Annotated in this window: 217 protein-coding genes, 1 tRNA gene, 1 pseudogene and 1 riboswitch (2 of these 220 only partly in view); of the genes and pseudogenes, 68 read left to right on the forward strand and 151 right to left on the reverse strand. The window is 56.4% G+C overall.

Going from position 1 to position 230,686, the window contains the following annotated elements; genetic code table 11:
* The 3 genes in view from FB556_RS11530 to FB556_RS11540 are tightly spaced (each overlapping or abutting the next) and all read right to left on the reverse strand, a layout consistent with a single transcriptional unit that may run on beyond the window.
* Positions 1 to 186: the start of a type II secretion system F family protein gene (locus tag FB556_RS11530; protein ID WP_246057447.1), read on the reverse strand. 747 nt of this gene lie to the left of the window's left edge; the window shows 186 of its 933 coding nt (coding positions 1–186); its start codon is at positions 184 to 186; the stop codon falls past the left edge of the window.
* Positions 183 to 1,031 (reverse strand): type II secretion system F family protein, encoded by an 849-nt coding sequence (locus FB556_RS11535; protein ID WP_141867877.1) that lies wholly within the window; start codon positions 1,029 to 1,031, stop codon positions 183 to 185. Before FB556_RS11535 ends, FB556_RS11530 begins: the two co-directional genes overlap by 4 nt.
* Complete coding sequence (locus tag FB556_RS11540; RefSeq protein ID WP_141867879.1) at positions 1,028 to 2,254, reverse strand: TadA family conjugal transfer-associated ATPase; 1,227 nt, start codon at positions 2,252 to 2,254, stop codon at positions 1,028 to 1,030. Before FB556_RS11540 ends, FB556_RS11535 begins: the two co-directional genes overlap by 4 nt.
* A 468-nt stretch (positions 2,255 to 2,722) precedes the next feature.
* Here FB556_RS11540 and FB556_RS11545 point away from each other — a divergent pair, with 468 nt between their 5' ends.
* Positions 2,723 to 5,431, forward strand: coding sequence for an FtsK/SpoIIIE domain-containing protein (locus FB556_RS11545; protein WP_170200459.1), 2,709 nt, complete (start codon positions 2,723 to 2,725; stop codon positions 5,429 to 5,431).
* Here FB556_RS11545 and FB556_RS11550 read toward each other — a convergent pair.
* The 4 genes from FB556_RS11550 to infC form a co-directional block, all read right to left on the reverse strand.
* Positions 5,413 to 6,294, reverse strand: a complete 882-nt coding sequence (locus tag FB556_RS11550) for a TrmH family RNA methyltransferase (protein WP_141867883.1) — start codon at positions 6,292 to 6,294, stop codon at positions 5,413 to 5,415. The two genes, FB556_RS11545 and FB556_RS11550, sit on opposite strands and share 19 nt — an antisense overlap.
* Before the next feature lie 17 nt (positions 6,295 to 6,311).
* Positions 6,312 to 6,695 (reverse strand): 50S ribosomal protein L20, encoded by a 384-nt coding sequence (rplT, locus tag FB556_RS11555; RefSeq protein WP_141867885.1) that lies wholly within the window; start codon positions 6,693 to 6,695, stop codon positions 6,312 to 6,314.
* 72 nt (positions 6,696 to 6,767) lie between these two features.
* Positions 6,768 to 6,962: a 50S ribosomal protein L35 gene (rpmI, locus tag FB556_RS11560; protein ID WP_043058549.1), complete on the reverse strand. Its 195-nt coding sequence runs from the start codon at positions 6,960 to 6,962 to the stop codon at positions 6,768 to 6,770.
* A gap of 122 nt (positions 6,963 to 7,084) precedes the next feature.
* On the reverse strand, positions 7,085 to 7,804 hold the full coding sequence (gene infC / locus FB556_RS11565; RefSeq protein ID WP_141867887.1) for a translation initiation factor IF-3: 720 nt from the start codon (positions 7,802 to 7,804) through the stop codon (positions 7,085 to 7,087).
* Positions 7,805 to 8,151: 347 nt separating this feature from the next.
* Between infC and FB556_RS11570 the strand changes: the two genes are divergently transcribed.
* Positions 8,152 to 8,538, forward strand: a complete 387-nt coding sequence (locus FB556_RS11570) for a DUF1844 domain-containing protein (protein WP_141867889.1) — start codon at positions 8,152 to 8,154, stop codon at positions 8,536 to 8,538.
* On the opposite strand, the gene FB556_RS11575 is transcribed toward FB556_RS11570, so the two are convergent.
* Positions 8,535 to 8,942: a hypothetical protein gene (locus FB556_RS11575; RefSeq protein ID WP_141867891.1), complete on the reverse strand. Its 408-nt coding sequence runs from the start codon at positions 8,940 to 8,942 to the stop codon at positions 8,535 to 8,537. The two genes, FB556_RS11570 and FB556_RS11575, sit on opposite strands and share 4 nt — an antisense overlap.
* 340 nt (positions 8,943 to 9,282) lie before the next feature.
* On the opposite strand from FB556_RS11575, the gene FB556_RS11580 reads away from it, so the two are divergent.
* A complete protein-coding gene (locus tag FB556_RS11580) occupies positions 9,283 to 9,531 on the forward strand; it encodes a WhiB family transcriptional regulator (RefSeq protein WP_141867893.1) in 249 nt (82 codons plus the stop codon).
* A gap of 63 nt (positions 9,532 to 9,594) precedes the next feature.
* On the opposite strand, the gene FB556_RS11585 is transcribed toward FB556_RS11580, so the two are convergent.
* The 4 genes from FB556_RS11585 to FB556_RS11600 form a co-directional block, all read right to left on the reverse strand.
* Positions 9,595 to 11,073 carry a sensor histidine kinase gene (locus FB556_RS11585; protein WP_141867895.1) on the reverse strand — a complete coding sequence of 493 codons (1,479 nt, stop codon included), beginning with the start codon at positions 11,071 to 11,073 and terminating at the stop codon, positions 9,595 to 9,597.
* A 48-nt stretch (positions 11,074 to 11,121) separates the two neighbouring features.
* Complete coding sequence (locus FB556_RS11590) at positions 11,122 to 15,981, reverse strand: NAD-glutamate dehydrogenase (RefSeq protein WP_141867898.1); 4,860 nt, start codon at positions 15,979 to 15,981, stop codon at positions 11,122 to 11,124.
* A gap of 142 nt (positions 15,982 to 16,123) precedes the next feature.
* Positions 16,124 to 17,701: a CpaE/TadZ family protein gene (locus FB556_RS11595; protein WP_141867900.1), complete on the reverse strand. Its 1,578-nt coding sequence runs from the start codon at positions 17,699 to 17,701 to the stop codon at positions 16,124 to 16,126.
* Between the two features lie 6 nt (positions 17,702 to 17,707).
* Positions 17,708 to 18,346 carry a flagellar biosynthesis protein FlgA gene (locus FB556_RS11600; protein ID WP_141867902.1) on the reverse strand — a complete coding sequence of 213 codons (639 nt, stop codon included), beginning with the start codon at positions 18,344 to 18,346 and terminating at the stop codon, positions 17,708 to 17,710.
* 204 nt (positions 18,347 to 18,550) lie between these two features.
* On the opposite strand from FB556_RS11600, the gene FB556_RS11605 reads away from it, so the two are divergent.
* Positions 18,551 to 18,772 (forward strand): helix-turn-helix domain-containing protein, encoded by a 222-nt coding sequence (locus FB556_RS11605; protein ID WP_141867904.1) that lies wholly within the window; start codon positions 18,551 to 18,553, stop codon positions 18,770 to 18,772.
* Between the two features lie 9 nt (positions 18,773 to 18,781).
* On the opposite strand, the gene FB556_RS11610 is transcribed toward FB556_RS11605, so the two are convergent.
* A complete protein-coding gene (locus FB556_RS11610) occupies positions 18,782 to 19,354 on the reverse strand; it encodes a hypothetical protein (RefSeq protein WP_141867906.1) in 573 nt (190 codons plus the stop codon).
* A gap of 208 nt (positions 19,355 to 19,562) precedes the next feature.
* Between FB556_RS11610 and FB556_RS11615 the strand changes: the two genes are divergently transcribed.
* Both FB556_RS11615 and FB556_RS11620 read left to right on the forward strand, forming a co-directional pair.
* Positions 19,563 to 20,570: a hypothetical protein gene (locus FB556_RS11615; protein WP_141867908.1), complete on the forward strand. Its 1,008-nt coding sequence runs from the start codon at positions 19,563 to 19,565 to the stop codon at positions 20,568 to 20,570.
* Positions 20,571 to 20,605: 35 nt separating this feature from the next.
* Complete coding sequence (locus FB556_RS11620; RefSeq protein WP_141867910.1) at positions 20,606 to 21,253, forward strand: Rv3235 family protein; 648 nt, start codon at positions 20,606 to 20,608, stop codon at positions 21,251 to 21,253.
* On the opposite strand, the gene secA is transcribed toward FB556_RS11620, so the two are convergent.
* The 6 genes from secA to mtrA form a co-directional block, all read right to left on the reverse strand.
* On the reverse strand, positions 21,250 to 23,997 hold the full coding sequence (gene secA, locus FB556_RS11625; RefSeq protein WP_141867912.1) for a preprotein translocase subunit SecA: 2,748 nt from the start codon (positions 23,995 to 23,997) through the stop codon (positions 21,250 to 21,252). The genes FB556_RS11620 and secA overlap by 4 nt on opposite strands.
* A 157-nt stretch (positions 23,998 to 24,154) precedes the next feature.
* The gene (gene hpf / locus FB556_RS11630; RefSeq protein ID WP_141867914.1) at positions 24,155 to 24,832 is read right to left on the reverse strand and encodes a ribosome hibernation-promoting factor, HPF/YfiA family; all 678 of its coding nucleotides are present in this window, start codon (positions 24,830 to 24,832) and stop codon (positions 24,155 to 24,157) included.
* Positions 24,833 to 25,015: 183 nt separating this feature from the next.
* Positions 25,016 to 25,783: a ComF family protein gene (locus FB556_RS11635; protein WP_141867916.1), complete on the reverse strand. Its 768-nt coding sequence runs from the start codon at positions 25,781 to 25,783 to the stop codon at positions 25,016 to 25,018.
* A 60-nt stretch (positions 25,784 to 25,843) separates the two neighbouring features.
* Positions 25,844 to 27,535: an LpqB family beta-propeller domain-containing protein gene (locus FB556_RS11640; protein ID WP_141867918.1), complete on the reverse strand. Its 1,692-nt coding sequence runs from the start codon at positions 27,533 to 27,535 to the stop codon at positions 25,844 to 25,846.
* Entirely contained in the window at positions 27,532 to 29,283 is a 1,752-nt protein-coding gene (gene mtrB / locus FB556_RS11645) for an MtrAB system histidine kinase MtrB (protein WP_246057450.1), read from the reverse strand. Before mtrB ends, FB556_RS11640 begins: the two co-directional genes overlap by 4 nt.
* A gap of 3 nt (positions 29,284 to 29,286) precedes the next feature.
* Positions 29,287 to 29,958, reverse strand: coding sequence for an MtrAB system response regulator MtrA (gene mtrA, locus FB556_RS11650; RefSeq protein ID WP_141867920.1), 672 nt, complete (start codon positions 29,956 to 29,958; stop codon positions 29,287 to 29,289).
* Between the two features lie 208 nt (positions 29,959 to 30,166).
* Here mtrA and FB556_RS11655 point away from each other — a divergent pair, with 208 nt between their 5' ends.
* From FB556_RS11655 to FB556_RS11675, 5 genes are read left to right on the forward strand one after another with little or no spacing between them, the layout of a single operon-like run.
* Positions 30,167 to 31,555 (forward strand): DUF3824 domain-containing protein, encoded by a 1,389-nt coding sequence (locus FB556_RS11655; RefSeq protein ID WP_141867922.1) that lies wholly within the window; start codon positions 30,167 to 30,169, stop codon positions 31,553 to 31,555.
* On the forward strand, positions 31,552 to 32,196 hold the full coding sequence (locus tag FB556_RS11660) for a DUF4129 domain-containing protein (protein ID WP_141867924.1): 645 nt from the start codon (positions 31,552 to 31,554) through the stop codon (positions 32,194 to 32,196). Before FB556_RS11655 ends, FB556_RS11660 begins: the two co-directional genes overlap by 4 nt.
* Complete coding sequence (locus FB556_RS11665; RefSeq protein WP_141867926.1) at positions 32,193 to 33,389, forward strand: hypothetical protein; 1,197 nt, start codon at positions 32,193 to 32,195, stop codon at positions 33,387 to 33,389. Before FB556_RS11660 ends, FB556_RS11665 begins: the two co-directional genes overlap by 4 nt.
* Positions 33,386 to 34,339 (forward strand): AAA family ATPase, encoded by a 954-nt coding sequence (locus FB556_RS11670; protein WP_141867928.1) that lies wholly within the window; start codon positions 33,386 to 33,388, stop codon positions 34,337 to 34,339. The genes FB556_RS11665 and FB556_RS11670 overlap by 4 nt, the downstream gene beginning before the upstream one ends.
* The gene (locus FB556_RS11675) at positions 34,339 to 35,631 is read left to right on the forward strand and encodes a DUF58 domain-containing protein (protein WP_141867930.1); all 1,293 of its coding nucleotides are present in this window, start codon (positions 34,339 to 34,341) and stop codon (positions 35,629 to 35,631) included. Before FB556_RS11670 ends, FB556_RS11675 begins: the two co-directional genes overlap by 1 nt.
* Before the next feature lie 21 nt (positions 35,632 to 35,652).
* On the opposite strand, the gene FB556_RS11680 is transcribed toward FB556_RS11675, so the two are convergent.
* The 5 genes from FB556_RS11680 to FB556_RS11700 form a co-directional block, all read right to left on the reverse strand.
* Positions 35,653 to 37,785: an HNH endonuclease signature motif containing protein gene (locus FB556_RS11680; protein WP_141867932.1), complete on the reverse strand. Its 2,133-nt coding sequence runs from the start codon at positions 37,783 to 37,785 to the stop codon at positions 35,653 to 35,655.
* 434 nt (positions 37,786 to 38,219) lie between these two features.
* Positions 38,220 to 39,197 carry a hypothetical protein gene (locus FB556_RS11685; protein WP_141867934.1) on the reverse strand — a complete coding sequence of 326 codons (978 nt, stop codon included), beginning with the start codon at positions 39,195 to 39,197 and terminating at the stop codon, positions 38,220 to 38,222.
* On the reverse strand, positions 39,194 to 39,529 hold the full coding sequence (locus tag FB556_RS11690; RefSeq protein WP_141867936.1) for a chorismate mutase: 336 nt from the start codon (positions 39,527 to 39,529) through the stop codon (positions 39,194 to 39,196). Before FB556_RS11690 ends, FB556_RS11685 begins: the two co-directional genes overlap by 4 nt.
* 10 nt (positions 39,530 to 39,539) lie before the next feature.
* On the reverse strand, positions 39,540 to 40,688 hold the full coding sequence (mnmA, locus tag FB556_RS11695; RefSeq protein WP_246057451.1) for a tRNA 2-thiouridine(34) synthase MnmA: 1,149 nt from the start codon (positions 40,686 to 40,688) through the stop codon (positions 39,540 to 39,542).
* A 17-nt stretch (positions 40,689 to 40,705) separates the two neighbouring features.
* Complete coding sequence (locus tag FB556_RS11700; protein WP_141867938.1) at positions 40,706 to 41,917, reverse strand: cysteine desulfurase family protein; 1,212 nt, start codon at positions 41,915 to 41,917, stop codon at positions 40,706 to 40,708.
* 38 nt (positions 41,918 to 41,955) lie between these two features.
* Here FB556_RS11700 and FB556_RS11705 point away from each other — a divergent pair, with 38 nt between their 5' ends.
* The 3 genes from FB556_RS11705 to FB556_RS11715 are packed head-to-tail and all read left to right on the forward strand — an operon-like array spanning position 41,956 to position 44,772.
* The gene (locus FB556_RS11705) at positions 41,956 to 42,825 is read left to right on the forward strand and encodes a J domain-containing protein (RefSeq protein WP_170200460.1); all 870 of its coding nucleotides are present in this window, start codon (positions 41,956 to 41,958) and stop codon (positions 42,823 to 42,825) included.
* Positions 42,822 to 43,346 carry a tRNA (cytidine(34)-2'-O)-methyltransferase gene (locus FB556_RS11710; protein ID WP_141867943.1) on the forward strand — a complete coding sequence of 175 codons (525 nt, stop codon included), beginning with the start codon at positions 42,822 to 42,824 and terminating at the stop codon, positions 43,344 to 43,346. Before FB556_RS11705 ends, FB556_RS11710 begins: the two co-directional genes overlap by 4 nt.
* 49 nt (positions 43,347 to 43,395) lie before the next feature.
* Positions 43,396 to 44,772 carry an anti-sigma factor domain-containing protein gene (locus FB556_RS11715; RefSeq protein WP_246057491.1) on the forward strand — a complete coding sequence of 459 codons (1,377 nt, stop codon included), beginning with the start codon at positions 43,396 to 43,398 and terminating at the stop codon, positions 44,770 to 44,772.
* A 33-nt stretch (positions 44,773 to 44,805) separates the two neighbouring features.
* Here FB556_RS11715 and FB556_RS11720 read toward each other — a convergent pair whose 3' ends face one another.
* The 5 genes and pseudogenes from FB556_RS11720 to FB556_RS11740 all read right to left on the reverse strand — a co-directional run bounded on the left by FB556_RS11720 (position 44,806) and on the right by FB556_RS11740 (position 51,480).
* A complete protein-coding gene (locus FB556_RS11720; RefSeq protein WP_246057453.1) occupies positions 44,806 to 45,564 on the reverse strand; it encodes a PIG-L deacetylase family protein in 759 nt (252 codons plus the stop codon).
* Between the two features lie 16 nt (positions 45,565 to 45,580).
* Positions 45,581 to 46,888: a S1C family serine protease gene (locus tag FB556_RS11725; protein WP_141867947.1), complete on the reverse strand. Its 1,308-nt coding sequence runs from the start codon at positions 46,886 to 46,888 to the stop codon at positions 45,581 to 45,583.
* 233 nt (positions 46,889 to 47,121) lie between these two features.
* Positions 47,122 to 47,195: transfer RNA gene (locus FB556_RS11730), tRNA-Met, on the reverse strand.
* A gap of 74 nt (positions 47,196 to 47,269) precedes the next feature.
* Positions 47,270 to 50,124, reverse strand: a pseudogene (locus tag FB556_RS11735) (UPF0182 family membrane protein).
* A gap of 303 nt (positions 50,125 to 50,427) precedes the next feature.
* Positions 50,428 to 51,480 carry a YlbL family protein gene (locus FB556_RS11740; RefSeq protein ID WP_141867949.1) on the reverse strand — a complete coding sequence of 351 codons (1,053 nt, stop codon included), beginning with the start codon at positions 51,478 to 51,480 and terminating at the stop codon, positions 50,428 to 50,430.
* 122 nt (positions 51,481 to 51,602) lie between these two features.
* Between FB556_RS11740 and FB556_RS11745 the strand changes: the two genes are divergently transcribed.
* Entirely contained in the window at positions 51,603 to 54,695 is a 3,093-nt protein-coding gene (locus FB556_RS11745) for an efflux RND transporter permease subunit (RefSeq protein ID WP_141867951.1), read from the forward strand.
* Between the two features lie 45 nt (positions 54,696 to 54,740).
* Entirely contained in the window at positions 54,741 to 56,120 is a 1,380-nt protein-coding gene (locus FB556_RS11750; protein ID WP_141867953.1) for a zinc-dependent metalloprotease, read from the forward strand.
* Here the strand turns inward: FB556_RS11750 and FB556_RS11755 are convergent.
* The gene (locus FB556_RS11755) at positions 56,111 to 56,725 is read right to left on the reverse strand and encodes a M48 metallopeptidase family protein (protein WP_170200461.1); all 615 of its coding nucleotides are present in this window, start codon (positions 56,723 to 56,725) and stop codon (positions 56,111 to 56,113) included. The genes FB556_RS11750 and FB556_RS11755 overlap by 10 nt on opposite strands.
* 153 nt (positions 56,726 to 56,878) lie before the next feature.
* Here FB556_RS11755 and FB556_RS11760 point away from each other — a divergent pair, with 153 nt between their 5' ends.
* Positions 56,879 to 57,991 (forward strand): hypothetical protein, encoded by a 1,113-nt coding sequence (locus tag FB556_RS11760; protein ID WP_141867957.1) that lies wholly within the window; start codon positions 56,879 to 56,881, stop codon positions 57,989 to 57,991.
* Here FB556_RS11760 and FB556_RS11765 read toward each other — a convergent pair.
* Both FB556_RS11765 and nudC read right to left on the reverse strand, forming a co-directional pair.
* Positions 57,955 to 60,048 carry an ATP-dependent DNA helicase UvrD2 gene (locus tag FB556_RS11765; RefSeq protein ID WP_141867959.1) on the reverse strand — a complete coding sequence of 698 codons (2,094 nt, stop codon included), beginning with the start codon at positions 60,046 to 60,048 and terminating at the stop codon, positions 57,955 to 57,957. The genes FB556_RS11760 and FB556_RS11765 overlap by 37 nt on opposite strands.
* Position 60,049: 1 nt before the next feature.
* The gene (nudC, locus tag FB556_RS11770; RefSeq protein ID WP_141867961.1) at positions 60,050 to 61,054 is read right to left on the reverse strand and encodes an NAD(+) diphosphatase; all 1,005 of its coding nucleotides are present in this window, start codon (positions 61,052 to 61,054) and stop codon (positions 60,050 to 60,052) included.
* Positions 61,055 to 61,142: 88 nt separating this feature from the next.
* Here nudC and FB556_RS11775 point away from each other — a divergent pair, with 88 nt between their 5' ends.
* Positions 61,143 to 62,522 carry a phosphotransferase gene (locus FB556_RS11775; protein ID WP_141867963.1) on the forward strand — a complete coding sequence of 460 codons (1,380 nt, stop codon included), beginning with the start codon at positions 61,143 to 61,145 and terminating at the stop codon, positions 62,520 to 62,522.
* On the opposite strand, the gene FB556_RS11780 is transcribed toward FB556_RS11775, so the two are convergent.
* Positions 62,519 to 65,998 (reverse strand): ATP-dependent helicase, encoded by a 3,480-nt coding sequence (locus FB556_RS11780; RefSeq protein WP_141867965.1) that lies wholly within the window; start codon positions 65,996 to 65,998, stop codon positions 62,519 to 62,521. The two genes, FB556_RS11775 and FB556_RS11780, sit on opposite strands and share 4 nt — an antisense overlap.
* Entirely contained in the window at positions 65,986 to 69,306 is a 3,321-nt protein-coding gene (locus FB556_RS11785; RefSeq protein WP_170200462.1) for an ATP-dependent DNA helicase, read from the reverse strand. The genes FB556_RS11780 and FB556_RS11785 overlap by 13 nt, the downstream gene beginning before the upstream one ends.
* Positions 69,307 to 69,414: 108 nt before the next feature.
* On the opposite strand from FB556_RS11785, the gene FB556_RS11790 reads away from it, so the two are divergent.
* The 5 genes from FB556_RS11790 (at position 69,415) to FB556_RS11810 (ending at position 75,737) form a co-directional block, all read left to right on the forward strand.
* Positions 69,415 to 70,164 carry an exonuclease domain-containing protein gene (locus FB556_RS11790; RefSeq protein WP_141867970.1) on the forward strand — a complete coding sequence of 250 codons (750 nt, stop codon included), beginning with the start codon at positions 69,415 to 69,417 and terminating at the stop codon, positions 70,162 to 70,164.
* A 251-nt stretch (positions 70,165 to 70,415) separates the two neighbouring features.
* Positions 70,416 to 72,032 carry a peptide ABC transporter substrate-binding protein gene (locus FB556_RS11795; protein ID WP_141867973.1) on the forward strand — a complete coding sequence of 539 codons (1,617 nt, stop codon included), beginning with the start codon at positions 70,416 to 70,418 and terminating at the stop codon, positions 72,030 to 72,032.
* Between the two features lie 137 nt (positions 72,033 to 72,169).
* Entirely contained in the window at positions 72,170 to 73,096 is a 927-nt protein-coding gene (locus FB556_RS11800; RefSeq protein WP_141867975.1) for an ABC transporter permease, read from the forward strand.
* On the forward strand, positions 73,089 to 74,063 hold the full coding sequence (locus FB556_RS11805) for an ABC transporter permease (protein WP_141867977.1): 975 nt from the start codon (positions 73,089 to 73,091) through the stop codon (positions 74,061 to 74,063). The genes FB556_RS11800 and FB556_RS11805 overlap by 8 nt, the downstream gene beginning before the upstream one ends.
* Complete coding sequence (locus FB556_RS11810; RefSeq protein ID WP_141867979.1) at positions 74,064 to 75,737, forward strand: dipeptide ABC transporter ATP-binding protein; 1,674 nt, start codon at positions 74,064 to 74,066, stop codon at positions 75,735 to 75,737.
* A gap of 170 nt (positions 75,738 to 75,907) precedes the next feature.
* On the opposite strand, the gene FB556_RS11815 is transcribed toward FB556_RS11810, so the two are convergent.
* Positions 75,908 to 76,339 carry a DUF1622 domain-containing protein gene (locus FB556_RS11815; protein WP_141867981.1) on the reverse strand — a complete coding sequence of 144 codons (432 nt, stop codon included), beginning with the start codon at positions 76,337 to 76,339 and terminating at the stop codon, positions 75,908 to 75,910.
* A 366-nt stretch (positions 76,340 to 76,705) separates the two neighbouring features.
* Between FB556_RS11815 and FB556_RS11820 the strand changes: the two genes are divergently transcribed.
* Together FB556_RS11820 and FB556_RS11825 are read left to right on the forward strand one after the other, a co-directional pair.
* On the forward strand, positions 76,706 to 79,258 hold the full coding sequence (locus FB556_RS11820) for an ATP-dependent Clp protease ATP-binding subunit (RefSeq protein ID WP_141867983.1): 2,553 nt from the start codon (positions 76,706 to 76,708) through the stop codon (positions 79,256 to 79,258).
* A 172-nt stretch (positions 79,259 to 79,430) separates the two neighbouring features.
* The gene (locus FB556_RS11825) at positions 79,431 to 80,111 is read left to right on the forward strand and encodes an MBL fold metallo-hydrolase (protein WP_141867985.1); all 681 of its coding nucleotides are present in this window, start codon (positions 79,431 to 79,433) and stop codon (positions 80,109 to 80,111) included.
* Between the two features lie 10 nt (positions 80,112 to 80,121).
* On the opposite strand, the gene FB556_RS11830 is transcribed toward FB556_RS11825, so the two are convergent.
* From FB556_RS11830 to hemE, 17 genes are all read right to left on the reverse strand, one after another.
* A complete protein-coding gene (locus tag FB556_RS11830) occupies positions 80,122 to 80,907 on the reverse strand; it encodes a GvpL/GvpF family gas vesicle protein (protein WP_141867987.1) in 786 nt (261 codons plus the stop codon).
* Positions 80,904 to 81,233, reverse strand: coding sequence for a gas vesicle protein K (locus tag FB556_RS11835; protein WP_141867989.1), 330 nt, complete (start codon positions 81,231 to 81,233; stop codon positions 80,904 to 80,906). Before FB556_RS11835 ends, FB556_RS11830 begins: the two co-directional genes overlap by 4 nt.
* Positions 81,220 to 82,182 carry a gas vesicle protein gene (locus FB556_RS11840; RefSeq protein ID WP_211344055.1) on the reverse strand — a complete coding sequence of 321 codons (963 nt, stop codon included), beginning with the start codon at positions 82,180 to 82,182 and terminating at the stop codon, positions 81,220 to 81,222. The genes FB556_RS11835 and FB556_RS11840 overlap by 14 nt, the downstream gene beginning before the upstream one ends.
* Positions 82,179 to 82,619 carry a gas vesicle protein gene (locus FB556_RS13775; RefSeq protein WP_281280498.1) on the reverse strand — a complete coding sequence of 147 codons (441 nt, stop codon included), beginning with the start codon at positions 82,617 to 82,619 and terminating at the stop codon, positions 82,179 to 82,181. Before FB556_RS13775 ends, FB556_RS11840 begins: the two co-directional genes overlap by 4 nt.
* Positions 82,620 to 82,653: 34 nt before the next feature.
* Positions 82,654 to 83,073, reverse strand: coding sequence for a gas vesicle protein GvpO (locus FB556_RS11850; protein ID WP_141867991.1), 420 nt, complete (start codon positions 83,071 to 83,073; stop codon positions 82,654 to 82,656).
* A 42-nt stretch (positions 83,074 to 83,115) separates the two neighbouring features.
* Positions 83,116 to 83,349: a c-type cytochrome biogenesis protein CcmI gene (gene ccmI / locus FB556_RS11855; protein WP_141867993.1), complete on the reverse strand. Its 234-nt coding sequence runs from the start codon at positions 83,347 to 83,349 to the stop codon at positions 83,116 to 83,118.
* A 16-nt stretch (positions 83,350 to 83,365) separates the two neighbouring features.
* Positions 83,366 to 84,112 (reverse strand): GvpL/GvpF family gas vesicle protein, encoded by a 747-nt coding sequence (locus FB556_RS11860; protein ID WP_170200463.1) that lies wholly within the window; start codon positions 84,110 to 84,112, stop codon positions 83,366 to 83,368.
* Positions 84,113 to 84,132: 20 nt separating this feature from the next.
* Positions 84,133 to 84,546 carry a gas vesicle protein GvpJ gene (gene gvpJ / locus FB556_RS11865; protein ID WP_141867997.1) on the reverse strand — a complete coding sequence of 138 codons (414 nt, stop codon included), beginning with the start codon at positions 84,544 to 84,546 and terminating at the stop codon, positions 84,133 to 84,135.
* 45 nt (positions 84,547 to 84,591) lie between these two features.
* Entirely contained in the window at positions 84,592 to 86,337 is a 1,746-nt protein-coding gene (locus tag FB556_RS11870; protein WP_141867999.1) for an SRPBCC family protein, read from the reverse strand.
* Position 86,338: 1 nt separating this feature from the next.
* Positions 86,339 to 86,758 carry a hypothetical protein gene (locus FB556_RS11875; RefSeq protein ID WP_141868001.1) on the reverse strand — a complete coding sequence of 140 codons (420 nt, stop codon included), beginning with the start codon at positions 86,756 to 86,758 and terminating at the stop codon, positions 86,339 to 86,341.
* Positions 86,759 to 86,988: 230 nt separating this feature from the next.
* Positions 86,989 to 88,287 (reverse strand): glutamate-1-semialdehyde 2,1-aminomutase, encoded by a 1,299-nt coding sequence (gene hemL, locus FB556_RS11880; protein WP_141868002.1) that lies wholly within the window; start codon positions 88,285 to 88,287, stop codon positions 86,989 to 86,991.
* 10 nt (positions 88,288 to 88,297) lie between these two features.
* A complete protein-coding gene (gene hemB / locus FB556_RS11885) occupies positions 88,298 to 89,266 on the reverse strand; it encodes a porphobilinogen synthase (RefSeq protein WP_141868004.1) in 969 nt (322 codons plus the stop codon).
* 15 nt (positions 89,267 to 89,281) lie between these two features.
* Complete coding sequence (locus tag FB556_RS11890; protein WP_246057456.1) at positions 89,282 to 90,013, reverse strand: uroporphyrinogen-III synthase; 732 nt, start codon at positions 90,011 to 90,013, stop codon at positions 89,282 to 89,284.
* Positions 90,014 to 90,021: 8 nt separating this feature from the next.
* Positions 90,022 to 91,026: a hydroxymethylbilane synthase gene (gene hemC / locus FB556_RS11895; RefSeq protein WP_141868009.1), complete on the reverse strand. Its 1,005-nt coding sequence runs from the start codon at positions 91,024 to 91,026 to the stop codon at positions 90,022 to 90,024.
* On the reverse strand, positions 91,026 to 91,757 hold the full coding sequence (gene hemQ / locus FB556_RS11900; RefSeq protein ID WP_379985266.1) for a hydrogen peroxide-dependent heme synthase: 732 nt from the start codon (positions 91,755 to 91,757) through the stop codon (positions 91,026 to 91,028). The genes hemC and hemQ overlap by 1 nt, the downstream gene beginning before the upstream one ends.
* 30 nt (positions 91,758 to 91,787) lie before the next feature.
* Positions 91,788 to 93,212: a protoporphyrinogen/coproporphyrinogen oxidase gene (locus tag FB556_RS11905; protein WP_141868013.1), complete on the reverse strand. Its 1,425-nt coding sequence runs from the start codon at positions 93,210 to 93,212 to the stop codon at positions 91,788 to 91,790.
* Entirely contained in the window at positions 93,213 to 94,346 is a 1,134-nt protein-coding gene (gene hemE / locus FB556_RS11910) for a uroporphyrinogen decarboxylase (protein ID WP_141868015.1), read from the reverse strand.
* A gap of 131 nt (positions 94,347 to 94,477) precedes the next feature.
* On the opposite strand from hemE, the gene FB556_RS11915 reads away from it, so the two are divergent.
* The 5 genes from FB556_RS11915 to FB556_RS11935 all read left to right on the forward strand — a co-directional run bounded on the left by FB556_RS11915 (position 94,478) and on the right by FB556_RS11935 (position 99,425).
* Positions 94,478 to 95,842, forward strand: a complete 1,365-nt coding sequence (locus tag FB556_RS11915; protein ID WP_141868381.1) for a glutamyl-tRNA reductase — start codon at positions 94,478 to 94,480, stop codon at positions 95,840 to 95,842.
* Positions 95,843 to 95,891: 49 nt separating this feature from the next.
* The gene (locus FB556_RS11920) at positions 95,892 to 96,551 is read left to right on the forward strand and encodes a TetR/AcrR family transcriptional regulator (protein WP_170200464.1); all 660 of its coding nucleotides are present in this window, start codon (positions 95,892 to 95,894) and stop codon (positions 96,549 to 96,551) included.
* A 94-nt stretch (positions 96,552 to 96,645) separates the two neighbouring features.
* A complete protein-coding gene (locus FB556_RS11925; RefSeq protein WP_141868019.1) occupies positions 96,646 to 96,870 on the forward strand; it encodes a DUF3107 domain-containing protein in 225 nt (74 codons plus the stop codon).
* Positions 96,871 to 97,050: 180 nt separating this feature from the next.
* Positions 97,051 to 98,568 (forward strand): DEAD/DEAH box helicase, encoded by a 1,518-nt coding sequence (locus FB556_RS11930; RefSeq protein WP_246057458.1) that lies wholly within the window; start codon positions 97,051 to 97,053, stop codon positions 98,566 to 98,568.
* A gap of 5 nt (positions 98,569 to 98,573) precedes the next feature.
* Complete coding sequence (locus FB556_RS11935; protein ID WP_141868021.1) at positions 98,574 to 99,425, forward strand: DNA-methyltransferase; 852 nt, start codon at positions 98,574 to 98,576, stop codon at positions 99,423 to 99,425.
* Here FB556_RS11935 and FB556_RS11940 read toward each other — a convergent pair.
* A complete protein-coding gene (locus FB556_RS11940) occupies positions 99,422 to 100,279 on the reverse strand; it encodes a PHP domain-containing protein (protein ID WP_141868022.1) in 858 nt (285 codons plus the stop codon). The two genes, FB556_RS11935 and FB556_RS11940, sit on opposite strands and share 4 nt — an antisense overlap.
* A 143-nt stretch (positions 100,280 to 100,422) precedes the next feature.
* On the opposite strand from FB556_RS11940, the gene FB556_RS11945 reads away from it, so the two are divergent.
* Positions 100,423 to 101,979, forward strand: coding sequence for an aminopeptidase P family protein (locus FB556_RS11945; protein ID WP_141868025.1), 1,557 nt, complete (start codon positions 100,423 to 100,425; stop codon positions 101,977 to 101,979).
* On the opposite strand, the gene FB556_RS11950 is transcribed toward FB556_RS11945, so the two are convergent.
* Positions 101,976 to 102,638: a YflT domain-containing protein gene (locus tag FB556_RS11950; RefSeq protein WP_141868027.1), complete on the reverse strand. Its 663-nt coding sequence runs from the start codon at positions 102,636 to 102,638 to the stop codon at positions 101,976 to 101,978. The two genes, FB556_RS11945 and FB556_RS11950, sit on opposite strands and share 4 nt — an antisense overlap.
* An 81-nt stretch (positions 102,639 to 102,719) precedes the next feature.
* Here FB556_RS11950 and FB556_RS11955 point away from each other — a divergent pair, with 81 nt between their 5' ends.
* Positions 102,720 to 103,886 (forward strand): Mrp/NBP35 family ATP-binding protein, encoded by a 1,167-nt coding sequence (locus tag FB556_RS11955; RefSeq protein ID WP_141868029.1) that lies wholly within the window; start codon positions 102,720 to 102,722, stop codon positions 103,884 to 103,886.
* Here the strand turns inward: FB556_RS11955 and FB556_RS13730 are convergent.
* The gene (locus tag FB556_RS13730; RefSeq protein WP_246057460.1) at positions 103,879 to 104,481 is read right to left on the reverse strand and encodes a twin-arginine translocase TatA/TatE family subunit; all 603 of its coding nucleotides are present in this window, start codon (positions 104,479 to 104,481) and stop codon (positions 103,879 to 103,881) included. The genes FB556_RS11955 and FB556_RS13730 overlap by 8 nt on opposite strands.
* Before the next feature lie 52 nt (positions 104,482 to 104,533).
* Entirely contained in the window at positions 104,534 to 105,571 is a 1,038-nt protein-coding gene (locus FB556_RS11965; RefSeq protein WP_141868031.1) for an anti-sigma factor family protein, read from the reverse strand.
* Between the two features lie 190 nt (positions 105,572 to 105,761).
* Here FB556_RS11965 and FB556_RS11970 point away from each other — a divergent pair, with 190 nt between their 5' ends.
* Positions 105,762 to 106,418 (forward strand): O-methyltransferase, encoded by a 657-nt coding sequence (locus tag FB556_RS11970; protein ID WP_141868033.1) that lies wholly within the window; start codon positions 105,762 to 105,764, stop codon positions 106,416 to 106,418.
* Between the two features lie 13 nt (positions 106,419 to 106,431).
* On the opposite strand, the gene FB556_RS11975 is transcribed toward FB556_RS11970, so the two are convergent.
* From FB556_RS11975 to FB556_RS11985, 3 genes are all read right to left on the reverse strand, one after another.
* The gene (locus FB556_RS11975; RefSeq protein WP_141868035.1) at positions 106,432 to 106,605 is read right to left on the reverse strand and encodes a DUF3117 domain-containing protein; all 174 of its coding nucleotides are present in this window, start codon (positions 106,603 to 106,605) and stop codon (positions 106,432 to 106,434) included.
* Between the two features lie 77 nt (positions 106,606 to 106,682).
* The gene (locus tag FB556_RS11980; protein WP_141868037.1) at positions 106,683 to 106,997 is read right to left on the reverse strand and encodes a DivIVA domain-containing protein; all 315 of its coding nucleotides are present in this window, start codon (positions 106,995 to 106,997) and stop codon (positions 106,683 to 106,685) included.
* 149 nt (positions 106,998 to 107,146) lie between these two features.
* Entirely contained in the window at positions 107,147 to 108,217 is a 1,071-nt protein-coding gene (locus tag FB556_RS11985) for an IS110 family RNA-guided transposase (protein ID WP_141864909.1), read from the reverse strand.
* Between the two features lie 454 nt (positions 108,218 to 108,671).
* Here FB556_RS11985 and FB556_RS11990 point away from each other — a divergent pair, with 454 nt between their 5' ends.
* Positions 108,672 to 109,610: a type 2 periplasmic-binding domain-containing protein gene (locus tag FB556_RS11990; protein ID WP_170200466.1), complete on the forward strand. Its 939-nt coding sequence runs from the start codon at positions 108,672 to 108,674 to the stop codon at positions 109,608 to 109,610.
* Between the two features lie 55 nt (positions 109,611 to 109,665).
* Here the strand turns inward: FB556_RS11990 and FB556_RS11995 are convergent, their stop codons facing one another.
* The 5 genes from FB556_RS11995 to typA all read right to left on the reverse strand — a co-directional run bounded on the left by FB556_RS11995 (position 109,666) and on the right by typA (position 114,960).
* A complete protein-coding gene (locus FB556_RS11995) occupies positions 109,666 to 110,952 on the reverse strand; it encodes a citrate synthase (RefSeq protein WP_141868041.1) in 1,287 nt (428 codons plus the stop codon).
* Between the two features lie 132 nt (positions 110,953 to 111,084).
* Positions 111,085 to 112,218: a succinyldiaminopimelate transaminase gene (dapC, locus tag FB556_RS12000; protein ID WP_141868043.1), complete on the reverse strand. Its 1,134-nt coding sequence runs from the start codon at positions 112,216 to 112,218 to the stop codon at positions 111,085 to 111,087.
* Entirely contained in the window at positions 112,218 to 112,544 is a 327-nt protein-coding gene (gene fdxA, locus FB556_RS12005; protein WP_141868045.1) for a ferredoxin, read from the reverse strand. Before fdxA ends, dapC begins: the two co-directional genes overlap by 1 nt.
* 39 nt (positions 112,545 to 112,583) lie before the next feature.
* The gene (locus FB556_RS12010) at positions 112,584 to 113,096 is read right to left on the reverse strand and encodes a hypothetical protein (protein ID WP_141868047.1); all 513 of its coding nucleotides are present in this window, start codon (positions 113,094 to 113,096) and stop codon (positions 112,584 to 112,586) included.
* Positions 113,047 to 114,960 carry a translational GTPase TypA gene (gene typA / locus FB556_RS12015; RefSeq protein ID WP_141868049.1) on the reverse strand — a complete coding sequence of 638 codons (1,914 nt, stop codon included), beginning with the start codon at positions 114,958 to 114,960 and terminating at the stop codon, positions 113,047 to 113,049. The genes FB556_RS12010 and typA overlap by 50 nt, the downstream gene beginning before the upstream one ends.
* A 174-nt stretch (positions 114,961 to 115,134) precedes the next feature.
* Between typA and FB556_RS12020 the strand changes: the two genes are divergently transcribed.
* Positions 115,135 to 116,388 (forward strand): MFS transporter, encoded by a 1,254-nt coding sequence (locus FB556_RS12020; protein WP_141868051.1) that lies wholly within the window; start codon positions 115,135 to 115,137, stop codon positions 116,386 to 116,388.
* Here FB556_RS12020 and FB556_RS12025 read toward each other — a convergent pair.
* From FB556_RS12025 to FB556_RS12065, 9 genes are all read right to left on the reverse strand, one after another.
* Positions 116,381 to 117,934, reverse strand: coding sequence for a S1C family serine protease (locus tag FB556_RS12025; protein WP_246057462.1), 1,554 nt, complete (start codon positions 117,932 to 117,934; stop codon positions 116,381 to 116,383). The two genes, FB556_RS12020 and FB556_RS12025, sit on opposite strands and share 8 nt — an antisense overlap.
* Positions 117,935 to 117,957: 23 nt before the next feature.
* The gene (tpx, locus tag FB556_RS12030) at positions 117,958 to 118,458 is read right to left on the reverse strand and encodes a thiol peroxidase (RefSeq protein ID WP_141868053.1); all 501 of its coding nucleotides are present in this window, start codon (positions 118,456 to 118,458) and stop codon (positions 117,958 to 117,960) included.
* Positions 118,459 to 118,525: 67 nt separating this feature from the next.
* Positions 118,526 to 119,044, reverse strand: coding sequence for a PACE efflux transporter (locus FB556_RS12035; RefSeq protein ID WP_246057464.1), 519 nt, complete (start codon positions 119,042 to 119,044; stop codon positions 118,526 to 118,528).
* A 61-nt stretch (positions 119,045 to 119,105) separates the two neighbouring features.
* Positions 119,106 to 119,921 (reverse strand): alpha/beta fold hydrolase, encoded by an 816-nt coding sequence (locus tag FB556_RS12040; protein WP_141868055.1) that lies wholly within the window; start codon positions 119,919 to 119,921, stop codon positions 119,106 to 119,108.
* A gap of 95 nt (positions 119,922 to 120,016) precedes the next feature.
* Positions 120,017 to 120,664, reverse strand: a complete 648-nt coding sequence (locus tag FB556_RS12045; RefSeq protein WP_141868057.1) for a hypothetical protein — start codon at positions 120,662 to 120,664, stop codon at positions 120,017 to 120,019.
* The gene (locus FB556_RS12050; RefSeq protein ID WP_141868059.1) at positions 120,661 to 121,317 is read right to left on the reverse strand and encodes a hypothetical protein; all 657 of its coding nucleotides are present in this window, start codon (positions 121,315 to 121,317) and stop codon (positions 120,661 to 120,663) included. The genes FB556_RS12045 and FB556_RS12050 overlap by 4 nt, the downstream gene beginning before the upstream one ends.
* Positions 121,318 to 121,472: 155 nt before the next feature.
* Positions 121,473 to 123,176 (reverse strand): ABC-F family ATP-binding cassette domain-containing protein, encoded by a 1,704-nt coding sequence (locus FB556_RS12055; protein ID WP_246057466.1) that lies wholly within the window; start codon positions 123,174 to 123,176, stop codon positions 121,473 to 121,475.
* A gap of 295 nt (positions 123,177 to 123,471) precedes the next feature.
* Positions 123,472 to 125,046: an FMN-binding glutamate synthase family protein gene (locus FB556_RS12060; RefSeq protein WP_141868064.1), complete on the reverse strand. Its 1,575-nt coding sequence runs from the start codon at positions 125,044 to 125,046 to the stop codon at positions 123,472 to 123,474.
* Positions 125,047 to 125,232: 186 nt separating this feature from the next.
* Positions 125,233 to 125,964, reverse strand: coding sequence for a DUF429 domain-containing protein (locus FB556_RS12065; protein ID WP_141868066.1), 732 nt, complete (start codon positions 125,962 to 125,964; stop codon positions 125,233 to 125,235).
* 375 nt (positions 125,965 to 126,339) lie between these two features.
* Between FB556_RS12065 and betT the strand changes: the two genes are divergently transcribed.
* From betT to FB556_RS12100, 6 genes are all read left to right on the forward strand, one after another.
* Positions 126,340 to 128,595, forward strand: coding sequence for a choline BCCT transporter BetT (gene betT, locus FB556_RS12070; RefSeq protein ID WP_141868068.1), 2,256 nt, complete (start codon positions 126,340 to 126,342; stop codon positions 128,593 to 128,595).
* The gene (locus FB556_RS12075) at positions 128,585 to 130,075 is read left to right on the forward strand and encodes an aldehyde dehydrogenase family protein (RefSeq protein ID WP_141868070.1); all 1,491 of its coding nucleotides are present in this window, start codon (positions 128,585 to 128,587) and stop codon (positions 130,073 to 130,075) included. The genes betT and FB556_RS12075 overlap by 11 nt, the downstream gene beginning before the upstream one ends.
* A gap of 21 nt (positions 130,076 to 130,096) precedes the next feature.
* Positions 130,097 to 131,653: a GMC family oxidoreductase gene (locus tag FB556_RS12080; RefSeq protein WP_379984441.1), complete on the forward strand. Its 1,557-nt coding sequence runs from the start codon at positions 130,097 to 130,099 to the stop codon at positions 131,651 to 131,653.
* A 575-nt stretch (positions 131,654 to 132,228) separates the two neighbouring features.
* Positions 132,229 to 132,459: a sulfurtransferase TusA family protein gene (locus FB556_RS12090; protein ID WP_246057467.1), complete on the forward strand. Its 231-nt coding sequence runs from the start codon at positions 132,229 to 132,231 to the stop codon at positions 132,457 to 132,459.
* Between the two features lie 5 nt (positions 132,460 to 132,464).
* On the forward strand, positions 132,465 to 132,833 hold the full coding sequence (locus FB556_RS12095; protein ID WP_141868073.1) for a DsrE family protein: 369 nt from the start codon (positions 132,465 to 132,467) through the stop codon (positions 132,831 to 132,833).
* Between the two features lie 27 nt (positions 132,834 to 132,860).
* Positions 132,861 to 134,468, forward strand: a complete 1,608-nt coding sequence (locus FB556_RS12100; RefSeq protein ID WP_141868075.1) for a sulfurtransferase TusA family protein — start codon at positions 132,861 to 132,863, stop codon at positions 134,466 to 134,468.
* A 30-nt stretch (positions 134,469 to 134,498) separates the two neighbouring features.
* Here the strand turns inward: FB556_RS12100 and FB556_RS12105 are convergent, their stop codons facing one another.
* Positions 134,499 to 135,527, reverse strand: coding sequence for an Ldh family oxidoreductase (locus FB556_RS12105; RefSeq protein ID WP_141868076.1), 1,029 nt, complete (start codon positions 135,525 to 135,527; stop codon positions 134,499 to 134,501).
* A 393-nt stretch (positions 135,528 to 135,920) separates the two neighbouring features.
* On the opposite strand from FB556_RS12105, the gene FB556_RS12110 reads away from it, so the two are divergent.
* The gene (locus FB556_RS12110) at positions 135,921 to 136,955 is read left to right on the forward strand and encodes an LLM class flavin-dependent oxidoreductase (RefSeq protein WP_141868078.1); all 1,035 of its coding nucleotides are present in this window, start codon (positions 135,921 to 135,923) and stop codon (positions 136,953 to 136,955) included.
* 60 nt (positions 136,956 to 137,015) lie between these two features.
* Complete coding sequence (locus FB556_RS12115; protein ID WP_141868080.1) at positions 137,016 to 137,723, forward strand: MgtC/SapB family protein; 708 nt, start codon at positions 137,016 to 137,018, stop codon at positions 137,721 to 137,723.
* A 69-nt stretch (positions 137,724 to 137,792) separates the two neighbouring features.
* On the opposite strand, the gene FB556_RS12120 is transcribed toward FB556_RS12115, so the two are convergent.
* Positions 137,793 to 138,356, reverse strand: a complete 564-nt coding sequence (locus FB556_RS12120; protein ID WP_141868082.1) for an NADPH-dependent FMN reductase — start codon at positions 138,354 to 138,356, stop codon at positions 137,793 to 137,795.
* A gap of 202 nt (positions 138,357 to 138,558) precedes the next feature.
* Here FB556_RS12120 and FB556_RS12125 point away from each other — a divergent pair, with 202 nt between their 5' ends.
* Positions 138,559 to 139,134 carry a cysteine hydrolase family protein gene (locus FB556_RS12125; RefSeq protein ID WP_141868084.1) on the forward strand — a complete coding sequence of 192 codons (576 nt, stop codon included), beginning with the start codon at positions 138,559 to 138,561 and terminating at the stop codon, positions 139,132 to 139,134.
* A gap of 99 nt (positions 139,135 to 139,233) precedes the next feature.
* Here FB556_RS12125 and FB556_RS12130 read toward each other — a convergent pair whose 3' ends face one another.
* The 12 genes from FB556_RS12130 to FB556_RS12185 form a co-directional block, all read right to left on the reverse strand.
* A complete protein-coding gene (locus FB556_RS12130) occupies positions 139,234 to 139,596 on the reverse strand; it encodes a zinc ribbon domain-containing protein YjdM (protein ID WP_141868086.1) in 363 nt (120 codons plus the stop codon).
* An 82-nt stretch (positions 139,597 to 139,678) separates the two neighbouring features.
* Entirely contained in the window at positions 139,679 to 140,449 is a 771-nt protein-coding gene (locus FB556_RS12135) for an isocitrate lyase/PEP mutase family protein (RefSeq protein WP_141868088.1), read from the reverse strand.
* A 284-nt stretch (positions 140,450 to 140,733) separates the two neighbouring features.
* Entirely contained in the window at positions 140,734 to 141,813 is a 1,080-nt protein-coding gene (zapE, locus tag FB556_RS12140; protein ID WP_141868090.1) for a cell division protein ZapE, read from the reverse strand.
* Between the two features lie 45 nt (positions 141,814 to 141,858).
* On the reverse strand, positions 141,859 to 142,317 hold the full coding sequence (locus tag FB556_RS12145) for a hypothetical protein (protein WP_141868092.1): 459 nt from the start codon (positions 142,315 to 142,317) through the stop codon (positions 141,859 to 141,861).
* 15 nt (positions 142,318 to 142,332) lie between these two features.
* Complete coding sequence (locus tag FB556_RS12150) at positions 142,333 to 143,232, reverse strand: PPK2 family polyphosphate kinase (RefSeq protein WP_141868095.1); 900 nt, start codon at positions 143,230 to 143,232, stop codon at positions 142,333 to 142,335.
* 55 nt (positions 143,233 to 143,287) lie between these two features.
* On the reverse strand, positions 143,288 to 144,529 hold the full coding sequence (locus tag FB556_RS12155) for a DUF3137 domain-containing protein (protein ID WP_141868097.1): 1,242 nt from the start codon (positions 144,527 to 144,529) through the stop codon (positions 143,288 to 143,290).
* Complete coding sequence (locus tag FB556_RS12160; protein ID WP_141868099.1) at positions 144,526 to 145,146, reverse strand: LemA family protein; 621 nt, start codon at positions 145,144 to 145,146, stop codon at positions 144,526 to 144,528. Before FB556_RS12160 ends, FB556_RS12155 begins: the two co-directional genes overlap by 4 nt.
* A gap of 141 nt (positions 145,147 to 145,287) precedes the next feature.
* Positions 145,288 to 145,914: a dihydrofolate reductase family protein gene (locus FB556_RS12165; RefSeq protein ID WP_211344057.1), complete on the reverse strand. Its 627-nt coding sequence runs from the start codon at positions 145,912 to 145,914 to the stop codon at positions 145,288 to 145,290.
* Positions 145,915 to 145,934: 20 nt separating this feature from the next.
* A complete protein-coding gene (locus FB556_RS12170) occupies positions 145,935 to 146,600 on the reverse strand; it encodes a DUF6320 domain-containing protein (RefSeq protein ID WP_141868101.1) in 666 nt (221 codons plus the stop codon).
* Positions 146,597 to 147,946: an alcohol acetyltransferase gene (locus FB556_RS12175; protein ID WP_141868102.1), complete on the reverse strand. Its 1,350-nt coding sequence runs from the start codon at positions 147,944 to 147,946 to the stop codon at positions 146,597 to 146,599. Before FB556_RS12175 ends, FB556_RS12170 begins: the two co-directional genes overlap by 4 nt.
* Entirely contained in the window at positions 147,943 to 148,947 is a 1,005-nt protein-coding gene (locus FB556_RS12180; RefSeq protein ID WP_141868104.1) for an alpha/beta hydrolase, read from the reverse strand. Before FB556_RS12180 ends, FB556_RS12175 begins: the two co-directional genes overlap by 4 nt.
* A gap of 87 nt (positions 148,948 to 149,034) precedes the next feature.
* On the reverse strand, positions 149,035 to 149,850 hold the full coding sequence (locus tag FB556_RS12185; RefSeq protein ID WP_141868106.1) for an SDR family oxidoreductase: 816 nt from the start codon (positions 149,848 to 149,850) through the stop codon (positions 149,035 to 149,037).
* A gap of 231 nt (positions 149,851 to 150,081) precedes the next feature.
* Between FB556_RS12185 and FB556_RS12190 the strand changes: the two genes are divergently transcribed.
* Positions 150,082 to 150,999, forward strand: coding sequence for a nucleoside hydrolase (locus FB556_RS12190; RefSeq protein ID WP_141868109.1), 918 nt, complete (start codon positions 150,082 to 150,084; stop codon positions 150,997 to 150,999).
* Between the two features lie 74 nt (positions 151,000 to 151,073).
* On the opposite strand, the gene FB556_RS12195 is transcribed toward FB556_RS12190, so the two are convergent.
* A complete protein-coding gene (locus FB556_RS12195) occupies positions 151,074 to 152,102 on the reverse strand; it encodes a bile acid:sodium symporter family protein (RefSeq protein WP_141868111.1) in 1,029 nt (342 codons plus the stop codon).
* 188 nt (positions 152,103 to 152,290) lie between these two features.
* Here FB556_RS12195 and FB556_RS12200 point away from each other — a divergent pair, with 188 nt between their 5' ends.
* Positions 152,291 to 152,713, forward strand: coding sequence for a hypothetical protein (locus FB556_RS12200; protein WP_141868113.1), 423 nt, complete (start codon positions 152,291 to 152,293; stop codon positions 152,711 to 152,713).
* Here FB556_RS12200 and FB556_RS12205 read toward each other — a convergent pair.
* Both FB556_RS12205 and FB556_RS12210 read right to left on the reverse strand, forming a co-directional pair.
* Positions 152,695 to 153,531 carry an ABC transporter permease gene (locus FB556_RS12205; protein WP_141868115.1) on the reverse strand — a complete coding sequence of 279 codons (837 nt, stop codon included), beginning with the start codon at positions 153,529 to 153,531 and terminating at the stop codon, positions 152,695 to 152,697. The genes FB556_RS12200 and FB556_RS12205 overlap by 19 nt on opposite strands.
* Positions 153,521 to 154,507: an ATP-binding cassette domain-containing protein gene (locus FB556_RS12210; protein ID WP_141868117.1), complete on the reverse strand. Its 987-nt coding sequence runs from the start codon at positions 154,505 to 154,507 to the stop codon at positions 153,521 to 153,523. Before FB556_RS12210 ends, FB556_RS12205 begins: the two co-directional genes overlap by 11 nt.
* A 269-nt stretch (positions 154,508 to 154,776) precedes the next feature.
* On the opposite strand from FB556_RS12210, the gene FB556_RS12215 reads away from it, so the two are divergent.
* On the forward strand, positions 154,777 to 155,358 hold the full coding sequence (locus FB556_RS12215; protein WP_211344058.1) for a hypothetical protein: 582 nt from the start codon (positions 154,777 to 154,779) through the stop codon (positions 155,356 to 155,358).
* Positions 155,359 to 155,912: 554 nt separating this feature from the next.
* On the opposite strand, the gene FB556_RS12220 is transcribed toward FB556_RS12215, so the two are convergent.
* Positions 155,913 to 156,278 (reverse strand): DUF1801 domain-containing protein, encoded by a 366-nt coding sequence (locus FB556_RS12220; protein ID WP_211344059.1) that lies wholly within the window; start codon positions 156,276 to 156,278, stop codon positions 155,913 to 155,915.
* Between the two features lie 216 nt (positions 156,279 to 156,494).
* The gene (locus FB556_RS13900) at positions 156,495 to 156,761 is read right to left on the reverse strand and encodes a dihydrofolate reductase family protein (protein WP_379984454.1); all 267 of its coding nucleotides are present in this window, start codon (positions 156,759 to 156,761) and stop codon (positions 156,495 to 156,497) included.
* 480 nt (positions 156,762 to 157,241) lie between these two features.
* Between FB556_RS13900 and FB556_RS12230 the strand changes: the two genes are divergently transcribed.
* Positions 157,242 to 157,676 carry a VOC family protein gene (locus FB556_RS12230; RefSeq protein WP_141868121.1) on the forward strand — a complete coding sequence of 145 codons (435 nt, stop codon included), beginning with the start codon at positions 157,242 to 157,244 and terminating at the stop codon, positions 157,674 to 157,676.
* A gap of 11 nt (positions 157,677 to 157,687) precedes the next feature.
* Here FB556_RS12230 and FB556_RS12235 read toward each other — a convergent pair whose 3' ends face one another.
* A complete protein-coding gene (locus FB556_RS12235; protein ID WP_246057470.1) occupies positions 157,688 to 158,047 on the reverse strand; it encodes a flavodoxin family protein in 360 nt (119 codons plus the stop codon).
* 374 nt (positions 158,048 to 158,421) lie between these two features.
* Between FB556_RS12235 and FB556_RS12240 the strand changes: the two genes are divergently transcribed.
* Positions 158,422 to 158,913, forward strand: a complete 492-nt coding sequence (locus FB556_RS12240; RefSeq protein WP_141868123.1) for a hypothetical protein — start codon at positions 158,422 to 158,424, stop codon at positions 158,911 to 158,913.
* Positions 158,914 to 158,917: 4 nt separating this feature from the next.
* Here the strand turns inward: FB556_RS12240 and FB556_RS12245 are convergent, their stop codons facing one another.
* A complete protein-coding gene (locus tag FB556_RS12245) occupies positions 158,918 to 160,039 on the reverse strand; it encodes a fatty acid desaturase family protein (protein WP_141868125.1) in 1,122 nt (373 codons plus the stop codon).
* A gap of 92 nt (positions 160,040 to 160,131) precedes the next feature.
* The gene (locus FB556_RS12250; protein ID WP_141868127.1) at positions 160,132 to 162,045 is read right to left on the reverse strand and encodes a sensor histidine kinase; all 1,914 of its coding nucleotides are present in this window, start codon (positions 162,043 to 162,045) and stop codon (positions 160,132 to 160,134) included.
* A 104-nt stretch (positions 162,046 to 162,149) separates the two neighbouring features.
* Between FB556_RS12250 and FB556_RS12255 the strand changes: the two genes are divergently transcribed.
* On the forward strand, positions 162,150 to 162,866 hold the full coding sequence (locus tag FB556_RS12255) for a response regulator (RefSeq protein ID WP_281280501.1): 717 nt from the start codon (positions 162,150 to 162,152) through the stop codon (positions 162,864 to 162,866).
* A gap of 140 nt (positions 162,867 to 163,006) precedes the next feature.
* Here FB556_RS12255 and FB556_RS12260 read toward each other — a convergent pair whose 3' ends face one another.
* Positions 163,007 to 163,678, reverse strand: coding sequence for a TMEM175 family protein (locus FB556_RS12260; RefSeq protein ID WP_141868129.1), 672 nt, complete (start codon positions 163,676 to 163,678; stop codon positions 163,007 to 163,009).
* Between the two features lie 126 nt (positions 163,679 to 163,804).
* Between FB556_RS12260 and FB556_RS12265 the strand changes: the two genes are divergently transcribed.
* The gene (locus FB556_RS12265; protein ID WP_170200467.1) at positions 163,805 to 164,215 is read left to right on the forward strand and encodes a pyridoxamine 5'-phosphate oxidase family protein; all 411 of its coding nucleotides are present in this window, start codon (positions 163,805 to 163,807) and stop codon (positions 164,213 to 164,215) included.
* A gap of 16 nt (positions 164,216 to 164,231) precedes the next feature.
* Here the strand turns inward: FB556_RS12265 and FB556_RS13905 are convergent, their stop codons facing one another.
* Together FB556_RS13905 and FB556_RS12275 are read right to left on the reverse strand one after the other, a co-directional pair.
* Positions 164,232 to 164,747: a methyltransferase family protein gene (locus FB556_RS13905; protein WP_141868133.1), complete on the reverse strand. Its 516-nt coding sequence runs from the start codon at positions 164,745 to 164,747 to the stop codon at positions 164,232 to 164,234.
* A 44-nt stretch (positions 164,748 to 164,791) separates the two neighbouring features.
* Complete coding sequence (locus FB556_RS12275; protein WP_246057471.1) at positions 164,792 to 164,971, reverse strand: VOC family protein; 180 nt, start codon at positions 164,969 to 164,971, stop codon at positions 164,792 to 164,794.
* Between the two features lie 194 nt (positions 164,972 to 165,165).
* Here FB556_RS12275 and arfB point away from each other — a divergent pair, with 194 nt between their 5' ends.
* A complete protein-coding gene (gene arfB / locus FB556_RS12280; protein WP_141868137.1) occupies positions 165,166 to 165,606 on the forward strand; it encodes an alternative ribosome rescue aminoacyl-tRNA hydrolase ArfB in 441 nt (146 codons plus the stop codon).
* Between the two features lie 11 nt (positions 165,607 to 165,617).
* Positions 165,618 to 166,250: a M23 family metallopeptidase gene (locus FB556_RS12285; protein WP_141868139.1), complete on the forward strand. Its 633-nt coding sequence runs from the start codon at positions 165,618 to 165,620 to the stop codon at positions 166,248 to 166,250.
* A 48-nt stretch (positions 166,251 to 166,298) separates the two neighbouring features.
* Here the strand turns inward: FB556_RS12285 and FB556_RS12290 are convergent, their stop codons facing one another.
* A complete protein-coding gene (locus FB556_RS12290) occupies positions 166,299 to 166,682 on the reverse strand; it encodes a GNAT family N-acetyltransferase (RefSeq protein ID WP_141868141.1) in 384 nt (127 codons plus the stop codon).
* 43 nt (positions 166,683 to 166,725) lie between these two features.
* On the opposite strand from FB556_RS12290, the gene FB556_RS12295 reads away from it, so the two are divergent.
* Positions 166,726 to 167,196, forward strand: coding sequence for an SRPBCC family protein (locus FB556_RS12295; protein ID WP_141868143.1), 471 nt, complete (start codon positions 166,726 to 166,728; stop codon positions 167,194 to 167,196).
* A 36-nt stretch (positions 167,197 to 167,232) separates the two neighbouring features.
* Here FB556_RS12295 and FB556_RS12300 read toward each other — a convergent pair whose 3' ends face one another.
* The 13 genes from FB556_RS12300 to FB556_RS12355 form a co-directional block, all read right to left on the reverse strand.
* Entirely contained in the window at positions 167,233 to 167,643 is a 411-nt protein-coding gene (locus tag FB556_RS12300; protein ID WP_141868145.1) for a GNAT family N-acetyltransferase, read from the reverse strand.
* Between the two features lie 214 nt (positions 167,644 to 167,857).
* Positions 167,858 to 168,400 carry a 2'-5' RNA ligase family protein gene (locus tag FB556_RS12305; RefSeq protein WP_141868147.1) on the reverse strand — a complete coding sequence of 181 codons (543 nt, stop codon included), beginning with the start codon at positions 168,398 to 168,400 and terminating at the stop codon, positions 167,858 to 167,860.
* 359 nt (positions 168,401 to 168,759) lie between these two features.
* Positions 168,760 to 169,461: a DUF4386 domain-containing protein gene (locus FB556_RS12310; protein WP_141868149.1), complete on the reverse strand. Its 702-nt coding sequence runs from the start codon at positions 169,459 to 169,461 to the stop codon at positions 168,760 to 168,762.
* 290 nt (positions 169,462 to 169,751) lie between these two features.
* Positions 169,752 to 169,901, reverse strand: a complete 150-nt coding sequence (locus FB556_RS13445) for a hypothetical protein (RefSeq protein WP_170200468.1) — start codon at positions 169,899 to 169,901, stop codon at positions 169,752 to 169,754.
* A 1-nt stretch (position 169,902) separates the two neighbouring features.
* Complete coding sequence (locus FB556_RS13570; RefSeq protein WP_141868151.1) at positions 169,903 to 170,163, reverse strand: hypothetical protein; 261 nt, start codon at positions 170,161 to 170,163, stop codon at positions 169,903 to 169,905.
* Positions 170,164 to 170,245: 82 nt separating this feature from the next.
* A complete protein-coding gene (locus FB556_RS12320; protein ID WP_141868153.1) occupies positions 170,246 to 171,100 on the reverse strand; it encodes a glycerophosphodiester phosphodiesterase family protein in 855 nt (284 codons plus the stop codon).
* 57 nt (positions 171,101 to 171,157) lie between these two features.
* Positions 171,158 to 171,598, reverse strand: a complete 441-nt coding sequence (locus tag FB556_RS12325) for a YtoQ family protein (RefSeq protein WP_141868154.1) — start codon at positions 171,596 to 171,598, stop codon at positions 171,158 to 171,160.
* A 150-nt stretch (positions 171,599 to 171,748) separates the two neighbouring features.
* Positions 171,749 to 172,315 carry a type 1 glutamine amidotransferase domain-containing protein gene (locus FB556_RS12330; RefSeq protein ID WP_141868156.1) on the reverse strand — a complete coding sequence of 189 codons (567 nt, stop codon included), beginning with the start codon at positions 172,313 to 172,315 and terminating at the stop codon, positions 171,749 to 171,751.
* Positions 172,316 to 172,417: 102 nt separating this feature from the next.
* A complete protein-coding gene (locus FB556_RS12335; RefSeq protein ID WP_141868158.1) occupies positions 172,418 to 172,855 on the reverse strand; it encodes an OsmC family peroxiredoxin in 438 nt (145 codons plus the stop codon).
* A 167-nt stretch (positions 172,856 to 173,022) separates the two neighbouring features.
* Entirely contained in the window at positions 173,023 to 173,343 is a 321-nt protein-coding gene (locus tag FB556_RS12340; protein WP_141868160.1) for a HigA family addiction module antitoxin, read from the reverse strand.
* Positions 173,318 to 173,473 carry a type II toxin-antitoxin system RelE/ParE family toxin gene (locus FB556_RS12345; protein ID WP_141868397.1) on the reverse strand — a complete coding sequence of 52 codons (156 nt, stop codon included), beginning with the start codon at positions 173,471 to 173,473 and terminating at the stop codon, positions 173,318 to 173,320. Before FB556_RS12345 ends, FB556_RS12340 begins: the two co-directional genes overlap by 26 nt.
* A gap of 47 nt (positions 173,474 to 173,520) precedes the next feature.
* Positions 173,521 to 174,606, reverse strand: a complete 1,086-nt coding sequence (gene ychF, locus FB556_RS12350) for a redox-regulated ATPase YchF (RefSeq protein ID WP_141868162.1) — start codon at positions 174,604 to 174,606, stop codon at positions 173,521 to 173,523.
* A gap of 163 nt (positions 174,607 to 174,769) precedes the next feature.
* Complete coding sequence (locus tag FB556_RS12355) at positions 174,770 to 176,509, reverse strand: L-aspartate oxidase (RefSeq protein WP_141868164.1); 1,740 nt, start codon at positions 176,507 to 176,509, stop codon at positions 174,770 to 174,772.
* Positions 176,510 to 176,585: 76 nt separating this feature from the next.
* Between FB556_RS12355 and FB556_RS12360 the strand changes: the two genes are divergently transcribed.
* Complete coding sequence (locus FB556_RS12360) at positions 176,586 to 177,518, forward strand: LysR family transcriptional regulator (RefSeq protein WP_141868165.1); 933 nt, start codon at positions 176,586 to 176,588, stop codon at positions 177,516 to 177,518.
* Here the strand turns inward: FB556_RS12360 and FB556_RS12365 are convergent.
* The 4 genes from FB556_RS12365 to FB556_RS12380 all read right to left on the reverse strand — a co-directional run bounded on the left by FB556_RS12365 (position 177,504) and on the right by FB556_RS12380 (position 181,677).
* Positions 177,504 to 179,630 carry a heavy metal translocating P-type ATPase gene (locus FB556_RS12365; RefSeq protein ID WP_141868167.1) on the reverse strand — a complete coding sequence of 709 codons (2,127 nt, stop codon included), beginning with the start codon at positions 179,628 to 179,630 and terminating at the stop codon, positions 177,504 to 177,506. The two genes, FB556_RS12360 and FB556_RS12365, sit on opposite strands and share 15 nt — an antisense overlap.
* A gap of 210 nt (positions 179,631 to 179,840) precedes the next feature.
* Positions 179,841 to 180,344, reverse strand: coding sequence for a hypothetical protein (locus tag FB556_RS12370; RefSeq protein ID WP_141868169.1), 504 nt, complete (start codon positions 180,342 to 180,344; stop codon positions 179,841 to 179,843).
* Between the two features lie 112 nt (positions 180,345 to 180,456).
* Positions 180,457 to 180,783: a thioredoxin family protein gene (locus FB556_RS12375; RefSeq protein ID WP_141868171.1), complete on the reverse strand. Its 327-nt coding sequence runs from the start codon at positions 180,781 to 180,783 to the stop codon at positions 180,457 to 180,459.
* 69 nt (positions 180,784 to 180,852) lie between these two features.
* Entirely contained in the window at positions 180,853 to 181,677 is an 825-nt protein-coding gene (locus tag FB556_RS12380) for an SDR family oxidoreductase (protein ID WP_141868173.1), read from the reverse strand.
* Positions 181,678 to 181,823: 146 nt separating this feature from the next.
* Between FB556_RS12380 and FB556_RS12385 the strand changes: the two genes are divergently transcribed.
* Both FB556_RS12385 and FB556_RS12390 read left to right on the forward strand, forming a co-directional pair.
* The gene (locus tag FB556_RS12385) at positions 181,824 to 183,041 is read left to right on the forward strand and encodes a DNA recombination protein RmuC (RefSeq protein ID WP_170200469.1); all 1,218 of its coding nucleotides are present in this window, start codon (positions 181,824 to 181,826) and stop codon (positions 183,039 to 183,041) included.
* A 4-nt stretch (positions 183,042 to 183,045) separates the two neighbouring features.
* Positions 183,046 to 183,510, forward strand: a complete 465-nt coding sequence (locus FB556_RS12390) for an SgcJ/EcaC family oxidoreductase (RefSeq protein ID WP_141868177.1) — start codon at positions 183,046 to 183,048, stop codon at positions 183,508 to 183,510.
* On the opposite strand, the gene FB556_RS12395 is transcribed toward FB556_RS12390, so the two are convergent.
* Positions 183,507 to 184,439, reverse strand: coding sequence for a Link domain-containing protein (locus tag FB556_RS12395; protein ID WP_141868179.1), 933 nt, complete (start codon positions 184,437 to 184,439; stop codon positions 183,507 to 183,509). The genes FB556_RS12390 and FB556_RS12395 overlap by 4 nt on opposite strands.
* Before the next feature lie 77 nt (positions 184,440 to 184,516).
* Here FB556_RS12395 and xseA point away from each other — a divergent pair, with 77 nt between their 5' ends.
* Together xseA and FB556_RS12405 are read left to right on the forward strand one after the other, a co-directional pair.
* Positions 184,517 to 185,779, forward strand: coding sequence for an exodeoxyribonuclease VII large subunit (gene xseA / locus FB556_RS12400; RefSeq protein ID WP_141868180.1), 1,263 nt, complete (start codon positions 184,517 to 184,519; stop codon positions 185,777 to 185,779).
* Positions 185,780 to 185,790: 11 nt separating this feature from the next.
* Positions 185,791 to 186,075, forward strand: a complete 285-nt coding sequence (locus FB556_RS12405; protein WP_141868183.1) for an exodeoxyribonuclease VII small subunit — start codon at positions 185,791 to 185,793, stop codon at positions 186,073 to 186,075.
* Here the strand turns inward: FB556_RS12405 and FB556_RS12410 are convergent.
* Genes FB556_RS12410 through FB556_RS12420 form a run of 3 tightly spaced genes read right to left on the reverse strand, consistent with a single transcriptional unit; the run spans position 186,072 to position 188,764 of the window.
* Entirely contained in the window at positions 186,072 to 187,307 is a 1,236-nt protein-coding gene (locus tag FB556_RS12410) for a pyridoxal phosphate-dependent aminotransferase (RefSeq protein WP_141868185.1), read from the reverse strand. The genes FB556_RS12405 and FB556_RS12410 overlap by 4 nt on opposite strands.
* A gap of 46 nt (positions 187,308 to 187,353) precedes the next feature.
* A complete protein-coding gene (locus tag FB556_RS12415) occupies positions 187,354 to 188,295 on the reverse strand; it encodes a hypothetical protein (protein WP_141868187.1) in 942 nt (313 codons plus the stop codon).
* Positions 188,296 to 188,299: 4 nt separating this feature from the next.
* The gene (locus FB556_RS12420) at positions 188,300 to 188,764 is read right to left on the reverse strand and encodes an NUDIX hydrolase (RefSeq protein ID WP_141868189.1); all 465 of its coding nucleotides are present in this window, start codon (positions 188,762 to 188,764) and stop codon (positions 188,300 to 188,302) included.
* Positions 188,765 to 188,819: 55 nt separating this feature from the next.
* Between FB556_RS12420 and FB556_RS12425 the strand changes: the two genes are divergently transcribed.
* Positions 188,820 to 190,670, forward strand: coding sequence for a tetratricopeptide repeat protein (locus FB556_RS12425; protein WP_141868191.1), 1,851 nt, complete (start codon positions 188,820 to 188,822; stop codon positions 190,668 to 190,670).
* Here FB556_RS12425 and FB556_RS12430 read toward each other — a convergent pair.
* The 3 genes from FB556_RS12430 to FB556_RS12440 form a co-directional block, all read right to left on the reverse strand.
* Positions 190,667 to 191,860: a phosphotransferase gene (locus FB556_RS12430; protein WP_170200470.1), complete on the reverse strand. Its 1,194-nt coding sequence runs from the start codon at positions 191,858 to 191,860 to the stop codon at positions 190,667 to 190,669. The two genes, FB556_RS12425 and FB556_RS12430, sit on opposite strands and share 4 nt — an antisense overlap.
* 11 nt (positions 191,861 to 191,871) lie before the next feature.
* Positions 191,872 to 192,699, reverse strand: coding sequence for a hypothetical protein (locus FB556_RS12435; RefSeq protein ID WP_141868195.1), 828 nt, complete (start codon positions 192,697 to 192,699; stop codon positions 191,872 to 191,874).
* 79 nt (positions 192,700 to 192,778) lie between these two features.
* Positions 192,779 to 193,399: a GNAT family N-acetyltransferase gene (locus FB556_RS12440; RefSeq protein ID WP_141868197.1), complete on the reverse strand. Its 621-nt coding sequence runs from the start codon at positions 193,397 to 193,399 to the stop codon at positions 192,779 to 192,781.
* A 72-nt stretch (positions 193,400 to 193,471) separates the two neighbouring features.
* Between FB556_RS12440 and FB556_RS12445 the strand changes: the two genes are divergently transcribed.
* The gene (locus FB556_RS12445; RefSeq protein ID WP_141868200.1) at positions 193,472 to 194,089 is read left to right on the forward strand and encodes a 5-formyltetrahydrofolate cyclo-ligase; all 618 of its coding nucleotides are present in this window, start codon (positions 193,472 to 193,474) and stop codon (positions 194,087 to 194,089) included.
* Here FB556_RS12445 and FB556_RS12450 read toward each other — a convergent pair.
* From FB556_RS12450 to groES, 12 genes are all read right to left on the reverse strand, one after another.
* The gene (locus FB556_RS12450; protein WP_141868202.1) at positions 194,086 to 194,310 is read right to left on the reverse strand and encodes a hypothetical protein; all 225 of its coding nucleotides are present in this window, start codon (positions 194,308 to 194,310) and stop codon (positions 194,086 to 194,088) included. The genes FB556_RS12445 and FB556_RS12450 overlap by 4 nt on opposite strands.
* Complete coding sequence (locus tag FB556_RS12455) at positions 194,303 to 198,214, reverse strand: DUF4011 domain-containing protein (protein ID WP_170200471.1); 3,912 nt, start codon at positions 198,212 to 198,214, stop codon at positions 194,303 to 194,305. Before FB556_RS12455 ends, FB556_RS12450 begins: the two co-directional genes overlap by 8 nt.
* 151 nt (positions 198,215 to 198,365) lie before the next feature.
* Positions 198,366 to 199,958 carry a glutamine-hydrolyzing GMP synthase gene (gene guaA, locus FB556_RS12460; RefSeq protein WP_141868206.1) on the reverse strand — a complete coding sequence of 531 codons (1,593 nt, stop codon included), beginning with the start codon at positions 199,956 to 199,958 and terminating at the stop codon, positions 198,366 to 198,368.
* A gap of 51 nt (positions 199,959 to 200,009) precedes the next feature.
* A complete protein-coding gene (locus FB556_RS12465; RefSeq protein ID WP_141868208.1) occupies positions 200,010 to 200,558 on the reverse strand; it encodes a DUF3817 domain-containing protein in 549 nt (182 codons plus the stop codon).
* Between the two features lie 6 nt (positions 200,559 to 200,564).
* Entirely contained in the window at positions 200,565 to 201,500 is a 936-nt protein-coding gene (locus FB556_RS12470) for an SURF1 family protein (protein WP_170200472.1), read from the reverse strand.
* A gap of 7 nt (positions 201,501 to 201,507) precedes the next feature.
* Complete coding sequence (locus FB556_RS12475) at positions 201,508 to 202,644, reverse strand: GuaB3 family IMP dehydrogenase-related protein (RefSeq protein ID WP_141868212.1); 1,137 nt, start codon at positions 202,642 to 202,644, stop codon at positions 201,508 to 201,510.
* Between the two features lie 65 nt (positions 202,645 to 202,709).
* Positions 202,710 to 204,251: an IMP dehydrogenase gene (gene guaB, locus FB556_RS12480; RefSeq protein WP_141868214.1), complete on the reverse strand. Its 1,542-nt coding sequence runs from the start codon at positions 204,249 to 204,251 to the stop codon at positions 202,710 to 202,712.
* A 131-nt stretch (positions 204,252 to 204,382) separates the two neighbouring features.
* Positions 204,383 to 204,763: a glycine cleavage system protein GcvH gene (gene gcvH, locus FB556_RS12485; RefSeq protein ID WP_141868216.1), complete on the reverse strand. Its 381-nt coding sequence runs from the start codon at positions 204,761 to 204,763 to the stop codon at positions 204,383 to 204,385.
* Between the two features lie 21 nt (positions 204,764 to 204,784).
* Positions 204,785 to 205,885 carry a glycine cleavage system aminomethyltransferase GcvT gene (gcvT, locus tag FB556_RS12490; protein ID WP_141868218.1) on the reverse strand — a complete coding sequence of 367 codons (1,101 nt, stop codon included), beginning with the start codon at positions 205,883 to 205,885 and terminating at the stop codon, positions 204,785 to 204,787.
* A gap of 12 nt (positions 205,886 to 205,897) precedes the next feature.
* The gene (gene gcvP, locus FB556_RS12495; RefSeq protein WP_141868220.1) at positions 205,898 to 208,756 is read right to left on the reverse strand and encodes an aminomethyl-transferring glycine dehydrogenase; all 2,859 of its coding nucleotides are present in this window, start codon (positions 208,754 to 208,756) and stop codon (positions 205,898 to 205,900) included.
* A 126-nt stretch (positions 208,757 to 208,882) separates the two neighbouring features.
* Positions 208,883 to 208,973, reverse strand: a riboswitch (glycine riboswitch).
* Positions 208,974 to 209,191: 218 nt separating this feature from the next.
* Positions 209,192 to 210,784, reverse strand: a complete 1,593-nt coding sequence (gene groL, locus FB556_RS12500) for a chaperonin GroEL (RefSeq protein ID WP_141868222.1) — start codon at positions 210,782 to 210,784, stop codon at positions 209,192 to 209,194.
* Between the two features lie 50 nt (positions 210,785 to 210,834).
* Entirely contained in the window at positions 210,835 to 211,131 is a 297-nt protein-coding gene (groES, locus tag FB556_RS12505; RefSeq protein ID WP_141868224.1) for a co-chaperone GroES, read from the reverse strand.
* Between the two features lie 272 nt (positions 211,132 to 211,403).
* Between groES and FB556_RS12510 the strand changes: the two genes are divergently transcribed.
* The 4 genes from FB556_RS12510 to FB556_RS12525 all read left to right on the forward strand — a co-directional run bounded on the left by FB556_RS12510 (position 211,404) and on the right by FB556_RS12525 (position 215,407).
* The gene (locus FB556_RS12510) at positions 211,404 to 212,696 is read left to right on the forward strand and encodes a class I SAM-dependent methyltransferase (protein WP_141868226.1); all 1,293 of its coding nucleotides are present in this window, start codon (positions 211,404 to 211,406) and stop codon (positions 212,694 to 212,696) included.
* 364 nt (positions 212,697 to 213,060) lie between these two features.
* Positions 213,061 to 213,999: a universal stress protein gene (locus FB556_RS12515; protein ID WP_141868228.1), complete on the forward strand. Its 939-nt coding sequence runs from the start codon at positions 213,061 to 213,063 to the stop codon at positions 213,997 to 213,999.
* Positions 214,000 to 214,250: 251 nt separating this feature from the next.
* Positions 214,251 to 215,192, forward strand: coding sequence for an iron-containing redox enzyme family protein (locus FB556_RS12520; RefSeq protein ID WP_141868230.1), 942 nt, complete (start codon positions 214,251 to 214,253; stop codon positions 215,190 to 215,192).
* Positions 215,189 to 215,407, forward strand: coding sequence for a CDGSH iron-sulfur domain-containing protein (locus tag FB556_RS12525; RefSeq protein ID WP_141868232.1), 219 nt, complete (start codon positions 215,189 to 215,191; stop codon positions 215,405 to 215,407). Before FB556_RS12520 ends, FB556_RS12525 begins: the two co-directional genes overlap by 4 nt.
* Here FB556_RS12525 and FB556_RS12530 read toward each other — a convergent pair.
* The gene (locus FB556_RS12530) at positions 215,404 to 216,024 is read right to left on the reverse strand and encodes a methyltransferase (RefSeq protein ID WP_246057474.1); all 621 of its coding nucleotides are present in this window, start codon (positions 216,022 to 216,024) and stop codon (positions 215,404 to 215,406) included. The two genes, FB556_RS12525 and FB556_RS12530, sit on opposite strands and share 4 nt — an antisense overlap.
* Before the next feature lie 80 nt (positions 216,025 to 216,104).
* Positions 216,105 to 216,323, reverse strand: coding sequence for a hypothetical protein (locus FB556_RS12535; protein ID WP_141868236.1), 219 nt, complete (start codon positions 216,321 to 216,323; stop codon positions 216,105 to 216,107).
* A gap of 21 nt (positions 216,324 to 216,344) precedes the next feature.
* On the opposite strand from FB556_RS12535, the gene FB556_RS12540 reads away from it, so the two are divergent.
* Both FB556_RS12540 and FB556_RS12545 read left to right on the forward strand, forming a co-directional pair.
* A complete protein-coding gene (locus tag FB556_RS12540; RefSeq protein ID WP_141868238.1) occupies positions 216,345 to 216,854 on the forward strand; it encodes a DUF2975 domain-containing protein in 510 nt (169 codons plus the stop codon).
* Positions 216,854 to 217,060: a helix-turn-helix domain-containing protein gene (locus FB556_RS12545; protein ID WP_141868240.1), complete on the forward strand. Its 207-nt coding sequence runs from the start codon at positions 216,854 to 216,856 to the stop codon at positions 217,058 to 217,060. Before FB556_RS12540 ends, FB556_RS12545 begins: the two co-directional genes overlap by 1 nt.
* A 27-nt stretch (positions 217,061 to 217,087) precedes the next feature.
* On the opposite strand, the gene FB556_RS12550 is transcribed toward FB556_RS12545, so the two are convergent.
* From FB556_RS12550 to FB556_RS12570, 5 genes are all read right to left on the reverse strand, one after another.
* A complete protein-coding gene (locus FB556_RS12550; RefSeq protein ID WP_141868242.1) occupies positions 217,088 to 217,711 on the reverse strand; it encodes a DUF5701 family protein in 624 nt (207 codons plus the stop codon).
* Positions 217,712 to 217,791: 80 nt separating this feature from the next.
* Positions 217,792 to 218,547: an iron ABC transporter ATP-binding protein gene (locus FB556_RS12555; protein ID WP_141868244.1), complete on the reverse strand. Its 756-nt coding sequence runs from the start codon at positions 218,545 to 218,547 to the stop codon at positions 217,792 to 217,794.
* Entirely contained in the window at positions 218,544 to 219,569 is a 1,026-nt protein-coding gene (locus FB556_RS12560; RefSeq protein ID WP_246057476.1) for an iron chelate uptake ABC transporter family permease subunit, read from the reverse strand. Before FB556_RS12560 ends, FB556_RS12555 begins: the two co-directional genes overlap by 4 nt.
* Entirely contained in the window at positions 219,562 to 220,539 is a 978-nt protein-coding gene (locus tag FB556_RS12565; RefSeq protein ID WP_246057499.1) for an ABC transporter permease, read from the reverse strand. The genes FB556_RS12560 and FB556_RS12565 overlap by 8 nt, the downstream gene beginning before the upstream one ends.
* Positions 220,540 to 220,589: 50 nt before the next feature.
* Positions 220,590 to 221,600, reverse strand: coding sequence for a siderophore ABC transporter substrate-binding protein (locus FB556_RS12570; RefSeq protein ID WP_246057478.1), 1,011 nt, complete (start codon positions 221,598 to 221,600; stop codon positions 220,590 to 220,592).
* A 476-nt stretch (positions 221,601 to 222,076) separates the two neighbouring features.
* Here FB556_RS12570 and FB556_RS12575 point away from each other — a divergent pair, with 476 nt between their 5' ends.
* Complete coding sequence (locus FB556_RS12575; RefSeq protein WP_141868246.1) at positions 222,077 to 223,234, forward strand: glutamate--cysteine ligase; 1,158 nt, start codon at positions 222,077 to 222,079, stop codon at positions 223,232 to 223,234.
* Positions 223,235 to 223,245: 11 nt separating this feature from the next.
* Here the strand turns inward: FB556_RS12575 and FB556_RS12580 are convergent, their stop codons facing one another.
* The 9 genes from FB556_RS12580 to rarD all read right to left on the reverse strand — a co-directional run.
* Positions 223,246 to 224,670: a sodium/glutamate symporter gene (locus FB556_RS12580; RefSeq protein WP_141868248.1), complete on the reverse strand. Its 1,425-nt coding sequence runs from the start codon at positions 224,668 to 224,670 to the stop codon at positions 223,246 to 223,248.
* A 120-nt stretch (positions 224,671 to 224,790) separates the two neighbouring features.
* Entirely contained in the window at positions 224,791 to 225,864 is a 1,074-nt protein-coding gene (gene tsaD, locus FB556_RS12585) for a tRNA (adenosine(37)-N6)-threonylcarbamoyltransferase complex transferase subunit TsaD (RefSeq protein WP_141868250.1), read from the reverse strand.
* Position 225,865: 1 nt separating this feature from the next.
* The gene (locus FB556_RS12590; RefSeq protein WP_141868252.1) at positions 225,866 to 226,390 is read right to left on the reverse strand and encodes a GNAT family N-acetyltransferase; all 525 of its coding nucleotides are present in this window, start codon (positions 226,388 to 226,390) and stop codon (positions 225,866 to 225,868) included.
* Positions 226,387 to 227,061, reverse strand: coding sequence for a tRNA (adenosine(37)-N6)-threonylcarbamoyltransferase complex dimerization subunit type 1 TsaB (tsaB, locus tag FB556_RS12595; protein WP_141868254.1), 675 nt, complete (start codon positions 227,059 to 227,061; stop codon positions 226,387 to 226,389). The genes FB556_RS12590 and tsaB overlap by 4 nt, the downstream gene beginning before the upstream one ends.
* Positions 227,058 to 227,558: a tRNA (adenosine(37)-N6)-threonylcarbamoyltransferase complex ATPase subunit type 1 TsaE gene (tsaE, locus tag FB556_RS12600; RefSeq protein WP_246057480.1), complete on the reverse strand. Its 501-nt coding sequence runs from the start codon at positions 227,556 to 227,558 to the stop codon at positions 227,058 to 227,060. Before tsaE ends, tsaB begins: the two co-directional genes overlap by 4 nt.
* A gap of 2 nt (positions 227,559 to 227,560) precedes the next feature.
* Positions 227,561 to 228,712, reverse strand: a complete 1,152-nt coding sequence (gene alr / locus FB556_RS12605) for an alanine racemase (protein WP_141868259.1) — start codon at positions 228,710 to 228,712, stop codon at positions 227,561 to 227,563.
* Positions 228,713 to 228,723: 11 nt separating this feature from the next.
* A complete protein-coding gene (locus FB556_RS12610) occupies positions 228,724 to 230,220 on the reverse strand; it encodes a bifunctional ADP-dependent NAD(P)H-hydrate dehydratase/NAD(P)H-hydrate epimerase (protein ID WP_141868260.1) in 1,497 nt (498 codons plus the stop codon).
* Positions 230,220 to 230,570, reverse strand: coding sequence for a holo-ACP synthase (locus tag FB556_RS12615; protein WP_141868262.1), 351 nt, complete (start codon positions 230,568 to 230,570; stop codon positions 230,220 to 230,222). The genes FB556_RS12610 and FB556_RS12615 overlap by 1 nt, the downstream gene beginning before the upstream one ends.
* A protein-coding gene (rarD, locus tag FB556_RS12620) for an EamA family transporter RarD (protein ID WP_141868264.1) crosses the window boundary here: on the reverse strand, positions 230,567 to 230,686 show its final stretch. The gene runs 873 nt beyond the window's last position; 120 of the gene's 993 nt are visible here — the last part of the coding sequence; its start codon lies off the right edge, out of view — the gene reads right to left on this strand; it ends in the stop codon at positions 230,567 to 230,569. Before rarD ends, FB556_RS12615 begins: the two co-directional genes overlap by 4 nt.

A 230,686-nucleotide genomic window follows, 5' to 3' on the forward strand; every position in this document is an offset into this window, starting at 1 on the left:
CAGCGTACCGAACATTGGTAGCGTAGCCCGTTCGGTTGTTTCCGCGTTCATGTAGCCTCGCATCTGGGGTGCGACTCGTTCTGCCAAGCTTGACTTGTTGAACCGAATACCTGTCACTATCAGCATCGTCAAGCCCACAGCTCCGGCAATAGCCAAACCGATGGCCGACCACATCGCGGCATTCACAGAATTCTCCGTTCCGCTGGCAGGGATCCGATCTTCAGCATGAGTTGATAACAGATAACGGAAACACCCACGCCACCCATTAAGATGATCAGCCCGGTCACGGACTGATAGGCCACTGCTGCTTCGGGTTGCGTTACTAATAAGAGCAAAATTAGCCATGGAGCTACCACAGCGAGCCGTGCTCCGTTAACAGTCCAAGATTGCCGCGCTTCTAGTTCCGCTCTCGTCCGCGCATCATCGCGCAGGAAGTCAGACAGAGTTTCCAATAAGCGTCCGATGTCGGCGCCCCCTACCTCTCGGGTTACGTGCAGAGAGGCAATGAGACGGTCAGCTGTTGGATCCGCCAGTGAGTATTTCAGTCGCTCTAGAGCATCTGCGAACCGGGCCCCTGCGCGGTAATCAGCAGCGAATTCTTCAAACGGCACGCGGAGTTCATTGGGACCACGATCTGCTAGTTGAGTTAACGCCTCAGGCAGTGTCAATCCGGCCCGAACCGCTGAACGCAGGTTATCGATGGCATCAGGCCATATCTCTCGGAGAGCTGTTTGGCGCCGCTTGGCTTGCCACGACAATGCGGCCCACGGTGCAGCCGCTGCAAACAGCGCAAAACAGAGTGCCACGGGCATGGCACCAGTGAGAGCTGAAAGACTAATAAACACGACAGACGCCAACACCACCGAGAGCGTCACTACGCCTGAAACGCTAAGACGAGCTATGCCTGTCTGGGCAATAAGCTGCTGTGCTTTTGACGGGGGTCGATCCTTTGTTTTTTCTGAACGTGGCCAAAATGACCACCAGACGAGCAGTAACCCAGCGCCCAATACAAGACCCAGAAGGACGCTCATGCTGTCTCTCCAAGGACCGTTCGGATGTCGACTCCTGCGGCGGCAAACTTGGGATGTTCCATCAGGCCTGTTTGATTCAATGTCAGCTCACCGTCTAAGAACCGGAAGACTGGCGTCGATTCGATAATTCCTCCTTCGACACGGCTGCCAACCGCCAGAATCTCCGCCACATACCGATGCCCGTCATGATCGCGAGCGCAATGCACCACCAGGTCAAAACAACTAGCCACCGTGGGGGTCACAAAATCTCGGCTGATATTCTCCCCTGCCAGCAACGGCAGGGTACAGATCTTCGCGAGGGCGTCATGCGCTGAGTTAGCATGCACACTACACATGCCCGCTAGGCCTGCATTTAGCGCCACGAGCATGTCTAATGCCTCGGCTTCGCGTACTTCTCCGACAATAATGCGGTCAGGTCGCATCCGTAGTGCTTCTTTCACCAGTCTTCGTAGCGAAATCTCACCGACGCCCTCGAGGTTGGGTTGACGGCATTGCATATTAACGACGTCGCGTTGAGGGATCTTTAGTTCGAAAATTTCTTCTACAGTAATGACTCGCTCTCGTGGCCCAATCGAGGCTGAAAGGCAATTGAGCATGGTCGTCTTACCTGCCTGGGTGGCTCCCGAAACTAGGATATTTAGGCCTGCACTGACTGCTTTATCAAGGTAGGCGGCGGCCTGCGTGGTCAGGCTCCCCTTTTGCACGAGATCGGATAGCCGATGCGCGCGCACGACGAATTTCCGGATATTAACTGCCCAGTGTTTCGCGGTGATGTCGGGGATGACCACGTGAAGACGTGAACCATCGGGTAATGCGGCATCCACGAACGGAGTGGATAGATCGAGTCTTCTACCGCTTGTTTTAAGCATCTTTTCAACCAAGTCGGCTACTTGTTGTGACGTCAACGAAATGTTGGTCAATTCGGTGATCCCATTGCGAGCACAGAATATCTGTGTCGGCGAGTTGATCCACAGTTCCTCAACCTCGGGATCATCAAGCAGGGGCTGGAGTGGCCCGAAGCCTGCTACCGCATCAAAAATCGCTTGCCTCGTTGAATCTAAATCAGCAAGCACGGGTAGCGGAGACTGCAGGCTACGAGCGTCGTAGTCGGCGGCCGCTGATGCAACGAGAGCTCGGACTTCTTCGGGTTGTCCACTGGGATCAATGCCGCGAGTTCGAATCATCTCGCGGACTTCCAGTTCTAGCAACTGCCTGGCTTCCATGTATCTCCATACTCAACCAAAGTGTCTGCGACCTTGTGACACGATTCACTTTCTCCAAGTTACCTTGAAGTTTCAAGCCTTGATTGACGCCCTGTGGATAACAGCCATGACTTCCACTCTTTTCCACACTGTGTTCCCAGTGGGTTTCGCCATATACCGCAATGAGCGACCATAAGTGAATGGAACAGCGAAAGGGAAGGAATGTTACTGCAAATCTTTGGGTCTACGCGTCGTCCTACCTGGTGGCATTTAAACCGTATCCCGCTTGAAGGGGGTCAGGAATTGGCGATGCAACTACAGGTTGTGATTCCTGGTGCCAGCAAGTTGAAGTTTTTTGTACAGGGAGTACCTCTGGAGGAAATACCTGCGACGGATCTGTTAGATCTGTGGTCGCACGGAGTTGGGCGTCTGGTAGCGAAGCCGATAAATGCAGCTTCGCCATATAAGCCAGAGTCGAGATTACTGCTAGTGACCGCTGAAGGACCCGATTCGGGGCGAATGTTTCCCCTGACTCGGGTCAACCTCACAGTCGGAAGAAGTAGCGCACAAGCACAGATTCGAGATCCCTGGCTCTCTGCTCATGACTTCGATATTCGTTTATCCTCCAATGGCCCGATTATCACACCAGCACAGGGAAAACCCATTTACTGGAAAGCCGGTGAGACGTTCGTTGCTGGTACTACATCTTTCAAACTCCACCGAGGAGCGGGCGAACCACTTCGAATTCCCAAGCAGCCGAAAACTTTCGAAATCTCGTGCGGCCAACCGCCCTCACCGCCCAATGTACTGCTGCAAGTCATCGGAGCTGCTGCGCCGCTGATGATCGGCATAGTCCTCATGGTCGTCACCGGGATGTGGTATTTTCTACTGTTCTCTGGCATCTCCGTGATTATTGCTGTAGTACTTATCGCTCAATACCGAAGGTCTCGGAGGCGATTCGTTGAGAAAATACGGGCAGCTATTGAGGCGGCCGTTAGTGATTTTCACGGCAGCATCTTCACCCCAGAACAGATGATGTTAGCGTTAACCGCTGATGGGCCTGATCCTCTAGCTTTGGCGGGTTCTCAACCTCAGTATCCGGTCCTACACCTCGGTACCGGTGTACGCAAGGCAGCAATGCAACAGGTTGTTGAGACCCTCCGATGGCAGCCGCACCTCAGTGCGCGAGTTGATCTCGTGGTTCAGCTTAAGCCAGGCCATCGCACCGTAGTTACTGGAGATCCTGACATACTTCACGCGCTGAAAAACTGGACCATCGTTCAGTTGCTACGGCATGTGCGTGCTACAAGAAGCGGACTTGTAATTGACGGCGTTCACGTGGGCGGTTCACCGGTCGTGGAGATATCTCAGTATCCCAAAAAACCAGACGACTCGCATGTACACCACCTGATTTTCACCAGAGATACCGAGGTGGTGATTGACAGCCTTACGACACATATAGACCTTGCAGATCGAAGAATTGAAGGACCTTGGGTTGCAAGTGATGTCGTTCCGGCTGGAATGAGCCGAGCGTCTCTCGACCTGATCACCTACGAACTCGGGCTTGATCAACCCAACGATCAGTTGAGTTCTGATTATCTAGAGGTATCGCCACAATGTATGCGCGGACAGGCGATAACTGAACTAGTGACGAGTTTAGGGACAGGTTCCCTAGGCCTTAATATTGATCTTGTTCCCGACGGTCCGCATGTGCTTATCACCGGAACCACCGGTTCAGGCAAATCCGAGCTACTACTTACCTTGCTGGCGGGCCTTATAGAACGTTATCCCCCGTGCGAGGTCAGTATGATCCTATTGGATTTTAAGGGAGGCTCATCATTCAATGTACTAGCTCCACTTCCACACACTGTAAGCGTCGAGACCAACCATGTAGCAGCGACCTCGTTCAGGTCGCTCAAGGCCATCGCTGCCGAACTTTTTCGCAGAGAAAGTCTCTTTGCAGACCATCAAGTCGCCGATTATGCCGCGTTCCGGAGTAAAGCACCCCACATTGACTTACCGCGACTGGTCGTAGCGATCGACGAGCTTAGAGTGCTCATCGAACAGAACCCTGAGGCATCAACAATTCTTGCGCATCTCGCGTCGACCGGTCGATCGCTTGGATTTCATTTAGTTATCGCTACCCAGCGAACGCAAGGCGCCGTGAGTGCAGATATTCGCGCAAACATCGGTTCGCTGATCTGCCTGAGAACTGCGACAGAACACGACTCCTGGGAGGTTCTGGGAACTGCCGAAGCGTTTTCGATTTCCCCGACCACACCGGGGCGTGCCTATCACAAAGCGGGATCGAGTACGCCGCGATTATTTCAAACCTCACGATATCTGCTAAACGACGAGCCAATAGTCCTCCAACCTTGCGAGGCTAGCAAAGAGACCACATTGCCGGTGACGACGGACTGGCCCGCACTTATTCAAAGATTCCGGCAGCAGGCCGCGTCCCTACCTGTACCAGACCCGGTGCTATTACCAGCACTACCACAACAAATAGATAAGTCATTTCTGCACCTTTTGCCAGCCAGCATGGGTGCGAGTCCTATCGGGTTAGTCGATGACCCTACGCGATCTGCGCAATACCCAGTGTACCTGGGTCATACATCTGATCCAGGTGGACACCTGGTCCTTTCGGGCTCTGTGGCCTGGATAGGGTCGGCCGGCAGCGGCATCGCAGAGACACTAGCTGTTGTGGCGGAATATGTTGCGGGATCAGATGTCGAGACGGTTTTTCTCGACGGACGTCCTGTCGTTGGGGATCCGAACAGATGGGATACGTATCTTCACTACTCTGAGGCTAATGCCGATATTCTGCAGCACTTCATGGCAGATATCAAAGCAAGACTTCGTAGCAATACCACGGTTGTCATGATCATTGCAGACTGGGGCAGCTGGGCCAATGCCCTCGTGACAGGAAGCTTTCAGGGCTTTGATGAACAGCTGATCCACCTGTTGCGCCAGTACTCCATGAGCTTGAAAATATACGTGTTTGGCGGCCGTGAACTGGCAGGCGGACGACTTCTCGGGATGATCCCCGATCGATTTTACTTACCTAAGAACTCATCAACTGAACATCAGATGATTTGGCCCAAACTCGTGGAGATACCCTCGCTGATTTCACGGGCCGTCCTAGTGACAGCAGAGAAACCTAGCGGAGGGTGGGAAGTTCAACTAGCCGATGGTTGATGACGGCGCTGTGCCATTGCAGAAGAATATAGGCAAATTGTCGCCGCAGTCGAGACATTCAGTGACTCAGCTAAACCATATAGCGGGACTGCCACCCGTTGATCTGCAAGACCAAGTTCTGCCTCGTTGAGCCCTTGACCTTCATTACCGAACAGCCACGCCGTTGGTGCGTTGAGCAGAAAGGAGTCTGTTTGATCCAAGACGAGATTGCCATAGCCATCGGCAGCCCAGGTTTGTCCCTGAAAGGATCCAACAAATGATTCAAGGTCTACCCGGGTATAAACAGGTAGGTGAAACAATGAACCAGCCGTAGACCGAACAGTTTTGGGATTATAAATATCGACTGTCCCGGGGGTTGCGAACACGTAGTCCGCACCAGACGCATCGGCGGCCCGAATGATCGTTCCGACATTCCCAGGATCTTGAATCCTTACCATCCCTGCAACCAACGCGGCCTGCTGCGGGGGCGGTGAATTACCCGGAGGGATATTAACTACGACCAAGATGTCCTGGTGTACCACAGCATCAGACATGGCTTGCAGTACTTCGTTGGAAGTTTCAGCAATAAAGACGTTGGAGGGTAGTTGATGCACCAGAGCAGAGAGTGCCGGCTGCGAGACCAATAGTTGGCGCGTGAAATAGACTTCGGCAACGGTCTCTCCGACAGGCCACATTTGGCGTGTCGAGTTAGACAGCTCAAGTAGGCCCAGGTGTACACGGATAGCTTCGGTCGCCGACTGTGGGCCTTCTGCAAGAAACTGCTGCCTACGGTTTCGAACAGCAGAACGCCCCGCCAACTGAGCGACCCGCTTCACGCGATCCGCGTGGGGGTTGTCCATCAGATTGACGGGGCGTTTTGTCATGTACTGAGTGCTAAATGTTACTTAGCGACTGGTGCGTTCACGTCTGCTGGCAGCGCTTCTTTTGCCATTTTGACTAGAGCGGAGAAGGTCTCTGCGTCAGACACAGCGATTTGGGCCAGCATGCGACGGTCCAATTCGATTTCAGCCAGTTTCAGACCTTGGATGAAGCGATTATATGTCATACCGTTAGCACGTGCGGCGGCATTGATGCGGGTAATCCACAGACGACGGAAATCGCCTTTACGTTTGCGACGGTGCTGATAGTTGTAGACAAACGAGTGCAGCAGCTGTTCATGTGCTTTACGGTACAAACGTGAGCGCTGACCGCGGTAGCCTTTAGCGCGCTGCAGTACTGTGCGACGCTTCTTTTTTGCGTTAATCGAACGTTTGACACGTGCCATGCGTTCTACTCCTTATTTATGATTTCCCAGAGTGGGAAGAAAACTGATGGTGATGATACCTATAGCAGGGTGCTAAATACCCAGCATGCGACGGATACGTGCAACGTCGGCTTTAGCCAGGGCGACGTCTGGTTTCAGACGGCGCTTGTAGCGTGAAGATTTGTGCTCCAGGTAGTGACGGCGGTTTGCACGTTCGCGCATCAGCTTTCCCGACCCAGTCACGCGGAAGCGCTTACGGGCACCGTTGTGAGTCTTCATTTTCGGCATAGTGGCCGTTCTCCTTATCGTTGTCGGCTGGCTTCCGCAAGAAACCAGTCTCAGTCTTGTAGCAAGACTTAATGTCCCGGAACCGAGATCAGCTCGGGAAATTCTTCGTTAACTCGAACTGACTATTGCATTGGTCCAGGCTTTGGACCATCGTTTACCTGGGTGGCTTGCTGTTTCAGTTCGTCTGGCATGGCATCAGCAATTGAGTTTTTGGGCTCAGCTTGCTGCGCATCTTCTTCGCGGGCTTGACGAGCGGCTGCTGCTGCTCGATCTCGTCGGGAGCCTCCACCCTGACGTGGCTTGTGGTCTCCGCCCTTGCCACGGCTGGCTTGAGCACCCTTCAAGGGACCAATAACCATGACCATGTTTCGTCCGTCTTGACGGGGCTTAGACTCAACCTCGCCGAATTCGGCCACGTCATCAGCGAAGCGTTCCAACAAGTGGACACCGAATTCAGGGCGTTGCTGTTCGCGGCCACGGAACTGGATCATCGCTTTGACTTTGTCGCCAGCTTTGAGGAATTTCTGCGCCTGCGAGACCTTAGTCTGATAGTCGTGGTCCTCAATCTTTAGGCGGAAGCGGACTTCCTTCAGCTGGGTGGTTGCCTGGTTTCGGCGGGACTGACGAGCTTTAACTGCCGCTTCGTACTTCCACTTACCGAAATCCATCAGTTTCGCAACCGGTGGCTTGGCCTTCGGGGCCACTTCCACTAGATCTAAATCAGCTTCAACGGCCAACCGCAACGCATCTTCAATGCGCACGATTCCGACCTGTTCACCCTCTGGGCCAACCAACCGGACCTCGGGCACGCGAATGCGTTCGTTTACTCTTGGCTCGCTAATGAGATGTCTCCTTGCTTAGGTGAAATGCTGGTAGTCACCACTCCCGCTGGTGTACTTCCAGGGCAAGGCATAAAAAATGCCTCCCTGTAAAGACAGTGGAGGCCAAATCGTTGCACCAATGTGCATTCGATTCATGGGGTGCAGTTCTCGCTTGCATCCGGTCTACCCGATAACAAGACCTAAATCCGTCGGCGGGTGGGAGGAAACCTCCACTTGTCATACGCCGGTTAACTCTATCATGATCGAACATGAACCTCAATTCGAGGTAAGCACGTCAACGCTCCTCTCTGCACGAAAAGTACGTCCAACAGAAATCTTCGCGTAGGAGATGTGCCAAGCTTAGACGTATGACTGAACCACATGATCACACCGGAGACGGTGTTTATGAATTCGGCCTGGATGACGTCGAGAATCAAGTTCGCGAGATTCACGAAGTACCGGCCGCGGAAGTAATCTCAACTACAGCTGTACACCTGATGACGGCGGCTGCAGTTAAGCTCGGCCTCGGCGATATGCCAAATGCCAGGGATCACATCGACCTTGACGAGGCGCGTAAACTGATCACTGCACTTGCCGGCTTGATTGTCGCAGGAGCCCCTGACATGGGTTCAGCCCATGCTGCACCACTTCGCGATGGTCTGCGAACCCTCCAACTGGCGTTCCGCGAGGAGTCCATCGTACCTGACCCGCCAGGTCAAGGGCCCGGCGAAAAATACACCGGACCCGTCAACTAGCTGTCGTGACTCCGGCGCTGAACGAGATGGTTGTTCAACGCCGGAGTAAAGAGCAAAATAAGCACGACCCCACCGGAGAAGATAAGCGCGCTCCCCAGCAAGATGTCGCCGAGCTGGAAATACGTGAACGACAAGATCACGGCCAACACTTCTGCAACGATGAGTGCACCTCGTGGCCATGCTTTGCCTTTATATACGCCAACTGCGGCAGCGATCAACCAGACCATGCCCAGCAGGTACAAGAACACTAGAAAAATTATCGCTGATACCGGCAGCTGACCTGATCCGCTCCCCACGATTGTCAAAACGGCGTTGACTAGAAGCGCGACGGCTTGACCTAAGACCACCAGAACCACGACTTTGATAAGCAAGGGTCTCTGAGTGCTCTGTGGTGTTTGTGACATGCCATAACTCCATGACTAAATATCGATTGTAAGACGAACTCATTCTCCGTCAGAGCGTATCTTGATTCACTCGCCGTTAATGTGACCGTCGCACCAACGCTATTCACATTTAGCCCCGAATGTGACTAATGCCTCCCGGTTTTGGAGAAGTTTCTCGAAAAAGCTCTTGAACCGATGAACACTCCATGGAAAGCTGGTTCATAACACACTAATGGAGATCCGTAATTAGTTTGTCCTTCTGGGACAGACTACGTGTCACTGAGACTAAAGCGTTTTAAATTACCGATCACTAGTCACTTTTATTTCACGCCTACATAGGCGTTTTTAGGGAGCGATCATAATGGATTGGCGCAGTAAAGCAGCCTGTCTTGACAAGGACCCAGAACTCTTCTTCCCAGTCGGTAATACCGGCCCTGCCTTATTGCAGATCGAAGAAGCTAAAGCAATCTGCCGTACCTGCCCAGTTCTAGAAGTATGCCTGCAATGGGCGATTGAATCCGGACAAGATTCCGGTGTGTGGGGCGGTATGAGTGAAGACGAACGTCGTGCGCTGAAACGTCGTAAGGCCCGCGCCCGCCGCGCTTCCTAATCGCAGAAACCTCACAAGGTCGGTGTTACACGCAGTGCGACACCGACCTTGTCTTCTCCAAACTTAATGATCAAGTGGGACGGATACCACCGCTCGCGTACCGGCTGCTCCGTGCTTGTCGGGCAGTTGCCGTTCCCAACTAATTGAACCGTGAAGATCAGACTCCACAAGGGTCCGAACAATCTGGGTACCCAAACCGCTACCGATAGTTGCGGTTACTTCCACCCCATCGACGATACCTTCATCAATAACTTCGAGTTTCAGATAGGGGTGCGGTTGCCCCGGAGCATGAGTTCGTTTTATGACCAACGAAACCATTCCGCCGTCCGGACCCGTGCCATGTTCAACAGCATTGGTAGCTAACTCGTTGACCACAAGCGCTAACGGAGTAGCCAAGTGCCCAGGCAGCTGTCCAAAGCTTCCTTGAATTTGAGTAGATACGGATCGTGAGCCGGCGGCTATATCAACGGCCATTGTGAATTGACGATTCAGTAAGTCATCCATGTCTACAGTTGCTTCCATGGTTTGTGACAGTGTCTCGTGGACCAAAGCAATCGCGTCTACTCTTGACATGGCTTGTAATAAGGCTTGGCGCGCGTCGTCTGATTTCATTCGACGTGACTGCATTCGTAGCAGTGAACCAACGGTTTGTAGATTGTTCTTCACCCGGTGGTGGATTTCTCGAATCGTGGCATCTTTACTGATGAGTTGTTCATCGCGACGACGGATTTCGGTGATGTCACGGAGTAACACAAGAGCAGCGAAGTGTTCTCCGTGGCTGTCCAGCAAAGGGATGGAACGTGCGGACAACACAGTGTTACGGGTTTCTATGTCGACTCGTGCTGATTGCCGTCCGAACAGAACGGCGGGCATAATCTCATCGAGTGGCATATTTGCATCAAGCTGATTTGTCACTAATCGCGATAGCTGTCTCCCATCGACTGCATCCCGGATGCCGAGTTTTCGAAATGCAGAGGTCGCGTTGGGAGATGCATACGTGATCAGTCCATGGGCGTCGATACGGACCAGCCCATCCCCGACCCGAGGGTTGCCGTGGCTCGTGGACGAAGCTTTGGAATCTTGAGCGGGCCATGTCCCGTTGCCGATCATCACGAAAAGATCGTTTGCGGACTGTCGGTAAACCTCTTCAAGCCTTGACGTGTGGCGCTGTGAGACCAAGTTTTGATGTACGGTCACCACCGCAATGGTCTGTGCCTTCCAAACCACCGGCCAGGCAGAGACTCCGGGTGGGCCAGCAATGTCGTCGTTAGTCGCTGTGACTGGTTGACCCGTAGCAAATACACGGTCCAGCACCGGACCGATACTGGCCGGTGGAACCGTCCCCGTCATGTCTTGTGGCAGCGTCGTCTGCGCCGTAACAGGTCGAGCCTGGGCTATGGCTTGATACGACTCATTACGGGGATACCACAGGACCACATCGCAAAACGAAAGATCAGCAGCAATCTGCCACTCCGCTTTAATGAGTTCCAGATGTGGGGTGTGCTGCTGGTCAACAAAAGACCCGGGAGTCGAGGTATGCATAGTTGTAGCGTAGTCTCGACTCCCGGGTTTCGCGAAGCTGGCGAGGAGTTACAGGATCAGGCTGCGTAGTCGGCGCATGACCACCGTCAACATGGCAAGGTCCGTATCTTCATTCGTGGTGGCGTAAACATCGAATTGCTCAGTCACGTGGGCTAGGAAGCTCCGAACGCGTGCCACACGTCGTAAGTGATCCGATTCCCAGTGAGCCAGCGCCTCGGACGGCGTACGTTCCTCAATGCCTTCGGTCGTGAGAACTTCACCAGTAAGTTCGGTGAGCCAGGAGTACAACTCTTCGCGCATCGAAACTCTTGATAGCGATTCCCAACGGGTTTCTCGAGACAGGCCACTGATGAGATCCAGCAGATAACTGACGTTGAACTCATCATGGAGTGCAAAGAAGATGCCGATGACACGCTTGGGATCTTCATCCAGACGAGCGGCCAAGTCCACGATATCCATCAACGAATAGGCTTCAAACATCCGTGACGTTCGAACAGCAAGCTGCGGCTCAAATCCGGCTTCAATCAAGCGATCCCGATCAGACTCAAACCGTCGCTTCGTATCGCCTACAAACGCACCATTGATTTCTGGCAGTAGTTCGGTGACGGGCTTCAAGTATGCCGAAATACGTTGCTGCATGGTGAGGTCCGCGCGCTGGTGTTGGATGATCCACCTGGTGATGCGATCGGTTAGACGCCGCAGGCGGAAACCGATTTCCCAACGAATATCGGGGTCTACGGTTTTAGGTAACGCATCGAGTTCTCCCCGGTATTCGTTCACCTCATAGATCCACTGCCCGGCTAGGAACGATTCAACGATGGTATGAGCATCGGCTCCGGTTTCTTCTTGTGCACGAAATACCGTGGTGATGCCCCCGGTGTCGATGACGTGGTTGGCGACCTTCATGGCAATAATTTCTTTAGCCAGAGGATGATTCAATACGGTTTTGCCGGCCCGTTGCTGCAGCGTCTTCGGAAAGTATGCGTATAACCAGTCGTTGAACCACTCGTCGTCGACCATCGGTGAGTTCAACAGATCGTGCATCAACTGGATCTTGGTATAGGACGCCAGGATTGCTAACTCCGGAGTGACGAACCCTTTGCCTTGTTCCATACGCTCTCGAAGTTCGTCTTCGGAAGGAATAGCCTCTTGTTCTCGGTCTAGCCCGGCGTGTTCTTCAAGCCAGGCGGTATGCCGAATCAGGGTTGGCGTCCACTCGGCGTCGAGACCTTCTTCTAGGCGCAACAAAGCATTCTGGGCCACGTTGGTTTCCAGCACGAGCTCTGCGACCTCATCGGTCATCGACAATAGCAACTCAGTGCGTTCTTCTGGGTTGAGGATTTCTTCTTCAAGCATCGTATCAATCAAGATCTTGATATTGACTTCGTGATCCGATGCATCAACGCCACCTGAGTTATCGATCGCGTCCATATTGATCAACACCCCGCTGAGGGCTGCTTCAACGCGACCAGCCTGAGTAGCGCCGAGGTTCCCGCCTTCACCAACGACTCGAGCACGCACTTCAGAGCCGTTGACGCGAATTGGATCGTTGGCACGGTCTCCGACGTCGTCGTGGGTTTCTTCCGTGGATTTGATGTAGGTCCCAATACCGCCGTTATACAGGAGGTCGACCGGCGCTTGCAGGACCGCTTTGAGCAGCTCATTTGGGGTCATTTCGGTGACCGTCGTGGGGATATCAAAGACCTTACGCATCTCATCAGTGATCTCCACGGACCGGGCGGTACGGTCAAATACGCCACCACCTGTCGATATCAGTTCCGGGTTGTAGTCACTCCACGACGAGCGCGGGAGATTGTAGAGTCGTTCGCGTTCATTGAAAGCAACTTCCGGATCAGGATTAGGGTCAATGAAGATGTGCAAGTGGTTGAATGCGGCCACAAGCTTCGTCTTGACGGACCGGCGCATCCCGTTGCCGAACACGTCCCCGGACATATCGCCGATACCGACGACGGTGAACGGTTCGGTCGCAACGTCGACGCCGAGCGTGCCGAAGTGCGATGTCACTGACTCCCAAGCCCCTCGAGCGGTGATGCCCATCCCTTTGTGGTCGTAGCCCACAGAGCCACCGGACGCGAAGGCATCCCCCAGCCAGTGGCCGTATTCGGCTGCGATTTCGTTGGCGGTGTCCGAGAATCCTGCGGTACCTTTATCGGCCGCTACGACCAGGTAGGTGTCGGTCTCGTCGTGGCGGATGATGTTCTCTCGTGTCCAGGTGACCCGTTGTCCTTCGATGGTGCGCTGGTTATCGGTGATGTCCAGCATGGCGCGCATGAAGGTTTTATACGCTTCGCGACCCGCCTCGACCCAGGCTTCGCGATCGACAGAAGGGTCGGGCAACCGGTGGGCATAGAACCCACCTTTGGCACCTTGGGGCACGATGACTGCGTTCTTGGTTTGTTGGGTCTGCACGAGCGACAAAACCTCGGTGCGGAAGTCCTCTCGCCGGTCCGACCACCGCAGCCCGCCGCGAGCAATCGCTCCGAAACGGAAATGCACACCTGATACTTGCGGTGAGTGGACCCAGATTTCGTGGAGGGGCCGCGGGTGTGGAGCGAAGGGGATACGTTGCGGTGCGATCTTGAAGCTCAACCAGTCATGGCCGGTGTAGGCATTTGTCCTATCGGTGGCCTGCATGACCGTCAAATAGTGCCGCAGTAACCGGTCGGCGTCCAGGGTGGGGATTTTCTCGAAGCGTTCCTGGAGGTTGGCCACGATCTCGTCGAGTTTATCGAGTCGCTCCTGCGATACTGCTCCATCATTTTCTTCACCCACCCCCGTAAGGTCTGGGTCAAAACGGGTTTGGAAATAGTCCACGAGCCCTGCGGTGACGCCGGGGTTTGCCAGGAGTACTTCTGCCATAAATTGCAACGAGTTGGGTAGTTGCAGTTGCCGCAAATAGTGGCCGTATGCGCGCAAGACTGCGACCATTTCGGGTGAAACGCCCTGGTGCAGCACCAGTTTGTTGAAAGCATCAGCTTCGATATGGCCGGTAATCGCCGACGCCACCGTGTCTTCAAGCAGTTGTGCAACGCTGGAAAGGTTGACGTCATCGCCCGCTAGCAATCCGACGTCGTAGAGGTAATAGTGTTCACGATTGCGCGGAGCAATGCGGAACGGATATTCATCAGTGACCTCAACACCTAATTCCCCCAAGATCGGCATCAAGGTAGTCAAGGTGATCGGCTGGGCCGAATAGATCTTCATCCGTGCACCGGTCTCGCCGGGCACCAGATAGATAGCGGGGCGATCGTCTTCAAGCGCGGTGAAACGCGATATATCTTCCATCGCATCGTCGATTTCAAAGCGCACGCGATAGTTGGGCGGGAAGGCTTCATCCCAGACTTGTGCTGCCTCGACCCCGGAGTTTTCGCCGAAGACGGCGACCGCTTGGATGTCGACGCCTTCTTTCCAGGACCGTACGGCCATCACGAGGTCTTCTTCGATCTGGTCGTGGTCCACCCGGTCGTAACCGTCCCAGTCCTTGGGCAGCTGGATGCGATAGAACAATCGGGCTAAGACGGACTCGTCCAGGTAGACATTGACGTCAAGAGATGTGGCATTGAGGTGGTCCACGAGGACCTCTTGGATACGCAACCGCACGGAGGTGTTGTAACGATCGCGAGGTAAATACACCATGGCGGTCATGAATCGGCCATAGATATCTGGTCTTAGAAACAGCCGTGTTTTCCGACGCTCCCCCAGAGACAAGATGCCAAGCATCGTGTCTAGCAGTTCCCTGGGGCTCATTTGCATCATCTCGTCCCGCGGATACCGTTCCAGCTCAAGGTTCAGCGCGGCACCTGAGTGCGACTGCGGGTCAAATCCCGCTGCAGCACGAACTTGTTCGGCCAACTCGTGGGCATAGGGCACCTGGTCGATTGGAACCGAACTCAAGGTGGGTCGCCAGAGTCCAATGAAGCGCCGCTCCCCTACCGCTTCACCATCTGCATCGTATTTTTTGGCGCCGATGTAGTCCATGTAGGCATTGCGATACACCCTGGATCGGGAGTTTGTTTTCGTGATGATCAGCGGCTGCGGTTTGTCGATCTGTTGTTGGCCGAGAGCAGTCAGTGGTTGCGCCGTTGATTCCTGGTCACGCATAATGCCCAGCCCGGTTCCCCTCTGGGCTGCTAGGTACTGTTGCCCCTGCTCATTCGTGTCAAGGTCGTATTCGCGATACCCAAGGAACACAAAGTTATCATCGCGCATCCACTCCAGTAGTCGAGCCGCTGCCTCAATATCCTGGGCCGACTCCGGGCCTTCGGTTCGCAGCGCCTCAGCTGCATGGGTCACAGCCTGTTTGAGGGCGTCGAAATCACGATTGGCAGCGCGTACGTCTGCCAGGGATGCTTCAACAGCCTCGACTAGGGCTTCGGCTTGGTCCGGTTGAAGTGGCATCCCAGTTTGAATTGATATCCAGGACTGCAGCTCCGCGTGATAGCCCTGAGGTGCCGGTGGCAGTTGTTCCAGGGGCATGACTTGGTCCCCGGAGATCCGCGGCGGGTGGGCGGGAAGTTCGAAAATATCGGTGAGACGTCCATCGTCATTGGCGTGCTGGGCAACAACAATGGGGTGCACGATCACCGAGATCGGCACGTCCATTTTATTGAGCTCGGCAGACACCGAGTCAACCAGGTACCGAATGTCTGGATGCACCACCTGAATCACGGCGTGACGCGGATAATGTCGAACAGCAATTTTCGGTTCGCCGCCAGCCTCTACGGCCAATTCGAGGTGGCCTTGCACCATCTCTGCACGACCTTGCTCACCGAGAACCCGTTCATCGTCTGGGCCGACATGCCTGAAATAGGCTTGAGCCAGTTTCTCGGTCGCTTCTACGGGACTATCAGTGGACGGCGCTGTCCACAACGGTTCATTCGCGGGCATGAATGCAACTTTCTGTTGAAATCTTCTGATGACGGCGCCATTGCCGCCACCAAACACCCTAGCTTCTGGCCAGGTGGCACAACAGGGTTGATGCACAATCTGCTTGGTGACACCAGCTCCTGAGATTGGCTGATGCTGGCGGTTACGAGTTGTTGATGAACTTCAAGAGCTTCGTCGGTGATTTCCGCTTGGCCGAGGCGGCGTTGGTCGTGTTCGCCAGGCTTGGGATACAAGCCTGCATGAGTCGTTGAATAGCTAGACGAATCTCTGCCTTCGGTGCGCTTTCCGCCAATGTTTTTCCGGCAAGCAGGGCACCAGCGGTAACCTCCGGTGCCCACCCAATGAATTGTTGCAACGGCACTTTCGGCCCAAAGCGCTCCCAAGCCCCGCGCAGTTGTCGTTTCGGGCTCAGACCTGATGTCATCGACGTGACCTTATTGACGATGGGTATGATATCGCCGTCGGTGGTTTCCATCAGATGCTCCAGGTCTTTCATGAACCTGACAAAACCAACCGGATCCCCGGTTCCCACCGCAATGATGTTCTCTGCGTTCGTGACGGCAGTGACGGTGGTGGCGTTTCGCTGAGGTGCTGGGATATCGAAGCTGAGCTCTTCGTCTTGCTCAAGTCCGAATCCACAGTCAATAATGATCACGTCCCAACCCTGACGTGCCACATCTAGAACGTGTGCCCACGCCGCCGCGCGCACCTGCGGCCAGCGCTCCGAACGGGTCAAGCCCGTGATCACCTCCACGCTGGCACCGTGAACCGTGACGCGTTGCGTAAAAGCGGCCAGACCTTCGGCATCGAGTCCTCGATGCTCAGCTGCACGGCAGGCTTGAGCAATGGCGGCGCTGTCTTCTAGTAGTCCCAGATGCACAGAGACCGCTGCTCCGTATGTATCAGCGTCGATCAATAGCGTTCGGTGCCCGGTTAGTGCTGCTTCCATTGCTAAATTTACCGCGATGGTTGTCACTCCGGGTGAGCCGATGGGACCCCACACGGCCGTGATATGGCCGCGGTTCGTGCCTTCTGCCTCGCCAGGCTGCTCAGGATCGCCCGTGCCAGGTGCAGAAGGTGCTATGACCTCTTGGTTAGGACCGGTTACGTGACCGGTCGGACGAGGCTTGTCCCCGAACGTATCGCCGGTACTGACTTCTTCCATCTCAAAAGCGTCGTGCACGGCGCTATGATCCGCGTTTACAGCAGGCTCCATCAGGCTCTGTGGGAGATCTTTGGCAGGATCATACGGCGCAGCTCGGCGGCCACGACGTCGTGTAGACGCGGTATCAGGATCAAGTTCCGCTAACACCTGAAGATCGGCTGGACTCAACGACGAGTCTGCTTGCGGCTGTGGGATTACCTCGTGAATGTGGACGGTTTGCAACCAGTCGACCAGTTCAGGCCCAGAAAGCTGCGCGGAGGCGACAGGAATACCAAGCTCGGTGAGACGCTGACGATCATCGACGACGTCGCTTATGGCCGCCAGTCTCGGGCCGCGACCGTCAGCGCCTTTAAGTTGCTGCAGGGTTTCCAAACTCACCAGGTCAAAGTCATCTGCGACCAGGACGATGTCTACAAGCCCCGAGCGGGCCACCGCCATCAATTCAGCGAAGATGTGGCACCGATGGGTAATCGTGACGTCCGAGCGTGTGGATTCGATCGGCGTGACATGATCGAAACGCGGATTGATGGTGGTCGCAACATTGAGTACTGCCATGTCCGATCAATCCCCCGAGATGGATGGCACCAGTGAAATTTTCGCGCCGTTGGCCTGAGCATCTAAGACTCCCGGCAATGCATCTTGAGAGAGCATGAGATATACGGTCGTGGTATCTGCTGCAGCAAAGGCCGAAGTGTTGTCGTCTATGCCCACGACCTCTGCGCTGGTGATGAGTTTGTGCGGTTCCTCAAATCCTCGACCGTTGCTATCGGCCAAAGCAACCCACACATCAGCCCGAGACCCGGTAGTAACGGAGGCGGGCATGTCTTCTGATACCCGAATACCAACCTGCTGCCGCCCGCCTGGATCGGCTTCGTTGACTTGTCGGTGCGCTAAAAATTCGCCCTGTAGCACTGTCGAGGCCACATAGAATTCCGCGGGGAGTTCGCGTTCGGCCGGCCAGTACATGGTCGCGGCTTCAGACATGCTGGCTTGGACGATATGAAAGTCGTCAGCTTTGACCTTCGCTCCGGGCACGATATCCACCGACGCCGCCCAATAGCCTTGCCGGGAATCCGCGGACTGCATGAGAGCAACCACACCGGCAACGGATAGAACAACAAGAATGACACCTACAATCAAGCGCGGATCGCGCCATCCAGGCGTGCGGATACGGGGAGCTTCTGCGGGTTTATCGTTCACGGGTTTTCCTCAAGGGCAGGTACAGTCATCTACTGTGACGGATTGCAAGAAGGAATAATAGGGCTGGTCGCCCAACGGAAGGTAATACTGAGAGATGCGAGTCAGGGCTAGGCTAACGCATATCGCCCCACTTGTGAACACTCGACAACTCACGTAATCTAAAATCATCAAATGACCCTAAAATGTGCGACTTTAGGAGCTGCAGTGCCTCGCTTTATGACTCTGACGGATGTTGCAGAAGAACTCCAAATCTCCACCGCAGCAGTCCGCAATATGGTCCTCAGAGGGGAACTTGAAGCTTTCCAAATCGGCGGCCGTGGTCAGTGGCGCGTTGATTCCCAAAAGTTCGAGGAGTTTATCGAACAGCTCCACGAAGAACAACGCCAGCGCGTGGCGGAAGAACAGCCCGCCGATCAACCTCAGTGACGTCTAAATTCAGGCGAGGTCATCAAGACCCATGGGCGACGCCCTCACCAGTTGGATCACGTCCGTTGGAATAATGCGACCACCCTGCAAGGCTGACGAGCGCCGAAACTCGTCGCGCGCGTGTAACGCTACATCGATATGATCCTTGCCAACGCGATCAATCGTCCCTTCTGCAAGTACCACCCCGCGTTTTGATACAACTTGTACTGGCTCACGGCGTCGCGCCAATGCTCTATATATAGCTAGCACACTTGGCCCAGCCTGTAAGGGTCGAGACGGCACCGCTGCTCGGTTCAAACCTGTCTCGACACCCACGATTGCATCTCGCAACACGATGAGCGAACCAGTCTCGTCGGTGCCACCAACCCAAGCTGGGCCAATAGCTTTCATCTTTAGAGTTTGAACCCGTCCGTCTGCCAAAGTCATGCGAACATCCTGGCCTAATGCCCCGCGGAGTCGGTCCATTAAGGTGAGCTCCGCCCAAATGCCTCGGGTCAGTTCGGCCGCATCTTGTTCAACAGCTTGCCACTGGCCAAACCGTAACTGCGCTTCGAGATCGGTGAATAAATCATTCCATCGCATGAGTTCACTCTAAAACCATATCCGCTTGAATTCACGGGTTGGTTGCGCAGCCCAGCCCTATCTGTCAGACCCTGCCGCCTGCCTGGTTCATCTAAAATAATCAAAAGATATCAAACAGCATATACTGACCTTTACTTGAATCATTGACATCTAAATGACATTTCTGACAAGCTACAGTCACCTTGATCCCATCGCTTCAGGAGACAGTATGACAATGCATATGGCACAAGAGAAGCAGCAGGCTGGCGTGGAAGATATCTTGCTTGCCATACTCGGGGTGGTTTCTGGCCCCCTTCTCTGGTGGATGGGCCAAAGCTGGAAGTCCCAACCTGCGGCCTCCTCGCTACATACCTTGGAATACTGGATCGCCCTGATATGCGGCCTCGTAGGCGCGGCCCTGGCGGCAGTCTGGTTGATTTTTCTTGTCGCTGGTATGGCCTTCGTTATCGGTGTCAAAACGCGTCGTACTGCTGTGACTTACTGGTCTGAGCTCTTCACCCCGAGGTTTCTTCGCCGCATCCTTATATCAGCATTGGGTGCTCAACTCGCATTTTCCTCCCAAGCTGTTGCGTCTCCTGAGCATGAAGAGACGTCCCGAGCAAGCCAGAGCGTGTCCAAGCCAGAAGCCTTCATGCCGTATGTAGAGGCACCAACCGAGGCACACACAGACAACCTGGAGGACGAGCTTGCGCTTGACTCACATAGCCCAGTTCCCGACGCTCTCAGCCTCTCACCAACCTCTCACGAGCTCAGCCCAAATACCGCAACGCCTACTTTGTCGCCTCAACCTCGAGCAACAAGTCACGTGGTCATCGCACCCAAAGTCACATCAACGATGAATGACTCAGCAAAACTCACTCCCATGCCGCGGCAAACATCGACCATTTCAGAGGAAGCGGAACCGCTTCGTCAAGAGACTTCAGATGCACACGCTGAAAGCCACCGATCACAGAAGTTCCTCCCCCAGCCCGTCCCTGTTTCACCGCACGTCTACTCGCCGCCAGTGAGTGATGAGACGACGCAAAATATATTTGTTGTCAAAGCTGGTGATTGTCTATGGGACATCGCTCACTACGAGTTGGGCGCCGACGCCACCCTGTTCCAAATCGACAACAGGTGGAGACAGTGGTGGGAGCACAACTACCACGTACTTGGCGATGACCCACACACCATTCAGCCGGGAAGCCTTCTCGAGATTCCTCCATTTACTGACTAACCAGCCAGCCTATTCTCACGCCCAAGGAGAAGAACATGTCCACCGCACTTCATGAATCATCACTCCCTGACGAACCAGATCGTACGGAGAAGACCAGACCGGCTCCCTCGCACCTGCATGCTCTTTCGGAACAACAACTACAAATAACACCCGTCTCAACACTACGAGCAACGAACGCTCGGCTGGTGGCTCGGTTAGATGATGTCCCCAGAGATCCGGTAGATGAATATGAGCCATCAAAATCTGCCGAACCCCGACGGCTGACGCGTGCATTTTCAGCTCGCACCACTACCTCGTCGCCCATTGCTGATCGGCGCTACCGTCAACAATTAGCATCCATAAAAAAGATGACCCAGACGATTGGGGCAGCGTTTATTGAAGCCGAACTGGGAATCCGCCCGTATATGCAGCTCAGTGCCTGGATAGAATTAGAGCTCTTTCATAAACTCCGGGCACGAGTTGAACATAGCGTCAATGAAAAGTATTTAGCAGCCCGACGCGGCGATGAAGGATCAAAAAAGGTGCCATCGATAGAAACCCTTGGTGTTCGCGCATCTCCAAAGGCCAATGGAGAATGGGAGTCATCCATGACCATTCGAGTGGGTCAACGTGCCCGAGCGATCGCGATGCGATTACAGCTGCATCGCAACCGCTGGCGAGTCATCGCTTTTGAGGTCGGTTAGGAGTCACGACGAGCCTTCTTTGCAGCTTTCCGAGCCTCGCGTTCCTCTGCTTTTCGTTCCGCACGAGACTTCTGTTCGGTCGTGACTTGTTGACCATCGGCCGCGCGCGTTTGTGTCGTGGTCGCACCCGGGGCTGCTGCAGATGGACCGGAAAATTGTAGGGGTTGCTGCTGCTTGGCACCAAAGTTTGCAATCTGAGAGAAGTCAGCAGCGACCCCTGGCATTTTCGAACCGACTTTCACTTCAGGTTTGCGAACCTTCAGGTGGAAAAGCTTGTACACGGTGTCTTCGCGAATAGCCTGCATCATGGATTGGAACATGGTGTGGCCCTCACGCTGATACTCCACGAGTGGGTCGCGTTGCGCCATGGCGCGCAAGCCCACTCCTTCGCGGAGGTAGTCCATTTCGTAGAGATGTTCTTGCCACTTTTGGCCAATAGTTTCAAGCAGCACACGACGCTCTAAATCCCGAAGGAGTTCTTCACCGAGTTCTTCTTCACGAATCCCGTAAAGGACCTGTGCATCCGAGATCAGTTCCCGTTTCAAATCAGCTGGTTTTATTGATGAGAGTGACCCTAATTCGGACTCGATGTCCTCCTGGGTCAACGACACAGGGTAGAGACCTTTGAGGTTTTGCCATAGCTGATCGCCATCCACTTCCTCATTGCTCTCTACGAGGTACGCTTCGTCAACAATGTCAGCAATGGATGCCTCGATGAACTCATAAACTCGCGACTCGAGATCTTCGCCTTCCAGAATGTGGCGTCGATCCGTGTAAATCGCCTCGCGCTGGGAATTCATAACCTGGTCGTATTTCAATAAGTCTTTGCGCTGCTGCGTGTTGCGCTCTTCCACGGTAGCCTGTGCACGCTCAATGGCTTTGGTTACCATCTTGGCTTCCAGTGGCATATCGTCAGGATAGTTACTCATACTCATCACACGCTGTGCCATGCCAGCGTTGAATAACCGCAACAGATCATCGGTCATTGACAGGTAGAATCGGGACTCACCAGGATCACCTTGACGCCCAGAGCGACCACGAAGCTGATTATCGATGCGACGTGACTCGTGACGTTCAGTCCCCAGCACATAGAGCCCACCCGCAGTTTTAACCGCTTCACGTTCTTCTTCACTATCAGCTTGAGCCTTGGCAAAGACTTCATCCCAAACTGCTTCGTATTCTTCAGGATGTTCTTCCGGATCGAGCCCACGGCGGTGCATCTCAGCGACCGCGGTGAACTCTGCGTTACCGCCCAAAATGATGTCGGTACCGCGTCCAGCCATGTTGGTCGCCACGGTAACGGCTCCCAGTCGTCCGGCCTGTGCAATAATCGCAGCTTCACGAGCATAGTTCTTAGCGTTGAGAACCTCGTGTCGAATGCCCTCTTTGGCTAGCATTTTGGAAACGTACTCGGATTTCTCTACCGAAGTCGTACCGATCAAAATGGGCTGTTTCGTCTTGTGACGTTCCACCACGTCCTTGACGACGGCTTCAAACTTGGCTTTCTCGTGTTTGAACACGAGGTCCTGCTGATCGTGACGCTGGACCTCCCGGTGGGTTGGAATTGGTACGACGCCGAGGTTATAGGTCGACATGAACTCGCCGGCTTCAGTTTCTGCGGTACCAGTCATGCCCGACAGCTTTTTGTATTTCCGGAAGTAATTCTGCAGCGTGACAGAAGCTAGGGTCTGGTTTTCGGCTTGGACTTTAACTTTTTCTTTGGCTTCAATGGCCTGGTGCAGCCCGTCGGAGAGTCGTCGACCTGGCAACATACGACCGGTATGTTCATCAACGATTCGTACTTCGCCGTCGATAATTTCGTATTCACGACCACGTAGGAAGAGCTCTTTGGCCCGAATAGCGTTGTTGAGGTGGCCGATCAGCGGCGTATTGGCAGATTCGTAAAGGTTTTCGATACCAAGCCAGTCTTCAACCTTGTCGATACCTTTTTCCAGGACCGACACGGTACGTTTCTTTTCATCGATTTCGTAATCCACGTCGCGTTTGAGACGCGGAGCGAGGGAAGCAAATTGCGAGTACCAGCCAGAAACATCGCCCTGCGCTGGACCGGAAATAATAAGTGGAGTGCGCGCCTCATCGATCAGGATCGAGTCGATCTCGTCGACGATCGCAAACCCGTGGCCACGTTGGACCATGTCGGCCATATTCATGACCATGTTGTCACGTAGGTAGTCGAAACCAAATTCGTTGTTGGTTCCATACGTGATATCGGCGTCATATTGCGCTTTACGTTCCGAAGGTGGTAGACCGGATGAGACCACGCCCGTAGACATCCCGAGGAAACGGAAGATACGTCCCATCAGTTCGGATTGGTATTCGGCCAAATAGTCGTTGACCGTCACGATATGCACAGGATCACCAGACAGTGCGTTCAGGTATGCCGGTGCCGTAGCCACTAGGGTTTTACCTTCACCGGTTTTCATCTCGGCAATCAAGCCTTCGTGCAACGCCGCACCACCCATGAGCTGGACATCGAAATGACGCAACCCAACTGTTCTGGAAGCGGCTTCACGCACAGCGGCGAACGCCTCTGGCAGCAAAGTATCTAGGCTGACGCCGTCGGCTATCTGTGCTTTGAAGGCGTCTGTTTCGGCCCGGAGTTCGGCGTCACTGAGCGATTTGAAGTCATCTTCAACAGCATTGACGGCGTCCGCATATTGCCGCAGGCGTTTAAGGACCCGTTTCTCACCGGTTCGCAGAATCCGTTCAATAAATGATGCCACGTGTCTTGTACTCCCGAAATCTTTATTCTCTCAGCGGGGCTCCCGCATACTATTGACAGTCTACGTCGCCCGGGTTTGTGGACACCAAATCCACATGCTACTGACATACATGATGCCCCACCGATTGCCGGTGGGGCATCACTTTTAGCAATCCGCTTTAGGCTTCAGCTTGGCGATAATCCCGAGTGGTTTCAGATTCTTCGTCTCCCATGGCGATGACACCGTAGGACCAACCACGACGACGGTATGCAACCGATGGCAGATCTGTTTCTTCATCGATAAACAGGTAGAAGTCGTGTCCGACTAACTCCATGTTGTCGATAGCATCGTCCAGATTCATCTTATGGGTCGGAAAGACCTTACGACGAATGGTGACCGGGATGTCACCATTTTGCTCTAGACGTTCCTGTTCGGCCTGCTCTTTTGCTTCAGCAGCTTGTTGTTCAAGGACTTCTTCGACCAACGAAACGTCCGATGGCACAGGGGCAAAGTTTTGGGTGATCTCTTGAACCGAAGGACGGCGACGGCCACCTTTGGCACGTTCGCGTAGCCGGCGCAGGCGCTCTTGCAGACGAGCAAACGCGTGGTCAAACGCGATTTGTTTATCGTTGTCGTTGGCCTCCGAACGAACCACGTTGCGAGGTGAGTGCAGGGTAAGTTCTGCAGTCACCTGCCCGGAAGCTCCGGTATGTGATTCACGAGAAACGAGTTTGACCTCCAAACGCTGTGCTTGTTCGGTCAATGACGAGATCTTGTCGAACTTCTCTTCGACGTAGGAACGGAAATCATCCGTCAGATCTGTGTCGCGGGCCAGGTAATTGATGTCAAGTGCCATCAAATCCTCCTCGTGTACTTAGAGCAATAAAGTCAGCGACGAAACAACAAATGTTCATCCACTGCTCCGCCGCCGAGGCTGGTCTCCATTATGTTACCCGTTGGGACGTTCTACGATAAGTTCTGGTTGGACAAATCCTGCTAGTTCCTTGAAATTCTGCCGTGCGCTAAGGCTCTTGGCCATTTAACCTCTGGGCATCACCGCCGAAAACACCACGGCTGCCACGACATCAAACCCCTGGGATTGGAGGGTACGAGTGCCCGCAGCCAGCGTGGCACCCGTCGTCAGCACGTCGTCGACCAAAATAACCGGTTCAGCTGGTTCTCGACGCCGCGTGGCGACGCGGAATTTTTTGCGCGACTGTTCTCGCCGAACCTGCACGCCTGTACCGTGGTGTGCTGCTCGAGTGAGCACATGCCAGCGCGTTTTCAACAACCCCGCATCTAAGTTCAGCGCGGGCGGGAGGTGACGAGGCAACATCGTCACCACCGGGTTATATCCCCGACGGCGCATACTGGCTCCCGACGCCGGAATGGGCACCAGCCGATAATACTCGTATCCCAGAGTTTCAATTGCATGCTGCAAGGTGCGGTAGACAATGGGACGTAGGACTCCGGCAACCTTGATGCGTTGATGGTCTTTGAATTTCAGCAACACCTTGGCCATCTCTGGGGTATAAAATGACGCCGCGAATACCGGTAACGGTTGCCCGGTGACCAGATCAAGAGGAAGTGCCTCGGCAAAATCCTGTGCCTGGAAAATTTGCTTCGTCTGTTCCTTCAACAATTGCGTACACGGCTCGCACAGCTGATGGGCGATAGCATCAGACCATACGCACAAAGAACACGGGTTCGGGACCAGCAGATTGAGCATTCCCCGCCAGGCCGCGTTCCACCCGTTTGCCAGTGATGACGTCGCTACCCGGTCCAGGGCATCCAAGAATCCTGCCATGATAAAAGTATGCCGCGTCGCCCGCCCCTCGGCGTCGAGCTCAGAGAAAAATGTGGAGAACTAGCTTGGATAGGACAATTGTGTGGGAGCACCAGATTGAGCTCGCCAGTTATTGCCGACCCGCAGGTACACGTTGTCTTGGGTTTCGGCATAAACATTGCCGGCACCCGTGGAAAAGTTCACCATGCCAAGCATAGGTTTGAAGTTGACCGACGGCCCGCTGAACCCGACGAGTTCAAGCTCGACACGTTCTCGTTCGGAGAGTCGTCCCGCTAAGATTTCCGCATTCGAATACCACTCCACAGCGTTTGGTGGTTCATCGGTTTGTAAGCGAAAAGCGTTGCCAAGAGCTTGTGGCTGGGAGTCGTCGTCGCGGATCACTCCGGCGACAAATAATTGGGCGGGGCCCTCGTCAACCTGCACGACGACGGCGGCGCGGGTGCCTTCCGGTGAAATGCGTAACGCCGAAATCTCAAGACCGCGGCCAGCCCACGGGTGCATGATCTCTAAGACCTGACCGGTACGGTTGGTATTGGCGGCAATAATGGTATTTTTTTCGGTCACGGTATAGACCCACCCGTGGACGTCCATTGTGGGAGCGATCAGTTCGGTACCGGTAGCGATTTCAAACGCCGCACTGGAATCATTGGCGACATACAACATGTCACGGTCGGCGTTGACAAATGCTGCGATATCGCCATCGCGGTTGATTGTCGGTTCGGTGGGCTCCAGCTCCGCAACATTGGGAAACCCGGGCAGTGCCGACATGGTATTGGCCTCATAGGTGACCAACTGGTTCGTCTCCGGGTGAATGCCAATCTGCGAGTTGCCCGTTATGACTGATGTCGCGGCAGGCACAAACCCACTGGGCGGTTCGTCGAATTCAATGCTGGCACGTTCACGGGTCATATTAACTTCGGAGACCCCGGGATAGCGTTGCAAGGTCAACTCCAGCTGCTGGAACATCCGGTAGCGGGCCAGATCTGACATGCCCCGAAACGTTTCGTCGGTGAAATCAACCTGCGCAATTGCGCTGGAGACCGGGATGGTATCACGGTAGAGCTCAGCGTTCGGTGGGAAGGCCGTCACCACAGCCCCTTCCAGATAACTGGCAGGCCCGTCGAGGAGCGCGTTGACGATCGTTGAGGTCTGGTCGACAGTATTGAGCATCCAGCGCACATCAGGGACCGCATATGCATAGGTCGGATCGTAAAAATACAGGGTTTGGGTATTGAAGAGGGCTCGGAATTGTGCGGCGTCGAGATTAATGCCGTCGGGCAGTTGATCGATACGCCACTGGCCATCAACCTGACTCAGGGTGAATTCGTGGTTTCGGGTCGCCCCCTCACCGGCAAGCTGGAGCACACCGGCGTCATCGAGCGAACCGACGGTGACCAGTTCCACGGTGTATTCATTGTCCCCGGTGGCATCGATAATCGGGCGCCCGGTGTAGATCGTGGTTTGCGCGGCCGGGTTCCAATTCTGGGCTGCAGTTTCGGTCAGGAACTCTCGGGCAGTCGAAAAGTCCCCCTGAATACCGGTAGCCGCCAGGATAAACCCGTTAATGATCGATGTTGGGGTTGCATCGTTGGCGGGGCCGGCTGGATTAAACGTGTAGGCGACGTCGTGATTCGTGTCGGCTTGTTGATCGGACTCGCCGACCTGGCTGGATTGCGGAAGGCTAGCACACCCGGCCAATATGACAGCGGTAACTATGGCTACGAGGAGCTGATATAACCTCGCAGTGCTCATGGCCGCTCTTTTCGGGGGTGATACAGATGCTGTTCAGTGATGCGGTTCAGCACTGACGAGGCATCCGGTTGGCTCTGGGAAACATCGACGTCGCGCGGCGAGATCCTCTGGGCCCGGTCATATTCAGGTGGCAAGCTCAACGGGGGTTCACCCGACACGACCGTGCCGGAAATGCGTGGCAGCGTCAAGCGGAAAGCCGAGCCCTGCTCGGGGCGTCCCCACGCATCGAGTGTGCCGTTGTGTAAGCGGGTATCTTCGACGGCGATCGCCAGACCCAGGCCGGAACCGCCGGTCGTGCGGGTGCGGGCAGGGTCAGCGCGCCAAAAGCGATCGAACACGTGGTCGAGTTGATCTTCGGTCATGCCCATGCCGTGGTCGCGTACGACGATCGACACGGATGTATCATCGCCCTGAATGATGACATCTACTGGATTGGATTCGCCGTGTTCAATCGCATTATTGACCAGATTACGCAGGATACGTTCGATGCGGCGGGAGTCGACGTCGGAGGTAAAGTTCTGTCCTTTGGCCACGATGGACAGTTGGGTGTTCGTTTTATCGGCCAGCGGTTGCGCGGTGAGGGCGACGTCAGCGGCTAAGTGAAGTAGATCGGTCTTTTCGACGGCGACCTGGGCTGCCCCGGCGTCGAAGCGCGAGATTTCTAAGAGGTCTTCAAGGAGGGCTTGGAACCGTTCGACCTGGTGGTGCATCAGCTCCGTGGAGCGTCGCAGCACGGGGTCAAGCTCGCTTCGGGATTCGTACAGGACCTCCGAGGCCATGGCCACGGTGGTCAGCGGGGTGCGTAACTCGTGGGACACATCGGAAACGAAACGCTGCTGAATTTGCGACAGGTCGGCCAGCTGGGTGATCTGGTCCTGAATGTTGTCGGCCATCTTATTGAACGATTCCGACAGGGACCCGATCTCATCGGTGCGTTGGACATCCATGCGAACCGAGAGGTCGCCAGAAGATAACCACTCAGCGGTTTGAGCGGCTTGTTGGATGGGCTTGCCCACCGAACGGGTAACCCACAGTGCGATCCCAATGTTCATAAACACTAAGACCACACCGGCAACCAACAGCACATTCATCAGGTAGTCGATCGTGGCTTGGACGTCGGCCAGGTCATAGATGAAATACAGCGCATAGTAGTTCCCCGGTGGCAGCACAACCTGGGTACCAAAAGCGAGACCGGGTTGGGTCGAACCGGCATCGGGCAGAGCGATCGACTGGTAGTAAATGCCATTGCCGGAAGCCACCTGGTCGGCCAGTTCATCGGTAATGAGCTGTTCGGTTGCTCCCCCTGAGCTCATCGAGCCGACATATAAGCTGTCGTCTTCTTCGAGTGGGACGAGCAAAAAGTCGCGGGCGAATGCCGTATCGTCTGTGGTCAGTTGGCGCAGAGTGTCAGCGACTAATGAGGTCGTGGAATCCTCATCTGCGGTTGCTGCGTTTTCAAAAACCTGGCGGGTTTGCTGCAGCGCGTGGTTAGCTTCGGCCTGCACCTGATTAAAACGAGACTGAAAGAGCCCCGAAGTAATCTGCTGGGTCAGAAAGAAGGCGAGAAAGAGCGATCCGATGATCGTGGCGGCTGCGGCAATCACCGCGGTGCGCAGCGCCATCGAGGAGTCCCATTCCCGGATGAAGCGTCGTCGAGTCCGGTCAAACATCCCGACAAACCGCTTGAACCAGCCTTGTCGGGGTTCTTCGTACAGGTCCTCGGAGGGGGCAGCGGCGTCTGTGGACATAAGCTAGCCGGCTTTGTATCCAACTCCGCGCACGGTGAGGATCACTTCGGGTTTATCGGGATCTTTTTCCACTTTGGCCCGCAACCGCTGCACATGCACGTTGACCAACCGGGCATCGCCTTGGTGGCGGTAGCCCCAGATCTCTTCGAGTAATTCTTCACGGGTCAGCACCTGGCCCGGACGACGGGCGAGTTCAACCAGGAGGTCAAATTCCAGCGGGGTGAGGTTCAGATTGACGCCGTCGCGAGTCACTTCGTGGCCGGCAACATCGATCGTGAGGTCCGCGATGTGTAAGGTTTCGGAGTCTTTTGGGTCCGTCTCACGGAGTCGCGCGCGCACACGTGCCACAAGCTCAGCAGGTTTAAATGGTTTTGGCACGTAGTCGTCGGCGCCGGCTTCTAGCCCGCGGACGACGTCGGCGGTTTCGGATTTCGCGGTCAGCATGACGACGGGGGTATCGGATTCTTTGCGTAACTCACGCAGAATTTCGATACCGTCTTTACCGGGTAGCATCAGGTCCAACAACACCAAATCGGGACGAACACTGCGATACATGTCATTGGCTTGACCGCCGTCATAACAAAAATAGGTCTCAAACCCATCGTTACTCAGCACGATGCCGATCATTTCGGCTAACGCTTCGTCGTCGTCAACCACTAGAATTTTGGTTTTCAACCCGCTTCCTTCCCGCGCTCCTGGCGTATCGATTACCCGTCTAAAGCATACCGGAGAAGATCCCAGAACCTGTTTTATATTGGGGATTCGCCCAATCGCGTCAAAAATGGGCAACGTTGTCGGTCCAGCGTGGTTAGAATCTGTTGTAGTAACCGGATGACGATTACTGTATCTGCACGCCCGGTATGTCCGACACTGCGAGGAGCCCATGTCTACTAACGGCCCAACTCATCCGCACCCCGAGGAACCGGGCTCTCACCAGCCGGGATCTTACGGCTGGAGCGCTCAGGGACGACCGCCCTACCCGGGGCCATCCCAACCGTCACCGTATCCACCAGCCGGGGGCCCATCGCCATATGCTCCGGTAGCGCAGCCCGGTACCTTACCGCTGCGACCGTTGACACTCGGGGATTATTTTTCGGGCATGTTCGCCGCGATCCGCAAATCCCCGGGACTGTTTTTTGGTGCAGCGCTCATCATCGGTGCGATCGCGGCGATTGTCGCGGCCACCGGCGAATTCTTTTTTCTGCGCGCATTTGGCACGACCATAGCGGACCCGACCGCAACGTTTGATGACATCTTTTCCCGTGGGGGCCTTGGATTCGTTGGGTCTCTCATGCTCTCGCAGTTAGTCCTAATGGTAGGCCAGACCTTTAACTGGGGCATGTACTCCATCATGATGGGGCGCGGCGCGATCAACATGAAAACCTCGCTCGGTCAAGGTTTTCGTTTGTTGCGCGGCCAGTGGGGCAAGCTCGTTGGGCTGCTGGCGTTGATGGTGGTTGCCCTCATCGTCGTCTACCTGGTGATGGCACTGCTGCTGGTGTTGGTTGCTGCCATTGCGTTTGCCGGTGGGGAACCGCAAAGCGGTGGGGCCATCGCGGCGACTATTTTCGCATTCCTGTTGGCCATGGCGATCCCGGGCGTTGTTGCCGTGTTCTTTGCCATCCGCTGGCACCTGATCATCCCGGCGATGGTCGTCGAAGACATTGGAATTTTCGCGGCACTGCGCCGCTCGTGGGGTCTCACCCGTGGTTATTTCTGGCGTACCTTGGGCATCGCGCTACTATTTGCTCTCATTCTGGGTATCGTGTCGGCCGTCATCACCGCCCCGCTAAGCTTCATCAGCCAGTTCGTGCTGATGTCGGCCGGCACCGAGGGCGAACTGCTTAGCTCGATGCTCATCATCACCCTTATCATTACCGCTGTGACCTCGCTGGTGAGTTTCATCGTGACCAACATGGGCGTACTAATCTCGATTATGTTCTACTACGACTATCGCTTCCGCAAAGAGGGTCTGGGACTGAGCTTCCAACACCTAGCCGCCCAACACGCCAGCGGTTCAGTCGCCGATCGATTCGACACCTCCGGACAGCAGGGGCCGGCCGCTCCCGACGAGACCAACGATTTGATTCCAGGACGCTTCACCCCCGCGACCGCCACCCAAACACCACAGAACAATCCATATGGTCAGCCTCCACAATTTGGTGGCGGTTATCCACCGAGTCAATATCCACCATATTCAGGTCCCGCTGGACCGACTGATCCGTCGGGGCCACCTCAAATGCCACCAACCCCACCGGGGCCGCGTGCATGACGTCCATTCCTTGGACGCCCGATGACGACGACGCCCGACGTCTACTTGATGAACGGATCGACTCCTACGACGTCGACCCCACCGGGATGAGCTGGTGGGAACGTGTGTTGCAGTGGCTCAATGATGCCTTGAAACTCAACGTCGATGTCTCCGGAACGGGCAATCTCGTCACTCTAGGTTTCCTCGTTCTCGCCGTGGTTGTCTTGGCGTTTTTGCTGTTTCGCTTTTTTCGTCCGTCGGTCTCCCCCAGCCAGGACGCCGATGAGCTGTTGGTCGACCCCAGTATTTCAGCGGCCCAGTACCTCGACCAGGCACGCCAACTCCTGGCAGCCAAGCAGCTTGACCAGGCCTATCTGCAGGCCTATCGCGCCATGGTACGCGCCGCCTCCGAACGGGAACTCACCGAGGTCACCCCGGCCACGACCGCCACCGTGTTTGGCTGGTCACTGGGCGGCGTCTTGCCTGCGTATCGCACCGCGATCCATGAGGCTTCAGAAAAATTCAATGAGATTAGCTACGGTAGCGCCCACCCATCACAACAAGCCACTGAATCCATCGTGCATCTGGCCGCCACGGTGGCCGTGGCTACACCGACCACGCCACACCCGCACCAGAACCCGGCCAGGTTGATGCCGCGATGACCCAACAACGTCGCAGAACAGGGCTCGTGCTGCTCGTCTCGCTCATCATCGCCGTCTGGTTGGCGGTCATGGTGTGGATTGCACTGCAACCGCAGCGCGCCGACGGAAGTCTCGGCATCGACGATCAAACCGACGACGGGGCAGCCGCGCTGACCAGTGTGCTTACCGATTATGGGATTGCGGTGCGGCCGGCCCAGTCGATGACGCAATTGCGTTCCGAACTCCAACGCCACCCCGACGCCACGGTGTTATTTCACGATAAATACCAGGCCATGTCCTCCGCCTCCTACGAGCGCCTCGCCGAATTAGCGCAGCTGGTGCCCGCCGAGCAACGAGTTTTTGCCGGGGTGACGGACTCGCAACAGCTCGACCTAGTCAGCGGGGTATACGAGACCCGAAACGTCGGTTTCGTAGAGCACCTCGAAGCTGGTCCCAGCTGCCAGCTTGGCGCAGCCCAAGAAGCCGACGCCATCGGCGGGTTCCGTCAAGGTGTCGTCATTGACGACGATGCCCTGGGGTGTTTCGCGGTCGTCGATGACTCAACCGGCCAGTCCGAGCCAGCCTACGCCTTTGCTGAAAGTACCGAAGGGTCGATCATTTTTGCCGACTGGCGGATGCTCTCTAATGCGGGGCTGTATGACAACGGCACCGCAACCCTTGCCCTGTGGACGCTAGGCCGGGCCGATACCGTGATTTGGTTTCAACCTGATTTCCAGTTTGACCCGGATACTGACGGCAAGCTTTCGCCGGTCCAATTGCCCGACTGGGCTCGGATGGGTATCGTCTGGGCGGTCATTGTCACCGGCATCTGGTTGTTTTATCGCGGACGACGCACCGGCCCCGTAATCGTCGAGCCCTTACCTGCCGAAGTCCCTGCGGCTGAAACCACAGTGGGCCGCGGACGGATGTATGCCAAAACTAAACAACGGCGTCACGCCCTGGGCACCATTCAACAGGCATCGCTTGCCTGCCTGGCACGATTGCTGCGCCTGGGTGTCCAGGCATCGCCCGATGCGATTCTACACGAAACCGCATCGCAGTTGGCCATGCCACGTACCGATGTGCAACGGCTTTATACCCCGCCCACCGATCAGCTGAGCACACACGAATTCGTGGCCTGGGCCAATCAGTTACAAGACCTCGAACATCAGGTGCGTGACCGTCTCAGCACGCCAACAAAGGAGTCCTCGTGAATACCACCACCCGCCCCGATCTCAACCACGTCCGAGAAGAGGTCGCCAAAGCCGTGGTCGGGCAAGACCACGCCGTCACTTCGCTGCTCATCGGATTGCTTGCCGAGGGACACGTGCTGCTAGAAGGGGTGCCCGGGGTGGCTAAAACGCTGGTAGTACGCAGCCTCTCGGAGGCCATGGACTTGCGCAACACGCGCGTGCAGTTCACCCCGGATTTGATGCCCGGTGATGTGACCGGGTCATTGATTTATGACTCCTCGACCGCTGAGTTCCGCTTCCGCGAGGGACCGGTGTTCACCAACCTCATGTTGGCCGATGAGATCAACCGAACGCCGCCGAAAACGCAGGCCGCGCTGCTCGAAGCGATGGAAGAACACCAAGTCTCAGTCGATGGCACGACCTATCCGTTACCCGAGCCGTTCATGGTGATCGCCACCCAGAACCCGATCGAATACGAGGGCACCTATCCCCTGCCTGAAGCCCAGTTGGATCGGTTTATGCTCAAGGTCAGACTCGACCTGCCCTCCCGTGAAGAAGAACTCGAGATTCTTCATCGGCACGCGACCGGCTTCCGTCCAACCGATCTGGCACAGGCCGGGCTAAAAGCGGTTGCCGATGCCGCCACGATCGAGGCTGCTCGGGCGGAGATCGCCCAGGTGAGAACTTCCACCGAGGTGTTGCGGTATATTGTCGAACTTATTCACGCGACCCGAAATTCGCCATCCTTTCAAATAGGTGTCTCCCCGCGCGGGTCCACGGCACTGATGAAAACCGCAAAGGCCTGGGCCTGGCTGGTGGGACGAGATTTCATTACTCCCGACGACGTTCAGGCCCTGTTGTTACCTTGTTTGCGCCACCGAGTATCGTTACGACCAGAAGCCGAGATGGACGGAGTGAGCATTGACCAAGTGTTGAGCGGTCTGATAGCATCCGTTCCGGTGCCGCGGTAATGTTTGTCTCGCTGCGTTTCATATGGCTGGCCGTAGCCGGGTTCATTCCCATGATCCTGTGGCCGAATTGGGGCACCGTTTTTATTCTGCTGCTGTTCTTGGGTGTACTACTTTGCCTCGACCTGTTCCTGACCCCCTCACCGCGAGCCGTTACGATCCGACGCAGTGACAATACGCCGGTGCGGTTCGATGAGTCGCTGGAAGTGTGGGTCGAAATATCAAATCGTGCAGCTCGCACAATGCGGGGACTCATTCGTGATGGTTGGCAGCCATCAGCCCGTAATACTCAGCCCGAACATCGTCTACACGTCGAGCCCGGCGGCTCTCAACGGTTCTCGTCGGTGTTGACCCCAGGCCGACGCGGAACGCTACGTACCCGAAAATTGACGGTTCGCACATACGGACCCCTGGGTCTGGGCGGTCGACAGCATACCCATCAGCATGAGGGCGAAGTAACCGTCGTTCCGCCTTTTCGTTCGCGTCGACACCTCCCGTCTCGGATTCAGCAACTGCGTGAGATTGAGGGACGTTCAGCGGTCCACAGGCCAGGAGCTGGACATGAATTTGATGCCTTGCGGGAATATGTACTGGGTGATGACGTGCGGACGATCGATTGGCGAGCGTCCGCCCGGTCGGATACCTTAATCGTACGGACCTATTGTCCCGAACGTGACCGTCGCGTTGTGGTGGTACTGGATTCCTCACGGGCTTCTGCGGTTCGAGTGGGCGACGAGACCCGATTCGATGCAGGCATTGAAGTGGCTTTATTTATTGCGGCTTTGGCCAATGCCGGTGGAGATCGGGTGGATCTGCTAACACTAGATCAAAGTATTCGCGCTCGATCCTCTTCCGAAGACAAAGGCCATCTGCTGCATCGAATGGCGACTGCCCTTTCACAAGTCTTTCCTCGACTTTTGGCCGCAGACTGGACCATTCTTCCGCCCGAAGTTTCGAAGATTACTCGCCAGAGAGCTTTAATTGTGTTGGTTACCCCATTAGACTCGGCGGCCATTGAAGAAGGTCTCATCCCGATTCTTCCGGTTCTCACTCGTCATCACGTAGTACTGATAGCCGCGGTAGCAGATCCAGAACTCGAAGACATGGTCGCCCAGCGGACAACTTCTGATGATGTGTATATCGCAGCGAGTGCTGAAGCTCAGAAGCAGCGAAATCGCAAGATGATTCAGCTGCTGAATCGCTATGGTGCAGAGGTTATTGAAGCCCTGCCGGCCGCTCTTCCCCTGGCTGTAGGAGACGCTTACCTACGACTAAAGGCTGCAGGACGCCTATAGCCTTCTATCACGGCAAGGTCGTTATATTGCCCAGTACATATTCCGTAGCAGCGGCTGGGTGGGGTCGAGCCAGGGTGCGGGTTGGAAGAAATGGGTGGCGTTGAGGGTGCGGATCGTCCATTTGCCGTTGTGCACGGCCGCATGGTGGAAGGCACACAGGCTAATCGCGTTTTCTACGTCAGTCAGCCCGCCGAGTTCCCAAGGTCGCAGGTGGTGGATCTGGCACCACGCAGCAATGATCGTGCAACCCGGGGCTTGGCACCCGCGGTCACGGGCTAAAATAGCGCGACGTTGGGCCGGAGTGAAAGTCCGATAGGTTCGCCGTTGGTTGAGCACACTGTGGTGATGATTCCAGATTTGACCGACCAGCTGGCTGTCACAGGCTAGTTTTTCGGCATCTTTGGGATGTAACGCCCCGATGTTCAGCGCCTCCGAAATATACCCGGTCCAGGGTGGTGGGCTGCTCCCAAAAACATGGTTGGGATCTCTACACAGAGCAGCAGGATTGTCGGGGTTTGGGCGTTTAAGCACCGTCGGCACCACTCCATGAGGACCGCGGGGTCTTCGGACGTCTTCAGGGATCGCGCCAATCCCCAGCGTCTGGTAGGCAGTTTCAACATCCTGGACGATCACCAGGGTTGCATCTGCGCCGTGGGATCTTTTCAGTTGTAATTCGTCCGGCGCCATACTGAAAATGGCGTGGAACACGCCCACCAGAATGGCAGTGACCAACTGCCCTGGGGTGAGTTGCTCGATAGCATCGAGGTCTTTTCGAGCTGTGGTATTGCCCTGGTCGTCTTCAGCCACAGCCGCTGCCGGATCACGATCAGTACTCAGATCGTCCAGCGTGGCCATATTCATCGGAAGGTCCGATTCGAGATCATCAAATAAGCGTTTATGGTCGTCGGTGCGCGTACTGTCGTCAACCGGTTCCCCTGGCTGCGTGGCGCTATGGGCGCTATCCTCTGACGTAAAGTTAGTGTCCTTATCCTCTGAGGTAGTCGAGTGATCACTGGTTGGCGTTTCCTGCTCGTCTTCACGATCATGAGCGGGGTTGTACAGCCATTCCGTGTAGGCCCCATCAGGTTTGAGGGGCGCTCCGTTGCGATTCAGCTGATTAACAACGAGATGCTTGTACTTGGCATAGATGTCCGGGGTGGCATGCATCCAAATTTTTCCAGATCCGTCAGCGTAGCCCTGATCGCGGAGTACATTGTCGGCTTTCTTGCGCAAAGTCTGGGCTATAGGCGGCCCATCGGCGTCGAGAGCGTGCGCAATCTTATCCGCCCAGCGACGTCGAGCAGCGTTGAATGCATCCGGGTTCGAAGCTTCAGATGCTTCCACTAGAGTTGATTCGAATTCACGCAGCACGGCGTCTTTGTCATCGTGGGACGCGGTGGTTTTGCGCACATACTGGGTTAGATCTTGATCGAGCCACACGATCCGGTCTACATTCTCGGCAGGAATGGTGCCATCTTTAAATGCTTGAGCAAGTTTCAATAACTTTGGCTGATGAACGCCCATTGTTGGGTCCTGACCGGGATTCCACGTGACATAGGGCATCCGGTCATGAATCTTCTTGGTTGTTTGTCCAGAAAAACGTAGAACTTCTTTGAAATACGCCGTACTGTCGCGGAAAGCTTGGACGCCTTCCGGGGTTCCCAGATATTCCGGCTGTTTGAAAAATACGGGTTGTAAGTGCCGAGCGAAGCCGGTGACCATCGCGTCATGAGCGTGCTGGATTCCACGCACCATCTGAGCGATAAAAGGAATAGCATCGTGTTGATTCTCTGGCGGAGCCGGCAGTGGCCGCGGCGCGATGATGGGGTTGCCGTCAACGTCTGTAGGATCATCCTCACCACTGGCTGCCTGACGTAGAGCGTCCATGGGGGCGGGACTGTCTGTGGCATCAGCATCACTATTTCCGCTGCCTGCTTGTGGCTGGTGACCAGACCAGTCCGCACCGGAGGCTCGTCGATATTGGGCAAACTCATAGGCGGTGCCGGGATCCGCCATCCGCTGTGACAATTTCTGTTGCGCCACAGCCGTGAGGTAGGTCAACTGCCCAATGCTTAGGTCGTCTAGTCCCTCGAGATTAATCTCGGCTGGCATCGGCACGGCGATTCCGAGGTCCGGAAGTGCGGTGGAAGCCATCGGCGCATCCTCTCAACGAGACATCGGAAGCAAAAAGCCTAGGAGAAAAACATCCTCGGAGATAACAAGGGAGAAATCAGAAACAGTGGTGAACGACTAGTAGCCCTATTCTACCTGTCGACCTGATGACAAGCAACGACTTATACTGCTTTGTTTAACACTTTAGGGCAGTTAAAGTCGTCTTATACATCGTTTTTTGTTATATCATTAGGCGTGTTGCTATTATTGTGGACAATTGTGTTCGACACTTCGAATCATCCACAAGTCCGAGGACACGGTTGTCAGCAAACTGCAGAGTGGCTAGCAGGGGGTCGTGTGTCACAGGTCAGCAGAGCCCTAACCTCGCGGTTCATCCTCATTATGAACATGAAAAAGCGCTGCCCCAGTGGCTTTCCGCTGTGGCAGTGCGATCGGTCCGAAAAAATGTGCCGCAGCTAGAGGCTACCCGCATATCCGGCTGCGTGATCAGCGACCGTTTGTAACGCTTCCAAACCGGATCCGACAGCGATCTCAGGTGCTGCATTGAATTTCTGCACCAACCGCACATGCTCGAGGCAGACCGGATCTAAACCCCAGTCCAAGTACTGCTGAATCAGCTCTTCGGCGTAGCGTTCTGGGTCGCTTCGACGTTGTAGCTGTAGAGCAACCGGTCGCCCGGCTCCCACCAGCGCGTCAATAAGCTCCCAAACCTGTTCTGTGCGTTGGCTGCGTCCGACTGGCCAGCTCAGCGCAATGGAACCGACCTGCGCGGCAGAACGTAGCGTCTCGAACGGTGTTTCAAGAAAAATTTCTGCATCCAGGCCTTCGGTCAGTTGCCAATACGAGCGAATCTCACTGACGTCAACGGCCCGTTCTACGTCTGCGCCTGAGACTGTACGAATCCTGCCATTGACGACGTCGTGCGCACGTTGTTCTTCGACGAATACGCTAACGCGTGCACCTAACACATCGTGGATGCGACGAATCAGATCGGCTACCCCTTCGACCCAGACAGCCGCAACATCGGCGCGAGCACCAGCATCGCGTAAGATGCGCTGACCCGATGGCAACATGGCGTCGACCAACAGAGAGACAGGGCCGAGCAAACGCACCGAGACGGCCGGGACGTCGGCGCCGGCAGCGACATCGGCCATGGCCTGGATGATGGAGTTGCGGTGCGAGATGGCGCGTAACTGATCGGCGGCGTTGATTCGACTTCCGCGTTGCAGTTGCCACCCGTAGGGGCGCAATTCGAAGGGCAGGCTCAGATTGGCAACAACTTTACCGAGCCCGCGGGCGTGTGGACCGACGTCAGGCAGTTCAGCCAGTGCTGGGATATGGGGCGCACCAAGCTCGTTGAGCTGCAGCGCGTAGACCGCATGCGGGTCGGTGCCGGAAAATGTCCCATCGACCACGCCGATGGGGTGGGTCACCGCTGCTCCTGTGAAATGGCTTTATGGTGGCGGATGACTTCTTCGATGATGAAGTTCAAGAACTTTTCGGCAAAGACGGGATCCAGTTCGGCGTCGCGGCTCAGGTCGTGCAGCCGTTTGATTTGTGCCTTTTCCCGTTCCGGGTCGGACGGTGGCAGATTGTGGCGGGCTTTGAGTTGGCCAACTTTTTGGGTGCATTTGAACCGTTCGGCCAGCAGATACACCAGGGTTGCATCAATATTGTCGATGCTGGAGCGAATGGATAACAGTTCATCCAGGATGACCGGATCGGTTTTGCCCGTCAATGACGACGCCGTGGAATCATAAATCATGGTTCTTAGTCTAGACGTGTGTCAATCGCTGGGCGTTGATTGACTTGTGGATCGTCACCTGACCGAGCACGCGAGTGGCCTGATACAGGACAGCGGTCTGACCGGGGGCAACACCCTGGATGGTCTCGTTCAGTTCGATCTGCCAGACGACGTCGGAGGCGCCGTCGACATCTGCGGTGGTCACCCGGGCACGGCCGGGTACAGGTTCGGCGTGGGCGCGGACTTGGACGCGGCAATCAAACCAGTCTCCGGTGGCTTCTTCTGCCAGTGGGCTCCCGGCCCAGGATGGGCGGATGCCGGTGATGCGATCCACGGCCAGCATGTCGCGTGAACCGACGACGACGGTGTTTTCCTTCGGCCGGATTTCCAACACGAAGCGTGGTTTACCGTCTTCGGCGGGTTTGCCAATGGCTAGGCCGCGGCGCTGTCCGATGGTGAATGCTTGGGCTCCGGGGTGGGTGCCGACCTGTTCGCCGTCGGTGTCTACGATCGCGCCTTCGGTCATGTCGATCTTTTCTTCCAACCAGCCGCGGGTGTCGCCGTCGGGGATGAAACAAATGTCGTGCGAATCGGGCTTCTGAGCAACCGAGAGGCCACGTTCTGCGGCTTCCGCGCGCACCATGTCCTTGGACGGGGTGTCGCCCAGCGGGAACATCGAGTGTTTGAGCTGTTCGGCGGTCAGCACGCCCAACACGTAGGACTGGTCTTTGGCGTCGTCGGCGGCACGGTGCAGTTCGAGTTCGCCCCGGTCGTTTTCAATCACCTTGGCATAGTGACCGGTAACAACGGCGTCGAAACCCAGCGCCAGTGCACGTTCGAGCAGGGCGGCGAATTTGATGCGTTCGTTACAGCGCATGCACGGGTTCGGGGTGCGGCCGGCGGCGTATTCGTCAATGAAGTCTTCGACGACTTCTTCCTGGAAGCGTTCCGAGAAGTCCCAGGTGTAGTACGGGATACCGAGCTTTTCGCACGCGCGCCAGGCATCCGAGGCGTCTTCGATTGTGCAGCAGCCGCGCGAACCGGTGCGCAGCGTGCCGGGCATCCGGGACAGGGCTAGGTGAACACCGACGACGTCGTGGCCGGCGTCAACGGCGCGCGCTGCAGCAACTGCCGAGTCGACACCGCCCGACATTGCGGCCAAAACCTTTAACTTTTTCATAACCATTTCACTTCCGTTTAGCGGTGGGAGTTTGCGGTGCGAATCGAGGATGTTTCAGCGGTCATCCCGGCTTTCGCGGCCGCCTGGTACACCCCAGGCAGCGTGGCAATCACCGCGTCAATATCTGCTTGCGTCGTCGTGTAGCCCAGGGAGAACCGCTGGGTGGATCGAGCTGCGGCCTCATCTTGACCGGTAGCCAGAATCACCTGTGAGGGTCGCGAGACTCCTGCGTTACAGGCCGAACCCGTCGAGGATTCGATACCCGCCATGTCTAACCCAAATAATAACGAGTCACCCTCGGCTTGAGCAAAGGAAAAATGCACGTTCGTTGGCAGCCGATAATTTCCGTCCGCCGGTCCCTGGAGTTTGGCCTGGGGAATGTGCTGTTGGATGGCCGCAATCAATTGGTCACGCAGTCCGGCTAGACGAGCGGATTCTTCGGCCAGGTTGGCGGTGGCTTCTTCAGCCGCGGCAGCAAAAGCAACGATCAATGCATCGGCTGTGGTGCCCGAGCGGATGTCGCGTTCCTGTCCGCCACCGTGGAGCACCGGGGTCGGTTTCGCGTCACGACGGACCAGCAGCGCACCAATGCCCACCGGTGCGCCAATTTTGTGACCTGAGATCGCCATCGTGGTAATCCCGGGAGCAAAGGTGATGGGCAGGGCGCCAAAGGCCTGGACGGCGTCGACGTGAAAGTCCACGTTTTCGGCTGCGCATAACTCAGCCACCTGCGCAATGGGCTGGATGGTCCCGATCTCGTTATTGGCCCACATCAAAGTGGCCACCGCGATGCGACCGCGGTGGGCTTCCAACGCAGCGCGCCAGGCTTCGAGGTCAACAAAACCTTCGGCGTCGACGTCGACAAAAACGAGCTGGGCGCCCTCGTGGGCTGCTAACCATTCCAACGAATCGGCCACAGCCGGGTGTTCGATGCCTGTGGCAAGAACGACATTTTTGGTTTCTTCGGCTGCCCGATGGGCCAGGTAGAGCCCCTTGATACCGAGGTTGTCGGCTTCGGTGCCACCCGAGGTAAAGATGATTTCACTGGGGTGCGCTCCCAGGGTGGCGGCGAGACGGTCCCGGGCATCGGCGACGTGGAGCTTGACTGAACGCCCGGCGGAGTGCAGGGCAGAAGCATTGCCGATGCGTTGGGCCTGGGTGACAAAAGTCTCCAGCGCGGCCGGGCGCACCGGGGTGGTTGCTGCGTGGTCAAGATAAATCCGGGACATGTCCTCTAGTTTAGAACAGCGCAGGTAGAATATGGCCCGTGCCAGATAATCACCGCCACCAATTCGACCCCTATGCCGTGCTAGGGGTCAGCCGTTCGGCATCCAAGCGCCAGCTTCGCCGGGCGTACTTGGCGTTGGCCAAACAACACCACCCGGATCGCGGGGGTGACGCGGCTCGCTTCGACGAAATCACGAAGGCGTGGAAACAACTTTCTGAACTTGATTCCACGCCCCGATCGACACCGAAACCCCAACCACGCACCCGCACCAAGCCGACACCTAAGTCCAGCCCCGATCCGGTGCGCTTCATTCCACCCCTGGCCGATGGACCGATCCGTACGGCCACAAAGCCGCCCGTATCGGTGGATTCGCTCTTGGCCCAACAGGTAGTCCACGGGGTGCTTCCGGGTGGTTTCTTGCATCGAAAGCAGCGAGCCCTCCACGCTGAACTCTCTGAGGTCCTGCAGTCACGGGTCTACGGGGCGCTACCCGCCGTCCGCATTTTCCACGGGGTCAAACTCTCACGCAAACTCGTCCTGAATACGGTGTTACTTGGTGGCTCCAAGGTCGCGGTCTTCGGGGTGCAACACGCCCCACCGGATGTCTACCAGTTCAATGGCACCCACCTGCTGGGTCGTAAGCGCATTGAGCTCCCGGATCTGACCGAGGCCGTGCTCGGTCTGCAGCAGTTGCTGCCAACCTTTGAGGTCGGTGGGTTCGCCGTCATCTTTTCCGCCAATCCACACGCCCCAACCATCCAGGCCCCGGATGCGCTCAATACCCTTGGGCTGACCGAGGCTCCAGCGTCCGTCATGGACGCCGTCCGCAATATCAAACTCTTTATCGGCACCGGCAATCACAATGTGGTTGATCGGACCGCCATGGGACAACTCATCGCCACACTATGACACACAATCCACACGACACGGCACCACGAGCCGCCGACCCAACTAACCCGGGCTTTCGGCTGCTCTTCCATACCCCAGAAATCCCAGGCAACACCGGTAATGCCATCCGGCTGGCCGCGATCACCGGCGCGCAATTGCACCTGGTGGAACCCCTGGGCTTTAATTTCGACGACGCCCACCTGCGGCGGGCCGGCCTGGACTACCACGACTTGGCCGTGATGACGGTGCACAAAGATCTCGCCGCTGCCTTCAAAGCGCTTGCTCCCGCGCGGGTTTTTGCCTTCACTGGCACCGGCACGGTTCGCTACGACGAAGTCTCCTATCACCCCGGCGACGTGTTGTTATTCGGACAAGAATCCACCGGTCTGCCTGATGACGTGCTCAACGACCCTGCGATCACCGAAACCGTTTATTTGCCGATGCAAACCGGTCGGCGCTCGTTGAATCTGGCAAATTCGGCATCGATTGCGCTGTATGAAGCCTGGCGGCAGTATGAATTTGCCGGCAGTTCACCACGCTAGGGCGCGCCGAGCCTGCGTGAAGACAGCGCAGTTACTAAGCTAAGTCGTGATGGAAACACATACCCCTGGCCCAGCGCACTTATTGTTCCAATCCGGAGAGAACGACACTGCCGCGTTCGCAGCGTTGTATGATCTCACCTCGCCGCAGGTCTTTGGCATGCTCACCGCACAGTTCCCTTCCGAAGACGATGCATTGCAGGCTACGACTGACGCCTACATCACGCTGTGGCGCCAGGCTCCACACTTTACATTCGATTTCAACGTTGACCACGCCGATGAACTAGCACGGGACCGCACCGTGGTCGCGTGGATCAATTCGATAGCCCAGCAAACTGGCCGCTACCACCGCCCCGACGCCACCACCATCGGCGATGTGGACCGCATGCGCGCCATCGCAGCCCGCCTAGGCGAACTCGAACCACTCACCGAGGCCCAAGCCGTCGCCCTGACCACCGTGTGGTTGGGTGGGCGCACCATCGACGAGGCCGCCGATGAACTCGACGTGGCCCTACCGACCTTGAAATCTCGCCTGCGCGATGCCGCGGTGCGCCTGACCCGCCACTACCTCACCGAGATCACCGGCAGCACGTCCGCCGAATCGGACCCGCTGCTGGCCACCCGGGTCACCGGAACCCTCTCGGCGTCGGGCGGTCAAACGGCCGCGTTTTCCGATGATATTGATGTCGATCTGCACGTGGGCCTCGGCAGCGAGCTGGCGACCCTGAATGCGCTACAGGCTCTGGATGACGACGACGCGGTAGCTGTCGAAGCCTGGATCAACCGCCAAGATCGCGACGTTGCCGCCCAACTACGGGCCCGCACCGCACTCTTCCAACGCATGCTGACCTGGGCGTTTCGTCGGGTCGCCGCCCATCCCCCGGCCCATCTGTTGGATTCGGTGCTAGAACAACTGCCCGAACAAAATGTGGGCATCGGGTTTATTGAAACCGTGGACGAGTACGAAGTCGAGGAAGACCCCGACCAGCAGCGCCGCAGTCGGGCGATGTTCATCGTCGTGGGCGCCGTATTGATTATCGCTGTGATTGTGGCCGTCATCTTTTTGAATACCGGTGACCAGCGCATCCGCAGCGCCGTCGATAATGCCCAAGACCGGACTAGTGTTTCGGCAACCATGGACGGGGCCTCGGTGACCGGCCACTTCTCCAACGACGAAGACGTCGCCTACCTGTCCTTTAGTGATGTACCTGAGCTGGCCGAAGATGAACGCTACCAGGTCTGGCTCTTTGAAGAGCCCGGTGGCTCGGTTGTTTCAGTCGGTACCTATACGGCCCAGCAGTTGGAAAACGGTGAGGTCCAGTTCCGCGGGGTGACCAATTATGAACTGTTGTGGATCACCGTCGAACCCGAAACCGGGTCTGAAACGCCATCCAGCACCGCTCTGGTCGAGATGTCGCTGCAGGACTAGCGCGTCCGGGTCAGCCGCGTACGGTTTCTCGGGCTAGAACCCGGCGAACGTGGTCTCGTCATTGACGGCAACCACGTGAAAGACTTCGGCGGCCCGCCCAGGCGTGGGATGACACTCTTGCATTGCGGTGCGCACGCGATGGTCCATGAATGCTGGATCCGGATGCTGCGAGGCATGCACGTGGAGCGCTTCGAGTTTGCGCTCGACATATTCGGTGACATCAATGGCGACGTTTGCTAATTCGCTGGGAGCGCCCATCATCCACAGCTGGCCGATGCGAAATGCCGGAAGGTGTGCCAATTGTGGGTAGGCAAATGGGTTTTCCACGGCCGGGTAGATCGCTCGCACTGTCGCTTCCCCAACCGCCAGATGGTCAGGGTGCGAGGCTTGTAAGCGTTGCCAATGGCGTTGCGGGTGCTGGGTGATGACGACGTCGGGCTGGACCTCACGCATCACCTGAACTAATTGCGCCATCAGTTCGTGAGTGGGTTCTACATAACCGTCGAGGTGTTTCAGATAGCGCACTTCCGAGACTCCGACGACGGCGGCTGCGGTGCGTTGTTCCTGCTCACGCCGGGCGATCATCGCTTCGCGCGAATGGTCCAGCTCAAATCCTCCCGCGTCGCCCGAGGTGACCAGACAATAAGTGACATCTACGCCCGCGTCGGTCAGGGCTGCGATGGTCGCGGCTGCTCCGAAGTCAATGTCATCCGGGTGCGCGGCAATGGCCAGCGCACGGGTGATGTTCGACTTTTTGACAAGGTCAGCAGCAAAGACAGGTTGGTTGAGCACGCCTTATAGTGTAGCCCTAGTTCATCGTGCCCAGCGTGACCGTTTCATGAAACTCTTCACCGTCTCGGAGCACGGTCAACTCCACTTCGGAACCCCCCGGATATTCACGCACGGTGGCCGATAGCGAGCCGGGATCGGTAACCGGTTGACCGTCGACGGCGGTAATCACGTCGTCGGACTGCAGCCGGGTGCCGGCGGCTGGACCGTCTTCAACGACCTCAACGACACGGGCCCCAGATGAGAGACTGCCTTGGCCCGTTGGCACGATGGTCACGCCGAGGACACCGTGGGAGGCTTCGCCGTTCTCAATGAGTTCTTGAGCGACGCGCTGAGCGTATTCCACGGGGATTGCAAAGCCCAGGCCAACGTTACCTTCAGTACGCGTAGCGATTGCCACATTGACGCCGATCAGCCGTCCTGCGCCGTCTACGAGAGCACCACCCGAGTTCCCGGGGTTGATTGCGGCGTCGGACTGAATGACGTTGAGATGAATCTGCCCCTGTGCTGCGGGCGGCTCGGTATTGTCGGGTAGCCGGAATTCAAAGGGGTTTTCTTCCTGCGGCGTGTCCTGTTCTTCTGGAACCGCTGACGAGGCAACCGAAATTGTGCGATCCAAATTCGAGATGATGCCCTCGGTTACGGTGCCTGATAATCCCAGCGGCGCACCGATGGCCACCGCTTGGTCGCCGACATTCATGTCCTGGGAATTACCCATCTCGATGGGCTGGAGGCCTTCTGCATCAATCTTCACCACGGCAAGGTCAGACATCGGATCAAGACCGACCACTTCGGCCTCGTACACTTCGCCATCGTGAGTCTGCACGAGCACACCGGCAGCAGCGGTTTGACCACCAAGGGTCACAACGTGCGTGTTCGTGAGGATATGGCCCTGTTCATCCAGGATCACTCCGGAACCGGAGCCCTCGGCTTGATCGCCCCCGACGGCAAGTGTTACAACCGACGGCGATGCCACTGCAGCCGCTTCGGTCGTGGGCGTGACGTTATCTGTGCGGTTGAGCTGGGGGGAATCGCGGATCTCGCTGGACGCGGCAGGTGAGCCGTCGTCGAGATAATGTGCCGTCAGTCCCCCGGCACCTCCACCGAGCACCGCGGCCAGTGCGACAGAGGTCAACAGGGCGGGCCAGCCGAAACGTTGTGGTGAGCGCTGGTGGTTAGCGGACGCTTCAGGTTCAGAGTGCGGTTGGAACGAGCGTTGAAACTGCGGTGGCGGCGGTGGAGCATCATTGCCCGACGGGACGGATGACGCGTCGCGCCGATCCGAGGGATTCGTGTGCTCAGGTTGCGGGGGCCAAGTCTCGTGCATTATCGTCCTTTCCTGTCAGGTCCATCTTGATACAGTTTTCTGGGTGTTTCCACCATGATTTCCTGACGATAGCTGAAGATTCCCTACACTCCGGAAGACGTGCGTATTGGGCCAAGATGCTCGGGATCCCCCGGTGGCGTTTCGTCAGCGGCTCAGCCGTCCGGAGCCCTGAGGAACCGGTTTTGGGAAAAGCAAAGACCCCCGAGAAATCTCGGGGGTCTTTGGCTATTCAGTTGCGGGGGCAGGATTTGAACCTGCGGCCTTCGGGTTATGAGCCCGACGAGCTACCGAACTGCTCCACCCCGCGGCGTCTTTCTCTACTGTACACACCGCGGAAATGGAATGCAAATCGGACGATCAGCTCATCGACCCCTATACCCCCTAGTCACTTGACTCTTCGGCCCCACTGTTAGCAGCGTCACCTTCAGGCTCAGCTGGGGCGTCGCCACCTTCGAGGGCCAGTGCGCGCTCTAAAGCGTCCTGGAGGTCGGCTTGGGCTTGGCCATAAGCTGCCCAGTCTCCATCAGCCATCGCGGTGTCAGAACGTTCCATTGCGTCACGAGCATCATTGAGCGCCTCGGTGAGTTGTTCCTCTGGCGAAGAGGCCATTGGCGGTTCGGCTTGACCGTCTTGTTCCGGCGCGCCTTCTGTCTGCTGCTCCTCAGGTGTTTCAGCACCGGATTCACCTTCGAAGACCTGGTCGAGAGATTCAGCCAAGGTGTCAGCAAAGCCGACCTTGTCACCGAATGCCACCAGAACCTTCCGCAGAACCGGATAGGAAGTCTCACCGGTCGAGCGAACGTAGACCGGCTGAACATAGAGGATACCGTTGGCCACCGGCAGCGTAATCATGTTGCCGTTGATCACATCGGAGGCACCCTGGCGCAACAGGTTCAGCTCACGGGACACCGTGTCATCAGAGTTGAAGTTGTTCTGCGCTTGTCCAGGACCAGGGGTCGTGGTCTGGCGCGGTAACTCCAGCATCTGCAACTGACCGTAAGTCTCGGCTTTCACGCCGTCCTCACCGGTTCCAGCGTCGCCGTTGGCTCCCAGGAAGCCGTAGAGCACGTTACGCGTTGCTGCACCCTCACGTTCCTGTGGAATATACGGGGTGGTCAGCTGAAAGGCCGGCTCTTCTTGACCTGGCATTTGCATGGTCATGTAGTACGGCGGAATCTTCACGCCTGCCTCAGAACCTGAGGTCGGATCATCAGGGATCGACCAGGCGTCGTTGGCTTCGTAGAAGTCACCTGGATCTTCCACGTGATAGGTCGCCAACTGCTCGCGCTGAACCTTGAACATATCCTGTGGGTACCGGACGTGATCCATGAGTTCAGCCGACATTTCGGAATATGGCTTGACCGTGTTGTCATAGACGTTCATCCACGCCTGCAGTAACGGGTCTTCTGGTTCCCACGCGTACAGGGTGACTTCACCGTTATAGGCATCGACGGTAGCTTTGACCGAGTTGCGAATGTAGTTGATCTGACCGGTCAAAACCAGGTTTGGATCCACGTTGAGCGCGTCGGTGGTGGCTGATTCTAATTGTGACTGGTCGGAGTATGGGAACGCATCAGAGGTTGTGTACCCATCGACGATCCATTTGACGCGGCCATCAACGATTGCCGGGTAGGTGTTGGTGTCGACCGACAGGTATGGCGCGACTTTTTCCACCCGGTCAACCGGGTCACGGTCAAACAGGATCTGCGACTGTGAGTTGACGTCTTGAGACAGGATCAGTTCAGTCGAACCGAATTTGATCGCATACGCCAGTTGGTTGAACAGGCTACCGACTGATGGGCCACCATCTTCAGAGAAGGTGTATGCGGTGTCCTGTTCGGAACCGGTTTCTTGCGGGCGGTCACGCTCGCGATCCGGTTGGCCTTCTTCTTTACCGACTACCGAGTACTCCGGTGAGCTTCGACCAAAGTAGATACGTGGTTCGTATTCTTCTTCAGAAGCCAACGAACCAGACGTTGGAATACCGGATAGCAGGAACGCTGGGCGACCCCCGCCACCGACCTCGGACGCGTCGGCTGCCACGATGCCGTACCCGTGGGTGTAAATGACGTGCTGGTTGACCCAGGAGTCATCGCCGGGTGGGTTGACTTCACGAGCGGCCAGAATCGTGTCACGGACTTCGCCGTCGATCTCATAACGGTCAACGTGCAGCGTTTCTGGGAAGGAATAGTACGGACGGAACTGCTGCAGCTGACCGAAGGTCTGGGACAGCAGGTTGGGGTCCATCAAACGGACATTGGCGGTGGTGGCAGAATCGCCACTGAGCGCTCCGCGTTCGGTTTCGGTTTCCCCGGCATACGGGGTGTATTCGACGTCGGCGACATCGTACCCTTCACGAGTGAATTTGATGTTGCGCTCGATGTATGGGGCTTCCATAGTCTGCTCGGTTGGCTCCACGCGGTATTGCTGGATCAAAAACGGGTAGATCGATCCGGCGATCAGCGCGGCCACGATGAACCCGGCCACACCGATAATTGACAACCGCCAACGGCCGTTGATCATCGTAGCGATGAACAGCCCGATGATCAGGATGGCGGCAATGGCCAGGATCGTCGACGTCGGAATGACGGCGTTGACATCCGTGTATAGCGCACCAGCCCAGTTGCCGGATTGATCATGCAGAGTTTGGTAGCGGTTGAGCCAGTAGCGACCACCCTGCAAGAGCATGTAGACCGATGCGAAGATCAAAATGTGGAAACGAGCGGCACGTTCTACGGTAATACCGGTGCCGTCTTCGATACGGATACCACCGTAGAGGTAGTGAACGATGACACCGGCAATACCGGCTACCAGCACTACTGAAGTCAAAAACGAAATGACAGTGCTCAGCAGTGGCAGGGTTGCCATATAGAAGGTCAAATCTAGGCCAAATTCTGGATCTTCCATGCCGTAAGGCACCTGGTTGAAGAACAACAGGACTTGTTCCCAACCATTCATCGCAGCAGTTCCGGCGAAGAAACCAATCAAAATTGGCGCACCGATGAAGACCAGACGGCGGATCGGCTCGAGCTGTTTTTGATACTGTTCGACGTTTTGCCGAAGCTGCCCGGCGAGGTTCCTGGGCCGGTGATTATATGCCAGGTGCAATGCCAGCCAGGTGATCACGGCCATGAGTACACCGGCGACGACAATAATATGGCCTTGGTGATGTGTTCGGTCCAGAAGACTTTCTGGTACCCCAGTTGGTTGAACCACAACACCTCGGTGTACACCATGGCGAACAACACGAACAGTACCACCAGCACACCAAGAATAATCAGGGTGAGCAGTAGTGCCCCAGGACGGCGAGAACCCGCACCCCCCGGTCGTGCCCTGTCGTCGTCTCCTGAGCCTCCGCTGCCTGACGAAAAACCAAATCCGCGGCTCGACCCGCCGGAATCGTCAGAGCCACCGGAGGGATCATCCGGGCGGCCAAATATGCCGCCGAATCCTTGTCCGAAACTCACGGTAGTTCCCTATCTGCGGGCTATGCCCGACTCGTTTGTTTACAATTAGTGAAATTCTATCGAACTGCCAGCTCACGAACAGGTGGGGTGTTCTACTTCACCTGCTGGCGCAGCCAGAATTTCAAGTGCCGTGTCCAGTGTATCGACACTGTAAACGGTCATGCCCTCTGGGACATGCGTTATTTCTGCACAGTTTCGTTCGGGTGCCAAAAAGATCGTGGCACCCGTCGAGCTCGCGGCGATCACTTTTTGTTGCACGCCACCAATTGGCCCAACGGTGCCATCCGGGTCGATCGTGCCGGTACCGGCAATGTGGCGACCATCAGTGACTGATGCTTCTGTCATCAGATCGATCAGTGCCAGCGTGAAGATCAATCCAGCCGAGGGTCCGCCCACGTCTTGTAAGTGGATCTCGACATCGATTGGGAATTCAAACTCCGAATCCAAAAACACCCCGATCTGGTAGGCCCCCTCCGCGCTTTGAGTCACCGGGATGGTGAAGGTCTGGTCTTCACCATGGCGCCGCACCCGCAGCTTGACCGGTTGTCCATTAGCTTCTTGGATCGTATTGACCAACTGCGCATGACCGGTAATCTCGGTGCCGTTGATGCTGATAATTTCGTCGTCCTGCTCTAGGAACTCTGCCGCCGGAGAATTTTCGGTGAAGTCTAAAGCGAATAAGCGTTGCTGGTAGTCCATGTCCAGATGTTCCAGGGCCGCAGCCACCGCCCAGGACTGCGAATCTGCCATCGCCTCGGCGTTCTGGGTCCGAACCTCCTCACCGGTGGTTTCAGGAGGATACAGTAATTCGGCCGGAGTAATCGCTGGATACGGCTGGGCTGCTTGGTAGAGCACGTCTACCAGCGTGGAGTTCGACGTTGGCGGACCGGAAACCGAAATCGTTGTCAGATCTAAGCGCCCCTCGGTCGGATAGGTTGGGACGCCGTCGATTTCGATCATCTCCATCGGCTTACCTTCAATATCGACCTGCTCTAGCGTGTCAAATGTTGGACCCGGTTTCTGGAGGGTGTAGGGAGTGGGGATGAATAATGCGGCCAACAGCAGAATGGCCAACACCCCTCCGACGCGTCTCGCCCGAGCCCGCAGTCTTGTTTGGACGTCCATATATCGCTTTCGTTCACAGATCGATTGAGTTTTCCTAGCCTATCTAGGGTAAGTTGAAACCAGCATTTTCTGGCATCGCGTTTCGTTAAAGGACCACAGTGGACTGGCTCGTCAAACTCAGCATGAAAAATCGTGCGTTCATCGCCCTGGTCACCATCGTCATCATGGTGCTGGGACTGATCTCTCTTAACATGCTACGGCGTGAGCTGATCCCACCGGTTGAATTACCTACGGTTGCCGTGACCGCGACGAACCCGGGAGCCTCCTCTGAACAGATGGCACAGCAGGTGGCCGAACCGATCGAACGCCAGCTGACCGCCGTCGATAATGTCACCTCGACTTCCTCAACGTCGAGCTCCAACTACTCGATGATCATGTTGGAGATGGAATACGGTTCCGATATTTTCCGTGCGGCCTCCCAAACCGACACCATTCTCAATACTCTGGAAGAACAACTGCCCGATGGCACCACGACCCGCACTTTGACCGGTGGTTCCGCCAGTATCCCTGCCATGGTCGTCAGCATGTCATCGGAGCTTTCACCCGGTGACTTGAATCAGCGTTTCGATCAATCCGCCCGTTCCGATCTGGAAAACATTTCGGGCATCGCCCAGGTTCAGTTATTCGGAGTCGAAGAAGAAATTGTTCGCATAGACCCCGACGACGATGCCCTAGCCGAACACGGCCTTGACCGCGCCGCGATCGTAGACGGCTTAGAAGACGCCGGCGTCGTCCTACCCGGTGGCAATATCACCGACGATGGTCAAACCCTGGACATATCTATTGGGCAGGCCTTTGACGACGTCGACGATCTCGCTGCGACTTTACTGGCAGTCGAAGATGACCAACCGGTCCAGCTGTCAGAAGTGGCAGACGTTGAACGTACCCAAGCCGAAGCCGAAACCGTCTCGCGGACCAACGGTAATGATTCGATCACCTTGTTGGTTCTCCCCTCACACGGCGCAAACTTCATTGAGCTTTCTGAAGCCGCCCACCGGGTTATGGACGAAGCTGCCACCCAAATGGGTTCGGGAACCGAGTTCACGGTGGTTTTCGATCAGGCCGAGTTCATCGAAGATGCCATTGCCGGTTTAGCCAATGAGGGCATGTGGGGCCTGATCTTGGCCGTACTGGTGATCTTCGTTTTCTTGCTGTCTATCCGGCCTACGATTATCACCGGTATCGCGATTCCACTGTCGGTACTGTTTGCCTTTGTGGGCATGTTAGCCACGGGTACCACTATGAATATGATGTCGCTGGCCGGACTGATGATCACCATCGGTCGTATGGTTGATGACTCGATCGTAGTCATTGAAAATATCATGCGGCACCTTCGCCAAGCACCACCGGGTGAGCCCAAGGCCAAAACGATTGCCCGCGCCACCGCTGAAGTTTCCGCCGCTGTGATCTCCTCGACCGTTGTCACGGTGATGGTCTTCGTCCCGATTCTGTTGGTCGAAGGGGTCGCCGGAGAGCTCTTTCGACCCTTCGCACTGACTGTTGTACTGGCGATGATCGGCTCAACGCTGATCGCTTTGACCATCGTCCCGGTCCTTGCTTATTGGTTCATGCGCAACCAGCGTATTCGCGGTGACGAAGCAGTCCCGATGGCTGATACCGATATTCGCGTCACCACCAACTGGTTGGCCCGCATCTACCGCCCCATCATCACCTGGACCATTAAATCTCGCACCACCCGATGGGTCACCGCCTTGGCTGCTCTCTTCGTGTTCGCGGGGTCACTTGCTCTGGTGCCTGCGTTGAAAGTCAATCTGCTGGGCGATACCGGGATGAACATGCACCAGGTGACATACACTGCTCCCCAGGGTTCTTCTCTGCAACGCACTTCAGAACTCGCCGAGGGCCTCGAAGAAGAATTGACCCAGATCGCACACGTCGAGACCGTGCAAACCGATATCGGCGGACAGGCCATGATGGGCGGAGCTGGCCCAAATCAGGCATCATTGACCGTCATCACTGACGCTACCGCCGACCAGGCCGAAGCTGAAACCAGTATTCAATCGGCATTAGAAAACTATTTCGACAAAAACCCCGACATCGGTGAATTCCAGATGGAAGCCGGTGGAGCACTGATGGGTTCGGATACCGTAGATGTTCGACTCGATGCACTGGATGATAACGACCTTGCTACTGCGAACGAAACCCTGACCGCCGCTTTCGAAGAGCTCGATGACGTCGCACGGGTGGAATCTGATTACGCAGCAGCTCAACCTTCCTTGGAGATTGTGCCGCTCGAAGATGAGATTGCCCAATACGGTATGACCGTGCCCGAAGCGATGGGGCTGATTGCGTCCCACACTACGGACTTCCCCGTCGCACAGGTCACCATCGACGACGCTGAACTCAATGTCCACCTGGAGTCGGCTGCTACCGTGGAAACCGTGGAAGATATTGAGAACTTGGATCTCTTTGGTATCCCATTGACGGATATTGCCGAAGTCAATCGTGTCAATATCGCACCTTCGGTTTCAACGATAGATGCGATCCGGACGGTCACCGTCTCGGTCACCCCGGCATCAACCGATAATGTCGGTGCGACCACCGCCGCCTTGACACAAGCCATTGACAACGCAGAGTTGCCCGAGGGTGTACAAACTGAATTGGCGGGTGTAGCCGAAGAGATTGATACGACATTCCAGCAGTTAGCCCTTGCCATGATAGCGGCCATCGTGTTGATCTACGTTGTATTGGTATGGCAGTTGAAATCCCTGGTGCAACCACTCATCCTGTTGGTTGCGATTCCCTTTGGTGCCACAGGTATGATCCTGGCACTATTAGTTACCGACACTCCGCTGGGCGCCACAACCCTGGTGGGTATGCTGATGCTCATTGGTATTGTCGTGACCAACTCGATTGTATTGATGGACTTGATCAATCAATATCGACGACGGGATGCGAACCTTGATCAGGCGATCATCGGCGGTGCACAGAACCGTGTTCGGCCGATCATTATGACGGCGGCCGCCACTATCGGTGCGATGATTCCACCCGCGCTCGGTCTAGCTGGTCAATCAAGTTTCGTATCCGCTCCGATGTCTATTGCGGTAATCGGTGGACTGTTCGCATCAACCCTGATTACCTTGGTCATCGTTCCGGTCTTGTATCGTATGACGGAAGGTACTGCGGAAACGTTGGCACAACGGCAAGCAAAACGTGAACAAGAAGCGTTAGAGGTTCACTCAGCGCAACGCTAACCGAGCCTATTTTTTCAACCCGTAGCTACAGTAACGTGGAGTGTTATGAGCAACCAAGGTCCAACAAATGGTGATGACCAAGATCCAATGGAAGAGATGTTCCGTCGTATGTTCGGCGGTAACGCTCCAGATCCAGAAGAAATCCAGCGGGCAATGCAGCAGTTCGGCGCATCCGGCATGCCCTTTGATCCATCGATGATGGATCCACAGATGATGCAAAACATCATGGCGCAGTTCCAATCCATGATGGCGTCCTCCGACGACGATGGGCCGGTGAAGTGGGATCTAGCAAAACAAACTGCCCGCCAATCTATCGCTGGGCAAGACCCCTCCGTAGGTTCGTTTGCTGCCAAGGAAATCGACGACGCCCTGCGATTAGCTGACGCTTGGCTCGATCAAACCACCACCATCGAGGCTGCTAATGTTCCGGTGGTAGCGTGGTCTCGCGCCGAGTGGGTCGAAGCGACCATGGACAACTGGCGCGAAATGACCGAACCGGTAGCTACCTCCTTATCTGAAGCCTTGACTAGATCGATCACAGAACAGCTTCCCGGACAACTTCCCGAGGAATTCCAAGCAGCCTTTGGCCAAATGCAGCCCATGATGAAGAACCTGGGCGGTTCCATGTTTGGCCTGCAGCTGGGGCAGGCAATCGGCGAGCTGGCTCAAGAGGTGCTCTCCGGTACTGACACCGGATTCCCTATCGCTGGCCAACGTCTGGCTATGGTGCCAGTGAACATTGAAGAATTTGGCGACGGGCTCTCGGTCGAAGCTGATCAGGTGCGCATCTACCTGGCGCTACGTGAGGCCGCTCGCATGCGACTATTTGCCAACTCGCCGTGGCTGGCTCGTGATCTTATGGCGATGGTGCAGCAATATGCAGCGGGCATCAGTATTGATGTTTCCGCAATTGAAGATGCGGTGCAAACACTTGACCCCATGGATCCCGAGTCGATGAATCAGATGTTTTCCGGTTCGATGTTTATCCCCGAGCCGGAAGGCGCTCAAAAAGCAGCGATTGAACAACTCGAGACACTATTAGCACTGATTGAGGGGTGGGTCGATGTGGTTGTTACAGAAGCTGCTAAACCCCTGGAGTCTGCTGAAGCTCTGCGAGAGATGATCAACCGTCGTCGTGCAGCGGGCGGTCCGGCCGAACACGCTTTTGGTTCGCTCGTCGGTTTAGATCTCCGACCGCGTCGGCTCCATGATGCAACGAAGCTTTGGACCATCATTCAAGAAGCCGAAGGCGTGCCATATCGAGACGCTATCTGGGAATCGCAGCTTCGCTTACCGACCGACGAAGACCTTGATGATCCCGAAGGATACATCACACGGCGCGAAACCGCGGATGAACAGTCTGCAAGTTTGGACGAGGATCTCAAGAAACTGCTTGAAGGCGGCTACGACGACGATCAATCGTAAGCGTTGGGGAACGACGCGCCCTCGCCGCGTTGTTGGGCAAATGCGACTCCATCCAGGAAGGCATCGGCTTCAGCCATTCTGGGGTAACGCCGGGTAAACGCCTGAAACTCTTGCCCGTGCCCGGAGTACTTTAGGTGCGCCAATTCATGGACTAGCACGCCATCGATGACCCACTGGGGCATACCGCGAAGCATAGTCGAAATGCGGATTGCCCCGGTGGTCGCGGTACAGGAACCCCACATGGTCGTTTGTCGATCCGACCAGACCACCGAGGTAGGGTGGACTTCTGCATTGAGCCAAACCCTGGCCAAGTGCACTGCACGGTCAAAAAGCTCTGGATTCGACTGGAACCGGTTGCTTCGTCGCTGACGGGCTTTGATCTTGTCAATCAAGCTCCGGGCCGAGGTGATAATCTCCGCGTCTTTCATGTTCATCGGCACCGACAGTTGAATCATCCCGTCGCGCACAGACGCTGAAATAGTCTTCCGCCTGCGGGACGACGCTATGAGTCGAACGGGCTCCCCGTCGATTTCCACTACTGATGCGATACGACCGCCTGACAACTGCTGGATATTTTCACGTATTAAAGTCGAAATAGTGTTCATGCCCTTCATGCTGCCGCACTGATGCGATCGTCGAACCACAGCAGCGGTTCGCTGTGGATATCACTGGTGCTCTGGGATTATTGTGGAAAACCCGTTCGTGAAAGTCCACCGGTGGCACATCATGGTAACACCCTGCAATGCTGAGGAGTCACCATGCAAATCAATCCTGGCTTATCGATCACCCATGTGTCAGAGAGCCACATTCAACTCGGTTCGGGTTTTCGCGCACTGGAGCTTACTGGGGTGACCCGGCCCGTCGCTGATTTCATTCATGAATTGCGTAGCGGAATCATCGATGGCAAAGAACTTGAGGTAGCCAAACAGTGTCAAGTTACGGAATTCGACTGCCACGTTCTGCTGACGAGGCTCCGTCCAGTCTTGGTTTCAACGCCGACGCCAGAGTTCTTTGTACGAAGCGAAGACCCAGACCATCGGGGTAGCTTGGCTCGTTTGCGATGCGTCACCCCGGTATTTGCGCGTGGGAAGCTACAAGGCTTGGCAGCACGTGACCGCCAAGAATTTCAAACTCAACGCTATGGGGCAGCTCTTCAGATTTTTGGTCTTGGTCGCACGGGTACCGCCCTGACACAAATATTGCGCGATTCCGGCATCGGCCATCTCAACGTTTGGGATTCCTCCAGAGTGACCTCAGCTGATACCGGCACTGGACTGACAGATAAAGATATCGGGCAAGTACGTTCTCTCGCCGTGGCTACGGTGAGCAATCCAAAGTATCAGCGACCGGCAGTACATCCCACTGGTTGGTTGAAACAACCAGAACTGGCGACGCTGGCCACGGTGCAGATCACTTTAGGGGCCGCCCATGTCGAAACGATCGACCAGGCCAAGAGGCAGCGACATCCATACCTAGCCGTCGTCATACGTGATGATGAAATCGATATTGGACCGTGGGTCCTCCCCCAGGCAACGGCTTGCCCGTTGTGTTTAGAAGATGCCAGTTCCTATGCCGTTCGTACCCAACGTGCCGCCGCGTTGCATAATAGCCGAGGCGGTATCGAGACGGTCGCTGGAGCGCACCTGGTCGCAGGACTTATTGCCACAGAGGTCCTAGCCATGGTTGATTCACAAGATTTACGTCACCAAATATCCAAAACCAAATATGGTCGCGTACCTGGGCTCCAACTCAATACTTTCACGCGAGTGCACCTCGCCAATGGTTGGGTTCAGACGTTTACCATTGAACCGCTACCTGGGTGTTGTATAGCGCTTCACGAACCCAGGATCGCTAATACGTCGGTGCCATAGCGTTCCAGTTTTTTGGGACCAATGCCCGGTAGTTGTCGAAGCTGTTGCAGGTCCGTGGGCATTTTTTCGGCAATCGCAACCAGTGTCGCATCGGTAAATATAACAAACGCTGGTACCTTGTCAGCGGTCGAAACGGTTTTGCGCCAGCTGACTAATTTATCGAAGACTTCCGGATCATACGTTGGTGGACAGTCCTGACAGCGACCGATTTTGCGTTCTGCGCCGGTGGATAGAACCGCTCCGCAGGTCCGACACTTTGCAACCTTCGTCCCTTTGGCACGTCTACCGCGCTGGGAAGAACCTTGTGAGGACTGCTGCACGGTGGTGGCCCGAATCGCCTGGAGAAATCGTGAAGGACGACGATTTGCCCGCCCTCCAGCGGATCGCGATAACGACCATGACAAATATAACCGAGTTTTTGCCCGAGTGATACCCACATAGAACAAGCGGCGTTCTTCATCGACGCTCTTGTCCTCCGTGGCAAAACTAATGGGCATAAGTCCCTCAGTCAGCCCGACAAGAAACACTGCGTCCCACTCCAATCCCTTGGCTGAGTGAATCGAAGCGAGCGTCACGCCATCCATGACCGGGGCATGCTGGTGGGAAGCACGTTCATCCAGTTCAGCAACCACCACATCTAACGTGACCTGGTCACCTCGTGCTTCAACAAGATCCTCGGCGAGGTTGACAATGGCATTGAGAGATTCCCACCGCTCACGCACTGCTCCAGACTGTTCTGGCGCCACGGGCGTATAGCCTAATGATGCCAGCACATCTTTAATGCGAGTGACGACATCACTTCCGGCGACCCCTTCAGCGGATTTGGCGGCCGCGCGTAGTTGCAAGATGCCGTCGCGAACTTCTCTACGGTTGAAGAACCGTTCCGCACCGCGCACCTGATACGAAACACCCGCATCGCTGAGCGCTTGTTCGAAAATTGCAGACTGGGCATTCGTACGAAACAAAATGGCAATATCCGAGCCTTTGTGGCCAGCGGACAATAGTTGTTGGATCTGCGCAGTAACCCATTCGGCTTCCGCTTGTTCATGGGTGCATTCCGCAAAAACTGGTGCCGCTCCGGACTCCCGTTGTGATATCAATTCCAAAGGCTCTGGCCATCGCGGCATGCCAGATCGGTGTGCTTTGGTCCGTTCAAGCAGCAGCCTATTGGCAAGATCGACGATCTGCGGCGTCGAACGATAATCTCGGATCAGTTTGATCTGAGTAGCATCAGGAAACTCTTGGCCGAAGTCCAGCAGATAGTCAGCCGTTGCCCCGGTAAACGAGTAGATGGTCTGGGAAGTATCTCCCACAACGCATAGATCATCTCGATCGCCCAGCCAGGCTTTAAGCAGCCGGTATTGTAGCGGTGAGACGTCCTGGAATTCGTCCACCAAGAAGATCCGGTACTGTTTACGGACTGTCGCGGCAATCCGAGGCTCGGATTCTAGAATGCCCACCATGATCAACAAGACATCTTCAAAATCGATCAATCCCCGATCAGATTTGAGGTCCTCGTAAGCTTGGAATAGTCGAGTCGTGGCAATGAGGTCCCAGCCAGCTGGCATTGTGCGCTGGGTAGCCTGCTGGTGATAGGTCTGCGGCGTGAGCATATTGAATTTTGCCCATTCAATTTCACCGGCGAGATCTCGAATCGTGGCTTTATCGGTGCTCATGCGCAACCGTTGGGCCGCCTCCATGATGAGGTGGGTTTTGTGTTCCACAAGTCGTGGCATATCCCCGCCCACAGCGTGTTGCCAGAAATACTGCAACTGACTGAGAGCGGCCGCGTGGAAGGTTCTGGCTTGAACACCGTGAGCACCGAGGTCGCGAAGTCGCGAGCGCATTTCCGCCGCAGCTCGTGCGGTAAACGTCACGGCAAGCACGTTATACGGGTTGTAGACGCCAGTGGCGACCCCATATGCAATTCGGTGAGTGATCGCTCGCGTTTTGCCGGTTCCGGCACCGGCAAGGATTCGTACTGGTCCGCGCAACGCGGTAGCTGCCTGACGTTGCTCGGCGTCTAAGCCAGCGAGGATTTCTTCTGGGTTCTGCAAATTAATTCTCTAAAGTTCTGGGTTGTGGCAATGGTCCACCGTACCAGTGACGTAGTAAATGGTGCGCAATTGAAGACGCACCGGGGATATACATTCGACCGTTTTCTACCTCGTCACGCAGTTCATCTCGGCTAAACCAGCGCACCTCAGCGATTTCTTCTTTATCAGCTGTGGCGTCGTCAGGTCGATCCGTGCGACCTAGGAAGCCTAACATCAGCGATTGCGGGAAGGGCCAGGGTTGTGACCCCATATATTTGACACCATCGACAACGACCTGGGATTCTTCATAGACTTCACGTTTTACCGCAGCTTCCAATGACTCCCCAGGTTCTACAAAGCCGGCTAATGCGGAATAGCGTTTATCACCCCAGGCTTTGTTATTGCCGAGTAAGGCCCGGTCGCTGGAGTCGGTGATGAGCATGATGACGGCTGGATCAGTTCGTGGGAAATGCTCGGAGCCATCTTGGGGGCACACCTGTACCCAACCAGAGGATTTATGTTGCGTTTTGGTACCGCATCGTGGGCAGTATTTATTGACCTTATGCCAGTTGGCGATGGCCACTGCGGACACAAAGATACCGACGTCGCGATCATCTAAGCCTGCTGCAATATCGAAGACTCCAAGCCAATCGATATAGTCGGGATGTTCGACACTCATGCCCCCCACCTGCGGGTCCTTCAAGCTTGGAGCCGCGGCTTTCGAGTCGGCAACCAGCAAAATAATTTCAACGTGTTCGGCAGCCGGTTCGACAAACTGACTATGTTGAGCCCGGTGATGGGCCGAACGACCCAGGTAGACCGCGCCTGCTGGTAGTTCACCTTGTGGTGCTGTCAGGACAATCTGACCTGCATAAACCGGAGCCGTCCGACCGTGCAACCACAGAATCCTGGTGTTGGGACGTTCCCAGAGTTGAGTCAATAAGGTTTCATCATCTCTCAGTTCAGTGCCGCGGTCGACATCGTCGCGGGCCAGGGGCAATCGTCCAAGATCGGGCAGCATATCCATAAAATCCAGCTTAGTCTGTGACCCGAGTTTTTCGACTCACCATTGCTGTGCTCACCAACCGGTTGCGATCACGCGTAAGGTAGATGTGATGAAACGTACCGCCATGGAACTTGCTGCACTGGCCTCGGCCGCCATGCCGGGGCTTGATATTGTCCAAGCCGCCGCGTCGCCTGACGATCCGCGTGCCTTTGACTCGGCCATAGTGACTGACACCGACAATAATCACTGGCGTGTGCGTGCACCACGGAACTCTCAGGCTGCCTTCCGCTTAGAAACTGAGATCCAAGTGTTGTCGGGTTTTACCCCGGCGATCAGAGCTCACCTACCATTTCGCGTTCCGTCCGTCGCTGGCGCTGTGCAAATTGATGGGCTACGAACCTTCATCTATCACCAGATGCCGGGCGAGCCCGTCGATCTCGGCACCATCACGCATGCAGAGACCCAAACCATTGATGATATTGGCAGAATCATTGCTGCGATTCACAAACTGCCCAGCGCAGTGGTCGAAACCGCAGATCTGCCCGCCTATGGTGCTGAGCAATCCCGAGCCCGGCTGCTATCTGAGCTCGACCAAATGGCACTGACTGGTAAAGTGCCAGCCGATCTGTTGCGTCGTTGGGAAAATGCTTTTGAAGAACGCCAGATGTGGACCTTTATCCCTCGGGTGGTCCACGGGGATTTTGATGAAACCTCACTGCTGATCGATCGCAACCGGGCGGTAGGAGTGACAGCATGGACCGACCTGCACATCGGTGATCCAGCACGAGATTTCATGTGGCTAGCCTCTACAGGATCCATCGAATTTCGGGATGCCGTCATTTCGGCCTATCACCGACACATGGACTTGCCCGCAGATCAGGTAGATCTGCACCTGATGCGCCGCGCCGCGCTAGCTGCTGAGTTCTCGTTGGGTAAATACCTCATGTCTGGTATTCATGCTTCCGATAAAGACGTCATTGCCGAAGCCCAGTCAATGCTGCGGGATTTGTCTGCGGACGTTGACTACACGGGTGGGCACGATATTGGTCAGCAGTTCTGGGAGCCTGTGGCCCCACCCGAACCACTCGTCGGTAATGATGAGCGTGACGCTGAGGCTGAGGCCGAACCAGCTGTCTGGTCTGAGTACGAGCCAGCCGAAAATGCAACGCAAAAAGACTTTGACGATGACACCGAAACGGCTCAGGCTCAGCTCACCGTCGAGCCAGATGCAACGCAAGACACAGAGTCTGCTAGCACGGAAATTCCAGAAGAATCCGCAGAGACTGTCTCGGGACCCGATCAGCCGGACGATGCTGTCGAACACACGCCACAGACGGCGCGCGAGGATAGTGGTGCAGAACTGATTGTGCATTCACTATCAGAAGATGACCAAATCATCCGTCACGATGTTCCCCAGCCAGCAGCCGAAGATGAAGACACCCAACCTATATCGTGGAAAGTGGTGCAAGAAAACCTGCGCCGGGACTAGTTCCCAGAGGACTCGTCGCCAAATGCTGCGGCCAGCAGTTTTTCGAGTTGTTGTGCGGTAGCGAAATCTTGCGGGGTTTTTTCAATCCCGTGAGCTAAGTACACGAATTTTCCGGTGATGTTCTCCAACGGGATACCGTGAAGACGTGACCAGGCGAGACGGTAGATCGCTAGCTGCAGACTCCGATGTGGCATCTCTGCATCGCTGGGGACTCGACCGGTTTTCCAATCCACCAGTTCCCATCTAGCTTCGGGATCAAACGCTATATTCGGGTCTCCCCCGCTACGAAACACCGCGTCAATACGACCGCGAAGCGTGAGCCCCGCAACCGAAGTTTCTACTGCGGCTTCGATCATGACCGGAGTTTTCTCAGCCCAATCCGAGGCTTCGAATTTTTCTCGAAGCTCCGCTAGCCCGGTGACTTCATCCCACTCGGCATCCACTAAGACTTCGGTGTCTTCAATATCTAGCATCGGGGTCATCCCGGGCCGGTTTTTGGTGTAGAAGTGTTCGATCCACTCGTGAACTAGTGTGCCTTCGCGTGCTGCTGCTGTGGGACGCTGTGGCATCGGTCGCCGGATCTGACGTGCGACGGCATCCGGGTTCTGTGCTAGCTCTACAAAACGGCTCGTGGAGATGTGTTCGGGCATCGGTACGTCATGGTTGACTGGCATATTGGCTCGATCCAATACCCAGTCGATGCGTTGAGCGAGGTCGGCGTCGAGCTCAATCGGTGTGGTTGAGGCGCGACGAACGCGCCGGGCCGCACCTGTCAGCGCTTCCCTACGCGGATGACTCCGACGCACCTGTACAGAGTCTGGGCGTGGTTCGGGCAGTCTGCCATCGCTGCGGGCTTCGACCTGATAATGCACCGGTCCATCCAGCGGATCATACGGCCACTGTGCGACAAGTGCCTTCGCCCGGCGCGGGTTTTCTTCAGGGAACTCCTCGGCCCAATGAGCTTTCTGATCGAGCCCGTAATGCTCATCGTAGGCGACCATTTCTTCCAAGAAGATCGACTTTGCTTGTGGTCGACTCGAGGTGCCTTCCCAATAAGAACCTGAGACCCACAGCAGGTCTTTGGCGCGAGTGAAGGCCACATACGCAAGACGGCGGGCCTCTTCCAATTCATGGAGCTGAACCTTTTGTTTAAGGCTCAGTACCTCACGCCCGTGCGTCTCCGACAGTTCTTCAGCCATCTTGGCTGTGAGCGTGTCGACCCCCGACAGTCCCGCCCACTCGCGGCGGTCAGCTGCCATCTCGTGATCCCACGACGGCAGGGTCGCACAGTCGCCCCGCAGAGGCCACGGTAGATCCCCGCGGCTAGTGCTGGTCCATAAATCGACTTTCGTCCCGGGGAACGTATTTTGTGTCAGCCCCGGCACGAAGACCGCATCCCACTCCAGGCCTTTTGAAGCGTGCATGGTCATGATCTGAACTGCACCGGGTTTAGGTTGTTCCGGTGGCATGTCAAGACCGTCCTCCTCATCAGCGGCAGTTTCAAGCCACGTCAGAAATGTGATGAGGTCCAGGGTACGAGTCTGATCTGCAGAAGCTTGGAAGCTTTCGGCGATGCGCAGGAATTCATCAAGGTATCGGCGTGCATCTACCGAATGGTTTCCGGGGCGCACACCGACTTCAACTCCCAGCCCGGTGATGTTTTCGATGTGCCGGATGAGCGTCGGGATTGGCAAATGGATTTGACGCATCAGGTCGCTGATGAAGTCTCGGAGAGCATGAAGTCGTTGGAATCCGGCGTCGCTGAAAGTCTGGCCTTTGCTACTGACCCAATTTTCTTTCGGCAAGCGCAAGAGTGCACTGACCATGGAGGGGTGATCGATATCTTCCAGTGCCGAGGTGTCGGCGTCCAGCGGGTCGTTGCGCGTTTGGTATTCCAAAGTGCGAGCGAACTGGTTGAGGCCCCAGAGATCCTCGGGGCCGATGCGCCAGCGAGCATTGGTTAGCAAGCGCAGCAAACCATCTGATTCCTGTGGTTCAGCTAAGACTTTGAGAATCGCAACAATTTCGATGACTTCAGGAATCGTCAACAGCCCCGCTAGACCCACCACTTCATAGGAAATGCCGCGGGCTTCGAGTGCTTCGATCAGAGGATCGAACTGTTTCTTTGTCCGGCATAAGATTGCTGCCGTGGTGGTGCCATCTGCCACACCGAGGTCTTGGATGCGTTCGGCTAGGTGGCTGGCTTCTTCATCTGCTGAGTCGAACCAGTTCAGTTCTACTGTGCCAGACCCTGCGCCGGGCCGGGCCTGCAGTTCGGGAATTACATGCCCGGAATCGGCTTGGTCACGCAACGGTTGGGCTACGTGGTTGGCCATGTCCAGGATGCCGCGACTATTACGCCACGCCGTGGTCAACACCAGTTGTTGGGCACCAAATTCTTCAACGAATGAAAAAAGCTGTCCGGCGGATGCTCCCCGGAAGCCGTATATCGACTGGTTGGGGTCGCCGACCGCCGTTACCGAGTGTGGCGACTGTGTTCCGTCGCCACGACCATAGAGATAGGAGAACAACTTCAGTTGGGCGTGCGAGGTGTCTTGGAACTCATCGAGCAGCACGATTTTATATTTTTCACGCTCGATGGCTCGCACTTCGGGAAGCTGCGTGGCGATCAGGGCGGCATAGCGCACTAGGTCGCCATAGTCCATGACGTTGTTAGCCTTTTTGAGCTCGAGGTAATCCGCGACCATATCAGCGATTTTGCTTCGGAGTTTCAGACTCGTGAAGATCGAGTTGGTGTTCGCCGTGGGTTTACCTTCGGGGAGGCCCTGCCCGAAGGTAAACATTTCAGCCAGTGCATCTTTCACTCGGGCTGGTTCTACCAGATGTTCGGCACAGTCACCGGCAAGTTTGGACACAGCTTTAATTGTCGAGGACAGCGGCCTATCGCGCACGCCGTCGGCGATACTGGCGGCTAGATCTTCCGACTCGACATCGGAGACGTCGATATCGGCATCGTGTTCGCGCACCACTTCGGTGATGAACTGGTGGGTCTCTGCTCCGCCGATCAACCGCGAATCTGGTTCGACCCCGATGCGCAGTCCGTGATCAGCGACCAACATATTGGCATAGGAGTGATACGTGGTGACGGTGGCCTGACCGATATCGGTGGTGTCGAAGTCCAGTTCGATATCTTCGCGAGCAGCAAGCCGCTCAATGGCTGTGTTGATTCGGGTTTCAAGTTCCCCCGCAGCTTTACGGGTGAAGGTCACGCCCAAAACTTCTTCGGGCCGGACATAACCATTGGCGATGAGCCAGATGACCCGGTCGGTCATGGTGTGGGTCTTGCCCGAACCAGCGCCAGCGACCACCAGGAGAGGATCAGGTCCCGCTTCGATAATCGCGGTTTGTTCATCCGTTGGGTACAGGCGAGTGGCCGCGGGCTTGTGGTCTTCGAGCAGGTCGGTCAGCTCGCGTGCGGTATAGCGCGGTGCATGTCCCCACGTTAGATCAGCCATTCGGTTACCTGTTGTCCTTCCTTACAGATGGGGCACAGTGCGGTCAGGTTGCATTCGTCAGCATCATGCACGGTGTAAAAATACGGGCCTTGGACCCAGCGGGCCGCATCGGCGATGTCTTGCTCTGCCCAGGTTATGCCCTCATCAAGCGGAGCCTGAGGTTGGATGTTTACTGACTTATTCGTCGTTCCGAGTTGCACCAACGCCGCACCAGCTGGTTGGCGGCTTGGCACAAGATCTTTAAGAGCGCCGGCTTTCACCATGGCCTGATAGACGCCCAACTGTGGCAGTCGGGCCAAGCGAGCACCGGTGACCTGGGTGGCACCGGTTTTGAGGTCCACCACATAGGCCCGCCCGTCGGCATCCATTTCGACTCGGTCCATAATACCGTTGAGTTGCACTTTTACTTCGTCAAAATCCAGCTCAACCGTCACCCGGTATTCAGTCGCAACGAGCTGGCGTGGGCCGAATGTTTCAGCGGTCTTACCCCGACCGGTCTGATAGCCTGCCCGCATACCTGAGACGTACTCGTAGTAATACTCCAGGGTACGTTTGGCCTTGGCATAAAGGGCATCATATTCCCACCCGGGTTCGATACCGGCCTCGGCGGCCAGCACCGGAAACTTTTCTTTGAGCTCTGTGAACATCTCCCCCACGTCGGCGTCGGGGAATTTTTCAGCAATCGCGTGGATAAAGGTTCCAGTTGCAGCGGCTGGGTGGGTTCCGGCCGTCGAGATTTGATAAATGAACCACTGCAGTGGTGATTCAACGGCTGTTTCCACCGTCGATGGGGATAACCGGACTCGATTGGGTACCCCGTGTTCATCGATCCCGTGGATCGGAGACGTCGTTGATAAATCAACTAATCCCCACCAGTGGTCTGGTTCCGCAGGCGCGATCCCCCCGTCGGCGAGTACTGCGAGCGCACTGGCGGCTTGGTTGGCTTGGGTGTGTAAAGCTTCGACTTCGGTAGAGTCAGCGGCTTGTAGAAGTTTTCGTTCGGTTTCTTCTAGCGTGCGGCGCAGGTGGATGACTAGGCCATCGGCCGTCAGTGGCGTAGCGACCGTTGTGTAGGGGCGTGCGGGTTCGTCATCCGTGGGTTTCCAGGGAGCAAGGCGTTCGATAAACATTGAGGGTTGATGATCTGCGTCAGCCACGGCGGTACCGATCAGACGACGGCGAGCCCGCGAAATCGCGGCGGCAAAGGTGCGCAATTCATCGTGGCGCACCTGAGCGATGCGTTCGTTGATGGGTTGTTGTCCGGCAGTGCCGGTGACTTCTTCGACGAGTTCTTGGGTGTGTAACAGCTGACCGCGCAATCGGGTGTTTGGCCAGACGCCTTCTTGAACTCCCACCACAAAAACCGTGTCCCAGTCGCGTCCGGCGGCGGTCGTGGGGGTCAGGACCGAGACTCCGGCCTGTCCTGCACGTGCCGAGAGAGTATCCATCGGCAGGTCTTGTTCTGCTAGGTATTGGGTGAAACCAAGTGCTGTTTGGCCGGGGAATTGCACAACGTAGCGTTCTGCCGCTTCAAAAAGCGCAACCACAGTATCGAGGTCACGGTTGGCACGAACCGATGCATTTGGATCATCGGATAAGGCCTGTTGTTCCCACACGTTGCCGACGTCTGGCAAGGCAATTTCCCAGCCTGCCCACAACACCATTTCAGCCGAAGCCTGTTCTTCGATGGTGGCTTTCACCATCGCGGCGAGCATGCGCCCGATCCGTATAGCCCCTGCAGCATATCGAGGCAGCCGCCGATCCGTATCCAAGCCCAGGAGTTCAGGTGCCCCACCAGGGTTCGACACCAAGAGGTCAAGTAGATGTGTGGAGTCTCGAGTGCCAGAAGCATCGCGTTCTACTGCCAATAGCCGACGGCGCAGATTGCGAAGCTCTAATGGTGTGGAGTTTCCGTAGCGTCCGGTGATCAACCAGTGTAAGTCCGCTGGGTCTAAGCCGGTGGCTGTTTCGGCTCCGCCATGGGCAACCGCATCGGCCGCAGCGGTCAGCACCAGCAATGGTGCAGCGGCCGGCTGCTGATTGAGCATCACTTCTGAAATAGACCGCACAACCGGGATCGTTTCTGTCTCTAGTGCGGTAGCAACTTCAGCAACTTTGGCCGAGGTACGCGCCAAAACTGCCATGTCTTCGAATTCGACCCCGTGTCGGTGATGCAGTTCGAGTATTTGCTGGACGATAAATAGGTGCTCTTGGACCGGTGAGGCCAATCGGTGCACGGCCACCACGTCGTCATGGTCTGCGGCACTGAGATTGGAGCGCGCATCTGGCAGACCACCGATGGCCGGAATACGTCCCACTGTCCGCTGATAGGCTCCATGCAACTCAGTGCCGAGACGATATCCGGTGTCTAATGTCACGGTAGTTGCATCCGGGGCTAATATCTCGGGCCAGTTCACTAAGGCTTGCGGGCGAGCACCACGGAATCCTTGGACGGTGGTGTCTGGGTTCAGGGTGATGACAATATCGCGGTTTGACCCGATGAGTTGGACGAGCCGGTGGATGGCGGGGGTTGCGTCTTGGAAGTCGTCGATGATGATGTGTTTGATGCGCTGTGTTTCTGCGGCCGCAAAATCTGGGTTGGCTTCCCACAGTTTGACCGCAGCAGTGATCAGGCCTGAGGGATCATAGGCATCAGCACCCGATAGATCGAGCACATCGCGGTAGTCCTGCAAGATAGTTGCAGCCGCAACCCATTCGGTTCGACCGTTCGTTCTACCGAGAATTTGAAGATCACCGGGTTCGATACCGTATTCAGCGCAACGGTCGATCAGTTCGCGCAATTCGTGACGCAATCCCCGTAAACCTACCGCCTGCTTCAGGCTTTCAGGCCATTCCATGGTCAACTGCGGATCAGTCACATAGCCCTCGATCAGTTCAGCAATCAACCGGTCCTGTTCAGCACCGGCCAGAAGGCGTGGCGTAGCGCCTTCTGCTTCTCGGATCCGATGGATGAGGTCAAAGGCATAGGAAGAAAAAGACCGGACGGGAGTCTCTGCGCGAGAATCAACCGATTCATGATTCAAACGCGCTGTGAGGTAGTCGCGCAGCTGCGCTGCACCGGTTCGAGTATTAGTTAAAAACAATACCTCGTTGGTGGCCACACCTGCGGTGATCTTAGCAACCGCATATTCCACCGCAGTGGTCGTTTTTCCAGTGCCGGGGCCACCCAAGACCAGCATCGGACCGTGTCCGGTCGGCTGGTGGACTACCCTTTGCTGGTGGGCATCTAGAACAGGAGCAGGACGATAGAGGTTTCTAGGCCGAAGCAGTCGCGGAGTTGACACCATAACTTCCATTGAACCACTTTTACCGACAGCGGGTGACAACTTCTCCACAGACCGGTTGACAATCCCCAGGCAGTTTAGTTCTGACGTGGCAGCAGGTATTTTGGAAACATGACGACTGCGGCAAGCGTACTGACAATCCCCGGGCCTGATGAACCCTGGCACACGGGGACGTTGCTAGGGTTTGATTTAGAAACCACTGGCAAGAACCCCCATACCGCGCGCACCGTCACGGCTTCTCTGGTGCTACTCGACCCGGAGGGCACCGTGCGAGCTCATGCCGAGTGGCTCGTAGATCCCGGTGTGGAAATTCCCGCAGAAGCTGCCGCTGTCCATGGAATCAGCACCGAATATGCCCGGGAATACGGAATGGACGCGACCACGGGAGTTAGCGAAATCGTCGCAACGCTCACCGACTTTATGTATCACCGCGTTCCAATTATCGCCTATAACGGCGTGTATGACTTCACGGTCCTCAGCGCGGAAATGGGGCGACGTAACATGGGAGATTTCGCAGTGGCAGGGGTTGTCGATCCCTATGTCTTAGATAAGCATGTTGATACCTTCCGGAAAGGCAAACGCACCCTGGAAGCAGTATGCGAGCTGTACGATGTCACGCTTGATCAGGCCCACACCTCCTTGGCAGATTCGGTAGCTGCTGTCCAAGTGGCTCAGGCTCTGGTCGCGAAATTCCCCAGTCATTTCGATGTCCCCTTAGAGACCATTTTCAACCAGCAGATCCGTTGGAAAGCGGCTCAAGCGGCCAGCTTCGAGCAATTCTTGCGCCGAAAGAACCCGGGAGCTACGGTGTCCCGGGAGTGGCCCGTCGAAAAACTTTCGGTACCAGACTCAGTCGGTTAAAACCCCTCGACAATGCGCAGACTCAAGAAAGTACACGATACCTATCGTTATGGGTAGATGACAGATCTAGGACGAGTTCCTTTCGGTTCTGCCCTACCCGAGGTCACCAGACGTTACAATTTGTTCATTGTGTCGTAAACTTCGAGATGTGAGTCACAGCGCTTTCAAGTAATGTGACTCATACTTTGCGTTGAAATAACAACCTCGCGCAACATCAACTGCTTGCATTTAACCTTGAACGGAGATCCCGGATGCAACCCAAACGGATACTCAAATACGTTGGAGCACTTTCAGTCGCAGCCCTTGCTTTTACTGCATGTGGCGGCGGAGATGACGCCGCTGGCGGTAGCGCCGACGGAGAGATGGTCATCAATGCTCATGGCACTGAACCACAAAACCCACTGGTCCCGACCAACACGAACGAAGTCGGCGGTGGACACATTGTCGATGCTATCTTTGCTGGTCTCGTGTCATACGCGACCGATGGTTCGACTGAAATGGAAGTCGCCGAATCGATCGAATCCGAAGACAACTTGACCTGGACCATCAAGCTCAAAGACGGCTGGACTTTCTCAGATGGCACCCCGGTCACAGCGAACTCGTTCGTTGATGCCTGGAACTATGGCGCCAATCCAGATAATGCCCAGCTGAACGCGTACTTCTTCAACCCTATCGAAGGAACAGACGAAGAAGGCAACAGCACCGATGGCGAAACCCTATCCGGTCTTGAGGTCGTCGATGACCTGACCTTTGAAGTGACGTTGAAGGAACCAGCATCTGACTTCCCAGATCGTCTGGGGTACTCCGCATACTTCCCACTGCCAGAAGTTGCATTCGAAGATATGGAAGCTTTTGGCGAGAAACCGGTTTCCAACGGCCCATACGTTCTGGAGGAATGGAACCACGACGTGGAAGCCGTCCTATCAACTAATCCTGATTATGAGGGGAACCGCACGCCGCAAAACGACGGTCTGATTTTCAAGTTCTACACCGATCCTGATGCGGCATACACCGATGTCCAGTCGGGCGTGGTGGATGTTATGGATCAGGTCCCACCGTCTGCGATTTCCACCTTCCAAGATGATGACAGCATCCAGGCTTTCGCTGAGCCGGGTTCGGTCAATGGCACCATCACCATTCCTAGTCGCCTCGAGCACTTCGGTGATGATGAAGAGGGACAGCTGCGGCGTCAAGCCATTTCCAAGGCGATCGACCGCGAGGCCGTCACGTCAACCATTTTCGATGACACGTACACTCCAGCGACCGATTTCTCCAGTCCGTTGATGCCGGACTTCACGGAGGACGTCGAAGGCGCGGATGTGCTGGAATTCGATGCTGATGAAGCTAAAGAGCTCTGGGCACAAGCCGATGAGATCAACGAGTTCACCGGCAGCTTCGAGCTGTCCTACAACGCTGACGGCGCTGGAAACCGCGAATGGGTCGAAGCAGTCACCAACCAGATTCGCGAAAACCTCGAAATCGAGGCCGAACCCAACGCGTTTGCAGCGTTTGCTGAATTCCGTGAACTGATCACGAACCGCGAGTTGGATACCGCATTCCGTACCGGTTGGCAGCCAGACTACCCATCGGTTTACAACTACATTGCACCGACCTTCGGCACCGGAGCTGGTGCTAACGACGGCGACTACTCAAACCCAGATTTCGACCAGGCGCTACGCGAAGCCGCTGCGGCCGAAGATGACGCAACACGAGCAGAGCACCTGGCAGACGCCCAGGCTATCCTGATGGAAGATCTGCCTGCGATTCCACTCTGGAACCGTGACGCGATCGCCATCGCGGCGCAAGGAGTTGAAGGTGTACAGGTCAACTGGCAGAATCAGCCAGAGTACTACCTTGTCACTAAATAACTCAATAGTCACACCATAATTTACGACGATTGAATCATGACTGTGACCGCCGAGAACCTCGGCGGTCACAGTCATGTTCATCCAACTTCTAGGTCGCGTCACTCACGAGGTGGCATGACAAAAATTCGAGGTATAGCATGTGGCGTTACATCGTCCGCCGACTGCTCCAGACCATCCCGGTCATCCTGGGAGCCACACTGCTCATCTATGCGCTAGTGTTCCTCCAGCCGGGAGACCCCATTGTGGCTCTCTTTGGCGAAAAGCCGGTCTCAGAAGCAGCAAGAGCGCAACTTGAAGCTCAATACAATCTTGATAAACCTTTCATCGTCCAGTGGCTTCTCTTCCTCAAAGGTGCCCTGGTTGGCGATTTTGGAACCTCCTACTCGGGTCAGCCCGTCTCCGATCTCATTGCACGGTCTCTACCGGTCACTTTCCAGTTAGCTTTCATGGCGATGATCATCGAAGCCATCCTGGGGGTCGTCGCTGGTTTTTATGCCGGCCTGCGCCGCGGTCATATCTTTGATTCGACGATGTTGGTCGTGTCTCTGGTCGTCATCGCGATTCCGATTTTCGTCCTCGGCTTCGCACTCCAACTCATTTTCGGGGTGCAACTGCAATGGGTTCCACCAACGGTAGGTTCAGCAACGACCTTCACCAACTTGCTGCTGCCAGCAGTGGTCTTGGGGTTGGTTTCGTTTGCCTACGTTTTGCGTTTGACGCGCACATCCGTCATTGAAAACCTCACTGCAGATCACGTCCGCACGGCCCGTGCACACGGTGTGCCCGACGGAGTCGTGAACCGCCGCCATGTGCTGCGTAACTCTCTGATCCCCGTCGTAACCTTCTTGGGCGCTGATCTCGGCGCGCTCATGGCTGGCGCCGTCGTCACCGAGGGAATTTTCAACATCAACGGCATCGGCAACTTGGCCTATCAGGCTATTTTGCGAGGCGAAAACCCCACGGTCGTATCCGTGGTCACGATTATGGTTCTCATCTACGTGGTCGCCAGCCTGTTAGTTGACCTGCTCTACGCTGCTTTAGATCCGAGGATTCGATATGCATAACCACACGCCACAACCTGGACAAGAACGCTTCGTGGCCCCGGCCATTGACACTGAGCTACCCACAGCCGTCGACGTGGACACCTCGCATCCGCCAGAAAGCCAGTGGAAACAAGCGTGGAAATCGTTGCGTAGCAACTGGATCTTCTGGTTTTCGGCCATCTTATTACTGCTGGTGCTTGTTGTCGTCTGTTTTCCTACCCTGTTTACTTCCGTCGACCCGCGCTCAGCGGATTTATCCAATAGCCTGGGCAAACCACAACCTGGTCATATCTTCGGGTTTGATCGCCAAGGGTATGACGTGTTTGCACGGACCATTCACGGCGCGCGAGCCTCGGTGATCATCGGATTGTTGACCACCCTCATCGTGACCATCGTTGGACTGCTCACCGGCGCTATTGCTGGATTCTTCGGAGGTTGGGTCGACACGATTATCTCCCGTGCGGCTGACATATTCTTTGCGATCCCGCTCCTGTTGGCAGCAATCGTTGGACTGTCGGCGCTGAATAATGTGTGGCCTAACCGAGGGTATTGGGGCGGTGTGAGCGCCGTAGTTATCGCCCTGGCTGTCTTCGGTTGGCCCCAAATCACTCGTATCGCACGCGGGGCTGTCATGGAAATTAAAAACCTGGAATTCGTTGATGCCGCGCGCTCACTGGGTGCATCCAAGTGGCGTAACTTGTTTACCCACATCATTCCCAACGCTCTGCCACCGGTCATTGTGACCGCCACAGTGTCGCTGGGCGTGTACATCGTTGCAGAAGCGACCTTGTCGTTCCTGGGGATTGGCCTTCCACCATCGGTGGTGTCATGGGGTAACGATATTGCTGCCGCCCAGCCGCAGGTACGTTCCGGCGATAACTTGCACGTGCTGTTCTTCCCTGCCGGTGCGCTCGCAATGACGGTGCTGAGCTTCATGTTGCTGGGTGACGCCGTCCGCGATGCACTGGATCCGAAAGCGAGAAAATAAATGACACAACCACTGTTAGAAGTCAGCGACCTACACATCGATTTCAGTGTTGATAAACGCAGCGTCAACGCCGTTCGTGGTCTGAATATGACCATTTATCCGGGCCAGACGGTCGCCATCGTTGGTGAGTCCGGGTCCGGAAAGTCCACGACCGCTCATGCGATCATCGACCTGCTACCCGGTACCGGGAAGGTGACCCAAGGATCCATTCGATACGAAGGCACCGACCTGGTGAAGCTACCAGCACGCAAACGCCGTGGCTACCGTGGCTCACATATCGGTCTGGTTCCTCAGGACCCGCTGTCGAACCTGAACCCCCTGTATAAAGTTGGCGCTCAGATCCGTGAGGTTCTAGAGGTCAATAATGTGGCCAAAGGCAAAGCTGCAGACGCCCGGGTCGTCGAGCTGCTAGAAGAGGCCGGACTACCCGATGCAAAACGTCGCGCACAGCAGTACCCCCATGAGTTCTCCGGTGGTATGCGTCAGCGCGCATTGATCGCCGCTGGACTGGCAGCCCGGCCAAAATTACTCATTGCTGACGAACCGACCTCCGCACTCGATGTAACAGTCCAAAAACAGATCCTGGACCATCTTGATGACCTGACATCCGAACTCGGGGTCGCGGTCTTGCTGATTACACACGACCTGGGATTGGCCGCCGAGCGTGCCGACCACCTCGTGGTGATGTACAAGGGCGAAGTTGTCGAATCGGGCCCCGCGCTTGCGATTCTGCAGGATCCACAACACCCGTATTCCAAACGGTTGATTAATGCCGCGCCGTCTTTGCAATCAGAACGTGTGTCAGCGCAGGAACGCACAGCGATACGTCGAGCTGCTCAGGAACACGTGAGCGAAGAGACCGAAGTCGATGTGGAAACCCCGGCCATGCAGATCCAAAGCCTGACCAAGGTGTTCAAACTGCCGGGTAAAGGGTTTTCCAAAACCGATCTGATTGCAGCCCAACAGGTCAGTTTCGACCTAGCACGGGGTACGACAACCGCCTTAGTTGGCGAATCGGGCTCCGGAAAATCCACCGTGGCACGCATGGTCCTCGGGCTGGAAACCCCCACGGAAGGTCACGTGTATTTCGATGGTGTGGATATTTCCACGATCACGTCACGAGATCAGCAGCTGAAATTCCGACGTCGTATTCAACCGGTCTTCCAGAACCCGTATGCCTCCTTGGACCCGATGTTTTCAATCTATGAGGCCATCGAAGAACCGCTTGTGGTGCATCAGGTGGGATCTAAGACTGAGCGTGAAGAGCGAGTTCGCACGCTACTCGATCAGGTCTCCTTACCGCACACGGTTATGAACCGGTATCCCAATGAGCTCTCCGGCGGTCAGCGGCAACGCGTTGCCATTGCTCGGGCGCTAGCGCTGAACCCTGAAGTCCTCGTGCTAGATGAGGCGGTATCGGCACTGGATGTGCTGGTACAGGACCAAATCCTGCAGCTGCTCAACGACCTGCAGGTTGAGCTGGGACTGTCTTATCTGTTCATCACCCATGACCTGGCAGTCGTTCGTCAGATTGCCGATGACGTCCTGGTAATGCAGGGCGGCAGAGTCGTAGAACAAGCTGATGCCAACAGTATCTTCAACAACCCGCAAGAGCCTTACACACAAAAATTACTCGCAGCTATTCCGGGACGGGACATTCCCTTAGCAGGCTAAATGTTCGATTGTGCGCTGGCCCCTGAATGACATTACTTCAGGGGCCAGTTGCGTACGACCCCGCAGTGTGATTTCTCTATGTGAGGGGCATATACGGGGATATTGCTGCCGTCCAATTCGTTGAGGTCATGGTGGCGCAACGGCTTGCACAAAGCGTCGTGCACTCTGCCTTATAGTGATCGCTCTTCCTGCATTTTGGGCTGAGGACCTTTCGTGAGTTCCTCGCCCATGGATTCTGTCAGAAGCTGGCCACCGTTTTTGAGCAAGGCTCTTTTCCACGGCAAGATCCCGTCAATCTCAATTTGGATTGAGAAGCTCAGCAGAGTACGAATGACCACGATAATGCCTAGCACTACCGTCTCGTCGAGTGATGGGTTCATCACGGTCCGAATCAGATCGGCAGCAACCAGCACCCCCAAACCCAGCAGAATCGCGGACCCAACCATTGTGCGCAACGTATGAGACGCGGTTCGTCCTCCGCGGCGGTGAACTAAGACTCGAATCGAAAAATAGGCCGCGATGATAAAACCAATGATCATCGTGATCACGCCCAATCCTTCCAGGCTTAGGACAATCACTTCTACGACAGATTCGAGAGACATAAGTTCAGAATACGGGAAGGTGCCGGGACGGACGAGTAGAGCTGCGCGGATCCCTTCGCAACCCGTTTATGAGCGACATTAGGCCGGACTCTCAGCGGGCAAGGGCCATGGTCGATTGCAGGTGAGGATGCGCAACCCAAAATCCAGCAGGATCACCTCCATAGGCCTGAGTGGGCGTGGATGTTCGTGTTCATCAACATATTTTCGTGGGGTGCACAAAACTTCCGCCCAAACCTGAGTTGCCACTACTCAAGTTTCTTGCAAAGTTCTGAACTTTTCGGAATAATTCAAAACAATGATGCGTTACTTGAGTTAGATGCACTCAACTTTCATGCACACACTGTGTATGAGTACTAGGAGGATAGAATGCCCGCATTTTTCAGCCCAGGTGGCTCTAACAGCGGTTCCTTCGACGATTTCATTGCTCGATTCTTGCAAGGACAACCGATCGGGCGGCAGTCGAGTCCCGTTGACATTAACCGTCTGCTGAGCAAGCGCACCCAAGAAATCATTACTAGCGCTGCAAAATTCGCTGTAGATCGTGGTCAAACCGAGGTAGACGCACTGCATATTCTGCGCGTCATGCTCGAAGAAGATCCTGCCGCTGCCGGCGCACGCCAAGCTGGAGCAGATCCACAGGCTATTGTGAAGGCGGTGGACGAACAACTGCCTGCACCAGTTGAAAATACTGGCGCAACTGCAGCGACCCTCAACGGCTCTGCGCAGAAAGTACTGCTCGATGCCTACCAGGTTGCCCGTGGCATGGGCTCAACATATATCAATCCCGAACACGTCTTCTTTGCATTCGTGTTGAACCAGGACTCCCCTGCCGGGGGGCTCATGGCCAACGCCGGTGTTACACCCCAGGCTCTTCAGGCAGGTGCCCAGCAAGCGTACGCCCAGCAGGCCGCTGAACAACGCGGCGATGTTGATGATGATGTGGAAGGCTCGATGTTGGAGAAATTCGGTCTGGATTTGACCGAGGAAGCCAAAGCCGGTCGCTTGGACCCGGTCATCGGTCGCGATGAAGAAATTGAGCAAACCATTGAAGTCCTGGCTCGTCGCACGAAGAACAATCCGGTGCTGATTGGTGAAGCCGGTGTCGGGAAGACCGCTATTGTCGAGGGACTGGCTCAGGCTATTGTCAAAGACAAGGTTCCTGCACAGCTCAAAGGTCGCCGAGTGATCAGCCTGGACCTTGCCGGGATGGTCGCCGGGACGAAGTACCGCGGTGAATTCGAAGAGCGGCTAACCGGCGCCATCGAGGAACTTGCCGAAGACGAAAACACGATCGTATTTATCGATGAGTTGCACACCGTTGTCGGTGCTGGTGGTTCGGGTGAATCCGGTGGCATGGATGCCGGGAATATCCTAAAACCACGACTGGCCCGCGGGGACCTGCACATGGTCGGGGCAACGACGCTAAAGGAATACCGCACGATCGAAAAAGACTCGGCACTGGAACGTCGCTTCCAACCAATTACGGTTGGTGAGCCATCGGTCGAAGACGCCGTCCAAATTCTGCACGGTCTGGCAGATCGTTACGCAGAACACCACAAGGTGACCTACACCGATGAGGCGCTACGTTCCGCGGTCGAACTGTCAGATCGCTACATCACTGACCGGTTCTTACCGGATAAGGCGATCGATTTGATTGACCAGGCCGGTGCTCGGCTTTCGCTGCGCCGCGGCCCCGATGCTGATGGGGCTGACGTCGACATTGAAGCTTTGCGTTCGCAGCTTGCCGCATTGGAGGCGGAGAAAAACTCTGCTGTCAATGCGGAAAACTACGAGCGTGCTGGCGAATTGCGTGATCAGGTTACTGAAGTAAGCAAACAGCTGGCCGAAGCTTCGGCTCGTCCTGCGGTGGTCTCGTCTGTGATTGGTGAGGCAGAAATTGCCGAGATGGTTTCCCGCGCGACCGGTATTCCAGCTGCCCGCATGACCGAGGCCGAGAAATCCCGGCTAGCCCGGTTAGAGGAAGAACTCCACGAGCGGGTGGTAGGTCAGGACGATGCGGTCACCGCGATCGCGCGTTCGATTCGTCGCGCGCGCACCGGCATGGCGGATCCATCGCGTCCGGTGGGGAGCTTCTTGTTCTTAGGTCCAACCGGTGTCGGGAAAACCGAACTGGCCAAGGCTCTGGCACAGTCGCTCTTCGATGACGAAGATGCGATGGTTCGCTTCGACATGTCAGAATTCGGCGAGCGCCACACTGTGTCACGGTTAGTCGGTGCACCTCCGGGCTATGTCGGTTACGATGAAGCCGGTCAGCTGACCGAGCAGGTTCGTCGCCGCCCATACTCGGTTCTCCTGCTCGACGAGATCGAAAAGGCCCACCCGGATATCTTCAACCTGCTGCTGCAAGTTCTTGATGATGGACGCCTCACCGATGGTCAAGGACGGACTGTGGACTTCCGTAACACCGTGATTATCATGACCTCGAACCTCGGCTCTGAATACTTGTCGTCCACTGGGGCTCCCTTGGGCTTTGTCTCTGGCGATGCCACAGCAGCCCAGCACGATATCAAACAGAAAGTCATGGGTCGTGTCAAGGAGTTCATGCGACCGGAGTTCTTGAACCGGATTGATGACACCTTGTTGTTCAAGCCGCTGAGCCGTGAACAACTGCGTCAGATCGTTGGACTGCAGTTGAAAGCTTCCCAGGATCGCCTTGCTGCCCAAGGCATTGCGCTTGAAGTAGATGACGTCGCTCGCGACTGGATCGCCGAATCCGGCTACGAACCTGCTTACGGTGCTCGGCCGCTGCGTCGAGTCATCCAGCGTCAGTTGGATGACAAGGTTGCAGACCTGCTGGTTGCCGAAGCAGTCCGCGAAGGCGACTCGGTCAAAGTCACAGTTGAGGCAGGCGAACTCGTGGCGCTGCCCATCCGCGCTGAGAAAACCATAGCAGCCTAGGCGCTGCTGCCCCGCTAGACACGGGACAGCGTAACAACCGGGTGCTCACTGACACAGTACAGTGAGCACCCGGCTGTGTTCTATCTACCCCGAAGTTCTGTCTGTCTCGGTGTCTTCCAGGTATGCGGACTACACTGGGAACCAGAGGATTTCGTTCGAAGGGAATCAGGCCATGACATCCCAGATTCCTCATTACAGTTCTGCATTGCAGCAACTTTTTCCTGGGCTGTGGTCCACGAGGACGACCCCCTTGCCCTTCATGGACGATCTGGTGGTGCGGTCATTTGTATTAGAAGCCAATTCCGGCGTCGTCATTATTTACAACTCGCCTGGCATTGACGCGGCTGCCCAAGAGATACATCAGCTGGGAACGCCCACACGGTTACTGCTGAATCACTATCACGAAGCGATGTACGGACAACCAGAACTAACAATTCCCGTCTATGTCCATGAGTGGGACCGACCCGGTGTGGAACCGAAGATGCACGTCACCGGCGATTTCAGAGACCCGCAGTTCATTGGTGACGATCTGAAACTGTTGCCCAGTCATTCGCACACTGTAGGAACGACGTTTTTCGCCTGGGAGCATGGGGCACATCGCTTCTTATTTCCCGGGGATGCCATCTGGGTTGATGAAGGGATTTGGAAAGCCGTGATCTTACCGGAGAGTGATCGGCGAGCGTTTTTGAATAGCTTGACCATCTTGCGCGGTGTCGAATTCGATGTGCTGGTACCTTGGCATGCTCACCGTGACGCACTGCCCTATGCCCAGGTGACGCCTGCTCACAAACGTAGCCAGCTTGATGCGCTGATCGACCGGATTGTCTCCGGGGCTTCAGGACCGCGCGCTTAGATCACCGCGTTTAGGTCGTGAGTTTCGGCAGTTCCCCGAATGAGTATGGCGGCCAAGGGCCGAGATAGCGAATCTGGGCGCCAGGTTGGGTGTCACGGATTTCGGCGAGCTCAAGCCCTACCTCATCGACGGCGTCGACATGAACCAGCAGTGAGGCGTTCAGGACAGTCACGCTACCCGGTTCTCGTCCTGGACGGGCGTTTTCGACCATATCTTCGGCCAGGGCGACTAAGCGTTTACGGACCTGGGGATAAAGCTCGTCAGCAATCCGTTCTGCTACGCTGCGCCGATGTTCTTCCAGACGCTTTCGATATAGCCGTTGTACTCCTGCCGGTCGAGCATCGATTCCTTCGCGCAGTTCTGATAACTCAGGATCGTCCGCCGTCGTATCGTCCTCATCTAGCGAGATATCAACCCGCAGTTCGACATGATTGCGCAATGTATCCAGGTGTACTCGCATCGTGTCAGCTGATTCGGATAACCAGGTGCGCAATCGGTGCTCAGGGCGTTGTTCGGCGTCCTCGCCCGGCGCCACGATCACGTTAAAGGTCATGGGCAGGATTGTGCCAAGCTGCTGCCAAGCGGCATCGACCACGTCGCTGTGTTGTAAGATCCAGCGTTTCACCTCGGAATCCGGTCCCTGGTATGGTTCAGGATCCGCGTTGTGGACAATTGCGGCAAGCCCATTACTTTCCACCAGATGGAGAGGCTGACCGTTGATACCTTTTGGTAGCTCATTGATGGAAAGACCTTCGTCGGGGATGATCGCATAAACATATAGCCCGGTGTTTCTCACGAAATGGTGTGCCCTTCATTCGGTGTCTCATCAGCCCAGCGAGCCGGGTTAATAAGTTTGTCTATAACCTCGTCCACCACATCATCAAGGCCACGGTGGAGATCAGCTACCGAGGCGGTTATACCGTGTTCTGCTTTGATCTCATCAAGTGCCTCATCTAATTCCATGAGCGCTTGACCCAGCCGTTCTTGTTCTTCTTCGGTGAGGTCTCCGCCTTCGAGCCGTCGGACAGCTTGCGTTTCCAACGCTTCTTGGATGACTTCCACCAACGTTACGACTAACGTGAGCACACCGTGTTTGAGGCTGCCTTCATCAATTTCCAGCATCGGAGCCCTCTTTCGAATTGCCGTGACCGAGCATTCGCTGTGACACGAGACCGACCCACTGTTCCGGTTGGGTGAGCCCAAGATAGATATCCCCTTGGTGCGTTGTGAGGTGTAGGGCCTTGTTCTCACCGGACGGTGCACGCATCTCCGTGAGTTGTATATCCGTGATGTCTTGCCAGGCAAGATTGACTGCATGGCGGGCATCAGTGGGGGCTCGCCAGGTAAGTCTGTCTTCTTCCACGGTCACCGTACCGCCACGCCATAACGTGCCCCCCGCACGGTGCTCTAAGTACCATGCATGCTTGGATAACTGTGAAGACTCCTCTGCCGCTGGAGCAAGGTGCCTTGGAGTTTTCAGGTGGGGTTGCTGTTGTGCGATCAGTTCTCGAATTCGACCGGGAGCTGAGGCTGACAGCATGGTCGTGACACCATCAGCAGTGTCGATTAATAATCGAGTGCGGAGCTCGGAACCGATGGTTTGTTGATCCGTCAGACGCAACGCATTGATATGGGCTAACTGCGTTTCCCATAGAATTTCTTTTGGCTCACGCCGAAAAACGACTAACCGTTGATTGGTGACGTAGACGGAACCGGGGCGCCAAGTTTTAGTCCAGCCTTCATGAAAATACCCCCCGGCCATCTTCGCTACAATCTCTTCGTCTTCTGCTAGCGGGAAATGTCGAGCAACGGACTGCCGAACCCAGGCTCGAGTTTTTTCATCCCAGTCCCGCATCATGCCGTATTCCAGCATGGTTTCCATCCCAGCAATCGTCGCGCGCAGATTCACCCCGATCAGTGGAATATCAGCTACAGAGATAATGAGGTCAAGATTTAGATAGGTGCCTTTATCTAGCAGCACAGTAATCAGATCCGAAAGTGAAACCTCAGGGTTGCGAGTCGGTTCCATCGGCGCTGACTTATCAGGCGGACGAAAAGTCGAGTCGGTCATGACTGCTCCCGACTGATTTCCTGCCGGTCTGCTGTGCCCTCCACGTCGTGTTCTTCTGCATTGCGTTCTGCGTTGTGAAGAGCTTGGGCCGATTGCCAGCCACACCAGGGACAAAATTCATTGAGCAGCTGCGACACGGGGGAAGCTTTATGGCATTTCGGACAGGTTTCCTTGGCTTCGACCGCATTCTGCCATGCCACCGTTTCGGTGTTAGTGCCAGCAGGGAATTCCAATCCGTAGCGCGCAGCCGTTTCAAACGAGGCAAGTGCCGCGCGAATCCGGATGCCAAGCAGTTCCACACCCGCCACCGACACCATGATGTCGGCGTTGAGTACCAGTCCTTTGTCCAGAAGGGTCTCGACCACGTGCATCAAAGTGCCTTCACGACTACGTTGAGGTTCCATTCCCCCACTATTGCCGCTGCGTGCAATTGTCATGCCGTACCCCCTTTCTGAACTTGAAGCGCATATATCACTCGCCTTGGGTACGACCTCGGAAGTAGCGGGATGTGCGTGAATACCCCTCTAGATCCCCATCGGCATCGATGTCTACCTCATATTCAGCCATGATATCTGCTGTACTAGGAATCCGTGCCGATTCAACAACCTCTATCGTCACACGCCAACCTTCGTTGTGAGCGGTCACGCCCACAACCGATTCTGGTGTGCGGGTTGTGAGCAGCTGAAGTTGCTTCATCGCAGCGACAACTGCCTTCCCAGCAGCAATCTTCGGTTTGGGACGCCGTTTCGTCGCGGTTTCTGATGACTGCGACTTGGGGCGCTTCTTGGTGACAGTCTCTCGATTCGTGGCTTCTTTATTGCTGGCACTCGACCTACGAGCGCTTTCGGAGGAGGAGCTGGTTTTCGTTTCAGGTTTTTGTTCTTCAGTCATGGTGCACTGCTTTCTCTCGCCAGTCGCGCTTGGGCCCTGCTATTATTCGGTGTTGCGATGGTGTGCTGTGAGCAGTCGTTGGATGAGCTCGGTCTCTAAACTTGACGCTTCTTCATCCGTGAGTCTGCCGTCTTGGCGGGCCTGGGCAACTTCTTCCAGTTGGCGGCGGATAGAAGCAGGATCGTAGTATTGTCGCTCAGCTTCTTCTTTGAGCTGTTCGGCAATCCAGATCGTGCCTTTGATGGGGCCGAAAAACAGCCCCGAGAACAAACCCACGATGGCACCTCCTGTTTTAGTCGCCCACAAAATCGTAGGGAGCCTGAGGCCCAAGAAGTTGAAAACTGATCCGCGCATGCAGCTGTTCAGCTGCCGATTCTAGAGCGTCTTCAAAGTCCGATACTCGGTCTCGGCTCACGAGTACAGCCATTTCGATGACGTCTTCAACCTGACCGCCCTCACGTTCCTGAAAATCTTCGACGGTGGGCCTGACCGCGTCGATGATGTGTTGGGCGTGTTCCGGGCGGATTCGGTCGAAAGCTCCCACGACCAGCTCTCCCAAGGCGATGCGTTCCTGACGGGTCTTGTCTTCGGTGGTGCCAGCGATTGCTGCGCGAAGTTCTGCAACCTGCGGGTCATCTTCGATCAAGTCGGCCAGTACAGCATCCCGAATATAGCGGGCTCGCACGGTGTATTGGACTGTCCCTGACAACCGCTCTAGAGCGTCCTGATACTCAGTCTCATTGAGTTCGAGTACTGCTTCTTGTAGCTCGTCTTCTGTGGGCACGATGGTACCAAAGGCCATGGGAAGGATCGTGACGTGCTCGGCAATAGAGTCGAGCACGGTACTGTGAGCTAGCAGATTGTCGGGCGTGCCGACCTCGTCTTCATCACTGAGTCGTGTCACGACGGCAGCTAGTGGGCCGTAGCTGGTGGTCTCTACGGTAGCTTCACTGACACCGGTCAACCCTGCGGGTAGTGTGGTGTCTTCCGTGACGATACCGTACACATACAACTGGTCAGTCTCAGAGTCTGCTGTCATCGGGTTCCTGTCCGTTGTCCTCATTCTTCAGAGGATTGCTTTTGCCGTCTGGCTGCGGTTCTCTTGGGTTTTTCTTTATCCTCGTCATCGTCGTCCGAGGTGAACGCTTCTTTCACGCCCTCGAGTGCGCCGCCGATTTTGCCTTTAGAACCGCTCTCGGTGAGCCCTTCCATCATTTCGGTCAGATCTTTTCCGCCCTGTTGGGTCAGATCAAGCCGGTTGGTGGCTTCGGCAAAGCGTAGGTAAGTATCCACACTTGCGATGACGATTCTGGCGTCGATGGTGAGGATCTCAATGCCGACAAGTGAGACTCGGATATAGATGTCGATCACGAGCCCTTTGTCCAAAATGAGCTCGACGACGTCGGCCAGCGAGCTCGATGATGGCCGGTCGATGTAACTGCCTTGCGAGCGTCGTTGTGGAGTGGTGGTCATGGGTGTCTGCCTTTCGCGGATCGGATCGGCTGACGTACGTGCCGATCAGCTACTTTTTTGGGACTTGCCCTTGGACGTAGATCGGGTACTCCTTGTGTTTTTCGATTGGCTATTGGATCGATTCGATGACTTGTTGCCGCTCTTAGTCGTGGACTTCCGGTTACCACTGCTCGACCGGGAACTCTTGTTACCGCTGGAGCTTGTGGTGCTCTTGGAACCGCCGCCCGAGCCCTTCGAACGATTACTCGTTGATGAGCGCTTCGAGCTGGTACCTGAGCTAGAGCGTTTGGAAGAGGATTTCGATCCGCTTGATTTGCTAGCAGTTTCTTCTGCAGGCTCCTCGTCGGCTGATTCCTCCTCGTCCTCCGCTGCTGATTCCTCTTCCGTGTCGGATTCGTCGGTTGGCTCCTCGGTTTCAGATTCTTCGCCTTCGTCAGAGGGCTCTTCTTCAACCTCGTCACCTTCAGCTCCCGCTTCGTTCTCAGCTGGAGCTTCTTCTGCGGACTCTTCAGCAGGCTCTTCTTCGAGAATTTCGTCATCCTCAGGCGCTGCCTCGTCTTCTTCAACGAATTCTTCTTCAGCAGGTTCTTCTTCGAGCTCGGCTTCTTCGACGGGCTCTTCCTCGGCTACCTCCTCATCTTCGGCGCCGGGTTCTTCCTCATAGGCTCCATCTTCTACGACGTCCTCATCCTCGGCAGTTTCTTCGCCAGAGGGCTCCTCTTCTTCGACATATTCCTCGTCTTCTACTTCTTCGGAGTCTTCAACGGGCTCGTCTTCTACATACTCCTCGTCGTTGGCGGCTTCATCGCTATCTGCAGGAGCGTCGGAGTCTTCGGGAGCATCTTCTGTTTCTGCCGCGGTATCGTCGTCAGCATCTGTTTGGCTTTCCTGCTCTGAAGCATCTTCATTGTCTTCACCTTGTTCAGCTTGGGCTTGTTCTTCTTCCACGACTTCTTCGTGGGTACGAACTACCTCAGAATCACGAATCTCGCCACGCCATCCTTCGACTGCATCAGGATCGAGAATCGTGGACGTCATAATCTGTCGGACGTAGCGCTTGAGTTCAACCCGTACGCGTCGGCCCACGGCCCGCCAAATGTTGCCGGTTTTTTCCATGAAGCCCTGTGGGTAGTACTCAACAACCACCAGAATGCGGGTCAGTCGCGGACCCAGCTCATGGAATGTCACGCCACCATCAAGATGGCCCTTCTGACCCGTAGAGCGCCACACGATTTGCTCATCGGGTACCTGTTGGATGATCGTCGAGTCCCATGTGCGATGTGACCAGAAAACTTGCCCTTTGAAGTTGACCTTCTCATCGGATTCTTGCTCGACGTTTTCGACTTTCTTCATAAAGTCGGACCAGTCTTCAAATTGCGTCCACTGGTTGTAAGCAACCGAAATGGGAACGCCGACTTCGATGGTCTCTACAATATTGGTGACCTTTTTGGCACCGCGATTGCTGCTTTTGCTGCCGCCGCCTCCGGTAAAGACATCTTTGACCTGTTCTTTAACACCGGTTGCAGCTCCTGATAGTCCAGCCTTGAGAGGAGATTCGCCTTCGGCCATCTTCTGGGCGCCCTTCATGGCGGCTTTACCCATCGCATTGTCTGGCGAACCGAGGTTATCGAGGAGACCGGTGGCTTTATCGCCGAGACCTTTGATGGTGTTTTCACCCCAGGCGCTGGCGTATGCAGTCAGGTTATTCTTCAGTTCATCCAGTGGAAGCGAATCGAGTAGTCCGCCCCAGCCAGATGATGTCGAATCGTTCTTCTTCGATGTATCCGCCATATCAGCTGTCTCCACTCTTGGTCGTCTCTTCGGTCTCTTCCTCGGCGTCTTCAGTCTCGGTGCCTTCGGTGTCCTCGGACTCTTCGCTCACCTCATCTTCAGTGCCCTCTTGGTCCTCGGATTCCTCCTCGGAGGCCCCGGGGTTCCGCAATGTTTCAGAGCGCTCTTGGAGGTTCTTATTGAGTGATTCGACACCCTTAGTGGCGGTTGTGGTAATCGCTTCGCGTGCGGCTTCTGCAATGCTGGAACTTCCGAGGCTGCTCAACAACGATCCTACTGAGCTTTCCCCGTCGCTGTTGGGGGCTGTGAGTCGGCCATAGGCCACACCCCCGGCCACCATCAGCACCGTTTTCATGCTTCTCGTTCGACCTAGTAAATATCCAGCTGCTAGGACTGCTAGTTGTCCTGCGTTGTTGGCCATCCCGCCTCCAATTGTCTGTGTGATAAGGGGTGGTGGTTTAGCTCAAAGACTACGCGTCCGCTGTAAGCGTTACAACAGCTTTTAACCAATTTCAGCAGACTCTGGCCACTTGTCCAGCTCCCCTCCAGGTTTGATCCGAAGCGTTATTACTAGTCAGAACAGTTAAACGACAACATCCGCTGGAAACCCCTTGCGTTGAGGGTGTCCAGCGGATGTTGTGTAACGAAGAATTAGGCGGTTGCAGCAGCGGCAGCACGGGCCGCAGCAGGCAGTGCCTCGGCGATTATGTTCATCGCTTTGTCGTCGTGAGCAGCAGAAACAAACCAGGCTTCGAACACGGATGGCGCTAGGTAAACGCCGCCGTCTAGCATCGCGTGGAAGAACGGGCCGTAGCGGAAGGCTTCTTGTGCTTGAGCGGATGCATAATCGATGACCGGGGTGTCTGCGGTACCAAACGTCATCGAGAACAACGAACCGGCGCTTTGGATCGAGTGGTTCACGCCCTCGGCGTTGAGTGCATCGCTGACCATCGTTTGTAGCTGGGTAGAGCGCTGTTCGATGGTTGCATAGGCTTGCTCTGTGGCATTGGACAAGGTCGCATAGCCCGCCGCCATAGCAATCGGGTTCCCCGATAATGTGCCCGCCTGGTAGACCGGGCCAACCGGGGCCAGCAGGTCCATGACCGCGGCTTTACCCGCAACCGAGGCCACCGGCAGTCCCCCGCCGATGACCTTACCGAACGTAAAGAGATCCGGCGTCCAGTCGGCATTTTCTAATCCCCAGCCACCCTTGGCGGTAGCCCGGAAGCCGGTGAGAACTTCGTCCATAATAAAGACCGCACCGTGTTGGGTGGTGATATCGCGCAAGAACTTGTTGAATCCGGGTTTGGGAGGAACGACACCCATATTGGCCGGCGCTGATTCGGTGATGATCCCGGCAATCTGATCGGGATAGGTTTCGAAAGCCTCTTTGACGGCTTCTTCATCGTTATACGGCAACACCAGAGTTTGGCTGGTAATGGCTTCGGGGACACCGGCAGAATCCGGTAGCGCGTGGGTTGCCAGACCTGAGCCTGCCGCAGCGAGCAGACCATCGGAGTGCCCATGGTAGCAGCCAGCAAATTTGATGATCAGGTTCCGACCGGTTGCCCCACGGGCCAGGCGGATCGCCGTCATCGTGGCTTCGGTTCCGGTCGAAACAAAACGGACACGTTCGACCGGCATGATCTGCGCGATGAGTTCGGCCAGTTTGGCTTCACCGGGAGTTGAGGTACCAAAAGACAGGCCGGCATCCACGGCCTCATGCACAGCCTCGACGACGGCAGGGTGGTTGTGGCCCAGCAACATCGGTCCCCAGGAACCGACAAGGTCAACGTAGGTTTTGCCTTCGACGTCGGTCAGATATGGCCCAGAGGCCTTGACCATGGCGGCAGGCGTGCCGCCCACGGAGCCAAAGGCACGCACCGGCGAGTTCACCCCGCCAGGGATAATAGCGCGGGCGGTAGCAAAGGCTTGTTGATTTGTTGTCATATAAAGGCTCCTAGGAAAGTAGTCGAGCGGCTTCGGTCGCATAATAGGTCAGAATGTTTTGGGCACCGGCACGGCGAATGGCGGTCAGCGATTCCAGCATCGCCGGAACGCGTTCGATCCAACCGTTGGCAGCGGCGGCCTCGATCATCGCGTACTCCCCCGAGATCTGGTACGCGGCAACCGGTACGGGCGACATGTTGGCGACGTCGCGCAGGATGTCCAGGTAGCTCATGGCCGGTTTGACCATGACCATGTCGGCACCTTCTTGGATGTCGAGTTCGGTTTCCAAGATCGCTTCGGTGCGGTTGGCCGAATCCATTTGGTAGGTCTTGCGGTCGCCGGTCAGCGCGGAGTCGACGGCTTCACGGAACGGACCATAGAACGCCGAGGCGTATTTTGCTGAATAGGCCAGAATTGTCGTGTGCTGGAATCCTGCCTCATCCAGGGCGTCACGAATGACGCCGACCTGGCCGTCCATCATGCCCGATGGGGAGACGACGTGCACGCCGGCTTCGGCCTGGGCGACAGCCATCTTGGCGTAGATCGCGTTGGTGGCGTCGTTATCCACGTTGCCGTCGGCGTCGAGCACTCCGCAGTGGCCGTGGTCGGTGAATTCATCCAGGCAGGTATCGGCCATGACCACCATGTCATCGCCGACTTCGGCCATGACCTCGCGAATGGCGACGTTGAGAACCCCGTTGGGGTCCACACCCGCGGTACCCTGGGCATCCAGGGTTTTGGGCACACCGAACAGCATGATGCCACCGACGCCGGCGGCTACCGCGTCGTGCGCCGCGGCTTTCAGCGAATCCATCGAATGCTGTTGAACCCCGGGCATGGAGGAAATATCGATGGGTGCTGCAGCGCCTTCTTTGACGAAGACCGGCAGGATCAGATCGGCCGGGGCCAGACGGTTCTGGGCAACCAGGTTGCGCATGGCAGATGACTGGCGCAAACGGCGCGGGCGGTGCGGGAACATAGTGTCCTTTCGGGATTAGAGGCGTTTCAGGACCTGTGCGATGCCGTGAGCATCGGGTGAGGGTGCGGTGGCGGCAAGGGCGATGTGGTGGTGTTCGGCGGCTCTGCGGGTGGGCTGGCCAATCGCGATAAGCGCTGCGACGTTGCCGACAGTTTCGGCCCAGCGGCGCGCCGCACTCGGAGCGGTGAGCACCACGACGTCGTCGGCGGTGAGATTCGCAGGAGTTAGGACGCCATTTTGGGCGGGTAATAGAGCGCGGTCGGCCGCCGCAGGGTAGTCGACGGTGTGGTAGGCCACCACGTGGGTGACGTCCCAGCCGCGCTCGGTCAGGCCTTGGGTCATCGCTGCGCCGGCGGCTTTGCCCTGGGGCAAGGCCAGCCGGCCCGGCCCCGACGGAAACTGGTTCAGGATCCCATCGGCGGAGGCGTCATCGGTGGGCATCCACGGGGTTATGGTCGCGCCATAATAATACAAAACTCGTGCGGTGCCGGGCCCGGTGACGGCAATGTTCGTATGGAGTTCAGTGTTCGCGGGTTCCCACCCGCGTGCCACCAGGGCGCGGATGGTATTGGGACTGGTGAATAGCACCCGGTCCCAGGCGCCCTCGTGGAGCCCCGAAACCATCTCGTCCAGCTGGACGAGATCCCCAGGTAACTGAAAATCGGTCAGCGGGAGAAAACCAATCCGATACCCCAACTGCTCCAGTCCGGCCTCGATCTGGCCGGCCTGGGCGGGTTGGCGGGTCAAAATGACTCTCATCGATTGCCGCGTGCAGGCCCCGGGGGCAACAGGTCGGCGCCGTCGTCGATCATCATGGTAGCGACCTTGACACCCAGCTGGTAGGCGGCAGCCAAGGTGGCATCGGTGATGGCTTCAACCGGCAGAGCCGTGGTGGCTTCGCGACGGATGGTTTTCGTGCCATCCATCGCCGCCACGACGGCATCCAGGCGGAGTCGGCCATCGGTGTAGGTGGCCAGCGCTCCGATGGGCGAAGCACAACCGGCTTCCAGCGTGGCGAGCAGTGCGCGTTCTGCGGTGGCCTCCAGGCGGGCGGCTGGTTGATCGTGGTGGGCCAGCGCGGCGGCTAATGACGCATCCGGGGCCTTGTCTGCCGAGACTTCGACTGCTAGAGCACCTTGTCCGGGGGCCGGCAGCATGAGCTCGGGATCGATGCGCTGGGTGATCGCCCAGTCTAGGCCGAGCCGGTCGATACCGGCGCAGGCTAATACGACGGCGTCGAGGTCGCCCTTGGGTGATCCGGCCGCGGAAGGTGCGTTGTCATGGTGGTGTTCATATCCCTTGACTCGAGCGAGCCGGGTGTGGACGTTTCCGCGGATATCGACTATTTCTAGGTCCGGACGCAACGCGAGCAGCTGGGCTATACGACGCGGCGACCCGGTGCCGATCTTGGCACCCTTGGGCAGGGTCTCCAGCGTCATGCCTTCGGCGGCGCACAGGGCATCGCGGTAGTCGGCACGTTCGGGAATTGCGGCGATGCGCAGTTGCTCGGGTTGTTTAGCCGGTAGGTCTTTGAGTGAATGCACGGCCAGGTCGACTTCGCCGTCGATCACGGCTTGGCGCAACGCCGTGGCAAAGACCCCAGTACCACCAAGATTGGCCAGCGAACCGGTCGTCACATCACCTTTGGTTTTGATGATGACCTGTTCAAATTCGGTGTCCGCCGTGGTCATCGCATCGGCCACCCACTGGGTTTGTGTGGTGGCCAATGCGGAACCGCGGGTTCCAATACGGTAGGCCATTAGGCCAGCACCTCAGCAACTTCGTCGATTTCAATGTAGCGGCCGGTGTAGAACGGCACTTCTTCGCGTACATAGTGGCGGGTCTCATTATTGCGCAGCGAGCGCATCATGTCGACCAGTAGATCCAGGCGCGGGGATTCCAGACCCAGCAGCCACTCCCAGTCGTTGAGACCAAAGGCCGAGACGGTGTTGGCCCAGACGTCAGGGAACTCTTGGCCCAGGTTGCCGTGGTCGCGCAGCATCCGCGCACGTTCTTTCGGATCCAGCGTGTACCAGTCATAGGACCGCACGAACGGGTAGAAGCACAGCCATTTGCGTGGTTTGCGGCCTTCGGTGAACGCCGGGACGTGTTCGGGGTTGAATTCGGCCATGCGGTCGGCGCCCATTGCGGTAAAGGCCATGGTCGTGCCGGAGAGCAATCCGGAGCGACGGATCTGACGGATGGCTTCCTGCAAGGCTTCCGGGGATTTCGACCACATCCACACCATGATGTCGGCTTCGGCGCGCATACCCGAGACGTCGTAGAGACCGCGGACGGTTACGCCGGCTTCGGCCAGTTCTTCGACCAGCTTTTCGAACTCTTCGTTATCGCGTGCGTTCTGGGCATCTGATTTTGCTGGGGCATCGTTTTTCCGCGCAAAGACGGTGTAGGTAGTGAACCAGCTGGTTGCGGATTCTGTACCCTGGACGACTTTGGTTTCTTGAGTCAATTCTGCTCCTTCATGCTGCAGTGAACTTCATCGTTCTACAGGTTGTAGAACTTACTGTACTGGATTCAACGTTAATCCTGTGACGTGCTGGGTAATCGCAGCCAACCCTGTCCCAGCAAACCACGCCCCGGTGACCTGAATCCAGTTACTGGCCTTCGCGGCCTGTGCAACCGCGCGAATCCGGGCGGCGTTTTCGGAAGTGGTGAGCGGCATTGCGGCGCGCCAGCGCACGACCCTGGACGCGACCAATCCGGTGTGCAATTCTTCCGGGCTGAGCCCAAACATCACTGCCGCATCTTGAGTGGCCATAGCCAGTAATTCGGTATCGGAGGTGTCGTGGCCAGCAGCTGTGCCGTCAGGCGGGTCGGTGACTCTGCCGTAGCTCAGGCGGATGACGTGGCGGTGCTCGGACAAAGTGGTCGCAGCGTCAGCTGCCCAGGCCCATTTGGCGGTGACGTGTGTTGCGGCTTTTGCTCGTACATCGGTCACGGCTGGTGAGACGAGCATCCCGGTCCCGCGCGGATGAGCATCAAGGCTTGGTGCGTCGACGACTAACACCACCAGGCTTACGCCGGCGCCGTACTCGGGGCGTTCGGTCAGGTCGGTGCTTGGCGCCAGCAGATCGTAGGCTGCCGGCGCATCGATGGCCAGAATCACCTGATCAGCCCGCAGCTGTTCGCCGGTATCGGCCGTGACGGTTTTGGTTTTGGAGTCCAAGCCCGTCACCCGAGTACCAAAACGCACTTCAGCACGGCCCTCGAGCACTTCCAGCAGTCGCTGAATGAGTCGAGACATCCCGCCTGGGAGGGTTTGGACCGCTGCTCCCGGGGGTGCCGCAGCTCGAAGATCGGCCACGGCTTTGGCCACCGAACCCCGTTGGATGGCTTTATCCAATAGTCCCGGTGCGATCTTGTCAATGTCGACGTCGTTGGGGTCTGCCGAGTGCACCCCTGCCACGACGGGAGCAACCAACCGTTCGAGCGCTATAGGCCCAAAGCGGTCAGCCACGAGTTTCCCTACAGTCACCGGTTGACCTGCAGCGCGACGTTCGACCCAACTGTCCATCGGGGTCGTGAGATCGGCTGCGGCACGCGCTGCCCCTTCGGGGCCGAGAGCTTCGATGACTTCAGGTGCCGACGGATCGCCAGGGATCCCCCACATCCCAAGCTTGGGCGCCGGTACAGCGCCAACCTGGGGCAGATACAGCCAGGAACCAGCTGGATTGGGGGTCACCAGTTCGCCGGCAAGCCCGAGCTCATCGAGCAGTTGAATCATGTGCGTCGAGCGGGCCGCATAGGCTTCGGCTCCGGCGTCGACGACCAACGGCCCTTCAGGTAAGTCAAAGGTCACCGGAGCAATGGCCCCACCGGCCGTGGAGGAAGCTTCAAACACCGTGACGCGATGCCCGGCGTTGATCGCTCGGTATGCTGCGGTCAGCCCGGCGATCCCGGCACCAATGACAACAACGTGGGGCATTTAGTAATCGATCGAGTGGATCAATTCCACCACACGCGTCAGCACGGTGGGATCGGTGGTCGGCGGCACACCATGGCCCAGGTTCAGCACGTGACCGGGAGCCTCAGCGCCTTGAGCGATGACGTCGCGCACGTGGGCTTCAAGGACGTCCCATTGGGCAGACAGCAGAGCCGGATCGATATTGCCTTGCAGTGGCACCGTGGTACGACCATCGGGGCCCGGCGTATTGGCAAGGCGACGATTGACTTCATCAAGACGCAAGCGGTAATCAACGCCCACCACGGAGGCACCGGTGTCGCGTATGAGGTCCAGGATCTCCGAGGTACCGGTCCCAAAGTGCACCAGCGGAATACCGGTCGGGCCGGTCAGATCCGAGATATGGCTGATGGCTTGCTTCGAATACGGCATGACTTTGGTTTCATAGTTTGTCCGCGACAGCGAGCCAGCCCACGAGTCAAAGAGTTGGGCGGCTGAGGCGCCAGCCATGATCTGAGCCCGCAGGAAGCGTCCAGAGGCTTCGGCGGTCCAAGCCATGAGACGGTCCCAGGCCTTGGGATCGTTGTGCATCATGGTGCGCGGGCCGAGATGATCACGTGACGGACGGCCTTCAACCATGTAGGCGGCCACGGTATACGGGGCGCCGGCAAATCCGATCAAAGGACGCGAACCGAGTTCAGCAACGGTGAGTTTGACCGCCTCGGTGATCGGTTCAAACATGTCGTCGGTCAGCTCTGGCAGCTTATCGACATCCTCAGCCGAGCGAATCGGGGCATCGAGCACGGGTCCAACGCCGGGCTGAATTTCCACACCGATGCCGGCCAGCTTCAAGGGAATGACAATATCGGAAAAGAAAATTGCGGCGTCAACGTCGTGCCGACGGACCGGCTGCAGGGTAATTTCGGAAGCCATTTCAGGGATGAGGCACGATTCCAACATGGTCGTGCCTTCGCGAAGTTTCCGATACTCCGGCAAAGAACGACCGGCCTGACGCATGAACCAGACGGGTCGACGAACCCCCACCTGACCTCGATAACCTTGAATCAGTGCAGACTCGGCGGTCGAGCGCTCCGCGTCGTCGAGCATGAGTGGGTGGGTTGCCGGCAGGGCCGGAGTTTGAGAAAACGCTTGGGTCATGTCAGTTCATTATTCCAGGATCCGAGCCACAATGCCTCCACGTTTCCTCACAATCGGCCTGATCACCCCAACAGCGAAACCACCGGGTGCATTTTGTTCCAGCGGCCAAATTTCGTACGATGGGTGGCATTGTGGTGATGTTTTCATTAGTCGCAGCGCACACCTGGTTGGACCTCGAGACGGTGGCGCAGTTAGCTAGCGGCACTACAGAGGTCTCTGAAGCTGTATCTTCCGACGCTGTTTCCGGCGTCGTCACGCTGTCCACATGCAACCGTGTCGAGATCTACGCCGAAGCCGGTTCTGCCGACAATGTTGAACAGGCCGCCGAAGATATTCTGCACACCGTCGCAAAGAACAGCCAGATGCCCTACGACGACGTTGCCGCGGCATTTAAACTCTATCGCCATGAGGCAGCCGTTCGTCACCTATTTGAAGTGGGCTCTGGACTGAAATCTGCCGTGGTGGGAGAACGTGAAATCGCCGGACAGGTCCGCCGCGCCCTCACTGATGCTCGTGAAGCCGGACACACGACGGGTACGTTGACCAAACTTTTTGAAACCGCTTCCCGGACCGCCAAAGACATTGGCGCTCAAACCGCTTTGGGATCGACCGGTCGTTCGATCGTTTCAGTCGCCCTGGATCTAACCACCGAGTTGCGTGCCGGGACATCCGTTGTCGGCGCCCAACGCTTCTGGAAAGATGCCAATATCCTGCTGGTCGGCACCGGCGCCTACGCGGGGACGACGCTTGCACAACTCGAAGCCCGCGGCGCAAAGCATGTCGCGGTGCATTCATCGTCTGGCCGCGCCCAGCAATTTGTCGAAGATCGCGGTGGCTGGGCCATGGCCCTGGGTGGTTCCGAAGTTGAAGGTGCCTTTGCCGAAGCCGATGTCCTCATTGGCGTATCGGGTGGCGAGCGAACAGTCAGCGCGACACAGCTCGAAAGACTGCGCGAAGGTGCGACCCACCGTCTGACCGTATTAGACCTTGCGCTAACCCATGATTTTGACCCGGCGATTGGTGATCTGCCAGCCGTTGATCTCATCACATTAGAATCCGTCAAAATGGCCGCGCCAACCGAACAGCAAGCCTCTATCACCCAGGCACAGCAGTTGGTCGACCAAGCCGTTGATGAATACCTCACTGACAAACGCGAACGTAGTGCAGCCGATGCCATCGTCACGTTACGCAGCCACACGATGGCCGTACTGGACGAAGAAATGGCACGCGTTCGGGAGCGACACGGTTGTACCGCTGCGGCTGAAGAAGTCCAACTAGCGATGCGACGCATGGTGCGCCAAATGCTGCACGAGCCAACCGTGCGTGCTCGACAGGCCGCTGCGAACGGCACCCTCGAGGAATACGAAGCAGCCCTAGAAACCGTCTTCGGACTTGATGTTGCCGAGGCTACCAAAGACCGCCGGCGCAACGGCCGGACTCAGCCCACTGCGCCCGCACACCTCGACACCAGCGAAGCACAGCAACGCACTGCCTAACCGCCGCCGTGGTACTCGGTGCGCATCAGCCCAGAAGAGAAAGCTGAAAATGTCGAAGATTACTGCGTCACCCATTCGCCTGCCACGCGATCAACGACGCGCCCAACTCATCGACGTGGCGCTAGATGTCTTCGCCGAACGTGGTTATGCCCAAACCACGATGGACGATGTTGCCCAGCGCGCGGCGGTCTCCAAACCCGTGCTGTACCAACACTTTGCCAATAAGCGCGATCTATTTTTCACGCTAATCGACGGCCAGCTGAGCTCTCTGCGCGATCGGATCACCACCGCGATGCAAGCCGTTGATCCAGATTCTGCTACCGCAGATGAAGAAGTCGCCTATCAGGCCGTTCACGGTGTCTTTGAGTTCACCGCTGACCCGCGCGGACATTATCGATTACTGTTAGATACCTCGATGGAGAACCCCAAAGAACTCGAAGAACGCCTAGAAGATTTCCTCACCGAGCTGGTCGATTTTATCTCCCCATATATTTTGGATCATTCGATCTTGGACTCGGCCAGTTCGCGGTTCATCACCCGTGGCATTGCTTCCAGCGTGTTATTTATGGCAACCCGATGGGCCGAGGAATATCGCGGCCCGCACCCCACTCGTCCGAACATTCCGTTGGATACCGCAGTTGACCACACATGTCGATTCGTCGCCCACGGCGCCATCGGATTTGATTTATCGAATAATCCCCCAGCGTAGCGAGGAACAGGCTAAGCGATTTCGCTGCCAAACTGATCTAAGCTAAATGATGACAGAAACACCCTTGATACCCGCATTTTAGGAGAACTACCCCGTGGAAATTCGCATTGGCATTCAGAACGTCGCCCGTGAAATTAGCTTTCAGACCGACATGTCGAAAGACGACGTCACCGCAAAGGTTCGCGCTGCAGTCAACGACAAAGCCACCCTTGAACTGACCGATGACAAAGGTGGGACCATCATCGTGCCTGCTGGTGTCCTCGGATACGTCGAAATCGGTGATGCAACTGCACGTCGCGTCGGCTTTATCGCCGGTTAGATTTCACCTGCCACACCACCAGGTAGACTGGGATACTGGTCCACATGTTTGGATCTGAGGAATTACCTCCCGGATGACCGGTCGTACGTGAATGCGTATCTGTTACTTTTGACTAATCCACGATCGGCTCCGCACGCACCAAACGGTGCTGAAATCGAGCTTTAAGGAACTTATTCGATCGTGACAAATACCAATCAAGAAACGTTTGCTGATTTCGACTTACGCCCCGAAATTGTCCAAGCCCTCGCCGACCAAGGTATCGAACAGCCTTTTCCGATCCAGTCCATGACGCTGCCGATCGCTTTGAGCGATCAGGACATTATTGGACAAGCGAAAACAGGAACGGGCAAGACCTTGGGTTTCGGCCTGCCGGTCCTCGACAAGGTCTTGGGTCCCAAAGATGATGGATATCATGACCTGGCCATCCCAGGCGCACCCCAAGCGCTCATCGTGGCTCCCACCCGTGAACTAGCAGTCCAAGTCTCCAAAGATCTAGAAGGTGCAGCTAAGCATCTATCCGCGCGTATTGGAGCCATTTACGGCGGTCGCGACTACGAGCCACAGATCAGGGGCCTGAAAAAGGGCGTCGAAGTCATCGTTGGCACACCGGGCCGACTGATCGACCTTATGAAACAAAACCACTTGGACCTGTCCCAGATCCATACGGTGGTCCTAGATGAAGCCGATGAGATGTTAGACCTAGGCTTTTTGCCTGATGTGGAAACCCTGTTGCAAGAGGTTCCGCAACAGCGTCAGACCATGCTCTTCTCGGCCACGATGCCAGGGGCGGTCATCACCATGGCCCGCCGCTACATGGTGCAACCCACCCACATCTCAGCATCTGACCCGGAAGATGATTCCCTGGTCAAACGGGATATTCGCCAACTGGTTTACCGTGCACACCACATGGATAAAGATGAGCTCATTGCTCGTGCCCTGCAGGCCCGCGGGCGCGGTCTGACCATCATCTTCACCCGCACCAAACGCACCGCTGCACGCCTCGCTGAAGAATTAGAGCGTCGCGGTTTTGCAGCAGGCGCACTGCACGGTGACCTCGGTCAAGGGGCTCGTGAACAGGCCCTACGCGCCTTCCGCAACGGCAAGATTGACGTTCTGGTCGCAACCGATGTCGCAGCACGCGGTATCGATGTGGAAGAAGTGACCCACGTCTTTAACTTCCAGGCGCCAGAAGACGAAAAAACCTATCTGCACCGCGTGGGCCGGACAGGCCGGGCAGGACACAAAGGTATCGCCGTGACCCTGGTGGACTGGGAAGATATGACACGCTGGAAGCTCATCGCTCAGGCGTTGGAAATTGAACAGGTTGAACCGGTGGAAACCTATTCAGCTTCGCCTCACTTATATGAAGATCTTGATATTCCCGAAGGCACAAAGGGCCGGCTGCCGAAATCGCAGCGCACCCGTGCCGGTTTGGACGCTGAACAACAAGAAGAGTTGGGTGGGCCGGACCGCAAACGCCGGGGTAACCAGTCAGGCCGTGGTCGAAGCAGTCAGTCGCGCGGTCGTGGACGGGGACGGCAACGCACACGGTCCGATAACTCCGGCTCCCGGTCTGACAACTCCGAAAAGTCCCAGGAATCGTCGTCGAAATCTAGCCAGAAGCCACGACGTCAACGCACCCGCACGCGCCGGAAGAACGGCCAAGTGGTCGACCGGGGCTCCAAGGGTGATTCCTAACATCAATGAGCGAGATTTTTTCGGGTGACAATAAGATCATCCAGGCCGATAACATGGAGTTCCTGAGATCGGTGCCGGATGAATCGGTCACCATGATCTACATTGATCCGCCATTTAATACCGGCCGCAAACAGGCACGTACGCAGATGAAGACCGTGCGGGTCGAAAACGGCAAGGGTGACCGGGTCGGTTTTGGCGGGCATTCGTATGAAACGCTTCGTGGCGCACTTGCTTCTTACGATGACGCATTTACCAACTACTGGGACTTCTTAGAGCCGCGCTTGGAACAGGCCTGGCGCATCCTGGCCGAAGACGGCACGTTGTATCTCCACCTGGATTACCGAGAAGTGCACTACGCCAAAGTGATGCTCGATATGATTTTCGGGCGCGATCATTTTCTCAATGAGATCATCTGGGCCTACGATTACGGGGGCAAGTCTCGTAGTCGTTGGCCAGCCAAACACGACACGATTTTGGTCTATGTGAAAGACCCCAAGAAGTATTGGTTCGATTCCGAGGAAGTAGATCGAGAGCCTTATATGGCTCCTGGGCTGGTCACACCAGAAAAACGCGAACGCGGCAAACTGCCCACCGATGTCTGGTGGCATACGATCGTCTCCCCCACCGGCAACGAAAAAACCGGTTATCCGACGCAAAAACCCGTCGGGTTGGTACGTCGAATGGTCGCAGCGTCATCACGCCCGGGCGATTGGGTGTTGGATTTCTTTGCTGGATCGGGCACGCTGGGCGCGGCTGCCCAACAATTAGGTCGACGATATGTCCTGGTGGATCAGAACCCACAGGCCATCGAAGTGATGACCCAACGACTTCCGGCGGCGACGCTGGTCGGCGTCTAGTTACCGTTCCATAACACTTTGTAACCCGAGGTTGCTTTGGCTTCAATGGCCTCGACGGTTTCTCGCGAGGTCACATGTTCTCCCAGCCGATTGGGTTTGCCGGCACCGTGATAATCCGATGAACCTGTCACTAGCAGGTCGTGCTGTTGTGCAAACCCCAGCAGCCATTCTTTGCCGCTGCCGCTGTTATCTCGGTGGTACACCTCGACCCCGGCGAGACCGGCGTCGAGCATGTCATAAAATAACCGATTGCTGACCGTCCTACCGCGCACCTTCGCCTTGGGATGCGCAAAGATCGGTACCCCACCGGCGTTGCGAATTAGCTCGACACCCAATACCGGGTCTGGGGCGTAGTGCGGTACATAGTATTTCGAACCGCCGCGCAAAATCGTGTCGAAGGCTGCCGAGCGGTTCGGCACAGCTCCGACTTGAACCAGAGCATCAGCCAGATGCGGGCGACCAATGGTCGATTCGACTGTGGTCTGCTGTTTGACCAGCTCCCAAGTGATCGGGAAATCTTCCGACAGTAACTTGGCCATGCGTTTGGCTCGCTGATACCGGGCGTTGCGCGATTTTGCGATCTCAGCAAGCAGATCCATGTCGGTGGGATCGTGCAGGTAGGACAACACGTGCACAGCGATCCCATCGCGCGATACGGTAGAGAGCTCCATGCCGCGGATCAGCGCAATCTGGTGTTCGGCAGCGGCCTCTTCTGCAGGCTCCCAACCAGCGGTCGTATCGTGGTCGGTTAACGCTACCCCGGCAAGCCCGGCACGTGCCGCGGCGTGAACAACATCCGCCGGCGAAGTCGTACCATCCGAGAAATTCGAATGAGTGTGCATGTCGAAGGCCATAAGATGCCATTGTACTAGGCCGGACCATAATGTGGCAGATTCACGCGCCTTGCAGGCCCCTCTGCACAGCCTGGATTCCCAAGCTGGTCGCGAATTTCGTTATGACACCTCGCAGGTGGTGTCAATCATGGGAAGATAGCAGTATGACTCAACCATCTGATGCCGTACAGCACGCTGCCCAAGATCAGCCCATTGAAGATCGTGTCGAAAACCGTTCTCATCGCCCATCATCGGACGCGTTTAAATCGTTCATGGCTTCTCAATGGCAACAGACCAAAGATATTGATTTCCAGGCGGACACCGCGGCACCTTATGCTGCCCAGCGCCGTGTCACACTCTCCAAACGTTTCCCATCAGACCGTCTTGTCATTCCGGCGGGTGCACCGAAGGTTCGTTCCAATGACACCGACTACCGGTTCCGTCCCCATTCGGCGTTTGCCCACCTCACCGGGTTGGGCGTGGATCATGAACCGGACGCTGTGTTGGTCATGCAGCCAGTGCCCGAAGGCACCGGTGACCACGGTAGCAACCACGCAGCCACTCTGTTTTTCCGCCCCTTGGCTGGACGAGATTCCGAAGAATTCTACGCAAACACCAAGACCGGCGAGTTCTGGGTCGGCCCACAACCTACGCTCAAGGAACTCCACCAACGAACCGGCCTCATCACCAAGGACCTCTCCGAGTTGGAGTACGCGGTCACTGTGGATGCGGGTGTCGTAGAGATCGGCGGGACTCGTATCCGCTTGGTTCGTGAAACCGATCCGAATCTCGACGCGCTCGTTGATACTTCGCGCATCAACACGGGGGTCGATCTGGAACACTCCGACGCTCTCGACGGCGAGTTGGCAGAGTTCCTATCAGAAATGCGCTTGATCAAAGATGACCATGAAATCACTGAACTGCGAGGTTCTGTCGAGTCCACCATTCGTGGCTTCGAAGACATCGTACGGGCCATCCCGCAGGCGACGCAGCACGCACGGGGCGAACGGGTCATCGAAACCGCATTCTTTGCTCGCGCCCGGTTAGAAGGCAATGACCTGGGGTACGACACGATTGCGGCAGCGGGGAACAATGCGACGGTGCTCCATTGGATTCGCAACACCGGCGAGGTCAAAGACGGCGATTTGTTGTTAGTCGATGCAGGAGTGGAAGCCGATTCCCTCTACACCGCCGACATCACCCGTACCCTACCGGTCAACGGGAAATTCACACCGATTCAGGCCAAGATATACAACGCGGTCCTGGCTGCCGCCGATGCTGCGCTCTATGCTGCCAAACCCGGCGTGCTATTCCGCGATATTCATAATACCGCGATGGAGGTGCTAGCCCAGCATCTAGAAGAATGGGGATTACTGCCCGTATCTGTAGAAGAGGCCCTGTCTGCTGAAGGACAGCACCATCGCCGTTGGATGCCACACGGCACTTCGCACCACCTCGGGTTAGATGTCCACGACTGTGCACAAGCGCGTCGGGAAATGTACCTGGATGCGCCCTTGCAGGAAGGCATGGTCTTTACCATCGAGCCGGGCCTGTATTTCAAGGATGAAGACCTGGCCATTCCAGAAGAATATCGCGGCATCGGCGTTCGGATCGAAGACGATATCTTAGTCACCGCAGATGGCGCCGAATCACTTTCGGCGCACCTGCCACGCACGGTCGAAGACATTGAATCGTGGATGGCCGATCTGTGGCGCAGCTAGCGCGTCTGGGACTCGTCTGAGTCTGGTTCGGTGTCCGGTGTCGGATCGACCCGGACACCGTACTGCGGGCGGCCATCGGGCAAATCGGGGATGCCGCGCGAGTTGTCTACAGTCGTTTCATCTTCTTGCTGTTCGGTCTGTGGTGGCGTTGGTGCAGGGGCAGGTCGTGGTGCCGCTGCCGTGGGTTGCGGCCCGAGCACCGAGCTGACCTGATCAGCTACCGAGTTATCAACCACCAAGTCAAAGCTCACCGCCGTCATTGACGGAATCATGGCGTATTTCAGCTGACGTCGGCGCAACACTTCACCGATCACTCCGAAGAGCACCCAAATGACAGCCCCCATGACCACGGTTGAAGCAAGCGTCATCGGTAGGTCCTGTCCCCCGGCCATCATAGAGATCAATAGACCGATGAACACCCCGAAAAAAGCGCCCTGCAATGCACCCCGTCCAGCCACAGCCGCATAGCTGGGGCGGTGACGCAACCGATAGACCGAACGCAGATCACGCCCTACGATAGAAAGAAACCGCGGATCCACACCGGCCTCGACTGCACGATCCACCGCAGATATTGCAGCTTCATACGAACGATAGTTGCCAATCAACTGCCCTTGCGGCAGCGGGGATCCAATGTGTGCTCCGGGTCCAAACATACTCATAGAGTCTATTTTCTACCCTGTCAGCAAGACTTTCCACCATCCCGCCCACATTGCGCTGTGAGCAAGGAGAATCACCCGCCCATGACCACCACGACTGATCTTTATCCAAGTGGCATTCTGGGACCAGATACGGTTCCGGCTGCGCCCCACGAAGTCGCAGCCTGGCAAGCTCTCGCAGAGGTGATAGACCCGGAAATCCGCAAACCCATCACGACCCTCGGGATGGTCTCCGCCGTGGAGTTTTCCGCAGAAGATATCACCGTGGACATCCGTCTAACGATCGATGGGTGCCCTATGCAGGATACGATCCATGCCGATGTTGCCGCCGCTGTGCAGCCTCTGGTCGACGGCAAAGTTTCGGTACGGCTGACCACTATGACTCCAGAGCAGCGAGTGGCACTCCAGCAGCACCTCACGGCCTCTCGGCCGAGAAATCCCTTCGGTGAGGGAACACTGACGCAAATTTATGCTGTGGCCTCGGGCAAGGGCGGGGTTGGTAAGTCGACGATTACGGCAAACCTGGCCGTGGGACTCGCTGAACGGGGTCTTGCGGTCGGGCTCATTGATGCCGATATACATGGGTTTTCGATCCCCGGTTTATTAGGTATCACAGCTAAGCCCACTAAGGTCGAAGATTTGATCATGCCCCCGGTCGCCTATGGGGTCAAGGTCATGTCGATTGGCATGTTCCTCGACTCAGATCAGCCAGTTGCCTGGCGTGGCCCCATGCTACATCGGGCGCTGGAGCAGTTTGTCACCGACGTGTACTGGGGCGATTTGGATGTACTCCTGATCGATTTGCCGCCTGGTACCGGGGATATTGCGATCTCGACGTCGCAGTTGCTGCCCACCGCACAATTACTGGTGATCACGACGCCAGAACATACTGCAGCTCAGGTTGCCGCCCGCGCAGGGCAGCTGTCGACGCAAACGAATCAGCCCGTAACTGGCGTTATTGAGAATATGGGCCCGATGCGTCTTCCAGACGGCAGTATCGTTGAAGTCTTTGGCTCTGGTGGCGGGCAGGCCGTGAGCCAACGATTGACGCAGGTCCTAGGCAAAGACGTTCCGTTGCTTGGCTCGATTCCACTGGATCCAGTCTTACGCGCCGATAGTGAAGTCGGCACTCCTACAGTGGTGACCTCAGCGGATGCTCCGGCAGGTCAAGCGCTCAATACGATCGTGGACCAATTAGCCGGTACGCCGCGTGGGTTATCGGGACGTAAGCTCCCGGTGACCCCTAAGTAGCTTCGGCATCAAACGGTGTTGTGACGACCTCAGGTTCCTCGGGCTCTACTAAGGATTCCGCTGTATTTCGCCCTTCGACCGTTGCGGAGCCATCGAGTTGACCGTCAGTTTCCTGCGGTGCCAGAGAAGATCCGAAAGCGGGTGCTTGAAGACTGGCTGGCTTGCTGGGGTCAGGAAACTGAGGCTGCTGGCTGAGTTGATCGATAGGCACAGCAGCGGCAAGTATCTCTGCTTGCGTAAGTGTGGGTCGCGGTGGAGACGGCTTATCGAGAACCGTGTCTGCGGCATCCTGCACGGTGGTCTGAGCATCGTGCAGTGATGCTTCCAGATCTTCGATTGGTTCCGACAGCGCTTCCCGGATAACTCGACGAGGATCGTATTGTCGGGGGTCGTATTTCTGCCAGTCAACCTCGTCAAAATCGGTTCCGGTTTCTTCTTTGAACTGCTCTTTGGCACCCTCGGCGAGCAAGCGAATTCTGTGGACCCATTCGCGCAGCTTCCGAAGGTACTCTGGGATCTTTTCGGGTCCCAACAATAGCAATGCAAGCACGACCAGAATGATCAGCTCGCCACCATTAATACCAAAGATGTTCATACTGGCTACAGCTTACCCGAAACTGGGTTGGTCCTCGGTTGCAGGAAGCCTCCTAGCGGCCCAACAACCGCTCCACTCCGCGCTCGAAGCGCTGGCTGATGTCTTCGTCGGCCTGATCGGTACCCGAACTCAGCCTAGATTTCTCTTCTAGATATAACGTGGACATAATTCCGCCGGCGTAATCTGCATCGGACGTCGAATCAACCCGATACTGTGATTTATTCGTGGACATGTACGCTGTCCACGAACCGTCCGGGTAAGTGTAGACCCAGACGTTTTCGGCTACCGGTAACGAAACCTCATCGGCGGCCGATTTTGTGAAGTCCAGATGGCTGCACGCTGTGATGGAGCCATCAGCATTTTCCATCCGACATTCGCGCACCACCGTTTGATCTTCGGCATCGACAGTGGTCCCGTTGAACACCGAGACTACGTAGACTTGGCCTTGTTCTTCATCAAAGACAGCAGACTCAAAGGTCATGCCCAATGCTCGGAAATGCGGGATGGTCCAGCCAGCTGCACGCAAATCGCTCACGGAGGTGAGACGGATGGGAGTTCCGTCGATGCCCAGGGGCGCACTGCTATACGACAGTTGTGCATGTGAAGTACTAAAGTCTGTGGGTACTTTGGTCGAATCGTCGCTAGGGGTGGGACGGATCAGATCCTGTGGGTCTGCTTGAACAACTTCAACCTGCTCTGGAATCAGAACACGCGAGGAAGACTCGGCCGATTCATATGATTGCTCAGTCCCTCCCAACATCCAGAGACTGAAAAAGACACCGACGATTACGACTCCAATGATCCCTGCACTAGCTAAGAACTTCCAGCCGGCTATACCGCTGGACTTCATCACCGTCTCGGGCTGTTGTCCAACCTGTCTGGGTGCGTCATCTTGAGATAAGCGTTCTAGCTTTTGAGTAACTGAGAGAGCGGACCATCGTTGTTCGACTTCTTGAGTGCACTGTTCACATTCCGCAAGATGTGCCTGGACGCGCTGGTCTGCAGTCGCTGACAATTGACCTTCCAGGAACGCATCAAACTTGGAACGGGGGTGAAAAGCGAAGTTCGATGGGCTTCTGCTCATCAACATCCTCGCTTCCCTCAGTCAATTCATCCGCTGGTCATAATTCCAAACTGCCCTTATTGTGGCAAATGATTCTGAGAATATTCTGAAACGACAATGGTTGTTTGGCATGAATACGAGAACGCGTCTCGCGGGCTTTACAATGTAGTGAGCATAAGTCGCGCAGACGTCAACAATCAACGGGAGTACACAAGTTATGAAGGCGCTGAGCCCACAACAGACCGGCAAATACGCTAGCTGGGCCTTTGCTGAAGCACGTCCAGTTGAAGACGACGTGTTGTTGATGGCTCGTGATCGTTCGGCAGAGCTTGGTATCACTCCAGTGTCTGAAGGCACCGCATCGATGTTGACCTTCTTAGCTGCTGCATCTCGACCACAAACGATGGTGGAGTTGGGGACGGGAGCTGGCGTATCTGGTTTGGCCCTGATGCGTGGTGCGCCAACTGGAGCTGTCCTGACCTCACTAGATCCAGATGCAGAAGCCCAACGCGCCGCTCGCGAAGTGTTCGTTGCAGATGGCTATCCCAGCTCCACGACCCGGCTGATTGCAGGGCGTGGTCGAACGGTGTTGCCAAAGCTGTCTGCATCGGCTTATGACCTCGTCTTCATTGATGCAGACCCACTATTGCTGGAATACCATGTCACCGAAGCGGCTCGTGTGCTCCGCTCCGGTGGCACGGTGATTATTCATGATGCGTTAGACCAAGATCGGGTGCCGCGTCCGGCGGTTCGAGATGCGTCAACGGTTATGCTGCGCGAGGTGGACCATACACTGCGTGACGACACCTCGGTTTGGCAGACATCAGCGCTTATACCCACCGGAACAGGTCTGTTATTGGCGACCCGGGCTTAGGCCTCACCAGGGGTTAGCTGACGTTGATCACGCCGGAGAGTGCGTCTTTGAGTTCTTGAGCTTCTTCATCGTTGAGCTCCACGACAAGGCGTCCACCACCGTCAGTAGGAATACGCATTACAAGTTTGCGTTGCTCACGGACAACTTCCATTGGACCGTCACCGGTACGAGGCTTCATTGCAGCCATTACTGTTCCTTTCTATACGCGTCTATGCCGCGACGCGAACGGTTGACATGTTTCTTGGATTGTTCGTCGGACTAGGGTTAAGAATTTTCCGCTACGTGGCGCAAGTCTGCGATCTGTCGATCACGTGCTTCGATCGCGGCGGAAAGCCGAGCGAGTACCTGATCCACCTGGTCGGTGCGATACCCTCGCAGTCCAACAGCAAAACGAATGTCTTGAATATCTCGGGCGGTAACTTCCTGTGCCTCCGGCAAAAGCACCGGAGGCAGTGTCGGGAGTGGCTCAGCCATAGGTTTCACCAAATGTTGCTGTCCACGCGTGATAATGAGTGCCAAAAATCCGATGATGAGAACACCTAACACCAGAATTTCAATCATCAATATCGCATCGCCCATGCCCCTATTGTCTCATGAAGTTGCTAACGATGCTTGTCGGACGCCACAATTTCAGGTAAACGCGGACCTGTTGCAGGGGTAAAAGTTACCTAAATATGTCAGCACCCGCTACGGTCTGACTACCACAGTCTATGAAGCTTCTATAGATGTCAATACCTTTTTGCTGAGTGAGCGGCTTGATTGAGGTGCCGGTAAATTCGACGGGCCAGATAGCGTTTCAAGCATCTACGTATCTCTCGGTCAGTTTTGCCTTCGATGCGTCGTTTTTCGACATAAGCTTGGGTTTCGGGATCATGGATTGTTCGGTGCATCGCGATCACGTTGAGGGCTCGGTTGAGTTGGCGGTCACCGCCTCGGTTGAGCCGGTATCGCACCGTGTTACCTGAGGAAGCTGGCAGTGGGCTTGCACCAGCTAGAGCGGCAAATGCTGCCTCGTTGCGGAGCCTTCCGGGATAAGCCCACGCCACGAGCATCGTGGCTGCTGTGACTGGTCCGATGCCAGTTTCGTTGGTGAGGTCAGCAGCGGGACTTTGTGCAATCAGGTTCGACAGCTGTTTGTCATTCTGGAGAATCTCAGTGTGGGCTTGTCGGACGCGTTGCGCTAAACGAATAGCCTCGCTGCGTGCGATAGCTAAGCTGATGGGTTCTTTTCTGCTACGCCAGGATGCGATCTGGCTGATGATTTTCATCCCGAGTGCATGCCGTGCATCGATGCCTAAATCAATGGTCCGCAGTAACGCAGTTAGGGCGTTGATGGCTCTGGTGCGTTCGCGTGCTAATTCGTCTCTGGCGGTCAACAAAATCTGCAGTGCACTCTGAATGTCGTCGTGACCTCGTGGTTTGCGTAGCCGGTCAGTGGCCAATGGCAAGACTGCGCTGGCAATACGGAACGCATCAATGGGATCAGTTTTACCAATACCTCGGCGGGTTTTGTTGCTCATACGAGGCGCCTCGACGACTTCGTAGCCTGCCGTATCGACTGCTTTGGCCAGCTCAGCCCCGTAGCTGCCGATGCCCTCGATGACCCACAGACTATCCAGGTCTCCGTCGGTCCGTCGCCCGGCCCATGACAGAGCCCGTCGCAGCCCAGGTTTTGTGGTCGGAAACGTTTGGGTATCGACATGAACGCCACTGTTGGTGACCACAGCATAGGTGTGTGTTGCAGCGTGGGTGTCGACTCCGATGACATATGCATACTGGTGTGAAACGATAGTGGACATAGCGATTGTTTCCCTTCGGATCTGTTCGCGGACCGTGTTTCGGTCGCTATCGGCTGACACCGAGCCCGGACAGGAATCACTTCGGGGCAAAACTGTAACGGGTCACAACGCTCAATGTTGGACATGCTTCTATCAGGCCACCAAGGTGGACCGGGCGGTGTCGGCCCACCGTTGTCATCGGACAATTCATAGGCAAGACACCCCATCACGGAGGTCAGTTTTGTCATGAGTCACGACAACGCCAGTGTGCCAATCAACCTACCCGGCCAGCCAGTCCCGGACTAGCCACTTTCAGCTTTACAGGTTTTGTCAGTGTTGAAGGCGGCGTCCATACAGGTGGGGTTCTCATCAGCTATCTCGCCGATAGAGGATTTCGGGCGGGGATCGCCTAGCTTGCCGGCTATCGCAAGTCGAATCATTGGGCTTGGTAGGTTACTTGGGCTAATGTCTGATCGTGGCTAAAAAACTCTTGCGTCGTCTCAGAGGATCATCGGCATGCTTGGCAGCGGTAACATTTGCCGTGGTTTTGAGCGGTTGTGGCACGACCGAGGATCCGGTGACGGATGATGGTGCGGATACCGAAGAAGTGGTCAATATCGGCGTGGTCTTGTCTTCTCCTGGGTTAGCTTCTGGCAGCGATCCCGTCGAAACTTCCGGTGCCGAGATCGCACTAGGACGGGCGGTCGCAGCTGAGTTGGACACCATAGAGCCAGAAGCCCAAGTGCGCTGGGTACCTATCAGCGCAGCCAACGACACGATAGCGGCCATTCAAAATGGCGAGCTGGAGTTTATGCTCGGTCAGTTATCCGAGTCGCAGTTGACTGACCAGCTCGGGTGGGTAGGTCCTTATGCCACCGCTAAGTCAGCACTGTTAATCCGGCAAGCAGCAGATGAAACAGAAAACGCCATAACGACGATTGAGCCACTAGAGTCAATTACTTCAGCTGCGGAATTGGTCGAAGCACCCGTATGTGTTGTCGCGAACTCTGCGGCTGCGTCAGTGGAACTGCCAATTGAAAATGTCACAGTTCAGCAGACGGTCAGTGAGTGCGAAGTCGGGATGCGCTCGGGTCGTTTTGACGCGATTGCCGCTGACGATATGCAACTTGCCGGTGTAATGCTTGATCCAAACCTCGCTGCGACTTATGAATTGTTATCGTGGTCCGATATCGCTGCGGAAGAGGATCTGGAGGTCGCTGACGAGCTTTTGGAGGCACATCAGTATTGGATCGGTACCGATCCGGCACACTGTGATGCGCTCACCGAGGCATTGCGTACGGTAGTTACACAGGGAGCACTTGTAGAAGCGTTTGCCGAATGGGAAGAGGCTACCGGTTTCAACCCCGATATTGCGACTGCTAGTCAGATCACGACCAAGCACTGTCCGTCATAAGCTTCTTAACGAGTGATGCCCCACCGAGGTGGGGCATCAAGCATCTCATCGCTGTTTATTTCGAATTCGGGTAGTGTCGCAGATCTTCTCCGACGTAGACCTGGCGTGGACGACCGATGCGAGTTTCCTCGTCAGCAATCATTTCGCGCCACTGTGCGATCCAGCCTGGCAGACGACCCAGTGCAAACAGCGGGGTGAACATCCGTGGTGGGAAGCCCATTGCACTGTAGATGAGTCCGGTGTAGAAGTCGACGTTCGGGTAGAGCTTGCGTTCAATGAAGTAATCATCATTGAGGGCACGCTCTTCCAGGCGCATCGCGATCTCGAGACGTTCGTCATTGCCACCGAGCTTATTGAGGATCTTCTCTGCAGTGGCTTTGACAATCCGAGCACGTGGATCGTAGTTCTTGTAGACACGGTGGCCAAAGCCCATCAGGCGGATGCCTGATTCTTTGTCTTTGACTTTGTCCATGAACTGTTCTGGGCTCAAACCTTCATCTTTGATCTGGTTGAGCATATTCAACACGGCCTCGTTGGCGCCACCGTGCAGTGGACCAAACAGGGCGTTGATTCCGGCTGAGATCGAACCGAAGATGTTGGCGTGTGATGATCCGACTAAACGAACGGTGGAAGTCGAGCAGTTCTGCTCATGGTCTGCGTGCAAAATGAGCAGCATATCCAACGCATCAACCATGTCCTGGTCCAGCTCATACGGTTCGGTGGGGACACCGAAAGTCAAGCGCAAGAAGTTTTCGGTGAGGTTCAGCGAGTTGTCTGGGTACAAGAAAGGCTGACCGATCGACTTCTTATATGCGTAGGCAGCCAGCACTGGCACCTTAGACATCAACCGGATAGTCGAGATATGGACCTGTTCTTCATCAAATGGGTCCAGGGAATCTTCGTAGAAGGTCGACAGTGCAGAGACTGCGGAAGACAAAACCGCCATCGGGTGAGCGTTACGAGGGAATCCGTCGAAGAAAGCTTTAATATCTTCATGCAACATTGTGTGCGAACGGATGTTCTGATCCCAGGCATCGAACTCGTCACTAGTTGGCAGTTCGCCGTAGATCAACAGGTAGGCGACTTCCAGGAAGGAAGATTTTTCAGCCAGCTCATCAATTGGGTAGCCACGGTAGCGCAGAATGCCGTTTTCCCCATCAATATAGGTGATGGCGGAGCGAGCATTGGCGGTGTTCATGAAACCGGGGTCATACGTGACGGTCTCGGTATCACGCAGCACAGTGGCGATACTCAAACCATCATTTCCCGCGGTTGCTTCAACACGTGCCAGGTCTACGTAGTTCTCGCCTACCGTAAGCTTGCCGTCGTGTTTATCTGTCATGGTTTTCCCTCTTGTCCGTGCAAAGTGATGCTTGCACTATGGCCACAGGTCCGTGGCGCTATTCGTTATGGCTCTGCCGTACAAATTTACCAACTTTAGAAACGCTTGGGATTTTATGGCCAAACGTTGTAATCATAACCCCGCTTTGAGTCGGGACACTGCTTGTTCGACTTCATGATCGGTCGCCGTGATCGAGGCGCGGATGTATCCGTTACCGGCCGACGAGTAAAACACTCCGGGCCCCACCAAAATGCCAGCCTGAGCAAAGCGATCGAGTAATGCCCATGAATCCTCGGCCGTCGGGTCTGTTACCGTCGGGTCGCGCACCCACAAATATAGACCTGCTTGTGAGTGATCAATGACCAAGCCGGCAGCTTCAATGGCGGTCACCAGTTTCTGGCGGCGTGTTCGATAGAGCGCTTTTTGTTGCGCCACGTGTTCCTCATCTGCCAAGGCTGCGATCGTGGCCTGCTGAATCGGGCCGGGCACGACCATGCCGGTGTGGGAGCGCAGGTTGATCAGTGCTGCAATAAGTTCGGCATCGCCGGCAACAAAAGCGGCACGGTAACCGGCCATATTCGACTGTTTCGACAGCGAGTACACCGACAACAGCCCGGTGTAGTCCTCCCCGGAGACCCGGGGATGCAGAATTGAGGGGATCTGCTCGGTCTCCCAACGTCCCCAGCCTAGTTCGGCATAGCATTCATCTGACGCGACGACGGCGCCGATGGCACGTGCGTCGTCGACGATGGCACGGAGTGTACTGATCTCCTGCACGATCCCGGTCGGGTTGGCCGGTGAGTTGACCCAAACCAGTTTCACTTTGGTTCGAGTGTCTGCATCGAGCTCAGTTAATGAATCGGCTGTGACCGAGGTGGCACCAACGATCTTGGCGCCGATGTCATAGGTCGGATACGCCACGGTTGGGTACACAATGACGTCGCCCGGGCCTAACCCCAGTAGTAGGGGCAGCCAGGCAATGAACTCCTTGGAGCCCACGGTTGCTGTCACGTTGTCGCGCGTCAGGTTTTTGACCTGGCGACGTCGGCCATACCATTCGGTGATGGCGTCGCGAAGCTCATCGGCGCCAGAAGACCCCGGATATCCAGGCCAGTTGGTCGCAGATTGCAAGGCAGCTTGCACGACGTCTGGAGTGGGATCCACAGGCGCGCCGATCGACAGATCGACAAGGCCAGCGGGATGGGCTTGTGCGGTGGCTTTATAGGGGGCCAGCAACTGCCAAGGATATTCAGGCAGGTCAAGCATTAAACGTCATGCTCCTGTGGCGGAAGGGCGGCAACCAGCGGGTGGTCTTTCGGAATCAACCCGAGTTTGGCGGCTCCTCCCGGGGAGCCGATGTCATCAAAGAATTCGACATTCGCATCGTAGTAGTCAGCCCACTCTTCCGGGGTGTCATCCTCGTAGTAGATGGCTTCCACCGGGCAGACGGGTTCACAAGCGCCGCAGTCTACGCATTCATCCGGATGGATGTAGAGCATGCGCTCACCTTCATAAATACAGTCCACCGGGCATTCATCAATGCAGGACTTATCCTTCAGGTCAACACATGGTAAGGCGATTACGTAGGTCATCTTCGCGTTGCTCCTTCACAGCGTTTCGTGTTGTACAGTCTACTGTTTATCCCACGCACTGAAAGCGGGTGTCAGATGTGTCTGGTCTGCCGCAAGCTGGGCTTTGGTGCGCCGGATGGTGCGAGCTAACTGGAGCATACTCAGTAAAGTCACCGCAACAATCGCAATGTTCCAGGCCAGTGTGGCGATCACGAGGTGGGGCACAAACTCCCAGGTCTGCTCATTGAGCGGCACGCTGAAATGATTCCCCGTGCTGAGTCCGACCATCGCGGCCAGGGTGAGATATTGGGCGATGCCGGTCAGGCCAGTGGCGACAATACTGACGCTGCGCAGTGCAATCCACCGCTGGGCCAACCAGGCGATCACCAGGGCCAAGACGACACCCCAGGGTAGACCAAAGCTGCCGGTCCAATAGGAATTCAGGTGCAGGACGGTGCCGACCGCCCCGGTGATGACACCCAACAGGATCCCGGCGAGGCTCCAGCCAACGGTGGTGTTGCGCTTACTGTGCTTGTGCGCGTGCCCGTGCTCGGGCGAGTTTGACTCGTTCATTCGCATCAAGCACCACCTTACGCATCCGGATCGCTTCTGGAGTGACTTCGACACATTCGTCATCTCGGACCCATTCCAAAGATTCTTCAAGGGTCAGAATCCGGGGTGGTGTGAGGCCTTCGAAGTTGTCGGCGGAGGCTGCACGCACGTTGGTTTGTTTCTTTTCACGCACGATGTTGACATCCATGTCTTCGTTGCGTGAGTTTTCGCCCAACACCATGCCTTCGTAGACTTCAGCGCCCGGCTGGATGAAGAACGAGGCACGTTCTTGCAGGTTGATCATCGAATACGGGGTAGCTGTACCGGAACGGTCAGACACGATGGAACCGGTTGCCCGGTAGATGATGGCTCCGGCCCAGGGCTCATAGCCAGCAGCATACGATGACGCGATACCGGCACCATGGGTTTCGGTCAAAAAGCGGGTACGGAAACCGATCAGACCGCGAGCAGGAACTTTAAATTCCATGCGGACCCAGCCGGTGCCGTTATTGACCATGCTCTCCATGAGGCCCTTGCGGGATGCCATCAGCTGAGTGACAGCCCCCATGTGTTCTTCTGGGATGTCGATGGTCATCAGTTCCATCGGTTCGTGCAAGACGCCGTCGATCTCTTTGGTCACGACCTGGGGTTTGCCCACGGTCATTTCATACCCTTCGCGGCGCATCTGTTCTACCAAAATGGCCAATGCTAGCTCGCCACGACCCTGGACTTCCCAGGTGTCTGGGCGGTCGGTCGGCAGGATTTTCAGCGAAACGTTGCCGATCAGTTCACGCTCCAAGCGGTCCTTGATCTGGCGCGCGGTGACTTTGGCACCTTTGACCTTGCCGGCCAGCGGCGAGGTGTTCACGCCCAGGGTCATCGAGATCGAGGGGTCTTCAACGGTGATTTGTGGCAATGGCTTCGGGTTATCCGGATCGGTCAACGTATCGCCGATCATGATGTCTTCGATACCGGCCACAGCCACGATCTCACCTGGCCGAGCAACCTCTGCCGGGACGCGATCAAGACCTTTGGTCTCGAGCAGCTCGGTAATCTTGACGTTTTTGATGCCGCTTTCGGATGACCAGGCCACGGTCTGGTTTTTATTCAGGGTGCCGTTATGGATGCGCAGCAGCGCCAGACGTCCCAAGAACGGCGAGTAGTCCAAGTTTGTGACGTGAGCCTGCAGGACTTCGTTTTCGTCATAGGTCGGAGCTGGGATGTGTTCCATGATGGTGGCAAACAGCGGTTCCAGATCTTCGTTGTCTGGTAGCTGACCATCGGCGGGCTGCACGGTCGATGCACGGCCGGCTTTGCCCGAAGCATACACAACAGGAACATCAAGGACGGCGTCCAGATCCAGGTCTGGGACATCTTTGGCGACGTCTTCTGCCAACCCTAACAGCAGGTCCATCGAATCGGACACGACGCCGTCGATGCGGGCATCGGGACGGTCAACTTTATTGACCAACAAGATCACCGGTTTAGCTGCCTCAAGAGCCTTGCGCAACACAAAGCGGGTCTGTGGCAAGGGGCCTTCCGAGGAATCCACGAGCAACACGACGCCGTCGACCATCGACAGACCACGTTCGACTTCACCACCGAAATCCGCGTGCCCTGGAGTATCGATCACATTGATCGTGACTTCTTCACCATTGGAGGCTGGGCCCGAGTAAAACACCGTGGTGTTTTTGGCCAGGATGGTGATGCCCTTTTCTTTTTCCAGTTCCCCAGAGTCCATCACACGGTCTTCGACTTGTTTGTGCTCGCCGAACGCCCCGGTCGCGGTCAACATAGCGTTGACCAGGGTGGTTTTTCCGTGGTCTACGTGGGCGACAATGGCAACGTTACGAAGATCTTCACGTGTGGTGGTCTGATTGGTCATGGGCATACCTCGTTTGAAGGTAGAAATGTAAGATGTGCTGCGGCCGAAGACACTGTGGGTGTGTATGAAATGGCCACGTTCCTAGTGTAAAGCACACCTGAGATCTTGCCGACCGATCCGTCTTGGACCGTAGTACGTGACGAAATTGCCCCGGATACGGGTAGAACTGATCGTATGTCCAATCGCACCGCTGTCGCCGCCACACCCAAAACGCTGACCTATGGGTTCATGTTCATCTCCGTGTTCGCGCTGGCACTGAATCTGAGGGCCGCGGCAAGTTCGATCGGTCCCCTGCTGGCCGAAATCGGTGAGGGAATGCAGTTTGGGGGCGGCGCGCTGGGCTTGTTAACGTCGCTTCCAGGCCTGATCTTCGGAATTCTCGGGCTGCTCGCAGTCCGGATCGGCAAGCGCTTTGGCATCTCCGCCACCCTTCTGTTATCAGCCCTGGCGCTGGTTTTTGGTATTGGTCTGCGGGCTTGGGTGGATAATTCCTGGCTGTTTTTGATCTTGTCGATCATTGGCCTGACCGGCATTGCGATTGCCAATGTGCTGATGCCCGCCTGGATCAAAATTCATGGCCGTCAGCATACGGTCAAGCTCATGACGGTGTATTCGGTGTGTGTGGTGGCGGCCGGAGCGATCGGTGCGGCCTTCACCGCCCCGGTTGCGCAACTGCTCTCCGAATGGTTCAGCCCGGGAGTCGGGTGGCGTGGCGCATTATCGTTGTGGGGCGTGCTTGCGATCATCCCGGCGGTGCTGTGGTTTATCGTCACGAGACGAATCGGTTATGACTATCCCCGCACTCCAGCGCACACGAGCCCAACAAAACGGATGTTCCGCTCGCCGGCAGCTTGGGCCATGATGGCCTTCTTTTCCTTACAATCCACCCAGGTGTACGTGCAATTCGGGTGGTTGCCCCAGATCTATCGCGACGCCGGTGTCAGCGCCAATGAGGCCGGCTTACTGCTGGCCACCGCAGCGGTCATTGGGTTGGTGGGCAGTATCATTATGCCCACCGTGGTAGACCGCTCGAAACGCCTATGGGTCTGGCCGGTGGCCTTTGGCGCTTTTAGCGCCCTGGGCTATCTGGGCCTCTTTCTTTGGCCCGCCGAGGGGCGCTGGGTGTGGGCTATACTCCTGGGCATTGGCGGCATGGCATTTGCAACCGCCATCTCCCTAATTCCTGCCCGCAGCATCGACCACGAAATTACCGCCAGGCTCTCGGGGTTCGTCCAACCCGTTGGCTATATCCTGGCCGGAATCGGTCCCATGCTGGTGGGCATGTTATACACGGCCAACAACACCTGGACGACGACGCTAGTGTTTCTTTTTGCGTTAGCCGTACTCATGGCGGCCGCCGGTGCGCTTGCCGCCCGGGATGTGTATGTTGACGATCAGCTCTCACCGGCCAACCACGACCTTAGTTGATCGAGGCTTCCTCAAGGATCGCCGTGTCGCTACGTATTTCGCCATCGACGGTGCGCCACACGACGTCGACTTCGTCACCGGGGTTTTTATCTCGCACGTAGCGTGAAATATATGAGGAGTTGAGCACCTCGTTGCCGTCGATTTCTAGAATCACGTCATCAGGCTGCAGTCCGATTTGATGCCCTGCAGAGCCATTCATGACCTCCATGATGCGTGCCCCAGCGTCGGGTTCGGATGAGACTACGATGCCCAGCGCTCCCCCAGCACCAATGACGACGTCGCCGGAATCATCGCCGGCAAGAACCTGCTCGACGACGTCTAGTGCGCTGACGATCGGCACCGCATACCCATACGCTTCATCGGTGTCCGTGGTGTTTTGGCTTGCCGCGGTCGACACCCCGATCACTTGTCCGTTGGCATCAACGGTCGGTCCACCCGAATATCCGGGCACGATGTCAGCGGTAATCATGATGAGGTCATCTAACCATTGTGCCGGTGAGCCGGGTTCTTGCGGTTCGATATGGATGGTTTCGCTAGTGCCTTGAACTTCACCAACCACTGAGGTCAAGTAGCCCTGACCACCGGCATTGCCAACGCCAGCGACCGTATCGCCCAGGTCAACTTCGCCTGGATTGATAGAGGCAACTTCCAGTGGTTCATCGGTGTCGATTTGCAATACGGCGATGTCTTGGCTGGCATCGCGGCCCAGCACGGTGGCGGAATAGCGCTCATTGGTATCGGCCATAGTGATCGACACCGACATGGAGGATTCAACCACGTGATAATTGGTGATGGCCAGCCCGTCAGCACTGACCACCATGCCGGATCCGAACCCGAGATATTGGTAGACCTGGGTGTCGACCATAAAAATACCGGGTGCATCCGTTACTTCTTGGCCGGGATCAAGACCGGGGCCGGTATGCCGACCCCCGTTCTCCCAATCGATGGTAATACCCTCGTGGACGTGATCGAGCTGCTCGACCAGACCACCGGTCGATTCTTCGGCCTTTGGAACCGCCGGTTCAGCGTGTTCTGTTTCGGTGCCTGGTGCAAAGAATTCTTCGAGAGAAAAGTTATCACCCGCGATATCTTGGCGGTCCCAGTCAAAGACCAGCGACAGAAAGCCGATGAGCAAGAACCCAAAGGCCAGGATGCCGATCCCGTTAAGGATAAGACTCAGCGGACCCCGACGACGGGGTGGTGGGGAGTGCTGTTCGGGTCCGGAGTAGTGGTTCTCAAAATACGGTTGGGGCCGTGATTCATCTCTCGGATGGTGTGGTGAATGCACCCAGCGTGGGTCGAATCGCGGGTCCTGGTGCCCGTAACCAGGATCCGGTGAACCCGTACGGTATGGCCCATCGTTGAACGGGCTGGGCCCATAGGGGCCGTAGTCACCTGAGACGCGATCGCCCGGACCGTATGGCGGTGGTCCGGGCGGGGGTGGCGGACTGCCAGCGCGCTCTTCAGAGGCCTGCCGGTATTGGTCAGGTCGCTGATCGTCGGGGTCTGGCGACGATCCGGGTTCGGAAGAGTGCTGGTAGTTCACGCCGGGTGGTTTTCTATGCTGGGTTAGGCACCCAAATGTTCCATGACGTGGTCATAGTCAGGTTCGGTGGTGATTTCGTTGACGAGCTGGGTGTAGGTAACTTCGCCTTCCGGGTTGGCGACCACAACGGTGCGCGCGAGCAGGCCTTTCATGGGTGAGTCGGCTAGTTGGACACCGTAGTCTTCACCAAAGGTGGAACGGAACGCTGAAGCAGCACGTGCACCCTCGATGCCTTCGGTCTCAAAGAAGCGAGCTTGAGCGAATGGCAGGTCTTTGGAGATATTTAGCACCACGGTGTTGTCCAGGTTGCCTGCGCGCTCGTTGAACTTGCGCACACTATTGGCACACACGCCGGTGTCCAGAGATGGGAAAATGTTCAACAGCAGCCACTGGCCTTGATAATCAGACTGCGTGACCTCGGAGAGGTCGGTGCCAACCAGGGTGAATTCTGGGATGGTCGATCCGATGGCTGGGATATCGGCGACGATGTTGACGGGGTTACCTTTTAAATGCGTTTTGGACATGCTTCTACTGTATGCGTCAGCGGCGGGTTTTATCGACGGCTGTTCGCCCGGCAGTGCAAAACTTTGGTTAACGTCCATAGTGTGATCGGGGTTCGGGCAGCCCGAAGACTCGGTCGAAGGCCCAGGCATAGATCGCGGTGTAGATCAAAAAGAAAATCAGCAAGCCGATTTCTAGGATGAAGGCTTCAAGCAGGCTCACACCCAGGATCCAGGCAATTGCCGGCACCAACATAGCCACCAGCCCGCCTTCGAATAATACGGCGTGAGTGACGCGCATGTACCACGGTCGGTGCGTGATCTTGATGCGACGTTCAAAGGCCTCAAAACCCCAGTTGAAGATGAGGTTCCAGGTCAGGGCAACCGTTGACGACACGAGACCAACCAGAAAAGACGAGCCTGAATCGTTCCCCAGTAACGCGAGAATTAGGGTCGTGAACCCAACCGCCAGAATTTCAAACACCACCGCATAGGTGATGCGTCGCATCAGCGGGGACGGAAACACGCGGCGGCCGATGAGCGCGTCGCGGCCGCCCGGTCCAACGGGGACCTGAGGGATGGCGGGGGCAAGTTCTTCTTGGGTTGTCACAACGCTAGGGTATCAAAACCGCACAGCTGCAAGGTGCGTGCTCGTCACGGGCACAACTGGGTTAGGCATCGTAGCGTCCGGCAATGTAGTAATTGATGGTTTCGGTGAAGAGTTTGGGCTGTTCGGAGTGCACCCAATGCCCCGCGTTGCGAATCTGAATTTTTCGGGTGACGGGGAACAGTTCGCGCATGGCGACGCTGGCTTCGTCGTTGATGTAATCCGATTCGGAACCTTTGACCCACAACACAGGATGGTCATCATAGGTTTGCTCGACAGCCGGAAAATCTACGACGGTGGGCAGATTGTCGTACAGCATCTGAAGGTTCGGCTGCCACCTGAACCCGTCATGATCATCGCGGATGAGATTTTGCAATAAGAAGCTGCGAACGCCGGCGTCATCGATATCTGTCTTGAGCTTGGCGTGGGCATCACGGCGTGACGTAATCTGCGATAGATCCAGTTTCAGCAGCGTTCCCAAGAGGTGTTCAAATTCGCTGGCTGAGGAGTTTACCGGCGAGATGTCTTCGATGATCAGCCCGGCGATTAGTTCGGGATGGCGCAGCGCAAGCAGCATCGCGACTTTCCCACCCATCGAGTGGCCCAGGACCACGGCTGGTTCGTCTTGACAGAAATCCCGCCGAAGTTCGGCTGCCACCAGATCGGCCATGTGGATATAGTCGAAGTTCTCGGTCCAGCACGAGGCCCCGTGGTTGGGCAAATCTACGAGCAGGGAGGTCGTGGTTTCTTGGAGACCTCGGGCAATGGTCGTGAAGTTTTTCCCGCGCCCCATGAGTCCGTGAAAAAATACCACACGTCGTGGCCCGCCCTCTAGCACTTCAGTATGGATGCGACCGGCTGGATCCGAACAATTCATCATGTCCCTCAGCTTAGTAAAGACGCCGAACGGCTGCCCACCGTGGCCTTCACGCAGGCGACACAAACCCAGGTGAGACTCAGCGTTGCAGCCAAGCACTAGCTGAGGCCGGCCTGATGCGCCAGGGCGAGTTCTTCGGCTTGGGCTTTTTTATTGCGTGAACTGTTCACGATGCCCATGATGAATAATCCGCCCGCAAGAATCACGCTGCTCAGGCCGATCAGGACACCTTGCAGCGCGGTGTTGCTCATCTGATAGCTGGAGCCGTCGCTGACGATAGCTTCCTGCCGGCACTGAACGGTATAGGTTCCTTCGCGGGCTTCAAAATGGGTGAAAATCACGTGATGCAGGCCTGGCAGGTGATAACCCGCGGCGGCGGCTTGGGATTCGGTGACCTGCTGTGATGAAGTATTTGACATCACCGGGTGCCCCTCTGGGTCGGTGATGTCACACTGTTGCATTTGATCTGTGACGGAGGGTTCCTCGTCACCATAGTAGAGCGACAGGATCGTATATTTAGCGCCCTGAAGGTCAATTGAGGACGCCTGTGGCCCCACGCGCACCCCGGTCTCGAAAGCATCGGCATAGGATTCCCCGACGTCGGAAAAAGTATTCATAATGCCCGAGACCGTGATCGCGATGGCGGTCACCAGACCAAGCACTCCCACGACAATGCTGGCCAGAATATAGCCTGCAACGGGACGTCGAAAGGAATCCGCGGTCTGGTGGTGGTGCGTCTGGGTCACGCGGACGGCCCCGGATAGTACGGCTGTTGTCCTTGACCATAACCCGGGTAGGAGCCACCACCGTAGGGCGGGGATTGCTGTCGTTTGGATTTAGCGCGACGTACCAGACCAATAATGGTCAGCACTGCACCGACCAGGAAGAGCAGTCCTGCCAGGAGGAGGCTGATACCAACGCCGATGAGACCGCCCAGTGGTAATGAACCACCGAGGGCGACCGGGTAGTCGGTGCAGGAGATTTCATACACGCCGTCGGCGGTGGATTCAAAGGACTGGATGGCCTGATAGGACAGGTCATCGACTGACATGTTCATATCAGCAGAACGATTGGTGATGTCATTGCCCTGTTCGTCAGTCACCGAGCAGCTGGCACCTGACATGACGTCGGGGTCTTGATAAATAAACCACTGATTATCTCCGAGACCATCGACCGTGACGTGTTCTTCAATGGAATACGTCGAGGACGCGAACTCTTCGAACTTACCGAACGACGAAACGGTCAAAGCCACCACGGCGATAATGCCGCCTATGACGCTGATACCAATCAGGATCAACCCGGCGATGAGCATGCGGGTGCCGGGGCGCCGATTTCGCTGCGGCGAGGATGAAGCTTTATCCGACTGATATGGGCTAGGTGGCGGTGGTGTATACGACATGGATTCCTTCAATGGTTGTGATGATCATTCTAGTGTGCCAGATGCCGCGCGAAAGCACATAAAGAAGTGTTCGCCCCAGGGCATCACACCTGATCAGCAGCGTATATCAGCTCATCGACCGCACTCACCAGTGACATAGGAGATCCCCACCACAACTACCCCTTGTCTTGGAGGTGGAGGCGTTTTCCCCGCCAGCGCTCGCGCAACCACCGGTCGTGTGTGGCAATGATGACCGTCCCCGGGTAGTCCTGAATCGATGCCTCCAATTCGGTGACTAATAACAAGGACAGATGGTTGGTGGGCTCATCCAGCAAGAGCACCTCTGGCGGGTTAGCAAGTAAGACTGCTAAATCCAAGCGGCGTTGTTGGCCGACGCTCAACGTCGCCAGGGTGCGGGTTTCATCGCGAGGACTCAGTAGGCCGAAGGTCGATAGCGGTAAGGTTGCAGCACGTTCAATTCCTACGGTCTGTTCGTACACTGCGCGGGCGGTTTGGTCGGCCACCTCGTCCCAATCACTTTCTTGACGAAGCATTCGGTAAGTCAGCTCCGCCAAGCGTTCAAATCTTCCACCGGTGGGTGTCAGGTTGCCTGCCAGCACTTCCAGGAGGGTGGTTTTACCGGTGCCGTTGGCGCCGGTGATCAGCAGGTGCTCTCCCTGACTAATGGTGAGTGAGATCGGTGCGAGACGTCCTGCTACCGTGACGTTTTTGGCTCGAATCAGCGCTTCGTCCGCTGCAGCCGACGTCGCAGTATCTTGTATAGCGACCTGCAGCCCTTGAAATGCGAGTCGGTCAGGTGGCCGGACGATCTGATGTTGTTCAGCTTCGGCGAGACGGGAGCGGGCGTCATTGACTCGCCGGGCCACGACTTTGGCGTTTCGGTCTGCATGATATTTCTTTGCGATTCGGCTTTCGGTGCGCGGCTTCCAATCAGTGTGACCCACCACCTGGTGCTCATCTACGGCGGCGTGCAAACGTCTGATCTCGGCTTGTTCTTGATCATATTGATGTTGCCAACGCTGGCGTGCTGCCAATTGGAACGTCAGGTAATCCGAATAAGCACCACTGAAACGTGTGACGCCCTCACTGGGTAGTGCCTCATCGATCGCCGGATCGGCGAGCGCTCGAGGTGCCGGATCTAAATCCAGAATGGACACCACCGTCTCGTCGAGAAATGCCCGGTCATGACTGACCATGATCACCGGGCCGTGCCATTCGGATATCACCGTTGCCAAATACCCCAGCGCCATATCATCCAGGTGATTGGTTGGTTCGTCTAATAAGAGGATATCCGGGGCTGACAAGAGGAGACTGGCCATCGCTAGACGGGCGCGCTGACCTCCGGAGAGTTGCCCGACAGTTTTGTTACGAGCTAATTCGTCCAACCCGAGCCCGTGCATCGTCGTTTCAACATGTGCCTCGATCCCCCACGCTCCGAGACGTTCGGCGGCCCCAATGGCGGCCATATAGTCATTCAGTACACCGGAGGCTTGTGGCGTTTCGGCTATGGCTTGTGCCGCATCGACCACCGCGGCTTCCGCGGAACGCAAGCGTATTACCGCTTGCTCAAGGACTGCTGTCACGGTCAGCGCGTGAGGAAACTGCGGTTGTTGGTGGAGCAGTCCGATGTGCAGCTTGTCGCCATGCGAGGTAAAAATATCCACGCTGCCGTCATCGGGAGGCAGCTCGCCGGCCAAAATACGCAACAAGGTGGTCTTGCCAGAACCATTTTCACCAATGATGCCGACCCGATCGTGGTGGGCCACCGCGAAAGAAATATTGCTCAAGACACGGCGGTCGGGAAAGGCTTTGGAGATTCCTGAGACTTTCAGGTGCGTAAATGAAGTAAAACTCGACACAATGATTCCTGCGATAGGACATTCCCCGCCGGGCTGCAGCCTCAGACGCGGGGCGGAACAGGATCATTGCTTCATGCCCGATATGTTATTGCACCCCATCCGCCCAAGCAACCTCAAAGGTGGCGCATATCGATCGGACCAACCCAAGTCCCCCCATGATGCTGCCGTCGGGGATTCGGCTTCGAATGTCATAGCGAGAAGCAAGAGTGCGGTTGGCCGACGCCGCGGTTCAGCTTGGTGATTCCATCTCTTCTTCTACGATGAGCGTCCAGGGCACTGGCACGTCGACCCAAAACTATGTAGTGCGGAAAACACTGCGCGGACCAAATCGATCCGGGCTGGCTTCTTGCCATGCTTGACGCCACTGGCCGGGTGGATCTCTATAGAGTTGTCCTGGTTCCAGCCAGTCATACAGCTCTGCGTAGGAAGCGCTTTTTCCTTCGGCCAGGTTACGCCGAAGCATTTCAGGATGCAGGTCGTCGGGATGTTGAACCCCAAGAGCGGCCATGACCCGCAGCGCTTCTCGTACGGTGTTGCGTTGGTAGTTGTAGACGTATTCAGTTTTCGTTGGGACGTGAAGTGCTCGTTGGCGGCGTCTATTTTGCGTCGCGACACCCACCGGGCAGGTATTCTCGGCACACCTCATGGCTTGAATACATCCCAGAGCCATCATCATGGCGCGCGCTGAGTTGAGGTAGTCGGCTCCTTGAAGCAGCCTTCGGACGATGTCACTGCCTTCAGCAATCTTTCCGGCAGCACCTATTCGAATGCGGTCGCGTAGTCCGGCCCCGACCAGCGCATTATGTACCGTCATGAGACCTTGGGTTAAGGGCATCCCAATGTAGTCCTCGAACTCCACGGGAGCGGCTCCCGTGCCGCCTTCTGACCCGTCCACAATGATGAAATCCGGTGCAGTGCCCACTTGATGAATCGCTTTACAAATCGCTAACACGTCGCGTTGTGAAGTCACGCACAGCTTGAATCCAGCGGGTTTTCCACCGGCCAGCTCACGCATAGTGGCAATGAATTCGATGAGCTCTACCGGGGTAGAAAAAACAGTGTGATAGGGCGGACTGATACATTTTTCATCGCGCGGGACGCCTCGGATCTCAGCGATCTCTGCAGTGATTTTGGCTTGAGGGAGTACCCCACCAATGCCAGGTTTAGCACCCTGACTCAGCTTCAGTGACACCATCTTGACAGCATCCAGGGAGGCTCGTTCAGCAAATTTCTGCGGGTCAAATTCACCAGCTTCCGTGCGAGCACCGAAGTATGCGGTGCCGATCTCCCAGACTAAGTCCCCGCCCCCAGCCAAGTGGTGCGGAGAGATTCCACCCTCTCCGGTGTCATGAGCAAACTGGCCTTTCGCTGCTCCGGCATTGAGTGCCTGTATTGCATTGGCCGATAAGGAGCCGTAGCTCATCGAAGAGACATTGAGCAGTGCCATGTCATAAGGTTTTGCGCACTCTGCACCGCCCACCCGAACCCGTGGCGGGGTGGACAGTGGTTTGACCGGGGTGATCGAATGGACAAACCATTCTTTGCCTTCTGCGGTGATATCGTGCACCGTGCCGAAGGATTCTTCACTTTTACCATCGCGTGAACGCGCATAAATCAGTTCACGTGCGGTTCGATCGAAGGGGCGACCGTCCCAATCTCGTTCGATGAAGTATTGCTGAATTTCGGGACGGATTTTCAGCAGTAGACTTCGTCCGTGTCCAATGAGCGGATAATTGCGGAGTACGCCTGATCGTTTCTGCAGCAGATCATAGGTGACGACGGCACCAAGACCAAGCGCTGCTGAAGCGCCTCCCACCAGCTTGCCAAGCGGTTTTTTCGAAGTGCCGGTACTGAACCATTTCTTGAACATCAGTCACACTTTCTTCTCCAGCCAATAAGTCAGGCCGCAATGATCGATGTGCTCAGGACTACCGCTCACACCTCGGTGCGGGCACAGGTTGCAGGTCACGTAGTGCAGCAGTCTTTTGGTGTAGCGAGTCTACGACCGAGCCGGGCTGATTCATAGGCCTTCAGCGGCTCGAAGGCGTGGCAAGGACTAACGATCAGAGCGTTGTGGAAGCCAGATCCAACCTTCAATCTGGGCTGTCTCGCGATAGCGCAGGGGTGGCCCTTCGCACTGGCCACGACGAATCTGGTGGCTGACTAAGCCTGCGATAATGGCGTCCAGGGCGTTATCATTTGCGACTACCAGCGCTGCATAGCCGTTCCAGTCCAGTGTGGGAAATCGCTGGGTCAGTCCAGTCATGATCTGCTGGCGTATCGCGGCACGTTGTGTCCCCTTATATCCAGTGTGGGGTAAGCCCCAGCGGTACAGCGCTGCTGCCGGATAGACCTCGGCGACAGCACCCGATCCATCTCTGCTGACATCGATTTGCTGGTCGCGCAGCCGTGCCTCGATCCCAGCCCAGCGAAATGCAGGATAGGCAATCAGGTTGGCTGACACGCTTAACGGCGTGAGCCCGGTTGCCCGGTGGACTTCGCGGTCCGTGGTGCGCAGCGCCAACTCGCGACGCCAGGTGGGGCCCGTCGTGGCCGGTGGCGGAAGTGTCTGCTTGGCATGTTCTTCGACGAAAGCTGCGAAAGGTTGTGGCCAACCAAATGGTACATCCACCCCGGTGTACTCGACGTCTTGAACTGTTTCGATAACGTGGTCATCGACGACGCCCACCACCACAGACTCGAGCGCAATCTGCGTACCGTCATCGTGCAGGAGCGCCAGACCCGTGTTCTTTGGCTCTGCAGCTAGGTCGACACCACATACTCGCATGTCCCAACCGTAGTCGATCAGGAATGGCCTCGAAGCCCGCAAGCACACCCAGCATCGAGGGGACGCGCAGCTGCACCAATCGATGAACAATATCGTGCTGATTAGCATCGGCTTTTTGTTTGCGAGACACAAACCTCGGAAGCTCTGATGATGTGTTGAATGGCCAAGAGGAACGTTAGGTCCGGATCCACTCCGGCGTATTGTGGCTCTCACATGCACCTATGCGGCAACTAACAAATGCGCTAATTACTTGATTTCACTTGATTTGCCGCCGTAAGGTTGCAATGTTCCCGGTCTGTGACGGTACGGAATAGCTTCAACCAGTTTCGTTATCGGAGCTGGCCGCCCGTATTCACCTTCAACGAGAGGAATGTCATGGCTGGTGCCGTGGGATCTTCCGATGCTCACGCTGCAGCACGACCCGACCCCGGGATGAGCACAACGCAGCAGACCCCACCGGAGAAGACAAAATATTCCCCGGTCAACAAACCGGTTTTCTTCACCTCGGCCGCGCTGATCGTCGCATTCGTGCTGTGGTCCTGGCTGTTGCCGGCGCAAGCCGAAACCGTCATCTTCGGTACCATGGACTGGGTTGCGACCAACCTTGGTTGGTACTACGTGTTGACCGTGACCATCGTGGTGGTCTTCGTCCTGGTCGTCGCGCTGACCAAGGTCGGTCGCGTCAAAATGGGTCCCGACCATTCCAAACCCCGATTCAATTTATTCACCTGGGCCTCCATGCTGTTTGCCGCTGGCATCGGTGTGGACCTCATGTTTTTCGGGATCTCCGGTCCAGCAACGAACTATCTCACCCCGCCTGAGTCCGCGGGACTGTCTGATGAAGCCGCCCGCATGGCCCCGTTGTGGACGATGTTCCACTACGGTATCCCTGGTTGGGCACTCTATGCGCTCATGGGGATGGGCGTCGGCTTATTTGCTTACCGATACCATCTGCCCTTGAGTATTCGGTCGGCGCTGGCTCCGATCTTTGGGAAACGGATCAAGGGCATCCCGGGCCACGCCGTGGATGTCGCCGCCGTCCTGGGAACAATTTTCGGTATCGCGGTCTCCCTGGGTATCGGTGTGGTCTTCTTGAACTATGGGCTGTCATATATCTTTGGCATTCCACAATCGATGACCGTCCAGATTGCCCTGATGGTTCTGGCCGTGGGCATCACGATCATCTCCACGGTCACCGGTGTCGATAAAGGCATTCGTCGGCTGTCCGAACTCAACGTCATCTTATGTATTGTGTTGATGCTCTGGGTGCTGTTTTCGGGGAACACCCCGCAGCTGATGAACCAGCTGATACAAAATGCCGGCGACTTCGCTTCCCGGTTCCCCTCCATGATGATGAACACGTTCGGTTACACTGCCGGCAGTCCTGACTACCCCGCGGCTGATTGGATGAAGGACTGGACGCTGTTTTTCTGGGCCTGGTGGATCGCCTGGGCAGCCTTTGTTGGACTCTTCCTTGCCCGCATTTCTCGCGGCCGGACTCTGCGCCAGTTCGTCTTAGGGGTACTGCTGATTCCCTTTAGCTTTATCCTGCTGTGGATCTCGATCTTCGGCAACGGTGCGCTCGCGTTCTTTAGGGCCGGGGATGAGGTCTTCCTCAACGAAGCGATCAGTCTGCCAGAATCCGGGTACTTCACCCTGCTGGCACAATACCCAGGCGCAACGTTCAGCATCGGCCTGGCTGTGGTCACCGGTCTGCTGTTCTACGTAACTTCGGCGGATTCCGGATCGCTGGTCATGGCAAATCTGACATCCAAGCCGTCCACTGATGATTCCGACGGCGCACCGTGGCTGCGTATCTTCTGGGCGGTCGTCACCGGGGCGCTGACCCTAGCGATGCTGTTCATTGAAGGGGTCTATACACTCCAGGCCGCCACCGTGATGATCGGGCTGCCGTTTTCCATCGTGATTTATTTGATGATGTTCAGTCTGTTCAAGGTCTTACGGACCGAACGACAAAGCATTGACTCCAAACGAGCGATTATGCCCGGAGTCCTTTCTAGTATCCGTGACACCACGGGGCGTCCATCGACCACCTGGCGTCAGCGACTTGCACGCCGAATGTCTTGGGCAACTGCTACCCAAGCTCGCGATTTCATGAACAACGTGGCGACTCCTGCAGTCGAAGAAGTCGCTGAAGAGCTCACCAAACTTGGTGCCAACGTCACATGTCACCGAGGCGAGCACCCAGAGTATCCGATCCCCTATGTGGATCTGATAGTGCACTTCACCGACCAGGACGAATTCAAGTACCAGCCCTATCCGGTCGCGTACAACGTGCCAAACTATGCGCACAACATATCTGCCGTCTCCGAAGTCTTCTTCAAAGTCGAAGTCTTCAACCTCACCGGCTCACAGGGCAAAGACATCCTGGGCTTTACCAAAGATCAAGTCATTTCCGACATCCTGGATGCCTATGACGCCCACATGATGTACATGTCCATGATTGGTGACAAGGGCTCGCCCTCCAGCGTGGTCGAGGCCACCATTCCCGATGAGTGGACCGACAGCGACCAGATCCACACCCCCACCAGCACCATACCGATCGTGCCAGCAGAACCAACTGGCCAACAGAACTCCACAGGACAAGGAGAAACCCCAAATGACCGCTAATACAGCAACACTTTTCATCGACGGCCAATGGGTGAGTTCCTCCAACGGCGACACCCGCACCATTTACTGCCCCGCGGACGGCAGTGAAGTCGGAGTCGTCTCGGAAGGGACCACCGAAGATACCGAACGGGCCATCATGGCGGCCCGAGCAGCGTTTGAATCCGGGGTATGGGCCGACCGGCCAGCCATCGAACGCGGCGACTTCCTCCTCGACGTCGCTGAAGCACTGCGCGAACGCAAAGATGAATTCGCCCGAGCCGAATCGTTGGACACCGGCAAACGTTTCGTCGAGGCCCAAGGCGATATGGAAGATATCATCGCCAGCTTCCGACACTTCGGCAAGATTGCCGATCACTACCCGGGGCGTTTGGTCGATGCCGGTGACTCCAGTGTCATTTCACGCGTCGTACACGAGCCGATCGGCGTCGTCGGGATGATTACCCCCTGGAACTTCCCGCTGCTGCAAGCGGCATGGAAAATTGCCCCCGCCCTGGCTGCTGGGAACTCGTTTGTGATCAAACCCGCCGAACTGACCCCGCACACCACACTGCTCATGGCAGACGTCCTGGATAAACTAGGACTGCCCGCAGGTGTTGCAAACGTGGTGCTCGGTGCAGGCAACACCGTGGGTGCCCCGCTGTCCAGTCATAAAGAAATCGACCTGGTGTCCTTCACCGGTGGGCTGGTGACCGGCCGAAAAATTGCCGAATCGGCAGCGTACACCGTCAAAAATGTGGCCCTAGAACTTGGTGGGAAAAACCCCAATATTGTGTTCGCGGACGCGGATTTCGATGCAGCCCTAGACAACGCGTTGACTGCCGCCTTCCTGGATTCGGGTCTGGTATGTTCCGCAGGAGTGCGACTGATTGTGCAAGACAGTATCGCCGAGCGGTTCGTCGATGAACTTGTTCGTCGTGCTGGACACATCGTGATGGGTGGCCCATTCGACGACAACGCTGAGACCGGACCGCTGATTTCGGCCGAACACCGGGAGAAGGTCACTGATTACGTTAATCGCGGTGTCGAAGCCGGTGCCCGCCTGCGCGTTGGTGGGCACTGGGGCGGCGACGAGCATAAAGATGGCTATTTCTATGCACCCACTGTGCTGGATCAGTGCACCGCCGATAACCCAGCGGTCATTGAAGAAGGCTTCGGGCCCGTCATCACCGTCGAGACGTTTTCAACCGAGGCCGAAGCCATCTCGATCGCCAATGACACGGACTACGGTCTAGCCGGTGCCGTGTGGTCCTCAGACTCAGGGGTGACCAACCGTGTCTCGCGCAAACTGCGCCACGGCACCATCTGGATTAATGACTACCACCCCTACCTGCCACAAGCCGAATGGGGTGGCTTCAAACAGTCGGGTATCGGTCGTGAACTTGGCATCACCGGACTCGAAGAATACACAATTTCCAAACACATCTACGAAAACACCGAGCCGGCAGAATCCGGCTGGTTCCCTCGTCAAGACGCGTTTTAGCCTGCAGGAATGGAGTACAACGTGACAACAACGAATTACGACTATGTGGTGGTCGGCGGCGGCTCTGCCGGTGCAGTGGTCGCTGCTCGGCTAAGTGAAGACCCCAACGTAACGGTCGCCCTGCTCGAAGCAGGTCCCACCGATATCGATAAACCAGAAGTCCTACAGCTCAACCGCTGGCCAGAACTGCTGGAATCCGGCATGGACTGGGATTACACGATCGAAGAGCAGGAAAGCGGTAACTCGTTTATGCGCCACGCCCGCGCTAAAGTGCTCGGCGGATGCTCCTCGCATAACTCGTGTATCGCCTTCCACCCACCCGCAGAAGACATGGACCTGTGGGAAGCAATGGGAGCCGAGGGCTGGAATGCCGAAACCATGCTGCCGCTGATCAAACGACTTGAGACTAACGACAACTCCGGTGCACACAACGGCAGCGACGGCCCGGTCGAATTGATGAATATCCCCAAAACAGATCCGTTGGGCAACGCGTTGTTGGAAGCTTGTGAAAAACAGGGTATTCCGATCGTCGAGTTCAATGATGGCTCCACCGTGGTCAACGGTGCCGGATACTTCCAGATCAACTCGAAAAAAGATGGCACCCGCGCGTCCTCGTCGGTGTCCTACTTGCACCCCATCATGGACCGAGACAACCTCGATATCCTGACCGACCACTGGGTGACACGTATTCTGTTCGATGACGACAATCGTGCGACCGGGGTGGAATATCTGTCCAACGCGTTCAGTCGGCTCGCCACACTGGAAGCCAACCGCGAAGTGATCGTCTCGGCCGGCGCCATCGATACTCCGAAACTGCTCATGCTGTCCGGGATCGGACCCGCAGATCACCTCAATGAGGTCGGCGTCGGTGTTCGGGTGGACTCCCCCGGTGTTGGCTCCAACCTGCAGGATCACCCAGAAGCAGTGATCTCGTGGGCTTCGAAGGTGGACATGACTCGCGAAGCCACCCAGTGGTGGGAAATCGGGATCTTCTCGCCGACCGAAGAAGGCCTGGATCTACCGGATTTGATGATGCACTACGGCTCCGTGCCGTTTTCGATGCACACCCGACGCCACGGGTACCCGCACGAGGATGAGTCGTTTGCGCTCACTCCAAACGTCACCCACGCGAAATCGCGTGGCACCGTCCGGTTGCGGTCGCGAGATTATGCGGATAAGCCAAAGGTCGACCCGCGCTACTTCACCGATCCCGAAGGTCACGATATGCGCGTAGCCGTCGAGGGCATCAAACTGGCACGCAAGATTGTCGCCCAGGAACCGATGGCGGAATTTGCTGGTCGGGAGCTGTTCCCAGGTGAAGATGTCCAGTCCGATGAGGACATCGCAGCCTACGTGACCAAAACGCACAATACCGTGTATCACCCGGCTGGCTCTTGCCGGATGGGGGCTGTCGATGATGCCATGTCGCCGCTGGATCCACAGCTGCGAGTCAAAGGCACCAAGAACCTGCGGGTTGTGGATGCCTCAGCTATGCCGCAGTTGACCGCGGTCAACCCGAACATCACCGTGATGCTCATGGGTGAGCGTGCTGCCGACCTGATCAAGGCTGATCAGTAAAAACTCACTACTCCGAGGGGTCGGCTTTTTGAACACGAAAGTTCAAGAAGCCGACCCCTTGTCATGCTTAGGCTGGACCAATATTCAGCTTGGTCATTTGCTTTCCATGCTCATCGAAATTCGCCGATGCCAGCCAGTGTTCGAAAGATTGCTAGATAGCTGGCCAATCTTGATTGATGATGGCAAACCAGGCAGTGTCTCGGCTGCGTTGCTTATAGACCATCGCTTGGCGAAATGTTCCTTCGTAGGTAAACCCCAGGCGGCGGGCGGCCGCAATCGAGGCCCCGTTGAGGCTGTCGCACTTCCATTCGTAGCGTCGATATCCCAGTTCGAATACGTATCCGGCAGTGCCGGACCGATCGGTTGACCAAAGTAGTTAACGCATGGCCTAGCTGGCCCCTTTTGGTAGAACTGCCGTGCGGTTCACAGTCCGACAGGACATGGGCTCTTACAACGACCGATTCCGTCCTGACTTCGACTTTCCCGGAAGGTAAAGTATTGAAGCGCTAAGTATTGGAAGATAAGCTTCCCGAGGGAGCGGATACCTTATCTGCCACAAGCGAGGAGCTATATTCGTGGATCGACCCGAACCAAATGCCACCTGGGACGCCGGGGATATGGGCTGCGGTGAACTCATCGTCAAGCTCAAACTCAAGCTTCGTGATGAGCTTGCAGCCGGTGATATTTTGCAGCTCACCGCAACCGATCCCGGCGCCCCAGAGGACATCCCTGCCTGGTGTCGCCTCACCCGCAACCCGCTGATCTACCAAGATCACCCGATATATTTCATTCAAACCAAGGAGTAGCCCTCATGTCCGGTACCGGAAAATTCTGTGTCTCTATCACCCATGCCAAAAACGATACCGATAAAGCAACTGTTGGCTTCGTGGTAGCCAACGCTGCTGCTGGTTCCGATCAAGACACCATGGTCTTCCTTTCCACCGAAGGGGTACGCCTGGCAGAAAAGGGCTACGCTGACGACATCCACGAAGAGGGTTTTGCTCCACTGGCCGAGCTGATCAGCAACTTCGTTGAAGCTGGCGGCCAGGTCTATGTGTGCGCCCCATGTATCAAGAAACGTGCCATCGCTCCAGACAATCTGATCGAGGGGGCAACCGTCGTCGGTGGGGCAAAACTCGTCGAATTCCTCGCCGACGGTACCCCAAGCGTCTCGTACTAAACCTTCTGTAGTGTGAAAGAGCCCGTTATGTCCATGCCCACCGTGCACCCATACCCGCCAAAGACCAGTTTCAATGGTGGGGACCTTGATTGTGGCAATGGTCTGCTGCTGTTGATTCGTAAGCACATCGATCCGTTAGAACCCGGCGAGTTATTGGAAATTGTCTCGCATGATTCCACGGTCGAAGTAGATCTCCCGTCCTGGTGCCGGCTGACGAAAAACGAGCTGCTCAATATGCACACTGAGCCCGGAGTCTGGCGATTCTTGGTTAGCAAGGGACCTTTCACACCACCAGCAGACGCTGCCCTCCCGACGGTGACCGCACGCCCGGCAGCACACCCAGAGACACCGCTCGCTCCTTTGAAGCTGAAGAAAAAGCGGAAGAAACCGCAAATGGCGATCACGCAAGAAGTTGTGACGCCCCATATCCCAGACAGCCTGCCCGAGCCCGCCGATGCGCCGAACATCGAGCCGTTGTCCGTGCTGAGTTTGGGCAGTTGGCCGCGGCCACGCTGGATGTTGGAATCGTTACATCAGCATCTTGAAGGCCGTCTCGATGACGACGCGTTCCAAGCCGATGCCGATGACGCTGTACAACTTGCTATCGCAGCCCAAGAACGCGCGGGCATTGATGTGGTGACCGACGGTGAACAACGCCGCGACAACTACTCATCATTCGTGGGCGGCATCCTGCAAAACTGCCAGCTCATTCCGGTCACCGATCTGCTGCCATATGTTGATGATCCTGACCAGTTCAACAAAGAACTACAAGCGCTGGATGTGCCAGCCGGCGAAGTCCGTCACCCAGCCGTTTTCGGTCCTCTGGGACGCAACGACCCGCTGACAGTCCATGAAGTGCAATATGCCCAATCTATTGCGACTAAACCGGTTAAAGTCAGCCTGCCCGGACCATATCTGCTAACCCGGACCATGTGGATGGAATGCGTTTCCGACCGCGCCTATGACAACCGCGAGCAACTCGCCGTCGATATCGTGCGCATCCTGCGCGAAGAAATTGCCTACCTGCTGGCCGAAGGCACCATCCTGGTACAGCTCGATGAACCCGTACTCACCGAGGTGCTCTATGGCGAACAGGGCCAAGGTGGTAGAACGTTTATGTGTGGTGCTCTCGGCGAGCGCGGTGCCCAGGATGAAGAACTGGCTTTTGCCCACCAGCTACTCGAGCAGGTCACGGAGGGCTTCCCCACCGACCGTCTGGCGCTGCATGTATGTCGTGGCAACTGGACCACCGATGAGACATCCGCTTTGACCGGTGGTTATGAACCACTGGTGCCACTGTTCCGGTCAGTGAATGTCGGCACGCTTATTCTCGAGCTGTGTACCCCACGGGCGGGTGAGCTCGAAGCGCTAGCGGGCATCCGAGATGATCAGCGGATCGGCGTCGGGGTCATCAACCAGAAAGACTCAGCTAACGATACGGTCGACGACGTCGCTGCCCGTGCTGAGCGGGCCATTAGGCTCTTTGGTTATGAGCGAGTGCTCCTCAATACCGATTGTGGCTTTGCGACCTTTGCCGATAACCCCATCCAATCGGCTCGTGCCGCCGAACGCGACCTTCGTTTGATCGCCCAGGCGCGAGACCAGCTGCGAACCAAATACCAGCACGGTGCCTGACGCCGGGGCACTGTTGTCTGCGGCAAAAGGTCAGGCTTCCGGGACTTCACCTTTTTGTGCGTAGTGCTGCAGTTGCGACCACAGACTCTGACGCACCTCTACCCTACGATTGTTGACCTCCAGTTCGGTCAGCCGGATCTTGCTACCGTGATCGCGCCGGAACTGGTCGAGGAGCGAGTCAATCCGGTGGCGGTACCCAGGCAACTTGTTTGCATCGATGGCAACAATCGTGGCACCGATCCCCTGGCGACGCTCCCCGGCGTAGTAGGGGGCGGCTTCATACGATGAGTCCCCTCCGCTAAGCATCGCCATAAATTCCACCAGCATGGCGATATTGCCACCTTTATAACCACCAAACGGCAACAGTGTCCCCGCAAGCGCGGCCTGAGCATCAGTCGTCGGTTGCCCGTGACGGTTCAGCGCCCAACTCTCAGGGATCGCTTCGCGCCGGGTGGCATATTTTTGAAAATTCACGCGGGCGGTTGACGACGACGCTTGGTCAATAATGATTGCCCGACCATCTGCCAGTGGTACCCCGTAACTCAATGGATTGGTTCCCAGCAGGCGGTCATAGCTGCCGCCGACACTCATCACCGCCGGACTATTGGCAAACGCCAACGAGACCAACCCGTGTTTGGCCAGGCGACGCGCATAATACCCCAGCTCTCCGCCGGCGAAAGCATTTTTGATCATGAGCAGCGCCAGCCCGTGGGCTTGAGCAGCTTGAATGAGTGCATCCTCGCCCTGACGGTACGCATACTGCATGGGCCCATGATCCGCATCGACCAGACTCATTACATCCGTCACCGACGTGAGTTGAACCTGCGGTGTGGGGGTGATCAACCGATTGGTCACCGCCTGAAAATAATAAAACAGGTGCTCGAGGCCCACTGTTGGTTTGCCGTAGAGTTCCGCTTCCGTGGTGGCATCGGCAAGAGTCTCACAGACAGCCGTTGCGAATCCGGCTTGGCGAGTGGATCGATAGACCAAGTCCCAGATCTCGGCGGCGTTGACCTGCTGCATACGTCCTCCAGACGTCCAAGGTTCCGGCTTGCTCATTTCACGAGTTTATATTTCTCAGATTAGCGCTCGTCGATTCGACTAAATAGTGACGGTAGGTCACCTCAATAACCACCGGTAAGGTGAGGCCGGTGCCGAGCTAGCCTACGCTGACGCCATCCAGAGGGTCATACCACCGCTCCTCCGATAGGGGTCGATAGGTTCGAACTACCGGCTGTGGTTGAAAGACCGCATCCTACAGTTCGCGCATATCAGCACATATTGTTGAGCGATCAGCCCACCAACAGGACTAGATTGTGCAATACAGGCACCGATAGAACCGGGGGCGACCACGAGCACGTGTCCTTGCATGACCGACACCGGTGCCAGGCACGGGCCGGGTCACTAAACTCAGAACCACCGTTCGTTACAAGAAAATTCTGAAGGTGTCTCATGTCAGCTGAACAACATTTACAACGTTTGGGATTTCTGACGATCGGATTATTTGATCCACAAGATCCCGCTGCAGGACATGAGTCCACCCTAGAAATCATTGAACTTGGTGAACGATTAGGTTTCGACAGTGCTTGGCTGCGTCATCGGCACCTGCAATTTGGCATCTCCTCGCCCATCGCAGTGATGGCAGCAGCATCACAGCGGACCACGCGCATTGAACTAGGTACCGCCGTCACGCCGATGGGATGGGAAAACCCACTGCGACTAGCCGAAGACTTCGCGACCGTCGATATCTTATCGAACGGTCGGATCAACCCCGGGCTCAGCGTCGGTACGCCAATGGACTATGACACCATCCAACACGTGCTGTACCCCAACACAGCTGAGCTCGAAGATTTCAGCAAAGCACGCGTTGACCTGTTCAACCGACTCATTGCTGGTGAACCCGTTCGGGAACTTTCCGGCAAACGCGGGGTAGTGGAAGAATTCTCAAACCGTATTGAACCCCACTCCCCCGGGCTACGAGAGCGTCTATGGTACGGAGCAGGGAGCATGGACTCAGCTATGTGGGCCGGCGAACACGGCATGAATTTGCTCACCAGTAGCGTGATCTTTCCTCAAGAAGATGACACGCCAGACTTCGCCGAAGTACAAGCCCAACAGATTCAGGCATTTCGAGCAGCCACTGCCAAGCACACCCCAAGCGCACCGGCCCGGGTATCGCAGGGATTAGTCGTGATTCCAACCGACTCCGCTACGACAGCGCAAAAGGCAAAGTACCAGGCTTATGTGGATGAGCGCACGCCGCGCACCGAAAAACCCCAGGGTCCGCGCAACATGCTCTTTGCCAAGGACCTCATCGGTACTAGTGAAGAAATTGCAGAACAGCTGCACGCTCATGCCGGGTATCAACAGGTCACCGAGGTGGCATTCGCGTTGCCGTTTAGTTTCGACCACGAAGACTACGTGCAGATTCTGACCGACATCGCCCATCGTCTCGGACCTCTATTGGGTTGGCATCCTTCCGTATAAAGCGGCCCGTTTCCCCTGCGACCTGGGACACCCCCGAGCAGGCAGCGTATTCTGGGTGCTATGGAAATTGAGTGGATCTCAGATACGCTTACCACCCAAGCGATCCTCTTGGTGTGCTCATTTGTCCTGTCGGGAATCATCGGGCTCGAACGCGAACTGCGACAAAAATCCGCCGGAGCAAGGACCCACATTCTGGTAGGCATGGGCTCCGCGCTCTTCACCCTCGTCTCGGCATATGGCTTCGCGCAGGTGGTGGGCGAGAGCGTTGTCTTGGACCCTTCCCGGATTGCCGCCCAGATCGTGACCGGAATCGGTTTTCTTGGGGCAGGGGTCATTTTCGTTCGCCGCAACATCGTCTCGGGTCTCACCACGGCTGCATCGGTGTGGGTCACGGCAGCAGTCGGGATGGCCTGTGGTGCGGGCATGCCTGTTATCGCCGCACTCACCGTTGCGTTATATCTCTTTGCGGTCACTGCCCTGACCGCATTGATTCGTCGCTTGCCAACACAGCGCCGCACCGAGCTGTACCAGGTGCGTTACCAGGATGGCCACGGAGTGTTGCGCGACATTTTGCAGGTCGCCTCAGATGCTGGATACGATATGGCGCTATCGGAAACCCACCGTGAACGAGGAGACACGGGACCTACCGTCCTGGCTCGCATCGAGTTCACTCACGGCAAGCAACGTCCGCCGGAATCGCTGTTTCGTAAGATCAGTGAGGTCTCGGGCGTCTTGGAAATCAAAAGCGAAGACCAAGATCATGACTAAGGCGTAGCGGGCACAAAAAACCGCGTGTACCCGACCTGATCGGTCGAATACCCGCGGTTGAAAAACTGGCTAGACCGTTACGTTCACGCGATGCTTGGCGACCAGCTCTTCAAGCTGATCTAACATGGCGTGCATTTCGGCTGGGTGACGTTCTGCAGGTGAGAAGTCGCCGTCTTCCCAATCGAAAAACAAGTTGAAGTTCAATTCGGCACGAACCACTGGCATCGAGAAGTTCGCAACAATTTGGCGCCACTGCTCAATAGCACGGACACCACCAACAGCACCATGACCGATGAACGCAACCGGTTTACCAACCCATTCCGGGCCAAGAACATCAACGGCGTTTTTGAAGCCACCGGGCACGCCGTGGTTGTATTCCGGAGTGACAAAGATGAAGGCATCGAGCGAATCGATCTTGTCCGACCACTTCTGAACGTTTGGATCTTCATGGTTTTTATTGGCAACCATCGGGTGGACGTCGCTGGTCAGCAATGGTACGTTGTACTCGGTCAGATCAACATATTCGTATTCGAAGTCGCCGTCGCGCTGCGTTGCGATTTCGTGGGCGTATTTGGCCACTGGTTCAGTATTACGTGTTCCACGGATCGAACCGTTGATGATACCGATCTTCATAGACGGGTTGCTCCTTCGGTGTCGGAAGTTCTCCCGGCCAATATTCAGGGGTGGCTGACAGCCGGGCGCTGCTGTTCCATTTCATCCTATTCGCGCCGAAAAAGTAAACCTAATTCAAATTTGTAACTATCGGCTGAATGGCCATGTTGAATCTACGTCATTACCGCGACCATGGTCTCAGCTTGGCTATTACAATGAACTCATGACTGACCACCGTGATGCCCTGTTACTCGTCGATCTCCAAAATGCATTCTTTGATGAAGAAGGCCTAGCAGAACAAGAAGCTGAACTCACTGCCGCAGCGAATAGGCTGTCGGAAGCGGCTATCGAGGCAGACATACCCGTGTTTGTCGTGACGACGGTTCACAGTCGCGACACTTCGACCTGGACCCTGAACATGCTTGAAGCCGGTGAGGGCTTCCTCTTTTCCGGTGAAGAAGGAACCGAGGTCATTGACGGCTTAAATACCGATAAGACCACCAGGATCGAAAAGACTCGCGATAGCGCATTCTTTGCCACCGACCTGCATCTGCGCCTTGTCAATCTCTCGGTCAACCGGATCGTCCTAGCTGGAGTATCCACCCACGGCTGTATCAGCCAAACCGCTCGTGATGCATATGCGCACAACATGCGTTCGGTGTTGATCAGTGATGCGACCGCCGATGCTCGTCAGGATTATCACGAAGCCCAACTCCAACGACTTGAAGAAGATGGTCAGGCTTCAACTGCAACCATGGACGAAATGATCGCTACCTGGCAGAACACTGCTGACAACTAGAGTGCCCCGACGGTCCAGGGGCCCGACTCCTGACTTGAAATAACACAACAGACCTTCCCGATGCGGGGAGGTCTGTTGTGCTGGTAACTCTGTGTGGTCTTAGGTCGCTTTCTTGACGACGCTAGATTTCAGCTGCATATTTCCAAAGCCCGGGACTCTCGCGTCGATATCGTGCCCGTCGACGGCGTCTTCAAGAAGTCGGATGTCGGTGACTTTTGTCCCTACTTTAATGACCCCGCCGGCGCCTTTGACCTTGAGATCCCTCACCACGGTCACGGTATCGCCGTCGGTGAGTACATTGCCGACGGCGTCCCGGATGACAGCGACAGCAGGCGTGGCTTCGGTTTCGACAGCAACCTCGGGTGACCATTCGTGGCCACACATCGGACACACCAGCAATGCACCGGATTCATACGTGTATTCTTCGTGGCACTCTGGACATGCGGGCAACTGATCGGACATAACGACGGCTCTCCACCTGTTGTATAAACCTACTCATGGGAGCTGATGACAGCTCCCATGCATCATAGCAACAGGTTAGATTCTAGGGCGCGACCCAGTGCTTCAGCTTTTTCTCGGAGACTTCACCAAGCCATTTCTGCCACAGTGGTCCAAAGGTCACACGGCGCACGCCGAGTCGTTGGAGATCAGAGAAATCGCCGGCACCATGCCCTTCAACGGGGTGGGCAGTGACGTTGACCGGTACCGAGACCGCTTCAACAGCCACTTTGACCTGGTCTCGGGAGCTCAGCCCCACAGGATAAACCGCACGGGCTCCGGCCCGTTCCATGAGGCGCAGCCGTTCCACTGCTTCGTCCAAAGGGTCGCGGTAGAATTCCCTGCCAAGCTTGACCGCATCTGTGCGTCCGTTAATGACAAAGGGAACTCCAGCCGCATCTGCAGCTTCGCGGGCGCGAGCTATATAGTCGGCGTGCTCATTCCGAGAACGAACGCGATCTCCTTCAGAGTGCACAACGTCTTCGATATTTGCCCCTGCTGCGCCCACTTCTAATAAGCGGTGGATCAGTTCGCCCGGTTGTAGACCGTAGCCAGATTCGACATCGACGCTGATCGGTATGTCAACCGTCCTCACGATGCGTTTGACGACCTTCAGATACGCAGTGATTTTCATCCGCTCGCCATCTTCGCTGCCGATCGAGTCCGCGACGGGATGGCTTCCGACCGTCAGACCTCGAAAGCCGGCCTCCGCTGCGACCCCGGCGCTCCAGGTATCCCACACGGTTGGCAAAACAACCATGTCACCGGATTCGTGAAGGTCAGCCAACTGTTGTGCATTTTTCGTTACATCCACCATGAAACCTCCTACAGAATATCCACTTCCACCCTACGACCGCCCTTTTGGTCTGTACACAGATGAATAACACGACCACGGAAACACTGCGTGAAATGTCACCAAACTCGCTTGAAATCGTTTTTTCAGTAAGCGCGGAGGATCCCCTGTTGTGCAGCAATGCCAGCCCATGGTGGGGACTAGTCCAAGCCAAGTAAGTTGCGAAGCATCCAAGGTCAAGGCTCTTGGCTTCGAAAGACCGGCAAGGAGGCCGTCAAGCCCTCAGGTGTAGCTGTGCGTTCATGGAGTTACTGTCCGCGTAACAACGCGAGTCGGCTCTGTGTGCGGAAGAGGTCTGGTGGTGGTTCTTCCATGTCGGCGAGGCTTTCGCGGGATACTGTGGCGCAGGCTACCAGCGGGATGTCGCGATCGACTAAGACATCGATGAGCGTGACGAACCGCTGGCGGGATGCTGGATCAGTCTGCGACAATTTTGGGATGCCAGTGAGCACCCAATGGTCATAGTCTTCAGTGAGATCCATGAAGTCACTGGTCACTGACCGGGCCTGCAGCAAGTCTGCGAAGTCGAACCAGATCTCTTTGTCTCGTACAGCAAGTGCTTTGAGTGCTCGATGACCTTCAAGGACAGTTGTTGCTTCGGTAGGCCGCGGTGGCATATAGCCAGCCGACCGCAGCACCTGATACGGATGGTCTCCGGGCTCGGCAACAAGCCAGCGACCAGATGCGAAACCGGAGTCACGAGCAGCATGCAGGGAGCGGTAGTCGGTTCCACCATCGAGTGCCTGTACCGAAAAGTGTTCCCGCAGGATGGTGATACTCGGTTCGATCACATGGTGGAAAGCCGGTTCTTGCAATAAATTTTCAGGTGCATAGTTTGAGGTGATAAGCGTTGGGATCCCGCGTTTAGCGATCACGGCTAACAGCCGGTTTAACAGTGCGGCACTGCCGGGATCGTGGACGTGTAGTTCGTCAAAGAAGAACAACTGGGTTCCAGTGAGCAATTCGTTCAGCGTCGCTTCGATCGCTTCGCGAGTACTGGTTTTAGCCCCCAGCTGCCGTTGGAGACCGCGAAAGAAGTCATGAAAGTGCACCTGACGTTTTGTCCCAACGGGATAGGGGGCGGCTTCAAAGAGCTGCGTCATCAGCCACGTTTTGCCGCGGCCCGGTGGACCGTAAACGAAGTAGCCGACCTGCCCCAACTGAGTCGCATCATCCGAGGTGGCCTCCTGGAGAAATTTCACGACCTGTTGAGCGAGGTCATACTGTTCGGAGTCAAGGACTACCCCCTGTGGGGTTAAGCCGTTTTCAAGCTGGGCGAACACCGTGTCGAATGCAAATGATGAACGTGGGATTTCCGTTGTCTCCATGAGCGCTCATCATAGTCAACCTCAAGCCCTCAGGTGAGTTCGTTCTCAACGCGAAGAACCCCACTCACGAGCTGGCCAACGTCGAGGCAGCAGCTGCCAGAACAATGGACTGAGGCTTAGCTGTAGTGCTCCCAGTCCAAAGAACAGTGGCTGCAGGAAGAAGGTTTCGTTGATGATCAAGACTTCAACGAAGATGAAAACCACCATGGTCATACCAGCGAATGCGTGCAGGGTTGCGACCCATCGACTTCGGCTCAGGTGTGCGATCAGTGCGAGTATCTGTACCAGGCCAACGAACGCCAGTGCTAGGGCGGCAAGCCAATACTGGTCCTCAAAAAGTGTCCCGGCCAGCAGGTCGGCACCAAAAAGTTGCGGTCCGGCGGTTGCGATCCCCCAGGCTCCTGCCGCACAGCTGATCACGTTGACGATGGCAATGACCAGTAAGAACACCGAGAGTATTTTCTGATGAGGAATGTGGTTTCTTGGTTGATCTGCAGATCGCATCGGTGCTGCACCCCTCTAGCGGCTGGCCTCGAGTCTGCGGCGTTGTTCTGCGATATTGAAGTTACCAGGTGGCCACGATAGGTCCAATGATTCAAGTGTTTCGATCAGAAGTTGTTGAACAGCCAGTTTGGCGTACCATTTCCGGTCGGCTGGAATCACGAACCATGGAGCGTGTTCCTTGTCCGTGACTTCGATGGCGATGCGATGAGCCACCATGTACGCATCCCATTTCAAGCGGGCATCGATATCTGCGGGAGTAAACTTCCAGTGTTTCTGCGGGTCATCCAGTCGTGCTGAAAGACGTTCGTATTGTTCTTCCCGGCTGATGTGCAACATGACTTTGATGATGATGGTCCCGTTGTGGGCGAGTTCTTGTTCGAACTGGCGTATTGATCCGTAGCGGCGCTGTAATCGAGCCGGTGGGGTCAGTTGGTCAACCCGGTGCACCAGGACATCTTCGTAGTGTGAACGGTCAAAGACGGCGATGTCGCCGTGCCGCGGGGTGTGATGACGGATGCGCCAGAGGAAGTCGTGTTGCATCTCTTCTGGAGTGGGTTTTTTGAAACCAACCTGGTGGATGCCCTGGGGGTCCATAGACCCGACCACGTGTTTGGTAATACCGCCCTTTCCGGAGGTGTCCATCCCCTGAATAACGAGCAGCACGGATCTGTGAAGATCAGCAGCTTGGGCATTGGCGAACAGTTTGGTTTGCAGCTCTGATAACCGTTCCGCATTGGTGGCTAGCAGTTGTTGTCCCGCCACTTTGCCAAAGGTTTCGCCGTTGGAATCCTCAAAGGCCGGGGTGCGGCGGCAATCTAATGCGTCGAGATCTACTAAGATGCCGTCGTCATAGGCAAACTCACGTAGCGCTTTATAAAAGGGACCGACTCGTTGCAGAGCTTGGTTGGCTTGCATCTGCGTCCTTCCGGGCTCGCTGGTGGTGTTAACAGCGTACCCGGTCAGACCCGGATTAGACTTTGGTCCAGATTCTGGTGTTGAGATTGAAATGTTCAATCAGCGAAATGAAAGCGACCAAATCCTCGTAGATCTCTTTGGCCATCTGGTAGCCATCGTCCTCATTTTTCTGGAATCCCAGGCTGAAACGGTCAGTGTCCATGACTACCGCAAAGTACATACGAGTGCCATTGAACGATACGGCAATCCGATCGGACTCCATGCGTTCAGCAGCGTCACTAATAGCCAGCATGAGTTGCGGGGTGATTAAGTAACGAGCTTCAGCTTGATCGGTGGTCCAGCCTTCAAATCGTTTAGTGATTTCAGGGTCTTCTAACACCATCGGTTCAAGTCCGGTTTTTGCAGCGCTTTCTTCGGTGAAGGATCGGATCGCTTGGTCTTCACGTTCGCGGGGTAACAGATACGTGCGGGAGTTGAACTCTTTGTGGAAATCAGCGATGAAAAACACCATGGAAGGCCCCATGCGATTGGTGGATTCTTCAAACCGAGAGTATTTTTCTTTGACTTGTTCTACCAAGGAGCCTGGCAACAAGTCTGTGAGGGAACCGCTGGAGCTGCGACGGTGGTCTTCAATGCGTTTGTGAGTACGCCAACTATCACCGTGTTTATCACGCAGTCTGCGGTCGCGTTCGCGGTCGTGACGTTTGTCCTCGCGCTCTTGGCGACGGGCCTGGCGTTGCTTCGCTTCCTGACTCAGTTCGATCTTGGAAGTCTGCCATTTAACATCGGAGATCATAAAGTCGGTGTCACCCAAGGTGCCACGAATGTAGTCTTCCTGAGTTGCGTTAGCGTCCCGAATGAAACCGGATGAAGACAGCATAGATCTGGAGATACCACCGTCTGGATCATAGGATGCTTTCAAACCCGATTCACTACCGGTGACGGTGCGGGCGCTGAGTTCTTTGACGAGCGCTTCGAACATTGGTGCGACAACGGTTTGGGAGTACTGGCCAGAGGCTTGGTTCATCTGGCGCATCACGTAGACGACGGTGGGTGCAGCTATAATCACGGCAAGTACCAGGGCGAGCATACCGAGGAGCTCGAGACCGGTGAAAAAGAATAATAGCGCCAGCACAAAGAGGCCCAGACCAATAAACACCGGAATCATCAAGCCGATGGATTTAGCATTCCAGGTGGTCATCCAGGAGGTATCCTTGGTGACCTTGATGGAATGTTTACGAATCTTTGACCAAACGGAGTCAAATGATGGCACAGAGATTCTTGGATGCGAACTCATTTGTCGAGAAATCCTTCAAGGTTGTACTGAGCGCGTTTGCGTTGGTCTGTGAGTTCAAATAGTTCGTGTTCGCGGAAGCCAAGCATGCCTGCGATCAGCACGGTTGGAAAGACTTCGCGTTTGGTGTTGTAATCAGTGGCAGCACGGTTGTAGACGCGACGAGCAGCTTGCAGACGCTCTTCAACTTCATTGATGGTACGTTGCAGCAGCTCAACGTTCTGCCACGTGTTCATATCCGGGTAGTTCTCAATTGAGGCAAGTGCACCCGGACCCTGTTGACTTTGTTGGATCAGGTACTGCTCTGCTTCTTTCAGCGATGCGTTCAGCTCAGATTTTTCATCGACGGTCAGCTCGCGAATGGTGCGACCGGTGCGCAGCGATGTGGCTTTCAGTATCAGCTCGACTTCGGTTTGGACGATTCCAGTAGCAGCCTCGGCTTGGGCTTTGATCTGGTCAAAGCGTGTTTCTAAGGCAACGTCGATGCCTTGGAGCGCTTCCTTCGAAGCGTTGCGAGCTTTGACTAACCGGTTGTAGATCACGATGCCCCAGATAACGAGGAGAACGATGATCAGGCCGATGATGATAGGTACCCCTTCAGACAGAAATGAGCCATCCATAACATCACATCCTTCGGTCCTTTAGTAACGTGAGAAGACTTCGCCCACAGCACAGAACCGCTGCAAACAACCTAAAAGGATACCGGGGATGGTCTAAACAAGCTACCTCTGGGGTGCGATTACTTGAAAACCACAGAAAATCTATGCGGTCCGTTCGTAGCGTAGGTAGACCGTACCGTTTTCGAAGGTGCGCTGTTCGACAAGCACCACGCCCAAGCGCACCCCTTCGGGCAGGGCTTTTAGGCCGCCACCTATGATGATCGGCACAATAAAGAATTCAAAGCGCTCGATGAGCCCGGCACGAATGGCATCGGCTGCTGTGGTCGGGCCGAAGATCTCGACGACTCCTTCGGCTTCTTGACCGATGCGTTGTACGCGTTCAACGTCCAGGTCGGGTACGAGTTCGTCGTCGGCAACCATATCTGTTGGGCTCAGGGTGGATGAGGCAACGATTTTGTCGATGTGCTGCCAGAGGCGGCCGAAGACTTTTTCGGCGGGCGTGGCCTCGTCGGAATCGGGGTAGGTATCCCAGAAGTGCATGAGCTCATAGGTTTTGCGTCCCATGATCTCCGTGGAGACTTCGCTCATGCGTTGCAGGTGAGCGTCGAAGATCTCCGGACTGGGCGTGGCCCACTGGAAGTCGCCGTCGGTATCGGCAATGTAGCCATCCAGCGACATCACGGCTGTATAGCTGAGTATTCCCATGACGTCGTCCTCCTTGTGACGCAGGCTCGCGGGTGCCGTCGCGGCAGACGCGGATGCTGCCACAAAGTCTACTCGTGTGCGCCTTAGACGTGTAGACGTTTGGCAAGTTCGTGCCGGACTTCCGCCCCGCGATAGACCTGGATGACCACCAGCGCGATCACGCTGACGGCGACGCAGATGGCCGATGGCAGGGTGGTGGTGACCCAGCTGAAGACTAAGAACACAATGGGCAGCAGGCCCAGCAGGATCGTGATGCCGCTGTAAACGATGTAATTGCCCACTTCGATGCGCATCGAGCGGACCGTGATCAAAAGGGCCAAGATGGACGAGCCACAGACGATTGGGATGGCGTAGTTCAGCGACCACCCCTGCCAGCCGTTGAGGTAGTCCCAGTAGAGACACACCAGTCCGACGATGAGGACCAAATATACGATGCTTTTGGCAACGTTACGACGTTTGCGCACCGCCATCACGGCAACCAACCACATGGTGACGACGCCCAGCCAGACGGAGCGCACCGCGCCGAATTCTGCTGGGCCACGGCCCAAGAACAGTTGGACGGCAAAGGAGCCCAGGATGATCGCTAAAGAACCAAAAAACAGCAGCCGGAAGATGCGGCGTCGAGAGAAGCTCAGTGCCACGGCCGGAAATGGGCTGGGCGAAGCATGGCCTCTGGTCGGTTCTTGGCACAGTGGGCAATGTTGCCAGTCGCCGGCGATTTCGACTGAGCAGTCGTGACAGCGTTTCATGATTCGAGTTCCTCGGCGAGCTCGAATTCGGTTACTCGGGCGGCAGCTACGGTCACGGCTATACCTTGGTCGGTGAGGTAGCGGGCGAATTCTTTGATGTGATCGGTTTCGATAAAGGGCGAGGTAAAACTAATGGTCAGCAGTCCGGCATGCGACATCACGCACATCTGTGGTCGCACCGCGGAGACGTGGAAGGCCATGGCCCCCACGTGCGATTCGATGGCCTCGGGCAGAGTCACGCGCCCAAGGTTGGACACCGAGACGGTCAGACCACGGTTGTTGGCCCAGTTGAGGCCCCGCAGGATGACATCTTTCAGCGGGCGTGGCACGACACGTAACAGCGGCGAACGTTCAACGCGAGTCAATCGACGCAGCTTCTTGCCCAGGGCTTCCGGAGAGGCTTTCGGCCGGAATTGCTGTTCCAGCTGCCGACCGACTGAGGCGATGTCGTCTGGGCCTTCACCGTAAGTATGTTCCACGCGCACCGTTGCAAAAAAGTTTCGGGGTGATACCGATGGGAAAAACTGGCGTAGATTGACCGGGATGGTGGCTGCGAGTGTACGGGAGCGGCCGAAACCATCGGAGGAGCGGCGAATTGCTTCAAAAAACAGGGCGGTCAGATACATGGTCATCGACACACCCTCGGCCTTTGCCAGGGTCAGGACATCGTTGGCCGAAGCCGTCAACTCTACAGCGCGGGTTCGGTAGTCCGGTGTGCGGGTCCCGGTGACTTGGAAGACTTTGGTGGTGGTTGTCAGGCTCGATTCGACCTCGACTTCAGCGGCCCGCTCATCGGTGGTGCTGGGTCGTCGGAAGTATTGGGCAAAGCTATCCACCGCCAGGTCTCGTGCGGCGATATTTTCATCGGCTGCACCCGGCTGGGCGATGAGCTGAGCTGTGGAGGTGTCTTCGATGTCAGGTTGCTGGGGGTAGCGCGACCGGATGTATTCGGTGACCAGGTCCGTCAGAAACCACAGGGCTCCGGTGCCGTCCGACAGGGCGTGAAAGATCTCCAGGATGATGCGGTTCTGGTGGTACATCACTCGGAAGAGCAGACCGGTTCGATCGGCGTCATAAATTGGTGCGCAGGTCGGTTGATTATCGGGGGTGACGGTGGGGCGCAAATCGCTGTCTTGGAGGTAGTACCAAAAGATCGCCCGACGTAACACCGCGTGATAGAGCGTAAAGCGGTCGTAGGTGATATCAAGCGCGACCTGCAGCAACTGCGGATCGACATGGTGATCCAACTCAGCGCTGAGACGGAACACTTTTGTGTCAGTTTCACTGCGTGCTGCCAAAAAGATGTTCGAGGCGTTATCTAAGCGGACCCATTTCCGGCGTGTCATGTTGGATCCTTTGTTTGAGCTTCATCGTCCAGAAAGGCGTTGATCACCTCATAGGCTTCCCGGACCGCTCGAGCCAGCCGCGGCAACGCAATGAACCCGTGTAAGGCGCCGTTGACCCGGTGAACGTGCACGTTATTGTCAGCCCCGCGCAACGCCTGACCATAGGCTTCGCCCTCATCTCGCAGCAGGTCCAGCTCGGCGGTGATGATCAAAGTGCGGGGCTGATCTTTCAGGTCGCGTGCCATCAGCGGCACCACGTTCCAGTCTTTTCGTCCGTTGGGGTCTGGAACGTAGAGCTCAAAATAGGCTTGCACTTCGGCGTTGGTCAGGCGCAGACCTTCACCATGTTCTCGGACTGAGTCAAATGGCGAGGTGTCGGCATTGTGATCCCAGTACGTCACCGGGTACAGCAGAATCTGGCGGGACACACCCCGATGCCCCTCGTCACGCAGTTGTAGTGAAACCACCGCTGCGAGATTGGCTCCTGCCGAGTCGCCGATCAGCACGATGTTGTCGGCATTTTCGATACCCACGGGGGTGGGGTCATCGAGCAGGCTGCGAATGATCTGGTAGCAATCCTCGAGGCCAGCCGGAAATGGGTGTTCTGGTGCGAGTCGGTAGTCAACGGCGACGACAACGGCCCCCGTCAGATCGGCCATGTTCATGCAGGTTGGGGTGTAACTGTCGACATCGCCAATAACCCAGCCGCCCCCGTGAAAGAAGACCAGCACGTCGTCGCGCGTCTGCTCTTTGGGGTGAAAGACCCTGACGGGAATGTGGTGCGTGCCGGCTTCGGAGGGAACTTCGTAGTCCACGGCGCGGTTCGTCGGAACGCGCGGTACTGCAAGTTGTCGTTGGAATCTGCGGACTTTTTCATAGTCTTCACGCATATCAACCCGTGGCGCAGCAAAAAGCCCGAGGATCGCCCGCACAAAGCGGTTGACCGGCGAGCGCTGCTCGGCATTATTGGTTTGGCGTTTCGCCCTACCCCGTGTCCACATAGCCCCCATCCTATGGCAGAACCAGTGGAGCCCCGTCCTTGGGTGACGGCAGCACCGTCACCCGAGAACAGTCACCACTTGGTGCTTTTAGCGTGAGTCGACCTGGTCCATGGATTTTGGTGCATGCCAGAGGTCTTCGCCCCGGCCGATCGCATCGAAACCACCGTCAACATAGATCACTTGGCCTGTCATAGACCGGTTGAGTCCTGAGACCAGGAAAACTAAGACATCTGCGATATCCTCGGGTCGCTGGGCGCCGTTATACGGTGCCGGCATTGCCCCAAAGGCCATGTCCCGGCCCTCCTGGGTAGACAGCAATTGTGTGGTCATCGGAGTTGCGACCACGCCCGGGCCGACCGCATTGATACCGATACCTGCACCAGCAAACTCCTCGGTAGGAGCAACCCGACGCACCCAGGTGGCTATAGCCCGCTTGGAGGCGGAGTAGTTGGCATACCCGGCCATCTGGCCTTGATCGGCAAGCGACTGACCATATTCGAGTGCTTCAGATTCTTGATCGTCAAGTAGTAGCTTCACCAGATGCGGATCGGTGGGCTGCAGACTTGCAGCAGAGGCGGTGATGGCAACCCGCCCATTTTCCGATTGAGCCAACAGCCGCCGAAATGCGTGCACTGTATTGCGAGCGCCAAAGAAATTGACTTTCAGATCAAGGGGTGTATTTGTCTGAGTGCCAGCATTGGCGATCACCCCGTCGACCTGGCCGTATTGCTCTTCTACTTGTCTGACGACGTCATCGACCGCCGAGCGATCGGACAGGTCTACCTCGAATTCGGCGTTTTTCAGATCCAATCCGATCGCGGTATCACCACGATCTTCGACCAGCTGGGCACACATCGCACCAATCCCAGAACCTGCTCCGGTGACTACAATATTTCGGGCCATAACCATTCCTTTCAGACAACCGATAAGGTGCTCGGTTTCATTTCATGACAACCCTGTTTGGGTGTTGTCTTTCCAGCAAAACGATTCGACGCCGCCACCGTCAAGTCGCGGAGTTCTTGTAGTTGGAAACGACCCCCTGTTTTAGCACGAAATTTCCGTTAGTCTTGATAACCCAAGGTTCACGACAAGTGCGGCGTAGTGGCGTACTGCCTTGAAGAAAGAACACTCATCATGTCGACACCTCCCCCACTGTTCACTACCGAATTCTCCACGCCCACACCTGTGCTCTTAGATACCGATATTGGTTCCAATGTGGATGATCTGCTGGCTTTGTTATTTATGTTGGGTAGCCGAAACTTGCGGCTGGTGGGCGTGACCACCGTATACGGCGACACTCGCCTTCGAGCCAAAATTGCTGCCGCGACCCTGTCCTTAGCGGGACGAGATGGCATTCCGATTGGTTTTGGCAGCGAAGAACCCCGATCAGGCCGAGATGTTTTCTGGGCCGGCCACGAAGGTGAAGGCTTCGATCTTAGCCACGTCGAAGACCCGGAGACTACGGCAGCCTCAGTTTATGCTCAAGCGCTGCAAAAGTACGGTTCTCAGCTGGTCATTGCCGCCATCGGCCCTCTCACAAATGCAGCCGAAGCTCTTGAAGACTCCAAAGTAAAGCCACGGTGTGTGGTGGCCATGGCTGGCCAATTCGAAGAAGGCCGGCCGGATCATAATGTTTTCTCCGACGCCGTAGCGGCAGGGCGCTTCATGGAATTAGGTATCCCCATTATTTGCATTGGCATTGAGCTGTGTCGCCAGGTGCCGTATGACCCGACGGATTTGGAAACGATCCAACGGGCGCGCCCTGCACATCGGCTCACGCAGTTGATAGTGGAGCAGTCTCGGACGTGGTGGCAACAGCAGGGACTAGAGCAATCTAATCCGTGTGATCCGCTGACGCTACTGGCGCTGAGTCATCCTGAAGTTTTTGAATTTCAACAGGCCAAGATTCAGTTCCCGGCCTACGGCAGTCAAGCTGGTCAGACACGCTGGATGTCTTCCGACTACGGCCACCAATGGTTCGCCACAGGGGTTGATGTGCCACGTGCACGACGTCTGATCCTAGACACCGTGATTCGTGGAATGCAGTCCTGACCGGTTTGTCCTTGAGAACCCGCACGATCTACTCTCGGCCCACGCGGCTGAAAGAGCCTCGGCAGTAAGGGAGGTTATTGAGCGTTGCTGTGGGCTTTTTGCACCTCGAGATCGTGCTTTTCTTGGCGTGCTGACCGATAGCGGAAGAACAGCGCCAGCAAGCCACCGGAGATGTTGTGCCACACACTGAAAACGGCAGCGGGAAGGGCTGCAACCGGGCTGAAGTGTGCTGCGGCCAGCGTCGCTGCCAGACCCGAGTTCTGCATGCCCACTTCGACTGACGTGGTGCGTGCCACGCGTTCTGGATATTTGAACACCCGCGCTGCGAAGTAGCCCAGCAAGTATCCCAAGCCGTTATGCAAGATGACGACGGCCAACACCAGCAGACCTGCTTCGACGATACGGTCGGCGGACCCCGAGACCACGGCGATCACAACGTAAGAAATACCCAACACACTCACCCATGGCAACAGGGGCAGCACTTTCTCGACCCAGCTGCGCAGCAACCAACGGACCAAGAGTCCTGCAACGATCGGGATGAGGACCATCTGCACGATCGACATGGCCATGGATCCTGCATCTACGGGTAACAGGGTGCCGGCCAACCACAGCGTCAGCAGCGGTGTGAAGATCGGTGCCAGCAGTGTCGAAACCGAGGTCATGGTGACCGACAGTGCCACATCACCTTTCGCAAGGTACGTGATGACGTTCGAGGAGGTGCCACCTGGCGCACAACCCACCAAAATCACCCCGACGGCTAGTTCGGGTGGTAGTTGGAAAACAAATACCAATGCCACCGCCACGGCAGGCATCAGCACATACTGGGCGATGACGCCGAGCAGAATCGGCAGCGGCCGCTTGATGACCAGTGCGAAGTCCGGGATGGTCAGTGTGATCCCCATGGCGAACATAATGACACCTAGGGCAATGCTGGTGTACTGGGCTAGCGGTGCCGTCTGGGTCGGGAACAGGAACCCGATGAGAAATGCGGCGATAATGATGACGGGAAAGACCGTCACTGCGATGCGAGCTGACCGGTCTTCGCTCGATCGTCCCGCAGCCGGTGGCTGACCGGGCTGTTCTGTCTTAACTGGCTCCGCCATCGTTATGTCCTACCCTCTCACGTGCTGTGTGTAGTCGCACCTACTCCAGTGCTCTATGCAACTTAGCAGCCGGACGAAGCTGCATCTTGGGTATGACGAATAACTTGAAGATTTGAGCAGAGGACGACAGGTTTGTGGTGAACGAGAGGGGCTACTTTCGGCTCACCTCGAAGAGTACTGTTGATGTCATGACACGCAATATCTCGGCTGCATCGATCGCTGGGATGCAGGCACGTCCCCCGCTACCTCAGCGGCGTCTTGACGCACCGCAGCGTTTCCTGCTTGCCTGTGGGCTGTTACTCATCGCTTCGGGAGTCTTCCACGGTATTGTTTTATTAGTCACGAATGGGTCATTCGACGGGCCACTGTCGTGGCGCAAACCGTTGTTATTTGGGTTGTCTTTTGGCATCACTGCGGTCACCATCGCGCTGGTTGCTTTACCCCTACGACTACGCCGGTCAGTGTCCTGGCTCGAAGTTGGTGTCCTCATACTTGCTTTGCTATTGCTGGTTGGTAGCGGGGTAGCAACTCTGGCTGCCGTGAATTGGCACAAGCTTCAGCACCTAAGGTTAAAAACCACACGGCGACTCAGTTATGAGATGCGGTTGTAGATCCGCAGTGCGATAGGGGCAAAGATCGCGGTAATGAGCACTGATACCCCGACCACAATGAGCAGGTTCTGCAAATTCGCTACGCCGTTCATGAGATCTCGGAGGGTGTCTACTAATTGGCTTACCGGGTTCGCGTTGACGAAGCCCTGGAGCCACGTTGGCATCGTTTCTGGTGGTGCGAACACCGAGCTGATGAAGGTCAAGGGAAACAAGATCAGTACGGAGACACCTTGAACTGCGCTGGGCGTGCGTACCTTGAGCCCGATGACCAACCACATCCAACTCAAGGCAAAGCAGAACATGAACAACACGGCAATGGCCGCCACTATGCCAAGTACCCCGCCTGGGGCACGATACCCAAGGAGAAACCCGACCACCAGAGTCAGTGCCGTAGCGATGCCATACCGTAGCGAGTCAGCCAGTAGCGCTCCCACCAGGTGGGCTGGCCGCCAGACCGGCTGAGTACGGTACCGATCAAAGACGCCTTTTTCTATGTCAGTGTTGATCGTCATTGCCGTGTATATCGTCAGGAAGAGGACAGTCTGCGTGAGAATGCCAGGTAGTGCAAACTGCAGATACTCTTCGGGTGTTCCACTGATCGCGCCACCGAAAACGTAGGTGAACATCAACACGAATAGCACGGGATAGAGGACGGCGTCGAGCAGTTGTTCGGGTACGTGTCTGATCTTGAGCAATGAACGTCGAGTGAAGGTTAGCACCGCTAATCCCGGACCGATCAGACGGACAGATCCGGTGGTGGCTAAAGCATCTTCCAACCGAACCGTGAATTGTTCGTCGCGATGATTTTCAACGGTCATCGGGCTTCTCCTGAGTCTTGGAGCGCGGAGTGGTCAGTGCAAGAAAAACTTCGTTGAGACTGGGTTGTCCAAGTGAAAACTCTGTGAGGTGTACACCTTGCCGTTGCAGTTCTGCGATCAGCTCTGCGGCTTTTGTGATGTCATTAAGGCGCATGCTCACCGTGACCCCGTCCGTGCTGAGTTCCGTGGGTTCTGCAAAGCGGGCATCGAGCAGGGTGACGGCGGCGCCAGCCTGGTCGGCGCTGGCAAATCGGATGTGCAAGATCCCGGAGCCCACAATGGATTTGAGCTCGCCGGGCGTCCCCTCGGCTACGATACGCCCCGCGTCCAGGACGGTCACGCGATCTGCCAGTTGATCAGCCTCGTCGAGATATTGCGTGGTGAGCAAGACGGTGGTGCCCGCAGAGACGAGGGTGCGCACGGCGTCCCACACATCGTTTCTACTTCGCGGATCCAATCCGGTTGTGGGTTCGTCAAGGAAGAGTAGATCTGGGCGGACCAACAGCGAGGCGGCGATGTCGAGGCGTCGTCGCATGCCGCCCGAATATTTGCGAACCTGACGAGCCGCAGCATCAAGCAAGCCAAAGGCTTCCAAGAGGGACTCTGCCCGGGATTTTGCAGTGCGACCTCGGTAACCGCGCAGCCGTGCAAGCATTGCGAGATTTTCCAATCCTGTGAGGTCTTCGTCGAGTGAAGCGAACTGGCCGGTCAGGGCAATACGCTCGCGCACTTTTCCCGGATGGGTCAGCACGTCGTAGCCAAGAACCTTGGCGTACCCGCTACTAGGGCGCAGCAAGGTGGCCAGAATACGCATGACCGTGGTTTTTCCAGCGCCATTGGGTCCCAAAACCGCATGTACTCCACCTGCGGTGATGCTGAGGTTGACGTCATCGACGGCGGTCTGGGTGCCGAAGTGTTGCGTCAAGTTCTGTGTCTCGACCGCCAGCGGGTGGCCATCTCTCTGCGAGCTAGTCATATTCACACTTTCGTGGTGCCCCAGCCCTGCGTGCTGAAGAGCATGCTGGATCGGGACGGTGGCGACTCTGTGGCCGTGGCATCCACGTCCTGGGATGGTCACGATGGCTTATCGACGAGCACAGCCTCGAGGACCTTGTAAACCGGAAGGGTTCGGATCCTCTACATGAACAGAATTTTACGCTTGGGCAAAACATCCAACAAGGTCGCTGGAAGGAGCAGCCGGCTCTAGATTCCTAGTATGCACACCCTTGGGACGTACTTTCGCGAATGACATCCGTGGTTCGGCCTGGTATCAATGATGGCATGGTCAAACCGATGAACACCTCTGCCATCGCCACTGCTACCGGCCGGTCTTGGGAGAGCTGGGTGCAGCATTTTGACGACGCCGGCGCTCGGCAGATGGACCACCCTGCGATCGCGGCCTTGGCATTGGAACTCATGCCGGAGTCCGTTGAGCAAAAGGAATGGTGGGCTCAAAGCACTGCCGTTGCCTTTGGACAGTACGCGGGTCTGCGCGTTCCGGGACAAACCAGCACCGGCGACTTTCAGCTCTCTACGACGCGCACGGTTCCAGGCAATAAGGATCAAGCCCTTCAAGCCTGGCTGGAAGTCGTCAATGCTCGGACAGAGTTCGGGGGCGTGCCGATCGAGGGTGAGGCTTCCACTTCAAGCACTGACCGTTGGCGGTACTGGCGCGTAGCCCTATCGGATGGGTCGCGCGTTGTCGTGAATATCAGTGAGAAGCAGAACGGGAAGTCCGCGGTTGGCCTGCAGCATTCCAAGCTCGATTCTGCCGAGGCTATTCAATTTTGGCGTCCGATTTGGAAAGATCTCTTGGCAAAAATTTAGCCTCTGCCCGGGAGCGCTATATAGCTCGAAGCCTGGTCATGATGCGATCACGCGTTCTTCCATCTGCCGCCAGAACGTCCAGCGCGAAGAAGTTCGCGCTGGACGTTCTGGCATTCGACCTACCGCATAAAACGACGGATGAGCCGAGTGATCTCACCTCGGCCACCCCGACCACCTCGCCCTCTAGGGCGGCGCCGTGTTGTGCGTGAATTAGCAGCGGATCGCAGCATCCTCGACAATCTATTTAGCATCGCGGTTCTCCTGTGATGTCGGGGTCATTACACGAGCAAGATTACGCTTCTGATCTGTACTGCGCGAGGCTCGCGCTCCCGCTGCGTCCGTATTTGCTGCGTCTTCGCAAGGCTGGGGCGGTGTCGCGACGGCTTGCTACTGATATATCTCGTGGGCAAAACCGTAATCATGTCGTTCAACGAGATGCAGGACGAGCCGTATACCGGAGGCCCAGCGGGACGGGGTGCCGGCTGGGCCTCCTAGTTTCGGTCTAGGGTGCGCTATGCGCACCTAAATACTATTAGCGGTACTGTGAAAGGTTCTCACCGAGCGTTGACAGATACGGCGGATCGTACGATCTCCGCGACGCGTTTTTCGGTCACGTCATCAAGTTCTTCAAGGTACCAGGCCGCTGGAATCAGCTGCCCGTCTTCGCCACCGGCTGGTTTCAATTCTGCCTTTTCACTCAGACCAAGCGTCATCCGCTCGTCATTTCGGAAAAACACTAATACTGGGCTGCTGGCATGTAGCGCGTAACCGGGCATGCCGTACCAAATCCGGGGTTTCAGTTCTGGGGCAGCGGCTGTGATGATCTTATGCATACGCTGCATTGTGGTCCGAGCAGGCTCATCCATGCGATCAATCTTGGCGAGCACCTTTTGAAGATTTTTCTCGTCTTTGGTTGCCATGGACATATCCTTTCTAGAATACCGATTTTTATATCGGTCGCGAGGCTAATGCGCTGGTTAGCGCAGCACCCCACGTGGACATGTCCTGAGAAATTCAGTCCTCTCCACAGTGATTCAGGTTGTTGAACCTGGAAGCGCTGTCGGTGTCGCCTAAAGCGACCACACTCCTATGATACCTCCGGACCATAAGGCCCCGCGATTCCGTGAGGCTTAGTGTCAGTGGCGCCTCAGTAGCGGTCGTACCGCAGAAAGACGGTACCGTCGTCGAATGCTTGTTTCTGTGTGAGTTTCAGTTTTGCGATAGGCACCCTCAGGGAGTGCACGTCGACCTTGGCCGATCATTATCGGAACAATGAAGAGTTCCAAGCGGTCAACAATCCCCGCCCGGAGCGCTTCAGCTGCTGTGAACGGACCGAAGATCTGAGTGATGCCGTTGTTTCTTGCCACAATATGGCGTATATCACTAAGGGTCAGCTCGCGCACTAACTGAGTCCCGTTTGCCAAAAGTTACTCTTGGAGAGGGTAGAGGAAACAACGACCTTATCGATAGCTAGCCAACGTTTGGCAAATTCAACCTCTGCGGCGGAGTGCTCAGCATTTTCAGCTACGGTGGACCAATACTTCATTAGGCTATATGCTCGCCGCCCAAGTATTTCGGTGGTCACGTGGCTCATGCGCTCCAGATGATGCGCAAACACTTCATCGCTCGGAGCCGCCCATTGAAAGTCCGTGTTGCTATTCGCCACATACCCATCAAGAGAAATGGTCGCAGCATAATTCAGCATCCCCATAGCTGCCGCCCTTCAAGGCTATAGAGTCGGCGTGTGGAGCCAAGTGTACAACTGACAGCACGTCTTTTGGCCGGTTATTTTAGATATAGGCCGCTGGCTCACCCTTGCTGTATAGAAGCAAGCGTCTAGGGTGGGTCTTTTCGAGTGACGTCTCATCAGGTACGCTGCCGACATGACTATCAGGCTCGACAACGTCGCCATCGCGGTCCGAGATCTCGAAGCTGCGGTCGCATTTTTCAGCGACCTCGGTCTGGCTGTCCTAGGGCGCGACACGATACGCGGCAAGTGGGCCGATACCGCTGTGGGACTGGATGGAAACCATGTCAAGATCGCCCTGCTACAAACCCCTGACGGTAACGGGCATATAGAACTTTTCGAGTACATTCACCCCAAAGCAATCGAAACCAACCCCACGCTTCCCCACGAAATTGGTATGCACCGGGTGGCTTTCGCGGTTGACGATATCAACGAGGCCCTTGAGATAGCCGCGCGGCACGGTTGCCATCCGTTGCGTGGAGTGGCGACCTATCAGGATTTCTATAAACTCACTTATGTTCGCGGCCCAAGCGGCATCATTGTCATGTTCGCCCAGCAGCTCCAGCCGTAATTCCCTGGTCATCAGTCCGTGAGTTGGACTGTCAAGGTAGCACCCAGGTCTTCGGCTGCGTCGAGATCCTCCTGGGTCACATCGCCCATGGCCTCCACCGTTTCGCCGCGACGGCGCCAGCCCAATCCACCCACGATCCCTTCGACCGATCGAACGGCCCCAGTGGTGTCATACCGACCATGCACAATCAGCCCATATAAACGACGACGAGTGTCTTGGCTGCCGCCGCTTGCACTTCCGTCATCGCTGAGTGACCCGCTGATTTTGAGGAATGTGCTATCGAAGACGTGTTTGAGCGCACCGCTCATGTACCCAAAGTTTGCCGGGGTAATAAACGGGTAGCCGTCTGCGTGTCGGATGATGGTTTTCATCCTGTTCCTCCCGGGCCCATGCCAATGCAGGAATCGAACTGACCTCGACACCCTCAATGTCGGGGTGGTTGGCCCCTCGTAGAGCCGCATGGGGCAGTAACTGTACGCTATCAGTCGGACTGTGGTGTATCACCAGAAGATGTGTCATAACTCCACAATGGCACGCGCAGCTCGTTAGCGCCTACCGCAAATCGCAGCAACACGTAGGAACTCTCATCGAGCAAGCCTCGCAGTCTCTCCAGCCAGTTCGAGGAGGCCCTGAAGTGTTCACCGTTCAGACAGACGAGCCTCGGCAGTGAGCGCTCATATTTCACAGGCGTAAAGCGTTCCCGGGAAACACGCCGCCAGCATCGGGACTGGCGTAGCCTGTGTACATGACCGACATGGTAGCGCAGTGGAGCGATTTCAATGTTGCGATGACCGGTGCGAGCGCGGCGCTCGCTGGTCTCGTTATCGTGGCCGCAAGCGTCAACATTGGCACGATTATTCGAGCCGGCACGCTCACCGCTCGACTCGCGGCCGCAGTCGCGGCCCTCGTTTTGGCCTTAGTCGTCTCTGCTGCGGGCCTTATCCCCGGGATGAGCTCGATATCATATGGTCTCGTGATTATCATTGCGGCAGTCGGGGCTGGGGTGTTCCAATCGCATGCGACATGGATTATTCTGCGCGATCCAGACCAGGCACAGGGCGGCCGTATTTCTAAGTCGACCCTCGGTTTTCTCCCGGTCGTTGCCTATCTCGTATCCGGCATCATGATGGTCAGCGGTCAGCCAAGCAGCCTCCTGTTTGCGGCCGCTGGGGGTATCTTGGCGATCGTGTCGGGAATCCTTGTGTCATGGATCGTGCTCGTCGAGGTGCTCCGCTAATAAATCAGCGCGGCCGGAATTCTGTTTTGACCGGACAGTCCATCGGATCGGCATATCCGAGCCCCACCCGGTTGAGATAGGTGACGATAATCTTATATGCCTCGAAAAGTCCGGTTTCGGTATAAGGGATGCCCCGCTCAGCACAGTGTTGTTTAACTATCGGCCGAACAAAGCGCAGATTCGCACTGGGCATGCGGGGAAATACGTGGTGTTCAATCTGATAGTTCAATCCGCCCATGGCCCATTCAACGAGTCGTCCACCTTTGATATTGCGCGAGGTGAGGACTTGGCGGCTAAGGAAGTCTATCTTTGAGTCTTCGGGAATCAGGGGCATGCCTTTGTGGTTGGGAGCAAAGCTTGCGCCCATATAGACCCCAAATACCATCAGCTGCATGCCCATAAAGGCCGCACCCAACCCTGGCCCCAGCAACCAGATAATGATGATCGGAAAACTGACAAGCCGGATGATCAGAAAAAGCAGTTCTACCCATCGGTGTTTTAGCTTGGGATTTTGCACGACCGATCGAATGGAGTGGTAGTGGAGTGCAAATGCGAAAAGTGTCAGCAACGGAAAGAACAGCCACCCTTGACGTCGGGTAATCCATCCCATGAAACCACCACGATCAGTGTCTTCCCCTGGGACAAACACCAGGGTCCCGGTGGCGATGTCGCCGTCCTTGCCAATGGTATTGGGCACTGCGTGGTGTCGATTGTGTTTGCGAGTCCACCACCCATAGCTCATACCCACGATTAGATTTCCGATAATGCGTGAGAACCACGCATTACGGCTACCAGATGCAAAAATTTGCTGGTGCGCACCATCATGTGCCAGAAATGCGGTTTGTGTGAATAACACACCGAACAGCACCGCGACTGCGAGCTGCCACCACGTATTTCCTAGCGTCACGAGCAAAGCACCAGCACCAACAAATGCGGCTCCTAACAGGATTATGCGCCAAATATAGGCACCGACGCGGCGTTCCATCAGGCCGGCGTCTCGCACCTTTTGCGACAGCTCGAAGAAATCATTGACCTGTTCATGTTGACCTGGTTTTCGGGGTGCCCGACGTCGCGATGCGACAGAACGTGGGGCATTAATGCTGGAGGTTTCAGAAGATGCTGACATATTTCTAACCTTATGCACCGGGTGTGGGCAGCACATCACCCTGCAGAGCCAATCTCACCCCCTACTAGAGTATGGTCTGCAACCAGATACGATCACAGCGCCAGGTGCGCATAGACTGCAAAGCCACCCTCCGGGGTCGGTCCGACTTGGTATGTCCCGCCAACGGCTACGGTGCGTTCGCGGATGCCATCCAGGCCAAGTCCCGAACCTGGGGCGGGCGTCGTTGTCCGATCGGGACGAGGACCATTGATCACCGCGATGCTTATGCGGTCGGTGTTATCAGCAGCCACGGTGATACTTAACTCCACGTCGACGGCTGAACCGGGCGCGTGCCGAAGCGCATTACTCAAGGCCTCCTGGACTATTCGATATGCAGCAAGACCCGTGGCTGGCGCGGTCTTGTCTAGGACATCCTTGTTGGTCGAATCAAAACCGCGGTAGCGAATCTCAGTACCCGATGCTCTGGTTGCTTCAACGAGTGCGTCAATGTCGTCCAACCCAGGGGTGGGTGTGGTGGGAGCATCGTCGTCGTTGCGCAAGATGCTTAGCAGCATACGCATCTCCGACAACGCTTGTCTCGAGGACTTTGCAATCTCGTCAAACTCCCTTTGGGAGGCCTCATCGATGCCCGGATTCCGGTACTGTGCAGTGGCGGCCTGGACGCTGATGACGGACATACTGTGGGCGACCACGTCATGTAATTCTCGGGCAATTCTGTTGCGTTCTGCAAGTTCTTTGCTGCGGCGATCCTGTATTGCACTAGTTCTTTCAGCGGCTTCAAGCCGCCCAGCATTGCGGATCCACATTCTACTCAATGTGGCAGCGACAACGACAGCTCCACTCACTGTTGCAAAAACGATACTATTGCCCAACGCCCCCGCTGGAAGCTCGGGAGCCTCAGCAACCAGAACGCTAATGGTCAGCACCACTCCGGCGCTCCAAGCTGACACCGCGTAGTACCAAGGTCTGGCGAGACCTGCCACAATCAAGACCGCACATTGGGTCAACAGCACCGTAACCGGCCAGGGCCACACCGAAACCTCAGCTGGTGCAGTCACGAGTATTAGTGCACCGGAGGCGACCAGTGAAACGGCTAGACTTATCCATGTCCAGCGCAATGTGGCAACGATGGCTGCACAATGCAACATCGTCCACACCATGACTACGGCCGCATTCACAGAATAGACTGCGCTCACCACCGGCCATGCGACCGCCAGAAGCACGACTGCAGAAAATATTGTGCCAGTGAGAGCCCACGCTGTTGGGCCAAAGGAGGTCTCCGACGATCCCCAAGTATCCTGATAATCGGTGAGAAGCGGATTCTCCTTCCCCGCCTGTGCTGGCCGCTGATTGGCGCCCAGCAACACACTGGTCAGCATTGCATCTACTTCGGCCAGCATCTGCATGACGTGGGCAAGAGTCAAGACAAAGATCAGCCCGATCACGAAGCCCACGCCTGAATCCAAAAGGTACTGGCCTGCAGGGCTTCGCGGCATGAGCGACGGAGTAGTGATCTGGATCAGTTGAATGACAGCCCGCTCGCCGGGGACAAACAACGACCAAAAAAAGTATGTCACCCCGCCAAGGCCAACCGCTGACCAGACCACAGCAAAAACAAAGGCGGTGAGCCGAAGCGGGAAAGCAATGAGTACTTCGAAAACCCAATCCAACCAACGCTGCGGATCTGCAAGAATCCTGAGCCGTCCGGCAATGGTCGGTTGAGTCGGACGATACCTGGCAGGTTCGATGGTCACACCCCAGGCTCGTAACCGGTTTCTAGAAAGTGTCGCAAAAGCAGACGCCATGAGCAGGGTTAGTGGCAATACCACAAGGCCCAACCCGACCACCATTGTGGCGATAGAGATCACGAGCAAACTCAACAGCAGTGAAAAACTAAAAATCGCGATCGGCAGACCAGTAAGCACGTAGATATAATTATCTCCGAGACGCTTATAGACCGAGCCAAAACCCGTTTCATGATTGTGATCAGTGGCTGCTGTGTTCATGCTATTCACTGTAGGGGCATCCTGCTGCCGTTTGCATCACGCTCAAGAGTGAACGTGAACGGTCGCGGTCAGTACTTTTGAGGTAAGTTTGAGGCGTGTCTGACATTCCGCATTCCTTCACTGCATCATCCTCTGCTACAGCGAATGATGGCGTGCGCGTGCTCATCGTGGACGACCAATCTATGATTCGAGCAGGCTTCGCAGCGTTACTGGATGCTCAAGATGACCTCGAGGTTGTGGGGACAGCCGCAGACGGCGCCGGAATCCTAGATGTGGTGCAACATACCAAACCCGATGTTGTGCTGATGGACATTCGGATGCCGAAGGTCAACGGGCTTGAAGCCGCGCGCCTTGTGCTCAGTCAACCCGGGAAGGTGCCAAAGATTCTGATGCTCACGACATTCGATGCCGATGAATACGTCTTCTCAGCACTCCGGGCTGGCGCCAGTGGTTTTCTGCTCAAAGATGCTACCCCCGAAGAATTGGTCAATGCTGTTCGCGTGGTCGCCGCAGGCGATGCATTGCTCTCTCCTCAAATCACCAAGACTCTGATTTCCGACTACCTGTCTCGGCCCGCAACACCACAGACTGCACAAGCCGTCAAGGACCTGCTCACCGAACGCGAGCTGGAAGTCACCCGCCTTGTGGCTCGCGGATTTTCCAACGTGGAAATCGCAGAGTCGCTTTCGCTTGCCGAACAAACCGTCAAAACGCACGTGTCCCGGATTCTGAGCAAGCTCAGCCTTCGTGATCGTGTCCAAATTGTCGTGACCGCCTATGAATCTGGTCTCGTCAGACCAGGCGAAGCGAAATTCGCATGACCGCGAGCTACACCACAATTTAGGCAGACTGATCACATGCTCGTCAATATCAATATTGCTAGCATGCCCGTTGGTCTTAGCCTTCGGGGCCGACCAATCGGAATGTTGAGCTAGAATCCGTAGCGGACGGACTGACAGGATTATTCTGGTGCCTTTGGCGTTGATGGCTGCCCTTGGAACCTAGTATCTGCGTGGCCAACAAGGCGATCACCCAGGGGCCCGAGAATGAGTAAAGCGAGCCAGCAGAACTTCGCCGTATTGCCGTCGGTGAGATACGCCACCGGAATGGAGACGAGAAAGACTATCGGTGCACCCAGCGAGTTGATAGCCCGCGCTCTGAGCTGCTTACGATTTAATGGTTTTATCAACAGGCCACGCCGCGCCGCGATCTGCAGCATCATCGCATGGGCCATAACTGCGAGCGCAATGTTGACGGCATAAACCGCGGTCGGCAACGGCAGGTCGTCGGTATGTGGGTCGCTTATGCCCTGTGTTGTGAACGGTATGAAGATAATGAGGCCGGCCACGACGATATTCCACGTGATCGTAGTCGGGTCCAGGCCGGTGAAGTTTGCCAGCATCGCATGGTTACGTCGCCAGAAGGCCACGATAACAAGGAAGCTGATCAGAAACCCCAATAGCTGAGAACCAATTCCCTGCGTGAAGAAAGCCTCTATACTGCTCCAGGCTTCCGGCGAGGTGACGTCAATGTTAAGGACCAGCAACGTCACCGCGAAAGCATAGATCGCATCCAAGAACCCGAGTACGCGATCAAAACTTGAAGTTTCTCGCTGATACACCGGCGCCGTCATGCTCAAAGACTAATGTGCGCTTGCAGACCTCACAAGCAGTCTGCGCCAAGGCATATCACCAGCGTAGGCCACCCTGTAGCATTGAAATCGCTAGTCGAAGTAGTGTCGTCTGCTGGAGAGTGGATCATGAGCGCAGTTGAAAATCTATCCGAGAAGCAATGTTGGGAGCTACTGCGAAGCGCCGAGGTGGGACGGCTGGCCGTCATCGTCGGTGACCACCCTGAGATCTTCCCGGTGAACTATGCGGTGGATCAAGGCACGGTGCTCTTTCGCTCCGCGGCAGGCACCAAAGTGACCAGCGCGTTGAGCGATGCACCCGTGGCGTTCGAAGCCGACGGATACGACGCCGAGACGGGATTGGTCTGGAGCGTCGTCGTCAAAGGTCAGGCCACCACGTTTCGGGCCATTGAAGAAGCTGTCAATTCCCTTAAGGTTGAGGTTCGCCCCTGGCAGGAGGGCAAGAAAGAACGCTTCATCCGTATACGTTCCCATGAAGTTACCGGGCGCCGTTTCCCCAAGACATCGCAAGGGGCCTAAGCCTCGTATTACCTAATTATCGATGCACCTTCGTAACAGTGCGACGCGGTACACCGAACCATCGCGGTGTCACCGCTCGATAGCGTTTAAATTCTATTCCGAAGCGTTGCTGTAGTACCGCCTCTTCAGCTGGTATTTGTGTTCGATCGATGACGGCTGCGAACAGTGCAACAGGAATCAGAGCGGGCCACGAGCGCCGCCACACGGCATGTGCGGTCAGCACCCCTGCTAACCCCAGATACATTGGATTCCGAGTCAACCTATTGGGTCCCGATACGACCAGCGTGCTCGTATCCAACGTTTCGGGATTGACGGTCGTATGATATCGCCGAAACTCTAGAACCGCACCGCCCATTAACAGACCTGCCCCACCCCCTATAATCGCCCCAGCTATTCTAGATCCTTTCGAGCTCGCGCGTTTTTCGCTCAACAATATTTGAACACCGAAAGCGACCGCGGCGAGCACGGGAGGGGGTACGTGTTGTTTTCGCGAACCCGCGTCTGCATCAGATCTGTGTTGGTCGTCGTCCATAGTATTCACCTTTGCTATCTCACCGGCTGCGGCAAGCCACCGATTCACCGTGCCGCATAGACACCCAACCGATTGCCACTCGGATCAGTGAATTCAAATCGGCGTCCACCGACTTCGGAGTCGCCGTCAACAGATTTGATGCCGGTGTAGTTCGGACCGTAATCATTGAACTCCCACCCGAATGCCAATTCATAGAACGTGCGAGTGACTTGCAGGTCGGTCACTCCGAACTCTATGTAGCTGAGGGTGTGATGACTTTCGGCGACCATGGGATCTCTCCAAACATGAGGTTTCATTGCATCTAGTTTTCCACTACCCTGCGCCGACGTCTATGCACATCAGAAAGCTGCACTGACAGGTAGTGCTGATGTGACTTGATGCCACGCAGACGGCGCTATCGTGCAGGTACGCTGAAGACATGCAGGAATTGCACATACCAGCTGGTCCCGGTGCACCTCGCGGACTCCGCATCCCAGCAGCCGAGCTGACCGAAGAGTTCTCTCGTGCCTCAGGGCCCGGCGGGCAAGGTGTCAACACCGCCGATTCGCGGGTTCAGCTCAGTCTGGACCTCAGGGCAACATCTGCGCTAGACGAAACCCAACGACAGCGTGTTCTGAAACGATTAGCTTCGAGACTCTCCGGCACGGTCCTCACCATTGACGCAGCCGAACACCGGTCACAGCACCACAATCGGAAAGCAGCAAGACAACGTTTAGCAGCCCTGTTACGCGAAGCCGTGATGCCAGAAATCGTGCGACGGCAGACCCGGCCCACCCGCGGTTCGAAACGTCGTCGACTCGAAGCAAAACGGAGACGCGCCGAGATTAAGCGCAATCGCAAACCTCCCAGGCCTGATTAAGGAGTGCGCACATGTCACCCGGTGAACCGTTGAACATTACCTATCCATTTCACGGCAGGTGGCAGGTACGCAATAGCCCGGCCAATCGCGTGCCGAGTCATGGCACGGCTGTCTTTGGGCTCAGTTACGCCATCGATTTCGTTCCCGTGGACGACGAGGGACGCTCTGCGTCTTTCACCCTGGGTTCGTTGATTCAATCCGAACCGCCTGAGTCATTTACGGGCTTTGGCAGACCGATTCTCTCCCCCGTCGACGGCCTCGTTGTGGGGGTGCATGATGCCGAAGTCGATCATCACGCTTATCGTGGTTTCGCCTCGATCGGTTATGCGCTGACCCAGCGTCGTCGCGCAGGAGCCGGTTGGCTGGTTCTTGCCGGCAACCATGTGTTTATCCAGACGGTCCATGTGACCGGTACCGTTGTGGTTGCACTGTGCCATTTACAGCAAGGCAGTGCGGAAGTAACGGTTGGCCAACGGGTCGAGTCCGGGCAATCGATTGGGCGCTGCGGTAACTCAGGAAATAGTACCGAACCCCACCTGCATCTGCATGCTGTTGACAGCCTGGACATCCTACGGGCTAACGCCGTTCCAATTCAGTTCGATGGTACAGTCCCGCACAATGGGATCATCGTTGAACGACACTGAGATTTTGGGGGAATTAATCCGCGAACGGAATCACTCATTGATGAAGTTCTAGAGCTCTTTGAAGTATCGGGTAACCGGCCACCGGTGGTACTCGGCCGTTTCACAGCCAAGCCTTGCTGCTTCATGCTCCGGGTCACCGCCGGTCTCCACCATGACCATGCTCATCCCGGCATCTTGGATTTCTTGGTGGTCCTGATTCATCAACCGCTGCCGCTGATGTTCAGAGGGAACACACAACACGTAGATCTCCCCCATTTTGTCTTCCGGGTGGATCCGTATGCTGATCCGCGCGACCACAAGGTCATCAATTTCTGCGACGGTGACGCTATCGGAGTCGTCATCAAGCACCGCGCCAAGGTCTAACATCTGGCGGGCTTCCCAACCTTGAGGGTAGAAATTGTCGTAAACAAAGCCGGGGACAGCGTAAAACAAAACACCCCTAGACGATGTTGAGGACCAGTGGAAGAGTGGTGACATGACAGAACAACGCATCATCAGCGCGGAGCGCGAAGTCGCACTCCCAGCCGCCGAAATCTTCAAACTCATCGCCGATCCAGTTCGTCACCCGCAGTTCGATGGCAACGACAACCTCGCCCACGCCGATCAAGGGCAGCGCATTGCGCGCGTTGGTCAGACCTTCACCATGGAACTCACCAGCGGCCAACGTCGGGTCAACGAAGTCGTAGAGTTTGAAGAAGGCCGACTCGTCGCGTGGAAGCCAGCACCGGTTGGCGAGGATCCTCCCGGCCATCTATGGCGATGGGAGCTCGAGCCGATCGATAACGTCACGACCTTGGTCCGTCACACCTATGACTGGAGTGAGCTCACTGATGAGAGCCGATTCGAGCGTGCCCGAGAGAACACTGAAGAAGCCCTCGACCGGTCAATCACCAAGCTCGCTGAGTTGGCTGAAGCAATAGACGCCGGCGCCGAGGTCACCGACTGACTACACGACCTCTGACCGGGTACTCCAAGATCAGGCTCATGTTCGTGTTGAAAGCTCTTTTGTCATCCGGAACTTCGTCAGGTCGACGCCGTTGATCACCGGGTGTTGCTCTGCCTCGACCTGAAAACCGTAGGCCTCAAAAAACGCCTGGGCAGTAATGCTGACATTCGCCGTAAGTCGTCGCGCTGCATAGCTTCGCGCCCGATATTCCAAGAACGTTATAAGTTCTCGCCCTACCCCTCTGCGGGTAAAACCGGGGGCCACATACATCAGGTTGATATAGCCTTCTTCGCTGACATCCGAGAAACCAGCAACTTGCTCGTCCACAACAGCCACGTAACTACTACGACGACGCATCGACTGATCCCAGGCTGAGATGTCAGTTCGCTCGGGCCGAGCCCACGCGACAATCTGTTCGGGCGTGTAATCTGCTGACGCCGTGTTCATAATCGCTCTGCGAAAGATTCGTAAAGTCGCCTCCGCCTCCGTCCTTCTGTACGCGCAGATTCGAAGTGCTTCGCCGGTTTTCACATCACCATTTTATTCTCACACCAACAATACGACGCGCTCATTTGTAACGAGCGTCAGCGCGTGTTCCCGATCAGCCCAGGCACCCGATAACATCGGCCACCCACACGTTTTAATGCATTAACTGTCATCCTCAGGTCAGATCGGATGCGCCAAGCACGCTATCGTTCATAGTGGCGCCTGCCAGGACTCTCAGCTCTTGCGCTCGTGGACGCCAGAATGCTGCTCGTACAGCAGTAAATTCTTTGAGATGTGAAGATGTCAGCTCATCAAGAGCGCGCATATATTCTGGAACAATCTCACGGGGTAGTCGCAGGCCTACTGTCAAGTGGGGTATCCAGCGCGGTCCACGCCCATCCGGGTTCAGCGCACTGATCTGACGAGCAGCTCTCTCCAGCTCGTCAGTGGTTTCTAGGAGCCAAGCGACAGTTTGTTTGCGCTTCGTTCCGAACACAACGCTGCCCACTCGTTTCAGAGACGCTGGAACCACCGGCGGAAGTAACTCGGCTGCACACTGAACGACATCGGCGGGCATTGCGGGTGAGAAAGTGATCGTCACGTGCGGGGTCTGCTGCTGTGCTTGAAATCCGCGTTCTGCCAGACGTTTGAAGACGTCTCGAACCTGTTGTTCGTCGTCTTCTGCCAGATGCAAAAGTATGTTGTCTGGTGACGCCATCTATAGTGGTCTCCTCAGTCTGGGTACAATGCCGATGACACATGTTCAGGTAATGCTATTGCCGATTCGGGTGGTTCAACGGTAAGCGATCTGTAGTCTCAAGTTGTTCCTAGCTTGGCATAATTCTATGACTCTGCTCGAGCACTCTCCGTCGCGCGGTAAACGACTGTTCAATGCTTTACACATTGTGCGTCGTATTAACTGAGGGACTGTCTTTGCGTTACATAGGTTTCAAATCTTCGGCGCGTTCGTTAATCAAAATCGTTATGTGATGGGGGAACGCAAGAATCGTCGCACCATGAGGAGAAGTAGTTGATCAACGAATTTGTGGCTCGAAACAGGTTGTCACTCTCACCAGCCTAAGCTCGCAACGGGACTTCCTGGTGGGCCGTTCCGCTGTCACGTATGCCACGTGCGATGAGATAGATCGCAAACGAGATCTCCCACGCGAAGATTGGCACGACGAAGAATATAGCGAATGCGTTACTCGCATCTGCGATGTTGAGCATCAAACCCACATTCCAGACGAAAACGAGCGGGCCTCCGATGAGCCCCAGCATCGGGATAATCCTTGGTACCAGCCGTTTTCGATACAGCAGCGTTGTGATCACGACAGTATTGAACGAGCAAATTAATCCTGGTCCCAAGATAAACGCGGCCTCGACTACCTGAATGAGTGCGATGTCGACTACTTCTAAGATCGGTTCGCCCCCTAATCCGTCCGAGCCATTCAATCCTGGATCTGTCAATATCACAGCGAACATGGCAGCAGCACCGGTTCCAATGACTGCTGCCTCCAGGGTACGTAGACCCACATAGCCGATCGCCAAGTGAGGGCCCTTGTCTCGTAGCAGTGGGTAGAGCGCAACAGAAGTGCCCACAACCGCGGCAGCCAAAATTACCTCAAGCACCATACCAAATACGAGCAAGGGTTCCGCACGAGTCGCCAAGCTTGGGTCCTCAAGAAACGGCATATACAGGATTCGCGCACCGACGCTCGTGACGTGGGTGATCAGGTACAAAATGCCGGCAAAAACTGCTGCTCTACGTCCCGGACTCATGATGACTCCCCTGAGGAGTGACTCAGACGAGGTGCGCGTCACACTCCTGGTAGGTTTGACGCTAATCCGGCTGCCCTACCATGTCAATGCTTGTGGATATCGGCCAAGAAATGGACTGAAAAGTGCCTCTCCTTTGGCAAACTTGGGAAAGGATCGCCGCACCAAGACCCCGGTTCCTTGGCGTTGACGCACGCGGGGCCTGTTATCCCATCAGGCCCCGCCATCTGAGTTACTGTAATATGATGTGCTCCGGGTACAGTTCGATCACTGCCTGCGCCCACTGCGAGTAATCAGCTGGGCACATGTTGCATGCCGTATACCATGATTTCAGCCATGTTCGCTTCGGTTTGCTCACGGTCGGCTTCATCCATACCTTCTGGGATCATGCCAAGGAACAGTGGTGAGCTCTCGATATGAACCTGAACAGTTGTAGTGTCCACGTCATGAAAACTGAAGACCCCGCTCAGCCAAGGCAGCCTCTACATCTCCCTGCCCGGCATCAGCACTCTCGCTTGCACCGAGATCTTGGTCTTCTGCCACCGCGGAAACTTCGGTATCATTTTTTAGCTCTGCCGTTGCGGTTTCGCTCGGAACATCGTCGGTCTCCCGCGGAGCTGATGCTTCAGAACCACAGCCTGAAAGCAATAGACTCGCTAGCAGCACCGAAGTAAGAAGTGTGTTCTTAGTGGTAATGCGAGACATACAGCCTCATTCGTAGGCAAGCGGTGCATCTAATCTAGTGGTTTCTGGTTGTTTACTACCGTATGCGTAGTACATACAGGTTTCATGACCCCTGATTCTGCAAGCGCTGGGGCCAAATTCCCCTCGCGCCAAACACTTGAGCAACCGCCGGCCCGTTGTCTGTCACAATCCCGTCAACGCCCATTGCCAGGAGGTTTTTCATCTGTTGCGGGTCATTGATGACCCACACGTGCACAGCAATCCCTGCTGCGTGGCAGGCATCAACAAACCGCTGTGTCACCACCCGGATTGGCCCTTGGCGCATCGGGATCTGGACCGCATCGAGCGGCAGTCTCCGGCGCAGGCCACGAACCATAGCCTTGAAAGCACCTATGCGGCGAGTTGACCGCAAGAGGACGACTGTCTCTATGCCGCCAGACGACGCCACGGACGGGTCTGTCGAACGCAGGTTGTCGAAGAACAGCCGCCGATGGGCGTCTCTGAATGAGGTGATAAGCACTCTGCACCAGGCGTTCTGGCGTCGCAGAATCTCAACCATCAGGGCAGCTGACGCACGGTCTTTCAGATCAACGTTAAATCGCGTCGTCGGGAACGTCTCAAGTAGCTCTTCGAAGAGCACCAGCGGCTCAGAAATGATCTCGTTGCGGGGTGCTGCGCCGATGATCTGCACGGATGCTAACTCATCCCACGTGGTGCTGGAGAGGGGTCCGGTCCCCGTGGTGATGCGGTCGAGGGTTTCATCGTGGAACACCACGACCTTGTTGTCTGCGGTGGTGCGCACATCGAGTTCCACATATCCAAAGCCGGCGTTAACTGCGTTACGCACCGCAGTTAGAGTGTTCTCGCGTTGTATGTCGGCACCACGATGGGCCAGTGCAACCGGCCAGCCAGACTGCCCTGGCAGCGAGTCAGCAAAATAGGAATGAGTTGACGGCATGTGTTCGCGGCAGCCTTACGCACCCATCAAGAGCAGTGCGTGATCAAGGTATTAATCTCAAGCTTTGAGTACATACCGCAGGATCTCAACGACCTGGTCGGTTGTCGTACACCAGGCCTGAGCCTCGGCATCGACTTCTTTGAGCGGATGGACGATATCTGCCTCGTGCAGGGTCACGTAGGGTTTCCCCAGCGCAGCGCAGTAACCCGCATCGAAGGCAGCATTCCACTGCTTGTACTGGTCTCCGAAGCGCACCACCACTAGGTCTGCCTTTTCGATCAGCGTGCGCGTGCGAATTGCATTGACTTTGGCAGATTGGTGATCACGCCAGAACTGGCTTTCGGTTCCGCCTAGATGGTCGCCGGCCGCATCACTTGCGGGGTGGTCGGTCACCGGTGCGGTGAAGACGATGTCCAGTCCGGCCGCCTTCGCGCCGCGCTGGATTTCTTCACGCCAGTCGGTGTGAATTTCGCCGGAAAGATAGACGGTGAAGCTCATCGGTCAGGGCTCCTTTATCGAGTGGGGAGGAGTTTGCTAAGGCTCATTCATCATGACAGTGCTTTCGTTCTCACCATAACGCACATGAAAAACCCGCCACCGATCGCTCGGTGACGGGCCTTTCACTTAGACATACTGGCAAGAGCAGTGTCAGACGGTTTGTTGGCGGTGTTTCCCTTCAGCTGCTTCTTCAAGCAGCTTGGCGTTGAACGCCTCGAGATCGCCTGGATGTCGAGAGGTGGTCAGGCCGTTATCGACGACAACTTCCTGGTCGACCCAATTCGCGCCGGCATTTTTCAAATCGATGGAGATCTTATCGACACTCGTCACGGTGCGTCCTTCTACAACACCAGCGTTAATGAGTATCCACGGGCCGTGGCAGATTGACGCAACCGGTTTCTTTGCTGAAAAGAACCCGCGCACGAAGTTCAAAACGTCGTCGTTAGTCCTGAGTGCATCGGCGTTCAAAGTGCCACCGGGCAAGACCAAAGAGTCGAAATCTTCGACCTTCGCTTCACTGATGTGGCGATCAACGCTAAAGGAATCTCCGTGTTCCCAGTCGCCCTGCATCGCGGTGATGCTGTCTTTCTTATCGGACACCAACACAGGGGTGGCTCCCGCTTTCTTGACGGCTTCCCAGGGCGAGGTCAGCTCATCCTGTTCAACGCCGTTGGTAGCGACGAACGCAATTGTCTGTCCGGTCAAATTCTCAGTCATACATCCTCCTGGAATCATCGAAGATATCTTCCACCATCCAGACAAACACCCTGCAATCCATCCCGCAAGGGTTGTTCAACGACGTGCAGTTCTCGTCTCGGATCAGGCGAGGGTGGCGTTCAGCGTGATTTCCACGCCCTGCAGTGCTTTCGAAACGGGGCAAGTGTCCTTGGCTTCAGCTGCAAGACGCTGAAAGTCAGCGTCTTCGATACCCTCGATCGTCGAGTTGTTGACAAGTTCGATACCGGTAATGCCGCCTTCAGCGATGTTGAATGTGACATTTGCGGTGCTCTCAATGGTGGTCGGCGGAGTGCCGTTCTCGGAGAGCATGTTCGAAAATTGCATTGAGAAACACGTCGCTAAAGCAGCACCGATGAGCTCCTCGGGGGAAGTGGTACCGCGCTCGGACTCCTCAGAGCGAGCTTTCCAGTGCGTTGGAAGAGTCCCAAGCTGGGATGTCTCCAGGCTGACGGTACCGCTACCGGATTTGAGATCGCCGTTCCAGACGGTCTTGGCGGAGTTAGTAACAGGACGAGGCATGAATTCTCCTTAGATCAAATATCTCAGTTACACGGTGAGACCGTGCTTGTTGCTCACTGTAACACCGACCCAGGACGGATCAACAGGTAGCGTTCGGTGCGATCCACAACGCCGCTTGGTTGACTACCGCTCAAGTATGTCAATACGAATTTCTCTGGGAAGACGGCTCACGCGACCTTCAAAGGCGTAATCTCAGCGATCTTATCCCGCAGTATCCTACGCTTAAGTCGCAGCTCGTAATGAGATTGCAAGTTCATCCAAAACTCTTCAGACGTGCCGAAGTACCGCGCCAGACGGATAGCGGTCTCAGCGGTAATGCCCCGCTTACCATGCACGATCTCATTAATTCGGCGCGGCGGCACCCCTATCGAAACAGCCAGTTTGTTCTGCGTGCTGCCAAAGCCCTCGATGAAGTCCTCCATCAGGACCTCTCCCGGGTGAATGGGATCAATCAGGTTTTCTTCAGTGATAGTCGACGAGTTCGACATTGTCTGCACCTCCATCTCTCCAGACGAAGCGGATACGCCATTGCGCGTTCCCACGAATACTGTGCTGCCCACGACGGTCGCCAGATAGTTGCTCTAACCGGTTTCCAGGTGGGATTCGGAGATCTGCGATATCCTTCGCAGCGTGGCATCAGCCTATAACGGGACACGTCAATAACGCTAGACGTTAAAGCGGAATTCGACGACGTCGCCGTCTTGCATCAGGTAGTCTTTGCCTTCAAGGCGGACTTTACCTTGCGCTTTGGCTTCAGCCATAGAACCGGCTGCGACGAGATCCTCGAACGACACCACTTCGGCACGAATGAAACCACGCTGGAAGTCGGTGTGAATGACGCCGGCAGCTTCAGGTGCGGTATCACCCTTGTGAATAGTCCAGGCCCGTGCTTCTTTTGGCCCGGCTGTTAGGTAGGTCTGTAGGCCTAGGGTTTCAAAACCGACACGCGCTAGCTGGTCCATTCCGGATTCTTCGCGACCGGCCATCTCCAACATCTCGCGGGCTTCGTCTTCGGACATATCAACAAGCTCCGACTCGAACTGCGCATCGAGGAATACCGCCTGAGCCGGCGCGACCATGTCAGCCAGTTCTTTTTGACGTTCCTCATCAGCCAATACGCCGTCGTCTGAGTTGAAGACGTAAATAAATGGCTTGGCGGTTAGTAGGTTTAACTCCCGCAGCAAGTCCATTTCGAGCTTGTCGGAGTCAATCGACGAGAAGATGGTATCGCCGCGTTCCAGGACTGCTTGGGCAGCAAGCATTGCGTCAAGAACTTCTTTATCAGTCTTTTTGCCTTTGACCTCTTTTTCGACGCGCGGAATGGCGCGTTCAAGGGTCTGCATGTCGGCAAGAATTAATTCGGTGTTGATCGTCTCGATGTCTGAGGACGGATCGATCTCACCATCAACGTGGATAACGTCGGTGTCTTCGAAGACACGAACGACCTGGGCGATGGCCGAGGATTCACGAATGTTGGCCAGGAACTGGTTACCTAGACCTTCGCCTTCGGAAGCCCCCTTAACAATGCCAGCGATATCGACGAATGAGACAGTTGCCGGCAGTAACTTTTGTGAACCAAAGATTTCCGCGAGCTTGTCCAATCTCTCATCGGCGAGGTTCACGATCCCGACGTTTGGCTCAATCGTCGCGAACGGGTAGTTCGCGGCAAGAACCGTCTGGCGAGTGATGGCATTAAATAACGTTGACTTACCGACGTTGGGCAGTCCGACAAAACCTATTGATAAAGACACGGCCCCTACTCTACCTGGTGGAATTGGTCCAGAGATGGCTGTGGGAGTTTTTGAACTTTCGGCGGAATAATCGGTGCCTCTGCCCCGCCGACGATCATCTTGTGGCCGCGCCGCGCAAAGGTGGTCTCACCACTACTTGGGAAGTGAGACCACCAGGCGAACCCTACTCGACCAGTTTGCCTTCCTGACTTACTTCGCGGATCAGTTCGCTGATCTCTTCCGGAATTGGTCCGATTTCTTCTCGCGTGACTCCGGTTTCCGGTGACCAGACGAGGTTGACCTGCATGGCCGGGTCCATATCTGGATAGTCACTGCGATTGTGACACCCACGAGTTTCACGGCGCTCCAGCGCTGCCTCAAGGGTGGCACGAGCTGCGAGCGCAGATGACTTGAGATCGTAGGCATGTGCGAGATCCTGGAACCCGGCAATATCGGGATGGATACCCACGTTTTCCATGCGCGCTTCGATCTCGTCGAGGCGCGCGAGACCTTGTTGCAGGCCTTCTTCGGACCGGACGACGCCAGCGCAGTCGGTCATCATATCTCGGATGGCACGCTGCAGGGCACGTACGTTTTCAGGTCCATCTGCAGAAAGTAGCCTGTCGACTTCGCCACGTGCGTTCGCGATGGCATCTGCAGAACGGGTTTGTGCCGGCAGGGTCGCGGAGTATTTAGCTGCGGCTTGTCCGACGATGCGCCCGAAAACGAGTAACTCGATGAGCGAGTTCCCTCCGAGCCGGTTTGCGCCGTGCAGCCCACTGGATGCTTCACCGATCGCGTAGAGCCCGTCGACCTCAGTGGAGTGATCTTCCGATCGCACCCATACGCCACCCATAGAGTAGTGCGCTGTTGGGGCGACCTCGATTGGCTCACGGGTAATGTCGAGCATTTGGGTTTCCATCAGGGTCTGATAAACCCGTGGAAGTCGCTTCAGGATAATTTCACGCGGTAAGTGGGAAACATCTAGCCAGACTCCCCCGTTTTCAGTTCCGCGACCGTCCTGAATCTCGGTATATGCAGCAAGTGCCACGCGGTCCCGAGTGGACAGTTCCATGCGTTCAGGATCATAGCGTTCCATGAAGCGCTCGCCCAGTGCGTTTCGAAGAATACCGCCCTCACCACGTGCCGCTTCAGACACGAGTGTTCCAGCAGCGTTTTCAGGCTCCAAGATGCCTGAGGGGTGAAATTGCACTAGCTCTGGATCCCGTAGGCGCGCTCCTGCTTCGACTGCCAGGCGGAAAGAGTCGCCCGTGTTCTCATCACGGCGTGACGAAGTCCGCCGCCAAATCCGGTTGTGCCCACCAGCGGCCAGGATGACGGCGTCGGCGTGGATAAGGTAGCGAGTACCATCGCTGATATCGAAACCATAGGCACCAAAGACTCGGTTGTCGTCGGTCAGAATATCGGTGATGTAGACGGTGTCCAGAATGGGGATCTCGAGTTGTTCACTGCGTCTAACCAGGCTGCGTTGGATTTCTAATCCCGTGTAGTCCCCGGCGAAGGCAGTCCGGCGGAAAGTGTGGGCCCCGAAGAACCGTTGTGAGATGCGGCCATCTGCTTCACGGGCAAAGCCCATACCGTAGCGTTCCAGGTCGCTGATGCCTTCGGCAGCACCTTTCGCTACAATCTCCACGGTTCGAGGGTCGGCCAGGTTGTAGCTTTCTTTGATAGTGTCTGCCGCGTGTTGTTGCCAACTATCTTCGACATCCATCGTGCCCAGGGCGGCGTTAATCCCGCCGGCCGCGAGCGCAGTGTGCGCATCGTGCCGTGGTCGTTTACCTACTGCGGTCACCTCGACCCCGTGCTCGGCTAATTCAATGGCAGCCCGCAAGCCTGAGCCACCGGTGCCGATCACTAAGACGCTGGTAGAAATTTGTTGTTCATGGGTTCTGAATCTTGTCATGGCTCCACGGTAAAAAGCCGTCAATGATTAGTCCAATGAATTATTTGGTTCGAATCGATGCGTATATGCTATCGACATGAACCTAGAGCAGCTCGAAAGTTTTCTCACCGTCGCTGAGACGGGGCATTTCACCAAGGCAGCGGCGCAATTACATATCGCGCAGCCGACCTTGAGCCGCCAGATTTCAACGTTAGAAGCCGAGCTCGGCTCGGAGCTTTTTCACCGAGCTAGGGGCAACATCACACTGACCGCAGCCGGAGAAACACTCCGCCCCGTAGCTGTTCGAATGTTGGCCGATGCAGAACAGATTCGCTTCCAAATGCAGGAACTAGCAGGTCTGCGACGCGGTCGAGTCCGTCTCGGTGCACCGCCGAGTATGTGTGTTTCTGTCGTCGCGGAGGTGGTGGGCCCTTACCATCAGGATTATCCCGGGGTGGATCTGCATTTACGTGAATCTGGGTCACATAACCTCTTGAACGAATTGATTAGCGGCAGTCTTGATATGGCCATCGTTGTTGCTTCTGAGCACGATCCGTCCGCAATGGAAAGCTTGGACCATATTCCGCTATTTGAAGAAGAACTCGTGGTGATTGCCTCCAGTCAAAAGCATCCTGGTCAGCATACACAGCAGCTAACTCTTCAACAGTTAGCAGAGTTACCTCAAATTGTTTTTTCGCAAAGCTATGACCTTCGTGCCGCAACGATGGACGCTTATCAGCAAATGGATTTAGATCCAAACGTGGTTTTAGAGGGCGCGGAGATGGATGCTGTCCTGCGTTTCGTGGAACGGGGTCTGGGAGTAGCAGTCGTTCCAGCCACGGTCCTCCTGGACCGCCCTCATCTTTCGTCATCCAGGTTGATCGAGCCCTCACTCATGCGAACTATCTCACTGGCCCACCGTCGAGATGTCACCTTGAGCAAGGCTGCGGCCGCGATGCAAAACCTCATCCTTGCCACAGTCTCAGAAGTTGCCGACCAAAGTCCTGCTATCCGTTCACTGATTGACTGAGGTTGCTTCGGCTTGCAGTACTGCTTTTGTGCTGGTTTCAGGGGCCAAATCAATTCGGCGTAAGAGCTGCGCGTTCAGTGCTACCACTACGGTCGACAGAGACATCAAGATCGCGCCGACTGACATCGGGAGGACAAATCCGATGGGTGCCAAGATCCCTGCAGCGAGTGGGACAGCGAGCAGGTTATAGCCTGCGGCCCACCATAGGTTTTGTTTCATCTTCTGGTAGGCAGCGCGAGACAGTTCAATGACGGACAGCACGGACCGCGGGTCGGAACTCGCAAGTATGACTCCCGCCGATGCAATGGCCACATCAGTTCCCGCACCAATGGCTATACCCACATCTGCTTGCGCGAGTGCCGGCGCGTCATTGACCCCATCCCCGACCATCGCGACTTTTTTGTCTTCGTGTTGTAGCTGGGCCACCTTTGCGGCTTTGTCTTCAGGACGCACTCCGGCAAAGATGCGGTCGATCCCTAACTGTCGCCCCACATCTTGAGCAACCGCTTCGGCATCGCCTGTGATCATGACGACCTCAATGCTCAGCTGATGCAATGCGTGGACTATATCATGAGATTCAGGACGAATCTCATCCGCAAGTTTGAGTCCACCAATCACTTCGCCATTGCACAGTACGTGCAAGATGATGGCGCCTTCATTCTTCCACTGCTGCGCATGGGGGATCTCTGATTGTTGTGCTTCCTGTAAGAGGTACGGTCCGCCAACTTGAATGTGTTGGTCATTGACGATTGCTGAGACACCGACCGCGGGCGAAGATGAGAACTGGGAAGCTGGTGGAAGCTGTATGCCACGATGGTGGGCTGCTTTTACAATGGCTGTGGCTAAAGGGTGCTCGCTGGGCTGTTCGGCAGCTGCGGCAAGTTCTAAGACTTCCACGGCGGAGTACTTTCCTACGGGTTCCACGTGCGTGACCGTCGGAGCACCTTTGGTGAGCGTGCCGGTCTTATCGTATAGCACGGTGTCCACCTCGCGCATGGCTTCTAGTGCCAATCGGTCTTTGATCAGCACTCCGCCCCGAGCAGCACGTTCCGTGGCGATAGAAACTACCAGCGGTATAGCTAATCCCAGCGCGTGTGGACAGGCAATGACCAACACGGTAATGACACGTGCTACGGCCACATCTGGTCCGGATACCATAAACCAGATGATCGCCGTAATGACAGCGGCACCAAGCGCAAACCAAAACAGTAATGCGGCGGCTCGATCCGCAAGGCGTTGTGCTCGAGATGACGAGCTTTGTGCTTCGGCGACCAGCCGATTGATACCGGCCAATGCGGTGTCATCGCCAGTAGCCGTGACACGGATTTTCAGTCCCGAGTCAGTGGCGACTGTCCCGGCGGTGACGGTTGAGCCAACGCCTCGGTGGACCGGATGTGATTCGCCGGTAATCATGGATTCATCCATTGACGCCTGCCCGTCGAGGATCTCACCATCGGCGGGTACGCTTGCCCCGGGGCGGACAAGAACGACATCGTTAACCACGAGCTGGTCAGGGCTCACGCTGACGATCTGATCGCCCTCGAGGCGCTCGGCTTCGTCCGGTAATAATTCGGCCAGCGAATCTAGTGCAGAAGTTGTTTGTTCTAGTGACCGCATCTCAATCCAGTGGCCGAGCAGCATGATGACCACTAACAGTGCCAGTTCCCACCAGAATTCAAGATCAGAGGCGACCAATCCGAGGGTGGCAGCCCAGGAGGCTATGAAGGCCACCGTGATGCCCAACGAGATGAGTAGCATCATCCCGGGAGCTCTCGCTTTGATCTCGCCGACTGCTCCGGTCAAAAACGGCCATCCACCCCAGAAATACATCACCGTGCCGAGTAAGGGCGCGACCCATAGTGCCCAATCTGGCACGGTATACCCCAACAGGTGGCCAAACATCGGCGAAAATAGAACCACGGGAATGGCAATGATTAGGTTGATCCAAAATAGCCTGCGGAATTGCCGGACGTGATCGCTATGATCGCCGTGGCCGTGATGTGCATGTGCGTGGTGGTTCTCATCTTCGGCGGGGTGTTCGTACTCGGAGTGATGATCGTGTTCTTGAACGGCGTGGCTGGTGTGATCGTGGTGCTCATGATCTGCTGGCATCTAGCTGCGCCTCGCTTTCGATGTGCCCAGGAGCGTGCGAGAGGAAATACTGTCCGTTTAACCTTTTCACACTTCAGGTGAAGATGCCTGGGTTCGATCACGCTCTACGGCCGTGTCACCATTCGATTTCGCTACTATGCCTATTCACATTGTTTTCGACGCTCACGAACAAGGATCGCAAGTATGTAACGGACATGGGTGGGCGAGATTTCAGGCGACCAGATAGTCACTGAGTCCAATCTCGGGATCCCATACGTGATGTGTGTAGAGGTCTTCTTTGTCCAAATACCCGTCATTCCACTCAACTAGCTCATCCATGATGTCGTCCAAGGTTGGGGCCCATAAATCGTGCATGAGGAGGTAGTCGATGACCACGTCTCCGACAAAAACTGTCTGATACGTCCCGGGGTCTCGCAAGAGCCATCCGGGTGCCAGTTTCAGGGTTGTCATGACTCTTTCGAGGTTGGTTGCCCGTATGAGCTGATCTCCAACATAGGAGATCAGTCCTCTGACCAGCGAAACGGACTTGCTGGTGAAATGCCCTTCGTCGGTGTATCGCAGACGTTCGCGTACAAAGTCGGCATATTCGTCGAGATTGGCACAGCGATGGTCTCGACCGATCTTTTCAAAGCGCTTGACGTCTTGTCGGATGCAGGTTTTCTCGCGGCGGGTAAATTCGCGAATCCGCAGTGTGGTATCTGCTGTGGTGTTCATTGTGTTCTCCTGTCGCCTAGCAACGGTTCGGATGATCACAACTCTGACACCACGCCAAGAAGCCCGCGGAACATATTGCCGAAACTGTGGATAACTCCGAGGCGAAGGTCAATTAGCGGTCTGGATTTATTGTTTTGATCTGTTCTATGATCTCGGCCAATTGTCTGCGGGTGGTAACGCCCGATTTCGCAAAGACGTGTTTGCCTTTGCGAAACGCGACGATCGTGGGCAAAGAGCGGATGCCCATGATCGCGGCCAGATCTTGTTCTTGGTCCGTATTGACCGTGGCGAACTGCACGTCATCAACCCGTTCGGCGACGTCGGCGAAGATCGGCCGGAAACGTGTACAAGTGGTACACCATTGCGCCCAGAAATCAACGACAACCGTGTCATGCTCTTCGATCGTTTTGCCCAGTGTGGCTAAGGTCAATTCATGCATGCTGCTCCCGTGGCCGTAGATAAAAGGTTGAGTGCCTGGGCACCTATCAGCAGTGAGCCTATCGAGTGGTTAGTCGACGAAGATATCCTTTTCGAGGTCCGCTGAATCAACACCCGGCGAGTACTTCGCAAAATCCGTGACTCCCGCATCTTCTAAGGCGTCTTCACAGAGGATTGCCTGACCCGCATACCGGCTTGGTTCTGCCGTCAGCACGACATGTGCTGCGTCGGAATACACCTCGGGCGTCCGGGAGCGTTCATACATGGTGGTACCACCCAACGCATACTGGACCGCTGCGGTTTGAATTGTCGTTTTCGGCCACAAACAAGTTGCCGGGATGTTGTTTTGGGCACCAATGCCCAGAGCGGCCAGGCTCATCCCATATTTGGCCATCATGTAGGCCGGGGCCGCACCCAACCATTTTGGTGAGAGATTCAGCGGTGGTGACAAGCTAAGGATTCGCGGGTCTGCTGAGGCTTTCAGGTGTGGCAGTGCAGTCCGGGTGAGCAGGAAAGTGCCGCGTGCATTAATGTCCTGCATCAAGTCATAGCGTTTCATCTCGATATCGGAGGCTGGCTCGAGATTGATGGCTGATGCATTATTAATGACGATGTCGATACCACCGAATTCGTTGACAGCGCCGTCGACGGCTGCCTGTACATCAGTTTCCTCGCGGACATCACCAACGACCGGCAGGGCCTGTCCCCCAGCCTGACGGATTTCTTCTGCAGCCGTATAGACGGTCCCGGGCAATTTGGGATGCGGCTGCGCTGTTTTAGCTAATAAAACGATATTGGCCCCGTCTGATGCCAGGCGTTTTGCAATGGCTAGTCCAATGCCACGGCTGCCTCCAGAGATCAACACGGTCTTGTTCCGCAAGCTAGTTTCGGCCACGAGCGCTCCATTCGGTTGGGTGTTGCATAGATTACATTGTGCCAGTCTTTTCCGATACCGCAAGTACCGGCTATCGGTGGCACGCCAGAAAGTTATCTCAGCGCGCCAGGCCTATCATGTCCGTTCGATGTGCCAGGCTTAGAGGCATGGAGATTTCGACTGCGATTGTGCTGTGTATTCTGATTGCCGTGCTGTTTTTCATCGGCGGCTATGTGATTGGGAAACGTAGCGCGGGCGGACCATCGGATGGCACAACCGAGGCGGCCTTGCGGGAGCAGTTAGCCACCGCGCAGACCCGTGCTGAGCTGCTCGATCGGCAACGCACCGAAGATCGCCAGCAGTTCCAATCGCAGCATCAGATTTTGCAGATGCTTGGCCCGTTGTCCCAGCAGCTCGACCAGTTGGGTACCCAGGTTGCCCAACTAGAACGCGATCGTGGCCAACAATACGGTCAGCTATCTCAGCAGTTGCGCACCGCCCACCTGACCGACTCGGCACTGCTAGAAAACACCCAGAAGCTCGTTGCGAGCCTGCGTTCCTCATCTGCTCGGGGCCACTGGGGTGAAGTCCAATTGCGACGCATTGTTGAAGCCGCAGGAATGCTGCAGCACACGGACTTTGAAGAACAAGTCAACCTGCTCGTGAACACCGCTGAGCGTGATGGCGAACAATTCCGTCCTGACATGCTCGTGCATCTGCCGGGTGGCAAGTCATTGGTCGTGGATGCCAAGGCACCCATGTCAGCCATTCTCCAAGCTGCCGAAATTCCGGCCGACGGAACCGAAGAAGACCAACGGCGTCGTACCGAATTTGAAGCAGCCCATGCTCGAGCACTTCGAGCACACGTCAAAGACCTGGGAACCAAAAAATATTGGAATGCCCTGGACAATACACCGGATCTGGTGTTGTTGTTCTTGCCGGCAGAATCTCACCTGTCTGCAGCTCTGGAGGCCGACGGCCAACTCTTGGACTATTCGTTTAGCCAAGGTGTAGCAGTGGTATCTCCGGTATCGCTGTTAGCGACGTTGAAATCGGTTGCGTATGCCTGGCAACAGGAAAACCTCGTGGATAATGCCCGGACCGTCTTTGCGTCAGCCCGCGAACTCTACGAACGTCTCGGGTTGTTAGGCCGTCGTTTAGACTCCCTGGGCAAGTCAATCAACACGACGGTCACCCGGTTCAACTCGATGATGGCAACGCTTGAAGGTCGAGTGCTACCTTCTGCTCGACGTCTCGAAGAACTGGATGCCTCGTTAGACACGATTACTGTTGCAGAGCCCGTACAGCAGAGCACCCGGGATGTCACCGCTCCGGAACTCCAGGCCAATATTGATGCAACCGTTGGCAGTACCCAGACGGAGTAAGACCATGAATCGGCAATCACCCAAATCTATTGTTACTGATTTCCAACGAGCCTGGAATGCCCACGATGCCGACGCGCTAGCGGAACTCTTTGTCAAAGACGCCGACTTCGTCAACGTCACCGGCCTGTGGTGGACGACGAAAGAACGCATCCGGAAAGCACACGAATTCGGTTTCGCTCATATTTTCGGCAGCTCCACCATGAATGTTGGTCGAACCGAGATCCGAATGCTCGGCGCTGATCACGCCGTCGTTCACGCCCGGGTGACCGTCACCGGACAGCACACCCCAGACGGGCAACTAGCTGAGGATCGTCGCACTGTCTTTAGCTTTGTAGTCACTCGGCTGCACGATGAACAAGGTGACTACTGGCGTGCGGTATCAGCCCAAAACACCGACGTCGTCCCTGGTGGTCCAGATACCCACGTGAATTCACCAGATGGACAAACCGCGGTGCGGTATCGAGACTAGCGGTACGAACGCCGACGATTAGCGGAAATAAAACCACCCAGGATACCTAAGAGTCCAACACCAATCGCTGTGGCACCAAAGACCAGCAGCTGCGGGTCCGCCCAGTCCTGAACGGCATCCAGCAGTGACCGAACCAACGCCTGGTTTGGGTCACCTTCAGTGCGTTCCACCACGGTATTTTGCATCCACATAGACCCGAGCTTGAGTGCCACAGCACACACCGCAGCGACCAACCCGGAAACCAGCAGCACGAGCCAACGACTCCCCCAGGAAGCAACAACCAACGCCATCACAAAGATAATCGCTGCCAACGCCAAGATCGCCGGCCACATGGTCATTAATTCTTCCACCATGACCACCTGTTCAGCAGTCAAGAAACTCACCGGTGGAATTGGGGTCGCAATCGTTGTTTCGGATTCGGCATCAAGCTGGAGCAAAGGGGTTTCTACGCCCGGTAGGTCCACGGTGGCTTCAGTGACCGCGTCTTCAATCATCGATAACGTCAGGTCAGTAACCGGCCCTAGCTGTAAATCGAGTTGCGCATCGGTAGCGTTATCGGCAAGAGTTTCTCCGGTTTCCATCCGATCACGTAACACCGTGATGTCCTGCAACCATCCCGCCCGAGTTTGTTCCAGCGATTCTGCCCACGCCGCATCGAAATCGTCGTGCCCCACGATCCGAGCAGAGGCTTCTGCCACGGCTTGGTTCAACGCGTCGTCCACGAGCGCGACGCCCGTCGTATCTGCCGCAAGATTCCCGACAGCGCTGGGCACGGCAGCCTTGAATTCTTCAGCCGACTCCCCGGAAGCTAAGATATTTTGGACAGGTTCGGGCTGATGGATCAGTTCGCTCAGTTTCCACGACACCAGCCCAAAGGAAGCAGTGAGACCGACAATGATCGCTAAGATGACCGCCAAGAAGTTACGCATTCGTGAATCCTGCTCTCTTCACAATGTCGTGGGTGTGAAATCATCGTGGTGTTCCAAATCTAGTGTAAGTGGTAGCTATGTCTGAACACATTCCAACCCCCGATAGGCCTGCTCAACCGCAGCTTGCAGCCGATACGACGCCAGAGAGCCCATGGCCGCTGTCGCGCCTGTCGGAAAATCTGAAGAACTATATTGAGCGGATCTCCCCCACCTGGGTCGAAGGTCAACTCATCGAACACCGTGTCAGCCGTGGTCATGCGTGGATGACCATGCGTGACCTCGACGTCGAGATGTCCCTGCCCGTTGTCGCCTGGTCTCGCACCGCCAATCGTCTAGATCCTTCGATTCAAGAAGGCGCCCGCGTCGTCGCCTTGGTCAAGCCGAACTTCTACACCAAGACCGGCCGGTTGACTATGGTCGTCAACGACATGCGCCCGGTGGGTATTGGTGAGCTATTAGCCCGCGTTGAACGCCTGCGCCGGGCGCTAGCCGACGAAGGCCTGTTCGCACCGGAACGCAAGAAACCACTGCCGGTATTACCGAATACCATCGGGTTAATTACTGGCCGTGATTCGGATGCGATGCATGATGTCCAACGCAATGTGTGGCTTCGCTGGCCTGTTGCCCGTTTCGAAGTGATCCACGCTGCAATGCAAGGACCCCGAGTGTCCGATGAAGTCAGCGCCGCGTTACACGTTCTCGACCGGGACCCTAGCGTTGATGTCATTGTGGTCGCACGTGGTGGCGGAGCCCTCGAAGAGGTGATCCTGCCGTTCTCGGATGAGGCCCTGGTGCGAACAGTCTCCCAGTTGACTACACCGGTGGTATCGGCCATCGGTCACGAAGCCGACCGCCCAGTGTTAGATGACGTCGCCGATTTCCGCGCTTCCACGCCCACTGACGCGGCGAAAAATATTGTCCCCGACGCTGCCATAGAGCTGGCGGGCATCATGGATGTGCGCACGCGCATGGCACAGGCGGTGCAACGTCTCGTAGATGTACAACGTCAGCAGATCGCGCAGCTTCGCTCTCGACCGGTCATGGCTCAACCAGAGACGATCATCCAGTTGCGCGCCGAAGAGATCGATCAGTTGGTCACCCGTTCTCGAGCAACCTTTGGGCACCAACTCCATCGCGCGACCGACCATATTGAACAGCTCAAAGCCCGAGTCCGGTCGCTGTCACCCCAACAAACTCTCAACCGCGGGTATGCGGTGGTCCAGCATGACAACACGATCCTGCGTGATGCCTCGACTGTCTCGCTGGGCGATGAACTCGATATTTTGGTGGCAGCGGGCCGCCTGAGTGCAACCACTACCTCGGTAACCGAAACATCCTAAGGAGCAATCCCATGACTGAACAGCAACCTCAACCTGCCGTCGAAGGCTTCTCGTCGGCGGATGTTTCCGACATCAACACCATGAGCTATGAGCAAGCGCGCTCCGAGCTCATCCAGACTGTAGAACGACTTGAGGCCGGCGGCGCCGGGCTTGAAGAATCCTTAGCCCTCTGGGAGCGCGGTGAAGCGCTGGCTCGTCGCTGTGAATCCTGGCTCGAGGGTGCACGCTCGAGATTAGAAGAAGTCCGCGCGCAGACTCAACACAACCAGGAACCGGGTGCAACCAACGCTGGCTAGGCGTGACGGTAGCGGTAATCTTCTAGGAAGTCTGCGATCCGACCGATGCCATCGGTCAATTGCTGTACAGATGGCAGCGTGACCAACCGGAAGTGGTCAGTATCCGGGTAGTTAAATGCTCCACCATGAGATACGAGGATTTGTTGTTGGCGGAGCAACTCAATGACGAAGCTTTCGTCATTTTCAATCGGATACAGTTCCGGATCGAGTTTCGGAAAGACATAGAGCGCGCCGTGGGGTTCTTGGACGGTGACGCCTGGGATCTCACGCAGCAGTTTCGTAGCCACATTGCGTTGATCTAGCAATCGGCCGCCGGGCAAGATCAGATCATTAATCGATTGGTAGCCGCCCAAAGCCGTTTGAATGACGTGCTGGGCTGGCACATTAGAACACATGCGCATATTGGCCAGCAGCGTCAGGCCTTCAAGGAAGTCAGTCGCCCGGTGTTTTGCCCCGGAGACGGCCACCCAACCGGCACGATAGCCCGCCACCCGATACGCCTTAGACAGGCCAGAGAAGGTGAGCACCAAGACGTCGTCGGCAATCGAGGCTGCGTGAATATGTTTAGCATCTTCATACAGGATCTTTTCGTAGATCTCATCGGACAGCACGACCAACCCATACCGGCGAGCAATTTCAAAGATGCCCTCAAGAGTTTCGCGGTTATAGACGGCGCCGGTTGGGTTATTCGGGTTGATGATCACAATGGCCTTGGTCCGTGCCGAGACCCGAGCTTCAATGTGATCCAGATCTGGGATCCAGCCTTCTTCTTCTACAGTCCGGTAGTGCACAGCGTTGCCACCCGACAGTGTGGTGGCCCCGGTCCACAGCGGATAGTCGGGGGCTGGGATGAGCACTTCATCGCCGTCATCAAGCAGCGCTTGTAACACCATGGAGATCATTTCCGAAACGCCGTTACCGATGAAAACATCGTCGCTGCGGATGTCCATGATGCCTTCGGTTTCGTAGTACTGCGAAACCGCTCGGCGGGCTGAAGTAATACCTTTGGAATCGGAATATCCCTGCGCCTCGGGCAGGTTAGCGATCATGTCTTTGAGAATCTCATGCGGCGCTTCAAAACCGAAGGGCGCGGGGTTGCCAATGTTCAACCGCATAATGCGTTGACCAGCTGCTTCCAGGCGTTGCGCCTCTTCCAGGATAGGACCTCGCACGTCGTAGCGAACGTTGAGTAATTTGGATGATTGGCGAATATCGCGATAAGTGCGGGGCACCGGGTCCTCCTGAAACCTTTGAGTTTAGGTCGATTGTAGATGACAACTAATCATTGTCGTCGGTGATATTGATCACTGTGTCGGGATCGATCAGATCCGCTTCGGCTAGCCAATACCGAACCGCATCATCGACCTCGTACTGCAAATCTGAGACTGAAGTTTGAGCGTTGTAGTAGCCGCGCATCAGCGTCGTGGCGGCGTCGCTATTGAGCACGTCCAACACTTCACCCACTTCAGCAGCCAAAGGATTGTCGGCATCGATGTGCGAGACTGCAACGATATTGCTGTGAGGCCATTGCCGGGTTTCGATATCAAGGCTTGCCAGCCCTTGATCACTGATCGCAGGGTTTACTCCGCGCAGCATAACCACTGTGTTCGGTTCCATAGTTAGCTGTTCGATCAGCTCCGTAGAGGTCTCAGCGTCCAACGTTTCGACGGTTTCAAATGTCGGCTCGCAGCCCTGTTGGGCGAGAGCATCACCGATGATCTCTAAGGATTCCTCATCCAGTTGCGGATGAAACCAGGTCTGTTCCGCACAAGCCTCACCCATTGGCATTTCCGGGTCGTCGGTCTCGACAACCTGTCGCGCGAATTTGGCAGCTGTAATTGATGAGGCGGTGGCCACGAACCCAATTTCAGCGGGTGCTTGAGCCACGATCTCAAGGTCTTCGGGCAGCTGAACTGTGCGCTCTTCCGCCTGTTGATCTTGCGGAGCTGTGAGGATCCCGAGGACCGCCTGGTCCTGCGCGGTCGGTGCGTTCAGTGCCCCATATGCCTCCGATAGTGCGCTGTGCTGTTGGATTTCCACGTCCACGCCCTGGGCTTTCAGGTACTCTGCCACCGCCATCGAGGTGGCTTCGTCGAGCGCCCTGGACGTCGTCATGATGGTGAGCTGGCTTGTCTCAACTGCTGTCTGGTCCGAACACCCAACGACGAACACCGCCGCGGCGACTAGTCCTGCCCAACGCAAGCTGTGTGCATGTCTCACGTGGTTATGGCTCCTGGGGTGTACGGCCGATGCTTTTCGAGATCTCCAAGGCTTCTTCAACCCATTCCGACACTCGATGGCCCTTGGTTTTGTCGAGATTATGCAACTGGCTGATTGGGATCCAGGCAGCGTCCGTTGAGGACCCACCGACCTCTGGACGCAGGGTTCCCGACACAATCTCAGCGGTGTATAACAACCGTAAAATCTGCAGCGGCAAGTGTTGTCCGGGAACACGTTTTTCCCTGGGAATCACGTGTGTGGATACTGATAAGAACCTTGTGAGAGCAATGTTATAGCCGGTTTCTTCCCATACTTCTCGGACGCAAGCGGTCTCGGGTTGTTCGTCAAACTCGATACCGCCGCCCGGCAAGGTCCAGAATGAGCCGACCGAGCTTTCCCATAAGCTCAGCAAAACTTCATCCTTTTTCGTAATTAGCGCATAAGACGCGGGTCGCCACAGAAAATCCATATTTTCCAAGTCTAGTGGTCGCAACGTCCGCAAAGTGATCACTAGACTATGAGTCATGGAATTCTCGACGTCGTCGGCTGAATTTGATGGATCAGACAGCCAATCCGATCTCCCTTCACTTGTCGAACCGAAGCTTCGAGCATTACTAGGCAATCGGTCGGCAGTCGCTGACCTGCACCAAGAAACTGCTCACACCGCTCGTGGCTGGTTAGATCTAGCGCACGAAGCCGCCTACGCCGATGATCTTGACCGTGCACTATCTTGTGCCACCCACGGTTTAGCCAGTGCTGGGACCAATCCCGACGTCAAACTTGGTCTCTATCGCCTCTTAGCGTCTGTACATCACAAACTTGAAGACGAAACCGGCATGCAGCGTGCCATCCAAGAGCGCACCAAATTGCTGCGCTCGCTCGGCCAGACACACCAAGCAGAGATGGAAGACCAACTGGGTTCCATTCTGTTCGCCGAAGCCGACGGGTTTGCCGCCACCGTATTGCAAGGGGTCGCCGATCAAGAACGCTCCCTCGACACCATCGACACAGTTTTGACCGATGTCCTCATCGGTCTAGCCGTACATCACATGAGCCAGATGCGAGCTGACGACGCCCTCGACGCGATCGAAGAAGCCGTAGATCTACAACGTCGTCGTGCCGATGCCGGCTACCGACTTTCAGCTGGCTCGTTGGCGAACACCGAAATGTTCCTAGCCCACCTGAAATTTATGAACGAAGAGGTCGATGACGCCGATGAGCTGTCAAAGGCCATCTTGGATTCCGGTTGCAACCGCGCCGTACGTGCCGCGATGTGGATGATGCAAGCCGTGATCGCTCACCACCGTAATGACATGCAGCAGTCGGCCACCTTTGGTCTGCGCGCTTTGGAACTCTACGCTCGGTTACAGATTCGACCCGGCGCTGCTTCTGCGGCTTCTTTGGTGGCGTCAGTTGCCCGTCGAGCAGAGAAGCACCAGTTGTCTGTTTTGGCCTGGCGGGTCGCGGTGGATCAGGCAGAACAGGGCGAGGTTGAAGAAGCCTCAGGCCTGGTCGCTGCCTTGGGCCACCAACTGCTGGATGCCGGAGAAGTGACCGAAGCCGAAGAAGTGTTGAGCGGCTTAGTAACTCGGGAACGGTTAAACGGCAACCACCACGTCTTAGCCCATGCGCTGATTGATCTAGCCAACGCCGTGTCCCGCCAGGAACGCTACCGGGACGCCGTGACACACTGGCGCGACGCGATAGACGCGTTTATCAAGGTCGATCGAGTCCGCGAAGCCGCCCGCACGAGTCTTGCCGCCGGTATGAAACTTGCAGAAACCGAACATACACACATGTATTCTGAAGCCGAAGACCTGTTGCGTCAGGCCGTCGAGATGGCGAAAGCATCAGAAGACCCGGCGGTCGAGACCCAGGGGTTACGCGAACTGGCGAAGCTGCTGTGTGAGCAGACGAAACCTGAAGGACTGAAACTCTATGACCAGGCGATCACACTGGCCAGTAACGACGACGTCCGGTATGTCGCAGCAGATCTGACCCGCCTGAAGGCACGGGCTTATGCGAAGTTTGGCAAGACCAATAAGGCTGTGGCGACCGCGCTGACGGCGGCGGATATGTTTGAAGATGAAGCCGAGCTCGCCATGGGCCACTGCTGCGAGCTGCTAGCCGGGAAGTTTCTGGTTGAAAAACACAAATGGGTTGAGGCCATGACCCTGTTTTCCACAATCGCTGATGCTGACGGTATCAAGCCGCAACTGCGCAAGGCCGCCCTATTAGGTTTAGCTACCGCGCTGCGTGGTCAAGGCGATGAGGCTGAAGCCAAACGGGTGAACCTCCAAGCCGAACGGATCCAGATTGATACCCCGCTCGAGCCGGAGTATGAGTTCATTACCGAGACGTTTTTCGAAGACTAGGCAAGATCCATCAGGGCTTCTGCCACGGTAAGGTATGCCCTACCACGTGCCGCCGCGTCGGCGTGTGGTTGATATGTCGGGATAAGACTGACAACCACGGCTGCAGCACGGACCGCCAAGGTTCTTGGATGGGCATGTTCTGCCAGACGCTGGAAGGTGAGCATCGCGCTCTGCCAGCCCCAGGGTTGTGCATCGTTGTAGCCCAGCACTGCTAAGTGGCCGACCAAACACGCATAATCATCGACCCGGTAGCCGGGCCCAGCCCCGTCCACATCCAGCAGGTGCTGGATCTTGCCGGTGATCGGATCGACCAGGATGTGCGCCTCATAGAGATCTCCGTGGGTCGGCACGATAGGCCCGAGCCGGATGCTGTCGTGGGCGCGTTCGAACCGATCCCCCAGGCGTGTGAGGCGTTCGCGTTGACTGGGCATGGCACGGTGGGCAGCCAGCATAAATTCCTGGTAGCGGTCTGCCCAAGAGGGCTGCTGGGGTCGTTGCATCACTTCGGTTGGGAAGCGATCCAAAATCTCGATGAGTTCAAAACAGTTAAACCGGTTATGTGCTCCCTCGGCACGGATGTAATCACCAAGTGGCATACCTTGACCGCCGACAAGGGCCAAGACATCTGAGATAGGTTCGGTGACCGGCTCAACAACCGGCACTGTTGCAGCTGCAAGCAGCTGATGCATCGCATATACCGGTTGGGCGGTGCCGCTACGCAGCACTTTCAAAAAGAGCGTATCGCTGAGGCCACCCGCTGCTATTGGTGCGAGACTGGCTCGAAACACCGCGCGATTCAGCGGGCGATAAATAACCGCAGTTAAAGCTGTCAGATCCCGGTCGGGTGCAAAATGCTCGCGCACCTGGGCTGGTGTGGCGGCTAAGCGAAGACCCGGTAACAAGGGATCAGCGGGGTGTTGCCAGATGAAAATATGTGTGTCGGCAGCGGTGACGAAATAGCCGACAGCTTCGGTCGGTACTTGTGCAGTTGTGATGCCGTAGAACGCTTGGTGTGCCTCTCCCCCGGGCAGGCGCACCAAGGCTTCCACGATGGCATAGTAATCTCCGCTGCGGTATTGGACATCACGCAGTACGGCATTGTCGAGCTGACGTCCGGACCGTGCCAGGACATCGGTGAGGGCTTCGGTGAGTTGGGTAGCCTCAAATGGTCCAAACCCACCGGTGAACACAGCGCGAGACCTTAGATCGCCCGACGACGGTTGAGAACTTTGTCCAGATCCAGCCGGGTGTTGGCCTTTTCGGAAATCTTTTCTTGATATTCGCTCGAGACACCTTCAGATAACTGCACGTCCCGCGACGGGAGGGGATCCTGTGGCGTGTCTAGTGGCCGTGGTGCTTCTCGTTGTACCTCTGGAGCGTCCAGATAAATCGGGCGTGGTAATGGAATCCGAGCAGGAATCGGTGCCGGTGCATCCGCTACGGGTTCCTCAGTCTCTTCTTCGATGGCTTGCTGCTGTTCTGGTTCATCAGCAAAATCAAAGACCTCGTCATTACGGCGCACTGCAGACGGTACGCGCTGGTCAGTGGTGTAGGTAGCAATGGAGGTCTCAAGGCCTTCAGAAATGGTGAGCTGTTCACGTTCTCGGGCGCGCTTTTTGGAATCCAATATGACAAGACCGCGCAGGATGCCGTAGCATGCTGCGGTGATGAGCAGGCTGATCCCGGCCAGCAGCCAGGTACCTGCACCAAAGGTTCCGGCGAGACCGGAAATCAACACGGTGATGAGTGAGAGGGCTCCGACCGCAAAAATACCTAAGCGGCCCCAGCGAATTGAGAATCCAGTGCCGCCGGAGTGCGTCGAAGTGGGGGAAGAATGCATTGCTTTCCTTCGTTGGCGGGATTCACGTCGTTGACGGGTGCGCAGAGCCACATCCGGGCGTCGGGCAAGCAAAGTCAAGCCGGCTACGACTACAGCCACCACCACGATCGATGTTGCAATATCGATTTCGGGCAGGAATCCGAGCGTAGCGGCTAGCGACTCTTCAAGCTCTCGGATGCGGTTGTCCACGCCTATTACGATATACTGCGCTACCTGAAAGTGGTCGATTTCATGGTCGTGTGTTGCCAGGTTGGACTACGATAAATGGTTATGTCAAACGGGATAACAACCCTCCTGGCGGTAATTCTTCTCGCGTTATAGCAAACGATTCGTGATCGCGCCAGGTCCCATTGATATGAATATATTCTTTTCTGATGCCTTCTGATCGGAGGCCCAGTTTTTCCACGACTCGCAGTGAGGCAGCATTATCCGGCACGATATTAATCTCAATACGGTGCAGTCCCACTTGAGTTAACAGGTAGTCACTGGCTAAGGCGACAGCGGTTGGCACAATGTTTTGCCCGGCGTGTGCTTGATCAACCCAGTATCCCAGCGTCGTTGTTCGCATAGAACCCCACAAGACGGGGGCCGCAATCATCTGGCCTACCAGTTGTGATTTCTGGTCAAAACCGGACTGTTTGAAAATAGTCCATGGATAAGAGACTCCGGCAGCCCCATCTCGGTTGTGAGCGCGAACCATGGCAGGGTAGGACATTGACTGCTGGGTCCCGGTCGGGTCCGTGGCTTCCCAGGGTTGCAGCCAGGTGTGGTTGCGTCTGCGCACCTCATACCACTGCTTTCGATGGGTATAGCGCAGCGGGGCTAGCATCAAGTCCTGGTGTTCAAGAATGACCGGCCAAATCGTAGGTAGCGCAGAAAAACGACTCATGATGCCCCATTGTAGGGCTCGAAGCGTGGATGGTGTGTTTGCTTGTATGAGGACGGGTGTCACAATGAGATCATGACTCAGGATTCCAAAGATGCCCTTCGCAAGCAGTTTTTTGCCCACCGCAAGGAATTAGGCGACCAAGAACGGCAGCGCCAGTCGGCGGTGTTGAATGATCACTTACTCAGCTGGTACCGCAGGCTGGAACCGTCGCAGCGCCCAGCAGGTAAGGTGACGATGACGATCAAGTTCGGCACCGAGCCTGATACCGATCCGGTCATGCATGCTTTCCACGCCGACGGTGTGGAAGTGTGGGTACCGGTATCTCACGGGGATCGATCGATGTCCTGGGTGCATTGGACGCCCGACGTCGAAATGGCACAATCCAGGTACGGGCCGATTCAAGAACCCGTCGGCGAACGGTTTGGGCCGCAGAAGGTCGCAGATGCCGACGTGGTGTTCGTGCCGGCATTAGCCGCGGATACTGCTGGCTACCGTCTGGGTAAAGGCGGCGGTTATTACGATAGGTTTTTGGAAAAGCTTCCGCAGCTCACCGATCGGATGCCGTGGCTCATCACTCCCCTCTTTGACCACGAGCTGTTTGAGGCAGCCGACCAGGCGTTTCCTATCGAGGATCATGACTTACCGGTGCAGGCTGTGGTAACCGCAGCGAGCGGGTTCCACTGGGTTTAGTAATGCGGCGGTTTTTCGTCATGGATCCAGCGGTCGCGTGATGACAGCGGTGGCTTCTTGGAGGCAGGGGCTTTGGGTTGGACATCTTCAAGGCGTGGTTCCGGGCCATCGGCTGAGGCCGGACCGGTACCTGGCACCGTGGCACGACGTGGCCGCCGCTTTCGCCGTGGCTGGTCGTCAGGTGACGACGAGTCGCCGGTAGCATCCTGATTTTTAGCCATAGTGCTGTTGGTCGCGCTCGTCATAGACTGAGTAGCCGGTGTGTTCCGGGAGCTGGAGTTTTTCGGCGAACGCGTTGGCTACACCCAGCGGGTCGGTAAAGACATCAATGGCCCATAGCGCATCGTTGTGCCAACCGAACTCCGCCAGTTGGGCAGGTACGGTCCGGGTCCTGGTGCGCACCGGGGTGCGGTGGTAACGTTCCGCACCGTCGTAGGAAACTGCAACGGGCAGATACTTTTCGGAGTAGTAGTCCGGCCGGTGATGCTGTGGTGTGTACAGCAGGAGGTCGGTGAATTCTTGGGTGTCGAAATGATACGCTGCACCCCGGGTTGCCAGGTGTTGCACGAAATCATCGCTGATGTGATCCAGCGGTTCAGACTCCGGTGCTTTGACCGGTGGTCCGACCGTGGCAGGTAAGTTGATCAGCAGCTCCCAGAAGAGCTTGGCACCAGACATGAGATTATCGGTGTTGATTTCTTGAGGGTGAATAGCCGTAAAGACTGTGATCTGGCGCCGGGCGCGGGTGAAAGCGGTCGCGTAGTATTCCACGCCGTGGTGTTCGGATAGCGGCCCGAAGTGATGCACGACTTTGCCGGTGGAGGTTCGACCGTACCCCAGAGTGAAGATCACATGATCGGCAACCAGCCCATGGGCACGCTCCATCGGTGCAACAACAAAACCCTGACCGTTCGGTGAGGTCTCGGTGCTAAAGAACTTCATAGCCCACCGGTGATTTGGCAGGTTGTACCGAATAGATTCTGCAATCCGTCGAGCGTGTGCTTGGTTGGCGGCAATCACTACAAGGGATTCTTCGGGCCGGTGTTTGAAGTGTTCAAACACCGCGTCCACGGTTCGGGTGACTTCTGCGGTGGTCGATTCCACACCGTCATCTCCCATGCCGGGACTGCCAGGAGCCGTAAGGTATTCGACGTCGATGCCGGTTTGAGAGCTAGTCGCAATTTCCTGCGGCGTCGGCGCCCGATCAAGACCACCGTTGTAGAGCTGGTCGCCCAATGTGCGAGCTAGGTATTGGTTGACCCCGCGGTGCATGATCTTTAGCGGGACTGCTGGCAGCACGCGGCTGAGGGCCTCGTGTACCGATTCGGCCTGGCGGGGTTGTGAGGCTCGAGCCGTTGGGTCCACGGAAACGTGGAATCCGACGGGTCGGCCGGAGACGGCGTCACCGAAGGCTACGACCTGTTCGGCACGAGAAATTGCGCCCAGACCGGTGGCCAGGCCAATTGTTTCGGAATCCAGGATCAGCACTGTGTCAAAGGTGATCCAGGCGGGCAGATCGGCCAAGGCTAATGGGGAGGTCGTAAAGATCGGCACCAGCGGTTGGAGCAACTTGGGATTAATGCCTAGAACCGTTTCAACGGTGGCAGCACCGGTGCGCAAGAGACGACGCAACGAATCGGCAGCGTCCGGGTAATCGCGGGTAGCTTTCTCCCATGTCGCGGCCAGCTGGTGACGGACTCGTGAGGGCCCCGATTCCAAATGCGCGGTATCAGCGATGCGGAACTCTTCTTCCAACCGGGCTAATTGGTGCCCGTTGGTCGCGGCCAGATGCTCATCAGCAGATACCATCGCCTCCAAGGCTGACTGCCACCAGGCAACTTCAAGTTCCAGGGTGACCTGGTCTGCGGTGACACCGCGTTCTTGGAAGTCCACAAGCAGTTCGTCTAAACCTTGCTCAGTCAGCTGGTCTATAACGATCGTGCGTTCCGGCAAGGTGTGTAAGGTTTGGGCATCGTCGACTAGTCGCGATAGCACATCGTGCAAGTCGCCGGCATCGAGACGCGTCAAATGCTGCGCTTCACGTGGCGCTGGCGCGAGCATGTCTTGTAACCGGTTGAGATCCTCGTACAGTTGGTGGGTGTCCTTAGCCAACGCTTCCACCCCGGTCGGGATGACCGGATTGCGCTTCGACGTGGTCCACTGGTTCCACGCGGTGAGCTGGTCTTGAACCTTGATGAGCGCTTCATGGAGGTTGGGGACGTCCACACCCGGACGGATGTATTCGCGAGCCAGCCAGCGCAACCGGGTGCGCGTCATGGCTGACATATCGATGGCATGTTCTTTGCGCCAAGCACCGGTCGCGGTGGCCGCAATCAGGTCAGTCACCGGACGGTCAAAGATATCGGGGGTGAACTTATCGAGCGTATCGCGCACTTCGCGCAGTAGCTCGACCTGTTTGGTCCATTCCGCGACGCTGCTACCCATGGTCAATTGGGCGTGCGAGGTCGCACTTTCCAGACGTGGAGCGACGTCGCCCAGGTCATCGTGGACTTGCTGGGCGAGATCCAGCGCGGCTTCGGCTTCATGAACGTTGCGCAGGCGGGCCCCGTACCAGGGCGACTCGGTTGAAGACTTATCAAAGGCACCAAGTTCCGCGGCATAGCGAAGCTGTTCGGCAACTTCTTTGCGATCAACTGTGCCATCTAACACCGAACGCTTCAGCCGCACCGAGGTAGCCGGTGCAGGATCGGCATTCATCAATGTGACCAGTTCATTCATCGCTTGAATGGGTGAGCACTGCCAACGTTCGCGCACCTCATGAAGCGAGTTGGTATGGTCAACCAGCTGGCTGCGTACATCTCGCAGGGTTTGGTGGATACGGCGCACTGCGGGTTCTTTGGCGCGTTCTGCAGACAGCAGTGAGCGAATGAGTTGCTCAGTAATTTCTTTGGCACCGGTATCGGCTTGGACACCTAAGACGAGTGGATCCAGTTGCAGATCAGCAAGCCTGTTAGAAAATTCGTTGAGCGTCGAGGTTTTTTCTGCAATCACCAATGTGCGTTTACCTTGTGCCGCCAGACCAATTGCAGCGGCCACCGCGGTCTGGGTTTGCCCAGTACCAGGTGGGGCTGATACCACGAGTGATTCGCCGGCCAGAATATGATCGACGGCTTTTTGCTGGGACCGGTCGAGATCAACGACGAGTATTTCTTCGGCAGGATCGCGGTCGTCTAACGGTGTCGGTTCGTGAGCCAGAACCGGGGCTTGGTCCATGTGCCCGGAATCTTCGGTTCCGGCACCGACTTCATAAAGTTTGCTGATGACCTGATGCTCAGGGTCCACAACTTCGCGGGATGCGGTATCGGAAAGATCCGCAAACGTCGAGATTAGCAGTCTGTGTTCCACCACGAGCCCGCGGACTTTCGTGGTCCGGGCACGCAATAATTCCAGTGCGGGAAGCGGCTCAAGTTTGGCCGTGGTATAGGCGGCTTCCTCGTGGCGCTGCGGGTTCAACGAGATGCCGTATTGATCGGCGAAATAGCGAACCAGAGCGGGGTTCAATCGAGCGGCACCAATGATTTGGACATCGTAGTCGTCGCGGTTGGGACGGGCAGATAGCCTGATAGGTGCTAACAACACCGGTGCGGATAGTTGTTGGTTGATGCCGTCTTCGGTGACTCGCCAGGTAGCTAAGCCCGCGGCCAGGTAGCCGACATTAATGCCGCGATCAGCCAGCAACTCCTGAATTTTTGTATCAATATCTTCGGCGGTATTGATGTTGTTCTGCATGCCGGGCTGGTCCCGCAGTAGTGTGGTCAAGCGGGTGCGTCGGGCGGACAGAAATTGGGTCAGACCACTGGGCTGCGAATGGGTGATATCAATCGAGTTCGACGTTGTGGGCGCATAGCGCAGCATCGTGTCGGTTTCGGTTCCCGTGGCAATCTCAGACAGCCAGCGTGAAAAGTCTTGTTCGGCTACCTCGACCGGATCGACAGCGTCTTGATCTTCGTCAGGTTCAACTTCAGCTGACACACTGCTGCCACTGACACCGTCCGGTTCAACTTCACGGTCAGAATCGGCTGCCGCCACATCGATGGGTTCGTCGACCTGGTCAGCAGACAGCGCTACATCGTCTAGCTCGACGTCATGTTTCTCGCGGCTCACGCTCATCCTTCCTGTGATTGAGACAGGTTGCACCTACACGACTCTAATACCTTCGGTCACAACTTTGGCGTTGCCACACCACAGGAATCGCCGAAACGCGCTGGTTTAACACCTTTGGCTCCGATCCACAGATCGGAGCCAAAGCGTCTACTTATTCCCATTCGATGGTGCCGGGCGGTTTCCCGGTGATGTCTAAGACCACGCGGTTTATCCCGTCAACTTCTGAGGTAATGCGTTGGGAGATGTGATCGAGCAGGTCATATGGGATACGTGCAAAGGACGCGGTCATCGCGTCTTCCGAGTGGACCGGGCGCAACACGATCGGGTGTCCATAGGTTCGTCCGCCGTCACTGACACCCACGGAGCGAACATCGGCTAACAACACGACCGGCGATTGCCAGATCTCACGATCCAGACCATTTGCGCTGAGTTCCTCGCGCACAATGGCATCAGCTTCTCGCAGCAGATCCAACCGTTCTTTGGTAATGGCCCCAACGATGCGAATACCTAATCCAGGACCGGGGAACGGTTGGCGCCACACGATGTCATCGGGCAGCCCCAGCTTGGTTCCGACCTCACGCACTTCGTCTTTGAATAATTGCCGTAGGGGTTCTACGAGTTTGAATTCGATATCTTCAGGAAGTCCCCCAACATTGTGGTGTGACTTGATGACCTTTGAACCATCAGCATCCCCGGACTCAATGACGTCGGGATAGATGGTGCCTTGGACGAGGAATTTGACCTCGGTGGCGTCAGGATCATTCGCCGATGCAGCAACAATATCTGCTTCGGCTTGTTCGAAAGTCCGGATGAATCGCTCACCGATGATCTTGCGTTTTTGTTCCGGATCCGACACGCCCTCGAGAGCGGCTAGGAACTCGGCTTCTGCATCGATCATGATCAATTGTGCGCCGTTGGAATCTCCGAAGGCGCGTTGAATCTCGGCGGATTCATTTTTGCGCATCAACCCGTGGTTGACGTATACGGCGGTGAGCTGATTGCCGACGGCACGCTGGACTAATGCGGCTGCGACCGCTGAATCGACACCACCGGATAGGCCGATGATCGCACGCTTATCGCCGATTTGTTCTCGGATGGCGGCTACTTGTTGGTCAATGACGTGTTCGATTGACCAGTCCGGGGTCAAATCGGCGGCAATGAATAAGAAGTTCTTGATTGTCGCAAGCCCGTGGCTGGACGCTTCGGATGCCAAGTTCCAAGTAGTCCCGTAAATCTTCATTTCCGGGTTTTCCGCAGCAGCCACCGGCATGGTGTCATGCGACGCTGTGACGACAAAGCCTTCGGCGGCTTGCACCACGTGGTGGGCGTGGTTGGTTGCGAGCTCTTGGACAGCGTCCTGGCCAGAAAATAATACGGCGTTATCGTCAAGATTCGTGACCTGCACGGTGCCTGACTGGTGCGTCGGGGCCAGCGCCACGGTGCCACCGAGAGTGTTGGTCACGGCAACGAACCCCCCACCGGCGGCGAGCACGGGGATGCCTGCGGTGAGGAGCCGTTCATCGATCACGGGGAGGTCTTCGCTCGCCGTCGAGCGGACGGCGAGGACCAGGGCGGCTGGCTTCGCCGCGAGGATCGCCTCGGCTCCGGTCGTGTAGGAGTGGACTTCGGAATAGACTTTAGCTTCACGAATGCGGCGAGCCAGTAATTGGGCGTCGTCGGAGCCATAGTCGACAACGATTACAGTGTCTTGGGCCGGGGTTTGAGCATGCTGGGGTGTAGTCATCACAGTTTTCATTCTAAAGGATACGGTCGATGGCTCCGGTGAGGTCGGACGTTAGTACCTCAGGACCCCTTCGGGGTGGGCCGCCAGCTCAGCTTCGGCTTGGTGGTTGACTTTCTTTTCCACGAAGAAGGACAGAAACGGTACAACACCGCCACCGGCCATGGCCAGCAGCCGGACGCCGCCCCAGCGCATCATTGACCACAACCGGAAACACGCCAGCAGATACAGGACGTATAACCAGCCGTGCACAATCAGCACCAGCAACGAAATATTGATGCCTTCGACCACTGCTTGTTCGTGGAACAGTCCCAGCACAAATTCGTTGCCATCTTCGGTCACACCGCCGGCAAACAGTTCCCGTTGAAACCCGTATTTGACGATCATTTGTAACACCAGCAGTAACAGGAAGATACCGGTGAGCCAGGAGGTGAATTTATACAGTCCCATGGCGCTGCGGATTTGGCGGTGGGTCCCACCGAACCGTCGTTTCTTGGTGCTTTCCGGGCGCGGCGGAGCCTGCCCGAGGTCGGCTTCGGTAATGTCTTCGGGATCGGGCAGGGTGGTCGGATCAACCGGCGGGGTGTTCTTGTTGTGTGTCATAACGTCTTACTCGTCTTTCTGCTCATCGGAGCCAGAACCGTGATAGGCGCGGTAGGCTCGTTCGGCGGCAGCTTTTTCTTGGCGGGCTTGTTCACGGAGGCGGTCAAGCTCTTGGGCTTTCCAGTGTTGCTCCCATAGTTCATCAAGTTCGGCTTCGCGTTGATCTTTCAGATTGTCATCGCGCACGAAGCGCCACCACAAGTACAGGGAGAACACCGCAAAGATAAACCATTCAATTGCGTAGAACACGTTGAGCCAGGCAACCTGCGATTCTTCGGGCTGCGGTGCGGTTTCAACACCCTCGATCCCTGTGGCTCCAGAGACCACGTGTTCGGTACCGTTGACCGCGAAGGTTTCGGCAACCACATATCCGGCGTAGAGCGGTTGATCCCAGAGGTTAGCTAACTCTGCGGTGGCTAGCATCTGGGTGCGTTTGGGCTCGATGAAATGGTTCGTGTTCGGTGTTGGGCCTTCGCCCGGGATGAGTCGTCCGGTGAATTCAATGTCGTCCTGGGCTGAAATACCCGTGGACTCTTCAAACAGCCGGGTGAGCTCCTCGCCGTTGGCTTCGGTTTGTTCTTCGCTCCAGCCCCACACCACGGGTATCCGATTGTCAGCCGGGGCACCTTGCACGGTCGCGCTGGAGACCAGCCAGAACCCTTCCACGCCGTCGCGCAGGCGGGGCCCCACCTGCACAGAATGCTGCGGGTTGAGGTGGCCGGTGAAGGTCACCATCTGGTCTGCCTGGTCCCCCATCATGGGAACCTCGGGCTGGAAATGCTCGGTGAGGGCAACGGGGGTTTCGGTGATCGTGTGAGACCGGGGTTGGTCGGAGGTGGATTGTTCGAACTGCCATTTGGTGAGCAACACGAAGATGGAGGCGACTGCTAGGGTGAGGAGCAAGAAGCCGATCCACCGGGGCTTGAGGGCTGTCTTCAGCAAGTGGGCATCATCCCGTGTAGGTTTCGGAGATGTAAACTTCGACTTTTTGGAAGTCTTTGAGCTCCGTGTAGCCCGTTGAGGCCATCGCACGGCGCAGCGCACCCATGAGGTTTGCGGTGCCGTTGGTGTGACTGGACGGGCCAAGCAGGAGTTGTTCCATCGGCGCTACGGTGCCCACCTGGGTGCGATCCCCCCGTGGGAAATCTGGGTGGGCGGCTTCTAGGCCCCAGTGCCAGCCCTTGCCTGGGGCTTCTTCGGCGCGGGCTAAGGTGGTGCCCAGCATCACGGCGTCAGCGCCCATGCCAAGGGCCTTGACGATGTCCCCGGAGTTCCCGGTCCCGCCGTCGGCAATCACATGAACGTAGCGGCCGCCGGATTCATCCATGTAGTCGCGGCGCGCTTCGGCGATATCGGAGATCGCGGTGGCCATCGGCACACGAATGCCCAGAGCACGACGCGTGGTTGACGACGCTCCGCCACCAAAGCCCACTAGGACGCCGGCGGCTCCGGTGCGCATCAGGTGCAGCGCCGGGGTGTAACCAGCAACACCCCCGACGATTACAGGCACATCGAGTTCATAAATGAACTGTTTGAGATCCAGTGGTTCTTTGGTCTCCGACACGTGCTGGGCCGAGACGGTGGTGCCACGAATGACGAACATGTCCACGCCGGCATCTACCACGGTCTTGTAGAACTCTTGCGTGCGCTGCGGCGTCAGAGCACCGGCGACGACGACGCCTGCCGCGCGGATTTCTTCCAGGCGTGCCGAGATCAGCTCCGGCTGGATTGGTGCCGAGTAGAGCTGCTGTAGGCGCGCGGTGTTTTCGGGGGAAAACGATTTGGCTTCCAAGGCTGCGATTTCCTCAAGGACCGGCTGTGGGTCTTCGTAGCGAGTCCACAGGCCTTCCAGATTGAGCACGCCCATGCCGCCAAGTTTGCCAAGTTGGATGGCGGTGGCCGGTGACATGACCGAGTCCATGGGCGCCCCGATGACGGGCATGGAGAATTTGAAGGCATCAATTTGCCAGTCGAGCGACACGTCTTCGGGGTCGCGGGTTCGACGAGTTGGCACGATCGACACGGCGTCCAGGGGCATCGCGTGTCTGCCGCGCTTGCCTCGGCCAATTTCAACTTCGTAAGTCACGGTTATCCAATTTCTATCCGGGATCGGATGGTCAAGGGCGTGGAAACGGTCCACCGCCAGCTTAGCTAGGCTCGGTAGTTTGGTGCTTCAACCGTCATCATGATGTCGTGCGGGTGGGATTCTTTCAACCCGGCGGCGGTGATGCGGACGAAACGACCGTCGCGTTGCAGGCACGAAATATCGGGGGAGCCGGTGTAGAACATGGTCTGGCGCAGGCCACCTTCCAACTGGTGCAGGACCGCACCCAGTGGGCCTCGGTATGGGACCTGACCTTCGATGCCTTCGGGGATGAGCTTTTCATCCTCGGGCACATCGGCCTGGAAGTAGCGGTCTTTGGAATATGAGCGCGACCCGTCGCGCGTTTGCATTGCACCTAACGAGCCCATGCCACGGTAGGTTTTAAACTGTTTGCCCTGGTAGAAGACTAGGTCACCGGGTGATTCGGCGGTTCCGGCCAGCAGGGAGCCCAACATCACGGAATTGGCTCCGGCGACAATGGCTTTGCCGATATCTCCAGAGTGTTGTAGACCGCCGTCGGCAATGATGGGGACGCCGGCTGGGATCGCGGCTTTGGCCGATTCATAAATCGCGGTGATTTGTGGGACACCGACACCGGCGACCACACGGGTAGTACAGATCGAACCGGGACCAACGCCGACTTTCACGGCGTCCACACCGGCGTCGATGAGAGCTTTCGCGCCCTGATAGGTCGCGGCCTGACCGCCGATCACGTCGACATCTTTGGCTGCCGATTCGGCTTTGAGTTTGGCGACCATATCCAACACGCCTTGCGTATGACCGTTGGCGGTGTCTACGACCAGGACGTCCACGCCGGCATCAATCAGGGTCATAGCGCGTTCATAGCCGTCACCGAAGAACCCGACCGCGCCGCCGACAAGCAGGCGACCTTCGGCGTCTTTGGCGGCATGGGGGAATTCCTGGGCCTTATCGAAGTCTTTGACCGTGATGAGGCCTTCAAGTTTGTTGTTCGCATCAACCAGTGGCAGTTTTTCGATGCGGTGTTCATCGAGCAGGCGCATGACCTCGTCGCGTTGGACATTGAACGGTGCCGTGATCAGTGGCATCTTGGTCATAATTTCGTGGACCTTGGTGGTCGGAAACTCGGCGCGAGGCACAAACCGGGTGTCACGGTTGGTGATGATGCCCAGCAGAGTGTCATCTTGATCGACCACAGGTAGGCCCGAGATCCGATAGCGACCGCACAGCTCATCCCATTCGGCAAGGGCAGCGTCTGGGGAGATGGTTACCGGGTCCGTGACCATGCCCGATTCATTGCGTTTGACCTTGTCGATCTCGGAAGCCTGGTCTTCGATGGACAGGTTGCGGTGAATGACGCCCATGCCTCCGTACCGTGCCATGGCAATAGCCAGGGGTGCTTCAGTCACGGTGTCCATGGCTGCGGAGATGATCGGGGTATTGATGCGGATGCGTTTGGTCAGTTGGGTCGAGACGTCGGCATCGGCGGGGATGACGTCGGTCATGTTCGGTAGTAACAGGACGTCGTCATACGTAAGCCCTACGAACCCGAATGGGTCGTGGGCGGAGGTAACAGGTTCAGATGATGGCCCGGAAGTGTGGTCGGTCACTGGATACTACCCTTTCAAGAAAGCCGTTGGTTTCTATAATAAGGGCTTTACCGCTGCGATTATTCCGATCGTCACGCTCGGCGACGTTTCATCGCAGACCGTGAACACTCCCGGGCCATTTCAGCTGATTTTTACGCTACTTCAGTCCCGGTTTGTTCGGCGTATTGCTCGGGGGTGAGGATTTCGCCTTCTTCGGTGACGTCTACGGTGAACAACCAGCCGGCGCCGTATGGGTCTTCGTTAATACGTTCCGGGTTCTGGATGACGTCTTCGTTCGTTTCGACCACGGTGCCGGTGACCGGGCAGTACAGTTCAGAGACCGACTTGGTCGATTCTAGTTCGCCGCAGACTTCGCCGGCGGTGACGGTGTCTCCGGGTTCTGGAAGTTCGGCAAATACGACGTCGCCCAGTTGATCGGCGGCGTATGCGGTAATACCGATACGGACGGGGTCTTCGTCATTGAGCCATTCGTGTTCGGCGGAGTAGCGCAGGCCGGGTTTTACAGCGGTCATGAGGTGTCCTTCTGGTTGGTGTTAGCGAGAGTAAAAGGGTGGTTTGGTGATGATAAACGGAAGTGCTTTACCGCGGATATCAACGCTGACTTCGGTGTCGACGTCCGCGTGGGCTGCGTCAATGTAGCCCAGCGCTACCGGTTTGGACAGGGTGGGCGATGGGATACCGGAGGTGATAACACCAACGGTTTGACCATCTACCACGATCTCGGATCCACTACGAGCCGCACGGCGTTGATCACTGGTCAGTCCGATAAGAACCTGCTGCGGGGTTTGCTCCCGTTGCGGTTCCAGCGCGGCCCGGCCAACGAAGTTTTCCGGTTTCTCAAAGGAGACAATCCGGCCCATGCCGGCTTCAAATGGCGTGCGTTCGGTTGACAGCTCGTTGCCATACAGGGGCATGCCGGCTTCCAAACGCAGCGAGTCGCGACTGGCCAGCCCACACGGGGTGATCTCCACGCCAATGTCCAGGCTGAAGATCTGCTCCCACAGACCGGCGATGTCAGCGTTGGGTGTGATGATTTCAAAACCATCTTCTCCGGTGTAGCCGGTGCGCGCGACAATCCAGTCGTTGCCATTGACCAGGATTTCGGTGACCCGATAGTTCGTAAGCGAGGCAGCAGCTTCGGCGAAGTCCTCCCCAAGGGCGGCTACGACATCCGCGGCCTTCGGGCCTTGAATGCCGACCAGCGATAGGTCCGCGGTGGCATCGTCAACGGTAAGGTCCATCCCCTCGGTGCGAGCTACCACGGCCTCGGCCACCGCCGGAGCGTTGCCGGCGTTGGGCACCATCAGGTAGCGGTCTTCACCCAACCGGTAGACGATCAGGTCATCCAGGATGGTGCCATCTTCGGTGAGCATGACCGTGTACTTCGCCCGGCCCACGCTCATCTTGGAGAAATCTCCGGCGAGTGCGGTGTTGAGGCCTTTGACCGCATCGGGGCCGGAGAGAAAGACTTCACCCATGTGGGAAAGGTCAAAGATACCGACGGCTTGTCGAACTGCTTTGTGTTCGGTCATTTCCGAGGAGTATTTCAGCGGCATATTCCAGCCGTTGAAATCGGTAAAGGTGGCGCCGAGCTTTTCGTGTGCGGCAAATAACGGTGTGGTTTTTAGTGTCATGTGGTCAGACTCCTACTGCAGTTCAAAAGCTTCTGGTGGTGGGCACGAGCACACGAGGTTGCGGTCGCCGCCGGCCTGGTCGATACGCGATACCGGGGTGAAATACTTATCCACTCGCAGTTCGGGTACCGGGAAGGCAGCTTGTTCAACCGAGTAAGCACGATCCCAATCAGAGCTGACCACATCCGACACCGGGTGTGGCGCATGCCGCAGTGCGGATTCTTCGACGGCAATCTTGCCGTTTTCGATGTCGGTGATTTCTTCGCGAATCGTGATCATCGCGGTGATGAAACGCTCCATCTCATCCATGTCTTCGGATTCGGTGGGTTCCACCATCAGGGTGCCGGGTACCGGGAAGGCCATGGTTGGTGCGTGGAAGCCAAAGTCCATCAGACGCTTGGCAACATCCTCGACGGTGACGCCGGTGTTCTTGGTGATTTCTCGCAGATCCAGAATGCATTCGTGAGCAACCAGATCATTTAGCCCCGTGTAGAGCAGCGGGTAGTGATTCTTGAGGCGGTGGGCCACATAATTTGCCGACAACACGGCAACCTGCGTGGCTTCTTTCAGCGCGTCGGCGCCCATCATGGTGATGTAGGCCCAACTGATGGGCAAGACCCCAGCGGAACCATACAGGGTTGAAGCGACCGGGGTCGCGTTGTCCGACAGCTGGACCCGTGGGTCGGCTGGCAGATACGGAACCAGGTGCTCGGCCACGCAGACCGGGCCCACGCCTGGGCCACCACCGCCGTGTGGGATCGAGAAGGTTTTGTGCAGGTTCAGGTGGGAGACATCGCCACCGAACTTCCCGGGCTGTGCCAGGCCGATCAGCGCGTTGAGGTTCGCCCCATCAATGTAAACCTGACCGCCGACGTTGTGGATCTTTTCGCAAATCTGAGCGACGTCAGCATCATAGATCCCCGCGGTGGAAGGGTATGTCACCATGATCGCCGCAATGCGTTCACCGTACTTGTCCAGGACCTCATCGAGATGGGTCGAGTCAATCGACCCATCGTCAGCGGTTTTCACCACGATGACTTGCAAGCCTGCCAGCACCGCCGAAGCAGCATTCGTGCCGTGAGCCGAGGCCGGGATGATGCAAATGTCACGGTCCTCTTCGCCCTTGTCAATCAGGTAGTGGCGGATCGCCAGCAGCCCGGCGTATTCGCCAGCCGACCCTGCGTTTGGCTGTAGCGAGACGGCGGCGTACCCAGTGATGGCTTCGAGTTTCGATTCGAGGTCTTTGATCATCTCGATCCACCCGGCGGCTTGATCGTCTGGCGCATACGGGTGGATACCAGCCAGTTCTGGCCAGGTGATGGCCTCCATCTCGGCAGCCGCGTTGAGCTTCATCGTGCACGACCCCAGCGGGATCATCGTACGGTCCAGTGCCAGGTCGCGGTCTGCCAGGCGGCGGCAGTACCGCATCATGGTGGTTTCAGATCGGATTGTGTTGAAGATTTCGTGGGTCATGAATGCTGATTCGCGGACCAGCTCAGGCTGGATCGTGGAATCAGCCGAGTCGACGAGGGTCGCTCCGAAAACTTCGGCGACGGCTTCAATATCTGCTTCGGTGGTGGTCTCATCGGCCGAAATTCCCACCTGGCTATCAGAAAAACGACGCAGGTTGTATCCAGCTTTAACGGCTTGAGTCATGATGCTGTCGACATCTTTGACGGTGACGACAATCGTGTCGAAGAAATTCTCGGCCGCCAGTTCATAGCCGGCATCGCGCAGCGAGGCAGCTAACCGTGTCGCCATGCTGTGGGTGCGCTGGGCGATTTCGGTGACACCTTCCGGACCGTGGTAGACACCGTACATACCGGCCATAACGGCCAGTAGTGCCTGCGCGGTACAGATATTCGACGTCGCTTTTTCACGACGAATGTGTTGTTCACGTGTCTGCAGCGCTAGGCGGTAGGCTGGCAGGCCGTTGGCGTCCTTGGATACTCCCACGAGGCGGCCTGGCATCTGACGGACGTAGCGTTCGCGGGTCGCCATGTAGGCGGCGTGTGGCCCGCCATAAAATAGTGGCACTCCGAAACGCTGGGTCGTGCCGACAGCAATGTCCGCGCCTTGTTCACCCGGTGGGGTGATCATCGTCAGCGCTAACAGATCGGCGATGACGCTGATCATCGCGCCGCGTTCTTTGGCTTCGTCAAACACCTTCTGGTGATTGGCAAGCGCACCATCGTCGCCTGGCTGTTGGACTAACACACCACAGATATCGCCTTCGGGCAGGCCTTCGGTGGCCAGGTCAACCAAGATGGTTTCAATGCCCAGCGGGCGAGTGTGACCCAGGACGACGGCCAACGTCTGCGGGAAGATGTTTTTATCGATGACCACTGGGTCATTGGCGTGTTTGCGGTTGGCGCGCCGCATCATCAGCACTGCTTCAGCTGCTGCAGACGATTCGTCGAGCAGCGATGCGTTGGCGATTTCCATGCCGGTGAGATCCGAGACCATGGTTTGGAAGTTCAGCAGGGCTTCAAGACGGCCCTGCGAGATCTCGGGTTGATACGGTGTGTAGGCGGTGTACCAGCCGGGGTTTTCTGTCACATTGCGGCGAATGACCGCCGGGGTGATCGTATCGTAAAACCCTTGCCCGATCATCGAGCGCTTTAACGTGTTTTTGGAGGCCAGTTCACGCAGGCGAGCCTGCGTCTGAGTCTCGGTGAGCGCGTCAGGCAGAACCAAGGGTTCTTGCTGGGCAATATTTTCGGGGACTGCCGCGGTGGTCAATGCATCCAGGCTGTCATAGCCCAGCGCTTCCAACATTTCCTCAACCCCTGATTCACGGGGTCCCAGGTGCCGTTGGGCGAAGTTGGACCGGTCGTAAACGGCGGATTTGGAAAGATCGTGAATGGTCATGGGATCTCCTTGGGTGTGGATAGTTGTATCCGTCATACCCCTCCCCTCTGTTACTGACCTGAGAGTTTGCCAGTCTCCTGGTTGCCCCGTCGGTGAGTCGAGATATCGACTGCTTTCCAGATCTGCCTGTAGTAAACGGTTGGGATACCTGAGAGATTCCGGGGAGGAAGTTGCACCGTCGGTGCCCACCTAATGTGGGCTCTCCCGTCTACTATGTGCGGCCTATATATTGGTTATGCTTCGGGTCACAGTATAGCCCGAAGCAAAGTGTTTGAGAACTTACGCCAGCGCGAGTCCTTGAGAAGCTGGTGCCATACCCTCGTACTCGGGGCAGACTCTGAAGCGGGGTCAGTGTACGAAAAGCCCAAGGGCCTGACCTCGATACAAAATCGAGGTCAGGCCCTTGGGCTATGCAGTGTCTAAGACACGAAGTGCTTAATCTTCGTCTTCTTCCACTTTGTCAGCAACCAGAGTTTCGGTGGTCAGGACCATACCGGCGATCGAGGCGGCGTTCGACAGTGCCGAACGGGTGACCTTGACCGGGTCGATGATGCCTGCATCCACGAGGTTGCCGTATTCACCGGTTGCCGCGTTGTAGCCTTCGTTTGGCTTCAAGTCGGCAACACGGGAGACAACAACCGAACCGTCTTCGCCAGCGTTCAGTGCGATCCAGCGGGCTGGCTGGACGATAGCGCGGCGTACAACGTCGACACCGGCCTTCTGATCGGATGGCAGTTCCTTCAAGGATTCGGCGTCATCCAGCGCGGCGGCAGCGTTGATCAACGCCGTACCACCACCGGCAACGATGCCTTCTTCCAGTGCTGCACGGGTCGAGGCGACAGCATCTTCGATGCGGCCCTTGCGTTCTTTGAGCTCGACCTCGGTGGCGGCACCGACCTTGATGACGGAGACGCCGCCGGCCAGTTTGGCTAGACGTTCCTGCAGTTTTTCGCGGTCCCAGTCGGAATCAGTTGCTTCGATTTCCGATTTGATCTGCGCAACACGATCCGCAACATCCTGGGCTTCACCGGCACCATCAACGATGGTGGTGACGTCCTTGGTCACGGTCACGCGACGAGCGGTACCCAGAACTTCCAGACCAACCTGATCCAGTTTCATGCCCAGGTCTTCGGAAACGACCTGTGCACCGGTTAGGGTGGCGATGTCCTGGAGCATGGCTTTGCGGCGGTCGCCAAAGCCTGGGGCCTTGACGGCTACAGCGTTCAGAGTGCCGCGCAGTTTATTGACGACCAGGGTCGACAGGGCTTCACCGTCAACGTCTTCAGCAACGATGAACAGTGGCTTCTTTTCCTGTAGAACTTTTTCTAGCAGTGGCAAGAAGTCCTGGACGTTGGAGATCTTGGACTGGGTCAGCAGAATGTATGGATCTTCCAACACGGCTTCTTGACGCTCGGCGTCGGTAACCATGTATGGCGACAGGTAGCCCTTGTCGAATTCCATACCTTCGGTGATTTCCAGTTCGGTCTGGGTGGTTGAGGACTCTTCAACGGTGATGACACCGTTCACACCCACGGTGTCGAAGGCCTTGGCCAGCAGTTCACCGATTTCGGTTTCGCCCGAGGAAATGGCAGCCACGTGGGAGACCATATCACCGGATACTTCAACAGCGTTCTCCAGCAAACGTTCCTGCAGAACCTCTACTGCGGCTTCGACGCCTTTTTTGACTTCGCCAGGTGCTGCACCGGCAGCAACCAGGCGCAGACCTTCATTGACCAGGGCCTGGGCAAGAACGGTTGCGGTGGTGGTACCGTCACCGGCGATGTCTTGAGTTTTGGTGGCAACTTCTTTTGCCAGCTGGGCACCCATGTCTTCGAACGGGTCTTCCAGTTCGACTTCGCGAGCAATGGTCACGCCGTCGTTGGTGATATTGGGTGCGCCCCATGCCTTATCGAGGACGACGTTGCGGCCTTTTGGACCAAGGGTGACTTTGACAGTGTCAGCCAACTTGTCCACACCAGCTTGTAGTGCGCGACGAGCAGCGTCGTTGAATAGCAGTTGTTTAGCCAACTGTTCTCCTTTGTAGTTCGTTTCGAAAAATGCTTACAGAAGAGTCAGGCTTATTTTTCGATGACGGCCAGCACGTCACGCGCGGACAGCACGAGGTATTCCTGGCCGCCGTACTTGACTTCGGTGCCACCGTATTTGGAAAACAGCACGACGTCGCCTTCGGAAACGTCAACACTGATGCGTTCGCCGTTGTCAGCAACGCGGCCTGGGCCTACGGCTACAACTTTTCCTTCTTGTGGTTTTTCCTGAGCGGTGTCTGGAATAACCAGGCCGGAAGCAGTGGTCTGCTCGGCGGCCAGTGGTTCAACTACGATGCGGTCCTCTAGAGGCTTGATGGAGACAGCCATGAATCTCTCCTACTAAGTAAAAGGTAAATATTGTTCATTGTGCCGGGCAAGCCAACCGTCGTCGCGGGTGCCGGATGGCTGGAACCTAAAGGCTTAGCACTCGCATGCCGCGTGTGCCAATTCTCAACTGTATTCTGCGATTAGCACTTGGTCAAATAGAGTGCTAATTCATTTCGCGTTTGGCGACGAAACAGTTTGCAGGTAGCATCATCGCGCGATGGCGCTACTGTCTCGATGAGTCGTGGCGTGCAGAACCAGGTACGCTGGAAGTTGTGTCTGAATCAACTGCCTCTGAACTTGCCGGCGCTCTCACCCCGGAGGGGTTCAAACTGCTCAATAAGCTGTGGCGCAGCGGCGAATATGCCAGCTCCGAGACCCTGACGCTTGCGGAGCGGCTCCGCGCGGAAGGCTATGCCCCAACCGTTGTGAACTCGGTGTTGACGCAACTGAAGCTCCGGACGCAAGCGGTGGCCAAATTCGGGCCATTCGTTGAACAGATGCTGTTTACTGATGCCGGTCTGCAGCAGGCAACACCATTACAGGTGGCCGCTCATCACGCGCGTCGATTCGCTCGGGCTGGCGTCGATGAAGTGATCGATTTGGGCTGCGGTTTAGGTGCCGACGCCTTAGCAATCGCGGGTCTTGACATCCCAGTGACCGCGGTGGAAATTGATGAGACCACGGCGGCAGCAACCACGATCAACCTCATGCCGTTTCCCCATGCCAAAGTTGACGTCGCCGATGCGATCCAGTGGGTTCGGGATAACCCTGTCTCCGAGGGCACCGCGCGTGGCTACTGGTTAGATCCGGCACGCCGGAAGACCCAGTCGTCGGGCACCGTAAGAATTTTTGATCCCGAAGCCTTCTCCCCGCCCCTGTCCTTTGTTGAAGAGTTGGCGAGCGCCGGTTACCCTTTGGGTGTTAAACTCGGCCCAGCACTGGCCCATGAGGTCATCCCCGATACCGCCGAAGCCCAGTGGGTCTCATTGCACGGCAGTGTGGTTGAAGCCGCATTATGGTTCAACATGGCCCAACGTTCCGATGTCCGCCGAGCTGCGCTGGTCATCAACGCTCACGGTGCCAGCGAGTTGACCTCACCTACCGATTTTGGGATGTCACCGCAGGTTCCTGTCACCGGGATTGACGGGGCGGCCGGCTACCTTTACGAACCCGATGGTGCAGTGATCCGTGCCGGGCTTGTCACGGATTTGATGGTTGAACACTTCATGGATAACGATGCCACACAGACCTCGGCCGGGCGACAGCTGGATGAACACATTGCCTATTTCTGCTCGGACGAATACCACGAGACCGCCTTTGCTACCGGTTACCGAATCCTTGAAGTGCTGCCCTATAAGATCAAAACCTTGCGCCGTTACATCAAAGAACACAACGTCACTAGGCTCGATATTAAGAAACGTGGCGTAGATGTCTCCCCAGAAGAACTGCGCCGCACCCTGATGCAGGGACTCAATACGAAGAAACCCGCATCGGGCGAACACCTGACCTTGGTGCTCACGAGAGTCGGCGAGGCGCGCTATGCAATCGTCGTCCAACCGATCTGATGAGGCCCAGAAGCACGTTGCTGCGTGCTGAAGGCTAGTACTGCACATTTGCAGTTGTGACTATGTTTTGGATCGTAGTGAGCGGTCTAGTGTTGCAGAAAGCTCGACTAGCCGGTCAGGGCTTCGCATAGGTCATGTGACAGTTGTTGATCCGATCAGGCGGTCAACAATATGGTTCATGAGCGTTTCCCAGTCAAGACCGGCCAGGCGATGGTGAGGAGCGTGCAACCCTGGAGAGCGAAGCTTGAGGCGCAGTGGAACGGTGCGCCCCGGCCTATTTTTCCGAAAAGATGTGCTGCAAGACACTGGGGGTTGGTCTACCATGGAAGCACCCGAAGTGTCCTAGTCATGGAGGTCTGCGGTGATGAGCACTCCGTCATCTCATGAACACACCAGCCCGGGAGTCGTCGTGGGCTTCGATGGCTCACCGCATGCCATTGATGCCCTGTTTTGGGCCGCGCGGGCAGCCACCCTGCGCAACGTGCCGCTAACGGTCGCTTCAGCATTTGTCTTTCCTTATAGCGATTACATCCGCAGCATGTCCGGCGCCCAAGTGGTTGATCCGGCCCGCCGTCTTGCCGAAGACAAACTTGCCGAAGCACAGGCATTGTTAGAGGGCCAAAATTATACGGGGACGGTGGAGTACCGGGCATTGATCGGTGATGCCACCGATTGGTTAGTCAAGCTGTCTTCGGATGCCCAACTCATTGTCGTAGGCCGTCGTGGCCTCGGTAAATTCTGGGGGCGCGTCCTGGGTTCAGTTGCTTCCGCCCTCCCGGCTCACGCAGACTGCCCCACCGTCATCGTCCATAGTCCAGAATCCGATGCAGATACGACAACTCAAGGCATATCGACTACACCAGATGATCGACCGGTGTGTGTGGGTGTAGACGGTTCCGAGCATGCCCGTCGCGCAGCCGTCGTGGCCGCTCACGAAGCGAAACGACGCGGCGTCACGCTGGAACTTGTGCAGTCGCAGCCGCATTTCACTGGCACTTCCACGGTCTGGTATCTCGCATCCAATGAGACAATGGAACAACAGATTCACGACGACATGATGCGCTCGTTGATGACCGAGCAGGAACATCTCCAACATGAAGTCCCCGGCGTGGAGATCTCCCTGGTTGTCCAACGCAAAATCCCAGCCGAGGCCATGCTGGACTGTACCGGGCGCGCCCAGCTGACCGTCTTGGGAACTCGCGGTCACGGCGGATTCGCCAGCCTATTATTAGGATCCGTTTCCCGCACCACGCTGTCCCACGCTCGCGGGACCGTCATGATCGTGCCACGCACCAAGGGGTAATCGATTTTGCTGTCCCTTGCATGCGTATGACAAACGGACCGACCCGCAGTCGGGGCCCGGCTTAGCCAGTCAGGATCGCAACACCGCAGGTGGTGGCTGACCCCACACGGCATCGACCTCAATGAGATCTTGACACAGTTCAGAAACCCTCGCTTTACTTGTACCTTGAATGCAAGCCTTTTGCAATGACGAGACGAGGACGTGCATGCACACGCAAATGTACCCACCATTTGACTGCTCGGGGTGGATTCATGTTGCTTCCTAAAGCACGCGGCGCCCTGAGCGGATGCGTTTTTCAGGCACTGCAAAGTGGGGATACAGCACCAATTTCAGATACGCCCGAACCGGATGGAACCGAGGACGCGCAGTTGACCCTGTGGGTGCTCTATGAACTGCACCACCGCGGCTTTGAAGACGTTTCAGATGACCTGGAGTGGGATCCCCACCTGATTGGTTTGCGGCGTCAACTTGAAACAGATTTTGAACAGACGCTTCGTGGCCGAGCACCCCAACTACCCGAACCGGGAGCCTTCGCCGAGACGTTTTTTGATTTTGTTGCCAGCCATGATGGACCATCTCTTTCCGGTCACATCCATAAGTTTGCCACCAAAGATCAAGTCCACGAGTTTCTACGACATAAAACCATTTATCATCTCAAAGAATCCGACCACACCACCTGGGTGATTCCCCGACTGTCCGATCCTGTCAAAGCCGCCGTCGTGGAATTGCAATACGACGAATACGGTGCGGGCGATCCAAACCGACTGCACGCCACCCTGTTCGCTCGCGGTCTTGAAGCCAGCGGATTGGATGCCACCTACGGGGCCTATATTGACGAGGCACCCCTGGAAGTCTTAGAACAGAATAACGCAATGTCGTTATTCGGCTTGAATCGCCGACTTCGTGCAGCCTCGTTGGGATTCCTAGCCGCATTTGAAGCCACCAGTTCGGTACCCTCGCGTCGCATCGCCCAAGGACTCGATAGGCTCGGTTTTCCGCCCGAGATGCTGGAGTATTACACCGAACACGTTGAGGCCGACGCGGTCCATGAGCAACTGGCGGTCCGGACGATTTGCGGGGTCCTCCTCGAAGAAGAACCCGAACTGCACGAAGACGTGTTTTTCGGCGCGTGGACCAGCATGGATCTCGAAGATCGATATGCCGACCGCATGCTACAAGAGTGGGCAGCATGAGTGACGCTTCGAAATCAGATTACCCGGATATCATCTTGTGTCCCGGCGGCCCGATGCTGTTGCGCGGCGACCACGTCGTTCAGGACGAAAATGGCAATGACCATCAGACGACTCGTCCGGTCAGCGCGGTCTGCCGATGTGGCAAATCACAAATCAAGCCCTGGTGCGACGGAACGCACAAGTTTCTGCGCAAGCAACAGCCGCCGACTGATTAGCGCGCAAGCCAGACTACGACTCCGTCTTCGAACGTCCGGGTTTCTTCTACCTTGAGAGACCCGGCCGAGAACTGTTGGGCATATTCAGTAATGCGCGCTACCTGATCGTTGTTTCCAAGCTGGAGTAGCGCGGAGCCATCGTCCAGAAGATGGCGGTCGATCAACTCCACGCAGGTGCGTGCTAAATCCAGGCCGTCGTCTCCGCCATCAATCGCGGTGAGCGGGTCCGCAGGGAATCGCGACGTCTCCGCCGACGACACCCAAGGTGGATCCGCAATGATTAATCCAAAGCGTTCATCCGGCTGCAGCGCTTCTTCCATTCGTGCCAGACGAAATTCCACCTGCGTCGTCAGATTATTCGCGGCGGCGTTGTCGTATGCGAATTGTTGTGCCACGGGATTGAAATCGACCATAACAAGAGTGCGTAATGAGTCCCGAATAGCGCCCAAGCCGATATGTCCAACACCGGCACACAGTTCCAGGACTGGTCCTGAAGGCGCATCGACAAGTAATTCAGCGGCCCAGGCCGACTGGGCTGCAGTCCAGCCTCTCGGCTCTAACACCTGGTCGTTATAACGAATGGTGAGATCACAGAAATTTACTAGCTGCTCTGACACTGGCTCTCCTACTACGATGGCGACCTCAACCTCTATTACCCTGGGACGATAGTCTCATCCTACCGATCCTTGAGCCGCTTTCAGTCGTTCTTATCGGCGTCTACTTCATATTCGAGGGGGCTGAGCTTCGCTTTGGGACCGCCCTGACCTCTACGTCGAATGGTTCTCACACCAAGTGCGATCATGCCGAGAACGATCAGTGTCCCGAGGCCCTGAAGCCCCGGTGAGTCATCACCTTCCCCGTAGACGATGGCGATGGTTCCAATAGCTATACCCTGCATGGGATTGACATTCGACATCTATCGAATGATAATCGATAGATGATTGACGCAAAACAGGTCCACAAATCCACCGTGAGTCGAGTGGTTTTCCCGCTGCGCATCCTGCTGGTGATCGTGTTTCTGGGACTCGTGGTTGCACAAGTCATGTCTTTTCCTGGCGAGTTCATCCACTCCCCGGAAAGTGATCCCTGGCGGTGGCCACTACTGATCTTCTGGGAGCTCGAGGCGCTGTGCGTGCAAGTCGTGATCGTATGCACCTGGCGCTTATTAACCCTGGTCCGCCACGATCAGATCTTCACCGCCGGCTCCCTGCGGTGGGTTGACATCATCGCGTGGACGGTCTTCGCCGCCTGGGTTCTGCTGGCCGCCATGGCTGGTGCTATCATCAGCTATATTTATTTCACCCCGGAAATACGCGATCCAGGACCGACCCTCGTGTTGCTCGGCGTCACGCTGATCGCCGCGGTCTTCGTCTTACTCGTCGTCGTACTCCGCGATCTCTTGCGACAGGCCACCAGGCTGCGCGAAGACCTTGAGGGAGTGATCTGATGGCCATCGTGGTGCGGATCGACGTTGAACTCGCGAAACGGAAAATGAGCGTTGCAGAGTTTGCCGAGCGAGTTGGGATCAGTCCGGCAAATGTGTCCGTGCTCAAGAACGGTCGCGCAAAAGCGGTGAGGTTCAGCACCTTGGAGGCGATGTGCAAAGTGCTGGACTGCCAACCCGGGGATCTGTTGGAGTGGGTCGAGGACTAACCAACAGCGGTTGCCCACCGCGTGTGTTTAGAGGGTTGAAGCAAAACCGAGCCATGTGTGACGGTTGCGAGCCCAGCACCATCCCACCTTGGGCGCTCCGCGGTTGTTCTTGCCATCTCGCCCGGTCCCGCTACTGATCCAAATTGCTGGCGTGCGGGCATCGAGACCCTGTTTTTTGCGTTTGCGAGAGGCGATGGTCATGAAGCAGCGATTTGGTTCCAGCTGATCCGGCTGCTGTAAAAGCCAGGAGATCCCTTCGCTTATGGTCAGTGGGCGGCGTCCTCGGGTGGTGATTTCAGCCAGTGCTTCGTCGGGGCTCCAGTTGAGCATATCGTCGCCACGATTGATGTCGCTGATCACGTAGAGCGGTGCCACAGGAATTGTCAGGCCAGCTAGGGGCTCGAATTTGTCAAGGTCGACCATGTCTACCACGACGAAGCCCGACTTTCCGTCGCGTTCTAGAAGCGGCGCGAGACGCGATGGCGGGAGCAGGTGGGGGTGCACGACGATAATACCGCCGTCACGGTTGGGCAGGGCATCACCGGCCGCGGTGAACTCCTGTTCAGTGTAGCCTGCCAAAGCCGGCACGCCGAGCTGGATGAGTCGTGTCAGCTGAGATTCAATCGTCGGGGTTGATGCTTGCAAATGCATGGCAGCCCTTATCGCGAGGTTTCTGTCAGTGCGGTGCAACCCAACCACGTGCGCCGTTATTCCTGAGGGCTGAGGCCAGGTTAGAAGTAGACTGCCAGCGGTCCATCAATGTCGTCAATAATACGGACTGAGGTGCCGAAAATCTCGGTCAGAACCGACGACTTCATGGTATCTGCGCACGTATCGAAGTGTGTCACTTGGCCGTCATTCATGGCCAGGATATTATCCGAGTAACGCGATGCGAAGTTAATATCATGCATCACCACGATCACGGTGCGTCCCAAATCATCGGCGGCAGCACGCAGCTGGCGCATCATCTGCACCGAGTGGCTCATGTCGAGGTTATTGAGTGGTTCGTCGAGGAAGACGTATTCGGTATCTTGGGCCAGCACCATGGCCACATAAGCGCGCTGGCGTTGACCGCCTGACAGTTCATCGAGGTATCGGTCTTGCAGCGCGGTCAGGTTGAGAAATTCTAAAGCTTCGTTGATGTGGCGTTCGTCTTCAACGGTCAGCCGGCCACGAGAGTGCGGATAGCGTCCGAAACCAATGAGCTGACGGACGGTGAGTCGGGTGACGAAGTGGTTTTCTTGGCGCAGAATAGCCAGCGTTTTGGCTACCTCGTTGGACTTGGCTTGGGCCACGTCCAGCCCGCCGACGGTGATCCGCCCAGAGTCGGGGCTCATGAGCCGACCCATCATCGTCAGTACGGTCGACTTCCCTGCACCGTTCGGACCTACCAGGGAGGTAATACCACCGGATGGGATCTGCACGTTGATGGGTCCAATGGTGGTTTCGCCCGCATAGGTTTTGGTAACGTTTTCGAGGGTAATCATAGCCGCCCCTTCCGCATGATGACGATAAGAAATACTAGCCCGCCGATCAACTCGACGATGATGGTAACCGCACCCTGGGCGTAAAAAATATGCCGCAAGACAAAATATGCGCCGGTCAGCAGCACGTATCCCAAGAGGAACGAGATCGGGAAGATTGCCCGGTGGCTGTACGTGTCAGCGATGGAATACGCCATGGTGGCAACCAGGAAGCCCAGGAATGTCATGGGACCGACCAGCGAGGTAGTCATCGCCATGAGAATTGAGACCGCGATGAGAACCTTAATCAGCTCGGTGCGGTGGTTGAGTCCCAAGTTCGTTGAGACCGCCGACCCCAGCGACAGTGTGTCGAGCCGGCGCGAGTTGAGCCAGAGCCAGGTCACCACAACGAGGACGATGGGCACTGCGTAGGGCAGATATTCCGTGCTGGCATTGGAGATGTTGCCCATCAGGCGGGCGGTGAGGATGTCGAATTCATTGGGGTCGAGCATGCGTTGCATAAAGGTGGTCAGCGAGGCAAGACCAGCCCCCATCACCACACCGACCAAGAGCATGGTGTGAACGTTGGTGAATTTAGACCCCAGCAGCCAGGTATAGAGCAATGTGGCAAAGGCGACCATCATGGCGACTTGGAAGAAGTATGACACGATACCACGCGTCAAAGTCGCCCCGAGCGCGCCGAAGAAGAATACGGCTGCCGTGTTGATCAACCCGTAGAGCGCTTCGAACCCCAGGATTGATGGAGTGACAATTCTGTTCGCGGTGACCGTGTGAAAGGCGACCGTGGCAAATGAGTGAGATAGTGCCACCACTGCGATCACGACAACCGAGATCACGCGTGCTTCTGCGATCTTCCAGAACCCATTGCTGCCCAAGGGCATCGGGTTGCTATAGACGATGGTTGCGATCGTCAGTCCGACGGCGACGACGATGAGCCCAATGAGCGAGATCAGCCAGCGGCGGCGGTGCTTTGCGTTAATGAAGTTCGAAGTCGTTTCGACAGGAACGGTCATTGTGTTAGCCACGACGCCCCCTTCTGACGATGAGGTAGACGAATACGGTTGCTCCCAGTACGCCAAGGATCATCGACACAGGAATTTCGAAAGGCATGATGATGGTGCGGCCGATGATATCGGTGAGCGTGATGACAACAATGCCGACCATGACGACCCAGGGCAGGTTAGTCCGAAGATTGTCTCCGCGAAACATCGACACAATGTTGGGGACGACCAGCCCCAAAAACGGTAGAGAGCCTACGACCACTGAGACCACCCCGGTGGTGATGGCAACAATCGAAATACCAACGATCATCACCGCTCGATAATTCAACCCCACAGAAGTGGCGATCTCTTGGCCTAGCCCGGCGACGGTAAAGCGATCCGCAACAAAATACACAATGATTGTGGTAACCGCAACGATCCATAATAATTCGTATCGGCCGCGCGTCACGCCGGTGAACGAACCAGCAAACCAGATGCCCAAGTTTTGCAACATTTCAGCCTGGAGCGCCACAAACGTCGACACCGCTCCCACAACCGCCCCCAGCATGAGTCCAACGATGGGAACCACCAGCGAAGACTTCAAGGCCACCCGTTGAAGAAACGCAAAAAAGATGATCGTGCCAATGAGGGCAAACACAATAGCCACCATCATGCGGAGCATGAGCGATGGTTGCGGAATAAAAATATAGGTGAGAATCAGGCCCAGTCCGGCCCATTCAATGGTTCCGGTAGTAGAAGGTTCCACGAACCGATTTTGGGTCATCAGCTGCATAATCAGACCGACAACCGCCATAGACGCTCCCGACAAGATCAGGGCGAGAGTACGGGGGACGCGAGTGATAAGAAACATCTCGCGTCCGCCCTCGGAGCTGAGATCGTACACTCCGATAAATAACGAGGCTATGATCAGGCTGAGGGTTACCATCAGCCCGATCAACAGCGGCCAGGTGCGCGACCACAATCCAGGGTTCTTCGATGCACCGATGGATGTCACAAGCCCATCGGGGCGGGTAGGGGAAAGTTTAGTCACGCAGAGCCTTTATATTATTTCGACCACATATCAGCTAACTCATTGAGGACCGTAGTGTAGTTCTGGATGTCCTCGGCGACGTAGAAGTCAGCTGGCATGTAGTAGATGTTATCGTTTGCAACCGCAGGCACGTCCTGGAGTGCTTCAGATTCCTCAATCAGTTCTTTCGCGCCGGCAGAAGTACCATCGCCCACTGCAGCATCGCGGTCCATAACGATTAGGAATTCTGGGTTTGCCGAGGCGATTGCTTCAACCGAGATGTCATCACCTTGGTGGTCGGTCGAGCCGTCGTCCTCAAGGGCAGGGGTCAGTTCCAGGATGTCATACAGTGGCCCGATCGCGCGACCTGTAGTGGGAGCAGAGTAGTTGATATCGCCACCAGAGGTAATCAGTCCTGCCACCGTGACTTCTGGATCGTAAGCTTCTTTGGCGCGCTCGAGAGCATCATCAAAGTCAGTGATGAGCGCTTCGGCGTCGTCTTGATGCCCGAACACTTCTCCAAGCAGCGTGATCTGATCACGGAATTCCTGGTCGATATTGCCGGATTCGACGTCAATGTCGGTGTCGACAATAGGAACGCCGTCGTCGACCGCGTTAGCAATTGCTTCGCCGTGCTGACTGAAACGCTGTCCGTTGATGACCAGATCCGGTTCGGCAGCTGTCACCATTTCCATGTTTGGCTCACGGTGGTTGCCGAGATTGAGGATCTCTTCGTTCTGGGTGTATTTCTCCAGCACTTCCATGTCGGCAGGCATGAGATCAATCGGAGCCGCGGATAATTCGACGTCCCACTCTCCCAGGGTGCGGAACACACGGTTATCGGTTGCAATAACCGACTGTGGTTCTTCGGGAACAGTGTGGGTGGTACCAGCCATGTCGGTTACTTCGACCGTTGAAGCATTGCCTCCAGCGTCACTGGTTTCTTCCGCGCTGCCTGCATCAGGGGAACCACAGGCGCTTAAACCCAAGGCGCCGACGGCAAATAGTGCGGCAACACGATAGCGTGTCAGTCCAAATTTTTTCACGTTCAGTCTCCAAATGACAGAGTAAATAACAGATTAGCACTCTTATGAACTTAGGTATGCCTAAGCTAACGTTAGATCACTTTACTAAGCCTGCATCAATTAGCGCAAGGTAGCCTGATGTTATTCAGGTCACATCGTCTTGGTGTGAGCCCTGATCGAGACAACTCCGGGGTGACTAGGCCTTATAACGCCAGTTTGTTTATATGGCCTAGAGGTTGAGGCTTGTCACGGTATCGACGTGGCAAAAAGTTGCGTCCAGTTCTCTGAAAGAAACGGGCCACTCTTCTTCTCGCCCGAGACGCTCAGCCGGTTTGCAGTGCCTCGTTAAGTCGGCAAAGCATTTCAGCACGGGACCAGTCAGCTAAGAGCCCAGGAAAATATCATGTAACACGGAGCAGACTTTCGACATCCGACAGCACTGCCATGTCGTAGCGCCCGGTACGATTGATAGAAAGATACAGCAGAAAGGCTTCAAGGTGCGCTTGGATTTTGCAACGTCTGCCCAATCGACGGTCGGCATCGAATGGGAACTTGGACTTGTCGATTCGTCTACCGGGCAATTGCGCCCTGTTGGCCAGGACATTCTGGCCGAACTTCAAGTCCCTTCTGAAGAACCTTTCCAAATTGTCGGCGAGTTTATGCTCAACACTTTGGAATTGGTCACCGGAGTCTGCCAATCCGTAGACGAAGGTTTAGATCAACTCGCCAGCGCTGGACGATATGTCCTCGAACTCATCGCGGGTGAGGAGCTGACCTTGTTTTCGCAAGGTACCCATCCTTTTGCCCATCCCTTCGCAGAGCGTATTTCATCGGGTTCTCGCTACCAAAAGCTACTTGACCGCACCCAATATTGGGGACAGCAAATGCTGATCTATGGGGTTCATGCACATATCGGGTTGGATCATGTCAATAAAGCGATGCCCGCGTTGAACCATCTCATCAAGTATTATCCGCACATGCTGGCACTGAGCGCGTCGAGTCCGTACTGGGTCGGGTATGACACCGGTTATGCTTCCCAGCGCACCCTGCTATTTCAGCAGTTGCCGACAAGCGGGCTGCCGTTTCAATTCCATCAGTGGTCCGATTATGAGCGTGTCGTCGAGGATTTGCACACCGTGGGGATGGTCGATGATGTCACGGAGATCCGATGGGATATCCGCCCCGTTCCACGTTTTGGCACGGTAGAACAGCGCGTGTGTGATGGCGTGTCTACTCTCCAGCAAGTCGGCGCTATCACGGCCCTCACGCAGTGTTTAGTTCACGAAGTCGTCGGCGGCGACGTCGATGCGCTGGAACACGTCGATATCTTGCAGCCCTGGTATGTGCAGGAAAATAAATGGCGCGCTGCCCGATATGGCCTTGATACGATCGCCATAATCGACTCTGATGGCACAGAAATGCTCGTCACTGACCACCTGGAACAGGTATTGAACCGGATCGAGCCCATTGCGCAGCGATTAGGATGCGCCAACGAACTCCAGTGGGTCGAAGACATGATGCGGGCCAATAATTCAGCAACCAAACAGCGTGCTCAGACACACTCAAAGTTCGGTGATAAATTATCTCAAGAGCAGCTCACAAGCGTGGTCTTAGGTTCTGCCGCAGAAACCGTAGAGTCCCTCCGTACCTGGTAGCGCCTAAGGCGTTAGGCGCTACCTTCTACAACGAATGTGGATCGCTTGCCAAAGTAGAAGAACCCACTGATCAACGATAAGACGAGTAACACCGCCATGACGATCAAGAGTGGATACGGACCCAGTTGCGCGATGAATGGGATGGCCGCGGCGGTCACCAATCCCCCACCAAAAAAGGGTTCGAAGACTAGCTGCTTGTAGCCAAATGATTCATAGGCCGGGCTTTCCTGTTTTGGATCTGCCATGCGCAGAAGGAGCAACCCGGTAGCCGTCACACCCATGGACTGGCCAAAGTCAGCGATGCCTCGTTCGAACCAGAAGCTTTGGATAAACCGGGGAGCCAGGGCGAACAGCACGAAGACATTCCACAGGATCCCGGCGGCCGCAAGAATCACAAACGGACCGAGGTTATTTGCGATCGCGTCGATCGACAGGGTCGCCATCGCTGCAATGATCAACGTATCCAGGGCGAGACCCTGAATGCGTTCCATGGTGCCGCGGTCAATGAGTGGTGCCAGGCCAGTCTTATCAGCGATCAGCTGCAGGATCACGCCACCGAGCATGGCCAGTGGGAACAACGGAACGTATGCAAAAATCTCAATGATGTCGGCCCACAGCCACTGCTCGAGCGCCTGTAAAGCCGACAGCATCCCCTGTCCGATAAGGATCGCTAGAGCGATGATGCCGATGTGCATTGTCAGGGTATCGAGTGATTCGGAGCGGATCGTCTGAAGCCCACCAGACGGCAAATCTCGACGATACAGACCAGCTGCGATCTCTGGGTCTCGGTTCGCTTTGACATCCAAAGTTTTTGAATGGCCTCGACGAGCCGCCCAGTTGACCGCGATGACACCGATGATCACACCCGAAAGGATCCCCACGGTGGCCATCGCTAAGGCTAGATCGCCGCCTTCTTCAAACCCCATTTCGGTCATGACAGGAGCCATGCCAGCGGCCGTCCCGTGTCCGCCTTCGAAACCGATTTCGATCAGCGCACCGAACATTGGAGTCACATTGAACACTGGAACCAGGATGAGGACGGCCAGCAGCATGCCGATGACGTACTGGCCGGCGGCAAATGTGACACCTAGCGACAACTGGGGGCCCAGCAGCTTCACAGCGCGTTTCGGGGACGGGATGGGTGAGCCGAGGAATAATGCTGCGAATACTACGCTGATGAGTAAGCCCGGTAGTTCAGACCAGACGGACAAAACCTCTGAGCCGAAAATGCCGCCTTCGACAAGTGGGTCCCACCCTAGCCATCCGGCGACTCGTCCGAGAACCTGTGGCCCTAGGATCAGGGCGATGAAGCCTGCAATGAGCGAGACTGGCAGAAAGAGATTCTGGGCGGTCTTGCTGCGGACGCGAACCAGAATACCAATCAGTGCCAGAATCCCCAGGAGGAGGAGAGCGAGGGCAACCGTAGCTGGTGACAATGACGACCCTTTCATCATGGCAAAGCGTGCACGCCGCTGACAAGTACGTTTATGAGATCTACCAGTTCATACTACGTGCTGCAATGCTTGAAGGTCGTGCTTATGGCCAACGGGCGTCGGTTAGACGCTGACACGTTGCACTGCTTGCGTCGGGTCTGCTGAGAATGTGAGGTCGGAAGGAGCCACACCATCGGCAACGAGTTGGGCGCCCAGTGCTGCGACCATGGCACCGTTATCGGTACACAGATTCATCGGCGGGATGGTCAATCCGATGCCCGCTGCTTGGGTCCGTTCGGTCAGCAGCTGGCGCAGCCGAGAGTTGGCTGCTACTCCCCCGCCTAACAAGATATGGTCGATCCCGTGTTCCGTTGCTGCAAGGACTGCTTTGTGGGTGATGACATCGGCCACGGCTTCTTGGAAGGAAGCGGCGATGTCGTTGGCCGGGACTTCCATGTCGCGTAGGGCAAATTGTTCCACTGCCCGTGACACTGCGGTCTTCAACCCAGAAAACGACCAGTTATACCGATCTTTGGCAGGCTCTTGCGCGCTCCCCATGTTTTTAGGTGCGGTGAGCCCGCGCGGGAATGTGAAAGCTTTCGGATCCCCGTCATGTGCCATCTTATCGATGATCGGACCGCCAGGATACCCAGCCCCGATCAGGCGCGCGACTTTATCGTAAGCTTCACCTGCCGCGTCATCGATGGTGGAACCCAGCAGTTCGACATCCGAAGTCAACGAATTGATCTTCAGCATTTCGGTGTGGCCCCCGGAGACCAGTAGTGCTCCGAGTTGATGGACGTTGTGCAGATCTGCGCCCACGTTGTCGAGGAAGCCGACTCCGATGTGGGCGATGAGGTGGTTGATACCGTATAACGGTTTGCCGGTGGCAACTGCGAGCGCTTTGGCTCCGGCTACTCCCACCATGAGGGCTCCGGCTAGGCCGGGGCCTGCGGTAACGGCGATCGCATCGACGTCGTCGAGGGTGATGTGTGCTTCGGCCAGTGCGGCATTCAGCACCGGGAGGAATTCGGTGACGTGCGCGCGGGCGGCGATTTCAGGGATGACTCCGCCGAAGGCGACGTGTTCGTCCATGGATGAGGCGACCTGGTGAGCCAGCAGTCTGGTACCGGAGACAATGCCGATGCCGGTTTCATCGCATGAGGTTTCAATCCCTAGAACGATCGGGGATGCCATGTTACTCCTTGGTCTGCTGATCGATGGATGCTTCTGATCCGCGCAGGGGTTTGCGCATAACCCACGCGTCGATGCCGCCAGGATAATACTTGGGCCGGGTGTGGATATGAGTGAATCCGTTGTCGGCATAAAGCTGCTGAGCGGTGCGGTTGTCGGCCCGGACTTCTAACAGCATGTCCTGGGCTCCCAGGGTGACGGCTGTGCGGATGCACCAGAGCAGCAAGGCTGCGCCCAGTTTTTTGCCGGTGTGGTCTGGGTGGACGCCGATCGTGGTGATGTCGGCAAAAGGTGGCCCGTACATGACCCCGGCGAAACCGACGATTTGCCCACGGTAGGTGACCACCTGGTAGAAGCTGTGCGCGTTAATGGCGACCGAGGCCTGGTATTCGGCTTCAAAGAGCTCCAATGACCAGGCATCTGGGCCAAAGATTAACGCATCCAAGGCGGTGATTTCGGTGAGGTCTTCGGCGGTCCAGGCACGCTGGGCGTATCCGGGAGGCAGCTGCAGGGGCGCGGGTGGGTTCATTTGCGCAGTTGCTTCGGGATTTGAGCGTCGTGGCCGCGCAGGTAGTGCGGTTCAACCGGCTGCAAACCGCGACCTCGGCGTAGCGCGAGAGTGCCGTAGGCTGCGATGTCTGCGGCGTCGGGCACCGCGTCGGCAAATTCGGACATACCAAAAAGGTGTTGCGGATACAGACCAGCGCCGGCACCGTAAACGGGCAGCTCGGTGACCTCGGCCGGGTCGGTGACAAAGGGCCAGTGGAGGCGCTGGGGTTGGCCGCCGATGTTGTCGTAGTGGGCCCAGTAAACCTCTTTGCGTCGCGCATCCGTGGCCACGATGAACTCATTAACCCCGGTGCGAAAGGCTTCGGGGGCTACTCGGTAGGCCAGCCCGTCGAGGCTGAGCACCCCGTAGGCCGGTATGTTCCAGGTGTGAGCCAGCGTTTGGGCGGTGACGATGCCGGCGCGCAGCCCGGTGAAAGGGCCGGGTCCGACACCAACAAAGATCCCGTCGAGCATTTCGGGTGCAGTCGGATCAAGCCCGGCCTCGGTGAGCACCTCTTTGATGAATCCAGCCAGAACTTCCGAGTGATTTCGCTGAGAGTCGGTGGCTCGGTGGGCTACGATCTCGTCATCCCGAGCGATGGCTGCCGAAGCGGTGGCGGAAGTGTCAAGCGCTAAGAAGATATGGCTCATGTCAACTGGATTCCTTCCCAGCGCTGGCCGTGACCGGTGATGATCGCGGTGCGGGGTTCTTCGACTTCGTCGTCGGAAAAATCGGTGATCAGCTCATCGCTGGTGGCTCCGCGGCGAATCAGCTCAATATCCAGGTAGGCATCGGTGAGCGCTTCGGCGGTGCCGCGACCCCATTCCACCACGACCACCGAATCATCCAGCCAGGATTCCAGATCTAGGCTGGCCAGTTCATCAGCACTGGTGATCCGGTAGGCATCGACGTGGACCAAGTTGAGACCGTCACCCGGATGCTTGTGGTGGCGGGCCAGCACGAAGGTCGGTGAGGTAATGGACGCGGTGATCCCCAGGGCACTGGCCAGCCCCTGGGTGAACGTGGTTTTCCCAGCTCCCAGTTCGCCAGTGAGAATCATGACGTCGCCTGCATGCAACTGGTGAGCAACAGAACGTGCCAGGCGGTGGGTGGCGGCCACGTCTGTAAGTTCAATTTCTGTGCGCACGGCTACACCCACTGCTTGTGTATGCGAGGTACCCGGCAGCCGATTCGGGTTACGAGTTCGTAGTTGATCGTGCCGGCTGCGATGGCCCAGGCATCAGAGGAAATCCCAGATTTTTGCCCGAACAACTCGACTTCGGTCCCAACCGGTGCGGTGGCTTCGTCATTACGATCGGTTTGTAGATCCACGACGAATTGGTCCATGGCAATAGTGCCGGCGACCCGGTAGAACTTACCGTCGATCCATACCGGTGCGCCGATCGCGGTGCGGGGCACCCCGTCGGCATACCCGGCGGGAATCAGCGCGAGCCGGGTGGGTAGTTCGCAACGATAAGCGTAGCCATAAGATACGCCGGTGCCGATATCGGCGGGCTTATTATTGGCCACGGTGGTGCCAAAGCTCATGACCGGTCGCAACCCGAGATCTTCGGCGGTGCGATCGGCAAAGGGGCTCAGCCCGTAGATCGCGACCCCGGCCCGGACCATGTCTAGGTGTGTATCGGGCCGTGCCAGCAGCGCCGGGGAGTTTGCCACGTGACGTACATCGACGGTGAGTCCGTGTTTACGCGCGGTTTCTACGGCCGCATGGTAGAGGCGCAACTGGATATCGACATCCGTATCGCCGTCTGGATCATCGGCGTTAGCAAAGTGTGTGAACACCCCCACAACGCGTACGATGCCGGCCTGCTGGAGTTCAGAGGCACGTTTACATAGATCATCCCAGATCTCCGGGACCGCCCCATTGCGGGACAGGCCGGTGTCAATTTTCAGGTGCACGCGAGCGGGTAGATCGGCGTTTCGCGCGGCCTCAGCCACCGCATCGAGCTCTGGGCCCGACACTCCGATGTCAATATTGTGTTCGATCGCGGCTCGAAATGGGGTTCTGATCGTATGCAACCAGGCCAACAGCGGAGCGGTGATCCCGGCTTCGCGCAGCTTCAGGGCCTCGGTCACGTGCGCGGTCCCCAACCAGGTCGCACCGGCGGCCACCGCGGTTTGGGCGACTTCCACGGCACCGTGACCATAGCCATCAGCTTTGACCACGGCCATCACCTGAGCGGGCTTAACCCACTGGGCGATGGTGTGAATATTATGCGCCAACGCTGAATGATCGATGGTCACCCAGCGTTCCGGTTCGGTTGTCCAACATGTAGCCATAGTGACGTTTATTATTCCAGACTCTGCTGTTTTGCTTGACGAATGTAGTGCTCCAGCGTGCTCACGACGACGCCGCCGTCGGCTGCGGCCAGTTCACCGGCCATTGAGTGTAGCCGTACTCCGGCGCTCAGGGTACTAAAGAGACGTTGCATAAAGCCCTCGGCGGATGGCTTGAGGCGCGACAGCCCGGCGCCCAGAATGCCAGCTAGTGTGTCGCCGGTTCCAGCGGTGGCAAGTTCTGCGGTGCGTGCCGGGTGCAGACTGCGCAAACCGGTGGGCGAAAACACGTAGGTGGTGGCCGACTTCAACACCACCCAGACCCCAAAGCGTTTCGCACATGCCGCGGCCTGCTCTACGACCGGCAGTGCGACAAGATCCGGGGCAAGTCGTGTGGTCAGCCGCTGCATCTCCCCCACGTGCGGTGTCAGGACCAGTGCGGGCAGTGCTGCATCGAAGACCCGGGGCTCCAGCACATCCAGACCCGAGGCATCCACGAGCGCGGGGATCTGCAGCCGGATCGCGGCTTGTAGCGCGGAACGGGTAGCGTCTTGAGCGCGCATCGTCGCACCGAGCCCCGGACCAATAACGACTGCTGTGGCTTTATCAGTCACTTGGTCGGTAACTACCGCCTGCGGGGTCGTGGCCAGGACTTTATCGGCAACCGTTTTTCCGCGCGGCGGTTCGGCAACCAAACTGAGATACCCGACCCCGGTAGCGGTGGCAGCATTGACTACTAACACCGCAGCCCCGGGGTATTCGGCAGACCCCGCGACCACGCTGAGCACGCCGTGCGAGTATTTATGCGCATCCCAGGCGGGTGGCCCATATGCTGCAACAACGTCATGCTCCTCGGCAAGCCACCACGGCTGGTCAAGCGCTGTCAGTTCGTCGTTAATCCCGATGTCGACCACGCGTATCGTCCCACTGTGCTGGCGACCAGCGTCGGCCAATAACCCGACCTTTGGACCGGCAAACGTCACGGTGAGGTCAGCGGCAAGTGCTCTACCCGGGATCACACCGGTGTCAGCCAGGACACCGGAAGGAATATCACAGGCAATGACTGCCGCGGAGTCGGGAAGATGAAGATTGTGAGCCATCAGGTACTGGGGTAGATCAAAGCTACCGCGAAATCCGGTCCCGAAGACGCCGTCGATCACCGCAGCGGTATCGGTTGGTACCCGTTCGACGAAGCGACCACCTGCACGGTGAAATGCTGCCAGACCTTCTGGGTGCAGGTCACAGGGCGCCGAGTTGGTTGGGATGGCAGCGATCGCTGCACCACGTTTGGCAAGAAAGCTCAACGCCCAGAGGGTATCGCCGCCGTTATTGCCTTTGCCGATCAACCCGATAACGCGACTGCCGTAGGTTTGGCCGCGGGTGTTGAGCAGCTCGAGGGTGTGGTGGGCTAGTCCCCAGGCCGCGCGGCGCATCAGGACGGGTCCGTCACCGACGTCCAGGTGCGATTGCTCGGCTGCGCGAATCTGGGTCCCGGTATAGCAGCGGCGCATTAGCCCTCGGCAACAACCATCGCGGTTGCCCAACCACCATCGTGAGACAGCGACAGGTGCCAGCGTCGCACACCTTTGGCCTCGGCTATATCAGCAACGGTGCCGGTGACCACCACGTATGGAACACCGGAGGGTTCACGGCCGATCTGACAGTGCTGCCAGTTCATACCGGCAGGTGCGGATAGGGCTTTGGCAACGGCCTCCTTGGCAGCAAACCGTGCTGCCAAGGATTGCAGGCTGAGTTCGCGTTCAGCGGGGGTAAACAGACGCTCCCGAAGCTTCGGAGTCCGTTCGAGCTGTCGCTCAAAGCGCGCAATGTCAACCATGTCCACACCTATGCCAATGATCATGCTGTGTAGTCTACCGGTTCTTCTGGGGCAGTTTGCGATGTTGTGGTTCGTAACTTCGGATTCTTTGCGATTTGTCGTAGGGCATCCCCAATGAGAATAATGACGGCGACCCAGAC

Origin of the sequence: Enteractinococcus coprophilus, from assembly GCF_006716305.1 — a bacterium.
Lineage (GTDB): Bacteria > Actinomycetota > Actinomycetes > Actinomycetales > Micrococcaceae > Yaniella > Yaniella coprophila.

Excerpts from the sequence above, each read along its gene's own strand:
- FB556_RS11535 (WP_141867877.1), bottom strand. The coding sequence starts at position 1,031 with ATGAGCGTCCTTCTGGGTCTTGTATTGGGCGCTGGGTTACTGCTCGTC.
- FB556_RS11540 (WP_141867879.1), bottom strand. The coding sequence starts at position 2,254 with ATGGAAGCCAGGCAGTTGCTAGAACTGGAAGTCCGCGAGATGATTCGA.
- FB556_RS11550 (WP_141867883.1), bottom strand. The coding sequence starts at position 6,294 with ATGACAAAACGCCCCGTCAATCTGATGGACAACCCCCACGCGGATCGC.
- rplT (WP_141867885.1), bottom strand. The coding sequence starts at position 6,695 with ATGGCACGTGTCAAACGTTCGATTAACGCAAAAAAGAAGCGTCGCACA.
- rpmI (WP_043058549.1), bottom strand. The coding sequence starts at position 6,962 with ATGCCGAAAATGAAGACTCACAACGGTGCCCGTAAGCGCTTCCGCGTG.
- FB556_RS11570 (WP_141867889.1), top strand. The coding sequence starts at position 8,152 with ATGACTGAACCACATGATCACACCGGAGACGGTGTTTATGAATTCGGC.
- FB556_RS11575 (WP_141867891.1), bottom strand. The coding sequence starts at position 8,942 with ATGTCACAAACACCACAGAGCACTCAGAGACCCTTGCTTATCAAAGTC.
- FB556_RS11580 (WP_141867893.1), top strand. The coding sequence starts at position 9,283 with ATGGATTGGCGCAGTAAAGCAGCCTGTCTTGACAAGGACCCAGAACTC.
- FB556_RS11585 (WP_141867895.1), bottom strand. The coding sequence starts at position 11,073 with ATGCATACCTCGACTCCCGGGTCTTTTGTTGACCAGCAGCACACCCCA.
- FB556_RS11590 (WP_141867898.1), bottom strand. The coding sequence starts at position 15,981 with ATGCCCGCGAATGAACCGTTGTGGACAGCGCCGTCCACTGATAGTCCC.
- FB556_RS11595 (WP_141867900.1), bottom strand. The coding sequence starts at position 17,701 with ATGGCAGTACTCAATGTTGCGACCACCATCAATCCGCGTTTCGATCAT.
- FB556_RS11610 (WP_141867906.1), bottom strand. The coding sequence starts at position 19,354 with ATGCGATGGAATGATTTATTCACCGATCTCGAAGCGCAGTTACGGTTT.
- FB556_RS11615 (WP_141867908.1), top strand. The coding sequence starts at position 19,563 with ATGACAATGCATATGGCACAAGAGAAGCAGCAGGCTGGCGTGGAAGAT.
- FB556_RS11620 (WP_141867910.1), top strand. The coding sequence starts at position 20,606 with ATGTCCACCGCACTTCATGAATCATCACTCCCTGACGAACCAGATCGT.
- hpf (WP_141867914.1), bottom strand. The coding sequence starts at position 24,832 with ATGGCACTTGACATCAATTACCTGGCCCGCGACACAGATCTGACGGAT.
- FB556_RS11635 (WP_141867916.1), bottom strand. The coding sequence starts at position 25,783 with ATGGCAGGATTCTTGGATGCCCTGGACCGGGTAGCGACGTCATCACTG.
- FB556_RS11640 (WP_141867918.1), bottom strand. The coding sequence starts at position 27,535 with ATGAGCACTGCGAGGTTATATCAGCTCCTCGTAGCCATAGTTACCGCT.
- mtrB (WP_246057450.1), bottom strand. The coding sequence starts at position 29,283 with ATGTCCACAGACGCCGCTGCCCCCTCCGAGGACCTGTACGAAGAACCC.
- FB556_RS11655 (WP_141867922.1), top strand. The coding sequence starts at position 30,167 with ATGTCTACTAACGGCCCAACTCATCCGCACCCCGAGGAACCGGGCTCT.
- FB556_RS11660 (WP_141867924.1), top strand. The coding sequence starts at position 31,552 with ATGACGTCCATTCCTTGGACGCCCGATGACGACGACGCCCGACGTCTA.
- FB556_RS11665 (WP_141867926.1), top strand. The coding sequence starts at position 32,193 with ATGACCCAACAACGTCGCAGAACAGGGCTCGTGCTGCTCGTCTCGCTC.
- FB556_RS11675 (WP_141867930.1), top strand. The coding sequence starts at position 34,339 with ATGTTTGTCTCGCTGCGTTTCATATGGCTGGCCGTAGCCGGGTTCATT.
- FB556_RS11680 (WP_141867932.1), bottom strand. The coding sequence starts at position 37,785 with ATGGCTTCCACCGCACTTCCGGACCTCGGAATCGCCGTGCCGATGCCA.
- FB556_RS11690 (WP_141867936.1), bottom strand. The coding sequence starts at position 39,529 with ATGATTTATGATTCCACGGCGTCGTCATTGACGGGCAAAACCGATCCG.
- mnmA (WP_246057451.1), bottom strand. The coding sequence starts at position 40,688 with ATGAAAAAGTTAAAGGTTTTGGCCGCAATGTCGGGCGGTGTCGACTCG.
- FB556_RS11700 (WP_141867938.1), bottom strand. The coding sequence starts at position 41,917 with ATGTCCCGGATTTATCTTGACCACGCAGCAACCACCCCGGTGCGCCCG.
- FB556_RS11710 (WP_141867943.1), top strand. The coding sequence starts at position 42,822 with ATGACACACAATCCACACGACACGGCACCACGAGCCGCCGACCCAACT.
- FB556_RS11715 (WP_246057491.1), top strand. The coding sequence starts at position 43,396 with ATGGAAACACATACCCCTGGCCCAGCGCACTTATTGTTCCAATCCGGA.
- FB556_RS11725 (WP_141867947.1), bottom strand. The coding sequence starts at position 46,888 with ATGCACGAGACTTGGCCCCCGCAACCTGAGCACACGAATCCCTCGGAT.
- FB556_RS11740 (WP_141867949.1), bottom strand. The coding sequence starts at position 51,480 with ATGGACGTCCAAACAAGACTGCGGGCTCGGGCGAGACGCGTCGGAGGG.
- FB556_RS11745 (WP_141867951.1), top strand. The coding sequence starts at position 51,603 with ATGAAAAATCGTGCGTTCATCGCCCTGGTCACCATCGTCATCATGGTG.
- FB556_RS11750 (WP_141867953.1), top strand. The coding sequence starts at position 54,741 with ATGAGCAACCAAGGTCCAACAAATGGTGATGACCAAGATCCAATGGAA.
- FB556_RS11755 (WP_170200461.1), bottom strand. The coding sequence starts at position 56,725 with ATGAACACTATTTCGACTTTAATACGTGAAAATATCCAGCAGTTGTCA.
- FB556_RS11760 (WP_141867957.1), top strand. The coding sequence starts at position 56,879 with ATGCAAATCAATCCTGGCTTATCGATCACCCATGTGTCAGAGAGCCAC.
- nudC (WP_141867961.1), bottom strand. The coding sequence starts at position 61,054 with ATGGATATGCTGCCCGATCTTGGACGATTGCCCCTGGCCCGCGACGAT.
- FB556_RS11775 (WP_141867963.1), top strand. The coding sequence starts at position 61,143 with ATGAAACGTACCGCCATGGAACTTGCTGCACTGGCCTCGGCCGCCATG.
- FB556_RS11780 (WP_141867965.1), bottom strand. The coding sequence starts at position 65,998 with ATGGCTGATCTAACGTGGGGACATGCACCGCGCTATACCGCACGCGAG.
- FB556_RS11785 (WP_170200462.1), bottom strand. The coding sequence starts at position 69,306 with ATGGTGTCAACTCCGCGACTGCTTCGGCCTAGAAACCTCTATCGTCCT.
- FB556_RS11790 (WP_141867970.1), top strand. The coding sequence starts at position 69,415 with ATGACGACTGCGGCAAGCGTACTGACAATCCCCGGGCCTGATGAACCC.
- FB556_RS11795 (WP_141867973.1), top strand. The coding sequence starts at position 70,416 with ATGCAACCCAAACGGATACTCAAATACGTTGGAGCACTTTCAGTCGCA.
- FB556_RS11800 (WP_141867975.1), top strand. The coding sequence starts at position 72,170 with ATGTGGCGTTACATCGTCCGCCGACTGCTCCAGACCATCCCGGTCATC.
- FB556_RS11805 (WP_141867977.1), top strand. The coding sequence starts at position 73,089 with ATGCATAACCACACGCCACAACCTGGACAAGAACGCTTCGTGGCCCCG.
- FB556_RS11810 (WP_141867979.1), top strand. The coding sequence starts at position 74,064 with ATGACACAACCACTGTTAGAAGTCAGCGACCTACACATCGATTTCAGT.
- FB556_RS11815 (WP_141867981.1), bottom strand. The coding sequence starts at position 76,339 with ATGTCTCTCGAATCTGTCGTAGAAGTGATTGTCCTAAGCCTGGAAGGA.
- FB556_RS11820 (WP_141867983.1), top strand. The coding sequence starts at position 76,706 with ATGCCCGCATTTTTCAGCCCAGGTGGCTCTAACAGCGGTTCCTTCGAC.
- FB556_RS11825 (WP_141867985.1), top strand. The coding sequence starts at position 79,431 with ATGACATCCCAGATTCCTCATTACAGTTCTGCATTGCAGCAACTTTTT.
- FB556_RS11835 (WP_141867989.1), bottom strand. The coding sequence starts at position 81,233 with ATGCTGGAAATTGATGAAGGCAGCCTCAAACACGGTGTGCTCACGTTA.
- FB556_RS11840 (WP_211344055.1), bottom strand. The coding sequence starts at position 82,182 with ATGACCGACTCGACTTTTCGTCCGCCTGATAAGTCAGCGCCGATGGAA.
- FB556_RS13775 (WP_281280498.1), bottom strand. The coding sequence starts at position 82,619 with ATGACAATTGCACGCAGCGGCAATAGTGGGGGAATGGAACCTCAACGT.
- FB556_RS11850 (WP_141867991.1), bottom strand. The coding sequence starts at position 83,073 with ATGACTGAAGAACAAAAACCTGAAACGAAAACCAGCTCCTCCTCCGAA.
- FB556_RS11860 (WP_170200463.1), bottom strand. The coding sequence starts at position 84,112 with ATGACAGCAGACTCTGAGACTGACCAGTTGTATGTGTACGGTATCGTC.
- gvpJ (WP_141867997.1), bottom strand. The coding sequence starts at position 84,546 with ATGACCACCACTCCACAACGACGCTCGCAAGGCAGTTACATCGACCGG.
- FB556_RS11870 (WP_141867999.1), bottom strand. The coding sequence starts at position 86,337 with ATGGCGGATACATCGAAGAAGAACGATTCGACATCATCTGGCTGGGGC.
- FB556_RS11875 (WP_141868001.1), bottom strand. The coding sequence starts at position 86,758 with ATGGCCAACAACGCAGGACAACTAGCAGTCCTAGCAGCTGGATATTTA.
- hemL (WP_141868002.1), bottom strand. The coding sequence starts at position 88,287 with ATGACAACAAATCAACAAGCCTTTGCTACCGCCCGCGCTATTATCCCT.
- hemB (WP_141868004.1), bottom strand. The coding sequence starts at position 89,266 with ATGTTCCCGCACCGCCCGCGCCGTTTGCGCCAGTCATCTGCCATGCGC.
- hemC (WP_141868009.1), bottom strand. The coding sequence starts at position 91,026 with ATGGCCTACCGTATTGGAACCCGCGGTTCCGCATTGGCCACCACACAA.
- FB556_RS11905 (WP_141868013.1), bottom strand. The coding sequence starts at position 93,212 with ATGCCCCACGTTGTTGTCATTGGTGCCGGGATCGCCGGGCTGACCGCA.
- hemE (WP_141868015.1), bottom strand. The coding sequence starts at position 94,346 with ATGACCCAAGCGTTTTCTCAAACTCCGGCCCTGCCGGCAACCCACCCA.
- FB556_RS11920 (WP_170200464.1), top strand. The coding sequence starts at position 95,892 with ATGTCGAAGATTACTGCGTCACCCATTCGCCTGCCACGCGATCAACGA.
- FB556_RS11935 (WP_141868021.1), top strand. The coding sequence starts at position 98,574 with ATGAGCGAGATTTTTTCGGGTGACAATAAGATCATCCAGGCCGATAAC.
- FB556_RS11940 (WP_141868022.1), bottom strand. The coding sequence starts at position 100,279 with ATGGCCTTCGACATGCACACTCATTCGAATTTCTCGGATGGTACGACT.
- FB556_RS11945 (WP_141868025.1), top strand. The coding sequence starts at position 100,423 with ATGACTCAACCATCTGATGCCGTACAGCACGCTGCCCAAGATCAGCCC.
- FB556_RS11950 (WP_141868027.1), bottom strand. The coding sequence starts at position 102,638 with ATGAGTATGTTTGGACCCGGAGCACACATTGGATCCCCGCTGCCGCAA.
- FB556_RS11955 (WP_141868029.1), top strand. The coding sequence starts at position 102,720 with ATGACCACCACGACTGATCTTTATCCAAGTGGCATTCTGGGACCAGAT.
- FB556_RS13730 (WP_246057460.1), bottom strand. The coding sequence starts at position 104,481 with ATGAACATCTTTGGTATTAATGGTGGCGAGCTGATCATTCTGGTCGTG.
- FB556_RS11965 (WP_141868031.1), bottom strand. The coding sequence starts at position 105,571 with ATGTTGATGAGCAGAAGCCCATCGAACTTCGCTTTTCACCCCCGTTCC.
- FB556_RS11970 (WP_141868033.1), top strand. The coding sequence starts at position 105,762 with ATGAAGGCGCTGAGCCCACAACAGACCGGCAAATACGCTAGCTGGGCC.
- FB556_RS11975 (WP_141868035.1), bottom strand. The coding sequence starts at position 106,605 with ATGGCTGCAATGAAGCCTCGTACCGGTGACGGTCCAATGGAAGTTGTC.
- FB556_RS11980 (WP_141868037.1), bottom strand. The coding sequence starts at position 106,997 with ATGGGCGATGCGATATTGATGATTGAAATTCTGGTGTTAGGTGTTCTC.
- FB556_RS11985 (WP_141864909.1), bottom strand. The coding sequence starts at position 108,217 with ATGTCCACTATCGTTTCACACCAGTATGCATATGTCATCGGAGTCGAC.
- FB556_RS11995 (WP_141868041.1), bottom strand. The coding sequence starts at position 110,952 with ATGACAGATAAACACGACGGCAAGCTTACGGTAGGCGAGAACTACGTA.
- dapC (WP_141868043.1), bottom strand. The coding sequence starts at position 112,218 with ATGCTTGACCTGCCTGAATATCCTTGGCAGTTGCTGGCCCCCTATAAA.
- fdxA (WP_141868045.1), bottom strand. The coding sequence starts at position 112,544 with ATGACCTACGTAATCGCCTTACCATGTGTTGACCTGAAGGATAAGTCC.
- FB556_RS12010 (WP_141868047.1), bottom strand. The coding sequence starts at position 113,096 with ATGAACGAGTCAAACTCGCCCGAGCACGGGCACGCGCACAAGCACAGT.
- typA (WP_141868049.1), bottom strand. The coding sequence starts at position 114,960 with ATGACCAATCAGACCACCACACGTGAAGATCTTCGTAACGTTGCCATT.
- FB556_RS12020 (WP_141868051.1), top strand. The coding sequence starts at position 115,135 with ATGTCCAATCGCACCGCTGTCGCCGCCACACCCAAAACGCTGACCTAT.
- tpx (WP_141868053.1), bottom strand. The coding sequence starts at position 118,458 with ATGTCCAAAACGCATTTAAAAGGTAACCCCGTCAACATCGTCGCCGAT.
- FB556_RS12040 (WP_141868055.1), bottom strand. The coding sequence starts at position 119,921 with ATGATGAATTGTTCGGATCCAGCCGGTCGCATCCATACTGAAGTGCTA.
- FB556_RS12050 (WP_141868059.1), bottom strand. The coding sequence starts at position 121,317 with ATGTCGTATACACCACCGCCACCTAGCCCATATCAGTCGGATAAAGCT.
- FB556_RS12060 (WP_141868064.1), bottom strand. The coding sequence starts at position 125,046 with ATGTTCAAGAAATGGTTCAGTACCGGCACTTCGAAAAAACCGCTTGGC.
- FB556_RS12065 (WP_141868066.1), bottom strand. The coding sequence starts at position 125,964 with ATGCGAGTATGTGGTGTCGACCTAGCTGCAGAGCCAAAGAACACGGGT.
- betT (WP_141868068.1), top strand. The coding sequence starts at position 126,340 with ATGGCTGGTGCCGTGGGATCTTCCGATGCTCACGCTGCAGCACGACCC.
- FB556_RS12075 (WP_141868070.1), top strand. The coding sequence starts at position 128,585 with ATGACCGCTAATACAGCAACACTTTTCATCGACGGCCAATGGGTGAGT.
- FB556_RS12095 (WP_141868073.1), top strand. The coding sequence starts at position 132,465 with ATGTCCGGTACCGGAAAATTCTGTGTCTCTATCACCCATGCCAAAAAC.
- FB556_RS12100 (WP_141868075.1), top strand. The coding sequence starts at position 132,861 with ATGTCCATGCCCACCGTGCACCCATACCCGCCAAAGACCAGTTTCAAT.
- FB556_RS12105 (WP_141868076.1), bottom strand. The coding sequence starts at position 135,527 with ATGAGCAAGCCGGAACCTTGGACGTCTGGAGGACGTATGCAGCAGGTC.
- FB556_RS12110 (WP_141868078.1), top strand. The coding sequence starts at position 135,921 with ATGTCAGCTGAACAACATTTACAACGTTTGGGATTTCTGACGATCGGA.
- FB556_RS12115 (WP_141868080.1), top strand. The coding sequence starts at position 137,016 with ATGGAAATTGAGTGGATCTCAGATACGCTTACCACCCAAGCGATCCTC.
- FB556_RS12120 (WP_141868082.1), bottom strand. The coding sequence starts at position 138,356 with ATGAAGATCGGTATCATCAACGGTTCGATCCGTGGAACACGTAATACT.
- FB556_RS12125 (WP_141868084.1), top strand. The coding sequence starts at position 138,559 with ATGACTGACCACCGTGATGCCCTGTTACTCGTCGATCTCCAAAATGCA.
- FB556_RS12130 (WP_141868086.1), bottom strand. The coding sequence starts at position 139,596 with ATGTCCGATCAGTTGCCCGCATGTCCAGAGTGCCACGAAGAATACACG.
- FB556_RS12135 (WP_141868088.1), bottom strand. The coding sequence starts at position 140,449 with ATGGTGGATGTAACGAAAAATGCACAACAGTTGGCTGACCTTCACGAA.
- zapE (WP_141868090.1), bottom strand. The coding sequence starts at position 141,813 with ATGGAGACAACGGAAATCCCACGTTCATCATTTGCATTCGACACGGTG.
- FB556_RS12145 (WP_141868092.1), bottom strand. The coding sequence starts at position 142,317 with ATGCGATCTGCAGATCAACCAAGAAACCACATTCCTCATCAGAAAATA.
- FB556_RS12150 (WP_141868095.1), bottom strand. The coding sequence starts at position 143,232 with ATGCAAGCCAACCAAGCTCTGCAACGAGTCGGTCCCTTTTATAAAGCG.
- FB556_RS12155 (WP_141868097.1), bottom strand. The coding sequence starts at position 144,529 with ATGAGTTCGCATCCAAGAATCTCTGTGCCATCATTTGACTCCGTTTGG.
- FB556_RS12160 (WP_141868099.1), bottom strand. The coding sequence starts at position 145,146 with ATGGATGGCTCATTTCTGTCTGAAGGGGTACCTATCATCATCGGCCTG.
- FB556_RS12170 (WP_141868101.1), bottom strand. The coding sequence starts at position 146,600 with ATGAAACGCTGTCACGACTGCTCAGTCGAAATCGCCGGCGACTGGCAA.
- FB556_RS12175 (WP_141868102.1), bottom strand. The coding sequence starts at position 147,946 with ATGACACGCCGGAAATGGGTCCGCTTAGATAACGCCTCGAACATCTTT.
- FB556_RS12180 (WP_141868104.1), bottom strand. The coding sequence starts at position 148,947 with ATGTGGACACGGGGTAGGGCGAAACGCCAAACCAATAATGCCGAGCAG.
- FB556_RS12185 (WP_141868106.1), bottom strand. The coding sequence starts at position 149,850 with ATGGCCCGAAATATTGTAGTCACCGGAGCAGGTTCTGGGATTGGTGCG.
- FB556_RS12190 (WP_141868109.1), top strand. The coding sequence starts at position 150,082 with ATGTCGACACCTCCCCCACTGTTCACTACCGAATTCTCCACGCCCACA.
- FB556_RS12195 (WP_141868111.1), bottom strand. The coding sequence starts at position 152,102 with ATGGCGGAGCCAGTTAAGACAGAACAGCCCGGTCAGCCACCGGCTGCG.
- FB556_RS12200 (WP_141868113.1), top strand. The coding sequence starts at position 152,291 with ATGACACGCAATATCTCGGCTGCATCGATCGCTGGGATGCAGGCACGT.
- FB556_RS12205 (WP_141868115.1), bottom strand. The coding sequence starts at position 153,531 with ATGACCGTTGAAAATCATCGCGACGAACAATTCACGGTTCGGTTGGAA.
- FB556_RS12210 (WP_141868117.1), bottom strand. The coding sequence starts at position 154,507 with ATGACTAGCTCGCAGAGAGATGGCCACCCGCTGGCGGTCGAGACACAG.
- FB556_RS12215 (WP_211344058.1), top strand. The coding sequence starts at position 154,777 with ATGACATCCGTGGTTCGGCCTGGTATCAATGATGGCATGGTCAAACCG.
- FB556_RS12220 (WP_211344059.1), bottom strand. The coding sequence starts at position 156,278 with ATGGCAACCAAAGACGAGAAAAATCTTCAAAAGGTGCTCGCCAAGATT.
- FB556_RS12230 (WP_141868121.1), top strand. The coding sequence starts at position 157,242 with ATGACTATCAGGCTCGACAACGTCGCCATCGCGGTCCGAGATCTCGAA.
- FB556_RS12235 (WP_246057470.1), bottom strand. The coding sequence starts at position 158,047 with ATGAAAACCATCATCCGACACGCAGACGGCTACCCGTTTATTACCCCG.
- FB556_RS12240 (WP_141868123.1), top strand. The coding sequence starts at position 158,422 with ATGACCGACATGGTAGCGCAGTGGAGCGATTTCAATGTTGCGATGACC.
- FB556_RS12245 (WP_141868125.1), bottom strand. The coding sequence starts at position 160,039 with ATGTCAGCATCTTCTGAAACCTCCAGCATTAATGCCCCACGTTCTGTC.
- FB556_RS12250 (WP_141868127.1), bottom strand. The coding sequence starts at position 162,045 with ATGAACACAGCAGCCACTGATCACAATCATGAAACGGGTTTTGGCTCG.
- FB556_RS12260 (WP_141868129.1), bottom strand. The coding sequence starts at position 163,678 with ATGACGGCGCCGGTGTATCAGCGAGAAACTTCAAGTTTTGATCGCGTA.
- FB556_RS12265 (WP_170200467.1), top strand. The coding sequence starts at position 163,805 with ATGAGCGCAGTTGAAAATCTATCCGAGAAGCAATGTTGGGAGCTACTG.
- FB556_RS13905 (WP_141868133.1), bottom strand. The coding sequence starts at position 164,747 with ATGGACGACGACCAACACAGATCTGATGCAGACGCGGGTTCGCGAAAA.
- arfB (WP_141868137.1), top strand. The coding sequence starts at position 165,166 with ATGCAGGAATTGCACATACCAGCTGGTCCCGGTGCACCTCGCGGACTC.
- FB556_RS12285 (WP_141868139.1), top strand. The coding sequence starts at position 165,618 with ATGTCACCCGGTGAACCGTTGAACATTACCTATCCATTTCACGGCAGG.
- FB556_RS12295 (WP_141868143.1), top strand. The coding sequence starts at position 166,726 with ATGACAGAACAACGCATCATCAGCGCGGAGCGCGAAGTCGCACTCCCA.
- FB556_RS12300 (WP_141868145.1), bottom strand. The coding sequence starts at position 167,643 with ATGAACACGGCGTCAGCAGATTACACGCCCGAACAGATTGTCGCGTGG.
- FB556_RS12305 (WP_141868147.1), bottom strand. The coding sequence starts at position 168,400 with ATGGCGTCACCAGACAACATACTTTTGCATCTGGCAGAAGACGACGAA.
- FB556_RS12310 (WP_141868149.1), bottom strand. The coding sequence starts at position 169,461 with ATGAGTCCGGGACGTAGAGCAGCAGTTTTTGCCGGCATTTTGTACCTG.
- FB556_RS13570 (WP_141868151.1), bottom strand. The coding sequence starts at position 170,163 with ATGTCTCGCATTACCACTAAGAACACACTTCTTACTTCGGTGCTGCTA.
- FB556_RS12320 (WP_141868153.1), bottom strand. The coding sequence starts at position 171,100 with ATGCCGTCAACTCATTCCTATTTTGCTGACTCGCTGCCAGGGCAGTCT.
- FB556_RS12325 (WP_141868154.1), bottom strand. The coding sequence starts at position 171,598 with ATGAGCTTCACCGTCTATCTTTCCGGCGAAATTCACACCGACTGGCGT.
- FB556_RS12330 (WP_141868156.1), bottom strand. The coding sequence starts at position 172,315 with ATGACTGAGAATTTGACCGGACAGACAATTGCGTTCGTCGCTACCAAC.
- FB556_RS12335 (WP_141868158.1), bottom strand. The coding sequence starts at position 172,855 with ATGCCTCGTCCTGTTACTAACTCCGCCAAGACCGTCTGGAACGGCGAT.
- FB556_RS12340 (WP_141868160.1), bottom strand. The coding sequence starts at position 173,343 with ATGTCGAACTCGTCGACTATCACTGAAGAAAACCTGATTGATCCCATT.
- FB556_RS12355 (WP_141868164.1), bottom strand. The coding sequence starts at position 176,509 with ATGACAAGATTCAGAACCCATGAACAACAAATTTCTACCAGCGTCTTA.
- FB556_RS12360 (WP_141868165.1), top strand. The coding sequence starts at position 176,586 with ATGAACCTAGAGCAGCTCGAAAGTTTTCTCACCGTCGCTGAGACGGGG.
- FB556_RS12365 (WP_141868167.1), bottom strand. The coding sequence starts at position 179,630 with ATGCCAGCAGATCATGAGCACCACGATCACACCAGCCACGCCGTTCAA.
- FB556_RS12370 (WP_141868169.1), bottom strand. The coding sequence starts at position 180,344 with ATGAACACCACAGCAGATACCACACTGCGGATTCGCGAATTTACCCGC.
- FB556_RS12375 (WP_141868171.1), bottom strand. The coding sequence starts at position 180,783 with ATGCATGAATTGACCTTAGCCACACTGGGCAAAACGATCGAAGAGCAT.
- FB556_RS12385 (WP_170200469.1), top strand. The coding sequence starts at position 181,824 with ATGGAGATTTCGACTGCGATTGTGCTGTGTATTCTGATTGCCGTGCTG.
- FB556_RS12390 (WP_141868177.1), top strand. The coding sequence starts at position 183,046 with ATGAATCGGCAATCACCCAAATCTATTGTTACTGATTTCCAACGAGCC.
- FB556_RS12395 (WP_141868179.1), bottom strand. The coding sequence starts at position 184,439 with ATGCGTAACTTCTTGGCGGTCATCTTAGCGATCATTGTCGGTCTCACT.
- xseA (WP_141868180.1), top strand. The coding sequence starts at position 184,517 with ATGTCTGAACACATTCCAACCCCCGATAGGCCTGCTCAACCGCAGCTT.
- FB556_RS12405 (WP_141868183.1), top strand. The coding sequence starts at position 185,791 with ATGACTGAACAGCAACCTCAACCTGCCGTCGAAGGCTTCTCGTCGGCG.
- FB556_RS12420 (WP_141868189.1), bottom strand. The coding sequence starts at position 188,764 with ATGGATTTTCTGTGGCGACCCGCGTCTTATGCGCTAATTACGAAAAAG.
- FB556_RS12425 (WP_141868191.1), top strand. The coding sequence starts at position 188,820 with ATGGAATTCTCGACGTCGTCGGCTGAATTTGATGGATCAGACAGCCAA.
- FB556_RS12440 (WP_141868197.1), bottom strand. The coding sequence starts at position 193,399 with ATGAGTCGTTTTTCTGCGCTACCTACGATTTGGCCGGTCATTCTTGAA.
- FB556_RS12445 (WP_141868200.1), top strand. The coding sequence starts at position 193,472 with ATGACTCAGGATTCCAAAGATGCCCTTCGCAAGCAGTTTTTTGCCCAC.
- FB556_RS12450 (WP_141868202.1), bottom strand. The coding sequence starts at position 194,310 with ATGGCTAAAAATCAGGATGCTACCGGCGACTCGTCGTCACCTGACGAC.
- guaA (WP_141868206.1), bottom strand. The coding sequence starts at position 199,958 with ATGACTACACCCCAGCATGCTCAAACCCCGGCCCAAGACACTGTAATC.
- FB556_RS12465 (WP_141868208.1), bottom strand. The coding sequence starts at position 200,558 with ATGACACACAACAAGAACACCCCGCCGGTTGATCCGACCACCCTGCCC.
- gcvH (WP_141868216.1), bottom strand. The coding sequence starts at position 204,763 with ATGACCGCTGTAAAACCCGGCCTGCGCTACTCCGCCGAACACGAATGG.
- gcvT (WP_141868218.1), bottom strand. The coding sequence starts at position 205,885 with ATGACACTAAAAACCACACCGTTATTTGCCGCACACGAAAAGCTCGGC.
- gcvP (WP_141868220.1), bottom strand. The coding sequence starts at position 208,756 with ATGACCATTCACGATCTTTCCAAATCCGCCGTTTACGACCGGTCCAAC.
- groES (WP_141868224.1), bottom strand. The coding sequence starts at position 211,131 with ATGGCTGTCTCCATCAAGCCTCTAGAGGACCGCATCGTAGTTGAACCA.
- FB556_RS12515 (WP_141868228.1), top strand. The coding sequence starts at position 213,061 with ATGAGCACTCCGTCATCTCATGAACACACCAGCCCGGGAGTCGTCGTG.
- FB556_RS12520 (WP_141868230.1), top strand. The coding sequence starts at position 214,251 with ATGTTGCTTCCTAAAGCACGCGGCGCCCTGAGCGGATGCGTTTTTCAG.
- FB556_RS12525 (WP_141868232.1), top strand. The coding sequence starts at position 215,189 with ATGAGTGACGCTTCGAAATCAGATTACCCGGATATCATCTTGTGTCCC.
- FB556_RS12535 (WP_141868236.1), bottom strand. The coding sequence starts at position 216,323 with ATGTCGAATGTCAATCCCATGCAGGGTATAGCTATTGGAACCATCGCC.
- FB556_RS12540 (WP_141868238.1), top strand. The coding sequence starts at position 216,345 with ATGATTGACGCAAAACAGGTCCACAAATCCACCGTGAGTCGAGTGGTT.
- FB556_RS12545 (WP_141868240.1), top strand. The coding sequence starts at position 216,854 with ATGGCCATCGTGGTGCGGATCGACGTTGAACTCGCGAAACGGAAAATG.
- FB556_RS12550 (WP_141868242.1), bottom strand. The coding sequence starts at position 217,711 with ATGCATTTGCAAGCATCAACCCCGACGATTGAATCTCAGCTGACACGA.
- FB556_RS12555 (WP_141868244.1), bottom strand. The coding sequence starts at position 218,547 with ATGATTACCCTCGAAAACGTTACCAAAACCTATGCGGGCGAAACCACC.
- tsaD (WP_141868250.1), bottom strand. The coding sequence starts at position 225,864 with ATGGCATCCCCGATCGTTCTAGGGATTGAAACCTCATGCGATGAAACC.
- FB556_RS12590 (WP_141868252.1), bottom strand. The coding sequence starts at position 226,390 with ATGAACCCACCCGCGCCCCTGCAGCTGCCTCCCGGATACGCCCAGCGT.
- tsaB (WP_141868254.1), bottom strand. The coding sequence starts at position 227,061 with ATGAGCCATATCTTCTTAGCGCTTGACACTTCCGCCACCGCTTCGGCA.
- alr (WP_141868259.1), bottom strand. The coding sequence starts at position 228,712 with ATGGCTACATGTTGGACAACCGAACCGGAACGCTGGGTGACCATCGAT.
- FB556_RS12610 (WP_141868260.1), bottom strand. The coding sequence starts at position 230,220 with ATGCGCCGCTGCTATACCGGGACCCAGATTCGCGCAGCCGAGCAATCG.
- FB556_RS12615 (WP_141868262.1), bottom strand. The coding sequence starts at position 230,570 with ATGATCATTGGCATAGGTGTGGACATGGTTGACATTGCGCGCTTTGAG.